Source organism: Streptomyces sp. NPDC005863 (genome assembly GCF_042871345.1).
Taxonomy (GTDB): Bacteria; Actinomycetota; Actinomycetes; order Streptomycetales; family Streptomycetaceae; genus Streptomyces.
On the sequence record NZ_JBIAII010000001.1, the window covers coordinates 743829 to 969476 of the forward strand.

A 225648-nucleotide genomic window follows, 5' to 3' on the forward strand; every position below is an offset into this window, starting at 1 on the left:
AGCCCAAGCGCCGCACCCGCAAGGCCACGGCCAAGAAGGTCGAGGCCACCGAGGCACCCGCCCCGGAGGCGGAGACGGAAGCCCCGGCCACCAAGCCGCGCCGCCGCACCCGCAAGGCAGCCGAGACGGTGGCCGAGGCCGCGACCTCCGAGGTCACCGCACCCGACACGGACGCCGACGCCGAGGCCGAAAAGCCCAAGCGCCGCACCCGCAAGGCCACGGCCAAGAAGGTCGAGGCCACCGAGGCACCCGCCCCGGAGGCGGAGACGGAAGCCCCGGCCACCAAGCCCCGCCGCCGCACCCGCAAGGCAGCCGAGACGATCGCCGACGCCGCCACACCGGACGCGGACGCCGATGCCGAAAAGCCCAAGCGCCGCACCCGCAAGACCGCGGCCAAGACGGTGGAGGCCACCGAGACCGTCGAGGCCGAGATCCCGGCCCAGGCGACGGACGAGGCCAAGCCCCGCCGTCGTCCGCGCAAGGCCGCTGCCGCCCCGGCGGACGCGACCGAGGCCGAGGCACCGATCGCGGCCCCGCGCCGCCGCACCCGCAAGAAGGCGGAACCGGCAGAAGCGACGGAGAGCTGACCCCCAGCCCTCCACCCACAAACGTGAAGGCCCGCCCCCACCCGGGGCGGGCCTTCACGCATAACGCCCCGACCGCGCCCCCTACGGACCTACCACGCGACATCCGGAGCATAGTGACGCAAGTAGTCGCGCAACTGCGGTTCGAGCCCTGACAGATCGCCGGCCTCCAGCACGCTCCACAGACGGTTCTCGACCCAGTAGCGATGGGCGAACTCCTCGAACGACGGTGCGCACCAGCGGATCGCGGTCCGCTGTTCCCCCGCTTCATCGAGGTCGGTCTCCGCCTTCATACCGTCCCGCCGGGCCTCGTACTCGTAGTCGTCCTCGTACTCGTACTCGTAGTCGAGGGGGGAGTACACCACGAACGCTTCACCGGAGGGGCGGAGGTAGAGGTACCACATGACGCAGTCCTGCTGGTCGCGCAGGAATCGCACGAGAAAGGAACCGGGCTCGACCGGGCTGGGCAGTGGTCCGGAGAGGTCGCTCCAGCACCCGGTCACCGAGACCTTGTCCAGGGAGCCGTACAAATTCGCGCTGGTCATGAACGTGACGAAGTCCTGCGGGAGAGCAAGACCCCTGGCCGCCAGCTCCCCCGCCACGTCGTCGACCAGCTCGACCTGCGCGGGCTCAAGGCTTCCGCCGCCACCGAGCCACTGAAAAGCTCCGGTGAACCGGCTTGAGTCGAGCGGCGGCAGGCTCTCGTACGGGTAGGTCGCATAGGTGTACCGGCACGCACGATATTCGCCGAGATCGGTGGCGCACCACGCGGCCTCGAAGCCGGCCGAGGACGGTATGGACCCGGATCGTTCATCGGACATCGAAAACCCACCCCATCGCTCGCTGCCGGCGGAGCGATCCCCGCCACCGCACACCCTGGCACCCACCACTGACAACGCCCCCAACGGGCAGGCCCGACCGGCCGGATCCCCGGAACCCGGAACCCGGGGTCCACGGAACCCCACCGAGCCGCCCCGCCGCCTCCGTGCCGCCCCTCCCCCGCGGCGCCCCGCGCCCCTCACCCGTTAGCCTCAGCTCATGAGCAGGCCTCCGACCTTTCTTCCGCCCCCTTGCGCCAGCGCGCGGACCCTCCGTACCTCCCGTGGGGACTTCGCCGTTCTTGATGCGGTGCCGGGGGCGGGCGTCGACCGGAGAGGGATCGTTCTGCTTCTTCCCGGGTTCACCGGGAGCAAGGAGGACTTCATCGCCCTCCTTGAGCCGCTGGCCGGCGCCGGGTATCGCGCCGTGGCCGTGGACGGGCGTGGGCAGTACGAGACCTCGGGGTCCCGCGACGACCAATCCCCTTACGCCCAGGGCGAGTTGGCCCTCGACGTGCTGGCGCAGGCCGCCGCCCTCGACGACTCCGTGCCGCTCCATCTGCTCGGGCACTCCCTCGGCGGCCAGATCGCCCGCGCCGCCGTACTCCTCGACCCGCACCCCTTCGCCACCCTCACGCTCATGTCGTCGGGGCCCGCCGCCGTCGTCCCCGAACAGCAGACCCGCGCCATGATGCTCGCGGACGCCCTCACCACCCTGTCCATGGACGAGGTGTGGCAGGCCATGCAGGCCATGGAGCCACCGCCCCCACAGGACGCCCAGGACGCCCAGGACTCGCAGGACGACGCCCGGGAGTCGCCGGATGACGGCCAGGAGTCGCTGGACTCGCCGCCCGCCCCCGCCCACGCCTCCGCAGCCGCCGCCCACGAAGCCGCCCTCCGCGCCCGCTGGCTGCTGCACAGTCCCGCCCAGCTCATCGCCACCGCCGAACAGCTCTCCACCGAGCCCGACCGCGTCGCCGAGCTCGCCGCCCTGCCGCTGCCCAAGCACGTCCTCTCCGGCGAGCGCGACGACACCTGGCCCCTGCCGCTCCTCGACGACATGGCGGAGCGCCTGCACGCCCACCGCACCGTCATCCACGGCGCCGAGCACTCCCCCAACACCGACCGGCCCGCCGAGACGGCCGCGGCCCTGACCGGCTTCTGGGACCGCCACTGACCTCCCGGTGATGCGTCAGCCGGGCATTCGGAGCCGGGCAGCGATACCTCAGTACTGCGCCTGCAGGTGCTCCCAGAAGCCGTCCCGCAGCGCCCTGCGCAGGTCCGCCTGGCCGCGCAGGGAGTACTGCAGCAGCCCCTCCGCCTCCACCAGCAGGTCCTGGTCCACCGAACCCGGCAGGTAGGGGTGGCCCGGCAGCAGGCCCACCAGTGCCTCGCGGCCCCGCGACGCCAGCCACTTCGCGGCGATCTGCGCGCCGACGAAGCGCACCTCCTCCCGCGTGGGCCGGTGCGCGGCGGCGCCTCCGCCCGGCTCGTACGCCACGACCGCGCGCCGCGTGACGTACGGCTTGCAGAAGTCGAGGTCGAACGTGCGCTGGCTGTCGACCTCCCACAGCAGCGCCTCCGCCTGATTGCGGCCGTCGGGCGCCTCGATGCCCCACAGGTGGACCCGCGCCCCGTACCCCTGCGCCGCCTCGACCGCGGAGACCAGGTCCTCGTCGCCGCCGATCAGCGCCGCGTCGCTGATCGCGCGGTAACGGGCCAGTGACTCCAGGTCGCTGCGGATCAGGGAGTCGACGCCCTTCTGCTGGTTGTTGGCGTTGAGGTTGCCGAGCCTGACCTTGACGTCGGGCAGCTCGGCGATCGACTGCTGCTCGGTCGTGTGGATCCGGCGCCTCGCCCCGTCGTACCAGTAGACGCGCAGCAGCCGGCTGTCCGCGAAGATCGTCCTGGCCTTGTCGATGAGCGCGTCGATGAGGCCCTCCGCGTCCAGGTCGAAGGCCCGCCGGTCCTCGGTCCCGGCGGCGAGCCGGCCCGCCGCCGCGTACAGATACCCGGCATCGACAAAGATCGCGTGCGTGGAAGGTGTCTTCGCCACTTCCGCGAGCACTCGTACAAGGAGGGCGTTGGTGCGCTCCAGCTGCGCGCTGATGTCGGCCGCGCCGGGTGCGGCGGGGCCCGGGTCGACGGCATCGGGGTCGACTGCGCTGAGATCGGCGTCGTTCATCGACACCAGTCTCCCGCCGGTCACACAGCGGACACAACTGCTCTCGCTACCCACAGGTAATTAGGTTCGCGAAAAATTTCCTTAGCGTAGGGAATGTTTGCACGGGACAACTCGTTGTACCCATCAGGAACACAACGGTTCCCACCCAGCAGTTCTCCTTCAGGAGGATGACCAGACGAAGGGAGAAGCCCTTGCGCTTCGAAATCATGCGACTCGACGACGTCGACGGCGCGGCCGTGGACAGTACCGTCGTGGACGCCGCCTCCGTCAACCGGATCGTGCAGCAGGCCGCATCGATCGGCCAGCGCATCTACATCCGCCCGGCCGACTCCTCGGCCTCATAACGCAGACGTCGCAGGGCCCCCGTACGGAATCGGATCGATTCCGTACGGGGGCCCTTCGTGCGTTCGGGGTGCGGGGCCGCGGCGGCGCGGCGGCGCGCGGGGCTTCAAGCGCCCTGGATCACCTGCGTCACGCCGTTGATGATCTGCTGTACCGCGATGGCGGACAGCATCATGCCCGCGAGCCGCGTCACGAGCACCACACCGCCGTCCTTGATGACCCGGATGATCAGCAGCGAGTACCGCATGACCAGCCACAGCACCACGTGCATCGCCACGATCGCCGCCCAGACGGAGATCTGCGTACCGACGCTGTCGGCGTCCTGCACGGCCAGGATGACCGACACGATCGCGCCGGGCCCGGCGAGCAGCGGCATGCCGAGCGGCACCAGGGCGACGTTGACGTCCTTGGTCTGCTTCGGCTCGTCCGTCTTGCCGGTGAGCAGGTCGAGCGCGATGAGGAGCAGCAGCAGTCCGCCCGCGATCATCAGCGCGGGCACGGAGACATGCAGGTAGTCGAGGATCTGGTGGCCCACGAGGCCGAAGACCGAGATCACGCCGAAGGCGACGCACACGGCCTGGAAGGCCATCCGCTGCTGCACCTTGGCGGGCCGGCCCGCGGTCAGGCCGAGGAAGATCGGGGTGATCCCGGGGGGATCCATGATGACGAACAGGGTGAGGAAGAGGGAGCCGAAGACGGCGACGTCGAACACAGTGATGGCCTTGCAGAGAGTCGTACGAAAGTTCCGCGCCGGACGCCACCGGGCACAGGGCACGGCGGCCGCCGCCACGGAACGTGATGGATGCGGTGAGGCCCGCACGGGAGTGCGGGGTGGCTCCGCACATGACGTGCGGTGGAGGAAGGACCCGGCGGCGCGAAGGCGCGCGGGCGCGAGCCGTCAGGCGGCGGAGTGTCCGCCCGCCCCGGGCACCGGGAACGCTCCCGTGGCCCGGCGCGTGATCTCGCCGTAGATCTCGGGGTCGGTGGTGTACTCGCCGAGGACACACGTCTTGCGGCTGCCGTGGTAGTCGCTGGAGCCGGTGACCAGGAGGCCGAGCTCGCCCGCGAGGGCGCGCAGCCGGGTGCGGGTCTCGGGCGTGTGGTCCATGTGGTCGACCTCGATGCCGTCGAGGCCCGCCGCGGCGAGCTCCGCGATCACGGCCTCGGAGACGATCTTGCCGCGCTTGGCGGCACCGGGGTGCGCGAAGACGGTGACGCCGCCGGCCGCCTTGACCAGGCGGATCGCCTCGAACGGGTCGAGTTCGTGCTTGTCGGCGAACGCGCGGCCACCGTCGGCGAGCCACTCGGGCGTGAAGGCGTCGGAGACGGTGGGCACGACGCCGAGTTCGACGAGGGCCTCCGCGATGTGCGGGCGGCCGACCGAGCCGTCGCCCGCGATCCGCGCGACCTGCTCCCAGGTCACGTCCACGCCGAGCCCCCGGAGCTTGCCGATCATCGCCTTGGCGCGCGGCACCCGGTCGTCGCGGACCAGTTCGCACTCGCGGGCGAGCTCGGGCTCGTCGGGGTCGAAGAGGTAGGCCAGCATGTGCAGGCCCATGCCGTCGAGCTTGAAGGAGAGTTCGGCGCCGGTCACCAGGGTCAGTCCGGTCGACAGCTCGCTCAGGGCCTTCTTCGCCTCGGCGTGTCCCCGGGTGGTGTCGTGGTCGGTGAGCGCGACGACGTCGAGTCCGGCGGCCGCCGCGTTGCGGACCAGCTCGGCCGGGGTGTCCGTACCGTCGGACGCGGTGGAGTGGGTGTGCAGATCGATGCGCACGACGCTGGCTCCAGTGCTCTGACGGGCGGATACGGGGACGCTCAAGGATAACGGGCACGGGGCGCCCCGCGGCCCGCCCGCGGCGAGGCATCGCTCACGCGGGGCCGATCACGAGGCATCGCTCACGCGGGTACGAGGGCGGGGCCCCGCCTCACGAGGAACGGTTCACGCGGGTACGCGGACGGGGCCCCGCCTCACGACATGAGCAGCCGCGGCGACAGCGCCCCGCACGGCAGCAGATCCACCTCCGCGCCCGCGTCCCGCAGATCCGTCAGCACCAGCTCGTCGTACATCAGGAGACCCGACTGCTCGGGCCATGCGATGGCCCACAGCCAGAGCCCGCGCGCCTCGCCCGCGAAGACGGCGCGGTCGTCCGGTGTCCCGGACACGTGCCACATCGGGGTCGGCCGTCCGGCGGCGAGCACCTTGGACTGCGGCGGCTTCTCGACGCTCATGTGCGGGCCGGGGTCGGGGCCGTCGATGCCCGCGTACCGCGCGCCGAGGCCGACGCCCAGCTCCTCGGCGACGAGCACGAGCTCCCCGACACCGCCGAGCGGCGCGGGCCCCGAGCAGGCCACGGCCGTCGCGCGGCCGCCGCTGCGGTCGTCGCCGGCGCAGGCCACACCCGTGAACAGCCAGCCGACCGGCAGGGGCCACGGCATCCACACCGGCACCTGTGCGCGGTGCACCACGACCTGGAGGGCCTCGACGCTGGGCGGGATCACGGGCTGCAGCGGGTGCACGGTGCCGTGCACGTCACACTGCCAGGAGTCGGCAAAGAGACCGGGAGCCCTGACCCGGCCACCACACTTCGGGCAACTGGGTTCGCCCCTCATAGCGCCCAACGGTCCTCCCCGGTCGCCGCCCCGTCAAGGACGATCACCCGTCCGGTGGCCCTGTCACCAGGGAAAACTACGTGTAACTTGCATCATTTAGCCTTGCTAACTTAATATATGTATACATCAACGATCTTCAACGATCCCTGTGGCAGCAGTGAAGGAGCGGCTGTATGAACAGCAGCACAGGGGGCCCCGCCGAAGGGGACCCATTCGACGCCGGGGCGGGCAGCCTCCTGCGGCAGCCGAAGGCCGTGTGGGCCACGGCCGGCGCGTCCGTGGTGGCCTTCATGGGCATCGGACTCGTCGACCCGATCCTGCCCTCCATCGCCAAGGGCCTGGACGCGAGCGCCAGCCAGGTCTCCCTCCTCTTCACCTCGTACTTCCTGATCACCGCGGTCGCCATGCTGGTCACCGGCTTCGTCTCCAGCCGTATCGGCGGCAAGAAGACCCTGCTGCTCGGCCTCGCGCTCGTCGTGGTCTTCGCGGCCCTCTCCGGCACCTCCGGTTCGGTCGGTGAGCTCGTCGGGTTCCGCGCGGGCTGGGGGCTCGGCAACGCGCTCTTCGTCTCGACCGCGCTCGCCGTCATCGTCGGCGCCGCGGCCGGCGGCAGCGCGGCCGCGATCCTGCTGTACGAGTCGGCGCTCGGCCTCGGCATGGCGTGCGGCCCGCTGGTCGGCGCGCTGCTCGGCGACGCCAGCTGGCGCTATCCGTTCTTCGGCACCGCCGCGCTGATGGCGATCGGCTTCCTGTGCATCACGGCGTTCCTCAAGGAGCAGCCGAAGCCCGCGCGCAAGACGTCACTGCTCGACCCGATCAAGGCGCTCGGCCACGGCGGGCTCGCCTCCGCGGCGGCCTCGGCGTTCTTCTACAACTACACGTTCTTCACGGTGCTGGCCTTCACGCCGTTCGTGCTGAACATGTCCCCGTACAAGTCGGGCGCGGTGTTCTTCGCCTGGGGTGTGCTGCTCGCCGTCTTCTCGGTGCTCGTCGCGCCCCGGCTGCAGGCCCGGTTCGGCTCGCTCAAGGTGCTCGGCGGCTCACTCGTGCTGCTCGCCGTCGACGTGCTGGTGCTCGGGTACGGCGACCACACCACCGCCGTCGTCTGCACGATCCTGTCCGGCGCCTTCATCGGCGTGAACAACACCGTCTACACCGAGCTGGCCCTCGGCGTCTCCGACGCGCCGCGCCCGGTGGCCAGCGCCGGCTACAACTTCGTGCGCTGGTTCGCGGCCGCCGCAGCGCCGTTCTTCGCGCCGAAGATCGAGGAGTGGAGCGACATCCACATCCCGTTCGTGGTCGCGGCCGTCACGGCGGTGCTCGGCGCGGTCGTGGTCTGGGTGCGCAGGAACTCCCTGACGCACGAGGCCGAGGAGCTGGAGCCGAAGCACGCGGCCGAGGACGGCGTCACGGTCTTCGCCAACTGACCTGTCGGCGGCCGGACTTCAGCGGCCGGACGTCAGTCGAGGGCCACGGACTTGCGCAGCGGATCGCGCAGGTCCGTGCCGCTGTTCAGCCACCGCTCCTGCAGCGCCGCCGCGCCGTGCACCCGCTTCCACGCCGCCTCGTTCGGCGTCATGGGGAGCAGCGGCAGGAACCGTACGGGCTCCATGGGCGCGTCGAGTTCGAGGTCCTCGACCAGACCGCCGGGCTCCGCCACCAGCACCGAGGTGAACGGCGCTCCGGGCCACAGCGGTTCGCCCACGTCCAGCGAGGCGCCGGGTGCCACGACCAGGCCCTCGACCTGGGGCGACGCGGCCAGTACGGCGAGCGGCCGCAGCGCCTTGTCGGTGTCGGCGAGCCCCCCTCGTACCGAGAGCACCAGTTCGGCGCGCGGGCCCTTCACCGGGTCGGCAAGGGCGGCGGTCGGGTCGGCCATCGGCTGGGCGGACATGCCGAGCGTGGCGTAGCGCACGAGGTTGCCGTCGTTCCCGGCCGTGAACCGCAGCACTTCGATCCGGTCGGTGCCGAGGAAGGTCACCGCGGCGCGCGCGTCGGGTTCTCCCAGGCCGGTACGGAGACGGGCCTCGACCAGCGCAAGAACATCAGACATGCCGCGAGCATAGAACTCGTCAGCTGCGGGCAAAGCGGGGGCTTGACACTTCAGTCGGCTGATAGTGTTGGCCGCTGGCTCAGGGCAGCACGCAGAAGCGTCGCTTTCAAGCCCTGCAGACAGACACTGACTTCGCGCCACTGGCGTGAGGGGCGCATGGGACTTCCCTTACGGGGGACCGGCCGGAGGAGGTGGGGCTGCAATGGACCGAAGTCGACCGTGCAGTACCACCCGCTCTTCCGCCCGGTGATGCACGCAGCCCTGTAGCTGCGCACGTACCCCCACGCACCGCGCGCACTCTTCGTGCCGTGTGCGGCGGAAGAGCACTTCGTTCCCACCTGATCTGTCTGAGTTTCCTGATCTGTGTCAGTAGCGAAGCTGCCACCGCGACGGTGCGGTGCTCCCCGCTTTGTGGACGTGCCAAACATCCCGCACCCAGGACGTCCCCATTCCGGGCAGTTCCAACCGTCGCAGGCGGCCTCCTTCGAAGGAGCCTGCCCATGTCGATGATCCGCGACCTTCGTGCCGCCGTCCGTCCCTCGCTGCGCAAGGACGGCACCTCCTACCCTTCCTCCCCCGCGTCGTACGACACCTACGACGCCACCCGTGACGCCGCGTCCGCCGTGGTCGACTGCGCCGTCTACCGCGACGGCAGCCGGCTGGCCTGCGCCGACGCCCTCACCCCGCACGAGGCGATGCTGGAGGTGCGCCGCCGGGGCGGCTTCGCCTGGATCGGCCTGCACGAGCCGACGGAGGCCGAATTCGCCGGTATCGCCGCCGAGTTCGGGCTGCACCCGCTCGCCGTCGAGGACGCCGTCCACGCCCACCAGCGCCCCAAGCTGGAGCGCTACGACGACACGCTGTTCACCGTCTTCAAGACGATCCACTACGTCGAGCACACCGAACTCACCGCCACCAGCGAGGTCGTGGAGACCGGCGAGGTGATGTGCTTCACCGGTCCCGACTTCTTCATCACCGTGCGGCACGGCGGCCACGGTTCGCTGCGCGCCCTGCGCCGCCGCCTCCAGGAGGACCCCGAGCTGCTCGCCAAGGGCCCCTCGGCGGTGCTGCACACCATCGCCGACCACGTCGTCGACGGCTACATCGCGGTCGCCGACGCCATGCAGGACGACATCGACGACGTGGAGAGCGAGGTCTTCTCCGCGCCGAGCAAGGGCAAGGGCACCTCGCGCGGCGTCGACGCCGGACGGATCTACCAGCTCAAGCGCGAGGTCCTGGAGTTCAAGCGGGCCGTGTCGCCGCTGCTCCGTCCCATGCTGTTGCTCAGCGAGCGGCCGATGCGGCTCGTCGACCCCGACATCCAGAAGTACTTCCGTGACGTCGCCGACCACCTCACGCGCGTCCAGGAGCAGGTCATCGGCTTCGACGAACTGCTCAACTCGATCCTCCAGGCCAACCTCGCGCAGGCCGCCGTCGCGCAGAACGAGGACATGCGCAAGATCACCTCGTGGGCGGCGATCATCGCCGTGCCGACGGCCGTCTGCGGCGTCTACGGCATGAACTTCGACCACATGCCCGAACTGCACTGGCGGTACGGGTACGGGATGGTGCTCGCCCTCATCGGCGGCGTCTGCCTCGCGATCCACCGCACCCTGAAGCGCAACGGCTGGCTGTGACGGTCCCGGCGGGCCGCGGGGCTCCACTCGATAGGCTGCCGCCCATGACTGCTGACCCGCTGCTCGATCGCGCCCTCGTCGAGGAGGCCACGAAGAAGTCCGGCCTCATCTGGGTCCAGGGCGAGAACTCGCCCGCGCGGGCGCTGTGGCACGTCTGGCACGAGGGCGCCGTGTACGTCGTCGGGGACGGCCCCGGCGAGCAGCCGCTGCCCGGCCTCGTGGACGGGGGCTCCGCCGAGGTGACCGTCCGCAGCAAGGACAAGGGCGGGCGGCTCGTCGCCTGGACGGCGCGGGTGGATGAGATGGCGCCGGGGTCGCAGGAGTGGGAGGCGGGTGTCGCCGAGCTGAAGCCGAAGCGGTTGAATGCGGTGAACCTGCGGTGGGCTGAGCAGTGCCGGGTGGTCCGGCTCACGCCGTGTGAGGTGATGCCGGAGTTGCCCGGCGGGTCTCTCGCGGCTGCGCCGCTGCCTACGGGGGCGACCACGCGTGAGCCGTTGCCCGGGGGGCTTCCTCGGCTGCTCTTCCGGCGCAAGCGCCGCTGAGGTTGGGGGCGGGTCTCGTCTGCGGGTGCGTCGTGGCTGGTCGCGCAGTTCCCCGCGCCCCTGAGGCTGCCCCTTCGGGGCTCGCCTCATGCGGTCTCGGCCCCGGTCAGGATGTCGGCAGCTGCTTTCCGTAGTCGACCATCTCGTTCTTGCCCGGCTCCTGCAGGGGGAAGTCTCGGTTCCAGTCCGTGAGCTTCAGCGTGCCCGCGTGGCCGCCGCGCTCCAGGCGGAGCGGGTAGGGCTTGCCCTCCAGGGAGACGGCCAGGGTGCCGCCCGCACCCTCGTCGCCGGTGATCTTGATGGAGCTCACGGAGCCCGTCTCGCCGCGGTCACCCTTGGCGAGCTCGCCGTGCAGCGTCAGCATGCCGGCCAGGAGCTTGTCCTTGTCCGTGAAGCCGCTCAGCTGCTGGTAGGCGGGGTCGCCCTGGGGGACCTTCACGTACTTGTCGTCGAGCTTGGCCGCCGCCGTCCCGTCCGCCGACGCGCCGTCGCCCTTGCCGCCGTCGTGCGTCCAGAACTCCGATCCTGCCTTGAGCCAGAGCTCCTCGCCGACCCGCAGCAGCTGGAAGGTCTGCCCCTTGGAGGTGACCGAACCCGTGCCGCCCTCGCCCTTGAGGCGCATGTCGAGGGTGTACGTGTGGTTCTTGCTCACCACCGTGCCGGAGAGCCGTACCGCCGACGCCGCGTCGGCCGCCGAGTCCGCCTTGGCCTGGATCTTCGCCGGGGAGAGCTTGCCCACGCCGTTCGTCCCCGCATCCGGGTCCTCGCCACTGCAGGCCGTCAGACTCGTGGCCGCCGCGACCAGGCCCGCGCACATCGCGCTCACGAACGCCGCTCTGCGGGCGCGGCTGGCCAGGGGAAGTGCGGTCACAGGTGGCGCTGCCTCTCGTGCGGACGACCTCTACGGCTTCGGCAGTACGGCAGCGTACCCGGATCGGGCGGGCCGATCGGAGGCAGTCCGTCCGGACCCTCCGCCGACGCGTATCCGACCGGGACGGGCTAGCCTGAAGCCCGTATTGACCCGTAATGACGGACCAAACGGCATGAACCCCCCGGCCGGAAGGAGGCGTGACGCATGGCGGCAGGCGCCCCCAGGGTCTTCGTCTCGCATCTCTCCGGCACCGCCGTCTTCGACCCGAACGGCGACCAGGTCGGCCGGGTGCGCGACCTGGTGGCGATGGTCCGGGTCGGCAGGCGGCCGCCCCGGCTGCTCGGCCTCGTCGTCGAGCTCTCCACCCGGCGCCGGATCTTCCTGCCGATGACCCGGGTCACCGGCATCGAGTCGGGCCAGGTCATCACCACCGGCGTGCTCAACGTACGGCGCTTCGAGCAGCGCCCCACCGAGCGGCTCGTGCTCGGCGAGATGCTGGACCGGCGGGTGCACCTGGTCGAGTCCGGCGAGGAGGTCACCGTCCTGGACGTCTCCGTCCAGCAGCTCCCCGCCCGCCGCGACTGGGAGATCGACCGGGTCTTCGTGCGCAAGGGCAAGAGCGGCACCTTCCGGCGCAAGGGCGAGACCCTGACCGTCGACTGGGCCGCCGTCGACGGTTTCTCCCTGGAGGAGCACGGCCAGGGCGCCGAGAGCCTGCTCGCCACCTTCGAGCAGCTGCGCCCCGCCGACCTCGCCAACGTCCTGCACCACCTCTCCCCCAAGCGGCGCACCGAGGTGGCCGCCGCCCTCGACGACGACCGGCTCGCCGACGTCCTGGAGGAGCTGCCCGAGGACGACCAGATCGAGATCCTCGGCAAGCTCAAGGAGGAGCGCGCCGCCGACGTCCTGGAGGCCATGGACCCCGACGACGCCGCCGACCTCCTCGCCGAGCTGCCCGAGGAGGACAAGGAGCGCCTGCTGGCGCTGATGAAGCCGGACGACGCGGCCGACGTGCGGCGTCTGATGGCGTACGAGGAGCGCACGGCCGGCGGTCTGATGACGACCGAGCCGATCGTGCTGCGCCCGGACGCGACCGTCGCCGACGCCCTCGCGCGCGTGCGCATGGAGGACCTCTCCCCCGCGCTCGCCGCGCAGGTGTACGTGTGCCGGCCGCCGGACGAGACACCGACCGGCAAGTACCTGGGCACCGTGCACTTCCAGCGGCTGCTGCGCGACCCCCCGTACACCCTGGTCGGCTCGATCCTCGACGACGACCTGCAGCCGCTCGCGCCGGACGCGACACTGCCCGCCGTCGCCGGGTTCTTCGCCACGTACGACATGGTGGCGGCGCCGGTCGTCGACGAGGGCGGCGCGCTGCTCGGGGCGGTCACCGTCGACGACGTACTGGACCACATGCTGCCCGACGACTGGCGCGAGACGGAGTTCCATCTGGAGGAGGAGGGAGCGGGCCATGGCTGACCGTGAGCGCGACAACCGCGCCGAGCCCCGCAGCCCGCGCTTCCGCCTCGACCAGCCGAGGACCCCGCGCCCCAAGCTGCTGCCCGAGTACGACCCGGAGGCGTTCGGACGGCTCTCGGAGCGCATCGCGCGGTTCCTCGGCACCGGCCGGTTCATCGTCTGGATGACGGTCGTCATCATCATGTGGGTGGTGTGGAACATCGCGGCGCCCGACCACCTGCGCTTCGACCAGTACCCGTTCATCTTCCTCACCCTGATGCTGTCGCTGCAGGCGTCGTACGCCGCTCCGCTGATCCTCCTCGCGCAGAACCGCCAGGACGACCGCGACCGCGTCAACCTCGAACAGGACCGCAAGCAGAACGAGCGGTCGATCGCGGACACCGAGTACCTCACCCGCGAGATCGCCTCGCTGCGCATGGGCCTCGGCGAGGTGGCGACCCGCGACTGGATCCGCTCCGAGCTCCAGGACCTGGTCAAGGAGTTGGAGGAGCAGCGCGCGGTATTCCCGCGGGAGGGCTCGCGCGGGAGTGATGTAGGCGACCGCTGACAACCCTTTCCGTGCCGGGGTTACCGCGCCGTACTATCGGTCGTATGGCTACGGAAGACGCGGTGCGTGCAGCACTGGCGACGGTGAACGACCCCGAGATCCAGCGACCCATCACCGAGTTGGGGATGGTCAAATCGGTGGATATCGCCGCTGATGGGGCGGTAGCGGTCACCGTGTACCTGACGGTCTCCGGCTGCCCGATGCGCGAGACCATCACCAAGAACGTGACGGACGCGGTCGCCGCGGTCGAGGGCGTCACGCGCGTCGACGTCACCCTCGACGTGATGAGCGACGAGCAGCGCAAGGAGCTGGCGTCGGCGCTGCGCGGCGGCACCGCCGAGCGCGAGGTGCCCTTCGCCAAGCCCGGCTCACTCACCCGTGTCTACGCGGTGGCGTCCGGCAAGGGCGGCGTCGGCAAGTCCTCGGTGACGGTGAACCTCGCGGCCGCGATGGCCGCCGACGGCCTCAAGGTCGGCGTCGTCGACGCCGACATCTACGGTCACTCCGTGCCGCGCATGCTGGGCGCCGACGGCAAGCCCACCCAGGTCGAGAACATGATCATGCCGCCGTCGGCGAACGGCGTGAAGGTCATCTCGATCGGCATGTTCACCCCCGGCAACGCCCCGGTGGTCTGGCGCGGGCCGATGCTGCACCGCGCGCTCCAGCAGTTCCTCGCGGACGTCTTCTGGGGCGACCTGGACGTCCTCCTGCTCGACCTGCCGCCGGGCACGGGTGACATCGCGATCTCCGTCGCCCAGCTCGTCCCGAACGCCGAGATCCTGGTCGTGACGACGCCTCAGCAGGCGGCCGCCGAGGTCGCCGAGCGGGCCGGCTCCATCGCGGTGCAGACCCACCAGAAGATCGTCGGCGTCGTCGAGAACATGTCGGGCCTGCCCTGCCCGCACTGCGACGAGATGGTCGACGTGTTCGGCACGGGCGGCGGCCAGAAGGTCGCCGAGGGGCTCACCAGGACGACGGGCGCGACGGTGCCGGTCCTCGGCTCCATCCCGATCGACGTCCGGCTGCGCGAGGGCGGCGACGAGGGCAAGCCGGTCGTCCTGAGCGACCCGGAGTCCCCGGCGGGCTCTGCGCTGCGCACGATCGCGGGCAAGCTGGGCGGCCGCCAGCGGGGCCTGTCCGGCATGACCCTGGGCCTGACCCCCCGCAACAAGTTCTGACCCCCGCCCCGATGGGGCAGCGCCCCATAGGGGGCGCGGGGAACTGCGCGACCAGCCACAACGGGACCCGCAGACGAAAACGACACGGGGCCGAGCTGGACGAAGGGTGGGGGCACCGTCACACCGACGGCGCCCCATCCGTCCGGCCCGCCGCCCTAGGCGTACGCGCCGATGTCCTTGATCACCGAGAAGCCCAGGCCGTACGCGCTCATGCCGCGCCCGTACGCGCCCAGGTGCACGCCCTCCTTCGTGGAGCCGGCGAGGACCCAGCCGTACTCGGACTCGCGGTAGTGGAACGGGGTCGGTTCCCCGTCCACCGGCAGCGACAGCGAGGACCAGTCGGAGCCCTCCAGGTCGTCGGCGAGGACCCAGGCCGTCTCCGTCTGCTGGTCGAGCCAGTCGTCGCGCAGGGTGTGGTCCATCTGGCCGGGCCAGGTGAGGGACAGCAGGCCGACCCCGGCGAGCCAGGCCGCGGAGGAGACCGAGGTGGCCTCCAGCAGGCCCGTGCCGTCGGCGCTGCGCCGTACGGGGTTGGCGGCCACAGTCACCACGACCGCGAAGCGCTCCTTGTCGCTGTTGCCGAGGCTGCCCTCGGCGCGGACGGACGGCTCGTCACCGTGTCCGATCGAACCGTGCTCCACGGCACCGTCCGACGTCGCGCCGACCTGCATCAGCCAGCGCTGCCCCGTGAAGGCCTCGTCCAGGCCGTACCAGGGGAAGGGCGCCAGCAGGTAGCCGTCGACCGTGCGTCGGGCGGAGGGCACCGCTTGTGCGGTGCCGTCCCCGGTCGACGCCTTCGCGCCCACCGCACTTGTCGTCTCCATGTACCCGGCCGCCTCCTCGCTCTCGAGTGTCCGGAGCGGCCCGCCCCCCTCGGGCGTCCTCACGCCGGACAACAAGGCAGGATAGCCACACCTGTTGGCGGCGGCGGTTCAGGCGGGCCTCAGGTGGCGTCCGCGTCGAAGGGCGGAGGGTCTCCCGCGGCCGGCTTCGCGGGCTCGGTCGTCCTCTTCCGCATGTCGATCCGGGCTCCGCCGGACGGGGCGGCCGAGGCGCCGGAACCGGTGTCGGACGAGTCGCTCTCGCGGCCGTGCACGGCGTCCGTGACCTCGTTCATCTCCTTCTTGAGGTCGAAGCCGTTGCGGATCTCCTTGAGCCCGAGTTCGTCGTTGTCGAGCTGCTTGCGGATGAACTTCTTGGGGTTCAGGTCCTCGAACTCGAAGTCCTTGAACTCCGGGCCCAGCTCGTCGCGGATGTCCGCCTTCGCGCTGTCGGAGAACTCGCGGATCTTGCGGATCGTGCGGGAGATGTCCTGGATGACCTTCGGCAGCTTGTCCGGACCGAAGATGAGCACGGCGAGGACGACCAGCGCCACTATCTCGAGTGCGCCAATGTCATTGAACACCTTGAGCTCCTTGCGATGTCCTCAGCCCGCAGCAGGTCGTCCGTGCGTCGTCGTCTGGGCGTCGTCGTCTGGGCGTGTCGTCCGTACGTGTCGTGCGTGCGTCCGTACCTGTCCGGAAAGTGGTGCCCAGCAGGTTTTGCGTGGTCCGGACCGGGACCACGGTACCCGCCGCCCGTGTCCGTCCGGTAGCCGCTGCACGACAACGCGGAGCAGACCTGGCCAGTCCTTTACCCGAACCGCTCTGTTCCGACCGCTCAGTTCCCGTCGGCCGAACCGAGCACCAGGGTCACCTCGCGGTCGTCGCCGCCCCGCTCGACGGTGAGCCGGAGCCGGTCCTTCGGGCGGTGCGCGCGGACCTTGACGATGAGTTCGTCACTGGAGTGCACGGCGTGCCCGTCGACCTCGGTGATCACATCACCCGGCTTGAGGCCCGCCCGGTCGCCGGGGCCGTTCCTGTTGACCGAAGGTCCGCTGCTCTTGCCCTTGTCCGCGATGCGGGCGCCGTCCCCGGTGAACTCGGTGTCGAGCGTGACGCCGATCACGGGGTGCGTCGCCCGGCCGAAGTTGATCAGCTCTTCGGCGACGCGCTTGCCCTGGTTGATGGGGATGGCGAAGCCGAGGCCGATGGAGCCGGCCTGCCCGCCGGTCGGCGCCGAGCCCTCGTCCGCGGAGCGTATGGCGCTGTTGATGCCGATGACGCGGGCCTTGGAGTCGACGAGGGGCCCGCCGGAGTTGCCCGGGTTGATGGGCGCGTCGGTCTGCAGGGCGTCCACGTACGAGATGTCGCTGCCGTCGCCTTTCTCGCCGCCCGCGGTGATGGGCCGCTCCTTGGCGCTGATGATGCCCGAGGTGACGGTGTTCTCCAGGTCGAAGGGGGCGCCGATGGCCACGACGGGGTCGCCGACCTGGACGTTCTCGGAGTTGCCGAGGGGCAGCGGCTTCAGGCCGTGCACGTTGGACACCTTGACGACCGCGAGGTCGTAGCCGGAGTCGCGGCCGACGACCTTCGCCTCGGCGGTCTCGCCGCCGCTGAAGGTCACCGAGACGTGGCCGCCGGTGCCCGCGGGCTCGACGACGTGGTTGTTGGTGAGGATGTGGCCCTTGCCGTCGAGGACGAACCCGGTGCCGGTGCCCTGCGCGGAGTCGCCGCTGACGTGCAGGGTCACGACGCCGGGCAGGGCAGCGGAGGCGATGCCGGCGACGCTGCCCTTGGGCCGCTCCGCGGACTCGGTGTCCGCCTGCCGCAGCTGGATGTCGTCGCTGCCGTTGCGCTCCAGGTACGAGCCGATGGCGCCGCCGACGAAGCTGGACACGAGCGCGAGCGCGACGGCCCCGCCGACGAGAACCCGCCGCCCCCGCTTACGCCGCGCCTCCGGCGCTTCCGGCGGCAACGACCCGATCTGCTGAAGGGGCGCGTTCCAGGGATCGTAGACGGGCCGAACTTCCGGGCCCGGGTGGCGGGGGTTGGGGTGGGGCTGAGGGTGGGGGGTGGTGTTGTACGGGGGCGCCGGGTGGCCGGCGTCGTAGGCGGGGGGCGCCTGGGCCGCCGGGACGTGGGGCGCGGGGGCGCCGGGAGCGCCCGGTGCGGAGGTGCCGTGGGGCGGGGTGCCGCCGTACGAGGGCGCCGGGTGGCCGGCGTCGTAGGCGGGGGGCGCCTGGGCCGGGACGTGGGGCGCGGGGGCGCCCGGTGCCGGGGTGCCGTGGGGCGGGGTGCCGCCGTACGAGGGTGCCGGGTGGGGGGCGTCGTAGGCGGGGGGTGCCACCGGGATTTGGGGCGCGGGGGCGCCGGGTGTCGGGGTTCCCTGCGGGGGCGTCGGCAGGGAGGTGCCGTGCGCCGGGGTCGCCGCGGGGTGCTGCACGGGGGGCGCGGGCGCCCAGGGGCCCGGTTCGCCGTAGGGAGGGGTGCTGTAGGGGTCGGGGTCGTGCAGGGGGCGGGGGCGGTCCGTGGGGGCCGTGGGTACGGCGTCCTGGACGTCCACGGGGCTTCCCTGGGCCGAGGGCGCCTCCTGGGCCTGCGGGGCTACGGGGACTTGGCCCGTCGCGCCCTGGGCGGCAATCGGAGCGGCCACGCCATCGGCCGACGCCCCGTGCGGGGAGCCGTCGCCCGGTATGAACCCACCGGGCACCGAGTCGCGGGGGTCGACGGGGACGGAGGCCGGAACCGACGTCCCGTCCTGCGCGTCGTCCGGGCCGGCCGGAGAGTCGTCCGAGCCGGAGTGCAACGCTTCCGCCCCCGGCCGGGCCGCCCCACTCCACCAGTGCGCCTTCGTGGGCTTCCCCTCGTCCATGTTCTCCCCACAACTGGCCCGCGGCGGACGCCGTTTGGATGCTCAACCCCGTACCCACCAGAAATCCTCGGCGGGCACGGCCCACCGAGGATTCAACCAGGTCCCCCAGGAAAAGCGCAGGGCACCGTCGCGTCAGCGCATCCGCGACGTACCCCTCAGCGGCCCCCCGCCCTGAGCCGTCGCGGTGGTCCGCACCGGATTCGCCTCTCCCGCCACGACGGACTCGTCCGTCTGTGGCGGCGGCTCCATGCCGGGCGGCAGCGCTCCATGCCGGCCGGGCGGCACCGGGCGTATCAGGGGCGAGATGGTCGCGGCGCCCGCCACCATCGGGGCGGTGAGCTCGTACACGGAACCGCGGGGGCGCAACGGCTGCGTGGGAGGGCCGGGCAGCAGCGGCCCGGTGACCTCGGTGGGCGCGACGGGCGCCGACAGCGCGCCGGGGCGCAGGCCCTGCACCGACAGCGGACTGCCGCCGCCCCGGCGCCGCGCGGGGTCGGGCGTCGTGGCGTTCCCCGAACCCTGGCTGCGCTGCGGGGTCACATTGCTGCCCGAGCCGCCCGCACGGGTGTCGCCCGAGTCGCCGGGGGCGCCGACCGTGACACCGCCGAGGGCGATGGCGGCCAGCGACACCGCGCCCGCCGCGGCGAACGCGAAGCGGCGCCCGCGCCAGAGCGAGCGGTCCGCGTCGTGCCGATGGGCGCCGTCGTGACGGGGCATCTCGTGGATGCGGAAGCCCTGGCGGTCACTGGGCAGGACCGCGGCGTGGGCGCCCGCGGGCACGTACTCCACGAAGGGGTCGGGGCTCCCCCCGAAGATCCCGCCCCGCGGCAGCCCCGCGGAGTCGGTGGACCCGGTGGCGAAACCCTCGCCGCCGGGCGCGCCGGGTCCTCCCGACGGGTCGGAGCCGCCTCCCGGAAGCCCTTGGAGGCGGGCGAGGAAACTCTCGGTGGGCGGCGGCGGGGCCGCCTGCGCGAAGACGTTCTTCAGGCGACGCTGGGCGTCCGCCTCGGTCTTGCACATCGGGCAGGTCGCCAGATGCGCGAGGACGCGCTCGCGCGCGTCATGGCCCAACTCGCCGTCCACAAGGGCGGCGAGCCGGTCCCCCAGATGCTGCTCGGCCTCGGCTAGGTGCCGTTCGGCAGGATTCGACCGTGATCCACTCACGCGGTCGCACCCCCTCCTCCCAGCGCCATGGCTCCGGTCACCGCCAGCGAGCGGCGCTCCGCGCGGGCCTCGGGAGACCGGTGCTGGAGGGCCTTGCGCAGCTGCGAGCGACCCCGGTGGATACGGCTGCGGACCGTACCGAGCTTGACGCCGAGTGTTGCGGCGATCTCTTCGTACGAAAGGCCCTCGATGTCGCAGAGGACCACGGCGGCACGGAACTCGGGCGCGAGGGTGTCGAGCGCCTGCTGGACGTCCGCGTCGAAGTGCGTGTCGTTGAACACCTGCTGGGGCGAGGGCTCGCGGCTCGGCAGCCGCTCCGCGGCGTCGTCCCCGAGCGCGTCGAAACGGATGCGCTGCTTGCGGCGCACCATGTCCAGGAAGAGGTTCGTGGTGATGCGGTGCAGCCAGCCCTCGAACGTGCCGGGGGTGTAGGTCGAGAGCGACCGGAAGACACGGACGAAGACCTCTTGCGTGAGGTCCTCGGCGTCGTGCTGATTGCCGGTCAGGCGGTACGCCAGGCGGTACACGCGGCCGCTGTGCGTGCTGACGATCTCCTCCCAGGTGGGCGGAGTCCACGCCTGCGATTCCGCGTCAGCGGCAAAGGTCGCGGTCTGAGCGGAGTCGTTGGCACGGATGCGGTCAGCGGTGTCGGTCACGGATTTCGGCTCACCCGCCAATCCGAGAAAGCGCCGCAGCACTCCTCCCCGATCCGCGGACGCAGCCGCACCTCCCCTGTCGGCTCTGGTGGTGTCCAGTGGAGCCCCTACCATAACCACCTCGCCCGTTAGCTCCGGATAAGCGTTTTTACGTGAATTTGGTACGGGCTTCGCTGCAGGTGTCCTGCCGCTTCGAGCCGCCCGCTTCCGGTCTTGATCCATCCATCCACCCCCGCTGTTCTCCCACCCCCTATAAACGCCCGGCCTCATCTGCGGGTTCCCGGCCCCAACGGATACAGTCACGGCCAGGCAACCACGGGGACAGGAGAGGGCCATTACCGGCAACCGGCAGACGAGCTGGGCGTTCGCCGACGCCTTTGTCGCCGAGGACGAGGCGCTGCGCTGGGCCCGGGACCGGGCCCGGGAGGCAGGCCTGCCCTCGGTGTCGCCCGGCACCGGCGCCGCGCTGCGCATGCTCGCCGCCACGGCTGACGCGAAAGCGGTGGCCGAAATCGGTACCGGGACCGGGGTGTCGGGCATCCACCTGCTGCACGGCATGCGGCCCGACGGCGTGCTGACCACGGTCGATCCCGAGCCGGAGCGGCAGGCCTTCGCCCGTCAGGCCTTCCGCGCGGCCGGCTTCGCGGGCAACCGCGCGCGGTTCATCCCGGGGCGCGCCCTCGACGTCCTGCCGCGTCTCGCCGACGGCGGCTACGACCTCGTGTTCTGCGACGGCGACCGGCTCGAGTCCCTCGACTACCTCGCTGAATCGTTGCGTCTGCTGCGGCCCGGCGGCCTCGTCTGCTTCGAGGGCGTCTTCGCGGACGGCAGGACGGTGGACTCGGGGCCCCAGCCGGTCGAGGTCCTGCACCTGCGCGATCTGTTGCGCACCGTACGGGAGAGCCCGGATCTGGTTCCGTCGCTGCTTCCGGTCGGCGACGGGCTGCTCTGCGCCGTCAAACGGTAGCGCCGGCCCGCCCGGACGAGCGCGTCCGCCGGGCGCCCTCACACCCCGCTCACGGCCCGTCGTGGCTGGTCAGGCGGTTCTCGCGCCTCTTCAACGCCCGGACACACCACTGCCCCGGCACCGTCGTACGATGCCGGGGCAGTGGAAAAGTATGGGCGCGCGCTTCCGCGTCAGCCGACGACCTTCTTCAGGGCGTCGCCGAGCGCGTCGGCCTCGTCCGGAGTCAGTTCGACGACAAGTCGTCCGCCGCCTTCGAGCGGAACGCGCATGACGATGCCCCGCCCCTCCTTGGTCACCTCGAGCGGGCCGTCGCCCGTCCGCGGCTTCATGGCCGCCATGCTCGTTCCCCTTCCTGAAACCAGCTCATCGCAGCCGACAACCCAGGTGTCACCGGCATCGAACACATTGCTTCCAGGCCATTATCCCGCATGGCAGGACCCGATGACCAACATCGGTCGGCATCGACTGCGCAACGCGCGCCCGCAAAACCACTCAATTCGGCGATGTGACTGCGATACTTCGCCGCCCCATACGCCTCACGGGCCAGAAATTCTTTGACGCAGGTCACATGACCGTCCGCATGCCGGACTCCGATGATCTCCGTCATGCTGAGCTCCTACCTACTGGACCAGCGGAGGGGATCCCATGGCCGACAGCGTGCTCTACGAGGTGAGCGACGGACTCGCGACGATCACGATCAACCGTCCCGAGGCGATGAACGCCATGAACACCGAGGCCAAGGTCGCCCTGCGGGAGGCCGCCCGGTCGGCCGCCGCGGACGAGGCCGTGCGCGCGGTGCTGCTCACCGCCAACGGGCGCGCCTTCTGTGTGGGCCAGGACCTCAAGGAGCACATCGGCTCCCTCACGGCGGACCGCGAGGCCGGCACCGGGGAGACCATGAGCACCGTCAGGGAGCACTACAACCCCATCGTGCGGGCGCTGACGGGCATGCCCAAGCCGGTCGTCGCGGGCGTCAACGGCGCCGCCGCCGGTGCGGGCCTCGGCTTCGCGCTCGCCGCCGACTACCGGGTGGTCGCGGACACCGCCAAGTTCAACACCTCGTTCGCCGGGGTCGCGCTGACCGCCGACTCGGGCGTCTCCTGGACGCTGCCGCGCCTGATCGGCCCCGCGCGCGCCGCCGACCTGCTGCTCTTCCCGCGCAACATCTCCGCACAGGAGGCGTACGAGCTGGGGATCGTCAACAAGATCGTGCCCGCGGCCGACCTCGCCGCCGAGGCCGCACAGGTGGCCCGCGCCCTCGCCGACGGGCCGACCCTCGCGTACGCCGCGCTCAAGGAGTCCCTCGCCTACGCGGCGGGGCACACCCTGGACGAGGCGCTGGACAAGGAGGACGAGCTGCAGGCCAGGGCCGGCGCCTCCGAGGACCACACGATCGCGGTGCGGGCCTTCATCGCCAAGGAGAAGCCGAAGTACCTCGGGCGCTAGGGCCGTTCGTCCGGGCCGGGGGCGGCCTCGCGGGCCACGCAGTCCGCGAGGTGGTCGTCGACCAGGCCGCAGGCCTGCATCAGGGCGTACGCCGTGGTGGGGCCGACGAAGCGGATGCCGCGCTTCTTGAGCGCCTTGGACAGGGCGGTGGACTCGTCGGTGATCGCGGGCACGTCGGCGAGCGTCCGCGGGGCCGCGCGGGTCGCCGGGTCCGGCGCGAACGACCAGATCAGCTCGTCCAGTTCGCCCGCGGACCAGTCGGCCAGCACGCGCGCGTTGGCGAGCGTCGCGTCGATTTTCGCGCGGTTGCGGATGATGCCCGGGTCGGCGAGGAGCCGCGCGCGGTCCTCGTCGGTGAACTCCGCGACCGCCGGGATCTTGAAACCGGCGAACGCGGCGCGGAAACCCTCGCGGCGGCGCAGGATCGTGATCCAGGAGAGGCCGGACTGGAAGGCCTCCAGGCAGAGCCGCTCGTACAGCGCGTCGTCGCCGTGGACCGGGCGGCCCCACTCGTCGTCGTGATACGCCACGTAGTCCTCGGTGGACAGGCCCCAGGGGCAGCGGAGACCGCCGTCCGGGCCCGCGACCGCGCCGCCTTCGATGCTGCTCACTGGTCGTCGCCCTTCTCGTCCTTCTCGGCGCTGTCAGCCCTGTCAGTCCTGTCAGTCCTGTCGGCCCTGTCGGCCCTGTCGGCCCTGTCGGCCCTGTCGGCCCTGTCGGCCCTGTCGGCCGTGCGCGGTGCGTACCCCTCGAAGAGGGCGGGCCCTGCGACCGCGGTGGCCTGCGCGCCGGCCAGAGCCGCCTCCAGCTCGGCGATGCGGGCGTCCCGCTCGGCCAGCTCGGCGCCGAGCCGGGTGAGCACGTCGTCGACCTCGTCCATGTGGTAGCCGCGTAGCGTCATCGGGAAGCGCACCGCGTCGACGTCGGCGCGGCGCAGCGGGCGGTCCGGGGGCAGCGGATCGGTGAACCGCTCGGGCGCGACGTCGGCCAGCGCACCGCTCTCGCCGCCGCCGACCACGGCGAGGGACACCGCGCCGACCACCACGACAAGGGCGATGACCAGGAACAAGAACAAGACCATGGCTTCCGGCCCTCACGCTCGACTGCCCGTGCTGAAACTTCTCGGGTCCGATCGTGCCATGCGCCTCTGACAGTTAAGGTCGCAGGCGGCCGAACCGCGACAAGGACCCAGGAGGACCACAGGGGATGCTCAGGCTTGGCAGGCGCGAGTTCGACGCGCACGAGCCGGTGATCATGGCGATCGTGAACCGGACCCCGGATTCCTTCTACGACCAGGGGGCCACGTTCCGCGACGAGCCGGCGCTCGCGCGCGTGGAGCAGGCCGTGGCCGAGGGCGCCGCCATCGTGGACATCGGCGGGGTCAAGGCGGGCCCGGGCGAGGAGGTCACCGCCGAGGAGGAGGCGCGTCGCACGGTGGGGTTCGTCGCCGAGGTCCGCAGGCGCTTCCCCGACGTGGTGATCAGCGTCGACACCTGGCGCCACGACGTCGGCGCCGCGGTCTGCGAGGCCGGCGCCGACCTGCTCAACGACGCCTGGGGCGGCGTCGACCCGAAGCTCGCGGAGGTCGCAGCGCGGTACCAGGTGGGCCTGGTGTGCACGCACGCGGGCGGCGCCGAGCCGCGCACCCGGCCGCACCGGGTCACGTACGAGGACGTGATGGCGGACATCCTGCGGGTGACGGTCGGCCTGGCCGAGCGCGCGGTGGAGCTCGGTGTGCCGCGCGAGTCCGTGCTGATCGACCCGGGGCACGACTTCGGCAAGAACACCCGGCACAGCCTGGAAGCGACCCGCAGGCTCGGCGAGATGGTGGACACCGGCTGGCCCGTGCTGGTCTCGCTGTCCAACAAGGACTTCGTGGGCGAGACCCTCGACAAGCCCGTCAAGGAGCGCGTCATCGGCACCCTGGCGACGACGGCGGTCTCGGCGTGGCTGGGCGCGCAGGTCTACCGCGTGCACGAGGTCGCCGAGACCAGGCAGGTCGTCGACATGGTGGCGACGATCGCGGGCCACCGGCCCCCGGCGGTCGCCCGCCGGGGACTCGCGTGACCCCCTACCGGGGTACTACTTGCCGACTTCCTTGGTCACCAGGGAGATGGCCTCCTCCACGTCGTCGGTGACGTGGAAGAGCAGCAGGTCGGCCTCGGACGCCTTGCCCTGGGCGATGACCGTGTTCCTCAGCCAGTCGACGAGGCCGCCCCAGTACTCCGTGCCGAACAGGACGATCGGGAACCGGGTGACCTTGCGGGTCTGGACGAGGGTGAGCGCCTCGAAGAGCTCGTCGAGGGTGCCGAGGCCGCCGGGCAGGACCACGAAGCCCTGCGCGTACTTCACGAACATCGTCTTGCGGACGAAGAAGTAGCGGAAGTTCACGCCGATGTCGACGTAGGGGTTGAGGCCCTGCTCGAAGGGGAGCTCGATGCCGAGGCCGACCGAGGTGCCCTTCGCCTCGACGGCGCCCTGGTTGGCGGCCTGCATGGCGCCGGGGCCGCCGCCCGTGATCACCGCGAAGCCGGCCTCCACGAGCGCCTTGCCGATCTCCACGCCCGCCGCGTACTCCGGCGAGCCCTCTGCGGTGCGCGCCGAACCGAACACGCTGATCGCGGGCGGGAGTTCGGCCAGCGTGCCGAAGCCCTCGATGAACTCGGACTGGATGCGCAGGACTCTCCAGGGGTCCGTGTGCACCCACTCCGAAGGGCCGTCGGAGTCGAGGAGACGCTGATCGGTGGTGCCGGGCTGCACCTTGTCCCGCCGGCGAAGCACCGGGCCGAGCCGCTGCTCGGGGCCCTTCCGTGCGGCGCGGGCAGCGCTGTCGGTGCCGTTGTCGGGATTGCTCATCGTCTGCTCCCTCCATGCGTACGTGACCCACAGCGTAGATCCACGCGGGTTACGGCAGAGGGACCTCGGGATGTCCGGTACCGGGAGCCTCGTGCGGCCGCGGGCGCCGCTACGACGTCAGCCAGGCACGCAGCTTCTCCTCAGCCACCGGGATCAGCGAGGCCTGCACGCGCTCGTCGATCTTGTGGGCGAGCAGCGGGTCACCCGGGCTGTAGTTGACCGCGGGCACGCCGAGCGCGCTGAACCGGGAGACGTCCGTCCAGCCGAACTTGGGGCGCGCCTCGCCGCCGACGGCCGCCATGAACGCCGCCGCGGCCGGATGGGTGAGGCCGGGGCGGGCCGCGCCCGTGTGGTCGTCCACCACGAACTCGTCGACGCCGCAGTCGGCGAAGTAGTCGCGCACGAAGGCGACGGCCTCCTCCTCGGTGCGGTCCGGGGCGTAGCGGAAGTTGACGGTGACGGTGCACTCGTCGGGGATGACGTTGGTGGCGACGCCGCCCTCGATGCGGACGGCGTTGAGCCCCTCGTGGAACTCCAGGCCCTCCACGACCGGCTTGCGGGGCTCGTACGCGGCGAGCCTCTCCAGGATCGGGGTGGCCGCGTGGATGGCGTTGGAGCCCATCCACGCGCGCGCGGAGTGCGCCCGTACGCCCCGGGTCCTCAGCAGGACCCGCAGGGTGCCCTGGCAGCCGCCCTCGACCTGGCCGTCGGTCGGCTCCAGGAGTACGGCGAAGTCGCCCGCGAGCCACTCGGGGTGGGCCTCGGCGACGTGCCCCAGGCCGTTGAGGTGCGCGGCCACCTCTTCGTTGTCGTAGAAGACGAAGGTGAGGTCGCGGTTGGGCTCTGTCACCGTCTGCGCGATGCGCAGCTGGACGGCGACGCCCGACTTCATGTCGCAGGTGCCGCAGCCCCACAGGACGCCGTTTTCGTCGAGGCGGGAGGGCACGTTGTCCGCGATCGGGACCGTGTCGATGTGCCCGGCGAGGATGACTCGCTCGGCGCGGCCGAGGTTCGTGCGGGCCACGACGTTGTTGCCGTGCCGGTCGACCGTGAGGTGCGGCAGCCCGCGCAGGGCCGTCTCGATGGCGTCGGCGAGCGCCTTCTCCTCGCCGCTCGGGGACGGGAAATCGACCAGCCGCGCGGTGAGCTCCGCGGCGTCGAGCGTGAGGTCAAGCGGTGTCTGAGGCATGCGCACGACCCTAACGCCGTCGCCCCGCGCGGCCTCTTCCAGGACTAGTACCTTGGTCGCGTGCCCGAGCCCTCCAGCCCCGTCCGGCGCGGCCGTCTCCTGCGTCACGCGGCCGCGGCCGCCGCGTTCCTCGCGGTCGTGGGCTATGTGGCGCTGCAGTGGGTCTACGGCGCCAAGCCCGCGCCCCGGTGCACGGTCGTCTCCGGGAACGGCGACGGCGCCTCGTACACGTTCACCGCGGAGCAGGCGGAGAACGCCGCGACGGTCGCCGTGGCCGGCACCTCGCGCGGGATGCCCGAGCGCGCGGTGACCATCGCCTTGGCCACCGCGCTGCAGGAGTCCGGGCTGCGCAACATCACCCACGGCGACCGGGATTCGCTCGGCCTCTTCCAGCAGCGCCCCTCGCAGGGCTGGGGCGACGCGCGGCACATCATGGACCCGGCGTACTCGGCGGGCCGCTTCTACGCGCACCTGGCCGAGGTCCCGGGCTACTCGCGGCTGCCGCTGACCGTCGCCGCGCAGCGGGTGCAGCGCTCCGGTTTCCCGCAGGCGTACGCCAAGCACGAGCCGGACGCCGCGCTGCTGGCCGCCGCGCTCACCGGCCGGACGCCCGCCACCTTCAGCTGCGAGGGCCGCCCCGGCACCGACCCCGGCGGCCCCGCGCGGGTGCGGGCCGCCCTCACCCGCGACTTCGGCCGCGAGGTGCGCCCCGGCACGGCCGCCGGACGCACGGTGACGGTCCCCGTGCCCGCCCGGCCGGTTGCCGACCGGCCCCCGCAGCGCGGCTGGGAGCTGGCGCACTGGGCCGTGGCGTACTCCTCGGCGCTGCACATCGAGAAGGTTGCCTACGGTGGCCGGGAATGGCGCGCCGGAGAGCCGGGCGGGTGGCGGAGGTCGACGGCGGACGGCGCGGGACGGGACGCCGCCGCGGGCGCGGTCCGGATCGTCACCGGACCGTAGGACGCCGCATCCCTCGCCGCGTCCCTCACCGCATCACGCATGCGTTCGGGCGGTCCCTCGATCGGGGTGCGCCGGACGCGGCGGGACGACACCGCGCACGCCTTTCCGCACCCCTGTACCCCCCATGCAATTCCCTTGCACGGTACGGGAATTAAGGTTTCGGCAGCCAATCGTCGCACGATCACTTTGACCGTTTTTATCCGCAGCAGATAATGCGACGCATTGCGAATTCTTTACGTTGGTCCACCGCAACCTTCGCGGGCTTCGAGCGGTAGTCACTGCGTCCGATCGCCGGAAGCCGTCCGGCGGGGCGCCGGAGCCAATCCGGCCGGACACCCCAACGTTCTCTCCCGTCTGAAGGAGCATCATGTCCCTCCCCCTGACCCGCCGGATCGCCCGTGCCGCGCTGCTGAGCGCAGCGGGTGCAGCTTCCGTGGTCGGTGCGGCCGGCTCCGCGAGCGCCGTTGACCTTCCGGCCGCCCCCGACCTGGGCGGAGTGAGCGCCCTGGACGGCGCCGAGCTGGGCGACACCGTCGACGGTGCGGCTCAGAACGTCACCAACCTCGCCGGCGAGACCGGCAGCAAGGCCGTGAAGCAGACCGTGCCGGCCGCGGGCAAGGCCGTCGGCAGGGCGGGCAAGACGGCGACCCCCGCCGCGCAGCAGGCCGCGGGCGATGTCGCGGGCAGCGCGGGCAAGGTGCTCGGCGAGACCGCCGAGACGGCCACCGACGGCGGTCTGCCCACCGACAACCTCCCCACCGACTCGCTCACCGGGGGCGGCCTGCCCACCGGGAACCTGCCGGTCGGAAGCCTGCCGCTCGGCTGATCCCGCGGCACGCATGGCGAAGGGCCCGGAGCCAGTGGCTCCGGGCCCTTCGCCATGTCCGTCGTCGCGCCCGTCACCGGGTCCGCGCGGCTCAGGCCAGGCGCGCGACCGCCGCAGCGATCCGCTCGTCGCTCGCCGTCAGCGCCACCCGGACGAAGCGGTCGCCCGCCGGGCCGTAGAAGTCGCCGGGCGCCACCAGGATGCCGAGGTCCGCGAGGTGGGCCACGGTGTCCCAGCAGGACTCCTCGCGGGTCGCCCACAGGTACAGGCTCGCCTCGCTGTGCTCGATCCGGAAGCCGTGCCCGAGCAGGGCGGCGCGCAGGGCGGTGCGGCGGGCCGCGTACCGCTCGCGTTGCTCGCGCACGTGCTGGTCGTCGCCGAGCGCCGCCACGACGGCCGCCTGGGTCGGCGCGGAGGTCATCATGCCGCCGTGCTTGCGGATCTGCAGCAGATCGCCGAGGACGGCCGCGTCACCGGCGAGGAACGCCGCCCGGTAGCCCGCCAGGTTGGACCGCTTGGAGAGCGAGTGGACGGCGACGATCCCCTCGTACGAACCGCCGCACACGTCCGGGTGCAGGACCGAGACCGGCTCGGCCTCCCAGCCGAGCTCCAGGTAGCACTCGTCGCTGACCAGGAGCACGCCGTGCTCGCGGGCCCAGGCGACGGTGCGGGTCAGCTCCTCGCGGGTGAGGACCCGGCCCGTCGGGTTCGAGGGCGAGTTGAGCCAGAGGAGCCTGAGGCGGGTCGGGTCGAGCTCGGCGGGCTCGTCGTACGCGACGTACTCGGCGCGGGCCAGGCGGGCGCCGACCTCGTACGTCGGGTAGGCGAGCCGCGGGTAGGCGACCACGTCGCCCGGGCCGAGGCCCAGCTGCGTCGGCAGCCAGGCCACCAGCTCCTTGGAGCCCACGATCGGCAGGACGTTGCGGTGCGTGATCTCCCGTGCGCCCAGGCGCCGTTCGCACCAGCCGGTGATCGCGTCGCGCAGCTCCGGCGTGCCCCACACCGTGGGATAGCCCGGCGAGTCCGCGGCCGCGATCAGCGCTTTCTGGATCAGCTCGGGCACCGGGTCCACGGGGGTGCCCACCGACAGGTCGACGATGCCGCCGGGGTGGGCGGCCGCGGTGGCCTTGTACGGCTCGAGCTTGTCCCAGGGGAAGGTGGGAAGCCGGTCGGAGACTGCGGACACGTGGTGACTCCCGTGCTGGTGCTGGTCTTTACAAACGCCGCGGTCCCGTGCGGCGGGACGCCGTACGGGACCGGGGCAACGCTCGGACCGCCGGTTACTGGTTCTGCGGCGGCAGGGCGGCGATGAAGGCGTGGTCGCGCTCGATCAGGCCGAGCTTGCTCGCGCCACCCGGCGAACCGAGCTCGTCGAAGAACTCGACGTTCGCCTTGTAGTAGTCCTTCCACTCCTCAGGAGTGTCGTCCTCGTAGAAGATCGCCTCGACCGGGCAGACCGGTTCACAGGCTCCACAGTCGACGCATTCGTCCGGGTGGATGTACAAGGACCGGGAGCCCTCGTAAATGCAATCGACCGGGCACTCCTCGATGCACGCCTTGTCCTTGACGTCGACACAAGGCTGCGCGATGACGTAGGTCACGCTGTCGTTCCTCCTCGATACGGGCGTTGGCGGGCCGTCCTCAGGCTCCGCTCGCCTGGCGCGCGGGAGCGCGGCGTCGTCGATGCCCGCCCCTAGTATCTCCGTTCCCGGGCATGATCCGAACAGGAGGGGCTCACAGAGTCGTGGAATTCATTGCCGGCGGACGTCTCGAAGTCCGCATCACCCCAGCTGACGTGGGCAAACGAGTGTCCGTCCGGCGCTTGAGCGATGCTGTGGGCGCGACGGAGAAGTTCACCGACACGGTGGGTGTTCTCGCATCGTGGGACGACGGTGTAATGCACATCACACGACGGAACGGCGAGAGCGTCCGGATTCCGGAACGGTCCCTCGTGGCGGGCAAGGTCGTGCCGGCCGCGCCCGCCCGCCGGCGCGGACCCGCCGCCTCCTACGAGGAGCTGGCGCGGGTGTCCGCGCGGGCCTGGCGTCCGGTGGAGAGCGAGCGGCTCGGCGACTGGGAGCTGCGGGCCGCGGGCGGGTTCACCCGGCGGGCCAACTCCGTGCTGCCGCTCGGCGATCCGGGGCGCCCGCTCGACGAGGCGCTTTCGGCCGTGCGCGCCTGGTACGCGGAGCGCGGCCTGCCCCCGTACGTGCAGACCGCGACGGGCGCGGAGGGCACCCAGGAGCTGCTCTGCGCCGGCCTGGTGGAGCGCGGCTGGGAGCGCGAGGTGAGCGCGGAGCTGCACATCGGGGGGCTCGCGCCGGTCGGGGATCTGGCCGCGGACGTGACGCGCGTGGAGCTCTCGCGGGCCTGCGACGACGCCTGGCTGCGCCGGTACCAGCGGTCCACGGAGCCCGGGGCGCATGTGCGCAAGGTGCTGGCGAGCGGGCCCTCGGTATGGTTCGCTTCCGTGCCCGGGAGCGGTGCGGCCCCGGCCGCGATCGGGCGGTGTGTGGTGGACGGTCGCTGGGCGGGTTTCATGGCGGTCGAGGTGGCCGAGGAGCACCGGCGCCAGGGGCTCGCCACCATGGTGATGACCGCGCTGGCCCGGCAGGCCCTGGCCGAGGGCGCGTCGGCGGCCTGGCTGCAGGTCGAGGAGGCCAACGACGGCGCGCGGGCGCTGTACGGCGGGATGGGTTTCACCGCGCATCACGCCTACCACCACTATCGGTACGGCCCCGCCTGAGCGGGATGCACCGGCCCGGCGGGGCGCGGCGGAGCACGGGAGCGCGCACCGGGCAGCGGCACGGCGGAACACGGCACACCGAGAACGGCACGACAGAGCAGAGCACGGCACGGAGACAGCGCCCGGCGAGGGCAGACACGAGGCACGTATGCACGCGGAGTCCGGCGAATGGCGGCGGCGGTTCGCCGAAGAGGCGAGGTCACAGCGGCCCGATCTCGCGCTGCTGTGCCTGCTGATCGGCGCCGAGGCGGACCCCTCGCTCGACGAGCAGGGCCTCGACGCCGCCGGGATCGAGCTCGACCGTCTCGCGGGGCTGCTGCCGTTCCGCCCCGGCGGACCCCGCGCGTGGGCGCTCGCGCTCGCCGAACTCCTCGGTGAGCAGTGCGGGTTCGAGGGGACGCCGGGTGATTACCAGCGGCTCGACTCCTCGCTCCTGCACCAGGTCCTGCGGCGTCGCAGGGGGCTGCCGATCCTGCTCTCCGTGGTGTGGATGGAGGTCGCGCGGCGGGCGGGCGCGCCCGTCTACGGGGTGGCGCTGCCGGGGCACTTCGTCGTGGGCTTCGGCCCCCGCGAGGAGCAGGTGCTCGCCGATCCCTTCGACGGCGGACGGCTGCTGACCGGCGCCGACGCGGAGCACCTCGTCGCCGGCGCGGCGGGCACGGGCATCCAGCCGTCGATGCTGACGCCCGCCGATCCGCTCAACATCGTGCAGCGCATCCTCAACAACATCCGCGCCTGGGCCGCCGCCCGCCCCGAACGCTCCGAAGTCGCGCTCTGGGCCCTGGAACTGTCGCTCCTGCTGCCCGCCCACCCCGCCCGGCTGCGCTACGAACGAGCCCAACTCCTCGTCCAGCGCGGCGACTTCCTCGGCGGCGCGAAGGAGCTCGACGCGTACGCCGACGTGGTCTCCACGGTCGAGCCGACCACGGCGGAACGGGTGCGGCAGCAGGCGCGGGCGGCACGGGCAATGCTCAACTGACGGCGCCGGGGCAGCCATTGGTCGGGCGGTTTCCGCACGACCGGAGCCTTCCGCGGCTCAGAGCCAGCCCTTGTCCCGTGCCGTCCTGACCGCCTCCGCGCGGTTGCGGACGGCGAGCTTCTGGATCGCCGTCGAGAGGTAGTTGCGGACGGTGCCCTGGGAGAGGTGCAGGGCCTTGGCGAGCTCCGCGTTGCCGGCGCCGTCGGCCGCCGCGCGCAGCACCTCGCGCTCGCGGTCCGTCAGCGGGTTGGCGCCCTCGGCGAGCGCCGCCGCCGCCAGCGTGGGGTCGATGACCCGCTCCCCCGCGAGCACCTTGCGCACCGCGGCGGCGAGCTGCGCCGCGGGGGCGTCCTTGACCAGGAACGCCTGCGCGCCCGCCTCCATGGCGGTGCGCAGATAGCCGGGGCGGCCGAAGGTGGTGAGCACGACCACCTTCAACGCGGGGAACTCCGCGCGGAGTTGGGCCGCCGCCTCGATGCCCGTCATGCCGGGCATCTCGATGTCGAGCAGGGCGACGTCCACGGCGTGCGCGCGCACCGCAGCGAGCACCTCGTCGCCGCGGGACACCTGGGCGACGACCTCGATGTCCGGTTCGAGGCCGAGCAGCGCGGCGAGCGCCTCACGGACCATCGCCTGGTCCTCGGCGAGCAGAATCCTGATGACGTCCCCCGAACCGCCCGTACCGTCCGTACCGTCCGAGCCGCCCGCACCGCTCGCGCCGGCCTCGCTGCTCCCGCTGTTTCCGCTGTTCCCGCTGTTCCCGCTGCTCATGAGGGGGATCCTACGGCCGCGTCCCGCATCGGCACCCGTGCCGCAAGGCGGAAGCCGCGGCGGCCCGCGGGACCCGTCTCCAGGACCCCGCCGACCGCCTCCACGCGTTCGCCGAGGCCCGTCAGGCCGTTGCCCGCGAGCGCCCCCGCGCCGCCCGCCCCGTCGTCCTCCACGGAGAGCTCAAGAAGGCGCCCCGCCAGCGTCTGACGTGCCGTGAACTGCACCGTGCAGCGCCGCGCCCCGCTGTGCCGCACGACATTGGTCACCGCCTCCCGCAGCGCCCAGGCGAGCACCGCCTCCGCCTCCTCGCCCGGCAGGTCGGCGGGCGGCTCCAGCGGGACCTCCGGGTCGATGCCCGCGGCGGTCAACGCGGTGCGGGCGCCGGCCAGTTCACCGGCGAGGGTGCGCCTGCGGTAGCCGGAGACGGCCTCGCGCACGTCCACCAGGGCCTGGCGGCTGACCTGTTCGATGTCCGCGACCTGTTGCGCGGCCTTGTCGGGGTCGGTGGGGAGCATCCGCCCGGCGAGCTCGCTCTTGAGGGTGATCAGCGAGAGCGAGTGACCGAGCAGGTCGTGCAGGTCGCGGGCGAGGCGCAACCGCTCCTCGTTCGCGGCCAGTTGGGCGACGGTGGCGCGGGCCTGCCGCAACTGCACCGTCGTACGGATCAACTCGCGCACGCCCGACATCGCGAACCCCACCAGGAGGGTGATCACCCCGAGGTTGGTGATCAGGTCGCCGAGGCCGTCGTCGCGCAGGCCGACCACGATCATCAGGAGGGTGACCGCGGGGATGACCCAGAGCGCGTACCGGATCGGCAGGACGGCGCCCGCCGAGACCGAGACGTACACGAAGAGTCCGAGCCAGTGGTCGCCGAGACTGAGGCCGAGCACCGTCGCGAGCGCCACGAGGACCCCGAAGGAGGCGGCGACCGGGCCCCACTGGAGGATCTTGGTGGTGTAGCGGAAGACGAGGGTCAGATAGCAGCCCACGAAGAGCGCGAGGCCGAGCGAGCCGAGCACCGTGGCGAGGGCCGTATGGTGGCCGTCGGCCAGATCCTTGACGGGGGCGCTCAGGAATACCAGCCAGACGCCGATCCAGGCCGACTTGGCCAGGAACTGGCGGCGGCCCTGGGGCGGCCGCCCGAACGTGTACACGGGGTGGAACTCATGGCCCGCGGCGGCCTTTTCGCCCGGGGTCCCGGTCTCGGTCTCGCTCACGCCTTCAAGGTGTCCTTCCGGTACAGCCAGGCCGCGCCGCCCGCGAAGAGGAGGAAGTAGGCCACCAGAAGCGTGATGTCCTTCGCGTGCGGTGCCTCGCCCAGCTCGATGGCCTGCCCGAGGGCAGCGTACGCGTGGGTGGGCAGCCAGGACGCGGTCTCCCGCAGCCAGTGCGGGAACGTCGTCACCGGCATCCACAGGCCGCCCAGGATGGAGAGCCCGAAGTAGATGATCATCGTGATCGGGCGGACCGCGTCACCGCTCGCCAGGTAGCCGATGGCCACACCGAGCGCGGCGAAGCAGAGGCTGCCGGCCCAGATGGCGCCGGTCAGCGCCAGCCACTGCCAGGCGTCGAACCGGATGCCCTTGAAGATCCCGGCGACCGCGAACACCACGACGATCGACGGCAGGCTCACCACCGCCGCGCTGGCGGTCTTGGCGAGGACGTAGCCGCGCCCGGGCAGCGCCGTCAGGCGCAGCTGCCGCACCCAGCCGCTCTCGCGCTCCTTGGCGATGCGCTCGCTGTTGCCCATGAGGACCGCGGTGAGGGCGCCGAAGGACGCCATCGAGACCATCATGAAGGCGGGCACGGACAGATTGGTCTCGGGGACCTTGTCGGCGGTGCTCTGGCTGCCCGCGATGATCACGAAGAGCACCGAGGGGTAGATGACGGAGAAGAACAGGAACTTGCGGTTGCGCAGCGCGCGGACGATCTCCAGCTTGATGAGACTGCGCGAGGCGAAGGCGTTCGTCATCGGGTCCTGGCCTCCTCGGCCTCGGTGATGGCCACGAAGGCCTGCTCGAGACCGAGCCCGGCGACTTCGAGGTTGCGGGGGTAGAGGCCGAGCCCGTACAGCGCGTGCACGGTGGCGTCGGCGTCGGTGGACTGGATGCGGACGGACCGCCCGGAGACATCCAGTGTGGTCAGGAACGGCAGTCCCTTCAGGGCGGCCGTGTCGACCGGCCCCTCCAGGTCGAAGGCGACCTTGCGGGCGCCCGCCCTGGCCTTGATCTCGGCGGCGGTGCCGTCCGCGAGGAGGCGGCCGCGGTGCAGGACCAGGACGCGGTCGGCGATCGCGTCGGCCTCCTCCAGGTAGTGCGTGGCGAACAGCACCGCGCGGCCCTGGTCCGCCTGCTCGCGCATGGTGGCCCAGAACGCCTGGCGGGCGGTGACGTCCATGCCCGTGGTCGGCTCGTCGAGGACGATCAGGTCGCCCGCGCCGGCCGTGGCGAGCGCGAAGCGGACGCGCTGCTCCTGGCCGCCGGAGAGCTTGTCGACCTTGCGCTCCGCGATCTGGGTGATGCCCGCGTGGGCGAGCACGTCGTTCACGCGGTGCGGCCTGGGGTGCAGGTCGCAGGCGAGCGTGACCAGTTCGCGCACGGTGACCTCGCCCATCAGGCCGCCGCTCTGCAGCATCGCGCCGACCCGCCCCGCCGCGATCGCCTCGCGCGGTGCCGTGCCGAAGACCCGTACCGTCCCGCTGTCCGCGCGCCGCAGCCCGAGCAGCAGGTCGAGGGTGGAGGACTTGCCCGCGCCGTTCGGCCCGAGCAGGGCCACCGTCTCGCCCGGGTGGAGGTCGAGGGTCAGGCCGTCGACGGCGCGGACCTCCCCGTAGCTCTTGGTCACCCGCTCGAAGCTCACCGCGGCGGTGGCCGGGGCCGTGGCCCCGGCGGCGGCGGGCGGTGCTGTCGTCGTCTTCATGTCCACCATCGTCACAAAACCGCAGGTGGCGGCGGCAGTGTCGGATGTGGTGTCTCCGGGATGACAGATGTCATGCCGAAGGCCGGACGGTTCTCCCGGTCACCCGGGAAGGCCGTCCGGCCTCCGTGGTCGTACGAGAATCAGCTCGCGTACGAGGATCAGCCCGCGTACGAGGATCAGCTCACGTCAGCGCGTCAGCTGGCGTTCGTCTCGATCACGCCGATCCGGGCGGCGGGCGTCTTGCCGACCAGCGCCTTGCCCATCGCCTGGGCGACGTCGGTGGGCTGGACCGGCGTCTTGTCGCCGTTGCCGCGCTGGATCAGCACGCCGTCGAAGACGTTGCCGTACAGCTTCTTGAGCTCCTCGAGGTTGTAGTGCACCTCCAGGGTGCCGCCGTTGACGACCTGGGTCTCCAAGATCTTCGGCAGCGACTTGGCCGGGCCGAACGGGATCGACCTGGTCCCCGCCTTGATGGTGACGTTGGCGGACATGGCCGGCTCGGCGAACCGGGTCATGAACTTGTCGACCTCGGCCTTGGAGACCGTCGGCCTGCGGGTGGTGGTCGGCACCTGGACCGTGCCCGCGCTGCCCGTCTCGACCTGCTTCTTGTACGCGTCAGCGACGGCCGTGGTCGACGCCTTCGGGTCGATGCCCTTGCCGACCTTGCCGTAGACCGGCACGGCCTTGCCGGGCTCGAACTTGACCGTGCCCTCCTTCGCCGTGCCCGAGCCGCCCGCGGCGCGCTCCAGGGCGGCCGCCAGCTTCTCCTCGTCGACCGGCATCACGGGCTCGACGACCCGCTGGCCGCCGAAGAGCGAACCGATCACGGAGACGGGGTTGTAGTCGCTGCCCGCGGCCTCGCGGACGGTGGCCTGGCTGTCGACGGTCAGGCCCGCCTGGTCCGGCTTGAGTGCGACGGGCGAGCCGTCCACCGAGAGCTTCAGGGGCTTGGTGACGCGGGCGCCGATGGCGTCGTCGAGCTTCTTGACGGCCTCGTCGCGGGTGCCGCCGCCGATGTCGACGCCGAGCACGGTGGTGCCCTTCGGGACGTCGGCGTGGTTCATCAACAGGCCCGCGCCGTACGCGCCGCAGGCCACGACGACCACGGCGACCGCGAGCAGGACCAGCTTGCTGCGGCCCTTCTTCTTGGCCTTCTTCGTCTTCGGCGCGGGGGCGGCGGGCGGCACGTCCGAGCGCACCGGGTCGGGCAGCTTCGGCGGGGTGTGCGGGACCGGCCCGTCACCCTGCGGGCCCTGCCCGAACGGGGAGTTGTCCTGCGCGGGCGGCACCACGGGGATGCCGCTGGTGAGGGTCTCGCCGGAGACGTTGCCTCCGGGAACAGGACCCCCGGGCCCGGCCGGGCCACCGGGCCCGGTCGGGCCACCGGTCGGGGAGACCGGCCCGGCCTTCTGCGGCGTCAGGATCGCGGTGTCGTCACCCATGGCACCGGAACGGGGCGGGCGCACCCCGGAGTTGGCGGGGGCGCCGGGGGCACCGGGCCCGCCGGGGGCACCAGGGGCGCCGGGAATGCCCGATCCGCCGGGCGCGGCGGGGCGGGGCCCGGAGCCGGGGGGCGCCAGGGGGCTGTCACCGGTGACGGGACCGCCGGTCGGGCCGGAGGGGTTGCGGGAGTCCAGCGCGTCCCGGGAGCCCGAACCGGCCGAGAAGTACGGCAGGTCGCCGCGCTGCGCGTCACCGCCCTGCGGGGCACCACCCGTGCCGAGCGGACCCGACGCCACGGCGCCGGACACGTCGAAGGAGCCCGTACCGGAATGACCGGAACCACCCGGGCCGCCGGAACTGCCCGCGCCACCGGAGCCGTTCGCGCCGGACGCCCCGGAGCCCATGCCCTGGCCCCCCTCGGGCCGGGCCGGCTTGCGCGGGGCGAACCAGTCGCTCGTCTTCTCGTCGGCCGCCGCGGAAGCTCCCGTACCGCCGTCGCCCGAGCCACCGCCCGCACCCGCGCCGGCACCGGAAGCGGAACCGGACCCCGGCCCTCCGGCGAGCGGCGATCCGGACCCCATGGTGCCGCCCGCGCCGGGAGCGCCCGGGGCGCCCGGAGCGCCGGCGTCGCCGCGGCCCTCGCCGTCCGCGATCGGGGAGATCCCGCGCGCGTCGTCGTCTCCGACGGGCGTGCGCATGACGACCGGCGGGATGGGCCGCGAGCCGGGGATGTTGATCCGGATGCGGGTGGTCAGCGTGGTCTGGGTCTCGGGTTCGTCGGGCCGCTCCTCGGCGGCCTGCCGCCGCGCTCCGTCCGCGCCGTCGGCGCCGGCGCCCTGGGCCGGGGAGCCGTAGGGCGGCGTCCCCGAGGGGTATGCGGCTCCACCGCGCCCCTGGGGGCCGGAGGACGAACTGTCAGTTTCACGACTCAAGGCAGGTTCTCCTGGTTGACTCCGCCGCCCGTCTCGACCTCATCCGGGGTCCCCCCGGCCGGAGGTTGGGGAGGCTCGGCGGCCGCACCACCATACTGGCCGCCGTCGGCACTCATCCTGTGACCGGCGTCAAACCCGTGCGGGACACGGGCCGAAGTGGTACGTCACTTGCCAAGTCGGGCGGCGGGACCGCTCGGTTGCGGCCCCTGCCCGAGCGTGGCGCACATCACAGCCACGGCCATTCCGCCGAGCAGGAAGCCGTACGAGCCGAGACCCGCGCCGAAGAGGAAGTCACCCTCCGGTCTGGTGGCGGTGAGCAGCATGACCGCCACCAGCCAGCCCGCGGCGGGCGCCACCGCCCCGGCTCTGGTGCCGGTCGCCCGCGACCCCCCGTAGAAGAGGCCTGCCGCGCCGAGGAGCGCGAGCAGCAACCCGGCGGGGAAGAAGCCGCCTTGGACGAGCGCCCCGGCGACACCGATGGCGGCGCCGAGCACGAAGAGTCCGGCATAAGCGGCAAGTCGCCCCGCCCGCAGGGGCTGTGCGAGGAAGCTGCCCGGGGGCGCGGCGCCGGGATTCCGGGTGACGGACTTCGCGGCGGCCGGCTTCTTGGCGGCGGGCTTCGCACCGGCGGGCTTCGCGGAACCCGCCCCCGACGACGCACGGGATCGCGTACTCACAGCACGGTCACCTCAGCCACATCCGTCACCCTTTCGAGTCCCGCGAAGAGATCCGTCTCCCGGGACGATCCCTCTGCGGACACTTCCCCCCGAACCAGCTCGTAATACTCCACGTCGAAGATCGGCTGGGCGAGCTGGTTGGAGAGGACGAAGAGCGGCTCGCTCACCGTGATCTGGGTGGCGTGGGCGCGCATCGCGGCCGCCTTGGCACAGGCGTGGGCGCTGCCGTCGATCTCCGTGGTGATCCGCTCGTCGTCCGTGACGCCCGGCACGTCGGCGACGGCGGCCGGCGCGGTGAACGGCGAGAACCGCAGCGCGTCCGGCAGCCGCGAGAAGCGCTCCTCGACCACGGAGCGCGGGGCGCGGTTCCAGTAGATCTTGGCGAGGGCGTGGGGCTCGCCGAGGTCGGCGCGGAAGGCCGGTTCGGAGGCGAGCTCGGCGGCGCGCATGGCGACGCGGTGCGCCTGGATGTGGTCGGGGTGGCCGTACCCGCCGTCGGGGTCGTACGTGACGAGGACCTGCGGGCGCACCTCGCGGATCACCTCGACGAGGTACGCGGCCGCCTCGTCGAGGTCGGCGGACCAGAAGGCGCCGGGGCGGTGGTTCTGCTCGACGCCCATCATCCCGGAGTCGCGGTAGCGCCCGGTGCCGCCGAGGAAGCGGTGGTCGGTGACGCCCAGCGCCTTCATGGCGGCCGAGAGCTCCCCGATGCGCTGGGCGCCCAGGGAGTCCTCGCGGTCGGCGGCGAGGTGGGCGAGCTCGGCCGGGATGACCTCGCCCTCCTCGCCCAGCGTGCAGGTGACCAACGTGACATGGGCGCCCTCGGCCGTGTACTTGGCCATGGTCGCGCCGTTGTTGATCGACTCGTCGTCGGGATGCGCGTGTACGAGCAGCAGGCGCCGGGCGGGCAGTTCCGTCATGGGACCACCCTACGAGCCCCCGGCTCAGAACTTGATGTCGCCGATCATCCCCGCCACGTTGGTCGTCAGCTCGTTGATGGTCGGCGCGACGGACGAGCTCGCCAGGTAGAAGCCGAGCAGCGTGCAGACGACCGCGTGCCCCGCTTTGAGACCGGACTTCTTGACCAACAGGAAGACGATGATCGCCAGCAGCACCACCGCCGAGATCGAGAGTGCCACGGCGGTCACCTCCAAGTCGTTGCCGTAACCCAGTGCGGACGCCAGCAGGTTCATACCCACCAAGCGCTACGGATCATAACTATCCGTGTGGACGCATGACTCGGAGCACGGCAGCACAGGGGGGCGCATGCGCCATAGGCTCGGAGGATGACCACCGAGAACCCCGGAATTCCCAGGCCCGACGAGAGCCCGGCACAGCGGCTCTCCTTCCCGCGTCAGCACGCCCGCACCCAGCGTTTCACCCTCGGCGCGCCGCGCGCGTTCACTCCGGCGCCGGACGGCTCGCGCGTCGCGTTTCTCCGTTCGTCCTCCAGCGTCGATCGAGTCGGCCAACTGTGGGTCCTGGACGTGTCGGACGGGGGCACCGAGCGCGTGGCCGCCGACCCGCACCGGCTTCTGGGCGGCGCGGACGAACAGTTGTCCGCCGAGGAGCGCGCGCGGCGCGAGCGCAGCCGTGAGGGCGGCGGGGGCATCGTCGGCTACGCGACGGACGCGGCGGTGGAGCTCGCGGCGTTCGCGCTCTCCGGCCGCCTCTTCACGGCCGGGCTGCGGGCGGACACCGCGCGCGAACTGCCCGTCCCCGGCCCGGTGATCGACCCGCGGCCCTCGCCCGACGGCCGGCACATCGCGTACGTGGCGCGCGGCGCCCTGCGCGTGACGGGCGCCGACGGCACGGGCGACCGGGCCCTCGCGGAGCCGGAGACGGGCCGGGAGGAGACCGTCACCTACGGTCTGGCGGAATTCATCGCGGCCGAGGAGATGGCCCGTTCACGGGGCTTCTGGTGGTCTCCCGAGTCCGACCGGCTACTGGTCGCGCGGGTGGACGACGCCCCGGTGCAGCGGTGGTGGATCGCCGACCCCGCGCACCCGGACCGCGCGCCCCAGCAGGTCGCGTACCCGGCGGCGGGCACGCCCAACGCGGACGTGCGCCTCTTCGTGCTCGGCCTGGACGGCTCGCGCACCGAGGTGGTCTGGGACCGGGCGCGTTTCCCCTATCTCGCGCGGGTGCACTGGTCGACGGACGGCGCGCCGCTGCTGCTCGTGCAGTCCCGTGACCAGGGCAGCCAGCTGTACCTCGCGGTGAATCCGGACGACGGGTCGACGCGGATGGTGCACGCGGAGGAGGACCCGGACTGGCTGGAACTCTTTCCCGGCTCCCCGTGCTGGTCGCCCAGCGGCAAGATGGTGCGGATCGCGGACGAGGCCGGCGCCCGCGTCCTGGCCTGGGGCGAACGGCCGCTGACCGGGCCGCAGTTGCATGTGCGCGCGGTGCTCGACGTGACCGAGCAGGATGTCCTGATCTCGGCGTCGGCGGGCCCGGCCGCGGCCGACCCGGAGACCGGCGAGATCCATGTCTACCGGGTCAACGAACTGGGCGTGGAGCGCGTCTCGCAGGAGCCCGGCGTGCACGCGGCGGTGCGCGCGGGCGGCCTCACCGTCCTGGTGTCGGCCACCCTCGACCGGCCCGGCGCTCAGGTCCAGGTGCTGCGCGAGGGCAAGCAGGTGGCGACCGTCGCCTCACACGCCGAGCGCCCGGGGCTCACGCCGCGCGTGACGCTCACCGAAGGGGGCACGCGCAGGATTCCGTGCGCCGTCCTGCTCCCCACGGATTACAAGGAGACGGACGGGCCTCTTCCGGTCCTGCTCGATCCGTACGGCGGCCCGCACGGGCAGCGCGTCCAGCGTGCGCACAACGTCTTCCTGACCTCCCAGTGGTTCGCCGACCAAGGGTTCGCGGTGCTCGTCGCGGACGGCCGCGGCACCCCGGGCCGCTCCCCCGGCTGGGAGAAGTCGATCAAGAACGACGTCACCCTGACCCTGGACGACCAGGTCGAGGCGCTGCACGCGCTCGCCGAAACGTTCCCCTTCGACCTGGAGCGGGTGGCGATCCGCGGCTGGTCCTACGGCGGCTTCCTGGCCGGCATGGCCGCGCTGCGCCGCCCGGACGTGTTCCACGCGGCGGTGGTCGGCGCCCCGGTGACGGATCTGCGGCTCTACGACACGCACTACGAGGAGCGGTACCTGGGCGATCCGAACCGCTCGCCGGAGACGTACCGTCACAACTCCCTGATCTGGGACGACGGTCTCGTGGAGGCCGCAGAGCCGCACCGCCCGATGCTGATCGTGCACGGCCTGGCGGACGACAACGTGGTGGTGGCGCACTCGCTGCGGCTCTCCTCCGCGCTGCTCGCCGCGGGCCGCCCGCACGAGGTCCTGCCGCTGTCCGGGGTCACCCACATGACCCCGCAGGAGCAGGTCGCGGAGAACCTCCTGCTGCTCCAGGTCGACTTCCTGAAGCGGTCGCTGGGGCTGTGACCGGGCGCGGGCCCGCGGACTACGGCACGACCTGCTTCTCCTCGGCGAAGTGGCAGGCCGAGTCGTGCGCCGCGGGCCCGTCCTCGTAGCGGAACTCCGCGGGCACCGCGAGCGCGGGCACCTCAAGGGCGCACCGCTCCCGCGCCTTCCAGCAGCGGGTGCGGAAGCGGCAGCCGGACGGGGGGTTGGCGGGCGAGGGCACGTCTCCGGTGAGGATGATCCGCTCCCGGTGCTCGCGCGCGTCGGGGTCGGGGACCGGGACGGCGGAGAGCAGCGCCTGGGTGTAGGGGTGCGTCGGGTGCTCGTAGATCTCCTCGTCGGTGCCGATCTCGACGATCCGGCCGAGGTACATCACCCCGACCCGGTCCGAGATGTGCCGGACGATCGACAGGTCGTGCGCGATGAAGAGGTAGGAGAGGTCGAACTCGTCCTGGAGCTTCTCCATCAGGTTGATGACCTGGGCCTGGACGGAGACGTCCAGGGCCGAGACCGGCTCGTCGGCGACGATGATCTCGGGGCGCAGCGCCAGACCGCGGGCGATGCCGATGCGCTGACGCTGGCCGCCCGAGAACTGGTGCGGGTAGCGGTTGATGTACTCGGGGTTGAGCCCCACCACGTCCAGGAGTTCCTGGACCTTCTGACGTCGCGAACCCTTGGGGGCCACCTCGGGGTGGATCTCGTACGGCTCGCCGATGATGTCGCCCACGGTCATCCGGGGGTTCAGGGATGTGTAGGGGTCCTGGAACACCATCTGGATGTTGCGCCGCACCGCTTTGAGGGCACGCCCGGACAGCTTGCTGATGTCCTCGCCCTTGTAGCGGATCTCGCCGGCGGTCGGCCGCTCCAGGTTGACGAGCATCTTCGCGACCGTGGACTTGCCGCAGCCGGACTCCCCCACGATGCCGAGCGTCTCGCCCTGCCCCAGGTCGAAGTCGACGCCGTCCACGGCCTTGACCGCGCCGACCTGTTTGCGGATGACGACGCCCTGGGTGAGCGGGTAGTGCTTGACCAGGCCGCGGACCTGGAGGATCGGCTCGTGCCCGGACTCCGAGCCGTGCGCGGCGAAGTCCATCTCGCCGCGGGCCTTGTCCATCAGCTGCCGCGCGGTCTCGCCCTCGTCCTCCAGATCCTTCCTGCTGACGTGCGCACCACTGTCACCGTGCCGCATCGAGCGTCTCCTTCCAGAAGTGGCAGGCGCTCCTGCGTTCGGCGACGAGCCCCTCGTACGTCACCCTCGCGAGCGGTGGATCGTCGCTCACGCAGATGTCCTGGGCCATCGGGCAGCGGGGGTGGAAGGGGCAGCCGGGCGGGATGTTCATGAGGTTCGGCGGCAGGCCCTTGATCGCGTAGAGGTCCCGGCCCTTCTGGTCCAGGCGCGGGATCGAGCGGAGCAGCCCGAGCGTGTACGGGTGGGCGGGGGCCCGATAGATCTCGTGGACGGGGGCCCGCTCGACGATGCGGCCCGCGTACATCACGGCGATGGTGTCGGCGACGTCCGCGACCACGCCCAGGTCGTGGGTGATGAGGATCAGGCCCATGTTCATCTCGCGCTGCAACTCCGCGAGCAGGTCCATCACCTGGGCCTGGACCGTCACGTCGAGGGCGGTGGTCGGCTCGTCGGCGATGATCAGCGAGGGTTCGAGCGCCATCGCCATGGCGATCATGATGCGCTGGCGCATGCCGCCGCTGAACTGGTGCGGGTACTGTCCGACGCGCTCCTTGGCCGCCGGGATGCGCACCCGGTCCATCAGCTCGACGGCCTTGGTCCGCGCATCCTTCCTCGACAGGCCCCGGTGGACGACGAACATCTCGCCGAGCTGGTCGCCGACGCTGAGCACCGGGTTCAGCGAGGAGAGCGCGTCCTGGAAGATCATCGCCATCCCGGCGCCGCGGACCTTGCGCCGCTCGTCCTCCTTCAGCTTCAGCAGGTCCTGGCCGCGGAAGAGGATCTCGCCCTTGGTGATCTTTCCGGGCGGGGTGTCGAGGATGCCCATGACGGCCTGGGCGGTCACGGACTTGCCGGAGCCGGACTCGCCGAGCACGGCGAGCGTCTCGCCCGCGGCGACGCTGTAGTCCACGCCGTTGACGGCCTTGGCGACCCCGTCCCTGGTGCGGAACTCCACGTGCAGATCGCGCACGTCGAGCAGCTTCGCCGCCTGCGGCTCCCCGGGGGCGGGTGCCTTCGATGCCACGGTTGCCATGGGCGCCTACCTCAGCTTCGGGTCGAGGGCGTCGCGCACCGCGTCGCCGAGCATGATGAACGCGAGCACGGTGATCGCGAGCGCCCCGGCGGGCCAGAGCAGCATGTGCGGGGCGTTGCGGATGTACTGGGAGGCGGCCGAGATGTCGATGCCCCAGCTGACGGTCGGCGGCTTCAGGCCGACGCCGAGGTAGGAGAGGGTCGCCTCCAGGGCGATGTACGTGCCGAGCGCGATGGTGGCGACCACGATGACCGGGGCGACGGCGTTCGGGGTGATGTGGCGCAGCAGCATCCGGGAGTTGGAGGCGCCGAGCGCCCGCGCCGCCTGCACGTAGTCGTTCTGTTTGGCGGTGATGACGGAGCCGCGCGCGATGCGGGAGATCTGCGGCCAGCCGAGCAGCACCATGAAGCCGACCACCGGCCAGACCGTGGAGCTGGTGACCACCGACAGGAGCACCAGGCCGCCGAGGACGACGGGGATGGCGAAGAAGATGTCGGTGATGCGGGAGAGGATCGCGTCCCAGGTCCCGCCGAAGAACCCGGCGAGCCCGCCGAGCACGCTGCCGATGAGCGCGACGCCGAGGGTGGCGCAGACGCCGACGGTGACCGAGACCCGGGTGCCGTAGACGACCCGGGTGTAGACGTCGCAGCCCTGCTCGTTGAAGCCGAAGGGGTGGCCGGGCGCCGAGCTCTTCTGCGCGTTGGCGAGGTCGCAGTCCAGCGGGTTGCGGGAGGCGATGAGCGAGGGCCACAGGGAGATGACGACGAGGAAGAGGATGATCAGGCCCGAGACGATGAAGACCGGGTTGCGCCGCAGGTCCCGCCAGGCGTCGGACCACAGGCTGCGGGCCGGCGCCGAGGGGCCGCCGCCCTCGGGCCCGCCCGGCGTCTTCTCCAGCGTCGTCGCCTCGCTGGTGGCCAGGTCCATCGCGCCGCCCATGCCGGTCGCGGCGATCGCGCGCTCGGGCTGCTGGGGTTCAGGCATAGCGGATCCTCGGGTCGAGTACGGCGTACAGGAGGTCGACGATGAGGTTGGCCGCCAGGAAGACCAGGACGAGGACGGTCACGAAGCCGACGACGGTCTGGGTGCTCTGGCGGAGGATCCCCTGGTAGAGCTGGAAGCCGACGCCGTGGATGTTGAAGATCCGCTCGGTGACGATCGCGCCGCCCATCAGCGCGCCCACGTCGGTGCCGATGAAGGTGACCACCGGGATGAGCGAGTTGCGCAGCAGGTGCCGGACGATGACGCGGCGCCGGGGCAGGCCCTTGGCGACGGCGGTGCGGACGTAGTCGGCGCGCCGGTTCTCCGCGATGGAGGTGCGGGTCAGCCGGGTCACGTACGCGAGGGAGACCGAGGCGAGGACGAGGCCGGGGATGAGGAGTTCGTTGAAGGGGGCCTCGCTGGAGACGGAGGGTTTGATGGTGCCCCACTGGACGCCGAGAAGGAGTTGCAGGACGAGGCCGGTGACGAAGGTGGGGATGGAGATCACCACGAGGGTGAGCAGCAGCACCACGGTGTCGACGGGACGCCCGCGCCGCAGCCCCGTGAGGACGCCGAGCGAGATGCCGATGACGATCTCGAAGACGATGGCGACGAGGGTGAGCCGGATCGTGACGGGGAAGGCCGCCGACATCAGCTCGGTGACCTTCTGGCCGTTGAAGGCGGTGCCGAAGTCGCCGGTGAAGACGTTGCCCATGTACGTCAGGTATTGCTGCCACACCGGCTTGTCGAGGCCGAACTCCTTCTTCAGCTGGGCGGCCGTGGCGGGGTCGCACTTGCGGTCGCCGCACAGGCCCGCGACGGGGTCGCCCATCACGTTCACCATCAGGAAGATCAGCAGAGTGGCGCCGAAGAAGACCGGGATCATCTGCAGCAGACGCCGGATCACATAACGTCCCATGGGGGCTCCGGAAATCGGGGGGAGCGGCCGCCGGGCGCCCTCGCGGGACCCGTACGACCGCTCCCGGCGTCTCAGTTGACCTTGATCTCGTTGTAGACGGGCACGCTGAACTGGTTCAGCGAGACGTCGGAGACCTTGTCGGAGTAGCCGGCGCTGCCGTTCTGGTACCAGAGCGGGATGGAGGGCATCTTCTGGGCGAGGATCTTCTCGGCGTCCTGGAACGTCGAGACGGCCTTGCCGGTGTCGGTCTCGGCGTTGGCCTCGTTGACGAGCTTGTCGAACTTGTCGTCGGAGAACTTGCCGTCATTGGACGGGGCGTCGGTGAAGTAGACCGGCTCCAGGAAGTTCTGGATCAGCGGGTAGTCCATCTGCCAGCCCGCCCGCCAGGCCCCGTCGAGCTCCTGCTTGGAGGCCTTGCTGCGGAAGTCCGCGAAGGTGCCGACCGGGCTGGCGACGCAGGCCTTGTCCTTGCCGAGCGCCTTGTTGATGGAGTTGCAGACCGCGTCGACCCACTCCTTGTGCGAGCCGGTGTCCGCGTTGTACGAGATCTTCAGGGTGCCGCCGGGGATGCCGCCGCCGTCCTCGACCATCTTCTTGGCCTTCGCGGCGTCGTACTCGCAGGCGTCGCCGCAGAGCCCGTCCTGGTAGCCGCCGTCCTTGCCGAGCACCGGCGAGGTCCAGTCGGTGGCGGGGGTCCGGGTCTTCTGGAAGATCGTCTCGGTGATCTGCTCGCGGTTGATCGCCATGGACAGGCCCTGGCGGACCTTCTCCATGCCCGGCTTGGTCCACTTGCTGTCGTAGAAGGGGAAGGCCAGGGTCTGGATGATGCCGGCGGGGGTGTTGATGTAGCGGTCGCCGAGGTCGTTCTTGGCGTTCTTGAGCTGCGAGGCGGGGACGTCGTCGACGAGGTCGAGGTTGCCGGCCATCAGGTCGGTGTAGGCGGTGTTGTTGTCGGTGTAGACCTTCATGTCCACACCGCCGTTCTTCGCCTTGTCCGGGCCGGCGTACTTGTCCCACTTGCGCAGGGACATCTTGGAGCCCTTGGTGTACGAGTCCACGGTGTACGGGCCGTTGCCGACCGGCTTGGAGAGCCAGGCGTCGTGGTGGTCGTAGAACGCCTTGGGCAGCGGCGCGAAGGCCGGGTAGCCGAGGGTGTCGGGCCAGGTGGAGAACTTCTGGCCGAGCTTGACGGTGAAGGTCGTGTCGTCGACGACCTTGAGCCCGGAGAGGGTCTTTGCGCTCGGCTCGCCCTTCTCGGGGTGGACCTTGTCGTAGCCGTCGATGTAGCCGAAGAAGTAGGCGTTCTTCTGGTTGTTCTTCAGGTTCGCGCCGTAGTTCCAGGCGTCCACGAAGGACTTGGCGGTGATCTTCTCGCCGTCGCTGAACGTCCAGTCCTTCTTGATCTTGACCGTGAAGTTCTGCGCGTCCTTGGTGTCGATGGACTCGGCGATCATGTTCTTGGCCTCGCCGGTCTTCGGGTCGTACCGCTTGAGACCCCGGAAGAGCATGTCGAGGATCTTGCCGCCCTGGACCTCGTTGGTGTTGGCCGGCTCCAGCGGGTTCTGCGGGTCGCCCCAGGAGGAGCTCACGATGCCGGTGCCGTCGCCGCCACCGCCGCCGCCGCTCCCCCCGCCACCACAGGCCGTCGCCGCGAGGGCGACCGCCACCGCGCATGCGGCCCACTTGGCGTGCGTGGCTCCACGCATGGAGTCCTCCAGTCCTGTGCTGTTCCTGCCGTCCCGGCCTTCTTGCTGTCCGTGCCGTCCCGGCCTTCCGCGCCGGCGACCGCCGCGGCGGTCCGACACACGTACCGCCAAATATCGCCGCAAGCGACATGAACCGCACATTTACCCCACCCGTATGAGTCCGAGCCCATCCGGATGTACGCATTCCGAGACGTCCGCGCCCGCATATCGGACTCATTGCCCGGCTTGCCGGAGAGCGCCCCACCTTGTCCATCACGCTTGATTACGCGAAGGCAATGTCATGCCCATGTTTTCCTCAAGTCTTGCTCAAGGATCCCAAGAGCGGCCCAAAGCGCCTGACGATTCATTGACCGCGTAGGAAACGCCTTGCGAAAGTCGCGGCTAGCCCCGTAGGTGCTGGTTGTCCTGCGGATTCCTGATGACCCCTCCGGGCCTGGAGCGCCATGACCTCGCCAACTCCCGCCGCTGCCGCCACGCTTGAAGTGACGGACAAGATCGACGGCATTCCTCCTTCGCCCAAGGACCAGGGCAGCAAGGGCCGTTCGCCGGGGCGGCTCGCCTGGACGCGGTTCAAGCGGGACAAGTCCGGCGTGATCGCGGCGGGTGTCGTGATCTTCTTCTTCGTGGTGGCGCTGGGTGCGCCGTTGATCTCGAAGATCTACGGCAAGGACCCGTACACGACGTACGGCGTGAACGACCCGAGCCTGATGAACGAGTTCAGCTACCCGATCAAGCCGAACGGCGGCATGGACGCCGAGTTCTGGTTCGGCATCGAGCCCCAGCTGGGCCGCGACGTGCTGACCTTCCTGCTGTACGGCATGCGCAACTCGCTGCTGATCGCCGCGGCGACGACGATCCTGGTGACGCTCATCGGCATCACGGTCGGCATCACGGCCGGTTATATCGGCGGCAAGACCGACTACTTCATCGGCCGGGTCATCGACATCCTTCTGGCCTTCCCCTCCACGCTCTTCTTCATCGCCTTCTGGCCCGTGATGATCTCCGTGGTGGTCGCCCCGGAGGACAAGACGCCGACCTGGCTGACGGTCACCAGCCTGATCGCGGTGATGACGGCCTTCGGCTGGGCGTCCATCGCCCGCCTGCTGCGCGGTGAGGTGCTGGCCCTGCGCGAGCGGGAGTTCGTGGAGGCGGCGAAGGTCACCGGAGCCTCGCCGGCCCGGATCATCTTCAAGGAACTGCTCCCCAACCTGTGGACGCCGATCCTCATCCAGGCCACCCTCGCCCTGCCCATGTTCGTCACCGCGGAGGCCGGACTCGCCTTCCTCGGCGTGGGACTTCAGGAGCCCACTCCCGACTGGGGCGTGATGATCCAGCGCGCCTCCGAGGTGTACGAGCAGGACATCACGTACATGGCCTTCCCGGGCATCGCGATGGTGATCTTCGTGGTCGCCTTCAACCTCCTCGGCGACTCCGTGCGCGACGCGCTGGACCCGAAGACCAAACGCTGACACTCCCCACGCCCGGCGCCCACGACGGGGCAGTGCCGGGCCGCTCCCTCCGCTCCTCTACTTCGACAATCAGGGTTGGTAGCCACATGTCTCTCTCCCGCAGAAACTTCGTCATCGCCACATCGGTCGCGGCGGGCGGCTCGATGGTCCTGTCCGCCTGCAGCAGCGGCGGCTCGGGCGACGGCGGCTCCGGGAACCACGGTGGCGCCACCGAGTACACGGGCGCCTCCGTCAAGATCGGCACCGCCGACGACTCCAAGGGACCCGCGCCCGAGACCCCCGGCGCGAAGAAGGGCGGCACGATCTACGGCGTCGCCGAGGACGACGTGTCGCACATGGACCCGCAGCGCATCTACTTCGCGTACAACTCCTCGGTGGCCAACCTCTACGCGCGTGCCCTCACCGGTTACTACGTCGACGACAAGGGCCACATGACCCTGGTCGGCGACCTGGCCACCGACGCGGGCAAGGCGTCGGACGGCAACAAGACCTGGACGTTCACGCTGAAGGACGGCCTGAAGTGGCAGGACGGCAGCGAACTGACCGTCGAGGACGTCCGGCACGGCTTCGAGCGCTCCTGGGCGTCGTTCATCACCGAGGGCGCCGCGTACGTCCAGATGGCGCTGACCGGCAAGGGCTCCAAGTGGCGTGAGGGGTACAAGGGCCCGTACGGCGGTGACCACCTCGACTCGATCACCATCGACAAGGCGAAGAAGACGATCACCTTCAAGCTGAAGGAAGCCCGCCCGGACTTCAACTTCACGCTGGCGATGACCTCGTACTCTCCCGTGCCCGTCAAGCACGACACCAAGGAGAAGTACGACAAGGCCCCCTTCTCCTGCGGCCCCTACATCGTCAAGCACCGCTCCATCGACAAGTCGATGACGCTGACGCGCAACAAGCACTGGGACGCGAAGACCGACCCGATCCGCAACGCCTACCCGGACAGCTTCGAGTTCGAGTTCGGACCGACGGGCCTTGACTCCTGCGACCGCTTCATAGCGGACCAGGGCAAGGACAAGCAGATGATCGCGCTCTACGAGAACATCCCGGCCGAGCGCATGCAGAAGGTGCTCACCAACCCGGCGGTCAAGAAGCGGTCCTTCAACGGCCTCTCCTCCGGCACGTACTACTACGCCATCAACTGCAAGCGCATCACCGACGTCGAGGTGCGCAAGGCCCTCAACGTCGCGTGGCCGCTGGAGCAGATCCGCCGGATCTACGGCGGCGAGTCGGCGGGCGACCTGGCGACCACCATCCTCAGCCCCGACATCATCGGCCGCGAGAAGTTCGACGTCTTCGGCAAGCTGAAGAAGCCGGCCGGCGACCCGCAGCGGGCCAAGGCCATCCTGAAGAAGGCCGGCAAGCTCGGCCAGAAGATCGTCTACGCCTTCCCGCAGCGCCCCACGTACGACAAGACCAAGGTCGTCATCGAGAACGCGCTGAAGGCCGCGGGCTTCGACCCGGTCATCAAGCCGCTCAACTCGACGGACTACTACGACCAGGCGCAGCGCATCGACAACAAGTTCGACGTCATGTGGTTCGGCTGGTCCCCGGACTGGCCGACCGCCTACACCCTGATCCAGCCGCTCTTCGACGGCGACGCGATCGGCGACGGCCAGAACAACATCTCGCAGACCGACATCCCCTGGATCAACGAGGCGATCAAGAAGAACGCGGTCATCTCGGACCAGAAGGAGGCCGGCAAGGCCTGGGCCGAGCTCGACAAGAAGATCATGACCGAGGTCGTGCCGATCATCCCTGAGACCTACCAGCGCCGCTTCTACCTGCACGGCTCCAAGGTCGGCGGGGCGCAGCACGACCCGCAGTTCGCCGCGACGCTGATCTACAAGACCTACATCAAGGCCTGACGAGCGGCCCCAGTGACGGGGCGGCCCCTCCGCACGGAGGACCGCCCCGTCCCCTCCTCACCCACGGCATCCGTCAGGAAACCCAACTGCCATGCTCCGCTTCCTCCTTCGCCGCATCGTCGGTGGCGCGGTGATCCTGCTGATCATCAGCGTTCTCGTCTTCGTACTCTTCTACGCCGCTCCGCGCGACCCGGCCCGGCTGGCCTGCGGCAAGGTCTGCTCGCCCCAGACCCTGGACCTGGTGCGGCACAACCTGGGGATCGCCGATCCGCTGCCGGTGCAGTACTGGCACTGGTTCGAGGGCCTGTTCGTGGGCCGTGACTACGCCAGCTTCGGCAACTGCCCCGCGCCGTGCCTCGGTTACTCCTTCCGCAACCGTGAGCCGGTGCTCGGCACCATCCTGGACCGCTTCCCCACCACCCTCTCCCTCTCGCTGGGCGCGGCCTTCGTCTTCGTCATCTTCGGCGTCGGCACCGGCATGCTGGCCGCCGTCAAGCAGGGCAAGCTGGTCGACAAGATCGCCTCCTCCGCCTCGCTGATCGCCTCCTCGCTGCAGATCTACGTCGTCGGCGTCTTCGCCGTGTACCTCTTCACGTACCAGCTGCAGTGGATGGACCGGCCCCAGTACACGCCGCTCACCGAGGAGCCCGGCGACTGGTTCTCCGGGCTGCTGATCCCCTGGCTCGTCCTCTCGCTGATCTTCACCGCGAACTACACCCGGATGACGCGCTCCCAGCTGGTCGAGACGCTCAGCGAGGACTACGTCCGCACGGCGCGGGCCAAGGGCCTCTCCGCCCGCGCGGTCTTCTTCCGGTTCGCCTGGCGGGGCGCGATGGGACCGATCGTCACGATCTTCGGCCTCGACCTGGGAGTACTCCTGGGCGGCGCGATCATCACCGAGAAGACGTTCGCCCTGCACGGCATCGGCGATCTGTCGGTCCGCGCGGTCAACACCAGCGACCTGCCGATGCTGCTCGGTGTCGTCCTGGTCGCCGCCACGGCGATCGTCGTCTTCAACATCATCGTCGACGCCGTGTACGCGCTGATCGACCCGCGCGTACGGCTCGCCTAGGGCTCAGGGAGAGAGATCTGATGAGCGCCACCCCCTTCCTGTCCGTACGCGATCTGCGCGTCCACTTCTCCACCGAGGACGGCATGGTCAAGGCCGTCGACGGCCTCGACTTCGAGCTGGAGAAGGGCGAGACCCTCGGCATCGTGGGCGAGTCCGGCTCCGGCAAGTCGGTCACCAACCTCGCCATCCTGGGCCTGCACCACAAGGACAGCACCGCCATCGACGGCGAGATCCTGCTCGACGGCCAGGAGCTGCTCACCGCCACCGAGCGGGAGCTGGAGCGGCTGCGCGGCAACAAGATGGCGATGATCTTCCAGGACGCGCTCGCCTCGCTGTCGCCGTACCACACCATCGGCCGGCAGATCGGCGAGACGTTCCGCAAGCACACCGGTGCCTCCAAGAAGGAGGCCAGGGACCGCTCGATCGAGATGCTGACGAAGGTCGGCATCCCGCAGCCGGACCTGCGCGTGGACGACTACCCGCACCAGTTCTCCGGCGGCATGCGCCAGCGCGCGATGATCGCGATGTCGCTGGTCTGCAACCCGGCGCTGCTGATCGCCGACGAGCCGACCACGGCGCTCGACGTGACGGTCCAGGCGCAGATCATGGACCTCCTGAAGGACCTGCAGCAGGAGTTCGGCACGGCGATCATCTTCATCACCCACGACCTGGGTGTGATCGCGGACATCGCGGACGACGTCCTGGTGATGTACGGCGGGCGGTGCGTGGAGCGCGGCACCAAGAAGGAGGTGCTGCGGGCGCCTCAGCACCCGTACACCTGGGGCCTGTTGGGCTCGATGCCGTCGCTCGAAGGGCCGGTCGACGTGCCGCTCTCGCCCATTCCGGGGACGCCGCCCAGCCTGCTGAACCCGCCCTCCGGGTGCCGCTTCCACCCGCGGTGCGCCTTCACCGAGCAGGTCGAGGGCGAGCGCTGCTCCGGCGAGCAGCCGCTCCTCGAACTGACCGACGGCCGGGGCGCGGCGTGTCACCTGACGGCGGAGCAGCGCACGGAGTTCTTCGCGGACTTCGCCACGACGCGCACCGACTGACGTACAAGAGACTGGACTTGACCACTATGAGCGACAGCACTCCCCTCCTGGACGTCAGCGGGCTGACCAAGCACTTCCCGATCATGGGGGGCTTCCCGTTCAAGCGCAGGATCGGCGCCGTGCAGGCGGTGGACGGGCTCGACTTCACCGTCGCCGAGGGCGAGAGCCTGGGTCTGGTCGGCGAGTCCGGCTGCGGCAAGTCGACGACGGGCCGGCTGATCACGCGTCTCCTGGAGCCGACCGGCGGCCGGATCTCCTACCGCGGCCAGGACATCTCGCACGCCTCGCGCAAGCAGCTGGCGCCGGTCCGCTCGGAGATCCAGATGATCTTCCAGGACCCGTACGCGTCGCTGAACCCGCGCCAGACGGTGGGCAAGATCATCTCGGGGCCGATGGAGGTCAACGGCATCACCCCGGCGGGTGGCCGGGAGGCCCGGGTCCGCGAGCTCCTGGAGACCGTCGGCCTCAACCCGGAGCACTACAACCGCTTCCCGCACGAGTTCTCCGGCGGCCAGCGCCAGCGCATCGGGGTGGCCCGCGCGCTGGCCCTGGAGCCGAAGCTGATCGTGGCGGACGAGCCGGTCTCCGCGCTCGACGTGTCGATCCAGGCGCAGGTGGTGAACCTGCTCCAGCAGCTCCAGAAGGACCTGGGGATCGCGTTCCTGTTCATCGCCCACGACCTGGCGGTGGTACGGCACTTCTCGCAGCGGGTCGCCGTGATGTACCTGGGCCGGATCGTGGAGATCGCCGACCGCGAGAGCCTGTACGGGAACCCGCGCCACCCCTACACGAAGGCGCTCCTGTCGGCGGTGCCCGAGGCGACGCCGGACGACGTCCCGCGCCGCGAGCGCATCCTGCTGACGGGCGACGTGCCCTCCCCCGTCAACCCGCCCTCCGGCTGCCGCTTCCGCACGCGCTGCTGGAAGGCGACGGACAAGTGCGCGACGGACACGCCGCCGCTGGTCCGGATCGACGGCAACCGCGAGGGCCACCTGACGGCGTGCCACTACCCGGAGACACCGGCGGAACTGGCCCTGCCGGGGGCACGCAAGTCGCTCTGACCGAAGCCAACAGCTGTGTGGACCGGGGCCCGGCCACCCCTCCGGACCGGCCCCGCTCACCGGAACCGGCCCGCCCTCCCCCTTGACCCGAGCGGGGCGCGGCCGGTTCCGGGTGGGGCCCTGGCCGGGAGGCGGGGCGAACGCCGTCACCGCGGATCGGCCCGTGGCCTCGCGCCCAGGCTCTCCCGGGCCGGCGTGACTACCCTGGCCCCATGGACTACGCCAAGATGCGTGCGATCGCCGAGGAGCTCGGAGCCTACGCCGAGCGTCTCGAGGGAACCTGGCACGTGGAGATCGGGCCGTCGGGCCCGATACTGGCCATGATGTGCCCGTCCAAACGGCACGAAGGCACGGTCCGTCGCATCTGTAAGCAACTGGACAAGCAGCTCGCCGCCACTCACCCGGGCTACATCTGCGCGAACGGTCCCGAGATCGAGCACCCCTCGATCGGTCGCATGCGCCGGCCCGACGCCCTCGTCATCCCCGAGGAAGTGCTCGACGAAGAGGGGCTCGCCGTCGACGCCACCCAGGTGCTGGCCGTCATCGAGGTCGTGTCCCCGTCCAATCCCAGCAACGACTACGGAGCGAAGCTCTCCGAGTATCCGGCCATGGGCATCGGCCATTACCTGATCGTCGACCCTCGCACCGGGACGGTCGAAGTGCACTCCGAACCCTGTGCGGACCGCTACCGGTCCAAAGAGCCGTACATCTTTGGGGACGTCGTGCCGTTCGGACCCTGGACCGTGGAGACCGCCGCCTTCCGGCGCTACGAAGAACCGCGGACCCACGTGCGCTGAGGGAGCCTCAGGAGCCGGGCCCCGCCCCGCTCCCCTCCTCCGCCTCCACCTCGACGACCGACACCCACCTGCCCCAGCGCTCGACGCTCACCCTGAGCCAGGAGGCGTCGGCGGTCCTGCCGGACCAGTAGGCGTCAGGACCGTGGCCGTGCCGTCGCAGCCCGCACTCGGTCAACGCCTCGTTCAGCAGCGCCACTTCGTCCGCGGCGACCGCGCCCTTGTCGTACTTCGTGACCCGCTGGCGGGCCGTGGCGCCCCTGTCGCTGTAGTAGTCCGTGCCGTACTGGATCTGGTCGGGGGCCGTGCGCCGCGCGTACGACTTCGGGCAGCTGGTGGCCTCGCCCACCGCCGGCAGCGGCAGGTTCTCGGTGGTCTCCTCCTCGTCGCCCTGCCACCGCCACCTCGCGTGGCCCGGCATGCGCTCCGGCGGCAGCAGCCGCACCATGCCCTCCACCAGGAACGGGTTCGTCGACGGTGTCGCCGCGGGGCGTACGTCGCGGCCGCGGTCGCCGTCGCCGCCCGCCGCCGTCGCCACCACCGCCGCCCCGCCCAGGGCCACCACCGCCACGAGCGCCAGTGCGGTGCGCCGGCGTGCCGTGCGCCGCCGGCCCCGCTCCCGCAGCCGGGCCCCGCTCGGCATCCGCACGGTGACCTCGTCCAGGAGTTCCTCGATCTTGACCTCAGCCATGACTGGCCACCCCCTCCGCGGCGCGTGCCGCTGTCTCGGATGTCTCGGAGAGCCGCTCGCCCAGGACCTTCCTGGCCCGGCTCAGCCGGGTGCGGACGGTGCCGCTGGAGACGCCCGTCTCCCGGGCCACCTGCTCCACCGGGAGGTCCAGAAGGTGGAACAGGACGACGGCCTGCCGCTGCTGGGGCGTCAGTTCACGCAGGGCGTCCACCAACGCCACGCGGTCGGGGGAGAGTTCCGGCACGTCGACGGAGGGGCCGTGCCGGCGGTGGGCCAGCACCCTGTTCCGCGTACGCCGCCATGTGCTGACGGCCAGCCGCGAGGCCACCGTCCGTACCCACGGCAGCGGGTCCCCTTGCGCGGTCAGCCGCCCCCACCGCTGCCAGGCCCGTACGTAGGCCTCCTGGACGGCGTCCTCCGCCTCCGCCAGGTCGCCGGTCATCGCGTACACGGTGGAGACCAGCCGCTTGGCCGTGGCGGCGTAGAACGCGTCGAACTCCGCCGCTCCCCCGCCGGGGTCCCGCCCCTGGTGCTGCTGCTTCCTCGCCACTGTCCCCGCCTGCCCTCGTGAGGTGTCGCCGCGCTTCCGGTCCTCGTGCGCGGCCTCGCTCACTACACGCCCGGGGCGGGCCGGATGTTACGGCCAGCCCGTCGGGCCGCGTGGCCCCGGCCGCACGAAAAACGCCTGTGCCCCGTGAACACATACGTTCACAGGGCACAGGCGTTCGCGCGCGGACGGATCCGCGCGAGGTCACGCCGCGTGGACGACGTCCTTTTCCTCCGCGAAGTGGCACGCCGACTCGTGGGCCGCCGGGGTGTCCTTGCCCTTGAAGCGCTCGGGGACCGCAAGGAGCGGGGTCTCCTTCGCGCACTTGTCCTCCGCCTTCCAGCAGCGGGTGCGGAAGCGGCAGCCCGAGGGCGGGTTGGCCGGGGACGGGACGTCGCCGGTGAGGATGATGCGCTCGCGGCCCTCACGGGCCTCGGGGTCCGGGACCGGCACCGCGGAGAGCAGCGCCTGGGTGTACGGGTGCGTCGGGTGCTCGTAGATCTGCTCGTCCGAGCCGATCTCCGCCATCTTCCCGAGGTACATCACCCCGACCCGGTCCGAGATGTGCCGGACGATCGACAGGTCGTGCGCGATGAAGAGGTAGGAGAGGTTGAACTCGTCCTGGAGCTTCTCCATCAGGTTGATGACCTGGGCCTGGACGGAGACGTCCAGGGCCGAGACCGGCTCGTCGCAGATGATGATCTCGGGGTTCAGGGCCAGGCCGCGGGCGATGCCGATGCGCTGGCGCTGACCGCCCGAGAACTGGTGCGGGTAGCGGTTGATGTACTCGGGGTTCAGACCGACGACGTCCAGGAGTTCCTGGACCTTCTGGCGGCGCGAACCCTTCGGGGCCACCTCGGGGTGGATCTCGAAGGGCTCCCCGATGATGTCGCCGACCGTCATCCGGGGGTTCAGGGACGTGTAGGGGTCCTGGAACACCATCTGGATGTTGCGGCGCACCGCCTTCAACGCGCGCCCGGACAGCTTGGTGATGTCCTGGCCCTTGTAGAAGACCTCGCCGGCCGTGGCCCGCTCCAGGGTCATCAGGAGCTTGGCGACCGTGGACTTGCCGCAGCCGGACTCGCCCACGATGCCCAGCGTCTCGCCCTGGTACAGGTCGAAGGAGATGCCGTCGACCGCCTTGACCGCGCCGACCTGCTTCTTGAGCAGGATCCCCTGGGTGAGCGGGAAGTGCTTGACCAGGTTGCGGACCTGGAGGATCGGCTCGCCGCGCTCCACCGGCGCCTCGATGGCCGCGACGGCCTCCTCGGCGGTGGCCGCGTCGACCGTCTCGACGTCGGAGACGTTCGGGGTGGCGTCGGCGGGCTCGGCCGTCTTCGCGACCTTGGAGGGCTCCGTCTTCGCGACCTTGGAGAGCTTCGAAGCCTTCGTCGGCTCAGCCATGGATCGTCTCCTTCCAGAAGTGGCACGCGCTGCCGCGGCCGGGCAGCTCCGCGCCGTCCCGCTCGGTGACCTGCATGAGCGGCGGGACCTCCGTGCGGCAGATGTCCTGCGCCTTGGGGCAGCGCGGGTTGAACGCGCAACCGCCGGGGATCGCGAGCAGGTTGGGCGGCAGCCCCTTGATCGCGTAGAGCTCGTGGCCCTTCTGGTCCAGGCGCGGGATCGAGTCGAGCAGACCCCGGGTGTACGGGTGCGCGGGGCGCTTGTAGAGCTCGTGCACCGGAGCCGTCTCGACGATCCGGCCCGCGTACATGACCGCGATCTTGTCCGCGACGTCGGCGACCACGCCGAGGTCGTGGGTGATCAGGATCAGACCCATGTTGTACTCGCGCTGCAGCTCCGCCAGCAGGTCCATGACCTGTGCCTGGACCGTCACGTCGAGCGCCGTGGTGGGCTCGTCCGCGATGATCAGGTCGGGCTCCAGGGCGAGCGCCATCGCGATCATGATGCGCTGGCGCATACCGCCGGAGAACTGGTGCGGGTAGTCGTTCACCCGCTCCTTGGCGGCCGGGATCTTCACCCGGTCCATCAGCTCGATCGCCTTGGCCTGGGCGGCCTTGCGGCCGAGGCCCTGGTGGACGCGGAACATCTCGCCCAACTGGTAGCCGACGCTGAGCACCGGGTTCAGCGAGCTCAGCGCGTCCTGGAAGATCATCGCGATCTTGCGGCCGCGGATCTTCCTGCGCTGCTCCGCGGACATCTTGAGCATGTCCTCGCCGCGGAAGAGCACCTCTCCCTGGGGAATGCGCCCCGGAGGCATGTCGAGGATGCCCATGATGGCCTGCGCCGTCACGGACTTGCCGGACCCGGACTCGCCGAGCACCGCGAGCGTCTCGCCGGCGGACACCGTGTAGTTGACGCCGTTGACGGCCTTGGCCACGCCCTCGCGGGTGTGGAACTCCACGTGCAGGTCACGGACTTCGAGCAGCGGCCCGGTGTCGCCCGCGTCGCGCGGGGCAGGGACGTCGGCCGATTTCTCAATGGTGGTCACGTACGCCTCCCTCAGCGCAATTTGGGATCGAGGGCGTCGCGCACCGCGTCGCCGAGCATGATGAAGGCCAGAACCGTCAGGCTGAGCATGCCGGCCGGGAAGAACAGCGTGTACGGGTTGTTGCGGAGCTCCTTGGAGGCGTCCGAGATGTCGCTGCCCCAGGAGATCGCGTCGTCCGAGAGACCCATGCCGAGGAAGGAGAGGGTCGCCTCGGCCGTGATGTAGCCGCCGAGGGCGATCGTCGCGACGACGATCACGGGCGCGGCCGCGTTCGGCAGGATGTGCCGGAACAGGATTCTCCGGGTGCCCGCGCCCAGCGCCTTGGCCGCCACCACGTAGTCGGACTGTTTGGTGGTGATGACCGCGCCGCGCATGACGCGGGTGATCTGCGTCCAGCCGAGCAGGGTCAGGGCGCCCACCACGGTCCACACCGAGCGGTCCGTCACCGAGTTCAGCACGACCATCGTGCCGAGCAGGAACGGGATGCCGAAGAAGACATCGGTCAGACGCGAGATGACCGCGTCCCAGAAGCCGCCGAAGTAGCCGGCGAGCATGCCCATGACGGAGCCGATGACGGTCACGGCCAGCGTGACGCAGACGCCGACGGTGACGGAGTTGCGGGCCCCGTACATCACGCGCGCGTAGATGGAGCGGCCCTGCCGGTCGTAGCCGAACCAGTCGTCCTGGAAGACGTGGCTGTAGCTCGGCTTCTGCAGGAAGTGATTGCGCAGATCGCCCTTGGTCGGGTCGGCTCCGGTGAACAGACCCGGCCACAGCGAGACCGCGATGACAAGCAGGATGAGCAGCCCGGAGACCACGAAGAACGGGTTGCGGCGCAGATCCCGCCAGGCGTCCCCGGCAAGCGAGCGGGGCTTGCCCGGAGCGGGGCTGGCGAGGTCCGTGGGGGCCGTCCCCGCGGGCGGCGCCGCCTCGGTCACGGCGAGCGGGTTGGTGGTCTTGGTGACGTCAGCGTCAGGCATAACGGATCCTCGGGTCCAGGACCGCGTAGAGCAGGTCGACGATCAGGCTCGCGGCCAGGTAGACGAGTACGAGGATGGTCACGGTGCCGACGATGACCTGGCCCTCGCGGCGGGCGAGCGCGTCGAAGAGGGTGTTGCCGACGCCCGGCACGTTGAAGATGCCCTCGGTGACGACGGCGCCGCCCATCAGGGTCCCGATGTCGGTGCCGAGGAAGGTCACCACCGGGATCAGCGAGTTGCGCAGCAGGTGGCGCGTCATGATCCGGCTCTTCGGCAGCCCCTTGGCCACCGCCGTGCGGATGTAGTCGGCGCGCAGGTTCTCCGCGATGCTCGTACGGGTCAGCCGGGCGACGTAGGCGAGTGACAACGACCCGAGTACGGCTGCCGGAAGGATGAGCTGGGTGGGATCGGTGGCGTCCTGGACCGTTGGCGACACCCATTCCAGTTGTAGTCCGAAGACCGTCTGGAAGACGAAGCCGAGCACGAAGACCGGCACCGAGATGACCAGCAGCGTGAAGACGAGGATCAGGGTGTCCACGACGCGGCCGCGGCGCACGCCCGCGAGCATGCCGAGACCGATGCCGAGAACGAGCTCGATGACGAAGGCGATCAGCGCGAGACGCACGGTGACCGGGAAGGCCTGTCCGAGAATGTCACTGACGGGCCTGCCGCCCATGTTGGTGCCGAGGTCGCCGGTCAGCAGGTCCTTCATGTAGTGGAGGTACTGCTGCCACAGCGGAAGGTCCAGGCCGCGCTGGTGGCGGATGGCCGCCATCTGCGTCGGGTCCGGCGGCTTGTCACCCCACAGCGCCCGCACGGGGTCGCCGGGGAGCACGTTGACCATAAGGAAAATGAGAAGAGTGGTCCCGATGAAGACCGGGATCATCTGGAGCAGTCGCCGCGCGACATAGCGCCCCATGGGTGCCTCCGTCCTGAGCGGAGCTGCCCGCGGGGGCGGCCGAGATCGTCGGCCGCCCCCGCGGGTCGAGCCGCGCGACTACTTCTTGAACACCTCGACGTCGGTGAAGATCGGGCTGCCCTGCTGGTCGAAGTGAACGTTCTTCACGTTCTCCGAACGACCGGCCTGGAGCTTGCCGTACCACAGCGGGATGCCGGGCATGTTGTCCTGGAGGGACTCCTCGGCCTGCTGGTACAGCTTCGCGGACTCCTCCGTGGTCGGAGCCGCGTCCGCCTGCTTCGTCAGCTGGTCGAACTTCTTGTTCGAGTAGCCGCCCTGGTTGCCGGCGACGCCGGTGCCGTAGAGGTCGCGCAGGAAGTTGCCGTTGAACGGGTAGTCGAGCACCCAGCCGGAGCGGTAGAACGACTTGACCTTCTTGGCGTCACGCGTCTGCGTGTCGGCCTGGAAGTCGGTCTTCGGGTCGCCCACGCACTTCACACCGGTCGACTGCGTGATGCTGTTGCAGACGGCGGTGACCCAGCCCTTGTGCGGCTGGTCGGCGTTGTACTGGATGGAGATCTTGTTGTCCGGGACGCCGCCACCCTCCTTGATGAGGGCCTTGGCCTTCTTGGCGTCGAACTTGCAGTACTCACCGCAGGCGCCGGCCTTGTAGCCCTCGACGTTCTTGGCGACCCAGCCCGTCGCGGGCTCACGGGTGTTGCTGAGGACGGTCTTGATGATCGTGTCGCGGTCGATCGCCATCGACAGGCCCTGGATGACCTTGTTGTCGATGTTCTTCCACTGCTTCGAGTAGAAGGCGGGGTTGATCGTCTGGATCATCGCGTAGTCCTGGTTGATCGCACGATCACCCAGGTCGCTCTGGTAGTTCGCGAGCTCGCCGTCCGGAATCTGCGGCATCGAGTCGACGTTGTTGGACACCAGGTCCTTGTAGGCACCGTCGGGCGACGCGTAGTTCTTGAACGTCACACCGCCGTTCTTCGCCTTGTCCGGGCCCTTGTAGCCGTCGTAGCGCGTGACCTTGATGGACTTCTTGTGGTCCCACGAGGCGAACTTGTAGGCGCCGTTGCCGACCGGCTTCTCGCCGTAGCCCTTCGGGTCCTTGAAGAAGCCCGAGGGCAGCGGCGAGAACACGTCGTAGCCGAGCTTGAACGCGAAGTACGGGATGCCCGTGTTCAGCGTGATCTTGAAGGTGTTGTCGTCCACGACCTTCAGGCCGGACATCTTGGAGCCCTTGGGCTTCCCCTTGGCGGGGTGGACGTCGTCGTAGCCGGCGATGTCGGCGAACCAGGAGCTGTTGACCTGGTTGTTCTTGACATCGGCGGCCCAGTTCCAGGCGTCGACGTACGACTTGGCGGTGACCGTCTCACCGTTGTGGAACTTCCAGCCCGGCTTGAGCTTCACGGTCCAGACCTTGTTGGCCTTGTCGGGGGTGACCGACTCGGCGTTCACATAGGTCAGTTCGCCCGTGTCGTTCTTGTAGCCGACCAGCTGCGAGAAGAGGGAGCGAATGACGTCGCTGCCGTACGCCTCCTTCGTGTTGGCGGGCTGCAGCGGGTTCTGCGGCTCACCGCCCGAGTACACGAAGATGCCGTTCTTGTCGACGGCACGGTTGTCGTCGCCGCTGTCGCTGTCGCCGCCGCCACAAGCGGTGGCCGTCAGCGCCACAACACCGGCTATCGCGACCCACTTGGCGCTCTTGGCACCACGCATGGGGTTCCTCCTCATGAGTCCACTTGTTCACTACAAGAGGGGGTACGTGCAACCGCGCCGACACCCCTGACGGCGAAGATCGAGTACCCCAGTGTGCTCGTGAGTCGGCGCTCCCCACAGCGCGTGACCCATTGACCCGAGCTATACGCGGTCAACTATTAGCCATGAGGTACCGGTCGACCACACCCTTTTGGTCTCGGTTCAATCACACCTGCCCCGTACAACTTCCAAAATCCGGACAAACCGATCCTAGATAGATGGTTGCGAAACGGACGTGTTACACATCTAACGGTCAGTGACGTCCGCATACCGGACACTTGGCGGACAAAAACCGGTTGCCGGGAGAGCCTCGACCGGCCGCGGCCACACCGTACCTGCCAGCGAAAACGCACGAGGCCGACTTCCGCCGAACCCCTCGCGGGGCGGCGGAAATCGGCCTCGTGCGCGGCTGTGTGCCGCAACTGCCTACGTCAGCGGATCAGTTGTGCTTGGCGCGGGACGCGGAACGGCCGCGCTCCTTCTGGTCCAGGACGACCTTGCGGATGCGCACGGCCTCCGGGGTCACCTCGACGCACTCGTCGTCGCGGCAGAACTCCAGGGACTGCTCCAGGGAGAGCTTGCGCGGCGGCACGATCGCCTCGAAGGAGTCGGCGGAGGCGGAGCGCATGTTGGTGAGCTTCTTCTCCTTGGTGATGTTCACGTCCATGTCGTCGGCGCGGGAGTTCTCGCCGACGATCATGCCCTCGTACACCTCGGTGCCGGGCTCGGTGAACAGCACGCCGCGCTCCTGGAGGTTCGTCATCGCGAAGGCGGTGACGGCGCCGGAGCGGTCGGCGACCAGGGAGCCGTTGTTACGGGTCTTCAGCTCGCCGAACCACGGCTCGTGGCCCTCGTGGATGGAGTGCGCGATACCCGTGCCGCGGGTCTGCGTCAGGAACTCCGTACGGAAGCCGATGAGGCCGCGGGAGGGCACGACGAACTCCAGACGGACCCAGCCGGAGCCGTGGTTCGACATGTTGTCCATGCGGCCCTTGCGGACGCCCATGAGCTGCGTGACGGCGCCCATGTGCTCCTCGGGCACGTCGATCGTCATGCGCTCGACCGGCTCGTGGGTCTTGCCGTCGACCTGGCGGGTGACCACCTGCGGCTTGCCGATGGTCATCTCGAAGCCCTCGCGGCGCATCTGCTCGACCAGGATGGCCAGCGCCAGCTCACCGCGGCCCTGCACCTCCCAGGCGTCGGGACGCTCGGTCTCCAGGACACGCAGCGAGACGTTGCCGATCAGCTCGCGCTCCAGGCGGTCCTTCACCTGGCGGGCGGTGACCTTGCGGTCCTTGACCGCGGCCTTGGCGTCCGCGCCCTTGCCGGTGCCGCCCCGGCCGACCAGCGGCGAGGTGTTGGTGCCGATGGTCATCGAGATCGCCGGCTCGTCGACCGTGATCAGCGGCAGCGCGATCGGGTTCTCCGGGTCGGCCAGGGTCTCGCCGATCATGATGTCGGGGATACCGGCCACGGCGCAGATGTCACCGGGGCCCGCCATCTCGGCGGGCTTGCGGGTGAGCGCCTCGGTCATCATCAGCTCGGTGATGCGGACGTTGGCGATGGTGCCGTCCCGCTTGATCCACGCGACGGTCTGGCCCTTGCGCAGCTCGCCCTGCTCGACGCGGAGCAGCGCGATGCGGCCGAGGAAGTTGTCCGCGTCGAGGTTGGTGACGTGGGCCTGGAGGGGGGCCGACTCGTCGTACGTCGGGGCCGGGACGTGCTCCAGGATCGTGGAGAAGAACGGCTGCAGGTTGGTGGAGTCCGCCGGGACCGTGCCGTCGTCGGGCTTGGTCAGCGAGGCGATGCCGTCACGGCCACAGGCGTAGACGATCGGGAACTCGATCTGGTCCTCGTCCGCGTCCAGGTCGAGGAACAGGTCGTACGTCTCGTTGACGACCTCGTCGATCCGCGAGTCGGGACGGTCCGTCTTGTTGATGCACAGGATGACGGGGAGGCGCTGCTGGAGGGCCTTGCGCAGCACGAAGCGGGTCTGCGGGAGCGGGCCCTCGGAGGCGTCCACGAGCAGGACGACCGCGTCCACCATCGACAGGCCGCGCTCGACCTCACCACCGAAGTCGGCGTGGCCGGGGGTGTCGATGATGTTGATCGTGATCGGGTCCCCGCCGTCCTTGGGGTGATACTTCACCGCCGTGTTCTTGGCGAGGATCGTGATGCCCTTCTCACGTTCCAGGTCGTTCGAGTCCATCATGCGGTCGTCGAGGGACTCGGCGGCGTGCGCGGCGAAGGAACCGGCCTGCTTGAGCATGGCGTCGACGATGGTCGTCTTGCCATGGTCGACGTGAGCGACGATGGCGACGTTGCGGATGTCGTGGCGCGTGGCCATAGTGCGGCGTACTCCTGGAGTGAGTGGATGGTCACACGCACCTCTGAAGTACGCGAACCCTGCCGGGCTGGACACGCCACGGCCTCACCCCAGTCTACGTGTCTCGCACGGAGGGAGCCTCCGCGGGGGCTGCGCGGGGGCCGGGAAAGCTTGGGGAAGTCCATGGAAACAGCAGGTCAATGGGTGGATACGAGCTTGCCCGCCGGGGTGGCCGGCGGGCAAGAGAGTTGAGCGGAATCTGAGCCGGGGCTACTGGGCGGCCGGCTTGCCCGCCGGCTTGGCGCCCGGCTTCAGGAACCCGATGTCCTCGAAGGCCGGGGCCTGGAAGCCGAAGGCCCCCGCGTTCGCCAGGTTGGGGCGGGCCGCCATCAGCTGGGGGCGCTGGTAGAGGGGGATGGATCCCGCCTCGGCCCAGATGCGTGCGTCGGCCTTGCGCACCAGGGAGCGTGACGTTTCTTCATCGAGCTCGCCGAGCGCCTGCTCGAAGAGCTGGTCGATGTGGTCGGTGCCGACGCGGGTGTAGTTCTGCTCGACGTTGAGGGAGCCGTCGGCGGCCGGCACCGGCTTGGCGAAGATCGGACGGGCGTCGGTGGCCGGGAAGGCCGACGCGGGCCACGAGTAGAGGGCCAGGTCGTACTGGCCGGACGCGATGTGGTCCTTGAAGTAGCTGTCGTCGGCGACCTTGGACGTCTCGGTGTGCACGCCGATCTTGTCCAGCATCCGGGAGATCCGGTCGGCCACCGCGCGCAGCGGCTCCGAGCCGTCGCCGGAGGGCAGCACGAAGCGGAGGGTGAGCGGCTTGCCGTCCTTGGCCATCGGCCCGGCGGCCGCGGCGGGTGCGGCGGTGCCCTTGGGGGCGTACGCGCCGGGGGCGCCGCCCTTGGCCTGGTCCTTGGACTTGGCCTTGCCCTCGGACTTGCCCTTGCTCTCGGACTTGCCCTTGCTCTCGGACTTGCCCTTGCTCTTGCTCTTGGGCTTGTCCTCCGCCTTGGAGTGCTTCGCGTGCTTCTTCTCCTTGTCCGTTTCGCGGGACGGGGCGAGGGCGTCGGCCTGCCGGTTCAGGGCGGCCCGCTGGTAGGCGGCCGCGGGCGCCGGGGCGAGCACCGCGGTGCCGGAGTCGGCGGGCTTGCCGTCGTCCTCGCCGACGATGTACGTGCCGTCGCCGGAGTCGGACTCCTTCGCCGAGTCCTTCTCCGTGCCCTTGTCGCGGTCGGACTCGCCGCCCGCCGTCTTCGCGTCCTTGTCCTTCTTGCCCTTGCGCAGGGCGCCCGGCGTCCAGCCCGCGTCCGCGAGCAGGGCCCGCGCCTCGGCGGTGTCCTGCTCGCCGAGGGCCCCGCTGTTGTCCGCGTACGCCTCCTGGCCGGCGAGGGCGAGGTGGCTGCCGACCGGCGCCGCGGGCAGGCCGAGGGGCTTGAGGACCGTCTTCGCCAGCTCCTCGCGGTTCAGGGCGCGGGCCACCGCGCGGCGCACCCGGTCGTCCGCGAGGGGGCCCTCGGCCCCGTTGAGGGCGAGCTGGGTGTAGGCGGGCTCCAGGGACTTGCGGACCACGTAGCCGCGCAGGCCCGCCTGTTCGGTCTCGTACTTCTTGACGGCCTTCTGGGTCTTGGCGCGGACCGCGGTCTCGGCGTCGGCGGCCTCCTCGTCGGAGCCGTGCGCGACGGCCCAGGAGCGCAGCGCCCTGGCGGCGGTCAGTTCGGCGGCCGGGCCGTGGGTGAGCGGGCCCTGCGCGCCCTTGTCGCGTGCGGCAAGGCCGATCCGCCCGGCCTCCGCCGCGTCGATCGCGGCGAGGTCGACCCGGCCCTTGGCCAGCGCCTCGGCGCGCTGGGAACGCTTCACCTCGCGCAGCACCAGCTTGTCGAGCTTGGCCGGGCGGCCCCACCAGCGCGGGCTGCGCTCCAGCGTCACGGCGCCGGCCTTGTGGTCGACCTGCGCGAGGGCGAACGGTCCTGCCGTCACCTTCAGCTTGCGGCGCGCGCCGTCGTTGAAGGAGTCGGGGGCGCCCATGACCTGCTTGGGGTACAGCGGCGAGAAGAGCGAGCGCCAGTCCGCGTACGGCTTGGCGAAGGTGACCCGCACCTCCAGGTTGTTCGCGCCGCGCTCGATCTTCTGGATGCGGTCGTAGCCGGCGTTGCGCGCCGTCCAGTACGCGGTGTCCTTGCCGGACAGGGCCCGCCACTGCGCGGCGAAGTCGTCGGCGCCGATCTCCCGGCCGTCGCTCCAGACCGCCTGCTGGTTGAGCTTGTACAGGACGACCTGCTGGGGCTCGCGCTCGACGACCTTCGCCGACTCCAGGAAGTCGGCGTTGCGCTGCGCCCTGCCCTGCGCGTCGAGGCGGAACAGGGACGGCAGGACGGCGCCCGCCACCCGTGATGTGGCCTCGTCGGCGTCGGACTGGAAGGAGTTGAACGTCTCGGGCAGCGCGTCGACCGCCCAGTTCATGGTCCCGCCGTCGGCGACCAGGTCCCGGGCGGCGGGAGCGACGTCCTGGCCCGCGGTCGGCCGTCCTGCCTCGTCGTTCGAGCTGCATCCGGCGAGGGCGGGCAGGGCCAGCACCCCCGTCGCGAGGAACACGACAGATCTGGCTCTGGCGCGGTCGTGGGACATGACTGGTACCTCCGGGGTCCGGGGCTCGCCCGGCCGCCCGCTACCAGGACCGGGCCGGGTTTGATCACGTTTGGCGGTATATGGAGCTGATCACATCTATCGCCCCACTGAAGGGGACGGGACACGCCCCGCGGGGGCGACACGGCGCGGCGGCCCCGATATGCCACTCGTGCGGCCCAACGGGGCGGTCCTGGAGGGGGCCCGCCGCCCGGCCCGCTCGCCCCGCCCGGTCGCCGAACAGTCGGGACCGGTCGAGGTTCGGCGTGATCGGCGCGCGATCCGGCGCATTCACCGCTCCTGATCCGGCAATCGCTGCAGATCCCTTCACAAGCCGGGATGTGACGCGCGACACTCGCAGGCGCATGAGCGTTGCCACCGCACACCCGAAGTGAGGGCAAGTCATGGCTCTGCACGATGAATTGACGGCTGTCCAACAATGCGTGGACGACTTGGTCCGCACCGTCGGCAGGCTGGAACAGCAGGCCGGCGACCACCTCGCGGGGGTCGACGTGCGCCGGGTGCGTGCCGACACCGACCGCCTGCGCGAGAGCGTGGCGCTGCTGCGCGCCGCGGCCCCCTCCCCCGTTCCCCGTACCGAACCGCACGCGCGCGAATTCGTGACCATCCCCGATACGCCGTACGACAGCGCGTTGTGGGCGAACACCGGAGACCTCGACGACGAGGGCCTCGGCGGCTGCGACCGCCACGCGCCCTGACGCACACGCGCACGCCCACCGCACACGCCGCCCCACACCCGCACTCGCACTCGCACTCGCACTCGCAGAGCCTCTCCATTGATCCGAGGACGAAGGAGTGGAGCCTCGTTGGCCACCGGCACGGAACCCCAACCGAAGAGCGGAACGGCCCCCGGCGGCGGCGTGCGCGACGGCACGCGCGCCGCCATCTCGGCTGCCCATCTGCGGACCGACCGCTGGTGGCTCGCCCCGGCGGCGACCGCCGCGGGACTGCTCGCCTTCGTCGTCTACTCGACCTGGCGGGCGTTCGCGAACGCCGACTACTACGCGGCGCCCTACGTCTCGCCGTTCTACTCGCCGTGCGTGGCCGAGAACTGCGAGCCGATGCGCTCGGGCCCCAACTGGGAGATCTTCGGCAGCTGGTGGGGCCTGTCCCCCTCGGTGCTCATCCTCGTCTTCCCGCTCGGCTTCCGGCTCACCTGCTACTACTACCGCAAGGCCTACTACCGCGGTTTCTGGGCGTCACCACCCGCGTGCGCGGTCGCCGAGCCGCACAAGAAGTACACGGGCGAGACCCGTTTCCCGCTGATCCTGCAGAACATCCACCGGTACTTCTTCTACTTCGCCGTGCCGGTGGCGGGCATCCTCACGTACGACGCCGTCCTCGGCTTCCGCGACGAGCACTACGAGTGGGGCCACATGGGGCTCGGCACGCTCGTCCTGCTCGTCAACGTCGTCCTCATCTGGATCTACACGCTCTCCTGCCACTCCTGCCGGCACGTCATGGGCGGCAAGCTCAAGCACTTCTCCAAGCACCCGGTGCGGTACCGCATGTGGCGGTGGACCGGAAAGCTGACCAACCATCACATGCTGCTCGCCTGGACGTCGTTGGCGAGCGTGGCGCTCGCCGACCTCTACGTCTACCTGGTCGCGAGCGGCGCCTTCGACGATCCGCGCTTCTTCTAGTGGACGGGACCTTGTGATGTCTCAAGTGGAGCGGCAGCAGTGGGATGTCGTCGTGGTGGGGGCCGGCGGCGCGGGTCTGCGCGCCGCGATCGAGGCGCGGGAACAGGGTGCCCGTACGGCCGTGATCTGCAAGTCGCTGTTCGGCAAGGCGCACACGGTGATGGCCGAGGGCGGCATCGCCGCCTCCATGGGCAATGTGAACTCCGGCGACAACTGGCAGGTCCACTTCCGTGACACCCTGCGCGGCGGCAAGTTCCTCAACCAGTGGCGCATGGCGGAGCTGCACGCGCGCGAAGCCCCGGACCGCGTCTGGGAGTTGGAGACCTGGGGCGCCCTGTTCGACCGCACGCCGGACGGCCGGATCTCGCAGCGCAACTTCGGCGGACACGAGTATCCGCGCCTCGCGCACGTCGGCGACCGCACCGGCCTGGAGCTGATCCGCACGCTCCAGCAGAAGATCGTCGCCCTGCAGCAGGAGGACTACAAGGAGTTCGGGGACTACGAGGCGCGCCTCAAGGTCTTCCAGGAGTGCACGGTCACCCGGGTCCTCAAGGACGAGGAGGGCGGGCTCAGTGAGGGCGGCCGGGTCTGCGGGACGTTCTGCTACGACCGGGAGTCGGGCCGCTTCTTCGTCCTGGAGGCACCCTCCGTGGTCCTGGCGACCGGCGGCATCGGCAAGTCCTTCAAGGTGACGTCCAACTCCTGGGAGTACACGGGCGACGGGCACGCGCTGGCGCTGCTTGCCGGGGCCCCGCTCCTGAACATGGAGTTCGTGCAGTTCCACCCGACGGGCATGGTCTGGCCGCCGTCGGTCAAGGGCATCCTCGTCACCGAGTCGGTGCGCGGCGACGGCGGGGTGCTCAGGAACTCCGAGGGCAAGCGGTTCATGTTCGACTACGTGCCCGACGTCTTCAAGGAGAAGTACGCGCAGTCGGAGGAGGAGGGCGACCGCTGGTACGACGACCCGGACCACAACCGCCGTCCCCCCGAGCTGCTGCCCCGCGACGAGGTCGCCCGTGCCATCAACGCCGAGGTGAAGGCGGGCCGCGGCTCGCCGCACGGCGGGGTTTTCCTGGACGTGTCGACACGGATGCCCGCCGAGGTCATCAAGCGCCGACTGCCGTCCATGTACCACCAGTTCAAGGAGCTGGCGGACGTCGACATCACGGCCGAGGCGATGGAGGTCGGGCCGACCTGTCACTACGTGATGGGCGGCGTCGCGGTCGACTCCGACACCGCCGCCGCGCGCCGGGTGGCCGGTCTCTACGCCGCGGGCGAGGTCGCGGGCGGCATGCACGGCTCCAACCGCCTCGGCGGCAACTCCCTCTCCGACCTGCTGGTCTTCGGGCGGCGCGCGGGGCTGCACGCGGCCCGGTACGCGGCGGGCCTCGCCGCGCGGCCGCCGGTGGACGAGGTGCAGGTCGACACGGCGGCGGCCGAGGCGCTGCGGCCGTTCAGCGCGGAGGGTCCCGAGGACGGGGCGACGCCGGAGAACCCGTACACCCTCCATCAGGAACTGCAGCAGACCATGAACGACCTGGTCGGCATCATCCGCCGCGAGGCCGAGATGGCGCAGGCCCTGGAGAAGCTCGCCGAGCTGCGGGTGCGGGCGCGGCGGGCCGGCGTCGAGGGCCACCGCCAGTTCAACCCGGGCTGGCATCTCGCCCTTGACCTGCGCAACATGCTCCTGGTCAGCGAGTGCGTCGCGCGGGCCGCACTGGAGCGCACGGAGAGCCGCGGCGGCCACACCCGTGAGGACCACCCGACGATGAGCCGCGAGTGGCGCCGCGCCAATCTGCTCTGCCGGCTCGCCGACCCGACCGGCGGGCTCGCGGCCACCGGTGCCGTACGCGGCCAGATCGACCTGGACCGCGTGGAGACCGAGCCCATCCGCCCGGACCTGCTCGCCCTCTTCGAGAAGGAAGAGCTGGTCAAGTACCTGGCTGAAGAGGAGCTGTACGAGTGAGTTCGTACGATGCGCGATTCAAGGTCTGGCGCGGGGACCCGGGGGGCGGCGGCCTCGAGGACTACAAGGTCGAGGTCAACGAGGGCGAGGTGGTGCTCGACATCATCCATCGCCTCCAGGCCACCCAGGCACCCGATCTCGCCGTGCGCTGGAACTGCAAGGCGGGCAAGTGCGGTTCGTGTTCGGCGGAGATCAACGGCAGGCCGCGGCTGATGTGCATGACGCGGATGTCGGTCTTCGACCCCGGCGAGGTCATCACGGTGACGCCGCTGCGTGCCTTCCCCGTGGTGCGGGACCTGGTGACGGACGTCGGCTTCAACTACACGAAGGCGCGCGAGGTCCCGGCGTTCGTGCCGCCCGCCGATCTCGGGCCCGGCGAGTACCGGATGCAGCAGGAGGACGTGGACCGCCCGCAGGAGTTCCGCAAGTGCATCGAGTGCTTCCTGTGCCAGGACACCTGCCATGTGGTGCGCGACCACGAGGAGAACAAGACCGCGTTCGCCGGCCCGCGCTTCCTCATGCGGGTCGCCGAGCTGGACATGCACCCGCTGGACGCGGCGGCCGAGTCCGGCCTCGACCGCAAACGGACCGCGCAGGACGAGCACGGGCTCGGCTACTGCAACATCACCAAGTGCTGTACGGAGGTGTGCCCCGAGGGCATCAAGATCACGGACAACGCGCTGATTCCCTTGAAGGAGCGGGCAGTTGACCGCAAGTACGATCCGCTGGTGTGGCTGGGCAACAAGATCCGGCGGCGGGCGGAGTAGGTGGACGGCGTGGGAAGGGACGGCGTGGAAAGACGGCGTAGGCGCGCGTAGTAGTAGTAGTAGTAGTAGTAGGAATCAGGGTTTCTGGGGGACATCCCCCAGGCGGGATTTCGTCCTGGACCGCCTCGGCTCACTGCCGCACGGCCTGTCCCGGATCGTCGACCGGCGACGGGTGGGCATGGTCGGCCACTCGGCGGGCGGGATCGCGGCGGCCGAGACGATGTACGAGGACCGCAGGGTGAGCGCCGGGGTCGATCTGGACGGCACCCTCGAGTACAACGCGGAGCCCGAGGGCACACATCTGATGCCGGTCGCGCGGCACGGCCTGGACCGGCCGTTCCTTCTGATGGGCAGCGACCGGCCGACGGAGCCGGCCTGGCGTTCGTTCCTGTCCCACGGCTCCGGCTGGAAACGGAACCTGACCCTGCGGGGCTCGGAACACCAGGCGTACACCGACCTGTCCGCACTGCTGCCGCAGACGGGCGTGACCCGGAAGGTCCTGGAGGAGAACATAGGAACGGTCACCCCAGCACGCGCGATAGCGGCCCAACGGGCGTACGTGACCTCGTTCTTCGACCGCTGGCTGAAGGGAAGGGACGACACCCTGCTCGACGCGCCGTCCGGGCGGTACCCGGAGGTGGAGTTCAGGGACTGAGGCCGACACGCCTCGACCTGTGGGTCCCCTCTGGGTCCCCTCCGGGTCCCCTGTGGGTTCGCTCGGTCAGGCCGTCGGTACGCGGTCCAGGAAGCCGTGCACCGTGCGGATCCGGCCGTCGTCGGCCAGCGTGATGACGTCGGATCCGGCGACGGGCGCGGACCCGTCCGCCGACGAGACGAGCTCCCAGGTGAAGCGCGCGATGTCGTGGTGCCCGTCGACGGCGCCGGTCCGGCGGAACTCGAAGCCGGGGAACTGCTCGTGAGCTCCCTTGATGACGGCGGCGATCCCCTCGTGCCCGGAGACGTCTGCCAGCGGGTCCGTGTAACTGCCGTCCTCGGTCCAAGCAGCGGCGACGGCCTTGTCGATGTTCTCGGCGCCCTCCACGTTCCAGGCCTCGAAGTAGCGGGCGACGGCGGTCTCGTACGCGGTGATGTCGTGTGCGGTGGTCTCGTGTGCGGTCATGGCTGGTCAGCCTCCTGTGGAGTGGTTCTCGTCTTGTGGGGCGATGACTCAAGACTGTCGGTCGGCCGCACAGGGGTCGATTACGTCGCAGGTAATGAGGGGCCTGGTGATGAGGGACCGGGTCAGGAGTTCCCGGGAAGTCCCGTTCCCCCGTGCCCGGGAGGGCTCCCGTGCCACACTGCCGCGCATGCGCATACCCCGCCGCTTTCGCCCCCTCCCGACCCTGTTGCTCGCGGGCGCGCTGAGCGTGGGCGCCGCCGGCTGCTCCCTGCCGGGCGGCAGTGATGGCGACGACGGCGGTACGGGGCTCGAGCGCGCCCTCGACGCTGTGCCGGCCTCGGCGGCCGACCAGGGAATGATGTACCGAGACGTGCGCACCGCGCGCAGGCTGGTCGCCAAGGACCCCGAGCTCTACCGCGGCCTGGACGGCTTCGGCATCCTCGAAGTCGTCCAGCACGGCTACACGGGCGGAAGTGTCCGCGCGGACTGGGGGTTCGACGCGAAGGACGTGGAGACGTCCGTGATGGTCGGCAACAGCTCGCTGCTCACCGGGGAGTTCGACACGGACGCGGTCGGGCGCGCGATGAAGAAGCAGGGGTACCGGGCCACCCGCACCGACCACGGCACGCGGTACGAGAAGGGCGGCGGGGACGGGACGTTCGAGGTCTCCGACACGGCTCGTGCCGCCAAGCGCTCGGACATCGCACTGGGCCTCGCCGAGCCGGGCACGTCGTTGCGGGACGACGAGGCGTACACGGCGGTGGCCGACTGCCTGGGCGACGTGTACGAGGCGTCGTTCTACGCGAAGCGGGAGGACGCGGACGTCGTCCTCTTCGCGATCGGCGGGCGGCTCGGCAAGGACGGCACGTCCTCTTCGGAGACGCTCTGCGCCCGCACCGCCTCACGTAAGGCGGCCGACGCCACGGCGGCCCGGCTCGGAAAGAAGACGGCCCCGGGCCGGCGCTACGCGGGCTCGAAGGTGACCGTCGGCGAGGGCGACACCCCCATGGTCACGATGACCTGGAAGAACAGCACGGAATCGGGCCTGCGCCCCAGCGACAACGACCGCACATCGGAACTGCCGGCGGTGCTGGTGTTGGGACGCGGCTGAGTACGGCGGTCGCACTCGACGCGTACCCGTCTGCCGTACGTGCGCGATCCGCTCGGGCCCACGGGCGCACAGGCCGGGCGGCCCGCGCCGACGCGTCCGGTGCGCGGCATCGGCGCACTTCAGGGTGGCGTCTCGCAGGGCGGCGTCTCCCAGGTCGCGGCGCCCCGAATGCCGCCCTACGCTCCGAGATGTGAAGCCGCCCTCGTACCTGGCCGCGCGGGCAGCCGCGGCCGGGGTGGCCGTGCTGCTCGGGTGGTGCGTGCTGCTGAGCCCCTCCCCCGCCGTGGCCGACGACCCCGTCACGCTCTCGCGGAGCGGGCAGGTCACCGACCGGACGGAGGCCCTCGGGGACCGCGCGGGTGAGGTGCAGCGGGCCCTCGACCGGCTCTACGACGAGGACGGCGTGCAGCTCTTCGTCGTCTATGTGCGGGACTTCTCCGGGCGTTCCCCGCAGGACTGGGCGGACACCACCGCCGAGCGGGGCGGACTCGGGCTGGACGACGTGCTGCTCGCCGTGGCCACCCACGACCGGCAGTTCGCGTACTCCGTGGACGACGGGTCGCGGCTGACCGACGCGCAGCTGCGCTCCGTGGCCACCACCGCGATCAGGCCCGCCCTGCGCCACAACGACTGGGCGGGGGCGGCCGTCGGCGCGGCGGACGGCTACCGCGCCGTGCTCGCCGGGCGGCCCGTGCCCACCCCGTCGGTCACCCCCGGCCCGGCCGACCCCGGCCGTAGCGCGGACGAGTCCGTCACCGGGGACCTGGTGCTGCCCGTGGCGGCGGCATGCGCGGCAGGGGTCGCCGCGACGGTCGCGTACAAGCGGCGCAGGAAGCGCGCCACCACCCGGACGACGCCGGTCGGTGGCTGGGGACAGAGGGCGGGGGCCGGCCGGAGTCCCACGCCGCTCCCCGAGCTCGAAGCGCGGGCCCGGCGGCTCCTCGTGGAGACCGACGACGCCGTCCGCACCAGCACCGAGGAGCTGGGCTTCGCCACCGCGCAGTTCGGGGAGGAGGCGGTGCGGCCGTTCGGGGCGGCGCTCGCGTACGCGCAGGGGGAGCTGACGGCGGCGTTCCGGTTGCGGCAGGAGTTGGACGACGCGTTCCCCGAGGACGATGCCACCCGGCGGCGCATGCTGGACGAGATCGTCGCGCGCTGCACGGAGGCGGGCCGCCGGCTTGACGCGGAGACGGCGGGCTTCGACCGGCTGCGCGCCCTGGAGAAGAACGCGCCGCAGGCCCTCGACCACGTCGAGACGGCGTATCAGCGGGTCGCGGGGCGTACGGAGGGTGCCGAGGGGACCCTCGCCGGGCTGCGTCGGACGTACGCGGCGACCGCGTATGCCCCCGTGCTCGGCCACGTCGAGCAGGCCAAGGACCGGCTGGTCTTCGCCTCCACTCATCTGGCCCAGGCCCGGCAGAGTGCCGACGCGGGTGACAACGGCAGGGCCGCCGTCCATCTGCGGGCCGCCGAGGGCGCCGTGGACCAGGCCGGCACGTTCGTGGACGCCGTCGACCGGCTGGCCGGCGAGCTCGCCGAGGCCGCCGAGAAACTGCCGGGCGCACTCACCGAGTCCGAGGCCGACCTCGCCGACGCGCGCGGCCTCATCGAAGGCACCGCGGAGGGCGTCTCCACGGCCGATCTGCGCGGCCGGGTCGCCCGCGCGGAGTCGGTGGTCGCCGCGGTGCGGGGCCAGGTCGCCGCGGGTCCGTACGACCCGATCGACGCGCTGCGCCGGGTCGAGGAGGCCGACGCCGCCCTCGACCAGGCCCTCGCGGGCGCCCGCGAACGTGAGGCCGGCGACCGCCGCTCGCGTTCCCTGCTCTCCCCCGCGCTGCTCACCGCGCGCAGCACCGTGGCGGCGGCGACGGACTTCGTCACCACGCACCGCGGGGCCGTCGGCAGCGAGGCGCGGACCCGGCTGGCCGAGGCCGCACGGCACCTGGCCCAGGCTGAGGCGGCGCGGGCCGAGGCGGCGCAGGACGGCGACCCGGCCGCCGCGCTCGCCGACGCACGGCAGGCGGACGCGCTGGCCCGGCAGGCGCAGCAGCTCGCCGAGCGCGATGTACGAGGGTTCGGCAACCCGTACGGAGGGCTCGGCGGCGGGGGCGGACGGGGCGGCGGGATGGGCGGCGCGGTGCTCGGCGGCATCATCCTGGGCGAACTCTTCGGCGGCGGCGGGCGCCGGGGCGGCGGTCATGGCGGAGGCGGTCCCGGGGGCGGCGGCTTCGGAGGCGGGTTCGGCGGCGGCGGTCCCGGCAGCTTCGGCGGTGGCGGCACGCGGGGGCGCCGGGGCGGGGGCGGCAGGTTCTGACCCGAAGGCCCGCCGTCCACATCCCGGCCGACCACAGCCCACAGGCGGCACCCCGGAGGACGTGAGCCGCCTCCCGCAGCCCCGTAGTCCGCGCCCGGACGCCCCCTCGTACAAGGAGATGCAGGTCATGACGAAGCAGACCATCCTCGGCCGTGTCGCCCAGCTCGCCAAGGCCAACATCAGCGCGCTCCTCGACCAGGCCGAGGACCCGCAGAAGATGATCAACCAGCTGATCCGCGACTACTCGAACAACATCAGGGAGGCGGAGGAGGCCGTCGCGACCACCATCGGGCAGCTGCGGATGCTGGAGCAGGATCACCGGGAGGACCAGGACGCGGCCGCCGAATGGGGCGGGAAGGCGCTCGCGGCGAGCAGGAAGGCGGACGAGCTGCGGACGGACGGGAACGCCGCGGAGGCCGACACGTTCGACCGGCTCGCCAAGGTGGCGCTCGGGCGGCAGCTGCAGTCCGAGCGGGAGGCGAAGGAGGCCGAGCCGACGATCGCCTCGCAGACCGAGGTCGTCGACAAGCTGAGGTCCGGACTCGACCGGATGAAGTCGAAGCTGACCGAACTGCAGTCGAGGCGTGATCAGTTGGTGGCGCGGGCGAAGACCGCGGAGGCGCAGAACCGGATGATGGATGCCGCCGGGAGCATCGACGTCATGGATCCGACGAGCGAGTTGAGCCGCTTCGAGGACAAGGTGCGGCGCGAGGAGGCGCGGGCGCTCGGCCGGCAGGAACTCGCCGCGTCCTCGCTCGACGCACAGTTCGAGGAGCTGGAGGGCCTCGGCGACGAGGCGGAGATCGCGGCCCGCCTCGCCGCCCTGAAGGCGACCACCTGAACCGCGCTCACCCGAACCGCGCCAACCCGAGCCGCACCCACCCTCGCCCCCGCGCCCTCCAAGGAACCCACTCAGAACAGGCTGAGCAGCGCCTCCGCCGCGTCCTTCGGCTCCGCGTCACCGGGCAGCGGGAGTTCGAACCACACGGTCTTGCCCTGCGGCGTCCTGCGCGAGCCCCACGCCGCGCTGAGCAGGCCGACCAGCTGCAACCCGCGCCCGCCCTCGTCGGTGTCCCTGGCCCGGCGGCGGCGCGGCTGGACGAAGCCGCCGTCCCACACCTCGCACACCAGCGTGCGGTCCAGGAGGAGCCGGAGCCTGATGTCGCCCTCGCCGTACCGCAGGGCGTTGGTGACGAGCTCGCTGACCAGCAGCTCCGCCGTGTCGCAGAGACGCTCCAGGTCCCAGGCGCGCAGCTGGTCGCAGGCCAGTTCGCGGGCGCGGCCGACCGACTTGGGGTCGCGCGGCAGCGTCCAGTCGCCGACGTGCTCGGCGGGCAGCCCCTCGACGCGCGCCATCAGCAGCGCGATGTCGTCCTCGCCGTGATGGGTGTCGAGGGTGTTCAGGACGTGGTCGCAGGCGTCCTCCAGGGCGGACGGCGCGTCGTTGAGGGAGCTCACCAGGGCGTTGAGCCCCTCGTCGAGCGGGTGGTGGCGGGATTCGACGAGGCCGTCGGTGTAGAGCGCGAGGAGGGCGCCCTCGGGGAGCTCGACCTGGACGTCCTCGAAGGGTTCGCCGCCGACGCCGAGCGGCATGCCCGGCGGCACGTCGAGCATCAGCGCGGATTCGCCGGGCTCGACCAGGACGGGCGGCAGATGGCCGGCGTTGGCGAAGGTGACGCGGCGGGTGACGGCGTCGTAGACCGCGTACACGCAGGTGGCGAGGTACACCTCGCCGAGGTCCGCACCGGCCCCCTTGCGCGCCGCGCGGGTGGACTGCTGGGGCCCTGCCGGGTTGCCGAGGCCGCGGGCGATCTCGTCGAGGGCGGAGAGCACCTCGGCCGGCTCCAGGTCGAGGAGGGCCAGGGTGCGTACGGCGGTGCGCAGTTCGCCCATGGCGACGGCGGCCCGGAGGCCGCGGCCCATGACGTCGCCGACGACCAGCGCCGTGCGGTGGCCCGGCAGCTCGATGACGTCGAACCAGTCGCCGCCGACCTCCGTGGCGGCGTTGCCCGGCAGATAGCGGCAGGCGATGTCGAGCCCGGACGCCTCGGGGTCGCCGGGCGGCAGCAGGGAGCGCTGCAGTATCAGCGCGCGCTCGTGCTCGCGCCGGTAGAGGCGGGCGTTGTCGATGCAGACGGCGGCGCGCGCGGCCAGTTCGACGGCGAGCGCCCGGTCCCGCTCGCCGAAGGGTTCGCTGCCCTTCGTACGGGAGAACTGGGCGAGGCCGACCACCGTGTCGTGGGCGACCATCGGCACCGCGAGCGTCGACTGGACGAGGCCGCCGGTGCGCCGGCTCGCCGAATCGTCGTCGTCGCCGGTGATCAGCCGGGGCCGGGCGGCGCGCAGGGCGTCGGCGCAGGGCGAGGTGAACCCGAAGCGGTGCACGGCGCCGACGTCGACGGGCCCGGTGCCGGCCGGGAACGGGGCGTCGGCCACGGCGCTCGCGAAGGCCACCCTGCGCAGGTCCGCGCTGCCGTCGGCGAGTCCGGGCGGGGTCTCGTCGCCGTCGAGGAGCCCTTGGTAGAGGTCGACGGATGCGAGGTCGCAGAAGCCGGGGACGGCCACGTCGAGCAGTTCCCTCGCGGTGGTCTCCAGGTCGAGGGAGTTGCCGATGCGGGCCCCCGCCTCGTTCAGGAGGGCCAGGTTGCGCCGTGCGTGGGCGGCCTCGCGGGCGGCGGCGTGCCGCCGGGTGACGTCGGTGCCGAGACCCGCGACGCCGATGGGCCGGCCCGAACCGCTGTGCACCCGGTAGAGGTCGATCGACCAGTGCCTGCGGTCGTTGCTGCCCGGCGCGGGGCCGACGATCTGCAGGTCCGTCACGGGCTCGCCGGTCTCCAGGACCCGCTTGAGGGCGGCGGCCATGCGGTCGGCCTCGTGGCGCGGCAGATAGTCGTGGACGGTGCGGCCGCGGTGCTCCTCGACGCCGCCGCCGAACACGTCGGCGAACCGGCGGTTGGCGCGCTGCACCTTCAGGTCCGTGCCGAAGAGCAGGAAGCCGACGGGGGATTGGCCGAAAATGGCCTGCGAGGCGGCGAGGTCCGTCTCGATCTGCCGGAGCGCGCGGACGTCGACGACGATGCAGACCGCGGCCCGCTCACCGTCCTCCGTCTCGGTCGGCATGACGTAGACCTCGGCGACGCCTTCGAGGCCGCCGGGGCCTTCCCCGCCCCGGCGCTGGGCCGGCAGGGCGGCCTCCGGCACCGGCAGGGCACCCTCCGGCAGCCGGAAGGGGACCGACCCCGTCCACTCCCGCCCGTCGAGGATCTCCGCCATCTTGCGGTGTCCCCCGGCGCGCAGCTCGGGCGGCACGAACGCCTCGATGGGGTCCTTGCCCACGGCGTCCCGCGCGGCCACGCCGAACAGCCGCTCGGCGCGCACGCTCCACTGGTCGACCAGGCCGTCGGGCCCGATCGAGAAGGAGGCGACCTTGATGTAGTCGTAGATCGAACCGGGTGGGTCGCTCTGCCACGTCTCGTCCACCGGCACGTCGCCGGGCCCCCTGTCGGCCGGGGCGGCGTCGCCCGTCGCGTCGTCCGTGGCCCCGTGGGCCTTCGCGTCGTCCGACGGCCCGTCGAGCTCCGTCGCCTTCGCTGGTATCTCGCTCACGCGAACCGTCCCCTCCAGCTCACCGCGCCCGGCACCGGTCACCGCGTACGGCTGACCGCAGTATCCAGCACTACGGTGCCGCGCCACACGGCGTTCACGATCACAGCACGTACTCGACGCTTTTTGGCCCGTGCCGCCCTTGTGCCGAACGCCTTTCGCACACTGCCAGTCTTCTAACCCGGCAACGCCAGCTCGAACCACACCGTCTTCCCCGTCCTGCCCGTACGACCCGGACGTGTTCCCCACCGCCGCGACGAGCGGGACAGCAGCTGGAGCCCCCGGCCGCCCTCGTCGTCGGGTGCGGCCGCCCGCTCCAGGGGCGGGTCGGGGAGCGGGTCGGACACCTCCACGAGGAGGGATCCCGTGGGGTCCGTGAGGTCGGTGGGCCGTACCATTCGTACGCCGATGGGCCCGGAGGCATGCCGCAGCGAGTTGGTCACCAACTCGCTGACGAGCAGCACGGTGATGTCGCCCAGGGATGCGAGGCCCCAGTCGGCGAGCTGTTTGCGGACGACGGTGCGCGCGGTGCGGACGGCGCCCGGGTCCGCGGGGAACGCCCACTCGGCGCAGTCGCCTTCGATGTCGATCACGCCGATCACTTCCAGACCAGTGGCTGAACCTGTCCGGTTTCATGGGGTTAATGGGCACATACCCGATATCCAGGTGGGTTTACCGCGTAACGGGTCGCACTGTGGCACGAACGGCGTAGACGGGGTCAGTGCGCGGCGTGCGGCAGGACGGCGAGCGCCGCCTCGACGGCGGGCACGTCCGCGGTCAGCCATTCGACGGACCAGACGGCATCGGGAGCGAGCCAGCGCAGCTCGTCGTGGTCCTCCAGGGGGCGCGGTTCGCCCGCGACGAGCCGGGCCGTCCACACCCGCAGGGCGTACCCCTTGGCCAGCGGCCACTGGCCGGGGACCCGGGCGGTCAGCTCGGCCTCGACGCCCAGTTCCTCGCGGAGCTCGCGCACCAGCGCGTCCTCGCACCGCTCGCCGGGCTCGACCTTGCCGCCGGGCAGCTCCCAGCCGCCCGCGAGTTCGGGGGGTGCGCTGCGCCGTGCGGCGAGCAGGCGTCCGGCGTCGTACAGGGCGGCGCCGACCACGATGCGGGCGGCCGCGGCGGAGTCTTCGTTCATACGGCGGAGCCTAGGGCCTCTCGTCCCGGCCGGGCCGAGCCGGGCTGCGCGAGCGGGCAGGGGCGGCGGGGCTGCGGGCGTCCGGGTCAGCGGCCGCTGCCGTTCTGGCTCAGCCGCTCGACGGAGTAGAGCTGACGGTGCCCGCGGTCGTCGAGGCTGTCCGCGATCCGCTGGGCCTCGGCCTTCGTCGCATACCTGCCCACGCGGTAGCGGTTGCCGTTGTCGTCCTGGCGTATCACCAACCAGGGCAGCAGGCCCGTCCCGTCGTTCATCGCGCCCCTCCGCTCGCCACCCCCGGCGCGCCCCACGCCTCGATCAGTAAGGAAACCGCAATCCGCATATGCCCGAGCCTACGCCCGACCTTTACTCAGCGGATACGGCTTTGCACAAAGAGATACGCAGGGGGGCCGCTCTCGGCCACGAGGGGAGAGCGGAGACGGCGCGGTCGGCCAAAGCGCCTACGGGGCGGGCTACTTCACCGGAAGGTGGTACGCGATGCGGTAGCGGTCCGCCGGGACCACGACGTCGGCCGTCTCCACGGGGCGGCCCGACGCGTAGTACGTCCGGTGGACGACCAGGACCACATGGCCCGGGACGCCGCCGAGGGCCGTGAGCTCCTCGGCCAGGCCCGGGCGGGCGCCGACCTCCTCCGCGACGTTGTCCACGACGACGTCGATCGCCGCCATCCGCTCGACCACCCCGCAGCCGCCCAGCGGACCCTCCTCGGGGAGCATCACGGGGGTGCGGCCGGTGACGGCGAGGGGCTCCCAGGAGGTCGAGAGCATCATGGCCTCGCCGGCGTCCCGGAAGACGTACTTCGTGCACATCACGCGGTCGCCGGTACGGATGGCGAGCCGCTCGGCGATGGCGGCGCTCGCCTCGATCTGCTCGCTGCGGGACTCCCAGGTGCCGCGCGCGGTGTCGGCGGCCTGCTCCTGACGGAAGGGGGTCGACCCGCCGTTCACCGCGCGGTAGCCGGTGCGGGCGACCTTGCGCGGGACGGGGCGCTCCCGCACGTACGTGCCCGACCCGGAGCGGCCCTCGACCAGACCTTCGGCCATCAGGACCTTGCGCGCCTCCAGGGCGACCGTGTCCGACACCCCGTACTCCTCGCGGATTCTGGCCTGCGAGGGGAGCCGGGTGTGCGGCGGCAGCGAACCGTCGACGATCTTCTTGCGGAGATCCCCCGCGACGCGCAGATACGCCGGCTGCTCACCGAAAGTCACTGGCCACTCCCATCAGGTTGACAGACAGCAACAGCCTGGCAACCGTGGGTTGTTGGGTGCAACCCAAGGCCAAGGAATCACTCGAAGTGATGATTTCTGCCCGTGCAGGTCTTTACGCAGGGCCTTTCCGCGGATATGGCGAACGATCAAGGGTACCCAGAAAGTGCTCCGTCGCCGCCCGCGCGATCTGACTCCCCCAGCCGCCCCAGTTGACGTCGAAACAGTGGTCGGCCCACGGGAGTTCGACGTACGTCGCCGGGGCCCCGACCGCTTTCAGCCGGCGTGCCAGCTCGCGCGCCTGCGCCACCGGAACCGCGCGGTCCGCGCTCCCGTGCAGCAACAGCGTCGGGGGTACGTCGCCGCGGACGAGCCGGGCCGGCGATCCCAGGCGGTAGCGGGCGGGGGCGCTCGCCGCCGAACCGCCCATCAGCCGGGGGATCATGGGGTCCCCGCGCAGCGCGGTGCCGGCGATCAGCCGCCCCATGTCGGTGGGCCCGTAGAGCGAGACGACCCCTGATACGGAGGTGTCGGGCGCCGCGCCGCAGGAGGCGGGGACGCGGGCGTCGCCCTCCGTGTAGGCGGCGGCGAGCGCGAGGTTGCCGCCCGCCGAACTGCCCGCGAGGAGCAGGCGTTCGGGGTCGAGCCCATACACGCGCGCGTGCCGCCTGACCCAGCCGACCGCGCACTTCACGTCGCCGATCTGGTCGAGTTGGGTGGCTCCGGGGGCGAGCCGGTAGTCGACGTCGAAGACCGACCACCCACGGGCGTTGAACCACCGGTTCCACTCGGGGGTCTGGCTGCGGTGCCCCTTGTTCCAGCCGCCGCCGTGCACCCAGACGACGGCGGGCCTGCGCACCGCAGCCCGCCTGGGCAGCGCCCACAGGTCGAGCCGCAGCTTCTGCGTCTTCGCGCGGTGTGCGCCACGAGCGTGGTGCGGGCCCCGAGTGCCGCCGGTGCCATGTGGGCTGCGGGTGCCGTGCGGGCCGGGCACGCGCGCGTACGTGAGGGTGCGGGCGCGGTCGGGCACCTTGGCGTAGTTGACGCCGTCGAAGTACCGCGCGGGGGCGAGCGGTTGGCCCTGCCGCACCGCCGTGCCGTACGCCGCCGCGTACGGCATCACCCCGTACACGAGGGCGGCGAAGGAGGCGAGCGCGGCGAGCCCCGCACACCAGGGGTGACGGCGGCCGGCCAGCGCGGCGGCGGCGAGTCCGAGCAGTCCGGGCGGCAGCAGCACGAGGCCCCACGACGTGATCGCGCCCGCGACGAGCACCAGGAGCGGGAGGCGGGGCAGCGGGGCGGCGACGAGGACGGCGAGCGCCGCGTTCAGGAGCCCGGCGGCCAGCAGCAGAGTCCTGGCCACGATCCTGGCCACGGTGGGCGGTGGCACGGCGGACGTCACACCGAAGAACTATCACAGAAGCGGACAAAATCGTCTTAGGGGGTTGACCGCGACAGCTGCCGCACGGTCGCTCGGTCGCTCACACCGCGGACGTCACGTCGTGGTCCCCGTCCGGACCCGACCCCGCGCCGTCCCCGGGGGCCGCCTCGCGCGGTGAAGTCGTCGCCAGGCCGAGGGACTTGCGGACCGCGACGGCCTGCTCGTCGCCGATCCCCGCAAGCGCCGCCTCATAGTGGTCGATGTAGCTGTCGGCGTCCGTGGCCTCGGCCGCCTTCCGCCACTCCGTCCGCCCCTTGCCGATCGCGGCGACGAGCGCGTCGACGCGCTTGCGCGTACCCGCAGGCCAGTCGTGCGCCCGCAGCAGCCGGACCCGTTCGTCGAGGCCCTTGACGACGCCGGCGGCCCACTCCTTGTGACCCGGCAGGTCGTCCTCGACCCGCGCCGCGTCCGGCTCCTTCCCGTACGCCCGCTCGAAGGACTGTTCCGCCGTCACGTACGCGAGCTGGTCGGCGTCGAGCGTCGTCCGGTCGCTGCGCAGCGTGCCCTTGAGCGGGTGGTCGGGGTCCGGGGCGCCGAAGAGGCAGGTGACGTGCCGGTCGCCCCGGCGCCAGGTCGTCCGGTCGGGCACGAAGTAGTAGAGGTCGGCGTCGCCGAAGTCCTGCCAGCGGTCCATGACATAGGCGAACTGCAGGTCGGCGCACTTGGTCTCGGCGACCCCGGTGAGCACGCCGTCACCCGGATACGTGGCGTGGTGCACCCGGTACGACGCGAAGACCTCGGCGTCGTGCGGCCCCGCGCAGGGCACCTCGTCGACCTGGTAGCCGAACTTCATGGAGTCGAGCCTGCCCTCGGGGGCGTTCAGACAGCCGCCCTCGTCGACCGGGAAGGCGCCGGTGTCCTGCCGTGACGCGCGCGCCGCCTCCCGGAAGCCGTCCATGAAGTCGCGCGCGCCGCCCGCGACGACGGCGAGCACGGAGAGGATGCTGCCGGCGACCGCCATCCCCTTGCCGCGCTCGCCCTTCCGCTTGATCTGCGCGAGCGCGATCAGACCGAGGACCAGACCGACGCCGGGCAGGAAGCAGAGCAGCCCGAGCACCAGGGAGGCGATCGCGAAGCCGTTCACCGGCGGGCGGGAGTACGGGGAGTGCGGTCCGGGCCACCGCTGGTACGGGGCCGGGCCGGGCGGCGGCGGTATGTCCACGGGTAGCGTTCTCCTGGGTTTCGGGGGCGGGTTGCGGGCGCCGGGGACGGTCACGTGGGGTGGGGCGAGCCGTGCGGACGGCCTGGCGCATCGTAAACGGGGCGGGATCGCCATCCGGAGGGGAGCCTCATCTGGGCGAGGTCGTCCTCGGGACGGGGTCGCCATCAGGGCGGGGCCGTCATCGGGACGGGAGCGCCGTGGGAATGGGAGCGCCGCAGGAATGGGCGATGGGAGCGAGCAGGTAATGCGACGGCACATATCGACGACTGGGGCCGTACTCCAGGCCGTCAACGGTCTGGCCTCCCGCTGGGCGGCGACGGCCGCCCCCGACCGCGGCACCGTCTTCTCGGCGCCCGGCGTCTGGCCCCTGCTGGCCCTCCTCGCGGACGGCGCGGGCGGGGCGGCCCGCGGCGAACTCGCGGACGCGGTGGGGCTGCCGGCGCACGAAACGGCCGCCGGGGCCCGCGTGTTGCTGGCCGCGCTGGAGGCCATGCGGGGCGTGGACGCGGCGGTGGGCCTGTGGACCAGGCGCACGCTGACGCTGCGGGACGCGTGGCGGCAGGGCGTACCGGCACCGGCGATCGGTGTGCTCACCGGGGACGTCGACGCGGACGCCGCGGCCCTCGACGCATGGGCGGCACGGCGCACGGGCGGGCAGATCGAACGGATGCCGGTCCGTCCCGGCGAGGACACCGAGTTCGTCCTGGCGAGCGCCCTCGCGCTGCGGACGGACTGGTTCCGGCCCTTCACCGAAGGCGTGATGTGGCCCGAGGCGGGGCCGTGGAAGGCACGGATGCTCGCCTCCCTGTACCGCTCGACGTCACTGCTCGACCGCGTGGGCGTCGCCCAAGCCCCGGCCGGGACGGTGACCGAGCTGAAGGTGCTCGGGAACACCGGGATCGACGTCCATCTGCTGCTCGGCGAGGAACGGATGGGCCCGGGGCAGGTGCTTGGCGCGGGCGTGGACCTCCTCGCGGGCCGGCTGCCGGTGGTTCCGGGGCCCCAGTTGCCGTACGGGGAGGTGGGTCCGGGCCTGCGTGTCAGCAGGGTGCGCGCCATCAGCCCCCGCCCGCCGACGCTGTACGTGAAGACGGTGCCGTTCGCGCTGACGGCCGACCACGATCTGCTGCGGGAGCACGCCCTGTTCGGGCTGACCACGGCCCGGGACGCGGGCGAGGGACACTTCCCGGGGATCGCCGCCGAGCCGATGGCGATCGAGCGGGGTGCGCAGACGGCGACGGCCACGTTCGGCGCGCTGGGCTTCCGGGCCGCCGCCGTCACGGCGTTCCCTGCGGCCGGTGCGGGGATGCCCGAGGAGCGTTACTTCACCACCGAGGTGGACGCCACCTTCGACCGCCCCTTCGGCTTCCTCGCCGTCCACCGCACCTCGCGGCTCGTCCTCGCGGCGGGCTGGGTCACCGACCCGAAGCCGTACCGCGAGGACGAGGGTGCGGAGTGAGGGGGAACCGGGAGCCGTCCTAGAACTGCAGACCCCAGGAGTCGATCTTCCCGGTGTCCTGCGCGGCGTTGTCGCTGACCCGCAGCTTCCACGTGCCGTTGGCCGTCTCCGAGGAGGCGTTCACGGTGTACGTGGTGTTGATGTCGTCCGAACTCCCGCCGGTGCCGTAATCCTTGAGGGTGTACGCGGTGCCGTCGGGGGCGATCAGCTGGACGCGCAGGTCGCCGATGTAGGTGTGCTGGATGACGACCGGCACGGAGAGCGCGGCCGGGGCGGAGCCGTCGACGCCCGTGACGTTGATGGGCGAGTCGACGGTGGCGTTGTCGCCGACCGCGTAGTCGTCGGTGTTGCTGAACGACTTGCCCGGCGGGTTGGTGGTGCCGCCCGTGACGTTGAGGAGCCGGTTGGGCGAGCCGGAGCCGGGGCTGCCGACGACGCCGGGTGAGGCGGCGGCGACCAGGGCGGCGGAGACCTGCGCCGGGCTCGACGCGGGGTTCTGGCCGAGGTAGATGGCGGCGGCGCCCGCGACGTGCGGGGAGGCCATCGACGTACCGGAGATGGTGTTGGTCGCCGTGTCGCCGGTGTTCCAGGACGAGGTGATCGAGGAGCCCGGGGCGAAGAGGTCGAGGATGCTGCCGTAGTTGGAGTAACTGGCCCGCGCGTCGGTGTTGGTCGTGGCGCCGACGGTGATGGCCTCCGCCACGCGCGCGGGCGACTTGGTCGACGCGTCGGTGGACTCGTTGCCCGCCGCCACGGCGTACGTGACGCCGGACGCGATGGAGTTGCGCACGGCCGTGTCGAGCGCGCTGTCGGCGCCGCCGCCGAGCGACATGTTGGCGACGGCCGGCTTGACCGCGTTCCGGGTGACCCAGTCGATGCCGGCGACGACCTGCGCGGTGGTGCCGGAGCCCTGGTTGTTCAGGACGCGGACGCCGACGATCTTGGCCTTCTTGGCGACGCCGTGCAGGGTGCCGGCGACGGTGCCCGCGACGTGGGTGCCGTGACCGTGACCGTCCTGCGCGGTGTTGTCGTTGTCGATGGCGTCGTAGCCGTAGGAGGCGCGGCCGCCGAAGTCGGTGTGGCTGATGCGGACGCCGGTGTCGATGATGTACGCCGTGACGCCCTGCCCCGCGGAGTCCGGGTAGGTGTACTTCTGGTCCAGCGGAAGGTTCTTCTGGTCGATGCGGTCCAGGCCCCAGGACGGCGGGTTGTTCTGCGTGGCGGAGGCGGTGAACGTCCGGTTCTGGACGACCAGGTCGACCGCAGGGTCGGCCGCGAACTTCTTCGCCCCGGCCTCGGAGAGCTCGACCGCGTAGCCGTTGAGGGCCTTGTCATAGGTCCGCTCGATGGTGGCGCCGTACTCCTTGGCGAGGGCCTTGCCGGCGGCGGAACGGGCCTTCGGCGCGTGCTTGTCGAGGCTCACGATGTAGCTGTTCTTGATGGTGCCGGGGGCGCCGGCGTTCTCGATCCGGCCTTCGGCGGTGTCGGGTCGGGCGTTCGTTGGGTGGACGTCTGCCGGGAGGGCGTTCGCCGGGAGGGCGGAGGCGACGCCGAGGGCGAGGGTCGCGACCGCGGTCGCGCCGATCCCGGCCAGTCTTCGGCGGTGGTGACGCATCACTGCCATCTGAGGGGTCCTCCTCAATTGGTGGTGCGCTGGTGGGGGATTGGTGCCGTGGAACCCACACGCACGGAGGTCGATGGCAAGGTCATGTCAAGCTGACACGCCAGCGTTTTCCTCCGTCGAGACGAAAGATTGGCGGACTCATGGGGAAGTGACAAGGGTCAGGACCGGCCGTAACACGACTGCCATAACGGCGTCATGATGACCCGTCAGGACAGGCCACGCATCCGCCGGGGCGACCCACGGGAAAGTGGTGACGGGTAGGCCAAGGGCCGCCCCCCGAGACCCTCTAACCTGCGCCCATGACTTCTGTGACGACGCCGGACGGCCTGCCGGACGGCCTGCCGGACTACCTCTGCCCGACCGACGGGACGCGCGTCGCGTCGGACTCGCTCGACTGGTCGTGTCCCACCTGCCGAGGCCCACTCGACCTGGACTTCTCCCCCACGCCGGCGCCATTCGACGCGCTGAGCGGACGCGTCAACTCCCTCTGGCGGTACGCCGAGTGCCTTCCGCTGCCCGCGCCCGCGATCTCCCTCGGCGAGGGCCGCACGCCCCTCGTGGAGCTGGCCGGTACGGTCTCGGCCAAGCTGGACTTCCTGATGCCGACGCTCTCCTTCAAGGACCGCGGCGCGGTCGTCCTCGCCGCCCTCGCCCGACGGCTGGGCCCGGACCGGGTCATCGCCGACAGCAGCGGCAACGCGGGCACCGCCGTCGCCGCGTACTGCGCACGGGCCCAACTCCCCTGCACCGTCTACGTCCCCGCCCGCACCTCACCCAAGAAGCTGGAGCAGATCGGCGCGCACGGGGCGCGGCTCGAAGTCGTCGACGGCGACCGCGAGGCGACCGCCCGCGCGGCCCGCGCCGCCGCCGACGACCCCGGCACGTTCTACGCCTCCCACGTCCACAACCCCTACTTCCTCCACGGCACCAAGACGTACGTCCACGAACTCTGGGAGGACCTCGGCGGCCGACTGCCGGACGCACTGGTGGTGCCGGTCGGCAACGGCACGCTGCTGCTCGGCGCGGCGCTCGCGGTACGCGAACTGCGGGCAGCGGGGCTCATCGAACGGTCGCCCCAGCTGTACGCGGTGCAGTCCGCAGCCGTGGCCCCGCTCGCCGCGGCGTGGCGGGCCGGCGCGGACGACCTGCTCGCCGAGACCCCGATGGCACCCACGTTCGCGGAGGGCATCGCGATCCCGCGCCCACCCCGCGCCCGCCAGATCCTGCAAGCGGTACGGGAATCGGGCGGCGACTTCCTCACGGTGACCGAGGACCAGATCACAGCGGCCCAACTCGACCTCGCGGCAAGGGGCTTGTACGTGGAGTCGACGGGCGTGGCCTGCTGGGCGGCGGTCCGCGACGGCACGCTGGGCGAACGCACGACGGTGGTGCCGCTGTGCGGGGCGGGGGCGAAGACGGGGCTGGCGACGGGCTGACTCCGCACCCGTAAGCACGCGCTCTCCCCTCACAGAACGAGCGGCGACTCCCGCCGCCCGTCCCCGGCGGGGCCCTTATGGGCGGTGCCGACCCCCGGGCGTTTTAGATGCGCGCACCACCGGCAGTTTCGGCACGTTGTTCTCGCCGACACGGGTCGCGTCGGCCCCCTCGACTCGCTGGACGCGCAACACATGCTCAGCGAGCACGAAGCGGGCCCGGCCCTGCCCCCAATAACAAGGGCCGCCGAGGGCTCCTACACCCCTCACAACCGAACGGGACGTGGACCGCGTCAGCCCTCTTCCTCCTGGGCATCCAGCCATTCCTTGGCTACCTGCCATAGATTGCGCTTGCCATCGAGTACCCAACGCGCAGGTCCCTGCACCGCGACGGGAGCCTCCTCCCAGCCTGCGAGTTCCCAGATACGAGTCACGAGTCCGCTGGCCGAGTACGCCACACCGTCGTAGGACCAGATGAGCGGCTTGATCCGATCGTTCTGCCAGCGGACCTGCGCTCGGCGTTCGTCCGCCTCGAGCCACTTACGCGTTGCTCTTGTTTCCGGAGCGTTGTACGGAACGTAAGTCAGCGGCGTCCCATCCGCGATGATCCCGGCGGTGACCAGAGTCGGAACGACGTTGGGGCGGCGACGACGGCGTTTCTGTTGAGCGGGCGGCTGGTAATTGTCCGGCAGTTGCGGCACCGCGGTCCCACCCCGCACGTCTTCCGGTACAACCCGGGACAGCTCCCGGCAGCGCGTCTCGTTGGTGAAGGTGCTCCCAAGGAACGAGGTGGTGCCGTAGGTCTCGTCCACTCGGTAGATCAGCCACGACAACACGGATTCAGTCAGCTTCGGGACGGATTCCAGCACCGAATCCAGCGGGTAGCCCGGCTCATCAATGTCTGCCAGGTCGAGCAGTTGGAAGACCAGATGGGTGATCAGCAGGTCTCCGCGCTGAGCCATGTCCTGGGCGCGTCCCTGGAGGCGCTTGCGTAGGGCATCGAGCGCCTTGCCGACCTCTCGCTGGATCTGGACGCATCGCCAGACCCGGAAGGCACTCGGAACCTCACCGAAGAGCCGCGAATACGCTCCTCCATTTCCCCGTTCCCAGAGCAGATCGGTGTCCCTCTTGGCCCGCACGGCAAGCTCAGGCGTACGCCGGGCGCAAGCGAGGGCTATGGCTGCATGTACCACCGAGCAGCCGGAATCCGGTGCCGGATCGGCTTCGCCGCGTTTGTACACGTACGTCTTGTCCAGAGTGAGGTCGAAGTCCTCCCGAATCAGGGCCTGAGATTCGTCCAGAGCGATGAAGTCTCTCCGAGAGACGTCGTTCTGGGTGTTCGTGGTCTCGGTGATCCTCAAGGCGTAGTCGACACGCTCGTCGCCCAGGGAAATCACGCGAACCATCACATCGGCGTCCTCGACAGTGTCCGGCGTCACCTGCATCGCCTTGTGGATGGAGGTGACGGTCTGAGCTCCGTTGACCACGCTGACATGGGTGAGCTGAAGTTCTACCGGATAGGCAGGGTGGCGCCTGTCCGGGTAGTACGGCTCAATCTTGTCGCACAGGATCGTGATGCCATTGTTGAAGTACCAGAAGTTCTCCGGCTCGTCCGTCAGAGTCTTCTCGATGCCGGAGTTGATACGGGTAAGCCCAAGCGCCTGGCGGATGTTCTGCGAGAAGAGACGGGCACCATGCTCCTCGTACCACCGGGCGATCTCCCTGGCCGCCACACTGCCCTGGTACGCGGGGAAGGGGATGTCACGGTGGATCCACTTCGGCATCTTCACCTTGACGTTCACGAGATCCGGAGTGCGGTCCTCACGCAGCTGCCGCAGCAGTTCCCCGGTCCCCATGAGCTGATAGCTCAGCATCGGCCCGTGGCCGTGATGATCGTCGACGGCGCGGTCGAGAATGTGCACGGTGTGCGAGCTGAGCGGGTCGTTCCCGACGACCGCGATGATCAGGTTGATCTTGAGGTTGGTGTCCCCCATGGCCGAAGCGAGAAGAGGGGCGAATGGCTGGAGCTTGGCGTTGAAGGCGTCGAACTGCCGCTGCTCCAACAACCGCAGTCCATCCACGAAGCCGCGAGCAGCATCCGTGTGGAATCCAGCCGTTCCCTTGTCGCTCCATTTGGCTTGGACTAGCCACACCTGAGCACCGTCCACTACGGCAACAGCGTCGATCCCATTGTCGTCACTGCCGTCGATCACGGCTTCAGCGCAGGCCTTGTGCTCCCAACCTGTGACCCGCCGGATCGCTGTGGCTGCCACGGCCCGGGACAGAAAGGCCTTTTCACGCTCGGCCTCGGAGTTTCGCTGCAGATCGCTTTCGTCGATCAGCCCTCTGTAGGCCTGGGTCAGCGCCGCCCGCATCTGATGCAACTCCAACGGCGTCGTCTTAACAGGCTTCTGCCCCGCCCCGCTCATCCCGCTCCCCGGTGACACTCGTTCAACCCTGATGTCCGCGCTGGTCAAGCCTAGCCCGGGCACCCAGGCACTCACCTGGGCAATGGCCGAGGAGGTGCGTAGCGGCTGACTCTGACGCTGCCTCACTTGTCAGACTGATCAGCACACGTTCAACAGTCTGTGGATCACGGACGGCAGCCGGAAGATCGTGACGCCTCGCGAAGCCAAGGGCCCCACCGCCCCCGAGGAGTCGGACCTCGTCGGACCTGAACCTTCGCGAGACCAGCGGCGTGGTGACAGGTCAGCGACTGCACGTTGCATCGGAACTCCACCACAACCGCCCTGACCTGCGGTTATGTGAGCGCATCCCAGCACCATCCCAGCACGGGATTCACTGCAACGCACAAAAAGATCCGGAAGCGCCGAGACTACGCATCACCGCCCACCCTGGATACAGGCCGACCGGCACTTCAGGCACTGTAATAGTTTCTGTACTAGACTTGTAGCCATGAAGTCACCCCGCCCCGGCGGCACGGAGAATATCTCCGTCTCGATGCCCTCGGAACTCCTCGGTGCTCTGCGCACACGTACTGGCAAGCGCGGCGTGTCCGCGTATGTGACGGCAGCGGTTCGGCATCAGCTCGCAATGGACGGCCTCGCCGAGATCGTGGCCGCCTACGAAGCCGAGCACGAGCCGCTGAGCGACGCCGAAGTCCAGGCCGCACAGAGCGAACTGTTCGGTGATGCACCGGCGCCCTACGCGTCGAACGACAGCGCCGCATGAAGGAGCCCGCGGCCAGGTCCCTGGTGCTCGACTCCCAGGCGCTGTCGCTGTTGTTGCGTAACGACCGCCAGATGATCACCCGGATCGAGGCCGCTCGGCGCGTGGGCGTGCCCGTCCTCGTGTCGGCCCTGACGGTGGTGGAGGCCGTCTACGGGAAGACGGACACCGCTCGGCTCCATTGGGTGCTCTCTCGCCTTCAGGTCCAGGACGTCACCCACGCCGACAGCCTCACCGCGGTACAGCTGCTCAGCGACGCCGGCGGCCTGCACGGTCACAAGTACGCCATCGACGCCCTCGTCGCCGCAATGGCGCTCCGTTCCCCGCCACCCGTCCTCGTGCTGACCTCGGACCGCGACGACTGGTCGAAACAGTGCGGCGACCGCGTACAGATCAAGGACGTCTGACCTCGGCGTCCACTCAGGTATCCACCTGCTGATCAACCGCTGCTTCGTAGAAGGCATCCGCGAGGGCGACGATGATCGCGTTGATGGCCGGCCCGTCGGTGAAGAAGTAGTCGGCCATCGTGTTGTGGGCGTCCTGGTTTTCTGCGACCGCCTCCGTGACGGCGGCTTGGAAGTCCTGCGACTCCAGGAACTGCTTCTTGGTGTTCACCTTGGTCTGCTGGACCAGGTTCGGGTCGGCGAGCAGCCGCTGCACGAGGCCCTGTACGAACTCCCTGATCTGGGAGACGGCGAACGTTTCGGCGCCGAAGAGGTCATTCATCTTGTCTATGACGACCTGGAGGGCGACGTACTTCGGGTCCTTCTTCTCACCTGTGCCAGCGGCGCTGATGCCCTTGAGCTGCCCGTCTCCGACCAGTGAGATGTCGACCGCGATCGCCTTGTTGTGCTTGACACCAACCAGCACCACGTCGGAGAGGTCCACGTCGGCTGCCCAAGCGGACTCGGCGATCACCTTCTCCAGCAGGCGCAGGAAGATCGAGAGCATCTCCATGTACGGATCGCCGTAGTCGACGATCTGGGACATGAAGTCGTAGAGCCGCACGTAGGTGGAGACGTCCTTGCGGAACAGGTCGAGTTCCTGGAGCTTGACCTTGTCTTCCTCCTCGATCGCCCTTGCGTAGCGGCGCCGGAAGTCGTGCTGCGCTGGGCTGATCGCCGCCGAGAGAGCGTTGTTGCCCTTCCGTGTCACCCACAGTTCGGCGACCTTGCGGACGTTGTCCTCGGTGTAGATCCCGGCCTGGGCGAGCTTGTTGGCCAGGTGGACGACGACGTACGGGTCGGTTTCGGTCTCCAGGGTCGCGTTCTTGAAGTACGGCTCGAAGGCCGTCTTGATGTCCTCGGGCTTGTTGGCGAAGTCGATGACGAACGTCTTGCGCTTCTGTTCCCCACCAGCGGTGCGGTGGGTGCGGTTGAGGCGCGAGAGTGTCTGTACGGCGGTGACGCCCGAGAGTTTCTTGTCGACGTACATCGCCGTCAGTAAGGGCTGGTCGAAGCCGGTCTGGAATTTGTTGGCGACCAGCATGATCTTGTATGTGTCGCCCTTGAACGCGGCCGCCAGATCAGCTCCGGCGCCCGGGTTCATGTTGGCTTCGGAGAACTCGTCGTCCTTCGACGGCTGCGGGCCCCAGTCGCTGTGCCAGGTCTCGTCTTCGTTCATCGTCACCCCGCCCGAAAAGGCGACCAGGGTGCGGTAGTTGTACGAGGCGTCCTCCGCTCGACGCTTGTCGATGTAAGCGTCTATCGCCAGCTTGTACTTCACCGCGGACTTGCGGGAGTCGGTCACCACCATGGCCTTCGCCTTGCCTTCGAGGAGGTAGGCGACGTTGGCGTGGAAGTGCTCGACGACGATCTGCACCTTCTGGCTGACGTTCGTCGGGTGGAGCTGAACCCACCTCATCAGCCCCTTGCGGGCGGCGGCCTCCTCGACCTCGCCGCCGTCACCGGCCTCGGCCTTGCCGGCGATCTGCAACGCGGTGTCGTAGGACTGGTAGCCCTTGAGGACGTCGAGGATGTATCCCTCCTCGATCGCCTGCTTCATCGAGTACCGGTGGAACTCACGCGGCTTGCCATCGGGGCCCTTGCGGCCGAACAGTTCGAGGGTCTTGTTCTTCGGCGTCGCAGTGAAGGCGAAGTAGGAGATGTTCTCCGATTCGGCCCGCTCGGTCATCTCCGAGGCCAGTACCGACTCCACATCGACATCTCCGCCCTCCTCGATCTCCTTGAGCTCCTCGGCCGTCAGTACCTGCTTCAGCTTCGAGGAGATCTGCCCTGACTGGGAGGAGTGCGCCTCATCGGCGATCACGGCGAACCGCTTGCCCTTGAGGCCGGCGTCGGTCCGGATCTCTTCCAGCGCATGCGGGAAGGTCTGCACCGTCACCGCGATGATGAGCTCGCCGTTTTTCAACGCCTGCGCCAGTAGACCCGACTTCGACTTCGCGCCGGCCTTGCGGACGTCCTCGGGGCTGATCGTCGCGACAATCTTCTTGTTGCCGTCGATCTGCCGGATCGCATCCTGCAGTTGGGAGTCGAGCACAGTACGGTCCACGACCACGATGACGGAGTCGAAGACCTTCTTATCGTCGGCATCATGCAGTCGGGCCAGCCCGTGGGCGGTCCATGCAATGGTGTTCGTCTTTCCCGACCCGGCCGAGTGCTCGATCAAGTACCGCTGCCCGACGCCCTCCTCCTTCACCGCGTCGACGATGCTCGTGACGGCCTCCCACTGGTGGAAGCGCGGGAAGAGCATGCTCGTACGCCGCACTGAGGTGCCGGTGGTGACGTCCCACTCCTCCCTGGTCTGCACGATCATCAGGCGCCCGATGACGTTCAGCCAAGCGTGCTTCTCCCAGACGCGTTTCCATAGGTAGGCCGTCGCCGACCCGTCGTCCGCTCCGGGAGGGTTGCCAGCACCGCTATCGAAGCCGATGTTGAACGGAAGGAAGTGGGTCTTGTCCCCTTCCAGCTTCGTGGTCATGGCCGCTAGGTCGTTGGAGACCGCGAAGTGCACCAGCGCACGGTGACCGAACGAAAGCAGCGGCTCCGGGCGCCCGTTCGTGAGCGGGTTGCGGTGTTGCTTGTACTGGTTGATCGCCTCGTCCAGCGACTGGGTGAAGTCGGTCTTCAGCTCCACCGTGGCCACCGGGATCCCGTTGACGAAGAACACCAGGTCGATGGTGCGCTGGTCGGCGGTCGAGAAGTTCACCTGCCGCACCACCCGCACCCGCATCGCCTCGTATTGCGACACGGTGGTCGCATTGAGCGAGGTCTCGGGGCGGAACTGCGCCGTCTTCAACCGGCCGCCGCCGATGTACTGCACGCCGTTGCGCAGAATATTCAGCGTCCCGCCACCGTGCTCCAGCGGCTTGTCCAGCGCCGCGGTCAGCACGTCGAGGAACTTCGCCTGTGACCCCGCTGCCTTCAGCGCCTTCTCGTACGCCCGCTTCTGCGTGTCCTTCAGCCACTCGAACAGATCCGACGGGAACAACGCCCGCTCACGGTCGTACTCGCCGCCGTCGTGGTCGTTCGCCGAGTACAGCCAGCCGCGGGCCTTGAGGTACTCGCAGATCTCCTTCTCGAAGACCGCCTCGTTATGGTCGGCCATCACGCCGCCTCTCGCACGTCGATCTCCCCCGTCACCGCAGCCGTGATCAACGCCGACCGACGCTCTTCGGACAGCTCGATGAACCGCTCGGCCTCGGCGATGAGCGTGTCAACCTTTGTGGTTTGCTCATCCAAATACGCAGCGATCCGCCGCTGCTCATGGATCTCCGGGAAAGGGATAGGAGTCCGAGCCAAGGTGCCGAGGTTCAGTCGGCGGAACGTCGCACCCGTGATCTGGTAGTCCCAATACTCAGCCGTCTGCCGTGACAGCAGCACCCACACCATAAACCTCGTGGCGACCAAGTCCGGCCGCAGCGCAACTCGAACCGTATCTTGCGTCAGATTCGCACCAGCCAAGTCCTGTGACACGACTGCCACCTTCCCGTACGCAGGGCCAATCGAAACGACGACGTCACCCTCTTTGAGGACCGACCGCTTATACGCGCTTGCGATCTCAGGTGCAGTAGTTCGCAAAGTATCCCTATCCGGGGATACGCCTTCGCCTTGGATGTCCGACGGTCCGATGTAGACGACCCCACCGTCGACCGGCTCACCGCACTGCAGAATGCCATAGGTCATTGGCCGATCATGATCGACCAGTCGGCGCACCTGGGTCTGCTCGTAACCGTCCAGCGCCTCAGCAACCGTCGCCACGCGGCGCTCACGGAGCATCTCGATCAGTCGCTTCTGCTCCTCGATGAGCATGTCGATGTAATACGTCTCACGGTCGAGGTAGTCAGCGATGGCGCCCTGTGTTTCTGGATCCGGAAGATCGATCCGAAGCTCCAGGAAGTCACCCTGGCTGATGTTCTGCATTGATGAACTCGTTCCGACGCATACAGCCTCCACCTGGGTTCGGTAGGCTGGCGTCTTCGTCCACCAATCGATGAACCGCGGATCAGCCCCACGAAAGGTCACCGCCCACAATCTGTCTGGCAGATAGAGGTCCGGGCAGTTCTGTAGCACCGCGGCAGCAACGCCCAAGTGCTGCTTTGTGTTCATCCTGCTCACAATTAGCGAGCCAGCCCGCACTGGACACGAGACCCGATCCACGTCGTAGCTTTCAACCTGCTTGTTCTCTGCCGGCCTGAAGACTCCGCCGTAAACTGCGCTTGTTTTAAGCACACCTAGCTCACCACCCTGGGCTGGCCAGGGTGCACCGTTCACGCTGGTCCCACTCTGAACAGAGCTGACGATTCGCTTGAGTGCAATGTTTCGCCAGTTCGCCCGACTCATTTCTCAACCTCACGCAGCAATTCCATAATCTTGCTGATCTGCTTCTCCAGATCAGCGTCGATCTCGGCAAGCGAGCGGGGTGAAGCGTGCTTGAAGAAATGGCGGGTGAAGGGGATCTCGTATCCGATCTTGATCTTGCCCCAGTCGATCCAGGCATCGGGTACATGTGGCTTCACTTCGGCGTCGAAGTACGCCTGGATGACCTCACGCTCCCCCGCTGCACCAGCCGTCGAGTCGCCATAGGAGAAGGGAACGTTTTCGGTGTCGCGCTTCTTCGCATCAGGCTTCGGGTTGCCCTTACGGTCGACGACGGGCCTACCGTCATCATCCAGCTGCGGGCGTTCGACGGTAACGGTCCAGTAGCCGAACTCGTCGTTGCGCAGCATCTTGGAAAGGTCAGGATCGGCCTCCCAGGAGTCGGCGTACAACTGCACGATCTTGGCGCGGTCATCGTCGCTGATCTCACGGTTCTTTGATCCGAGGCTCTTACGCATCTTGGTCCAGAACGATGCACCGTCAATGAGTTGGACCTTGCCGTGGCGGTCAGGATGCTTGGTGTTGTCTAGGATCCAGATGTAGGTGGCGATGCCGGTGTTGAAGAACATGTTGGTCGGCAACCCAACGATCGCCTCGACGAGGTCGTTCTCCAGCAGCCACCGGCGGATGTTGGAAGGACCGGATTCGGCGCCGCCGTTGAAGAGCGGAGAGCCGTTCATGACGATGCCGACGCGACCGCCGCCATCCTCGGGTGCACGCATCTTGTGGGCCAGATGGAGCAGGAAGAGCATCTGCCCGTCCGAGATCGCCGGGAGGCCCGGCGCGAAACGACCGTAGGGGCCAGCAGAGTCTCGTTCCTCCTTGACAGCCTTGGCGTACTGCTTCCAGTCCACCCCGTAGGGAGGGTTGGACATGCAGAAGTCGAACTGGCGGCCCTTGAAAGCGTCGTCAGTAAGCGTGTTACCGAAGGCGATGTTGGTCGCGTCGTGGCCCTTGGCGAGTAGGTCTGACTTACAGATGGCGTACGACTGGGGGTTGTACTCCTGGCCGTACAGGCTCAGCTTGGCCTCGGGGTTCTGGGCGAGAAGATGCTCCTCTGCAAGGGAGAGCATTCCGCCGGTGCCGGCGGTGGGGTCGTACAGCGACCGGATGATGCCGCCCTCTGTAAGGTCGACGTCCTTCTCCGCGAAGAGCAAATCGACCAGCAGCCGGATGGCATCACGCGGCGTGTAGTGGTCTCCGGAAGTCTCGTTCGCGGCCTCGTTGAACTTGCGGATGATGTACTCGAACGCATCCCCCATGTCTGCGTTGGACACCACGTCGGGATGCAGGTCGACGGCACCGAAGGACTTGACGATCTCGCGCAGGAGCCCGGCCTTCTCCAGAGCCAGGATCTCCTTCTTGAAGTCGAAGTACTCGAACACGTCCACGTCGGCGGAGAACCGGTCGATGTAGTCAGCGAGGTTGTCCGCCAGCCCGTCCGCATCGGCCAGCAGGTTCGCGAACTCGTAGTTGGAGGTGTTGTAAAACGTCCGCCCCGTGGCCTTCTTGACCTCGACCTTGAGCCGGTTCGGGTTCTCGTACCGCGCAGCCAGCTCTCGCACCATCGCGCGATCAGGCTCGAGGATGCAGTCGAGCCGCCTCAGGATCGTGAACGGAAGGATCACGGTCCCGTACTGGTTGGGGCGATAGGGGCCCCGAAGTTGGTCAGCGATAGACCAGATGAAGCTACCGAGCGCGCTCACAAGTTCCTCACGAGAATCGTCTAGCAGTGCCGATCACTTTGCCAGAGCCAGCAGCCACCGTCCCACGGTTCAGCCACTCTCCGGAGTGGGGCCCAGCACCGGCAGGGCATCCACGTCCCAGCACAATCCCAGCACCGTACGGATGACCAGGGATGACGACAGGTGACGAGGGATCAGCTATCCCAGCACGGGAAAAAACAAAGGGCCCGACTCCGAAGAGTCGGACCCCATCTGAGCTGCACGTTTGCCAGATCAGCGACGTGGTGTTATGTCAGCCGCTACAAATTGAAGCGAAACTCCACCACATCCCCGTCCTGCATCACATACTCCTTGCCCTCCATGCGCGCCTTGCCCGCCGCCCTGGCGTCCGCCACCGAGCCCGTTTCCACCAGGTCCTCGAAGGAGATGACCTCCGCCTTGATGAAGCCCTTCTGGAAGTCCGTGTGGATGACGCCCGCCGCCTCGGGGGCGGTCGCTCCCTGCTTGATCGTCCAGGCTCGGGATTCCTTCGGGCCCGCCGTCAGGTAGGTCTGCAGGCCCAGCGTGCGGAAGCCCACGTGGGCCAGGGTGGCCAGGCCCGGCTCCTCCTGGCCCACCGACTGGAGGAGTTCGAGGGCCTCGTCCTCGTCCAGCTCCGCGAGGTCCGACTCCAGCTTCGCGTTGAGGAAGATCGCCTCCGCGGGGGCGACCAGCGCGCGCTGGTCCGCCTTGAAGTCGTCGTCCGTCAGCTCGTCCTCGTCCACGTTGAAGACGTAGAGGAAGGGCTTGGTCGTCAGGAGGTGCAGGTCGTGCAGGGGCTCCTCGTTGCCCGAGCCCTGGACGATGCCCGCAGAGAAGAGCGTGTCGCCCTTCTCCAGGATCTCCTTGGCCGCCTCCACCGCCTTCACCTTCGGCGCGATGTCCTTCTTGATGCGCGACTCCTTCTGGAGGCGCGGCAGGACCTTCTCGATGGTCTGGAGGTCCGCGAGGATCAGCTCGGTGTTGATCGTCTCGATGTCGTCCTTGGGCGAGACCTTGCCGTCGACGTGCACGACGTTCTCGTCCTTGAAGGCGCGGATGACCTGGCAGATCGCGTCCGACTCGCGGATGTTCGCGAGGAACTTGTTGCCCAGGCCCTCGCCCTCGCTCGCGCCGCGCACGATGCCCGCGATGTCGACGAAGTCGACCGTCGCCGGCAGGACCTTCTGGGAGCTGAAGATTTCCGCCAGTTTCGTGAGGCGGGGGTCCGGGACGCCCACCACGCCGACGTTCGGCTCGATCGTGGCGAACGGGTAGTTGGCCGCCAGCACGTCGTTCTTGGTCAGGGCGTTGAACAGGGTCGACTTGCCGACATTGGGCAGACCGACGATTCCGATCGTGAGCGACACGTTGCGACTTCCCGTACGTGAGGGCAGTGGGTGGACGGCCCGGAGGGCCGGAGCGACCGTGGGGCGATCCCCCAGTCTACGGCGTGCCGTCGACGCCCCCGCCTGCCCCGTCGGGCTCGGGTGAGGGACCCGGCGACGGGGCGGAAGGGACCGGGGCGAGTGCCCTCGAACGGATGGCCAAGGTCGTATCAAAGGCGTGTCCCGCGACCGCTTCGGCGCGGTCTCCGTCCTAGGTTGGTCCAGTGGAGCAACCCAGGACGCGTCCCCCTCAGTCCGCCCCCAGGGCCCCCTCACCGGCGCGGCCGCGCCGGCCCGCCCGGCTGCCCCCACAGGGCCGGCCCGCCGCCGCGGGTGCGGCCTACCGTGCCGCGCCGCGTCCGCGCCGCCCCGCACCGCCGTTGGTACGGGCCGTGCGCCGCTCCCCGCTCTACCGCAGGGTGCGCCCGCTCTACCGCACGCTGCGGCGCATCCCGAACCCCCGCCTCACCGGGCTCGGCAGCGGACTCTTCTGCGCCGCGGTGATGTTCCTGTTCGCCTGTCTGCTGCGCCTGATCGCGGACGGTTCCGTCGTCGCGTACGGCGTGCTCTTCGTGCCCGTGGCCGCGCTCACCGCGCTCTGGGTGCGCCCGGCCGACCTGGTCAGCGCGCCCGTCGGCGTACCGATCGCCTTCGCGGCCGGGGTGCTGCCCATCGCCGGGGGCACGGGCGGCCTCGGCGGCCAGTTCATGGGGCTCGTCACGACGCTCGCCTTCTACGCCGGCTGGCTCTACGGCGGGACGCTCCTCGCCGGCCTCATCGTGACCGTCCGACGGATCAAGCTCATGACCCGGCGGCGCGAGGCCCGCCCCCCGCAACGCCCCGCCCCCGGGAAGCGCCTGCCCGTCTCGTGACGCCCCGTGCGGTGGGCCGTCTCGTGGTGTCCGGCTCGTGACGTGAGAGGGGGCGGCCCACCAGCTCGGGCCGCCCCCTCCGCCTTCCGCGTACCTCTACGTACAGCTACGTATCTCTACGCCTCCGCCGCCGCCATCGCCGCCCCCACGATCCCCGCGTTGTTCTGCAGCTGCGCCGGTACGATCTCCGCCTCGATGCCCTCGATCAGCGGCAGGAACTTGTGCGCCTTGCGGCTCACGCCGCCGCCGATGATGAACAGCTCCGGCGAGAACAGCATCTCCACGTGCGCCAGGTACTTCTGTACGCGGCGCGCCCAGTGCTCCCAGCTCAGGCCCTCGTCCTCACGGGCCTTGGAGGATGCCTTCTTCTCCGCGTCGTGGCCGCGCAGTTCGAGGTGGCCGAGTTCCGAGTTGGGGACCAGGCGGCCGCCCGTGAAGAGCGCGCTGCCGATGCCCGTGCCGAGGGTGAGCAGGATGACCGTGCCCTTGCGGTCGCGGCCCGCGCCGAAGTGCATCTCGGCGACGCCCGCCGCGTCCGCGTCGTTCAGGACCGTCACCGGGACTCCGCCGAGGCGCTCGGAGACCAGTCTGCGGATGTCCGTGCCGATCCAGCTCTTGTCCACGTTGGCCGCGGTCCGCGCGGTGCCGTCGGTGATCACTCCGGGGAAGGTCGCGCCGACGGCGCCCTTCCAGTCGAAGTGCTTCACCACCTCGCACACACCGTCGACCACCGCGTCCGGCGTCGCCGGATGCGGGGTCAGCACCTTGTGCCGCTCTTGCGTCAGGTCTCCACGGTCCAGGTCCACGGGAGCGCCCTTGATCCCTGATCCGCCGATGTCCACACCGAAGATCTGCATGGACCCCACCGTACGACCCGCGCGCGCTCAGCGCTGCGAGAGCTCCGCCGCCTCGGCACGCAGGTCCCTGCGCAGCTCCTTGGGCAGCGAGAAGGTGATGGACTCCTCGGCCGTCTTCACCGTCTCCACGTCGCCGTACCCCCGCTCGGCCAGCCACTCGATGACGCCGTCCACCAGGACGTCCGGCACGGAGGCGCCCGAGGTCAGGCCGACCGTGGTGACGCCCTCCAGCCAGGCCTCGTCGATCTCGTCGGCGCCGTCCACCAGGTACGAGGCGGCGGCGCCCGCGTCCAGGGCGACCTCGACCATGCGGATGGAGTTCGAGGAGTTCTTGGAGCCGACGACGATGACCAGCTCGGCGTCCTCGGCCAGCTTCTTCACCGCGGTCTGGCGGTTCTGCGTGGCGTAGCAGATGTCGTCGCTGGGCGGCGAGAGGAGGTTCGGGTACTTGCCCTTCAGGGCGTCGACCGTCTCCATCGTCTCGTCCACGGAGAGCGTGGTCTGGGAGAGCCAGACGACCTTGTCCGGGTCGCGCACCTCGACGTTCGCCACGTCCTCGGGGCCGTCCACCAGCGTGATGTGGTCGGGCGCCTCGCCGGACGTGCCGATGACCTCCTCGTGGCCCTCGTGGCCGATCAGGAGGATGTCGTAGTCCTCCTTGGCGAACCTGACCGCTTCCTTGTGCACCTTCGTGACCAGCGGGCACGTCGCGTCGATGGTCGCGAGCCCGCGCTCGGCGGCCTCCGCGTGGACGGTCGGGGCGACGCCGTGCGCCGAGAACATCACGATGGACCCCTCGGGGACCTCCGCCGTCTGGTCGACGAAGATCGCGCCCTTCTTCTCCAGGGTCTGCACCACGTATTTGTTGTGGACGATCTCGTGGCGTACGTAGATCGGGGCCCCGTACTGCTCCAGGGCCTTCTCGACGGCGATCACGGCACGGTCCACGCCCGCGCAGTAGCCACGGGGAGCGGCGAGCAGGACACGGCGGGAGCCAGGCGTAGCAGTCATGCCCACCATCGTACGGCCGCGTCCGGCGCGCGTCGGGCCCCGTCCAGCGCGTCAAAGATCGCGCGGTTGGGGAGACTGGAGGCTGCGTTGATCTACGGAGGCAGACGGAGGCACGATGTCCGGTCAGTCCGCAAGTACGGGAGCCCACACCCCGGGTGCCGAACCCGCCGGGGGCGCCGGGGGTGAGGGGCTGCGGCGCAGTCTCGGCTTCCGCGACCTCGTCGTCTACGGGCTGCTCTTCATCGCCCCCATGGCGCCGGTCGGCGTCTTCGGGACGCTCGACGCGAAGTCGCACGGCGCCGTCGCCCTGGTCTATCTGGTCGCCACGGTCGCGATGGCGTTCACCGCATTCAGCTACGCCCAGATGGTCCGCGTCGTTCCCCAGGCGGGGTCCGTCTTCGCCTACGCGCGCGCGGGGCTCGGCAAGGGGCCCGGTTTCATCGCCGGGTGGATGGCGATGCTGGACTACCTCCTCATCCCCGCGGTGGCGTACCTCTTCTCCGGGATCGCCATGAACTCCCTGGTGCCCTCGGTGTCGCGATGGGTGTGGACGGCCCTCGCGGTGCTCATCACGACCGCGCTGAACCTGTGGGGCGTGCGGGCGGCGGCGCGGGTCGGCTTCGCGGTGCTCGCCATGGAGGTCGTGGTCCTGTTGGTCTTCGTCGTGGCGGCGGTGGTCGTACTCGTACGGGACGGGGCACAGCGCGACTGGCTGTCGCCGTTGACGGGGGACGGCTCGCAGGGCGCGTTCGCGCTGTCGGCGGTGGTGGGCGCGGTGTCGATCGCCGTCCTGTCCTATCTGGGCTTCGACGCGATCGCCGCGTTCGCGGAGGAGGTGACGGGCGGGTCGGCGAAGGTCGCGCGGGCGGTGCTGTTCTGTCTGGCGCTCGCGGGCGTGCTGTTCGTCGCCCAGACGTATCTGGTGGCGCTCCTGGAGCCGATGTCGTCGGCGGAGCTCGCGGCGGATCCGGGCAAGCAGGGGACGGCGTTCTACGACGCGGTGGACTCGGCGGCGGGGACGTGGCTGCACGACCTGGTGGCGGCGAGCAAGGCGATCGGTGCGGCGTTCGCTGCGCTGGCGGGGCAGGCGGCGGCGGGACGATTGCTCTTCGCGATGGCACGTGATCGGCGGCTGCCGAAGGCTCTGTCACGGACGGACTCCGGTACGCCGCGGGTCGCGCTGCTGTGTGCGGCGGTCGTGACGATGGTGGCGGCGGTGTGGGCGGCTCGGCGGGACGACGGGATGGACCACCTCGTGTCGGTGGTCGACATCGGTGCGCTCACGGCCTTCCTGCTGTTGCACGCGAGCGTGGTGGGGTGGTTCGCCGTGCGGCACCGGGAGGACGGGTTCAGCTGGTGGCGCCACGTCCTGATCCCCGCGCTCGGCGCGGCGATCGTGGTGGCGGTCATCTGGGAGGCCTCGGGCACGGCGCAGGTGGTGGGGGCGGTCTGGTTGGGGGCGGGGTTGGTGGTTTTGGGTGTTCAGGGGGTGGGGGGTGGGAGTGAGGGGCGGCGGTGAGGGGTTGGGGGTGCTGTCTTGTGCGGGTCCCTTGCAGGGGGCTTGGGCGTTCACTGTCGTCCGCGGCCCGGCGGGTTGATTTGCGCAGTTCCCCGCGCCCCTGAGTAGGCCGGGCGTTCGTTGTTGTCCGCGGGCCGGTGGGGTGTTTGCGCAGTTCCCCGCGCCCCTGAATGGGCCGGGCGTTCGCTGTTGTCCGCGGCGCCGTGGGGTGATTTGCGCAGTTCCCCGCGCCCCTGAGTAGGCCGGGCGTTCGTCGTTGTCCGCGGCCCCGTGGGTTGATTGCGCAGTTCCCCGCGCCCCTGAGTAGGCCGGGCGTTCGTCGTTGTCCGCGACCCGGTGGGGTGTTTGCGCAGTTCCCCGCACCCCTGAGTAGGCCGGGCGTTCGTCGTTGTCCGCGACCCGGTGGGGTGTTTGCGTAGTTCCCCGCACCCCTGAATGGGCGCGTGGCGGGTGGCGTGCGCACCCGGTTGCCTCAGGGGCGCGGGGAACTGCGCGACCAGCCACCGTCGGGGCGCGGAAGACAACGCACATCCGCCCCCTACCCCCAGGGGCGCGGGGAACTGCGCGACCAGCCCCCACCGGGGCGCGGAAGACAACGATCAACGCCCAAGCCCCCTGCAAGGAACTGCACACGGACCCGCCACCGCACCGGGGCGATGTCACCGTTCACGACTACCCTCTCCGCATGGCTCTCAACACCTCCGCGGACGCCCCCCTCCCCGTGGGGGAGGTGTCGCGGCTCATCGGTGGATGGATCGATCGGCTCGGCGCGATCTGGGTCGAGGGGCAGATCACGCAGCTGTCCCGCAGGCCCGGCGCCGGCGTCGTCTTCATGACGCTGCGCGACCCCTCGCACGACATCTCCGTGAGCGTCACCTGTTATCGCCAGGTCTTCGACGCCGTGGCGGACGTCGTCTCCGAGGGCGCCCGTGTCGTCGTACGGGCCAAGCCCGAGTGGTACGAACGGCGCGGCCAGCTGTCGTTGCGGGCCGCCGAGATAAAGCCGGTCGGCGTCGGCGAGCTGCTCGCGCGGATCGAGCAGCTGAAGAAGAGCCTCGCCGCGGAGGGGCTCTTCTCGCCCGAGCGCAAGAAGACCCTGCCGTTCCTGCCGCAGCTCATCGGACTCGTCACCGGCCGCGCCTCCGCCGCCGAGCGCGACGTCCTGGAGAACGCCCGGCACCGCTGGCCGGCCGTCCGCTTCGAGGTGCGCAACGTCCCCGTCCAGGGCGTGCACGCCGTGCCGCAGGTCGTCCAGGCCGTGAAGGACCTCGACGCGCACGGCGAGGTCGACGTGATCATCGTGGCGCGCGGCGGCGGCAGCGTGGAGGACCTGCTGCCCTTCTCGGACGAGCAGCTCGTGCGGGCCGTCGCCTCCTGCCGTACGCCCGTCGTCTCCGCGATCGGGCACGAGCCGGACAACCCCCTGCTCGACCACGTGGCGGACCTGCGCGCCTCCACCCCCACCGACGCCGCCAAGAAGGTCGTGCCGGACGTCGGCGAGGAGTACGAGCGCGTGCAGTGGCTCCGCGACCGCGCCCGCCGCAGCATCGACGCCTTCCTGGAGCGGGAGACCCGCGGCCTGGCGCACGCCCTGGGCCGCCCCGCCATGGAACACCCGCACCGCATGGTCGAGGAGCGCGAGGAGCAGGTCGCCGCGCTCGTCGACCGCAGCCGCCGCACCCTCGGGCACCTGCTCGACCGGGCGGGATCGGAGCTGACGCACACCCACGCGCGCGTGGTGGCCCTCTCCCCCGCCGCGACCCTCCAGCGGGGGTACGCGGTGCTGCAGAAGCCGGACGGCACGGTGGTGCGGGCGCCGGCGGAGGTGGCCGCCGACGAGGAGCTGCGGGCCCGCGTCGCCGAGGGCGACTTCACCGTACGAGCGGTGGGGGCGGCCCAGCCGACGGCGGAGGCCGTGCGACCGGGAACCGCACAGCCGGGTGCCGCACGACCAGGAACCGTACAAAACTCTGACAACGGCGAGAATTAGGGTGGGCGCATGACCAGCAAGACGGATGAGGCCGCGGTCTCCACGGACGCGCTCGGCTACGAGCAGGCGCGCGACGAGCTCATCGAGGTCGTACGCCGCCTGGAGACCGGCGGGACGACCCTGGAGGAGTCGCTCGCGCTCTGGGAGCGCGGCGAGGAGCTCGCGAAGATCTGCCGCCGCTGGCTGGACGGCGCGCGGGCCCGGCTCGACGCGGCCCTCGCCGGCCCGGACACGGCCGGCGACGACCCGGACGTCTGAGGCCCCGGGGGCGAGACCGGGGCGCGCCGCCGCGGAACCGCTCCCCTCCGCGGGCTGTGAACCGGATCACGCAGGTCCAGTTTTGATTGAAAGTTGAACAGTAGAGACGTACTGTCGTAGTCGCGAGCCCGGTGACGGGTTCGGTCGACACCCCCGTACGTTCAAGAAGGTTGATCCATGTCTCTCGTACTTGACCCCGCCGCCCAGGACCTGCTCTTCCGCGAGGCCCGCACCGCGAACACCTTCACCGACGAGCCGGTCACCGAGGAGCAGGTCCAGGCGATCTACGACCTGGTCAAGTACGGCCCGACCGCCTTCAACCAGTCGCCGCTGCGCGTCACGCTGGTCCGCTCCCCCGAGGCCCGCGAGCGCCTGGTCCAGCACATGGCCGAGGGCAACCGCCCCAAGACGTCGGCCGCGCCGCTCGTCGCGATCCTCTCCGCGGACAACGAGTTCCACGAGGAGCTCCCGGCCCTGTTCCCGCACTTCCCGCAGGCCAAGGACGCCTTCTTCTCGGAGCGCCCGGTCCGCGAGCAGGCCGCGCTGGTGAACGCCACGCTGCAGGCCGCCTACTTCATCGTCGGCGTCCGCGCCGCCGGTCTGGCCGCGGGCCCGATGACGGGCTTCGACTTCGCGGGCGTCCAGAAGGAGTTCCTGGACGACGACCACACCCCGCTGATGGTCGTCAACATCGGCAAGCCGGGCGAGGACGCCTGGTTCCCGCGCTCCCCGCGCCTGGCCTACGACGACGTCATCACCACGGTCTGACACGGCACGCGAAGGGCCCCCGGCACACCGCCGGGGGCCCTTCGTGCGTCTGCTCCATGCGTCTGCGGCGTCCGCGGCCTCCGCGGCCGGCGCGTTCAGGACATCTTCAGCGACTCGGCCATCTTCGCCAGCTGCTTCGGGGAGGCCGTGCCGGTGACCACCGTCGTCGCACCCTTCTCGCTCATCACCAGGGCGTCGTACTTCGCGCCCTCGTACCGGTGCCAGGTGCGGCCCTTGATGTCCTCGACGGCATCGGTCTTCTTGGCGTCGTGCGTGACCCGCTTGATGTACGCCGCCGGCTTGGCGGTGGACTGCTCGATGGCCACGTACTCGTCGTGCGGGTCGAGGAAGCCCAGGTGCCAGGAGTCGTTCTCCTCGCCCTTGAACCGCACCGACGTCGGCGTCCACTTCTCCGACAGGCCCTCGGGGGCCGCCACCGGGTACTTCGCGGCCCGCTGGGCCGTCAGGAGCTCCACGCGGTAGTCGACCCGCTTGGCGGGGTTCTTGGACTCGTCATGCGGGACGAAGATGTAGATCACGCCCGCTGCGAGGGCGATCACCACCAACGACCACAGCATGTTCTTGACGGTCTGGGTGCCTTGTCTTCCTGCCACGACCCCATGGTCTCAGGCTCCGGACGCGCTCCCGCCCCCGGTGTCCGGGTCGCGGCCCGCGGAGCCGTCCGGTCCGCTCATGCGTGGGGTCCTCTGCTCATTTTGTCGGCCTGCGGATAGAGTCATCAGCGACCCTCATCCGGTTCGCCCTCCCGTCTCCGACCGCCGCCCTTCCCAGGACGCCCTACGGGCGCGCCGTTTTTTAACGCATCAGCAGAAAGGTGCGCTCCGATGACCGAGCATCATCTCCCGTCCGAGCTCGAGGTCTCCCCCGAGGCCCCCGACCGCAACCTCGCCCTGGAGCTCGTCCGGGTCACCGAGGCCGCCGCGATGGCCGCGGGCCGCTGGGTCGGCCGCGGCGACAAGAACGGCGCGGACGGCGCCGCCGTGCGCGCCATGCGCACCCTCGTCTCCACCGTCTCGATGAACGGCGTCGTCGTCATCGGCGAGGGCGAGAAGGACGAGGCCCCGATGCTCTTCAACGGAGAGCGCATCGGCGACGGCACCGGCGCCGAGGTCGACATCGCCGTCGACCCCATCGACGGCACCACCCTCACCGCCAAGGGCCAGCCCAACGCCATCGCCGTCCTGGCCGCCGCCGACCGCGGCGCCATGTTCGACCCCTCCGCCGTCTTCTACATGGACAAGCTCGTCACGGGCCCCGAAGCCGCCGACTACGTCGACATCAACGCACCCGCCTCCGTCAACATCCGCCGCGTCGCCAAGGCCAAGAACTCCTCGCCCGAGGACGTCACGGTCATGATCCTGGACCGCCCCCGCCACGAGGGCATCGTCAAGGAGATCCGCGAGACCGGCGCCCGGATCAAGTTCATCTCCGACGGCGACGTCGCAGGCTCGGTCATGGCCGTGCGTGAGGGCACCGGCGTCGACCTGCTCATGGGCATCGGCGGCACCCCCGAGGGCATCATCTCGGCCTGCGCGATCAAGTGCCTGGGCGGCACCATCCAGGGCAAGCTGTGGCCGAAGGACGACGCGGAGCGCCGGCGCGCCATCGACGCCGGCCACGACCTGGACCGCACGCTCTCCACCGACGACCTGGTCAAGGGCGACAACGTCTTCTTCGTCGCCACCGGCATCACCGACGGCGAGCTGCTCCAGGGCGTGCGCTACCGGGCGGCGAACGCCTCGACCTCGTCCCTGGTGATGCGCTCCAAGTCGGGCACGATCCGCAAGATCGACTCCGACCACCGGCTGTCGAAGCTGCGCGCCTACAGCGCCGTCGACTTCGACCGCGCCAAGTAGGGCCATACGCATGCCGAAGGGGGCGTCCCGTGCGGGGGACGCCCCCTTCGGCGTGTGTCCGCCAGCCAGGTCCTACCCCGCGGCCGCTATGCCCGTGGCGTGCGTCGTCTTCTTCAGCTCCAGGTCGCGCCGGCGACGGCGGGCCAGGACCACCCGGCGCTCGGCGGCGGTGAGGCCGCCCCACACGCCGTACGGCTCGGGCTGCAGGAGGGCGTGCTCGCGGCACTCGACCATCACGGGGCAGCGGGCGCAGACGCGCTTGGCGGCCTCCTCGCGGGAGAGCCGTGCCGCCGTGGGCTCCTTGGAGGGGGCGAAGAACAGGCCGGCCTCGTCACGACGGCACACCGCCTCGGTGTGCCACGGGGCGTCGTCGTCCCGATCTCGCGCCGGCGCCCCTCCCCAAGCGCTCGACTGCGCTCGTGCAGGGGACGCCCCACCGCCCGGAACTGCGGCGACCTGCAGAGACTGATGCGACGGTTGCAGCACTGGTCTACTCCTGACGACGGCTTCGCGAGCGAGAGACGATGCTGCAAGCTCTACCCGCTGTGTGCGCGCCTATGCACTGAGTTCCGATGTACGGACGTGTGGCCTCCTCATGGCGGCCGTGCGCGTCGTCATCGGCGTCGTCGTCAGCGACCCAGATGCTTGCGCAGCTGCCGGTGCAGATCGTGGACGAGCTTGCCCCGCTTGGGCCGCGCCTCGATGCTGCCCAGGATCGCGAAACCGTCCACGTACACCACGGGGGCGTCCTGGTCGGGCGAGTCGAGCGTGTCCACCTCGAAGCTGCCGAGGACGCCTCCGCCGCTGCCGCGCAGCGACACGTTCTCCGGGACGCGGATGTCGACCGAGCCGAAGACCGAGATGGCCTTGATGACCACCTGCCGCTGCTCGAAGATCGCCTCGCTCAGGTCGATCTCGACGCTGCCGAACACCGCGTACGCATGCGTGCGGCGGCCCACCCGCCAGCGACCACGCCGCGCCGAGCTGCTGAGCACCGCGACGAGGTTCTCGTCGGCGAACGGCGGGACGACACCCGGCGACGGCCGGGCGGGCGCCGGCTCGGGAGCGTGGCCCCGCGCGGTGTGCGCCGCGTCGTGGGCCGCGGGCAGGTCGTGGACCAGCGGCTCCAGGTCGGCCATCGTCTTGGCGCGGTAGACCCCGTCGATCCGCTCCGCGTGCTCCTCCGCGGTCAGCCGGCCCTCGGCCAGCGCCTCGCGCAGGATGTCCGCCGTACGGTCCCGGTCGGTGTCGGAGGCGCGGAGCGCCGGGGGCTGCTTTTCGAGGTCCACGGAAGCAGCGTACCCAGACGCGATAGATCGCGACCAGCCCCTGTATCGCGACGATCGGCGGCCGGGTCCCGTCGCCGGGGCGCCGTGACCGCCCGCACTGAGCCTTACCTCACAGGATCGGGCCGTCGGCGTCGTTCTACGCTGGATGGCGCGTCGCCAATGGAGGCCGCGCCGCTGTCTGCCGAGTGAGGAATGGCCGTAATGCCAGAGTTTGAGTACTCCGATCTGCTCCCCCTGGGAGAGGACACCACCCCGTACCGGCTGGTGACCGCCGAGGGTGTCGCCACCTTCGAGGCCGACGGGCGGACGTTCCTCAAGGTCGACCCGGAGGCGCTGCGCACGCTGGCCGCCGAGGCGATCCACGACATCCAGCACTATCTGCGCCCGGCCCACCTGGCCCAGCTGCGCCGCATCGTCGACGACCCCGAGGCCTCCGGCAACGACAAGTTCGTGGCGCTCGACCTGCTCAAGAACGCCAACATCGCGGCGGCCGGCGTGCTGCCCATGTGCCAGGACACCGGCACCGCGATCGTCATGGGCAAGCGCGGCCAGAACGTCCTCACCGAAGGTGAGGACGAGAAGGCGCTCTCCAAGGGCATCTTCGACGCGTACACGAAGCTGAACCTGCGCTACTCGCAGATGGCCCCGCTGAACATGTGGGAGGAGAAGAACACCGGCTCCAACCTCCCCGCCCAGATCGAGCTGTACGCGACCGACGGCGGCGCCTACAAGTTCCTCTTCATGGCCAAGGGCGGCGGCTCGGCCAACAAGTCGTTCCTCTACCAGGAGACGAAGGCGGTCCTGAACGAGGCCTCCATGATGAAGTTCCTGGAGGAGAAGATCCGTTCGCTGGGCACGGCCGCGTGCCCGCCGTACCACCTGGCGATCGTCGTGGGCGGCACGTCCGCCGAGTTCGCCCTGAAGACCGCCAAGTACGCCTCCGCGCACTACCTGGACGAGCTGCCCGCCGAGGGCTCGCCGACCGGCCACGGCTTCCGGGACAAGGAGCTGGAGGAGAAGGTCTTCGAGCTGACCCAGAAGATCGGCATCGGCGCGCAGTTCGGCGGCAAGTACTTCTGCCACGACGTGCGCGTGGTGCGCCTGCCCCGGCACGGCGCCTCGCTGCCCGTCGCCATCGCCGTCTCCTGCTCGGCCGACCGCCAGGCCACCGCGAAGATCACCGCCGAGGGCGTCTTCCTGGAGCAGCTGGAGACGGACCCGGCGCGCTTCCTGCCGGACACCGAGGACTCCCACCTGGACGAGTCCGCTGACGTCGTCAAGATCGACCTCAACCAGCCGATGGACGCCATCCTCGCCGAGCTCACCAAGCACCCGGTGAAGACCCGTCTCTCCCTCACCGGCCCCCTCGTCGTGGCCCGCGACATCTCGCACGCCAAGATCAAGGAGCGGCTCGACGCGGGCGAGGAGATGCCGCAGTACCTGAAGGACCACCCGGTGTACTACGCGGGCCCCGCGAAGACCCCCGAGGGCTACGCGTCCGGTTCCTTCGGGCCCACCACCGCCGGCCGCATGGACTCCTACGTGGAGCAGTTCCAGGCGGCGGGCGGCTCCAAGGTGATGCTGGCCAAGGGCAACCGCTCCCAGCAGGTCACCGACGCGTGCGACGCGCACGGCGGCTTCTACCTCGGCTCGATCGGCGGCCCGGCCGCGCGGCTCGCCCAGGACTGCATCAAGAAGGTCGAGGTCGTCGAGTACGAGGAGCTCGGCATGGAGGCGGTCTGGAAGATCGAGGTCGAGGACTTCCCGGCCTTCATCGTCGTCGACGACAAGGGCAACGACTTCTTCCAGAACCCGGCCCCCGAGCCGACGTTCACGCACATTCCGGTACGGGGCCCGGGTCTGGCGTAGTACGGAGGTACGGGTGCGCCCTGTCAGGGGCGCGGTGAACTGCGCGACCAGCCAGGGCGCACCCGCACACTCGACGAACCCTCAGGCGAACCGCTGATTCGCGGCCCCCGAACACTTCTGCAGCCGCACCGGCTCCTTCGGCCCCGCAAGGGTGAGACAGAGCCCCTCCGCGGCAGCGGGCCGTACCGTCCCGGACGCACGTACGAACTTCTGGTTCGTACCGCCGTGGCAGTCCCAGAGGGTGACGGCGGCGCCCTCCTTGTAGGCGCCGTCGGGCACGTCGAGGCAGCGGTCCTGGGTCAGCCCGGTGTGCAGCGACTGCTGCCCGCCGGACGCGCCGTCGTACCACCAGGTCTGGTTGCGGTTGCCGGTGCAGTCCCAGCCCTGGACCTTGGTGCCGTTGCGGCTCTTGGAGGCGTCGACGTCGACGCAGGTGCCGGTGGCCTCGTTCTTCAGCGGCTCGTACGCGTCGTCCCAGGCGCCCTCGTACAGCCGCGGGCTGCCCGTGCTCGCCGGGTCCGCGCAACTGCCCTCGCGCTTGGCGGAGTTGTAGATCTGCGTGAGGCAGGACGCGAAGGCGGCGTGGCCGCGGGCGTTGGGGTGGAAGGACTGGCGCACCGAGTTGGAGTCCGGCGGGAACGGGTTGGACAGGTCGACGTAGAGGCCGCGCGCCCAGGTGTTCTCCGTGCAGACCTCGTGGCCGTGGAAGAGCCGGGAGTTGTCGAGGTAGACCGCGCCCGCGTTCCTGGCCGCCTTGCGCATGCCGGTCTCGAAGGCGGGCACCGCGACGTTGCGGCCCCACTCGGTGTCGGAGTCGTAGCCGAGGCCGCCGCAGACCAGCTTGCCGGGGAACTCGGGGTTGTCGCGGAAGTCCGGGCCGATCGGACTCGGGTAGCCCATGGCGACGAGCTTGTAGTCGCCGTCCTGGTAACCGGCGTCCTTCATGACGGTCTTCAGGTCGCGGATGGACTGCTCGACCTTGGGCACGAGGGCGTCCACGCGCGCCTGCCAGCCGTCGTTGTACTTGCCCGCGCAGGCGCCCTGGCTGAGCAGGAAGCGGGTGACGCAGTCCGTCATGACCGGGGCGAACTGGAGGTCGTCGTTGGCGCCGATGACGAGCAGGATCGTCTTGATCTTCGTGTTGCGCGCCTTGATCGCCAGGTTGTCGCTCTGCACCAGCTCGTCGGCGTACTGCTTCTGGCCGCCGATCCGGATGTTCACGGTCTGCGCCCCCGAGCAGGCGACGTTGTACGTCACGTCGGCCGGGATGCCGGTGCGGTGGATCGCGGCGTCCGGCGATCGGTGGCACCAGTTGTCGGGGCCGTCCGTGCCGGGTTCGTACGTCCCGACGCCCTCGCCGGAGATCTCGCTGTCGCCGAGCGAGATCAGGCCGGTCTTGCGCTCGGCCATCGGGCGCTCGGCCGGGCCGCCGTACAGCTTCGTCGCCTCCTGCGCCCGGATCTTCTCCAGCTCGGGCGGCAGGGGCGTGGCGGCGGTCGCCCTCGCCCCGTCGCCGTCGGCCGCCTGGGCGGGTACGGCCGCGGCCGTACCGAGCACGACGGTCATCGCGGCCGCCGCCGCGAACGAACATCGCAGGCGGCTCCGGCCGCTGCCTCGTCCACTGCGCCTGATGCGCTTCATTGCGCCTCCCCGGTGTGGTGTTACCCAGGGTTTTTACTGGTGGGTAGCAGGCTTGGGAATACCTGGAACAAGACAAGTGCTCAACTTTTTACGGGGTTTGAACGGAGAGGTAGGTTCAGGGCATGACCAGTGACGCCAGCGACGACCGCACCGGCGCGTACCGGATCGAGCACGACTCCATGGGCGAGGTGAAGGTCCCCGCGCACGCCAAGTGGCGGGCCCAGACCCAGCGCGCGGTGGAGAACTTCCCCGTCTCCGGGCAGGTGCTCGAACGCGCCCACATCGCCGCCCTGGCCCGGATCAAGGCGGCCGCCGCCCAGGTCAACGCCGAGCTGGGCGTGGTCGACAAGGACGTCGCCGAGGCCATCGCCGCCGCGGCCGCCGAGGTCGTCGACGGCCGCTGGGACGACCACTTCCCGGTCGACGTCTTCCAGACCGGCTCCGGCACCTCGTCCAACATGAACACCAACGAGGTCCTCGCCACGCTCGCGACGGAACGCCTCGGCCGCGACGTCCACCCCAACGACCACGTCAACGCCTCGCAGTCGTCCAACGACGTCTTCCCCTCCTCGATCCACATCGCGGCGACGGCCGCCGTCACCGGCGATCTGATCCCCGCCCTGGAGCACCTCGCCGCCGCCCTCGAGCGCAAGGCCGAGGAGTTCGCGGACGTCGTGAAGTCCGGTCGTACGCACCTGATGGACGCGACGCCTGTGACGCTCGGCCAGGAGTTCGGCGGGTACGCGGCGCAGGTGCGGTACGGCGTCGAGCGGCTGCGCGCCTCGCTGCCCCGCCTCGCCGAACTGCCGCTGGGCGGCACCGCGGTGGGCACCGGCATCAACACTCCGCCCGGTTTCGCCGCCGCCGTCATCGCCGAGGTCGCGCGGGCCACCGGCCTTCCGCTCACCGAGGCCCGCGACCACTTCGAGGCGCAGGGCGCCCGGGACGGCATCGTCGAGACCAGCGGCCAGCTGCGGACCGTCGGCGTCGGCCTGACGAAGATCGCCAACGATCTGCGGTGGATGGCGTCGGGCCCGCGCACGGGGCTCGCCGAGATCAACCTTCCCGACCTCCAGCCCGGTTCGTCGATCATGCCCGGCAAGGTCAACCCGGTGATCCCGGAGGCCGCGCTGATGGTCGCCGCGCAGGTCACCGGGAACGACGCGACGGTCGCGGCGGCGGGGGCCGCCGGCAACTTCGAGCTGAACGTCATGCTGCCGGTCATCGCCAAGAACGTCCTGGAGTCGATCCGGCTGCTCGCCAACGTCTCCCGGCTGCTCGCCGACCGGACGGTCGACGGGATCACCGCGAACCGCGAGCGCGCGCGAGAGTACGCCGAGTCGTCGCCGTCGGTCGTGACGCCGCTCAACAAGTACATCGGGTACGAGGAGGCGGCGAAGGTCGCCAAGAAGTCCCTCGCCGAACGGAAGACCATCCGTGAGGTGGTCCTGGAGTCCGGGTATGTCGAGCGGGGCGACCTCACGCTGGAGCAGTTGGACGAGGCGTTGGATGTGCTGGGTATGACGCGGGCCTGACCGGGGTCTTCCCCTGGACCACGTCGCTGCGCGCGGCACCGTCCGGTGGGGGTGTGCCGTGTCTTCGGCTCAGGTCGGACGTCGCTGCGCCCGGCACCGGGGGCTGTGCCCACCCGTGCCGCCCTGCGGCACGCCTGCCCACAGCGGAGGGGCGGTCCCTCGGCGTGTTCGCCGCACGCCTGCCCACAGCGGAGGGGCGGTCCCTCGGCGTGTTCGCGGCACGCCTGCCCACAGCGGGGGGCTTGGGGGGCGTCTAGTATCTGTCCATGACAGACCTCGACGGGAAGACGGCGGCCGGTGGCGGGGCGGTGCGGTGGGCGCCCGGGGACCACATCCTGTGGCGGTACCGGGAGAACTCCGGGCCCCGCGTGCACATCTGTCGCCCCGTCACCGTCGTACGGGACACCGACGAACTGCTCGCCGTGTGGATGGCGCCCGGCACCGAGTGCGTGAAACCGGTCATCGCCGACGGGACGCCGCTGCACCGCGAGCCGCTCGCCACCCGCTACACCAAGCCGCGCGCCGTCCGCACCGGCCGCTGGTCCGGCACCGGCGTCCTCAAGCTCGCGCGGCCCCGCGACCCCTGGTCGGTCTGGCTCTTCTGGGACCCGGGCTGGCGGTTCAAGAACTGGTACGTGAACCTGGAGGAGCCGCGCACCCGGTGGGCCGGCGGCGTCGACTCCGAGGACCACTTTCTGGACATCTCCGTGCGCCCGGACCGCAGCTGGCGCTGGCACGACGAGGACGAGTTCGAGCAGGCCCTCCGGGTGGGTCTGATGGGCGCCGACAAGGCCGCCGACGTACGCGCCGCCGGGCAGGCCGCACTTGACGTGATCGCGGCGTGGGGGGCGCCGTTTTCGGACAACTGGCAGCACTGGCGCCCCGATCCGTCCTGGGTCGTACCCTCCCTTCCGGATGACTGGGACCGTACGCCCGCGCATGTGTCCTCATGAGACCCTTGATGCGCCCCCGTGGTTCAAACGTAGGATCGTCCTCCGCAAGGGCGCACAGCAGCAACTCCGTGCGTCCGCGCGGTGCCTGACAGGAAGTCATCGAGGGGCGGCAGAACGTGAGCGAGCACCGCAGAGGCCGGGCAACGGCCTGTGACACCATCGGGCAGCACGACGACGACGCCTTCCCGCACCCGGATCCGACCGCCCGCCGGCTGACCGGATCCGGCCGTACGGCGCTCGGCGCGGTTGGCTCGGCGGGCATGCTGGACCTGGCCGGAAAGAACGTCCCGGCAGCCGGGTTCCGGCGGTCCATGGCCGCGGCCGATCCGGATGACGCGGCGATTCCGTTCCTGGGACAGCCAATCCGGGTATCCGGTTACCTGGTGGACGAGAGCAGGGGAGGCCCCGACCCCGAACACCAGGTCTTTCCGCACTGCCGACGCGGCTGAGCAACGTGCAACGCTGGACGGCGCGCACGGCGCGCAGCCCCGGACGGACGGATTCAAAACGCGTGACGGAGCACCTCACCCCCCACGAGGGTCGCAAGGCACCAGCTGCCCGGCCGACCGCCCCCGCGGATCCCCGCGGGGCGCTGCTGCGTTCCCCCGAACCGCGGGAGGGCACCGGCGCGGGCGCCGGGTCGACGGCACCGACGGCCGCGCGGACACCCGCCGCCGCGCAGCCACCCCATCCGCAGACGCCCGCACCCCAGACCCCCAACCCGCAGACGCCCGCACCGCAGACACCCACCGCACAGGCATCCGCCGCCCGCACCCCGGCCGGCGACACGCGTTCGGAGGCGCCCGTGCCGTCCGGCGAGCACTCCCAGTCCCCGGCCGCCGAGCCCGACCCGCACCGGCCGCGCCCCGCGCCCGACAGCGGCGTACCGGCACAGCCCGGTCCCGCCCCGGACGGTTCCGCGGGGCCGCCGGACGGCGAGGAGCGGCGCTCCGGGCTGCCCAGGCCGCCGGGTGCGGCTCCGGTGGCGATGCGGCGCGACGGCGACCGGCTGCGCTTCGTGGGCGCCGCGACCCGGCGCATCGCCCGCGGCATCGACCTCGACGAGATCGTGATGGGGCTGTGCCGGGCGACCGTGCCGACGTTCTCCGACGCGATCCTGGTCTATCTGCGCGACCCGCTGCCCGTCGGCGACGAGCGGCCGACCGGCCCGCTGGTCCTGCGGCTGCGCCGCTCCGACCGGCTGCGCTCCCTCGAAGAGGGCGCCGACGAGCCGGACACCGACGGCGCCACCCCGCCCGCCCTCCAAGTGGTGCAGCCCGACATCGCCGATGTGATGGGCAGCGCCGAACTGTGCGAGGTGCGGCCCGGCGGCGCGCTCGCCGAGGTGCTGCGCGGGGTGCGTCCGGTCTTCGCGGACTCGGCGGCGGCGCGCGCCGCGCTGCCCGAACTGCTCGGCGAGGGGCGCACCCTGCCCGGCGGACAGCGGGCGATCCTCGCGCCGCTGCGGGGCCGGCGCCGGGTGATCGGCGCGGCCGTGTTCCTGCGCCGGCCCGACCGGCCCGCCTTCGAGGCGGACGACCTGCTGGTCGCCGCCCAGCTGGCCACGCACAGCGCGCTCGGCATCGACAAGGCCGTCCTGTACGGCCGCGAGGCGTACATCGCCGACGAGCTGCAGCGCACCATGCTCCCCGAGACCCTGCCCCGCCCGACCGGCGTGCGGCTCGCCTCGCGCTATCTGCCGGCCGCCGAGACGGCCCGGGTCGGCGGCGACTGGTACGACGCGATCCCGCTGCCCGGCAGCCGCGTCGCCCTGGTCGTGGGCGACGTCATGGGCCACTCCATGACCTCCGCCGCGATCATGGGCCAGCTCCGGACGACCGCACAGACCCTCGCCGGGCTCGACCTGCCGCCCCAGGAGGTCCTGCACCACCTCGACGAGCAGGCCCAACGGCTCGGCTCCGACCGCATGGCGACCTGCCTGTACGCGGTCTACGACCCGGTCGCGCACCGCATCACCATCGCCAACGCGGGCCACCCGCCGCCCGTCCTGCTGCACCTGGGCGGCCGCGCGGAGGTGCTCAGGGTCCCGCCGGGCGCCCCCATCGGCGTCGGCGGCGTCGACTTCGAGGCGGTGGAGCTGGACGCCCCCGCGGGCGCGACGCTGCTCCTGTACACGGACGGGCTCGTCGAGTCCCGGCTGCGCGACGTGTGGACCGGCATAGAGCAGCTGCGCGAACGCCTCGCCGCGACCGCCCAGTTGACCGGCCCCGACCACCCGCCGCCCTTGGAGGCGCTCTGCGACGAGGTGCTCGACATGCTCGGCCCCGGCGACCGGGACGACGACATCGCGCTGCTCGCCGCCCGCTTCGACGGGATCGCGCCGAGCGACGTCGCGTACTGGTTCCTGGAGCCGGAGAACGCGACACCCTCCCGCGCCCGCCGCCTGGCCCGCAGCGCCCTGGTCCGCTGGGGCCTGGAGGAGCTGAGCGACTCGGTGGAGCTCCTCGTCAGCGAGGTCGTGACCAACGCCGTGCGGTACGCGTCGCGGCCGATCACCCTGCGGCTGCTGCGCACCGACGTGCTGCGCTGCGAGGTCGGCGACGACGTCCCGCAACTCCCCCGCCTGCGCAACGCCCGCGCCACGGACGAGGGCGGCCGCGGCCTGTACCTGGTCAACAAGATGGCACGCCGCTGGGGAGCGACACGGCTGAGCACGGGCAAGGTGGTCTGGTTCGAGCTGAACCGGAACTGAGCGGCCCGCCACGGCACGTACGAAGGCGCCCCGGACCTTTGTGGTCCGGGGCGCCTTCGCATGCGGTCGCCTCGCGGGGTCAGTCCCTGTCGAACAGGTCGTCGTCCGGATCCGGCGGGAGATCCGGCGAGGTCGTCGGATCCGGCTCGGTCGTCGGCGGCGGGACCGTCGGTGACTTGGTCGGCGACTTCGTGGGCGACTTGGTCGGCGTCTTCGTCGGGGTCTTCGTCGGCGTCTTGGTCGGATCCGTGTCCGGCGTCGACGGGGTGCCCGACGGCTCCTTCGGGGCCTTCGACGTCGGGTCCGGGGGCGGCGCGACGGCCGCGCCCATGTCCGTGTCGAGGTCGAACTCGCTCGGCGAGCCCATGGCGTCGAAGGTGTACGCCGCCCAGATGTCTGCGGGGAAGCTGCCGCCGTCGACGCGGGCCCTGCCGCCGGCGCCCTTCATGGAGACCTGCTTGTTCTTCTCCGGGGTGCCCGGGGCGCCCTCGCCGAACAGGCCGACGGAGGTGACCAGCTTCGGCGTGTAACCCGTGAACCAGGCCGACTTGTTGTCGTCGGACGTACCGGTCTTGCCGGCCACGTCCTGCGAGGGGTTGCGCACCGCACCACCCGTACCGTCGTCGACCACGCCGGTGAGCACCGAGGTCAGCGAGTCGGCGGTGCCGCGCTTGATGACCTCATCGCCGACCGGGTCGGGCAGGTCGACGGTGCGGTCCTTGTGCTCGACGGAACCGACCAGCGCCGGGGTGACCTTCTTGCCGTGGTTGTCGAGCGTGGCGTACACGCCCGCCATCTCCAGCGGGCTCGCGCCCATGGAGCCCAGCGTCTGTGCGGGCACCGCGGGCAGGCCCTCGACGTTCATGCCGAGCTTGCCGGCCATCTCCATGACCTTGGGCATCCCCACGTCGACGCCCATCTGCGCGAAGACGGAGTTGATGGACTTGTTCATCGCCTTCTGGACGGTGACGGGCCCGTAGCTGCGGCCGTCCTCGTTCGGCGGCGCGAAGCTCACCTCGCTGCCCCGGACCGGGCGCCTGCTGGTGCCGTCGTAGATCGTGCCCGCCGTGATCGGCTTGCCGTCCTGCGTCGTGGCGCCGTCCTCCAGCGCGGCGGCGAGGATCAGCGGCTTGAACGTGGACGCCGACTGGTAGTCCCGCCGGGTGGCGTTGTTCGTGTAGTGCTTCACGTAGTCCTCGCCGCCGTACATGGCGAGGACCTTGCCGGTCTTCGGGTCGACGGACGCGGCGCCCGCCTGGACCCGCGCGTCGGCCTTGTTCTTCTTGCGGTCGAGCCGGTCGTTGAGCTTCTTGTCGACGGCCTTCTCGAGCTGCTTCTGCTTCTTGGGGTCGATGTTCAGCGTGACGGTGTAACCGCCCGCCTCGAACTCGGCCTCGCTCAGGTCGCTGTTGCGCAGGACCTCGCGCTTGGCCTCCTCCACGAGGTAGCCGATCTGGCCCTCACGGCCTGGCGGCGCCTTGGGGGTGTGCGGCTTGGGGAACGTCAGGCCTTCCCGCGTCCCCGAGTCCAGCCAGTCCTCCTCGACCATGTTGTCGAGGACGTAGTTCCAGCGCGCCTTGACCAGCTTCCTGCCGGTCGGCGTCGCGGACGTCCAGTCGTACTGGCTGGGGGCCTGCAGCAGCGCGGCCAGGTAGGCGCCCTGCGACACGCTCAGCTTCTCGGCGTCGACGCCGTAGTAGGCCTGGGCGGCTGCCTGGATGCCGTAGGCGCCGCGGCCGTAGTAGCTGGTGTTGATGTAGCCCGCGAGGATGTCGTCCTTGCTCTTCTCGCGGTCGACCTTCAGCGAGACGACCAGTTCCTTCAGCTTGCGGCTGACGGTCTGGTCCTGGCTGAGGTAGTAGTTCTTCACGTACTGCTGGGTGATCGTCGAGCCACCCTGCTTGCCTTTGCCCGTCACCGTGTTGATCAGACCGCGGGCCGTGCCCTTGAAGTCGACGCCCTCGTCCTTGTAGAAGGACTTGTTCTCCGCGGCGACGAAGGTCTTCTGGACGTCCTCGGGGACCTTGTCCAGGTCGACGATCTCGCGGTTCACGTCTCCGGTGCGGGCGATGACGTCGCCATTGCTGTACTTGTAGACGTTGCTCTGCATCCGTGCCGCGGCGTTGCCCTTGGGTATGTCCACCACGAGGTACAGGACCACGAAGCCGACCATGCCGAGCAGGCAGAACCCGAAGAACGTGCCGAGGATCTTCTTCCAGGTGAAGAAGCGGCGTATGCCGGTGCGCTTGGGCTTGCTCCGGCCTGACGGGCGCCCACGCGCTGCCCGGCGGGCACCGCGCTGCCGCGCTTGTCGTTCTTCGGCTCGGCCCATGACTGAGAGTGCTCCGCTTCCGTCTAGTTCTCATGCGTACGTCGAGTCAGCTCATGAAGCTAACACCGCAGCGTGGGACAAACTCCTGCCCATCCCGTCTTTTGCGGACGTGACAATGAGCACCTGCCCCTAAGGAACCGACGATTCTCCGGCCGGGAAGGTTGCCCGGAGCTCGCACAAATGAGCGTCACATCGCACGTATACACCGTGGGTATACACGGCGTGTAGAGTGCTCATCATGTCCATTGGCCACACCCTTCTGGGTCTCCTGGAGTCCGGCCCCCGGCACGGCTACGACCTCAAGCGCGCCTTCGACGAGAAGTTCGGGCACGACAAGCCCCTGCACTACGGGCAGGTCTACTCGACCATGTCCCGGCTGCTGAAGAACGGCCTCGTCGAGGTCGACGGCATAGAGGCGGGCGGCGGTCCCGAGCGCAAGCGGTACGCGATCACCGACGCCGGCGTCACGGACGTCCAGCGATGGCTGGCCACCCCCGAGAAGCCGGAGCCCTACCTCCAGTCGACCCTCTACACCAAGGTCGTCCTCGCCCTGCTCACCGGCCGGGACGCCGCCGAACTCCTCGACGTGCAGCGCGCCGAGCACCTGCGCCTGATGCGCATCCTCACCGACCGCAAGCGCAAGGGCGACCTCGCCGACCAACTCGTCTGCGACCACGCGCTGTTCCATCTCGAAGCCGATCTGCGCTGGCTGGAACTGGCCGCCGCGCGCCTCGGCAAGCTCGCCCAGGAGGTGCGCTCCGCATGACCCCCGCAGGTTCCCTTCTCGTGGCCCACGGACTCCGCAAGGCGTACGGCCCGACCACCGCGCTGGACGGCGCGGAATTCTCCATCCACCCGGGCGAGGTCGTCGCGGTCATGGGTCCTTCCGGCTCCGGAAAGTCGACCCTGCTGCACTGCCTCGCCGGGATCGTCCGGCCCGACGAGGGCTCCATCTCGTACGGCGGCCGCTCGCTGACCGGCATGTCGGACGGCGAGCTGAGCGCCCTGCGCCGCAGCGAGTTCGGCTTCGTCTTCCAGTTCGGGCAGCTGGTGCCCGAGCTCACCTGTGTGGAGAACGTGGCGCTTCCGCTGCGCATGAACGGCGTCAAGCGCAAGGAGGCCGAGTCCGTCGCGCTCACCTGGATGGAGCGGCTCGACGTCGCCGACGTGCGCGACAAACGGCCCGGCGAGGTCTCCGGCGGCCAGGGCCAGCGCGTCGCCGTGGCCCGCTCCCTCGCCCCGGGCCCGCGCGTGATCTTCGCCGACGAGCCGACCGGCGCGCTCGACTCGCTCAACGGCGAGCGCGTCATGGAGATGCTCACCGACGCCGCACGCTCCACCAACGCCGCCGTCGTCCTGGTCACCCACGAGACCCGTGTCGCCGCGTACTCGGACCGCGAGATCGTCGTGCGGGACGGCAAGTCGCGTGACATGGAGCGGGCCTCATGAGCGACACCCGAGTACGCCCCCGGCCCGCGACCGAGGCGCCGGCCGCCGTGGCCCCGACCGGCGTCGCCGCTTGGACGCGCGACCTGGGCATGGGCATGCGGTTCGCGACGAGCGGCGGCCGCGAGGGCTGGATCCGCACGATCCTGACCGCCGTCGGCGTCGGCCTCGGCGTCGCGCTGCTGCTCGGCGCCGCATCGGTGCCGAACATGCTCCAGAACCGCGACGACCGGTCCATCGCGCGCACACCGCACTCCTCCTTCGACGGCAAGCCGGCCAAGGCGGGCGACTCGACGGTCGTCATACGCAACACCGGCACCACCTTCCGCGACAAGAGCCTCAACGGCCTCTTCCTGCGCGCCGACGGCAAGAACCCGGTGCTGCCGCCGGGGCTCGACAAGCTCCCCGCACCCGGCGAGATGGTCGTCTCGCCCGCGCTGCGCGACCTGCTCGACGACCCGGCGAACAAGCTGCTCAAGGAGCGCTTCCGGGACTTCCGCGTGACCGGCACCATCGGCGAGGCGGGCCTCCTCTCCCCGGTGGAGCTCTACTACTACGTGGGCAGCGACAAGATCACCGCGACGGGCAACAACTACCGCGTCCAGAGCTTCGGACAGGACGACTCCCTGCCGCTCGACCCGTTCCTGATGGCGCTCGTCGTCCTGATCTGCGTCGTGCTGCTCACCCCGGTGGCGATCTTCATCGGTACGGCCGTGCGGTTCGGCGGCGACCGGCGGGACCGGCGGCTCGCGGCCCTGCGCCTGATCGGCGCGGACGCCCGCGCGGTGCGCAGGATCGCCGCGGGCGAGGCGCTGTTCGGCGCACTCCTCGGGCTCGTCGCGGGCGCCGTGCTCTTCCTGCTCCTACGGGAACTGGTGGGCGTGGTCGACCTGACGAACGTCAGCGCGTACCCGTCCGACATGGTGCCGTCGGCCGGCCTGGCCGCGCTGGTCGCGGTGGCCGTGCCGGTGTCGGCGGTCCTGGTGACCCTCGTCTCGCTGCGCTCGGTCGCCATCGAACCCCTCGGGGTGGTCCGGGGCGGCAAGCAGCGCAAGCGCCGCCTGTGGTGGCGGCTCGTACTGCCGGTCCTCGGCATCGGCATCCTGCTCTACTCGGGCCGCATCGACCGCTCCCTGGGCAGCGCCTCCGTCAACGTGACCGCGATCGCGGTGGGTTCGGCGCTCTCCCTGATCGGGCTCAGCGCGCTGCTCCCCTGGCTCGTCGAGGCCGTCGTGGGACGGCTGCGCGGCGGGCCCGTGCCCTGGCAACTCGCCGTCCGCAGGCTGCAGTTGACCACCGGCACCGCGTCCCGGGCGGTCAGCGGGATCACCGTGGCGGTGGCGGGCGCGGTGGCGCTGCAGATGATGTTCGCGTCCATGCACGACGACTTCAACGAGATCACGGGCCAGGACACCACGCGCGCCCAGCTCACGGTCAGCAGCGGGACCGCGAGCGGCCCCCTCGCCCAGCGGATGATCGACGACTTCACCGCGACCAAGGGCGTCACCAAGGTCATCGGTACCGTGCAGGCGTACGTCACCCGGCCCGGCGGCAAGAAGGTCAACGACCTGACGCCGACCACGGAGGTGACCATCGGCACCTGCGCCACCCTGCGCGAACTGGCGGACCTCGGCTCCTGCAAGGACGGCGACACCTTCGTCTCGCACACCGCGAGCAAGGAGCAGAACGGCTGGGTGGACGAGACGGCACGCCCCGGCAAGCCGGTCAACATCGGACCCGACCCCGACTTCCACGAGAACGCCGAGCCGGTCCTGTGGACGCTGCCCAAGGGCACGCCCACCGTCCGGGCGCGGAACAACCCGTCCGGCAGGAAGATCGACGGAATCCTCGCGACGCCGGGGGCCATCGACATCAAGAAGCTGGCCGATGCCTCGACGACCTCCTGGGTCAAGACCGACCCGAAGGTGGCGGACGCCGAGGAGTACGTGCGCAACACGGCGGCCCGCATCGGTCCGTTCGTCGGGGTGGACACCCTGAAGTCGGTCGACCGCGACAAGCAGTACGCGTCCATCGCGCGCGGCCTGCAGATCGGCGCGAGCGCCACGATGGCGCTGATCGCGGCGTCCATGCTGGTGTCGATGATCGAGCAACTGCGGGAGCGCAAGCGGCTGCTCGCGATCCTCACCGCGTTCGGCACGCGCCGCTCGTCGATGGCGTGGTCGCTGCTGTGGCAGACGGCGATCCCGGTCGTCCTGGGCCTCGGCCTCGCGATCGTCGGCGGCCTCGGCCTGGGCGTGGTGATGACCCACATGATCGACAAGTCGGTCACCGACTGGTGGTCGTTCCTGCCCCTGACGGGCGCGGGAGCGGTGATGGTCGCCGTCGTCACGCTGCTCAGCCTGCCGCCGCTGCGGCGGATGATGCGGCCGGACGGGCTGCGTACGGAGTAGCTCCGGGTTCCGGAACGCCGGTGCGGGTCGTCACACCACCCGCACCGGCAGGGGCCGCACCGCCTCCTGCAGGGCGGCGGCCAACTCCTCGTACTCGGCGGCCCGCGCAGCCCCCGTGCGCATCGCGAGCGCGATCCGCCGGGTAGGGGCGGGGTCGGCGAAGTACCCGGTCAGGAGCTGGTTGCTGCGGCTGGTCTCCACGCGGACGGCGGTGCGCGGAAGCAGCGTCACGCCGAGCCCGCCCGCGACCAGCTGGACGAGGGTGGAGAGCCCGGCGGCGGTCGTGGTGACGGGCGCGTCCGCGCGGCCCGCCTCCCGGCAGATGTCGAGTGCCTGGTCGCGCAGGCAGTGCCCCTCGTCCAGAAGCAGCAGATTGAGCTCCTTCAGCGCCTCGCGGGGGATGCCCTCGCGGCCGCCGAGCCAGTGGTCGAGCGGGGTGACGAGCACGAAGTCCTCGTCGAAGAGCGGCAGTTCGCTCACCCCGGGCACACCGAGCGGCACGGCGAGCAACAGCAGGTCGAGCCGTCCGGCGGTGAGCCCCTCCAGGAGGGTGGCGGTCTGCTCCTCGTGCACCTGGAGATCGAGGTCCGGGTACTTCTCGTGGACCAGTGTGATCACCGTCGGCAGCAGATAGGGCGCGACGGTCGGGATCACGCCGAGCCGCAGCGCGCCGGTGAACGGCGCCTTGACCGCGTCGGCCTCCTCCATGAGCGCCTCGACCTCGTCGAGGACCGCCCTGACCCGCAGGGCGAGCCGCTCCCCGGCCGGCGAGAGCAGCACCTTGCGGGTGGTCCGCTCCAGGAGCTTGACACCCAGTGCCTCCTCCAGCGCGGCGACGGCCCCGGAGAGGGCCGGCTGGCTCATCCCGATCGAGGACGCGGCGTCCCGGAAGTGCAGATGCTCGGCCACCGCGGCGAAGGCCCGCAGCTGCGCCAGGCTCGGCTGCTTGCCGTTGGTCTGCTTGCCCCTATTTATGGCTCGCACTGATAACTACCTCCGATCAACACGACCCACTCTAGCTATTTCCCTAATCAATGCACCCTGTGCCACCATCGACATCAGTCCAACCCCACAGGAAACTCCCCAAAAGGGATTTTCTTCGTCGCAAGGAGTACGTGTGCTCACTGTCGGTGACAAGTTCCCCGAGTTCGACCTGACCGCCTGTGTCTCGCTGGAGCAGGGCCAGGAGTTCGAGCAGATCAACCACAAGACCTACGAGGGCAAGTGGAAGATCGTCTTCGCGTGGCCCAAGGACTTCACCTTCGTGTGCCCGACCGAGATCGCGGCCTTCGGCAAGCTGAACGACGAGTTCGCCGACCGTGACGCCCAGATCCTCGGCTTCTCCGGTGACTCCGAGTTCGTGCACCACGCCTGGCGCAAGGACCACCCGGACCTGACGGACCTGCCCTTCCCGATGCTGGCCGACTCGAAGCACGAGCTCATGCGTGACCTCGGCATCGAGGGCGAGGACGGCTTCGCGCAGCGCGCCGTCTTCATCGTCGACCAGAACAACGAGATCCAGTTCACGATGGTGACCGCCGGTTCCGTGGGCCGTAACCCCAAGGAGGTCCTGCGGGTCCTCGACGCCCTGCAGACCGACGAGCTGTGCCCGTGCAACTGGAGCAAGGGCGACGAGACCCTCGACCCGGTCGCGCTGCTCTCCGGCGAGTGAACAGGAGCCTCTGACATGGCACTCGACGAACTGAAGTCCGCCGTTCCGGACTACGCCAAGGACCTCCGCCTGAACCTGGGCTCGGTCATCGGCAACAGCGACCTGCCGCAGCAGCAGCTGTGGGGCACCGTGCTGGCCTGCGCCATCGCGTCCCGCTCCCCGAAGGTGCTGCGCGAGCTGGAGCCCGAGGCGAAGGCGAACCTCTCCCCCGAGGCGTACACCGCCGCCAAGTCGGCCGCCGCCGTCATGGCGATGAACAACGTCTTCTACCGCACGCGCCACCTGCTCTCCGACCCGGAGTACGGGACGATGCGCGCCGGCCTGCGGATGAACGTCATCGGCAACCCGGGCGTCGAGAAGGTCGACTTCGAGCTGTGGTCCCTCGCGGTCTCCGCGATCAACGGCTGCGGCCAGTGCCTGGACTCGCACGAGCAGGTCCTGCGCAAGGCCGGCGTCGACCGCGAGACGATCCAGGAGGCCTTCAAGGTCGCCGCGGTCATCCAGGCCGTGGGCGTCACCCTGGACTCCGAGGCGCACCTCGCGTAGCGCTCGTAGCTCATACGTGTGTGGGGCCCGGAACCTGTTGGTTCCGGGCCCCACACGCGTGTGTACGGATCACTCCCGCGGGTCGGCGGGCGGCTCGGGGGCGGCCGGGGCGGGGGTGGCGTCCTGCGCTGTGGCCGGGGAGGCGGTCCGCTCCGGGGAGGCGGCCCCCTCGGGGGAAGCGGCACGGTCTGGAGCGGCGGCCGGGGCAGCCGTGGCGGAGGAGTGCGCCGCCGAGGAGTCCAGCGCCGTCGCGCCCCGCGGCTGCGGCGCCTGCTTGAGGGCCGCCTCCCGCGCGTAGGACCGCAGATAGCCGACGACCGTGTTGGTGACGGCGACCAGCGGCACCGCCACGACCGCGCCGCCCACGCCGGCGACCATGCCGCCCGCGGCGACGGACAGGATCACCGCCAGCGGATGCACCCGCACCGCGCGGCCGAGGATGAACGGCTGCAGGATGTGCCCCTCGATCTGCTGCACCGCGAGGACCACCACCAGCGCCATCACGGCCGTGAACACGCCCTGCGTGACCAGCGCGACGACCACCGCGAGGGCGCCGGAGACGACGGCGCCGACCAGCGGCACGAACGCGGCGAGGAAGATGATGACGGCGAGCGGCACCGCCATCGGCACGCCGAGGAAGTAGATGCCGAGGCCGATGAAGATGGCGTCGATCAGGGCCACTATCACCGTGCCGCGCACATAGGCGGTGAGCGTGCGCCAGGCCCGCGGGCCCGCGCCCGCGATGCCGGGCCGCGCCTGAGCGGGCATCAGTTTCAGGAACCACTGCCAGATGCGCTTGCCGTCGTACAGCAGGAAGAGCGTCGAGAACATCGCGAGCAGGATGCCGGTCAGCAACTCGACGATGACCGTGACGCCTTCCAGGCCCGCGGAGGTGAGCTCCTCGGTGTTGGAGCCGACCGCGTCGCGCAGACTCTTGGCGATGTCGTTGATCTGGTCCTCGGTCACGTGGAACGGGCTGTTGAGGAGCCACTTGCGCAGATCCTCGATGCCGTCCTGGACCTGCCGGGACAGTTCGTCGGCGTTCTCCATGACCTGCCAGACCACGAACCAGCCGACCAGGCCCATGATGACGAAGCCGAGGATCGCGGTGACCGCCGTCGCGAGGCCCCGGGGCAGACCGAGCCGTCGCAGCCGGGCCACGGTGGGCTGCAGCAGCGCGGTGATCAGGAGCGCGGCCACGAAGGCGAGCACGACCAGCTGGACCGCGCTGATGACCTTCATCAGGACCCAGAGGGTGCCCGCGAGGACGAGGAGGCGCCAGCCGGCCTCGGCCGCGACCCGCATGCCCCACGGGATGGAGGCGACGGGGTCGGGGCGGGCCGCTATGGCCGGGGCGTACGCGGGCGGCGCCGGCACGTGCTCGTGGTCGCCGTACTCCGCGTGATCCCCGAGGTCTCCGTGATCCCCGTGGCCCCTGTGGTCTCTGTGAGAGGGGTCGTTCGACTCGTCGGTGTCCGAGTCGGCGTCCCGGTCGCGGCGCTTCTCGTCCAACCGCTCACCCATACTGCTCAGTCCGGCTCCGAGCCGGCCGAGCCACCCTGGCACTCGCGACATGATCCGTCCTCTACCCCCGTCTTTCCTCACCACTCCCCCCTGGAGCCGTCCGGACCGACCGTACACGGCGAAGCCCCCCACCGAAGGACGGTGAGGGGCCTCTCAAGGTTGCCTGCGGGTACGGCCCGACGCGGCCTAGTACCAGCTGTTCGCCTGCCAGAAGTTCCAGGCTCCGCACGGGCTGCCGTAGCGGTCGTTCATGTACCCGAGGCCCCACTTGATCTGCGTGGCCGGGTTGGTCTGCCAGTCGGCGCCCGCCGAGGCCATCTTGGAACCGGGCAGCGCCTGGACGAGCCCGTAGGCGCCCGAACCGGCGTTGGTGGCCTTGTAGTTCCACGTGGACTCGTGGTTGACGATGTTGCTGAAGCACTGGAACTGGTCACCGGGGACCATCTGCCGTGCCATCGCCTGGACCTGAGCGACCGTGTAGGAGCCCTGGGGCTTGAAGCTGGAGGCGTCGCGGGCGGAGGAGCGGCTGGCCTTCGTCTCGGCCTTCTCCTCACGCTCCTTCTTGAGCGCGGCCTTCTTGGCCGCCTCTTCCTTCTCCGCGGCCTTCTGCTTCTCGATCGCCGAGGCGGCGGCCTGCTTGCGGGCCTCCTCCGCGGCGGTCTTCTTCGCGGTGTTGTCGGCGGCCATGGCCTGCGCGTCGGCCTGCTGCGTCAGGGACGCGGTCTGGACCTGGGCCTGCTGACCCGCGGGGATGTCTGCGAGGAGCGTCGCGTCGCTTGCCGCTGCCTCGATGTCGTTCGAGCTCGAGGGCTGGGCGTTGCCCGAGGCAACACCCACGACAGCGCCGACGGTGGTGACCGCGGTGGCAGAAGCCACGGCGAATCCCCGGACCGAAATCCGGCTCACACGGTTTTCCTTCCAGCATCGCCCGCATAGGTGACCTCGCGGACGCAATCGTGCCCCTGGCACTGGCCTCCGCTTGCGATCGGTCACGGGAGGCACGGACCCGGTGGACAACTCCCGTGCAGGGAGCGCCGCGTGGTGCTTCGGGCGGCATGCGACGGCCACTATGAAGTTCTGAGGTTTCGTACCGCTGGGGGTACACGTGTGTCGCATGCGGGGCCTGACAGGACCCAGACTCTGCCCCAGCCGGACACCGCAAGGCAATTCTCCGTTGCGTGGGAAAGCTCACACCCCGTTTGCCCCAGGAGTTTTTCGGAAAGAGGCGCACACCGCGACGCCGCCCGGCTAGGCTCCTTCGCTTTGCCGGGCGGCGCCAACTACGGTGCAATTGCCGTGATCTGACTCAGAGGTGGCCGTCCTCCAGCATTTCGGTCACCAGGGCCGCGATCTGCGAACGCTCCGACCGCGTCAGCGTGACGTGCGCGAAGAGCGGATGGCCCTTCAGCTTCTCGACGACGGCGACCACTCCGTCGTACCGCCCGACGCGGAGGTTGTCGCGCTGGGCCACGTCATGGGTCAGGACGACACGGGAGTTCGCCCCGATCCGGGACAACACGGTCAACAGGACGTTCCGCTCCAGGGATTGCGCCTCGTCCACGATCACGAACGCGTCGTGCAGCGAGCGTCCGCGGATATGGGTGAGCGGCAGCACCTCGAGCATCCCGCGCGCCGTGATCTCCTCGATGACCTCTTTCCCGGCCACCGAACCGAGCGTGTCGAAGACCGCCTGCGCCCAGGGGCCCATCTTCTCGGCCTCGGTGCCGGGCAGATAGCCGAGCTCCTGCCCGCCCACCGCGTACAGCGGCCGGAAGACCATCACCTTCTGGTGCTGGCGGCGCTCCAGGACCGCCTCAAGGCCCGCGCAGAGCGCGAGCGCCGACTTGCCGGTGCCGGCCCGGCCGCCCATCGAGACGATGCCGACGTCCGGGTCGAGGAGCAGATCGAGCGCGATCCGCTGCTCGGCGCTGCGGCCCTTGATGCCGAAGGCCTCGCGGTCCCCGCGCACCAGCCGGACGTTGCCCTCGGCCGTCACCCGGCCGAGCGCCTTGCCGCGCTCCGACTGGATGGTGAGGCCCGTGTGCACGGGCAGGTCGGCCGCCTCGGGCACGTACAGGGTCTCCTCCTCGAAGAGGAGGTCCACCTGTTCGGCCGAAAGGGTCAGTTCGGACATCCCGGTCCAGCCGGAGTCCGTGATGGCGAGTTCGGCGCGGTACTCCTCGGCGAGCAGCCCCACCGACGAGGCCTTGATCCTGAGCGGCAGGTCCTTGGAGACGACGGTGACGTCGTACCCCTCCGCCTGCAGGTTGCGCGCCACGGCGAGAATCCGCGAGTCGTTGTCCCCCAACCGGTAGCCGGCCGGGAGCACGCCGGGATCGGAGTGGTTGAGCTCGACGCGCAGCGAACCGCCCAGGTCCCCGATCGGAATCGGGGCGTCGAGGCGTCCGTGCCGGATGCGGAAGTCGTCCAGCAGGCGCAGCGCCTGCCGGGCGAAGTAGCCGAGCTCCGGGTGGTGCCGCTTGGCCTCCAGCTCCGTCACCACGACGACGGGCAGCACGACTTCGTGCTCGTCGAAGCGGGTCAGGGCGTTCGGGTCGGCCAGCAGGACGCTGGTGTCGAGAACATAGGTGCGCCTGTCGGGCATGCGGCGCTTTGTGCTGGTCACCACGGAAGGACGTACCCCCTCGGATGAGGTCGGGGAGCGACGGGAGGGATGCCGGGTGCGATCCGGCGGGTGTGAGCCGGACCGGTCACGGGCCGCGATGCGCGGGCCGAGCGCCGGCCCTCCACGTCGCCCGTGCTGCTCACACGGTCGTCCTGGTGCAAAGGGCCTCCCGGGCGGACGACCCATGCCGTCCGCTGAGATACGACGTCCCTGTCGGATACTGCTGAGACGTCGACCTGGAAGGCTTATTCCCTCGAACAAGCGCGGCCATGCCAGGGCATATGACGACGCGTTGGTTAACTCCGGGTGACCCCGACCTCAGGGGGTGGTGCGGGTCAGCCGCCGTAGCGCCGGTGGCGGGCCGCGTAGTCGCGCAGTGCGCGCAGGAAGTCGACCTTGCGGAAGGCCGGCCAGAAGACTTCGCAGAAGTAGTACTCGGAGTGGGCCGACTGCCAGAGCATGAATCCGGACAGACGCTGCTCACCACTCGTTCGGATCACCAGGTCGGGGTCCGGCTGGCCGCTGGTGTAGAGGTGCTTGGAGATGAGGTCGACGTCGACGCTCTCGGCGATGTCCTCCAGGCTGGTGCCCTTGTCCGCGTGGTCGAGGAGCAGCGAGCGGACCGCGTCGGCGATCTCCTGGCGGCCGCCGTAGCCGACGGCGACGTTGACCAGTATCCCGGTGTTGTGGCGGGTCGCCTCTTCGGCTTCCTTCATCACCCGCTGGGTGTGGCCCGGCAGCAGGTCGAGCGCGCCGACGTGGTGCACCCGCCAGCGGCCGTCGGCGACGAGCGAGCGGACGGTGGCCTCGATGATGCCGAGGAGCGGGGTCAGCTCGTCCTCGGGCCGGTCGAAGTTGTCGGTGGAGAGCATCCACAGGGTGACGACCTCGACGTCCGTCTCCGCGCACCAGCCGAGGAACTCCTCGATCTTGTGTGCGCCCGCCTGGTGGCCCTCCGCGGTGGTCCCGCCCGCGGCCTTCGCCCAGCGGCGGTTGCCGTCGAGGATGACCCCGATGTGCTTGGGCACCTGGTCGTGGTCGAGGCGGCCTTCCACCCGGCGTGCGTAAAGTCCGTACACCAGGTCGCGCAGGTTCACGTGTGTCAGCCTCCAGCAGATGGCGGTCCTCAAGGGGCGCGCCCAGAGCAACCCCGAGGGCGACACCCTACCGCCGCTCGAGCGTCCCTCCACAGTCGGGGCGCATGGCGCTCAAGTAGCTTCGTCCCCATGAACGACACGTCTCTGTACCGCGCGGCATCGGACCGATACGACTCGATGGAGTACCGGCGGACGGGCCGCAGCGGCCTGAAGCTGCCCGCGGTCTCCCTCGGTCTGTGGCACAACTTCGGTGACGACAAGGCCCTCGAATCCCAGCGCGCGATCCTGCGCCGCGCCTTCGACCTGGGCGTCACCCACTTCGACCTGGCCAACAACTACGGTCCGCCGGCCGGTTCCGCGGAGCTCAACTTCGGCAAGATCTTCGCGCAGGACTTCGCCGCGTACCGCGACGAGCTGGTCCTGTCGACCAAGGCCGGCTACCTCATGCACCCCGGCCCGTACGGCGAGTGGGGCAGCCGGAAATATCTGCTTTCGTCGTTGGACGCGTCGCTCAAGCGGATGGGCGTCGACTACGTGGACATCTTCTACTCCCACCGCTTCGACCCGGAGACTCCGCTGGAGGAGACGATGGGCGCCCTGGCCTCCGCGGTCCAGCAGGGCAAGGCGCTGTACGCGGGCGTCTCCTCGTACAACAGCGAGCAGACCGCCCAGGCGGCGCGCCTGCTGCGGGAGATGGGCGTGCCGGCCCTCATCCACCAGCCGTCCTACTCGATGATCAACCGCTGGACGGAGGAGGACGGGCTGCTCGACACGCTGGAGCAGGCCGGCATGGGCTGCATCTCCTTCGTGCCGCTCGCCCAGGGGCTGCTGACGAACAAGTACCTGAAGGGCATCCCGGAGGGTTCGCGCGCCACGCAGGGCAAGTCGCTCGACCCGGAGCTCCTGAGCGACGAGGTGGTGCGCCGCCTGAACGGCCTGAACGACATCGCGGCCGCCCGCGGCCAGTCGCTCGCCCAGCTCGCCCTGAACTGGGTGCTGCGCGACGAGCGGATGACCTCCGCGCTGATCGGCGCGTCCAGCGTCAAGCAGCTGGAGGAGAACGTGGCGGCGCTGACGGGTCCGAAGCTGACGGAGGACGAGCTGTCCGCGATCGACACGTTCGCGGTGTCGACGCCGGGCACCAACATCTGGGCCGGACGGGGCTGAGGTGCGCGGGCGGGGGCGCCCGCCCGTACGGGAGCTCGTACGTACGGGAGCCCCGGACCGGAGTGGTTCCGGTCCGGGGCTCCGGGGTTTCCGGGGTGTCAGGGGCGCCGGCGGCTTCAGGCGCGGGGCCTCTTGAACCACGCGCCGGCCGTGCCCTGGGAGAGCAGGATCACCACGGCTATGGAGCCGAGCAGCGGCAGCAGGCCGCCCGGGTTGCCCGCGGCCGTGCCGCCGAGCCCGAGCACGATCTGCACGCTCGTCAGGACGATGCAGGTGACGCGGATGCCGTGGCCCGCGCTGCCGAAGCGGAAGGCCATGCCGGCGGCGACCAGGAGGCAGATGTTCACGCCGAGGGCCGCGCCGCCCGTCTCCGGGTTCACCGCGCCGATCAGGATGACGCTGCCGATGACGGTGAGTCCGGCGAGGACCCAGAGGACGATCTGCGCGGCGCGGACGGTGCCGGGCATCTGCGTGGGGGCCATCGGCCCGGGGGCATAGCCGTAGCCGTAGCCCTGGCCGTACTGCTGGCCCTGGCCGTAGCCGGGGTCCTGGGCGGGTCCGTTGTACGTGGGCAGGCCGGCCTGGGGGTTGACCTGCGGGTTGACCTGCGGGTTGGCCTGAGGGTTGGCCTGGGGATCCTGCGGATGCTGCGGCGGAGGGAATGCGTTCGACATGTCCCTGACGATATCCGGACGAAGATCTTCCGACGGCTGCTCGCCGGGTCCGCGCCCCGCCCGCTCCGTGGCACAAAAAATCGGGCCGGTCCATGGGGGGGAGATGGACCGGCCCGAGGGGGGGTTTCCACCATAACCCTTCGTAAGTGCTGCTGGGTGCATCGGCGTGCCACAACTACTCTCCGAGACCGCCCGACGACTGCGCGGTCCCGTTCTACCGGCGGATTCACGGGTTTGAAGGCGATTTTCGGCCGGGCGCGCCGGTACCCCCCAAGAGGGACCCCCGGGAGGTTCGCGCGCTTGACGTTCCGGACCGCCCTGCGGCTACGTTCGCGGCATGGCGACGATGACGGTCTCCGCTCCCCTTCTCCCCGTCCCCCTGGAGATCCCCTTGGAGATGCCCCAGGAGATCCCCCTGGAGATCGCGGACTCGGCGCGGGCCCGGCGGCGTGGGCTGCTCGGCCGGACGGGGATCACGGGGGCGCTCCTGCTGTCGCCGGCGAGCAGTGTGCACACGGTGGGGATGAGGTTCGCGGTCGATGTGGCCTACCTCGACCGGGGGTTCCGCGTGCTGGCCGTCCGGACGATGCGGCCGGGGCGGATCGGGCTGCCGCGGCCGCGGGCCCGGCATGTGATCGAGGCGGAGGCCGGGGCGATGGCCGGGTGGGGCGTGTGCCGGGGCGCGCGTGTCGTTGTGCGGGAGGCGGAGCGCCTGTAGCCGTGCAGGCCGCGGGGCTTGGGGGCGGAGCGCAAGGGCGAGGCCCCGGGGGCCCGGGGGGGGCGGGTGACGGCTCGCGGTGCCGTGCGGCCCCCTCCACCGCGCGGCACCGCCCGCGTCGATTTGCTCACGCGAATTAGCCCTGGTCTGAACTTACGTGACGTTCGCGGGCGGATCGAGCCAGTCTCGGTAACGATGCGGAATCAGGCCCTCCCGTACGTCACTTACCGCCCCGACTGACCGGTTTGCGCAACTCGAAGAGGTGCCGGGCGCTGTGGGCGACGAACGGGCCCTCGGCCTGGATGCGGTCGTGCAGCTCGCGCAGGCGCGGCCGGTACGTCGCCACGTCGAAGCCGGGGACCATCCACACGACCTTGCGCAGGAAGTGGATGACGGCGCCGATGTCGAGGAACTCGATCCGCAGCCGTTCGGCCCGCAGGTCGACGACCTCCAGGCCCGCGGCCTCGGCCTCGGCGCGCTCCAGGTCGGGGTGGCGGCCGTTCCTGACCTCCGCGGGCTGCGGTCCGAGGAAGTACTCGACGAGTTCGAAGACGCTGGCGGGCCCGACGTGCTGCGCGAAGTACGTGCCGCCGGGGCGCAGCACGCGGGCGATCTCGGCGAAGTCGGCCTTCACCGGGTGCCGGCTGGTGACGAGGTCGAAGGCGCCGTCCGCGAACGGCAGCGGGGCGTCCTCGGGCGCGGCGACGACGGCCACGCCGCGGGGGTGGAGCAGGGCGGTGGCCTTGGCGACGTTCGCGGGCCAGCCCTCCGTGGCGACGGCGAGCGGGGGCAGCGTGGCGGCGGAGGCGAGCACCTCGCCGCCGCCGGTCTGGATGTCGAGGCTCGCGGACGCGTGGGCGAGGCGTCGCGCCATGGACTCGGCGTACCGCCAGGAGGGGCGTTCCTCGGTGGCCCGCCCCTCGAACCAGGAGAAGTCCCACCCTTCGGTGGGCGCGGCATCGGCCTCGGCGACGAGGTCGTCGAAGGGGCGGGGGCGGGGGGTGGAGCTGGTGCCGGTGGCGGGGCGGGGGGTGGAGCTGGTGCCGGTGGGTCGGTCCGGGGCGCGGTCCCTCTTGCCGTCCGGGGCCGGGTCGTTCGTGGTGTCCCTGCTGTTCATGGGGCAATCCTGGCATTGGGGGTGCGCGGGGGCACGCAGGTTTCGGCGTCGACGGGGGCTGCCTCGGCCGGATGGGGCGGGTGGGGCGGTACCCGTGGCTCAGTCCGCGGTCCCGGGCGCGCTGCCCCCGGTGGCCGTCTTGGTACCCGTCTCGCCCCGCGGGAAGGAGACCTCCACGCGGCGGTTCTTGCGGCGGCCCTCCTCGGAGCCGTTGTCCGCGATGGGGTAGTCCTCGCTGTAGCCGCGTACGGAGTACGTGACTTCGGGGCCGAGGAAGCCCGCGAGCGTGTCGTGCACGGTTTCGGCGCGTTGGCGGGAGAGCTTCTTGCCGTGGCCGTAGGAGCCGAGGTTGTCCGTGAACCCGAAGACGCGTACGTCCGTGGCCTTCTGGTTCTTGGCCTCTTCGGCGATCGCCTTGATCCGGGACTTCGCCTCGGGGTTCAGCTTGGAGCTGTCCTTGGGGAAGAGGACCTCCGCCTGCAGGGCGAACTTCACGTCCGTGTTGGTGTCCTCGCGCCGCTCCTCGCCGCCGAGGTCCTCGACGACGGACTTGATGTCGAGCACCTTGGCGGGCGCGAGCGTGGCCCCGTCGGCGAGCTTCAGCCCCGGGCTGTTGGCGTCGACTTCGGGGGGCGGGGAGGTGGTGGAGCTGCCGGGGGGTGCGGTGGGGTCGTCGTCGGCCCACGCGGACGTGGGGCCGAGGACGAGGACGAGGGCGGTGAGGGCGGCGCCGGTGAGGTGGTGGTGGCGGGGCATGGTCATTCGCCCTCGGAGAGCTCGATGGGGGCGGGGGGCATGCCGCCCACCTGGAAGTCGACCTTGGTGGTGCCCTCGGGCGGCGCGGGAAACTGCGCGTACCACTCGGCCGTTTGGCTCGGCTTCACTCCGCCGGTGAACTTGGTGCACAAGCACCGTCCCTCGGTGTCCCGGAGCACCAGGTACTTCTTCTTCCCGGAGTTGTCGATCAGGTTGGCTCCCGCAACGGAGGAGCCGTTCTTGTTCAGCTCCCGTTCCTCACCACGCCAGTTGGCGGCCGCCCAGAACCTGCCGCCATTGTTCGTCACGGTGCCGGATACCGTCACGAAACCACCGCCGTCGCGAACAGCGGAGGTGACCGTCAGCGTGATGCTCTCCTCGCCCTTGACCTCGGCCAGCACCTTGTCCGACGAGGAGTCCTGGCTGCCCTCGTCCTTCTGGTCATCATCTCCGCCCTGCTTGGACGATGCCGTCGACGGCGACGAGTCCTTGTCGGTCTTGTCGCCCCCGTCGTCTCCACCGCCGCAGCCGGCCACCGCCAAGACCAGCCCGGTGGTGATCGCCGCAGCGCTCATTGCCCTGCGGGTCGTCGCGGTACGCCGAATACTCATCGCCACGGCTTCCTTCTCTCGTCGATCGCGTGTCAGTCGGCCAGGAGGACAGAGAAGAGGACGGATGCATCCGGGAGGTCACCCGGTTCGAAGTCGTCCGGATCGATCTCGACGGGATCCTCACCGTCACACACCAGTTCCACGGGTTTCTCGGGGTCGGCCGAAGGATCGAAATCACAGCGGGGTTTGATGACCGCGGTGGCGTGGGCCTTGGCGTGCTGCGACTCCGTACCCGGAATGATCGAATCGCCCACGGTGTAATTGGTCTCGACGTCCGCGCGGAAGCCCGGGTATCCGTTCACTTCGTCGCGCGTCACGCTGACGGTGGAGTCGTTCTCGGCTGCGAGCGCGTTCGCCGCGGCCTGAGCTCCGAGACCCTCGAACCTGTCTCCGACGAGCCAGTCGAGCCAGTCGTCCCCGTCACCGATGGCCAGCTCCAAGCCGTCGACGAGCTCATCCCTGGCGTCCTGCGCGGCGGCCAGAGCGGCGGCGTCCGCAGCGGTCTGAGCCCCATTGCGCGCCGAAGCGCCTTGCGCGAAGGCGAAGAACGCAAAGGCGACGAAGAGCAGAATGCCCGTCAGCCAGATGTAGATGGGGAGCGTCTGCCCGCTGTCACCGCCGACGAGGCGTCGTCTCAGCCGCCGATCACGTCGGATACGGCGTCCTGGATCGCACCGGAGATCTGACCGTCGAGCCCGAGGCCGTCGATGAGGACGAAGATCCCCGCAATAAGAATCATCAGCCCCGCATACTCCACAAACCCCGCCCCCGCATCCCGCTCCCGCCCCCGTACCCGGGACGTCACGGAAACCGTCCAGTCCACCCAGACTCTGAGCACGCGTTCCTTCAGCACGACGGCTCCTTCTCTCCCACCGGATACCGGGCCCGTTGCGGTCAGAGGCAACGTACGCCACCACGCGTGCATCGGCAGCAACTCTGCGCAACGGATGCGGCAACCCACGTACCGGGCCCGCAAGTTGGCGGGTTCTCTTCCCCCTCGGTGAGATCACCATGCACGAAGTCCCCTCCCGCAAACCGTGAGCTCGATTCCGACTGTCCCACATCGAGTTGCACCCGCGAAGGGCTTTCCCGAAGCTGCTTCTAACGGCCCAGAATCGAGCCGAAGTCCGACCCCGAGCCCAGGAACATCCCCGCCGCGATCAGGATCATCGTGGCCGGGAGCATGAAGACAAGGGTCACCATCGTCGCCTTGGGGATCGTCTTCGCCGCCCTGCGGCGGGAGTTCTGCGCGTCCGTGCGCCGCATGTCCGTGGCCAGTTGGATCAGCGTGTCGGCGATCGGGGAGCCCAGTTCCTCGCCCTGCTGGAGGGCCGAGACGAACTGGGCCACCTGCTCCGACGCGTTGCGCCGGCGCAGCTCGTCGAAGGCCTGGCGGCGGCTGACGCCCATGTCCATCTGGCGCAGGGTGATGCGGAGTTCGTCCGCCCACGGACCCTCGTACCGCTCCGCCACCCGGTCGAGCGCCTGACGGAAGCCGAGGCCCGCCGAGACCACGACGGCGAGGACGTCCAGGAAGTCGGGGAGCGTGCGGTCGATGACCTCGCGGCGTTCGCGGATCGCCTGCCAGATCAGCGCGTCCGCGGCCACCGCGCCGAAGGCCAGCGTGAGCAGGCCGAAGAGCGGGGAGCCGTTGGTCAGGAAGACCAGGCCGAGGACGAGGCCGAAGACGCCGTAGACCGCGCGCCGGGCCGCGTACCGATCGATGGTCAGGCCGCCCGGGTTGCCCGCCATGTCGATCCTGCGGCGCTTGGCGTCGACCCGTTTGGGGCCCATGGCGCGCAGCACGAAGGGTGCGAAGCGCATGCCGAGCCGGTCGACCGCGGAGCCCGCGGCCGAGACGCGCGTCGCGCCGACCTCCAGGGCCACCGCCAGGTCGGACGGCAGCTTCGCGTCCGCCCGGTACATGCGGATGCCCAGGCAGGCGCCCGCCACGGCGAGGCCCATCACCAGCGCCAACAGCAAGCCCAGCAACGTCACTCACCCTCTCTGCGCGGCACTTCTATACCTCTATCTTTCCGAGGCGTCTGATCACGAAGAATCCGATCCCGTACAGGCCCAGCGAGATCAGGATCAGCGTCTGGCCCAGCGGTGAGCCCGTCACCCGCTCCAGCGCGCCCTCGTTCGAGGAGTTGATGAGGAGCAGGGAGCCGAGGCCGAGCAGGGGGACCGTGAACGCCGTCGCGTGGACCTCCGACAGCATCGTGCGGACCTCGCGCCGGGTCTCCTTCCTGTCCTCCAGGGTCTGCGTCAGGTTGCGCAGGCTGTTGACCACCGTGCCGCCCGCCTTGTTGGAGAGGACCAGCGTGGTGACCAGGACGATCAGTTCGCGGGACGGGAGGCGTTCCGCCAGCTCGCCCAGGGTGTCGTCGATCGAGCGGCCGAGCGTCAACTGGTCGGCGACGTGCGAGAGTTCCTCGCCCGCCGGGGCCTCCAGCTCCTCCGCCGCCATCGCCAGCGAGGTGCGCAGCGCCAGGCCCGCCGCCGTCGCGTTGGCCAGGATGCGGGCCACGTCGGGGAGCTGGTTGATGAACGCCTCGATGCGTTTCTGGCGCTGCCAGTTGAGGAAGGCGAGCGCGCTCCATATCGCGACCACGCCCGCGATCGGTCCGAAGAAGGGCGCCAGGGTCGCCGCCGCGATCAGCCAGAGCGCGGCCACCACCGCGACGACGTACGTGAAGAACTCGCCGGGCGTCAGGTCCAGGCCCGTCGCCGAGAGGCGCAGGTGCAGGGAGCGGCCGAGGCGGGTGCGGCGCAGTCGGCGGTCGACGGCGGCGAAGCGGCGGACGCGCCCTGGCGAGCCGTCGCCCGAGCCGGGTCCCAGCGCCAACCGGTCGACCAGCGCCTGGCGTTGGGCCCGGCCGGAGGCGTACGTGTGGACGCCGGCGACCGCGAGCGTGCCGGTGAGGATCGTGGCGCCCAGCGCGAGGGCTGCGGGGTCGGTCATCCGATCGCCTCCCTCGTGTCCAGTACGTCGACGGCCTGTGCCACCCCGAAGGCGGGCGGCACCGGTTCGTCGGCGACGTACAGCTTGTCGGCGATCTCGCGCGGCAGCGGCAGATGCTCGTAGTGACCGTGCACGACGCGGTCGGCGCCGAGCGGCCGCGGCACGAAGCGCGTGACCGGCACGATGCGGAAGTGCTGGCGGCCGTGGCTGACGAGCAGCACGATCTCGGCGACCTTGCGGGAGCCGTCGCCGTGCCGGGACAGCTGGATGACCACGTCGACGGCCGAGTTGATCTGGTCCTTCAGCGCCTCGAAGGGGATCTGCACCTCCGACATGGAGCCGAGGGTCTGCAGGCGCATCAGGGCGTCCTCGGCGGAGTTGGCGTGGACGGTGGCGAGGGAGCCGTCGTGGCCGGTGGACATCGCCTGGAGCATGTCGAGCGTCTCGCCGCCGCGGACCTCGCCGACGATGATGCGGTCGGGGCGCATGCGCAGGCTGTTGCGGACCAGGTCGCGGATGGTGATCTGGCCCTTGCCCTCGACGTTCGGGGGGCGGGACTCCAGGCGGATCACGTGGTCCTGCTGAAGCTGGAGTTCGGCCGAGTCCTCGATGGTGATGATGCGTTCGTGGGCGGGGATCAGACCGGAGAGGGCGTTGAGGAGCGTCGTCTTGCCGGTGCCCGTGCCGCCGCTGACGATGAGGTTGAAGCGGGCCCGCACGAAGGCGGCGAGCAGCATCAGCATGTGCTCGTCGAGGGAGCCGAGGGCGATGAGTTCGGGGAGCGTGTAGGCGCGCGGGAAGCGGCGGATGGTGAGGGTGGCGCCGGTGAGGGCGAGCGGCGGGATGATGACGTTGACGCGTTCACCGGTGGGCAGGCGGGCGTCGACCATGGGGTTGGACTCGTCCACGCGGCGGTTGACCGTCGAGACGATGCGTTCGATGGTCTGCATCAGCTGGTCGTTGGAGGCGAAGCGCAGGGGGAGCTGTTCGACCCGGCCGGCGCGCTCGACGAAGATCGAGTCGGGGCCGTTGACCATGATCTCCGTGATGGAGGCGTCGGCGAGGAGCGGTTCGAGTACGCCGAGTCCGAGGGCCTCGTCGACGACCCGGCGGATCAGCTGGGCGCGCTCGGAGGTGGAGAGGACGGGCCCCTCGCGGCTGATGATGTGGCCGAGCACGCGCTCCAGGCGGACCCGGCGGTCCGCCGCCGCGAGCGACGACATCTCGGCGAGGTCGATCTCCTCCAGGAGCTTGGCGCGGTAGACGGCGACGAGCCCGTCGTCGCGGCTTGGCTCGGTCTGGCGGGTGGGGGCCACGCGGTCGCGCAGGCTCATGGCGTCCTTCGACCTCCTTCGGGCGTACGGGGGTTGGGCACGGCTCAGTCGTCCGGGGCGTCGTCGTTGGGCATGGTGGCCTCTTTGGTGACGCTCCAGTCCGAGCCGATGAACGGGAGCAGGGTCGGGACCTGCACCTCGACGGTGGCGGTCGTGGTGTCGCCGCCGTCGCCGACGTCGATGGAGGAGCTCAGGTCGCCGTCCATGGCCGCCGCCCCTGCCGCCTCCCCGGAGTCGCCCTGCGAGGCCGCGCGGGCGGCGGCGCGGGCGCCGGACCCTGCCTGGTTGGCGGCGTAACCCACCAGGCCCAGCTGGATCGCGGCGAGGCCGACGAGCAGCAGGATGGGCAGGAACCCGGCGAACTCCAGCATGGATACGCCGCGGTCGCCCCAGCGGCGGCGGCCACCGGACTCGGGGGACCGCCCCCGGCGCCCCCGGAACCTCACGAAGGACTTGGGCCGTATCACCCGTCATCCCCCTCCAGCGCCGCCCCCGCCTCGCCGTGGACCTGCCACCCCGCGTCGAAGCCGGGGAAGAAGACGGGCACGTCGACCCGTACGTGCGCCTTGTACACCGCGCCCTCGGGCGCGCAGCTCACGTCCGCCCCCTGCCAGGCGTCCGGCAGGTGTTCCCGGGCCGCCGCCGCGCAGGCGCCCTGGGCGTCCTCGCCCACCGCGTACGCCGCCGTGGCCGCCCGCGCCCCCTCGTCCGCGGCGTTCCCGGCCAGGGAGTACGAGTATCCGTACAGCGCGCACTGCCAGAGGAGCGTCATGACCACGAGCAGCAGCGGGAACATCCCGGCGAATTCGAGGGTGACCGCGCCCCGGTCGCCGCCCGCCGCCTTTCTGCGCAGGGCCAGCGCGCCCCGCCTGGTGCCGGAGCCCGCCGCTTCCGGGTCGACGAGGCCCAGTTCGCCCGCGAGGGCCCACAGCGCCTGCTTCACCGTGGAGCGGCTGTCCAGGTCCTGCATGCGGCCCGCGTCGACCGCGCCCTGCAGCTCCTTGAAGCAGGCGGGCACGGTGGTGCGGGCCGTGCGCGTGCCGGTGACGCGCTCCACCAGGGAGGGCTGGATCTCCGCGGTCCTGCCGTGCCGGTTGACGACGGTGACGGTCTCCTCGGCCTTGCGGATCTGCAGCCGGTCCCAGAGCCGCACGACGCGTTTGGCGGCGCGCACGGCCACCACGTCGGGGGTGACGAGCAGCAGCGCCTGGTCGGCGAGTTCGATCGCGGTGGCACTCGCCGCGGTGACGTAGGCGCCGCAGTCGACGATCACCACGTCGTAGCGGGCGCGCAGGGCACCGATGGTCTGGCGCGCGACGCGGTCGGTGACCTCTTCGCCGCGCTCGCCCTCGGCGGGGGCGAGGAGCAGGCCGATGCCGCTCTCGTGGGTGTAGACGGCGTCCTGGAGGACGCGCGGGGTGATGTCGTTGATCGCGGCGAGGTCGGCGACCGAGCGGCGGAACTGCACGTCGAGGTAGGAGGCGACGTCCCCGGACTGCAGGTCGAGGTCGAGGAGGGCGACGGTGCGGCCGGACGCGCCGGCGGCGAGGGCGAGCTGGACGGCGGTGACGGTCGTGCCGACGCCGCCCTTGGCCCCGCTGACCGTGACGACGGTGCCCGCGCCGCCGGGTCCGCCGCCCCCGCCCGCGTACAGCTCGATGCCGCTGCCGCTGCCCAGGTGGCGCCGCATCCCGGTGGACCAGGCGGCGGCGGCCTGGACGCGTTCGGCGAGGGCGTCGTAGGCGAGCGGGAGGCCGACGATGCCGCGCGCCCCGGAGTCCATGGCGGCGGTCAGCAGGCCGGGGCTGGTGTCGGCGGTGATGAGGACGACGCCGACCGCGGGGAAGCGCAGCACCAGGTCGCGGATGAGGTCGAGGGCCGGGACGGGTCCGATCCGCTCGTGCACGAGGACGACCTCGGGCAGTTCGTCGACGGACTCGGCGGCGAGGTGCGCGAGGGTGTCGAGGAGCACCGTGGAGTCGCCCACGGGGAGCGCGGGTTCGGTGTCGGGCAGCTGGCCGGTGAGCGTGGACAGCGCGCGGGCCGCGTCGATGTCGCCGACAGCGGGGAGGATCCGAGTGGTCATGCCCGACCTCCTACTTGTCCTCGTCGAGGGTGTACGTCCGGTCGCGCGGCGGTACGGTCGCCTCGCCGCCCGCTCCGACCAGGGCGAGCCGGACGTGGGTGGCGAACGACTCGGCGTAGGCGACGCGTTGGGCGTCTGCGGTGTCGAGGGCGAACGTGATGGGCACCGCTTCGGTGGCCCTGCGCCGGGTGCGGTCGTCCTGGTTGGGTTCGAGCGGGGTCAGCTTGCCGACGTCGAGCACCTTGGCGCCCTCCACGATGACTTTGGACTGGTCCTTCGCCTTGTCGGTCGCACCCTTGAAGGTGGCGTAGATGTTGACCTTCGAGCCGGGTGTGATCTTGCCCGCAACTCCGGTCGCCGCGTCGATCATGATGGCGATCTCCTGTTGCCCGGGGGCGAGTTCGGGCCGCCGTACGATCATGTCGGACTGCAGCAGCGAGCCCTTGCGCAGCTGGGTGACGGCGATCTTGCCGCGGATCTCGCCGAGGTCGGTGACGGCGTTGTCGGACAGCCACCGCTCGGGCATCTCGACCTTCTCGAACTGGTCGGCGGTCAGCTCCTTGTAGGGCGCGATGTCGCCCTTGAGCTTGTACGCGGGGACTTCGGGGCCCACCTTCGCGTTCACGTCGCGGATCACCGAGAGGACGCCGGCGAACGCGCCGATCGCGCACAGGACCGACAGGACCAGCAGGATGATGCCGCGGCGCTGGCGTGAGTTCATGGGCCGGACTACCTCGATCGAATGCGGGTGGCTACGGACGGTGAGCGGGGTGGCGCGCGTGCGGTCGTCGGTCGCGTACGAGGTGCGGGCGGGGGCGGTCCTGCCCTAGGTGGCGCCGCGGGGCAGGGCGGTCGTGGGGCGGGCGTGGTGCGGTGCGGCCGGGCGGAGCCGGGAGCCCGGCGGGATCAGGGCGCGCACCGGCGGCGCGAGGCGGTCGGATGGCGGCGGCAGGGGCGCGGCGCAGAACGCGCAGCGGTCCCCGATGAGTTCGAGGCCGCACCAGTGGCAGTCGTCGCGCCGGACGGACGACACCAGTTGGTAGAGGACGGAGATGTCCGGGATGGCCGCGGCGAACTCGACGAGCTTGCCGGTGGCCCACCAGCGCCCGGACTCGCCGGGCAGCCGTGTCTCGGTGGTCTCCTGACAGTGCCAGGCGGGGGCGAGGGTGGCGGTGACCCAGTCGTGGGCGAGCCGGCCGGGGGCGTAGAGCATCCGGGTGCCGAATCCGGGCCCTGGCAGGTACGCCTCGTCGCCGCTGGAGACCTTCATCAGTGAGGGGCGGGGCGTGGCGAGGACCGCGAACTGGCTGCCGGGAACCCAGGACTTGGCGTGCGACTGGAGGGTGACGGGCACCCGGTCGAGCCGGGCGACGGAGCCGAGCAGGGCGCCCGCGTAGATGTAGTGGGAGAGCAGCCGGGCGGCGGAGGCGAGCACGCCGGGGCTGAAGTCGCAGACCGACAACTGCCGTAATTGCAGGGCGAGTACGGCGAGGCCGAGCGGCGGCAGGTCGGTGCGGACGACGGCGATGCGGTCGCTCTCCAGGACGGAACGCACCGCGTGCAGCCGCTGGACGACCGCCGGGGGCGCCGAGGCGGGGCACAGGGCGATGACGTAGCCGTGGTGCTCGATGAGGGTGTGCATCTCGGTGAGCGCCCGGTCGAAGGAGTACGTCCGCGCCGGCTCCAGCGCCGACTGGAGCACGGTGGCCGACGGGGTGTGCCGGTCGGGCGACGGCAGCACGAGATCGGGTCCGGTGACGGCTATGGCGGTCGGCAACGCGTACACCCCCGGTCCTCGTGCACTCCTGCCTCAGCACCATATCCACGTCATGGTCGACTCGACACCCAACTTCCCACTGTTCATGTGGAGGTGGGGGATTCCGCTGTGCACCAAGTGATGTTTGATCCCTTGACAACCTCATTGGTCTGGACCAGCTTTGACCCCCAGCCGGACCCCTCATCCCCGGCTGCACCCCCCCCCATCCCCCCACCCCACTCCCCCCACGGAGGCAGCAGTGGTCCGTACACGCAGCAGGACGGGAGCCGCCGTCGGCGCCCTCGCCGCCCTGGCCCTCGCCCTCACCGGCCTCTTCACCGGCGGTGCCGCCCCGGCGGACGCCGCACCCCGCGCGGTGCCCGCGCACGCGGTGACCGGGTACTGGCAGAACTTCGACAACGGCGCCCAGGTGCAGAAACTGGCCGATGTGCAGGACGCGTACGACATCGTCGCCGTGGCCTTCGCGGACGCGACCGGCACGCCCGGGCAGGTCACCTTCAACCTCGACTCGGCCGGTCTCGGCGGCTACACCGTCGACCAGTTCAAGGCCGACATCAAGGCGAAGCAGGCGGCCGGCAAGTCGGTGATCATCTCGGTCGGCGGCGAGAAGGGCGCGGTGGCGGTCGACTCGGCGGCGTCCGCCTCGGCCTTCGCCGACTCCGTGTACGGCCTCATGCAGGAGTACGGCTTCGACGGCGTCGACATCGACCTGGAGAACGGCCTCAACTCCACGTACATGTCCCAGGCCCTGAAGTCCCTGGCGAGCAAGGCGGGTTCGGGCTTCGTGCTCACCATGGCGCCGCAGACCATCGACATGCAGTCCCCGTCGAACGAGTACTTCAAGACCGCGCTCGCCGTGAAGGACATCCTCACGGTGGTCAACATGCAGTACTACAACAGCGGTTCGATGCTGGGCTGTGACGGCAAGGTCTACAGCCAGGGCACGGTCGACTTCCTCACCGGGCTCGCCTGCATCCAGCTGGAGAACGGACTCGCGCCCTCGCAGGTCGGCATCGGCGTCCCGGCCTCCTCGCGGGCGGCGGGCGGCGGTTATGTCGCGCCGGAGGTCGTCAACGACGCCCTGGACTGTCTGGCCAAGGGCACGGGCTGCGGCTCCTTCAAGCCGTCCAAGACGTACCCGGGCATACGGGGCGCGATGGCCTGGTCGACCAACTGGGACGCGACGGCGGGCAACGCGTGGTCCTCCTCGGTGGGCGCGCACGTCCACGGCATGTAGGCCCTACCCGTACGTCACCTCGTACGTCACCGGAAAAGACCGCAGCGCCGCCGCTCCCCCGGCGGCGCTGCCGTGTCTCACCGGCCGTGTCTCACCAGGGCAGGTCGCGCACCTGTTGCACGCAGAGGACGAGGAAGAGCAGGCCCGCGCCCGCGAGCATGACGTTGCTGACGATGCCGTTGCGCCACTGCGGGGGCGTGCGCGAGGAGTTGAGCAGCCAGAGCAGCGTGAGGGCGAGGAACGGCATGAAGAACGCGCCGAGCACGCCGTACGCGATGACGAGGCCGAACGGCTCGTCCAGGAAGAGCAGGCCCATCGGCGGGAAGGTCAGCCAGAGCAGATATGCCCGGAACGGCAGGGACTTCTCGCGCTTGCCGGCCGCGACCTCCTCGACCATGCCGCCCTCGGCCGCGCCGGCTTCGGCAGTGCCGCCCCCGGCCGCCGTACCGTCCCCGGCCGCCTCGGCCGCCCCGCCGTCGCGCTCGCGCCGCAGCCGCTCCACGAAGTCCGCGAACATCAGGCTCACGCCGTGCCAGACACCCATCAGGGCGCCGAAGGACGTGGCGAAGAAGCCGAACAGGAAGAGCTTCGCGGTGACCACGCCGAACTTGTCCGCCAGGACGTCGCCGAGGTCGATCAGGCCCCGGTCGCCGGAGGTGAGGGCGATGTTCGTGGAGTGCAGGAGCTCGGCGCCGATGATCATCATGGCGACGACGAAGACGCCGGTCGTGAGGTAGGCGACGCGGTTGTCCAGGCGCATCACCTTGAGCCAGCTGATGTCGGTCCAGCCCTTGGAGTTCACCCAGTACCCGTACGCGGCCATGGTGATGGTGCCGCCGACGCCGCCGATCAGGCCGAGGGTGTAGAGCAGGGAGCCGTCCGGCAGGACCGGGGCGAGGCCGGCGAGGGCGTTGCCGAGGTCGGGGGCGACGCGGATGGCGACGTACACGACGATCAGGAACTTCATGCCGATGACGATCGTCATGGCCTTCTCGAACACGGCGTACCGGTTGAACCAGACGAAGGCGAGCCCCAGCAGGCCGCAGATGACCGCCCACGTCTTCAGGCCAGGACCGTCCGGGAAGAGCGCGACCAGCGGCAGGGCGCTGGACGACATGGCCGTGGCGCCGTACACGAAGCCCCAGATGACCACGTAGACCGCGAAGTAGTAGGTGGTCCACCGCCCCAGGGTGCGCCAGCCCTCGAAGAGCGTGCGCCCGGTGGCCAGGTGCCAGCGTCCGGTCGCCTCGGCGAGCGAGATCTTCACCAGACAGCCGATGATCGCGGCCCACAGCAGGGTGTAGCCGAACTTGCTGCCCGCGATGAGCGTCGCCACCAGGTCGCCCGCGCCGACGCCGGTGGCCGCGACGACGATGCCGGGGCCCACGTACTTCCAGCTCGCCTTGCGCAGCGGGGGGCCCGCTTCGCCGGCGGCGGTGCCACTGCCTGTCGTTTCAGCCATGCCGATCAAGAAAGCGCATCGCCGCGCTCGGCACAAGGGGTCGGTGCCTCCCGAACGCCGCCGGAACACGCCCAGTTGACGACCCGCGGATCGCGACCGAGCGGCCGGCGGCGCTGTCAGACTCTCTGGCATGGGGACGATCTACGCGCTCATGGTCGGCATCAACGACTACCCGCGCCGAACGGCGACGCCGCTCACCGGCTGCGTCAACGACATCACCGCGGCCCGGCGGCTGCTCGCCGACCGCACGGGCGGCGCGGCGCGGATCCGGGTGCTGCTGGACGCCGAGGCGACCGTGGCGGCCGTCGTCGACGCCGTCGAGCGGCATCTGGGCTCGGCGGGCCCCGGCGACACGGCGCTGCTCTGGTTCTCCGGGCACGGCACCGAGTGGCGGGCGACCGGCGCGGATCTGCTGATCGAGGCCACCGGCCGCAACCAGGCCCTGGTCTGCGCGGACGGCCCGCTGCCCGACAAGCGGCTCGGCGCCCTGCTCGCCTCGGTCGCCGCCCGCGGCCCGCACACCGCGGCCGTCCTGGACTGCTGCTACTCCGGGGGCGCGACCCGCGACGCGGAGCTCACCGCCCGCTGGACGCCGCCCGCCGCCGAGTGGCCGCGCACCGCCGAGTGGCCGCGCACCGCGCTCACCGGCGCCCGTGACCTGCCCGTCCCCGACGGCTCCCCGCGCCATGTGCTCCTCGCCGCCAGCCGGCTCGACCAGCTCTCCTACGAGGGGGAGTTCGGGGGCCGCAGGCACGGCGCGTTCACGCACGCGCTGCTCGGCGTCGTACGGGAGGCGGGGCCGGGCGCCACGTACCGGGAGCTGCTCGCCGCGGCCGACGCCAGGCTGCAGCGCAACGGGGGCGGTCAGCAGCCGGTGCTGTATCCGGCGGACGCCGGTGGCGTGGCCGACCTGCCGTTCCTGGGCGGCGCCGTCGCGCGGGCGCCCGGTCCCTATCTGCTGCGGTACGGCGTGGACGGCTGGGAGGTGGACTGCGGCAGCGGGCACGGGCTGCGGGAGGGCGCGGGAGCCTTCGGCACGGAGTTCACGGTGCTCGCGCCCGGCACGGAGGCGCTGCCGGAGGGCACCGTCGTCCGCGCCCGCGCCGTGCACGGCCACCGCACGCTCGTCGACCTCGCCGACGGCACGCCGTCGACCGGCCGGGCCTACCCGGTGACGCTCTCCGCGCTCGCCGCGGCCCCGGCGACGGTGACCCTCACCGTTCCCGAAAGGCCCGAAGCACCCGAGGCGCCCGAACGGCACGCGGCCGCAAGCGAGTTGGGCGACGTCCTGGCCACCGCTTCCCCACTGGTACGTGTGGTGGCCACCCCGCAGGAGGCGGCGGACCTGCACTTCCGGGTCGTCGTGGGCGGGTCGTCGGCGCAGGTACTGCGGCGGGACGGCAGCCCGTTCGTCGAACCGCTGCCGCTGGCCGGGCCCGGCGACGCCCGGCGCGTCGCCGACTGCCTGGCCCATCTGGCACGCTGGCACCAGCTGCGCGACCTCACCGCACGCCCCTCACCCCTGGACGGCCTGGTCCGCGTGGAGATCACGCCCTGGGACGCGCCGGAGGACGGACCGCTCCTGCCGGACGGCAGCGGCGAGATCACCTGCCCCTACACGACCGGGCCCGAAGGACCGCGGCCGCCCTGGGTCTCCGTCCGGCTGCACAACCGCTCCCCCAGCCGTGCGCTGTGGTGCCTCCTGCTCGACCTGACCGACAGCTACGCCGCCGACCCGGCGCTGTACCCGGGCCACTTCATCGCGCCCGGCGGCACCGGCCACGCCCTGGACGGCGAGCCGGTGCGGCTTTCGCTGCCGCCGGGCCGTCCCGCCGTGCCGGGGGCCGAGGTGCGGGACTGGCTCAAGCTCGTGGTGGCCGAGTCGGAGCTCAACACGCTGCCGTTCCAACTGCCCGCGTGGGGCGCGCACTCCAGCGCCTCCCGCTTCGGCCCGGCGGACGGCGGCGACGGGGTGCTGCGGATCCGGCCGCACACGACACGGGACTTCGGCCGGGCCGGCGCGGGCTCACCGGGGCGGTGGACGGCGCGCACGATCGCGGTGCGGACGGTGGTCCCGGGCGGGGAGCTGGATCAGGGCGCGAGCCGCGCGTAGTACGGCTCCAGGACGGAGCTGAGCCACCGGTCGCCGTCCTCGGTGCCGAAGTCGACCGGCACCTCGTCCACCGTCTCGACCGCGCCCCGCGGACACCGGTCGCCGAAGAGCAGCACCGTACGGTCCTCCGGCTCGCGCTTGGAGCGCCACACGAAGCCCTGCGCCCACGGGTCGGTGTGGTCGCGGATCCAGTGCGCCCAGTCACGCGTGTACGCGTAGTCGATCGCCTCGGCCTGCACCAGCCAGGTGTCCTGGTGGACGCCGGCCAGATCCTGCGCGGTCATCAGCGACACGACGGTCACGTCGGCGGCGAGCCGCAGCGTGGTCAGCCGCCGCCCGCGCACGCTCACCCGCGGCACCAGGCGCGGGCCGCCCGCCGGGTCGAACGGCAGCGACCGAAGCAGCGTCTCGCAGACCGCGGCCACCGGGCTCAGTCCCGCGTAGAGATAGCCGTACGGGTCGCAGCCCGTGCCGTCGAAGCGCCCGCCGCCGTACAGGCAGTGCGCGGGGTTGGGGTTGAACGCGGTGGCGTCCCGGCGTGCGGAGTGCACGCGGTACAGGACGGTGCCCCGGGGCAGGGTGGTCTTGACGGGGGTGGCGCTCAGCCGGTCGGGCGGCCGGTAGTTCGGCACGGCTACTCACCCCCCATCAGGAACCGTGCGGTGTCGGCGAGTTGGCGGTCGCGGCCGGTGCCGAGCAGCCGGGCGGGGCGGGTGCCGAGCCAGGCGTTGTCGGACAGCCACCAGTCCGCGGCGCCCCACGGGTCGCGGTCGGCCTCCAGCAGGGTGTTGACCTCCAGGACGATCCGCCAGGGCATCGCGTCCTCGGAGAACTGGAAGCGCGGCAGCCGCGGCAGGCCGCCCGCGCCGGGCAGCCTGATCAGCTCGGGCGCGAACGGGTTGCCGCCGTGCCGCAGCACCGCGTCGGCGTCCAGCGCGGGCGCGGCGAGCAGCCGTTCGCGGACCGGGCCGAGCACCGGGCCGACCATGCGGTGCCCGTCGATGAGCAGCACGGCGAGGTCCTCCACACGAAAGCCCTGGTAGCCGACGCCGCCACCGGTGGCCGTGTCCGGCCCGGCGTCGGCGGTGAGCCGCGCCTCGCCCGCCGCGCCGAACTCCTCGGGCAGCCGCTCCCGCAGCAGCCAGGCCGCCCGGTCGGCCGCGTCCCGGCGCACGGACTCGTCCTCGCCCCGGCCGCGCACCACCCCGAGGAGCGCGGCGAGCCGGTCGCGCAGCGGCTGGTCGAGCCGGTCGGCGATGCGGTCCCAGAACGCGGCGGCGGCCGCGAGCACGGCGTACGGGTTCATGGCGTCCCCCGGTCGGCGAGCCCGGCGAGCAGCCTCTCGACGAGGTCGGCCCGCGCGTGGCGGCGTACGACGAAGTGGATGTCCCAATCGGCGCCCCGGGCGAGCTCCGCCTCCACCGCAGCCCACAGCGCGCCGAAGCTCTCCAGCGGCGGCAGGCCGCCCCGGCCCGCGCCGAGCAGCGGCAGACAGACCGAGGTGAGCGGCGGATCGCTCGCCCGGGACTCCTCGGCGAGCAGCGCGAAGACGCGGGCCACGCCGCGAGTGACGTCGGCGGCCTGCACGTCGTAGTCGTTGGTCTCGGGGCGGGGCATGGCGACGGCCACGTGGTAGATCCGCCGCAGGCCCTGCTCGGCGAGGGCGCCCGCGGAGGTGGCGACGACCGTGCCCGGCAGGGCCGCCCGGCCCGGTGTCCCGTGCCGGGCGACCCATCCCCGTAGCTCGTCGTGGACCTGGTCCTCGACGACTCCCCCCGTGGGGTCCTTGTGGGCGCCCGCCCGGCGCAGGGTCGCCGAGACCGACGACTTGTAGGGGGCGGGCAGCGCGAAGTACGTGTTGGTCGGCGAGACGACGACGTCGATGTCGCGCAGCAGGTCCACCGAGTGGACGTGCACGGTGACGGGGACGGTGCGGCCGTGCAGGGCGAGCCGGAGTCCGCGGTGGGCGGCGGGAAGTCCGGCCGCTCCGGGACCGGGCTCCCCCGCGGCCCCGGGCGGCCGGACGGCTATGCCGACGACCTGCTCGGCGATCTGTCCGAGCACCATCAGCTCGTGGTGCTTGCGGAAGCGTTCGACGCTGACCCCGTACACCTGGGCGGCGCGCCGGCGGCGGTCGGCGGGCGGCCAGTCGCGGGTGCCCTGGGCGAGGCCCAGGGTGTACTCGGCGGCGGTCTGCAGGCTGCCGCCGCCGATCCCGAAGACGGCGGTCCGCAGCAGCCGCTCGACGGCCGTCCCGGGCAACTCGCCCTCGGAGCTGGACAGTTGCGTGGCGATGCGGCTCAGCTCGGGCGTGTCGATCTCCCGCAGCCTGACGACGCCGGCTCGCCGCACCTTCCTCACCTCCGCGAGTACTGTCCCGTGGTCGGGCGGGCGCGGAGCTGCTGACATGGCGGAAAGGATCGCACCGGGCCCGCAGCACCACAAGCCCGTTCGGGCCTGCCCGCACCCTCCATTGCACACCACGGCCCGGTCGAACTCCGGTTGCCCGCAGGGCAGTTACGGGTCGTCGTACGCGCTAGACGAAGAGGCTGACCACGCCCGCCACGGCGAATCCGGCCACCGAGAGGACCGACTCAAGCACCGTCCACGTCTTGAGCGTGTCCCGCTCGCTGATGCCGAAGTACTTCGCCACCATCCAGAAGCCGCCGTCGTTGACGTGCGAGGCGAAGATGGAGCCCGCCGAGATGGCCATGATGACCAGGGCGGTGAAGGCCTGCGAGTAGTCGCCCTCGGAGAGCAGCGGGGCGACGATGCCCGCCGTGGTGACGATGGCGACCGTCGCCGAGCCCTGGGCGACGCGCAGGATCAGCGAGAGCAGGTAGGCGAGGACGATGATGGGCAGGCCCACGTCCTGGAAGGTGTCCGAGATGGCGCCGGCCACGCCGCTGCCCTTGAGGACCGCGCCGAAGATGCCGCCCGCGCCGACCACCAGGAGGATGTTGCCGACCGGCTTGAGGGAGGCGGTCGAGACGGTCTCCAGGGACTTGCGGGACCAGCCGCGCCGGATGCCCAGCAGGTAGTACGCCATGAGCAGCGCGATCGTCAGGGCGACGAAGGGGCTGCCGAAGAACTCGATGACGGACCGGAAGGTCGACGGGTCGAAGGCGATCGAGGAGAAGGTCGCGAGCAGGATGAGCACCAGCGGCGTGCCGATGATGGTGAAGACCGTGCCCAGCGACACCGGCTTCTCCCGCGGGGCCACACCGGCCGCGCTCTGCTCGGCGAGGACCGCGGCCCGCGCCTCCTCGGCGGCCTCGACCATGTCCTGCGGCACGGGTACGAAGATGCGCTTGCCGATCCACGCCGCGTACGCCCAGGCGGCGAGGACCGCGGGGATGCCGCAGACGATGCCCATCAGGATGATCCAGCCGAGGTCCACCTTCAGCAGACCGGCGGCGGCGACCGGGCCGGGGTGCGGCGGCAGGAAGGCGTGGGTCATGGAGAGACCCGCGAGCAGCGGGAGGCAGTAGAGGAGGATCGACTTGCCGCTGCGCTTGGCGGCGGCGTACACGATCGGCGCGAGGACGAAGATGCCCACGTCGAAGAAGACGGGGACGCCGAAGATCAGACCCGTCAGGCCCATCGCGAGGGGCGCGCGCTTCTCGCCGAAGAGGCCGAGGAGGCGGGAGGCGAGGACCTCGGCGCCGCCGGAGACCTCCAGGATCGCGCCGAGCATCGTGCCGAGCCCGATGATGATCGCCACATGGCCGAGGATGCCGCCCATGCCGGTCTCGATGACCGAGACGGCGTCGGACTTCTGGACGGTGCCGAAGAGTTCGGTGACGGAGAGGCCGGCCGCGAGGCCGACGGCTATGGAGACCGCGAGGAGCGCCACGAAGGGCTGCAGCCTGACCTTGATGATCAGGAAGAGCAGCAGCAGGATGCCGAGCGCGGCGACGGTCAGCAGGCCGGGGGTGCCGTCGATCAGGGCGAGCAGGCCGCCGGTGTGCGGTGGCGTCTCGGGGGCGGGGGCGGCCGCGAGCACGGCGGTGTGGAACGGGGACATCGTTGACCTCGTAAGTGCATGGGGAGGGGGTCTGGGGGCCTCCCCCAGAAGACACAGCCGGGGCAGGGGGGATCGCGGCACGGCGCCCCCTGCGAGAGGGGCGCCGCGCCGTGACGACGAACGGCTTGCTGGGTGCGGATGTGGCTCAGCCGAGGACGGCGAGCGCGTCGATCTCGATGAGCAGGCCCTTGGGCAGGCCCACGTAGACGGTGGTGCGGGCGGAGGCGGGGGCCTTCAGGCCCTGCTCCTCGAAGTAGGCGTTGTAGATCTCGTTCATCTCCGCGAAGTGGTCCACGTCCGTGAGGTAGACGCGCATCATCATCACGTCGTCCCAGCTCGCGCCGCCCTCTTCGAGGATCGCCTTGACGTTGGCGAAGGTCTGGAGGGTCTGCTCGCGCAGGGTCGGGCCCGCGGGGGTGGGGGCCTTGCCCTCCTCGGCGGGGAGGAAGCCGACCTGACCGGCGACCTGAAGGATGTTGCCCTTCTTCACGCCGTGGGAGAACTTCGCGGGCGGGGTGGTGTGGGTGGCCGGGGTGAGTGCGGTCTTCTCGGTCATGCTGTTCAGGCTTCCTTCAGAGGGGCGGTTTTCGCCTCCGGAGCGGCTCCGGAGTACTCCCGGCTGATGGCGTCCGCGGTACGGCGGACCAGCGGGAGCAGGGTGAGGAGTTCCTCGGCGGTGACGACGACGTTCGGTGCGGACACCGACATGGCGGCGACGACACGCCCGTCCGCACCGCGGATGGGGGCCCCGATGCAGTTGATGGACTCCTCGTGGCCACCGAGGTCGGTGGCCCAGCCCTGTTCGCGCACCTTCTCCAACTCGCGCAGGAACGCGGCGGCGTTGGGCGTCGAACGGGACGTGTAGGTGGGGTAGTCGAGCTTCTCCGCGATGGCGCGGCGCTCGGCCTCCGGGAAGTCGGAGAGCAGCAGCTTGGCGACGGCGGCGACGGTGATCGCCACCGGCTTGCCGATACGGGAGTACATCCGCACCGGATAGCGGCTCTCGACCTTGTCGATGTAGAGGACCTCCTGCTCCTCGTAGACGGCGAGGTGGACCGTGTGGCCGCACTTCTCGTTGAGGGCGAGGAGGTGGGGGTGGGCGATCTCGCGGACGTCGAGGCTCTCGACGGCCTGCTGGGCGAGGGCGAAGAGGCGGGCGCCGAGCCGGTAGCGCTGGTCGGACTGGCGGAAGACCAGGCCGTGTTCGTGGAGGGTGCGCAGGAGCCGCAGGGCCGTGGACTTGTGCACGTCGAGGCGGTCGGCGACCTGGCCGAGGTCGGCGGGGCCCTCGGCGAGCAGCGGCAGGATGGAGAGCGCTCGGTCGACGGTCTGGCTCATGGGGTACGTACCTCCTCCTCGGCCTCGGTGTCCTGTGGGACGTGGTCCGTCCAGCCGGGGCCGAGACGAAGTGTCTCCCAGGCGGCGTCGTCCAGGGCGGCGAGGCGGTCGGCGTGCGTGCGGGCGGGGGGCGTGGCGAGGTCGCCGGGGACGGTGAGCGCGGCGGCGGCCATGAGGTGGCCGTGGCGCAGGCACCGGTCGGCGGGTAGGCCGCGCAGGGTGGCGGAGAGGAAACCGGCGGCGAAGGCGTCGCCGGCACCGACGGGCGCGACGACGTCGACGCGCAGGGCGGCCCGGAAGACGGGGGCCTCGCCGTGCCGGTGGACGGTGGCGCCGCGGCTGCCCTGCTTCACCACGAGGGTGGCGGGCTCGGGCAGGGCGGCGCGGATCGCGTCGGGCCCGCCGGTGACGCCCCAGGCGGCCGCGGCCTCGTCCTCGCCGACGAAGACGAGGTCGGCGCCGCGGGCGAGGTCGAGCAGGACGCCGGGGCCGTCCGCCGCGTCCTTCCACAGTCCGGGGCGGTGGTTGACGTCGAAGGAGACGAGCGGGGCGCGGTCCGCACGCCGGGTGCAGAGGTGGCGTACGAGGGCGAGGCAGTCGGCGGAGAGGGCGGGGGTGATGCCGGACAGGTGCAGGACGCGTCCCGCGGCGAGGGCGTCCTCGTCCACCGAGCCCGGTGACATGGCGGAGGCGGCGGAGCCCGCGCGGTAGTAGACGACCTCGTGGGTGTCGGTGTCGCGGTCGTCGGCGGTGCGGAAGTAGATGCCGGTGGGGCGGTGCGGGTCGCGGCCGACGGCGGAGGTGTCCACTCCGTAGCCGCCGATCGTCTCGATCAGGTGGTCGCCGAAGCCGTCGGCGCCGACCCGGCTGACCCAGCGGGCGGTGTGCCCGGCGGCGGCCAGCGCGCAGGCGACGTTGGACTCGGCGCCGCCGATCCCGCGGTCGAAGGAGGGCACGTCGGCGAGGCGGCCGGGCCGCGCGGGCAGGAAGGTGACCATGGACTCGCCGAGTGCCACGACGTCCACCACTGCCTCTGCGGCCCTCTGCGCGGCTGCCTGTGCGGCTGTCGCTGCGGCTGCCTGTGCGGTCACGTTCTTCCAGCCCCTCAACCGACTCTCCGGATCCGTTGACCCGGCGTTGGCTCGGATGTTAGACAGCAGTAAGCGACATACGCAATGACTGTTGCACATGATGCAACGCACTCCTGGAGGAGGCGCCCATGGCCGCCGACAACGCCGTCGAACGTCCCGCCGATTCAGCCGCCGAACGGCTGGCCGGCCTCGCTCAGGAGCGGGTCGACCACCGCTTCAAGGGACTGCCGCCGGACGCCGAGGGGCTGACGGTGGGCGAGCTCGCGGCGCAGCGGCGCAACCTCTTCACCGGCGGCTTCACCACCCCGGTCCTCGCGCTCTCCGCCGAGCGCCTGGAGCACAACCTCGCCCTCATGGAGACATACGCCGAACGGCACGGCCTGGCCTTCGCGCCGCACGGCAAGACGTCGATGGCCCCGCAGCTCTTCGCCCGCCAGCTGGAGCGCGGCGCCTGGGGCATCACCCTCGCCGTCCCCCACCAGGTGCGCGTGGCACGGCGGTTCGGCGTGGAGCGGATCTTTCTCGCCAACGAACTGGTCGACGCGGCGGCGCTGCGCTGGCTCGCGGCCGAGCTGGGCGCGGACCCCTCCTTCCGCTTCATCTGTTACGTGGACTCCGTGCGCGGCGTCGAGCTGATGCACGCCGCCCTGAGCGCGGCCGGCGCGAGCCGCCCCGTGGACGTGGTCGTGGAGCTGGCCGCGGGCGACGGCGCGCGCACCGGTGTACGGACCGGGGCGGAGTGCTTCGAGATCGCCCACGCCGTCGCGGCCGCGGACACCCTGCGGCTCGTGGGCGTCGCCGGGTACGAGGGGGAGGTGCCGCAGGCGTCCACGGAGACGGTGACGGCGTGGCTGCGCGGGCTGGTCGCGCTGGTCGGCGAGTTCGACGCGGCGGGGCTCTTCGCGGACCTGCCGGAGATCGTGGTCAGCGCGGGCGGCAGCGCGTGGTTCGACGCGGTGGCGTCGGTCTTCGCGGAGATCGGCGAACTCTCGCGCCCGGTACTGAAGTTGCTGCGCTCCGGTGCGTACGTGTCGCACGACGACGGCCACTACAAGCATCTGACGCCGTTCAACCGGGTGCCGCAGGAGGGCGCGCTGGAGCCCGCGTTCCGGCTGTGGGCCCAGGTGGTGTCGCGGCCCTCCGCGGAGCAGGCGTTCACCAACGCGGGCAAGCGGGACGCGGCGTACGACCTCGACCTGCCCGAGGCGCAGGTCGTACGGCGCGGCGGGGCGGAGTGGCCGGCGACCGGGGTCGCGGTCACCGGCCTCTCCGACCAGCACGGGTGGCTCACGACGTCACCGGAGGCGGAACTCGCCGTGGGCGACTGGCTGGGGATGGGGCTGTCGCACCCGTGCACGGCCTTCGACAAGTGGGAGTTGATTCCGGTGGTGGAGGGGGATGGGGTGGTCGTGGACTACATCCGAACGTATTTCTGACCCCTGGGTCTCGGACGGATCCCTGGACCGCCGCTGCGCGGCGGAGGCGTCCGCGTCGCCCCCGGCCGCCCGTCGGCCGGCCCCGCGGTGGGCGGCAGCCCCGTCCCGCCGCTGCGCGGCGGAGCCTTCCGTCACCTGTCGGCTGAACCGCCGTCGGTGGCAGCCCTATACCGCCGCTCCGCGGCGGAACCATCCCCACCCACCCACCCGTTCACCCCGCAACGCAGGGCGAGCGTAGGAGCCCCCAACCGTCCGTCACCTGTCGGCTGAACCGCCGTCGGTGACAGCCCCATACCGCCGCTCCGCGGCGGAGCCATCCCCACCCGCCCGCCCGTTTGCCCCGCGACGCAGCGCGGGCGTAGGAGGACCCCCCACCCCCTACCGTTCGCCGCCAACGGCGGTCCCCTCCCACCGCGGCCACCCGCACCCGGCCGCGAGAGCCGCACGGGTGGTGCGGGTGGGAACACTCAACCCGGCCGGAGGCCGGGTGCACCACCCCACACCTGAAGCCGAACGCAGAGGAAAGGCACCACCATGGACCTGGTGATCCGCGACGCACGCGTCATAGACGGCACCGGAGGTGCCTCCTACCGCGCCGACGTCGCCGTACACGACGGCAGGATCACGGAGATCCACCCGGAGGGAACGGCCCGGCCCCGCCCCGCGGGGATGGCCACCCTCGACGCCCAGGGCCTCGCGCTGGCGCCCGGTTTCATCGACATGCACGCCCACAGCGACCTCGCCCTGCTCAGGGACCCCGAACACACCGCGAAGGCGGCCCAGGGCGTCACCCTGGAGGTCATCGGCCAGGACGGCCTCAGCTACGCCCCCGTGGACGACCGCACGCTCGCCCAGGTCCGCCGGGCCATCACGGGATGGAACGGCGACGGCAGCGACATCGACTTCTCGTGGCGCACCGTCGGCGGTTATCTCGACGCCCTGGACACCGCCCACGGCGGCCGCGGCATCGCCGTGAACGCCGCCTACCTCATCCCCCAGGGCACCGTCCGCATGTACGCGCTCGGCTGGGACGACCGGCCGGCCGGCCCCGCCGAGATCGACCGGATGAAGCAGCTCGTCGCGGAGGGGCTGCGGGAGGGCGCCGTCGGCATGTCGTCGGGGCTCACGTACACGCCCGGCATGTACGCCGACGACTCCGAGCTCACCGAGCTCTGCAAGGTCGTGGCCGGGTTCAACGGCTACTACTGCCCCCACCACCGCAGTTACGGCGCCGGCGCCCTCCAGGCGTACGAGGAGATGGTGGACCTCACCCGGATCGCGAACTGCCCCCTCCATCTCGCGCACGCCACGATGAACTTCGGCGTGAACAAGGGCAAGGCGCCGGACCTCCTCGCCCTCCTCGACGACGCCCTGGCCGGCGGCGCCGACATCACCCTGGACACGTATCCGTACACCCCCGGCTGCACCACGCTCGTGGCGATGCTGCCGAGCTGGGCCAGTGAGGGCGGCCCGGACGCCATCCTCGCCCGGCTCCAGGACGACGCGAGCGCCGAGAAGATCCGCCACCACATGGAGGTCATCGGCGCCGACGGGTGCCACGGCGTGCCCATCGAGTGGGACACCATCGAGATCTCCGGCGTGAGCGACCCCGGGCTTGCCTCCTGCGTCGGCAAGACGATCGCGCGGTCCGCCGCCCAGCGCGGCGAGGAGCCGTGGGTCACCGCGCGCCGGCTGCTCATCGACGACAAGCTGGGTTCGACGATTTTGCAGCACGTCGGGCACGAGGAGAACGTCCGGGCGATCATGCGCCACCGCGTGCACACCGGTGGCAGCGACGGCATCCTGCAGGGCTTCAAGCCGCACCCGCGCGCGTACGGCACGTTCCCGCAGTATCTCGGGCGCTACGCACGGGAGTTGGGCGTCATGTCGCTGGAGGAGACGGTCGCCCACCTCACCTCGCGCCCCGCCGCCCGTCTGCGCCTGCCCGACCGGGGCCTCGTCCGCGAGGGCTACCGCGCCGACCTGGTCCTCTTCGACCCGGAGACGGTCGCGGCGGGCTCGACGTTCGAGGCGCCCCGCACCCTGCCCACCGGCATCCCGCACGTCCTGATCGACGGCAGGTTCGTGATGCGGGACGGCCGGCGCACGGACGTCCTGGCGGGCCGCTCCGTACGCCGCACCCCATGACCGGGGGGCCCGCGTGACCCGGGCCCCGGGCCGCTACGTCCTCACTTCTTCTTGCCCTTGATGTCGATGTGGGCGTTGAACTTCGCGCCCACGATCGTCACGAACACGTTGCCCTGCCGCCCGCGCGTGGCCAGCGTGTCCCCGACCTGCCCTTGCCGACGGCCTCCTTGTCCTGGATCTTGCCCGCGCGGAGGTTCGTGAACTGGCTGTAGCGCTGCTCGGCCAGCTCGGCCGCCTCCGCCCACTCCTCCTGGAAGGCGGCGTACTCGGACTCCGTCATGCCCGAACCGAACGTGAAGTTGGGGTGGTTGGCCTCCTCGTAGTGGTGCCTGCACAGGTCGAGGAGCAGACCGGCGTCGCTCTTCTGTCCGACCTCCTTCAGCAGCGAGTCGGCCTGCTTCTGGATGACCGCCTTGCGTTCCTTCACCCGGTCCGCGTGCCGCTGCTCGCGCACGTCGTCGTCGAGGGTCTTCTTGGCCGCGGCCAGGCCGTTGTCCTTGTCCTCGTAGGTCGCGACGCGGACGGAGGCGTCCCGCTTGCGCTGCGGGATCAGTCCCCAGGGCAGGCCGATCGACGCGCTGTACTCCGTGAGCAGTTCGGTCGCTTCCGTCTCGTCGTTCGCGTACTCGACGTGCCCGATCGTCTTGGTCACGATGCCCCCTCGCTCCCCGCCGGCCCGTCCGGCGGTGCGTGCCGCGGGCAACGTCTCACCCCCGGGACCGGTCGTCACCGGGAGGCGTCCCGTCCGGTTGCGCCGGGGACGCCCAGCGGCTCAGGTGTCCCAGGCGGGGCTCGTGTTGGGCGGGTAGCGGGAGCTACAGGCGCCGTTCACCCAGTCGTCCACGTCCTGCCCGTCCCACTCCAGCAGTTCATCGGCGTTCCGCTTGCACTTGTCGTAGTCGAGGCTTCCGTTGAGTCTGCTGACGGTGATGTCCTGGTTGAGGTGGTGGTATCCCTTGCCCGTCCGGTATTCCATCCGCACCGTCGTCCGGAGCAGCCCGAGGCGCAGATCCCCGCGCACCACGGTCAGGACCCCCTGCTGGACATTGCTGTTCTTCTCCGGCTGCCCCTCGTGCTCGACCGCCAGTTGGCCGATTTTTTTGATGGAGGTGACGATGCCGTCGAACGCGTCCATCGGCACCACCCCGTCGAATTCGATCGAGTAGTAGACCGCCTCGATGGCCGGCAGCAGGGAGAGGGATGAGATGGACGCACTCCTGCTGTCGTCCACGATGTCGGTGAGGAACGGCATATATCTGAACTGCCATTCGAGGCTGACCCACTCACCCAGGTCGAATTCCGTGGAAGACGGATCGAATCCCGCGGATTCCTCGGCCTTGCGCAAAATGGTGGCGGCCACGGACTGCCACGAGCCGAAGGACGCCAGCGGCCCCAGGTCCGGCAGCTCGCTGTCGTCCGTGCCGTAGGAATTGCCCACCCCTTTCTCCTGGCTTCCGTGGTCGAGCGAGCCGCTGTCGGCGCTCAGCCGCGCAAGCCTCGCCCACGCCTCCCGCAGGGGCGCCGGCCTGCCCTGCGCCCACATGGCGATCTCCAGCGCTTCCCGCCGCGACTGCTCTTGCGTCGGCGTACTCACTGCCGTCCTCCGGCACTCGGGACGCGGTCGGCGTACCGTTCACGCGACGCACAGATCAAGCGCTCGATGTCCCGCACCGTCTGCACCTGAATGACGGCCTCGAATCCCAGGTTGACCCGGAAGCCCAACTCCACCGCGCCCAGCAGCCGGAGGAGAATCATGGAGTCGACTCCGGGCAGCTCTCTCACCATGGTGGTGCTCTCGATCTCCCCGGGGCACTCCGCGCCGCCGGAATCCAATGTCTCGCGGATCAGGGAGTACAGCTGCTCTCGCTCCTTCAGGGACAGATGGGTGTTCATGGCCGCTCCTCGGTAAGGGTGCGCGGAGAGGGCTTGGGAAGAGTTCCCTCCAGATAGCGCTGCCTTGTTCTGCTTCGCCTCACCTTTCCGCTGGAGGTCTTGGGCAGTTCCCCCGGCGCCAGCAGGAGGACATCCGCCACGGGCAGGGACAGCCGCGCCTGGATGTGGCCGCGGACCTGCCGCGCCACCGTGGCGGCGTCCCCGCCGCGCAGCTCGGCGACGATCACCACCTCCTCGGTGGCCCGGCCCTGCCGGGTGAAGGCCACGGCGTTGCCCTCGCGCAGGCCGGGCACCTCGGCCGCGGCCCACTCCACCGTCTGGGGGTCGTGATTGCGCCCGTTGATGATCAGCAGGTCCTTCTTGCGGCTCGTCACGTGGAGGACGCCTTCCGCCAGGTATCCGCAGTCCCCCGTGCGCAGGCCACCGGCCGTGAAGCTCCGCCGGGTCGCCTCCGCGTCACCGTGGTAGCCCGCGGCCACGCTCGGCCCCTGGAGGACCACCTCGCCGATGTGCCGTTCCGGGAGGACGTTCCCCGCGTCGTCCACGATGAGGATGCGATGACCCGCGATGGGGCGCCCGCAGGGCACGAACGCCACCCGCGGCCCGGGGACCTCCGCCGCCGCGGGCCGCGCGAGGCCGCTCGCGTGGTAGGGCTCCTTCTGGATGACGTCCGGGGCGAGCGGAACTCCGATCTCGCCGAACGAGATCGCGAGGGTCGCCTCCGCCATGCCGTAGCAGGGCACCACCGTCCCGGGCCGCAACCCTGCCGCCGCGAAGTGTGCCGCGAAGGTGCGCAGCGTCTCCGGGTGGTTGGGCTCGGCGCCGCAGCCCACGACCCTCAGGCAGGACAGGTCCAGCCGCTCCACCTCCTGCGCGGAGGTGTGCTTGAGGGCCAGCGCCAGGCCGAAGTTGGGCGCGAAGGTCACGCTCGCACGGTGGCGGCTCACCGTTTCCAGCCAGAGCCCCGGGGAGAGCGCGAAGCGCAGCGTCGGGAGGAAGGTCACCGGGCAGCGCGCGACCAGCGGCGCCAGTACGAAGCCGACCAGCCCCATGTCGTGGTACATGGGCAACCAGCTCACGCCCCGGTCCCGGCCGCGTTCCAGGCGAAGGGCGCTGATGATGGCCGAGCAGTTGGCGAGCACGTTGGCGTGCGTGACCCGCACCCCCTTGGGGGCCGCCGTGCTCCCCGAGGTGAACTGCAGGAACATCACGTCCTCCGGGAGGATCGCCTCGGCCCCGGGCGCACTGCCCACCAGGGGCTCGGCGAAGAACTCCTCCGGGACGACGACCCGTAACCCCTCGACGGCCAGCAGGTCCGCCAGGCTCCGGGACACCAGGAGCGCGCGGGCTCCCGCCGCCCGGAGGATGCCGGCGGCGTCCTCGCGGTACGCGTCGAGCCTGCCGAGGCTCATGGGCGGATACATGGGGACCGGGACGACGCCCACCGAGACCGCGCCCAGGAAGGAGAGGACGAACTCCCGCTGCTCGGGGACGATGAGCGCGATGCGCTCTCCCCTGCGCAGTCCGCTCCGGAGCAGCCGGCGCCCCCGGCGCAGGGCCTCCCGCGACAGCTCCGCCCAGCTCACGAAGTGCTCGCGCCCGTCCTCCTGGACGAAGGTGAAGCCACTGTCCGCATGGCCGAGGTTGTCGGCGAGGACCTGGGCGAAGGTCGAGGGCGACACGGCGAAGGTCGAGGGCGGTACTCCCTCGGGCGGCGGCACTCCGGCGGCGGACACGGCAGGCTCAGTCGTCCCGGGCGGGGCTCAGTTGTCCCAGGCGGGGCTCTGGTTGGGCTGCTGCGAGGCACTGGCCGTACCGTTCGCCCAGTCGTCCACGTCCTTGCCGTCCCAGTCGAGCAGCTTGTCGGCGGAGCGCCGGCACTTGTCGAAGTCGAGCACGCCGTAGCCCCGGTAGACCTGGAGGGACTGGGTCAGCTGCTCGTACCCCTTGCCCTTCTTGTGCTCCATCGACACCGTGGTCCTGACGACTCCGAGGTAGAGCTTGCTGGCGTGGACCGACAGGCACCCGATCTGCTGGTTGCTGTTCTTCTGCGTCTGCCTCTCGGTGGAGAGCGCCAGCTGGCCGACCTTCTTGATGGACTCCACGATGGCCAGGTAGTTCTCCGGCGACATGAAGCTCTTGAGCAGGTCGTCCACCGCGTCGAGGGCGCTCTTCAGGGAGAGCGAGGAGATGCTCGCCTCGCGGTAGTCGTAGGTGTATTGCAGGCATAACGGGATCGAGGCGAATTTCGTGAGGAAGTTGTTCCAGGACTTCAGATCGAAGGTCGTGCCTCCCGGGTCGAAGCCGCTGACGCTCTCGGCCTTGTGCACGATGGTGGCGGCGACGGACTCCCACGAGCCGAAGTCCGACAGCGCGCCCAGGTCGGGCAGCCTGCTGCCGTCTCCCACCGCGTTGTTGCCCACTCCTTGGTCGTCGCTCCCGGAGTCGAACCGCGAGAGCAGGGACAGGGCGGCGGCGTCCGGCTCGGGGGAGGGCGTCTCCCACAGCGCGAGCTCCGCGGCCTCTCGGCGGGCCTGGGACTGGCTGATCTCGGTCATGGCTGCTCCTTGTCCACGGGTGGGGTGCTGCACGGCGAGATGAGACGACGCCCGAAGAGGGGTCTCAGCTGTTCTGCGAAGCCTCGTCGACGCGGGCGGAACGCTCGGGAGCGAGGGCGCACGCTCAGGAGCACGGGGAGCCTAACCGCCTTACCCCCGTGACGGTGCCCCTAACTTCCGGACAAGGCAGGCAAGACGGAAATGGCACCCTTGCGTGTTTGCGGCAGTTGCCCGACGGGACCTCGGACCTCCGACGGTGACCGGCACCGGCCGCCCGCCGCGGACCGCATATGTCACAGGCCTGCGCCGTGGCGGACCTGGTCGACCCGACCTCCGGTCCGCCTGCCGGCCTCCGCGCCGGGGAGCGGTGACCCCGAGACGCGGGACGCGGAAGGGCCCTCTTCAGGACGCCCGCCACGCCGCCGCGAGCATCCCGCTGTTCTGATTCTCGGCGTCCCGGACGGGACCCGCTGCACGCCCGACCTTCGGGACGCGGGGACTTCTCGTGAACGGCGGTGACGGCGTCCGTCGAGCACGACCGCGGCGGTGGCCTGGGCGGATCGCGCTTCGGCGAGACCCTGCAGGACCGACGAGAAGCCCCCTCCCCGTCGTGTGCCGGGGAGGGGGCCGCGTACGCCGAACGACGAAAGCCGCTCGCTACCTGTCGCTACCTCTGCGCGGCGGCCGGCCGAGGCAGCCTGCACCCCTTGCGGTCCAGGTCGATCGCGCTCTTCTTGCCGACGCACGGCACGATCCCGTACGTCTCCTGGGCGTAGTTGATGCCCTTGCGCACGGTCACCCGGCCCTTCCGGTCGATCTCACAGGGGTTGTTGAGGGTGCAGCGCTCGCCGTCCTCGTTGCCCGTGTTGTTGATCGCGGTGACCTTGCCGGTCTTGTGGTCGATCACCGGCGAACCGGAGGTGCCGCCGATCGTCTGGCACGCGGGGGTGTAGCGGACCGAGTCCTTCCAGGTCCACTCGCCCTCCTTGATGCGGTGGACGAACCCGTCGATGTTGCAGCTGTACGTCTTCTTCCAGTATCCGGAGACGACGGTGATCGCCCGCCCCTTCACCGGATGGTCGGCCGCCAGCTCCAGCGGCTTGATCTTGTACTTCTTCGTGATGTCGCGGTAGCTGCTGGTCAGCCGGTAGATCGTGATGTCGGTGTCCGTCATCGTCGCGTACGACACCTTGGATGCCTTGAGCGTGGCGACCTCGTTCGACTTCGCGTCGAGCAGCTTGAAGGTGCGGGTGGACGGCTGGTCGACGATCACCTCGCCGGCCGCGGGGAAACCGGACTCTATGCAGTGGCCGTTGGTGAGGACGAGCGCCGGATCACCGGGCTTGGAGTGCGGCGTGCGGACGACCGAGCCGGAGCAGTTGCTGAGCGCCACCGTCCCCGCGAAGTCGACCGCCTTGGCCCGGCCGTGCGAGGGCCGGTCCTGCCCGGTCCGGTCGGCGGAGCCCGCGAACGCGGGTACCGCCCCGGCACCGGCCAGCGCGAGGGCGAGCACACCGCCCGCGACCGCTCTGCTCATCTGTCCCATCTGTGGAGCCCCCCTTGTGACGTACGCCGGTCGTGCGGATGTCAGGGGCATTCTTGGCGGACGCCGCACGGACGGACAAGGGGTCGGGGCTCTTGCCCTTTCCCCCGGGGCCCCGTGGCCGGAGTCCCGCGGGTCCGCCCGCGGGCTCGGCGCTACGAGCGCGTGGCCGTCGCGCAGTCGTCGTCCGCATCCGTCCCGCCGCCACCCGCGTCGAGCGGCTTGCTGCGGTCGTACGGGTCGAGCCGGTGCTCCGCGTCGGTGGGCCGGTCGCGGTCCCCGCCGAAGGGCGGCACGAAGTAGCCGGTCGGGGCGGAACAGCCGCCGTTGGTCATGTCCAGCTTGTACGAGACGAGGGACATCGTGCCCGGTTCGGTGGCGATCCTGGACGGGTCGTCCCAGCTCATCACCACCGTGCGGCGCGCGATCGTCCGGACGACCTCGTCGCTCCGCCCGCCGTCGGCCGCCGGGGTGACCGGGTAGACGAAGGTGACGTCCGCCGTCACCTCGACCGCGCCGAGCTCGCCCTCCCGGTACGTGAGCCGACCGCGCGTCTTGACCACGTCGCCGACCAGCCGGGCCTGCTCCGGCCGGAAGCGGCTGAACAGCAGCAGCGGGTCGGTCTCGGGGGTGGGCCTCGCCGAGGACAGGGCGCGGCGCAGATAGGCCTGGACGCCCTTCTGATGCGGATTCAGGAGCGCGATCGCCTTCGTGGGGCGCTCGCCGCGCAGGACGCGCGGGTCGAGCTCCGCGGCCACCAAGAAGTCCCGGCTCCGCCGCAGCGCCCGCTCGACCTGCGCCGCGTCCATCCATCCGGTCGCCTCGGCCCGCGGCACCGTGATCCCCGCCGCCCCGTCCGCCCAGCGTGCCGCGGGCGAGCCCCGGAACGGTTCGTCGCGGGTCGGGCGCCGGGCAGGGCCGTCGTCGGGCGCCCCGCTCGGCCGCGCGGACTCGGCGGCCAACGGAGTGTCGTCCTGCCCGCCGCCGCCGAACCAGTCGGCGACCCGGTGCGGGAAGAGCGCCACGCCCAGCAGGGCGACGGCGACCACGAGACCGGCCACGTACCGGCCCGTCCTGCGCCGGGGCCGCGCCGGTGTGTACGTACGCCACCCCTCCGGTTGCCCGGAGCCTTTCGCCGCCGACCCCTTCGGCGCTGACCCCTTCGGCGTCGGCCGCCGCACGGCACGTTCGCGCGCCGACGGCTCGACCGGCGCCCCGGCCGCGCCGTTCACCGAGTCACGGAGGAACCGCTCCCACTCCTCGTCGGACACGGACGACCCGTCCGCGCCCCCACCACTCCCGCCCACGCCGCACTCCCCTGCCACGCTCAGCCGTTCGAAACCGCCCGCATGATCGCACGAGCGGGCCGGGGCCCCGCGGCCCGGTCAGGCCGCGGTGTCGGTCCGGGTGCGGGCGGCGTAGGCACGGCGCGCGCGGCCGTCGCGGGGGCGGCGGCCACCGGACGAGGCGCTGCGGCGGGGGCTCTCCTTCGGCGGCGCCGGGATGGTCACCGGGATGCCCGAGGGCGCCTTGGCGCCGGTGATGCGCGTCAACTCCGCCTCGCCCGAACGGACTTGGGCGGTGTGCGGCCGGATACCCGCAGCCGCCATCAGCCGGTTCATGTCGCGCCGCTGCGCCGAGGTGACCAGGGTGACGACGCTGCCCGAACCGCCGGCCCGGGCGGTACGGCCGCCGCGGTGCAGGTAGTCCTTGTGGTCGGCGGGCGGGTCGACGTTGACGACGAGGTCGAGGTCGTCGACGTGGATGCCGCGCGCCGCGACGTTCGTGGCGACGAGCGCGGTGACCTGGCCGGACTTGAACTGGGCGAGCGTACGGGTGCGTTGGGGCTGGGACTTGCCGCCGTGCAGCGCCGCGGCGCGCACCCCGCTGTTCAGCAGGTGCGTGGTGAGCCGGTCGACCGCGTGCTTGGTGTCGAGGAAGAGGATCACGCGGCCGTCGCGGGCGGCGATCTCCGTGGTGGCGGCGTACTTGTCGGCCCCGTGGATGTGCAGCACGTGGTGCTCCATCGTGGTGACCGCGCCCGCCGAGGGGTCGACCGAGTGGACGACGGGGTCGCTGAGGTAGCGGCGGACCAGCAGGTCGACGTTGCGGTCGAGCGTGGCCGAGAACAGCATCCGCTGGCCGTCCGGGCGCACCTGGTCGAGAAGCTCGGTGACCTGCGGCAGGAAGCCCATGTCGGCCATCTGGTCGGCCTCGTCGAGGACGGTGATCGCGACCCGGTCCAGGTGGCAGTCACGGCGCTCGATGAGGTCCTTGAGCCGGCCCGGCGTCGCGACGACGACCTCGGCGCCGGAGCGCAGGGCGCCGGCCTGCCGTCCGATCGACATGCCGCCGACGACGGTGGCCATGCGCAGCCGCTGCGCCCTGGCGTACGGGGTGAGCGCGTCCGTCACCTGCTGGGCGAGCTCGCGGGTGGGCACGAGGATCAGGGCGAGCGGGCGGCGCGGTTCGGCGCGCTGTCCCGCGGTGCGGGCGAGCACCGCGAGGCCGAAGGCGAGGGTCTTGCCGGAGCCGGTGCGGCCGCGGCCCAGGACGTCCCGGCCCGCGAGGGAGTTGGGCAGCGTGGCCGCCTGGATCGGGAAGGGGGCGGTGACGCCGAGCCCGGTGAGGGTCGTGAGCACCCCGTCGGGCAGGCCGAGCGCGGCGAAGTCCTCGACGGGCGGGAGGGCCGGGGTGACGGTGACCGGCAGCGCGAACTCTCCCTGGAGCGGCGCGGGGCGGCGGCCCGCGCTCTGGGGGCGCCGGCTGTTCGTGCGCGTGGGGCGGTGAGCAGAGCGGTTCATGGAGAACCTTCCTCGATGCGGCGCGTATCGAGGAATTCTGGGCGGCACCGACCGGTGCCGAGAATCGCAGGAACGGCCGGGGAAAATGAATCACATTCCCGGCCGCGGCGGAATTATTCCGTGGCCGGCCGGTGAAAAGCGGGGAAACGCGAAAGGTCTCCCCGGAAAACACAACGGGCTGGGGCCCGCACCCAAGGTGCGGGCCCCAGCCACGAAGTACGCGTGAGCGTCAGCGTCAGGCGGGAACGATGTTCTCGGCCTGCGGGCCCTTCTGGCCCTGCGTGACGTCGAAGGTCACCTTCTGGCCCTCCTGCAGCTCACGGAAGCCCTGGGTGGCGATGTTCGAGTAGTGAGCGAAGACGTCGGCGCCGCCGCCCTCCTGCTCGATGAAGCCGAAGCCCTTTTCCGCGTTGAACCACTTCACGGTGCCAGTAGCCATGTCATATCTCCTTCGGGGCAGTGCCCGGGAGCCCGCACTGTGCGCACTCCGCGTCGCCGCGATGATTACCCCGTCCGGAAATGACCGGCAATACAAAGTGCCCCCGTCGGCACCTAACGCCAACTGGAGCACTTGAAGTCTCTGGGAACCACAACTGCAACTGAAATCGACAGTAGCACGGGACCGGCGTCGGCGCGCGGCTTTGCAAATCGCGTCGCCGGCGGGCGAATAACCGCCGCGCTCTTCACGCGAAATTCTGCCTTTGCCGCCGCAGATATGCGCAGGCGCGGGGGGCAGCGTTTCGCGTACGGCGCCCTCAGGACGACGACGGCTCGTCGGGCTCGGTGTCCTGGCGCAGCCCCTCGTTGAGGCGGAGCGCCTCTTCGAGCTGGTCCTCCAGGATGACGATGCGGCAGGCCGCGTCGACGGGCGTGCCCTGGTCGACGAGCTCGCGGGCGCGGGCCGCGATGCGCAGCTGGTAGCGGGAGTAGCGGCGGTGGCCGCCCTCGGACCGGAGCGGGGCGATGAGCCGGGCCTCGCCGACCGCGCGGAGGAAGGCCGGCGTGGCACCGATCAGCTCGGCGGCCCGGCCCATCGTGTAGGCGGGGTAGTCGTCGTCATCGAGCCGGTCGGGGCTGTGCGAGGAGGTCACCGACGGAACGCTACCAACCGGCGTGCGCGCATGTCTGCCTCGGCCACGACAGGTATCGCCGGTCAGCCCGACAGGTTGCGCCGGTCAGCGGGCCGCCAGTGAGCCCCGTCCGCCCAGCCTTGAGTCGGGGCTTGTCAATTTTCTGTCGGCGAGCTATATACATAAAGCGTAGGGCATCGCACCCAACACCTGACGAGAGGAGCCCCGTGATGCTCATGCGTACCGACCCGTTCCGCGAGTTCGACCGCCTCACCCAGCAGGTCTTCGGATCCGGACGGCCTTCGGGGATGCAGATGGACGCGTACCGCGCAGGCGACGACTTCGTGGTCCACTTCGACCTGCCGGGCGTCGACCCCGAATCGATCGACCTGGACGTCGAGCGGAACATCCTGAGCGTGCAGGCCGAGCGCCGCTCCCCCGCCCCCGAGAACGTCGAGATGGTCGTGGCCGAGCGCCCCGCCGGCACCTTCACCCGCCAGCTCTTCCTCGGCGACACCCTCGACACCGAGCGGATCGACGCGTCGTACGACGCCGGCGTCCTGACCCTGCGCATCCCGGTCGCCGAACAGGCCAAGCCGCGCAAGATCCGGATCAGCGGCGGCGACGGCGGCGGCCCGCGGCAGATCAGCGGCTGACCCATCCGGACACCGGCCCCGCACGGGCCGGTACAGAAGACGGGCCGGGACCGGCGCCGACGGGCGCCGCTCCCGGCCCGAGCCGAGCGGGGGCCACCGGCCCCCCCCGACCCTGTCAGCCGACCGTGTTACCTGGCCCCGGACGGCTTGGGCAGCTCACAGCCCGCGCGGCTCAGGTCGATCTTGTTGCCGGCGCCGACGCACGGCACGATCCAGTAGGTCTGCTGGGCGTAGTTGATGCCCTTGCGGACCGTGACCGTGCCGTTCTCGTCGACCTCGCACGGGTTGTTGTCCGTGCACCGGGCGCCGTCCTCGTTGCCGGTGTTGTTGACGGCGACGACCTTGCCGGTCGCGTCGTCGATCACCGGCGAGCCGGAGGTGCCGCCGATCGTCTGGCAGGCGGGGGTGTAGCGGACCGAGTCCTTCCAGGTCCAGCTCCCCTCCTTCAGGCGGTAGGCGAAGCCGTCGACGTTGCACTTGTACAGCCGCTTCCAGTACCCGGAGGCGACGGTGATCGCCCTGCCCTGCTGGGGCCGCGCACTGTTCAGCTCCAGCGCCTTGATCCCGTAGCGGCTCTCGATGTCGCTGTAGGTGCTGGTGAGTTGGTAGAGCGAGATGTCGGTGTCGGTCATCGTGCCGTACGCGATCTTGCTGGCCCGGACGGTGCCCGCGTTGCCGCCGGAGGCGTTGAGCAGCGTGAAGCTCCGGGTCGACGCCTTGTTGACGATGACCTGTCCGGGCGCGGGGAAGCCGCTCTCCAGGCAGTGGCCGTTGGACAGGACGAGCGCGGGGTCGCCGGGCTTGGAGTCGGGCACGCGGACCACGGAACCGGAACAGTTGCTGAGCGCGACGGTTCCCGCGAAGTTGACCGCCTGGGCCTTCGGCACGGCGGGGCGTTCGTTGCTGACGGCTGTCGCAGGCGCGGCGGTCGCTCCCAGGAGCAGAGCGGCGAAGCACGCACCGACGAGAGGCTTGTTCATGTGGGGGTCCCCTCTTGATGACACGGTGACGGACGTGAGTTCAGAGTTGTCATGCGCATTGTTGGGGCCCCAGGGCGCCAGGACAAGACCGTAAACGGACACAACTGACCGCTGACAGAACACTGCCCCTCAGCCGCCCTCCGCTCCCCCGCCGTCCCCCTTGTGTCCGAAAACACGGAGCGGCCCGCACGACCCGGCCGTAAGCTCGCGGACATGCAGGTCATCCAGTCGACGAAGCTCTCCAACGTCTGTTACGAGATCCGGGGCCCGGTGCTCGATGAGGCGATGCGGCTGGAGGCGGCCGGACACCGCATCCTCAAGCTCAACACCGGCAACCCCGCCGCCTTCGGCTTCGAGTGCCCGCCCGAGATCCTGGAGGACATCCTCCGCAACGTCGGCGACGCCCACGGCTACGGCGACGCGAAGGGCCTCCTGGCCGCCCGCCGCGCGGTCGTCATGCACAACCAGACCCTCGGCATCGAGACCGACGTCGAGCACGTCTTCATCGGCAACGGCGTCTCCGAGCTCATCGTGATGGCCATGCAGGGCCTGCTCGACGACGGCGACGAGGTCCTCGTACCTGCGCCGGACTATCCGCTGTGGACCGCGGCCGTCTCACTGTCCGGCGGCACCGCCGTGCACTACCGCTGCGACGAGCAGGCCGACTGGATGCCGGACCTCGCCGACATCGAGCGCAAGGTCACCGACCGCACCAAGGCGCTCGTGATCATCAACCCGAACAACCCGACCGGCGCCGTCTACAGCGACGAGATGCTGCGCGGGCTCACGGACATCGCGCGCCGCCACAACCTGCTGGTCTGTTCGGACGAGATCTACGACAAGATCCTCTACGACGGCGCGACGCACACGCCGACCGCCGCCATCGCCCCCGACCTGCTGACCCTCACCTTCAACGGCATGTCGAAGGCGTACCGGGTGGCGGGCTACCGGGTCGGCTGGATGGCGATCTCGGGCCCGAAGGCGCACGCCTCCTCGTACATCGAAGGCCTGACGATCCTGGCCAACATGCGCCTGTGCGCGAACATGCCGGGCCAGCACGGGGTGGTCGCCGCGCTGAGCGGACGTCAGACGATCAACGACCTCGTCCTGCCGGGCGGACGGCTCCTGGAGCAGCGCGACACCGCGTACGACCTGCTGACCCAGATCCCCGGGGTGAGCTGTGTGAAGCCGAAGGGGTCGCTGTACCTCTTCCCGCGGCTCGACCCGAAGGTCTTCAAGATCAAGGACGACCGGCAGATGGTCCTCGACCTGCTGCGCGCCGAGAAGATCATGGTGGTGCACGGTACGGGGTTCAACTGGCCGGAACCGGACCACTTCCGGGTGGTGACGCTGCCGACCGCGACGGACCTGGCGGAGGCGGTCACCCGGATCGGGAACTTCCTGGACGGCTACAGCCAGCCGTGACGGCACACCGCGCGGGCCACACCTTGGCCTCGGCTCAACTTTAGACAGAATCTAAGCTAGGATGGCATTCAAGCAACCGTCTGGAGGCCATCCCATGTACGAGCCGATCCGCACCAAGTCGGTCCACACGGTGGCCGACGACGCGGGCTTCCCCCATCGCTCCCGCGAGGAAGAGCTGGACATCCAGCTCGCCGGGCACCTCGCCGCGCTCCTCGCCGTCACCGACGAGCTGCGCGCGCTGGCCCCCAGCGCCGACCTCGACACCGCGGCCGAGCGGCTCGCGCTCCAGGTCGCCCGGCTGCGCGGCGGCGTACGTCCGGTGCGCTCGGCCGTCGCGTCGGCCATCCACGAACCGCACTCCGCCGCCCTGCACCAGCGCGCCCACGCCCTCGCGGGCCGCGCCCTGGTCGTGGCGGCCTCCCGCGCCGACACCGCGGCGGCGATCCTGGCCGCCGAGCGCATGGACGCCCACGCGGACGCCACGCGCCTGGTCGGCGCCCCCTGATCGGCCCCGGTCCGCGGCCGGGGAGGCCACGGACCGGGTGCCACCTACCAAGCGGAACGGCCGAGGTCAGCCCAGGCGCTGTACCAGCGCGCGGTACTCGTCCCACAGTTCCTTGGGCGCGTGGTCGCCGAAGGTGTTGAGGTGCTCGGGGACCAGGGAGGCCTCCTCGCGCCAGACCTCCTTGTCGACCGTGAGCAGGAACTCCAGGTCGTCCTTGGCCAGGTCGAGGCCCTCGGTGTCCAGGGAGTCGACCGTCGGCAGGATGCCGATGGGGGTCTCGACGCCGTCGGCCTTGCCGTCGAGGCGGTCCACGATCCACTTCAGGACGCGGGAGTTCTCACCGAAGCCGGGCCACACGAACTTGCCGTCCGCGTTCTTCCGGAACCAGTTCACGTAGTAGATCTTCGGGAGCTTGGACTGGTCCTTGTCGGCGCCGACCTTGACCCAGTGGGCCATGTAGTCGCCCATGTTGTAGCCGCAGAACGGCAGCATCGCGAACGGGTCGCGGCGCAGCTCGCCGACCTTGCCCTCGGCCGCCGCGGTCTTCTCGCTCGCCACGTTCGCGCCGAGGAAGACGCCGTGCTGCCAGTCGAAGGACTCGGTCACCAGCGGCACCGCGCTCGCGCGCCGGCCGCCGAAGAGGATCGCCGAGATCGGCACGCCCTTGGGGTCCTCCCACTCGGGCGCGATGATCGGGCACTGCGAGGCGGGCGTGGTGAAGCGGGCGTTGGGGTGGGCCGCAGGGACGCCGGACTCGGGGGTCCAGTCGTTGCCCTTCCAGTCGGTGAGGTGGGCCGGAGTCTCCTCCGTCATGCCCTCCCACCAGACGTCGTTGTCGTCGGTGAGCGCGACGTTGGTGAAGACCGAGTTGCCCCACAGGGTCTTCATGGCGTTGGCGTTGGTGTGCTCGCCGGTGCCGGGCGCGACGCCGAAGAAGCCGGCCTCGGGGTTGATCGCGTAGAGCCGACCGTCCTCGCCGAAGCGCATCCAGGCGATGTCGTCGCCGATGGTCTCCACGGTCCAGCCGCGGACCGTCGGCTCCAGCATCGCGAGGTTGGTCTTGCCGCAGGCGCTCGGGAAGGCGGCGGCGACGTACTTGCTCTCGCCCTTCGGGGGCGTGAGCTTCAGGATCAGCATGTGCTCGGCGAGCCAGCCCTCGTCGCGGGCCATGACGGAGGCGATGCGCAGGGCGTAGCACTTCTTGCCGAGCAGGGCGTTGCCGCCGTAGCCCGAGCCGTACGACCAGATCTCGCGGTCCTCGGGGAAGTGCGAGATGTACTTGGTGGAGTTGCAGGGCCACGGCACGTCGGCCTCGCCCGCTTCGAGCGGGGCGCCGAGCGTGTGGACGGCCTTCACGAAGAAGCCGTCCTCGCCGAGCTCGTCCAGGACGGCCCGGCCCATGCGGGTCATCGTGCGCATGGACACGGCGACGTACGCGGAGTCGGTGATCTCGACGCCGATCGCGGAGAGCGGGGAGCCGAGCGGGCCCATGCAGAAGGGCACGACGTACATGGTGCGGCCGCGCATCGAGCCGCGGAAGACGCCCTTCTCGCCGGCGAAGATCTCCCGCATCTCGGCGGGGTCCTTCCAGTGGTTGGTCGGGCCCGCGTCCTCCTCCTTCGCGGAGCAGATGAAGGTGCGGTCCTCGACGCGCGCGACGTCGGTGGGGTCGGAGGCCGCGTAGTACGAGTTGGGCCGCTTGATCGGGTCGAGCTTCTTGAACGTCCCCTTGGCGACGAGCTCCTCGCACAGGCGCTCGTACTCGGCCTCGGATCCGTCGCACCAGACCACCCGGTCCGGCTGCGTCAGTTCGGCGATCTCGTCGACCCAGGAGGCGAGCTCCCGGTGGTTGGTCGGGGCAGTGCCCAGGGACAGGGGAGCCGCGATGTCGCGCGCCACGATTGCTCCTAATCGAGGGGTTTTTGGGATGTATGCCCCGTGGGGGCTGCGACCCGGACGCTTCACGTGTACGAACTTTGGCGCTCATCCGGTGCCGACCGCACTCATTTGATCATCCGACGCGTTTGCCCATCTGTCCAGAGGGCTTCACACCTGAGCGGCGTGAGCATCGCCACTTGTACGGGTACGGGTACGACGGCCCCGGTCCGCCCGCTTGATCCACCACTCGCCGGCCCGGGTGCGCGTCCGCTCACTTGATGCGTGACTTACGGGCCCGTAGGTACGATGCCGGGATGACCGCCCCTGTCCCCGCAGCGAGCTCGCAGCCCGCGGACAACCCCTCGATCGTCCCGTCCCCGGACGAGATGCCGCTCCCCGTCAAACCGAAGATGCGCGGCTGGCTGCACGCCGGCATGTTCCCCGCGGTGGTGATCGCCGGACTGGTGCTCACCGCGCTCGCGGACACGCCGCGCGGCCGGCTCGCCTGCGGCATCTTCGCCCTGACCGCCTGTCTGCTGTTCGGCGTGAGCGCGCTGTACCACCGGGGCGACTGGGGCCCCAGAGCGGACCGCATCCTGCGCCGCCTGGACCACTCGAACATCTTCCTGATCATCGCGGGCACCTACACGCCGCTGACGATGCTGCTGCTTCCCGAGGCGAAGGGACAGTGGCTGCTCTGGGGCATCTGGGGCGCCGCCCTCGCGGGCATCGCCTTCCGCGTCTTCTGGGTCGGCGCGCCCCGCTGGCTCTACACCCCGTGCTACATCGCGATGGGCTGGGCCGCGGTCTTCTTCCTGCCGGACTTCATGCGCGCGGGCGGCGTCGCGGTGCTCGTCCTGGTCGTCGTCGGCGGGTTGCTCTACAGCGCGGGCGGCGTGATCTACGGCCTCAAGCGCCCCAACCCCTCCCCCCGCTTCTTCGGCTTCCACGAGGTCTTCCACTCGCTGACCCTGGCGGCCTTCGTCGCGCACTACGTGGGCATCTCCCTGGTGGCCTACCGCCACGGCTGACCCGCCGCTCCGTCTCCTCCGGTCTCCTTCCGTGGCCGCGGCTCTTTCAGCCGCGGCCACTTCTGCGTGCCTGTCCGGCCGGGAGCATCAGCGTGGCGAAGACCATGACGCAGGCGTCCGCCATCCATTGCTGCCCACCGGGGCCCGCGCCCAGTTGCCGGGCCGTCGTCGGCAGCGCGACGTCGAGGATCGAGAAGTCGAAACCGGGCACGAGCAGCTCGCGACCAGGGCGCCCAGCACCCACCAGTGACGGGGGTCCTGCCGCAGTGACGGGGGTCCTGCCGCTCGGCGACCGGTTCGGGCGGCGCAGGATGTTGATGGCCGGGCTCGGGATCTTCCTCGCGGGCTCGCTCGTCGGGGCCCTCGTCGTCGCGGCCCGCGCCCCCATGGGGCTGGGCGGCGCGTTCGTCATGCCGCTCGCCCTCGCCGTCGTCCCCGCGCTGTTCGGGCCGGGCGAGCGGACCAAGGCCGTCGGGCTCGTCTCGGCCGCCTCCGCGCTCGGCGCGCTGATCTACGGCATCATCGAGGCCCCCGTCCGCGGCTGGGGCGACCCCCTCGTGATCGCGATGCTCGCCGGCGCGGTCGTCCTCGTCGCCGCCCTCGTGCTGCGCGAGCGGCGCATGGTGCGTCCGATGCTCGACATGACGCTGCTGCGCGACCGCGCCTTCTTCCTCAACACGATGGCGTCGACCCTGGTGCTGTTCGTGCTCTCGGGCCTGCTCTTCGTGCTGCCGCAGTACCTCCAGGCCGTCCTCGGCAACGACGCCTTCGGCACCGGCGTGCGGATGCTGCCGATGATGGGCGGCCTCCTGGTGGCAGCGAAGGGCGCCGAACCCGTCGTACGGCGCTTCGGGCCGCGCGCGGTGATCAGCGGCGGACTCGTCGTGCTCGCCTTCGCCGCGATCCTCGGCAGCCGCACCGACGTCCACAGCGGCTACGGCCACACCGCGCTGTGGCTCTCGGTGGCCGGCCTCGGCTTCGGCTTCGCCGTCGTACCCGCCATGGACTCGGCGCTCGGCGCCCTGCCCGTGGAGCGCGCGGGCTCCGGCACGGGCCTGCTGATGACGGTACGACAGGTGGGCAGCGCCCTCGGGATCGCGCTGCTCGGCTCGCTCCTCGCCGGCGCCTACGCGGACCGGATCGACACGCGCGGGCTGCCCGGCCCGGCGGCCGACGCGGCCGGGGACTCCGTGGTCGCCGCCCACGGTGTCGCCGACCGGCTGGGCTCGCCGCGCCTGGCCGGCTCCGCGGACGCCGCGTACCTCCACGGCATGGACCTCGTGCTCCTGGTCAGCGGCGTCGCCGCCCTGGTGACGGAGCTGCTCGTGGCCGCCCTGCTGCCGCGGCGGGAGGAGGCGGCGCCCCCGCGCGACGACGCGCTCGCGGACCTGCCTGACCTGGGCAAGGCCCGTACCGATGACCGACAATGAGCCGCATGACGGCCGCACGTACCCCCGCTCCCACCGCCACGCCTCCCCTGGGACTGCGTGAGCGGAAGAAGCTCAAGACCCGCCTCGCCATCCGGGACGCCACGTACCGGCTGATCCGGGAGCAGGGGTACGAGGGGACGACCGTCGAGCAGATCGCGGAGGCCGCGGAGGTCTCCCCGTCCACGGTCTTCCGCTACTTCCCGACCAAGGAGGACATCGTCCTCACCGACGAGTACGACCCGCTCATGGAGAGCGAGTTGCGGGCGCGGCCGGCCGACGAACCGATCGTGGAGTCGCTGCGGCACGTGCTGCGGCGGGCCGTGGGCCTCGGCTTCGCGGAGGAGCCCGAGGTCTCGCGGCTGCGGACGAAGCTGATGATCGAGGTGCCCGCCGTGCGGGCGCGGATGCTGGAGAGCATGTCGGTCACCGGCCGCATCGTGTGCCGCGTCATCGCCGAGCGCACCGGCCGCGACCCCGACGGCCTGGAGGTGCGGGCCTTCTCCATGGCCCTGATCGGCGCGCTCACCGAGACCGCGGCGTACTGGGCGGAGCACGACCACCGAGACGACCTGCCCGCCCTCGTGGACCGGACCCTCGACATGCTGGCGGGCGGCTTCGCGGGCACGAAAATCTCCGGTGACACCGGCCCCGTCATGCCATCCTGACGGCATGAACGGTCCGCAGATCCTCGTCGAATTCGCCCCCGAACTGGGGATTTTCGTCCCGCACGAGCGCCGGGGCGGCCCCACCACCGCGGTGACGGACGGCGCGTCCACGCTCGGGCACGTCGTCGAGTCGCTGGGCGTCCCGCTCACCGAGGTCGGCGCGCTGGTGGTGGACGGCGGCGAGGTCCCCGCCGCCCACGTCCCCGCGGCGGGCGAGCACGTCACCGTCCGCGCGGTCCCGCGCCCGCAGCGGGTGCCGGGCGCCCCGCTCCGCTTCCTCCTCGACGTCCACCTCGGCACGCTCGCCCGCCGGCTGCGGCTGCTCGGCGTCGACGCGGCGTACGAGAGCACCGACATCGGCGACCCGGCCCTCGCCGCCCGCTCGGCCGCCGAACGGCGCGTCCTGCTCAGCCGCGACCGGGGCCTGCTGCGCCGCCGCGAGCTGTGGGCGGGCGCGTACGTCTACAGCGACCGCCCCGACGACCAACTCCGCGACGTCCTCGGCCGGTTCGCCCCCGAACTGCGCCCCTGGACCCGCTGCAGCGCCTGCAACGGCACGCTGCGCGCCGCCACGAAGGACGAGGTGGCGGACCTCTTGGAGGGCGGCACCCGCGGCACGTACGACGTGTTCGCGCAGTGCGGGTCCTGCGACCGCGTGTTCTGGCGGGGCGCCCACCACGACCGGCTTGAGGCGATCGTGGAGGGGGCGGTGGCGGAGTTCGGCGGCTCCTACGCCGCGGCGGCCGCACCCTCCGACGCGAACGCCTGAGCCACCGCCAAGCTGTCCTCATAGACGTGGTGGCGAGTGACGAGCCCGCCCTCGACCGTGAGATGCAGGGCGAATCGGGCCCGGTAGGCGCGTCCGGTGGCGCGGGCGGTCTGGCGGATCTCGCCGAGCACCACCGCGTGGGAACCGTCGACGAGGACGCACTCGATCTCGGTCGCCGCCTCCTGCGGCACGTGGTGCTCGGTGAGCTCGCGGTAGTGCGCGGCAGCGTCGGCCCTGGTGGTCCGGTGCCGGATCCACGGTGTGGCCGCTCGGCCGTGCTCGGACTCCGGCCAGTCGAGCTTCCAGTCGCCCCGCTCGGCGTACAGCTCGGCGATGCGCTCGGGGTCGCCCTCGCCGATCCGCCGCAGCAGTTCCTCGACGACGGTACGGGTGTGCTCAGGTGCGGCGGCGGACATGGCTGGCCTCTCGGTCCCGGCCCGCGTCCGGGCGGCGCGGGCAGAACCGCAGTCTCTCCGGCGCGGGCCGGCCGGGGCGATTACCTCGCGGGTAATCGCCCGGCACCCCCTTCCGCGCCTGCCTAGGAAAGCAATCCCGCGAGCACCGCCGGGTCCGTGGTGGGCGCGTCGCAGACGAAGTTGCGGCAGACATACGCCGCCGGGCGCCCCTCGACCAGCGGCCGGTCGGCGAGGAGCGGGAGTTCTTCGCCGCCCTCCGGGCCCGCCGCGACCACCGCGCCCGGTGCCGTGCCCAGGAGCGCCGTGCGGTGCAGGTCGCCCAGGACCTCGCCGACCACCGCGACCTCGCGGGGGCCGTCGAGCGCCGCCTCCGCGACGGCGAGGCCGTGGCCGATGAAGCGCGGCACGCGCGGGCCGAGCGCCTTGACGATGCCGAGCGCCCGCTCCGCCGCGGTGCGGTGCGGGGCGGCGCCCGTCTGGGCGGCGTACGACAGGAGCGCGCCCGCGGCCGCCGTCCAGCCGGAGGGCGCCGCGTTGTCCGTGGGGTCCTGCGGGCGGCGGATGAGCCGCTCCGCGTCGGTCGCCGTGTCGTACAACGCGCCGCTCTCCGCGTCCACGAACTGCGCCAGGACGTGGTCGAGGAGGAAGCCCGCGAACTCCAGCCACACGCCCTCGCCGGTCACCGAGGCGAGCGCGAGGAAGCCCTCGGCGACGTCGGCGTAGTCCTCCAGGACCCCCGCGTTGGCGCCGGCCCGGCCGTCCTTGGAGGTGCGGGCGAGCCGCGCGCGCTCGTCCATGTGGAGCCGTACGAGGAGGTCGCCCGCGCCGACCGCGGCCGCGATCAGGTCCGGCCGGTCGAAGTACGCGCCGACCTCGGCGAGCGCGGCGACCGCGAGGCCGTTCCACGCGGCGACCACCTTGTCGTCCCGCCCCGGCGCGGGCCGCTCCGCGCGCGCCGCGAGGAGCCGCTCGCGGATCGCCGAGAGCCGTGCGGCGTCCGCCGTGGGGCCCTCCGACCCCGGCAGCCGCAGCACGGAGGCACCCTTCTCGAAGGTGCCCTCCTCCGTCACGCCGAAGCAGTCCATCGCGAGCTCCGCGTCGTCCTCGCCGAGGACCTCCCGCAACTGCTGCGGCGTCCACACGTAGTACGCGCCCTCGACGTGCTCGCCGGTCGCCGGGTCCTCGCTGTCCGCGTCGAGCGCGGAGGCGAACCCGCCCTCGTTCGTGCGCAGTTCACGGACCATGAAGTCCGCGGTCTCCAGGGCGACGCGCCGGGCGAGGTCCGATCCGGTGGCCCGCCACAGGTGGGCGTAAGCGCGGCACAGCAGCGCGTTGTCGTAGAGCATCTTCTCGAAGTGCGGCACGGTCCACTCGCGGTCCACGGAGTAGCGCGCGAAGCCGCCGCCGAGCTGGTCGTAGATGCCGCCGCGGGCCATCCGCTCGCAGGTGTCGGCGGCCATCTGCAGGGCGCCCTCGGCGCCGGTGCGGGCGTAGTGCCGCAGCAGGAACTCGACCGCCATGGACGGCGGGAACTTGGGCGCGCCGCCGAAGCCGCCGTGCGCCGCGTCGTAGTCGCGGGTCAGACCGAGCAGCGCCTGCGCCAGCTCGTCCTCGCCGGGCCGCTCGTCGGTGTTGTGGGTGAGCTGCCGCTCCCCGAGGTCACGCACGATCTTGCCCGCGACCTCGGCGACCTCGCCGCGCCGGTCCGTCCACGCCCGGTGCACGCCGTCCAGGACCTGAGCGAAGGAGGGCATGCCGTGGCGGGGCTCCGGCGGGAAGTACGTGCCGAAGTAGAACGGCTCGGCGTCGGCGGTGAGGAAGACGGTCATGGGCCACCCGCCCTGCCCCGTCGCGGCCTGCACGGCCTCCATGTAGACGGCGTCGACGTCGGGCCGCTCCTCGCGGTCGACCTTGATGTTCACGAACTTCTCGTTCATGAGCGCGGCCGTCGCGGCGTCCTCGAAGGACTCGTGGGCCATGACGTGGCACCAGTGACAGCTGCTGTATCCGACGCTGAGCAGCACCGGCACACCCCGCTCACGCGCCGCGTCGAAGGCCTCGGCCGACCAGGGCCACCAGTCGACGGGGTTGTCGGCGTGCTGCAGGAGGTAGGGGGACGTCTCATGGGCCAGTCGGTTCGCCATACCCCCATCCTCGCGCACACCACCCCCCGATCCACGGACGCCCTCGCGCCCGCGCCCCGTCCGCAGGACACTTGGCACCGCAGGGGAACCGTTGATCTCGGAGGGGGAGCCATATGCGGGACAGCCATCGGGCCGAGGCCGAGGGGCTGTTGGTGCGGGCCGTCGAGGAGGAGGTGCGGCGTTCGGGTGGGCGCGTCGACGGGGGCGTACTGCTCTCGCGGGCGCGCGGCGCGCTGGACGCCATGGCGCAGACGGCGGCCGAGGAGTACGCGACGTACACGGGGGCGCTGGACGCGGCGCAGGCGGGGCAGCTCACCTTCGGGCAGCGCTTCGCCCGCGAGGGGGCCGGAACTCCCTTACTGGTGGCGGCGGTTGCCGCGCTCGCGGCCGGCGTGTCCGATCTGTCGTTCGGCACCAGCGCGGGCACCGCACTCGGCACCGGCGTGGTCGTCGCGGTGGCGGGCGCCGCGGCGACCGTCCTGAAGGTGACGGCCTCGCACGTCCCGGCCGCCAGCCGGCGCGCGGGCGAGCTGAGCCGACCGGGCGGCGCCGAGCAGCTGCGGCTGCAGTGGCTGACGGCCCTTGAGGTGCGCGGCATCCGGCCCTTTCTCGACCAGCAGCGCGTCCTCGCCGCCTCCACCGGCACACGGTCGGCGAGCAAGTCCGCGCCCCAGTTGCGCGGCACGGACAAGAGCGCGGCCGCGCGCCGGCGCAACGTACTGCAGCAGTCCTTCACCCAACTCCCGGAGACCGCCGCGCCGTTCGTCGGCCGGCGGGCGGAGCTCGGCCGGATCGCGCAGTGGGTGCACGCGGCGCGCGCCAGCACCGACACCCGGCCCACCGTCGTCGTGCTGCACGGCGTGCCGGGCTCGGGCCGCACCTCGCTCGCGGTGCGGGCCGCGCACGATCTGCGGGACCAGTTCCGCGGCGCGTGCGTCGTGGATCTGCGCGGCGCCGCCCCCGAGGACACCCCGCTGTCCACCCGGGACGCCCTGCTGCATCTGCTGAACCGACTGGGCGCCCCGCGCGAGCAGCTGCTGTTCCGGGAGCGTTCCTCGCCCGAGCAGCAGGTCAAGCGGCTCAGCGAGCTCTACCACCAGTATCTGACCGGCCTGCCGGTCACCATCGTGCTCGACGACGCCGGCGACATCGAGCAGATCCGCACGCTGATCCCGGAGCGCTCCGACAGTCTCGTCCTGGTCACCGCCCGCGAGCCCCTCGAACTCCCCGACGACCTGCCCGCCTGGGTCCACCTGCTGCCGGTCGAGGCGCTGGACGAGGCCGCCGCGGAGCAGCTGCTGCGGGAGGCCGCTGAGGACCTCTCCGGGCCCTACGACGCCGAATCCGGCGACGCCGTACGGGAGTTGTGCGGCGGGCTGCCGCTGGCGCTGCGCGCCGCGGGCTCCGCGCTCGGGCCGCGCACACCGCGCACGCTCGCCGCCGACCTCGCGGCCTACGGGCCCGCAGAGAAGGTCGGCCACGTCGAGCGGGTCCTGTGGCTGCGCTACAGCGACCAGTCGGAGCCGGCCCGGCGGCTGCTGCGCCGCCTCGCGCTCGCCGGGCGCGCCTCGCTCGGCACGTCCGCCGCCGCGGCGCTGCTCGGCACGGACGAACAGGAGGCGGCCCGGCAGCTCACCGCGCTGTCCCGCGCGGGCCTGGTCGACCGGCCGAGGCCCCGCGGGCACACGGACGCCGCGTCGCCCTCGGCCAGCCGCTACCGTCTGCACGATCTCGTACGGTCCTTCGCCCGCGCCCGGCTCCTCGACGAGGAGGAACCCGCCGAGCGGACGGCCGCGCAGGAGCGCCTCATCGCCAGCTACGGCGAGCTCGCCGACACGGTGATCCGGCTGGTCGACGGCAAGACGTCCACGCGGGCCGATCAGTTCGGGCAGCACGGCTTCACCTCCCTCGACGCGGCGCTGCGCTGGCTGGACGACGAGTCGACGTTCATCACGGCGGCGCTGCGGCACGCGGAGGGCGTCGACCAGCGGGCGGTCCTCAACCTCCTGGGCGCCCTGTGCGACTACTGCCTGCTGCGCGGCGACCTCTACCGCCTCGGTGAGATCAACGAACTCACCCAGGCCATCGACCAGGGGCTGCTCGGCCGCAGCGTCCAGTGGCGCACCGGCATCGCGGCCCGCCAGCTCGGCGAGCTCGACCAGTCCCGTACGACGCTGAACTCCGTCGTCGACCTGTACTTCGAGGCCCACCAGGACGCGGCCGCCGCCCGCGCGCTCGGCTCCCTCGGCATCACCCTGCACCACCAGGGCAACCTGACGGAGGCCGCGGCCCGGCTCACCGAGGCGCTGGAGCTGCAGACCGCCGAGGAGCTGGCCGGCGACCGCGCGTGGACGCTGCACGCGCTCGCGGCCGTCGAGCGGGACCGCGCCCACCTGGCGCACGCCCTGGACATGCTGCGCACCGCGCTCGCCCTGCACCGCGACAGCGGTTCGGTGCACGGCGAGGCCTGGACGCACTTCCAGCTCGGCCAGCTCTGCCTGCGGATGGGCGACGTACCGCGCGCGGAGCAGGAACTGCGGGACGCCCTCGACCTGTACGGCCGTACCCACGACGCGCGCGGCGAGGCCTGGGCCCTCACCCAGCTGGCGCGGGCCAGGCTCGTGGACGGCGACCCGTCCCCCGCGGTGGACGGCCTGCGCCAGGCGGTGTCCCGGCACCGCGACAACGACGATGCGCGCGGCGAGGCGTGGTCCCTGTACTACCTCGGTCAGGCCCTGGAGGAGACCGGCGACCTCGACGACGCGGTGCGCGACCTGGAGCGGGCCCGCACGATGTTCTCCCGGATGCGGGACGTGTACGGCCTGGCGTGCGCCCGGCACCACTCGGCGCGCGTCACCCGCGACCAGCGCGCCGCGCAGACCGGCTCGCTGCGCAACTCCGGTTTCGCCCGCCAGCTCCTGGTGGACGCCCGCGCCGACTTCCAGCGCATCGGTGTCGCGCACGGCGAGGCCTGGACCTGTCTGGAGCTCGCGGTCGTGGACGCGGGCAACACGCGGGCCCAGCAGGCGCTGGCCCTGTGCGACGAGGCCATCGGGCTCTTCGACTCCTACGGGGACCGGCGCGGCGGCGACTGGGCGCGCTTTTTGCGCTGCACCCTGCTGCCGTACGGGTCGCCGGGCGGCTGGGAGATCGGCACGGCGGTCGCCCAGGAGGAACTCAGCCAGCTCGCCCGCGCCGACCACCCGACGCGCGACGGCAAGCTCACGGACTACGTCGAGGCGTACGGCCTGCTCCTGGAGCGCGGCGCCGACCTGGAGACGGGCTGGCAGGCCTGGCGCCTGGGCATGGTGCCGAACCGGCACGCGCGGGAGGTGATGGGCGTGGACGTGCCGCAGCCGAGCTGATCCCGCGGCACGGCCCCGCTCAGACGCTCAGGGGCACCTCGTGCACCTCGTCGGCGCGGTGCCCGGCGCGTTCGTGGACGCGCTGGACCGCGTCGGCCGACGGGGCCTCGGAGAGGCAGTAGATCGTGCCCGACTCCGGGTCGGCCCAGGCCTTCTCGAAGTGCACGCCCTCGTCCTTCTCGATGGCGAGGTCCGCCTGGTGGGCCTGCTTGAGCTGCTCGGCGGTGATCCCCGCCATCCCGTGGTGGACGTCCATGTACCGGGACATGGCGTCGCACCCCCTTCCGACTCGCCTCGTCCGGAGTTCCGGATCCGCCGGCCCGTGCCGGCACCGGCTCCGCTGTCTCCATCGTGCGCTCGCGGGGCGGCGGGAGCGACCGGGGAGGACGGTGGAAGGGGGGATCGACCGGGGGCGGCAGGCAGGAGGGGGCGGTGGCTACTTCTCCTGGGAGACGGGCTCCTTCTCCGAGGTCTCGGGCTCCTTGAAGTCGACCTTCCGCATGTGCTTGTTCATCGACTTCATCAGGCCCCAGACGGCCAGGGCCATCACCGCGAAGACGATGAAGCCGAGCACGCCGGGAGTCACCTTGTCGTCGTCGACCTCCTTGGCGAGAGGGACGAGATGCGTCATTGCCAGATGTGCGTTCACGCTAGGCATTGTCGCGGATGCCCGCAAAGAGGTCGTCCTCGGGGAGGGAAGTATCGACGAGCGACTTCGCGAGCTCGTACTCCTCCGTGGGCCAGACCTCCTTCTGGATCTCCATCGGGACGCGGAACCAGCCGCCGTCGGGGTCGATCTGCGTGGCGTGCGCGATCAGGGCCTTGTCGCGGATCTCGAAGAAGTCGGCGCACGGCACATGCGTGGTCAGGGTGCGCTCGACCCGCCCGAACTCGTCCCAGCGCTTGAGCCAGTCCCCGTACGGCGACTCCAGGCCGCGGTCGATCATGGCGTGGTGCAGCGCCTCGGTGCGCGGCCGGTTGAAGCCCTGGTTGTAGTAGAGCTTCTGCGGCTGGAAGACCGGGCCGAACTCCGACTCGGGGTACTTCTCGGCGTCCGCCGCGCCGTCGAAGGCCACCATCGAGATCTTGTGGGTCATGATGTGGTCGGGGTGCGGGTACCCGCCGTTCTCGTCGTACGTCGTGATGACCTGCGGACGGAACGAGCGGATCTGCCGGACCAGCTCACCGGCCGCCTTGTCGACGTCCTGCAGGGCGAAGCAGCCCTCGGGGAGCGGCGGCAGCGGGTCGCCCTCGGGCAGGCCGGAGTCGACGAAGCCGAGCCAGTCCTGCTTGACGCCCAGGATCTCGCGCGCCTCGTCCATCTCCTTCCTGCGCACCTCGTGGATGTTCTCCTGGATGTAGGCGTCGCCCTGGAGCTTGGGGTTGAGGATGTCGCCGCGCTCGCCGCCCGTGCAGGTCACGACGTGCACGTCCACCCCCTCGGACACGTACTTGGCCATGGTGGCCGCGCCCTTGCTCGACTCGTCGTCGGGGTGGGCGTGCACGGCCATCAGTCGCAGCTGCTCAGTCAAGACTCGATCCTCAAGGTATTGGGCGCCCTCGTGATTCCGGCGCATCAGGCGGCTTCTATAGTGACGGAACCGGGGGGCGGAAAATTCCGGCATCCCCTGTTTCTGGAGGACGATCATGGCGGCGGTGGGCTCGAAGCTCCCCGAGGGGCGTCCCGGGGACGTCCCCGAGGGCCGGTACGGCCGCTCGCGCACGGCCGACGAGGCCGCCGACCGCAAGCTGAAGATCATCGGCGCGGTGCTCGGCGTGCTCCTGCTGGGTGTCGTCGGCTGGTTCGGCTACGACTACATCGCCGGTACGAAGATCAGCGGCGAGGTCATCAAGTACGACGTCGTCTCGGACCACGCCGTCAAGGCCCACCTGGAAGTACGCAAGGACGCCGGCACGCGCGGCTACTGCACCCTGCGCTCGCAGGCCGAGTCCGGCGACGAGGTCGGCCGCGCGGACTTCCACTTCGACCGGCACACGGACCGTATCGACCAGGTCATCACGCTGCGCACGAAGGCCAAGGCCACCAACATCGAGCTGCTCGGCTGCCACTCCGACTGACGTCGCCGGGCTTTACCGCGCCCACCTGCGGCGACGTAAACGTGGCGGCTTATGTCCTCCCCCTTGGGCGCCTGAATTGTTAGGCTCGTGGTTTCGCCCACCCGTGAAGGAACATCCTTCTGGGTAGGGCGATGCTTTGTATTCCCAGTACCTACGAGGAGCACCTGTGACCCAGACCAGCGAGAACGTCACCTGGCTGACCCAGGAGGCGTACAACCAGCTCAAGAGCGAGCTGGAGTACCTGTCTGGTCCCGCGCGCACCGAGATCGCGGCGAAGATCGCGGCAGCGCGTGAGGAGGGCGACCTGCGCGAGAACGGCGGGTACCACGCGGCCAAGGAGGAGCAGGGCAAGCAGGAGCTCCGAGTCCGCCAGCTGACCCAGCTCCTGGAGACCGCGCGGGTCGGCGAGGCGCCGGCCGACGACGGTGTGGTCGAGCCGGGCATGGTCGTCACCATCGCCTTCGACGGCGACGAGGACGACACCCTCACCTTCCTGCTCGCCTCCCGTGAGTACGCGAGCGGCGACATCGAGACGTACTCGCCGCAGTCCCCGCTGGGCTCGGGCGTGCACGGCAAGAAGATCGGTGAGAACGCGCAGTACGAGCTGCCGAACGGCAAGCTGGCCTCCGTCAAGATCCTTGAGGCCAAGCCCTACAAGGCCTGACGCTCTCTTCGAGCTCCGTCGACGACCGGGCCCCCGGCACCCTGCGTGCCGGGGGCCCGGTCGTTCCCGCTCAGGCGGTCGCCGAGCGGTACTTGCGGACCGCCAGCGTGCGGAAGACGACGAGGATCAGCACCGACCACAGGACGGACGCGATGACCGGGTGCTGCATCGGCCAGGCGTCGGGGGTCCGGAAGCCGGGCGGCAGATTGCCGAACAGTTCGCGGCAGGCCTGCACGGTGGTGCTGAACGGGTTCCACTCGGCGATGTGCCGGAAGAACGTGGGCAGGTTGCTGGAGTCCACGAAGGCGTTCGAGATGAACGTCAGCGGGAAGAGCCAGATCAGCCCGCCGGAGGTCGCCGCCTCCGGAGTGCGCACGGAGAGGCCGATGAGGGCGCCGATCCAGGAGAACGCGTACCCGAGCAGGAGCAGCAGGCCGAAGCCGGCGAGGACCTTGGCGAAGTTCTCGTGCGCGCGCCAGCCGATGAGCAGGGCGACCAGGGCGAGCACGACCAGGGTCAGCGCGGTCTGCGCGAGGTCGGCGATGGTGCGGCCGGTGAGCACCGCGCCACGCGCCATGGGCAGTGACCGGAAGCGGTCGATGAGGCCCTTGTGCATGTCGTCGGCGATGCCCGCGCCGGCGCCCGCCGTGGCGAACGTGACGGTCTGGGCGAAGATGCCGGCCATGAGGAACTCGCGGTAGTCCTGGGAGGACAGCGAGCCGCCGACCTGGATGGATCCGCCGAAGACGTACGTGAACAGGACCACGAACATGATCGGCTGGAGCAGCCCGAAGATGACCATCTCCGGGATCCGGCTCATGCGGATGAGGTTCCGCCTGGCCATGACCAGGGAGTCCCTGACGGACTGGCCGATGCCGCCGGCGGGCCGGGGCCCCGCCGTGCGCACGGCGTCGCTGACGGTGCTCACTTGTCGGCCTCCTTCTTGCGCTCGGACGTGGCTGCGGCGCCGTCGCCGTTGCCGTTCTCGTCCGCCTCCGCGGCGACGTGGCCGGTGAGGGAGATGAAGACGTCGTCGAGGGTGGGGCGGCGCAGGCCGATGTCGTCGATCTCGATGCCGCGGGCGTCCAGCTCGCGGATGACCTCGGCGAGGAGCTTGGCGCCACCGGTGACGGGGACGGTCAGCTTGCGGGTGTGCTCGGCGACGGCGACCTCGCCCTTGCCGAAGCCGCGCAGCACCTCGACGGCGGCGCTGATGTGGCCGCCGTCGTGCACCACGACCTCCACGCGCTCGCCGCCGGTCTGCGCCTTGAGCTGGTCGGAGGTGCCGCGGGCGATGACGCGGCCGTGGTCGACGACGCAGATGTCGTGCGCCAGGTGGTCGGCCTCTTCGAGGTACTGGGTGGTCAGGAGCAGCGTCGTGCCGCCCGCGACGAGTTCCTGGATGACTTCCCACAGCTGCTGGCGGTTGCGCGGGTCGAGGCCGGTGGTCGGCTCGTCCATGAACATCACGGGCGGCGAGACGACGAGTGCGGCGGCGAGGTCGAGCCGGCGGCGCATGCCTCCGGAGTACGTCTTGGAGGGGCGGTCGGCGGCGTCGGCGAGGTGGAACCTTTCGAGCAGCTCGGAGGCCCTGACCTTGGCCTCCTTGGCCCGCATCTGGTAGAGCCGGCCGACCATCTGCAGATTCTCACGGCCCGTCAGATACTCGTCGACGGCGGCGAACTGGCCGGAGAGGCCGATCGAACGCCGGACCTCGTCGGGGTTCTTCAGGACGTCGATGCCCGCGACGACCGCCTTGCCGCTGTCCGGCGTCAGCAGGGTCGTCAGACAGCGGACCGCGGTGGTCTTCCCGGCGCCGTTCGGCCCGAGGAGGCCGAGCACGGTTCCTTCCGGGACATCCAGATCGACGCCGTCCAGAGCCCGCACGTCCCCGAAGGTCTTGACCAGACCTTCGGCGTAGATGGCGCCTGGCATGTGGGTTCTCCCCTGGTATGGGTGACTTCCTACGGATGAGCTTAGATTTGCCGGACCGCACACGCCCGGCGACCGATGACGTGGAACACATCATAACGCGATACATCGCGTTGGCTCAGGTATTTTTCCGAAGAGGTCACGCCGTCCCGCGGGGCCGTCGGCCGGCTCAGGCGATGACCCTGTAGTGCTCAGGAGTGCTCAGTCGATGACCGTGTAGCCCGCCGACTCCAGGGCCGCGCCCACCTCGCTGCAGTGCGCCGGGCCCTTCATCTCCAGGTGGAGTTCGACCTCGACCTCCGTGAGGCCGAGCCGGGGGTCCGTGCGGACGTGGCTCACGTCCAGGACGTTGGCGTCCATCTCGGAGAGGATGGCCAGGAGCGTGGCCAGGGCGCCGGGGCGGTCCGTCAGGCGCAGGCGCAGCGACAGGTAGCGGCCCGCGGCCGACATGCCGTGCCGCAGGATCCGCTGCATCAGGAGCGGGTCCACGTTGCCGCCGGACAGCAGCGCCACCACCGGCCCCTCGAACCCCTCGGGGTCGCTCAGGAGCGCGGCGACCGGGCTGGCCCCGGCCGGCTCCACCACCATCTTGGCGCGCTCCAGGCACAGCAGCAGTGCGCTGGAGAGCGCGTCCTCGGAGACCGTGACCACGTCGTCGACCAACTCCTCGACCAGCTGGAACGGCACGTCGCCGGGGCGGCCGACCTTGATGCCGTCGGCCATCGTCACCGGGTTGCCGATCGCCACCGGGTGCCCGGCCGCCAGCGAGGGCGGGTACGACGCGGCGCCCGCCGCCTGCACGCCGACCACCCGTACGTCCGGGCGCAGCGCCTTGACCGCGACCGCGATGCCCGCGGCGAGGCCGCCGCCCCCGACGCCCACCACGATGGTGCGCACCTCCGGGCACTGCTCCAGGATCTCCAGGCCCACCGTGCCCTGCCCCGCGATGATGTCCGGGTGGTCGAAGGGGTGGATGAAGACGGCGCCCGTGCCACGCGCGTACTCCTGCGCGGCGGCCAGCGTCTCGTCGACCACCTGGCCGTGCAGCCGCACCTCGGCGCCGTACTCCCGGGTCGCCGCGACCTTGGGCAGCGGCGCCCCCGCGGGCATGAAGACCGTGGAGCGCACGCCGAGCAGCGAGGAGGCCAGGGCCACGCCCTGCGCGTGGTTGCCCGCGCTGGCGGCGACGACCCCGGCGGCCCGTTCCTCGGGGAGCAGGCCCGCGATCCGCACGTACGCGCCGCGCAGCTTGAAGGAACCGGTCCGCTGGAGGTTCTCGCACTTCAGGTGCACCGGGGCGCCGACAAGCCCGGACAGGTGCCTGCTGCCCTCCAGCGCCGTCGTACGGGCCACTCCGGAGAGCATCTTCTGCGCGCCGCGGACGTCGTCGAGCGTCACCGTCGGCAAGGAGTCAGGCGTGCGATAACTCATGCCGGCAAGTCTTGCAGCCGTCGCCTGAGTCCTCCTCGGGTGACCAAGGGACGAGACCGTTCTCCTCGTAGGTTTGCGCAGCGCAGGTACGGCATGCCCCGCGGCCGCGTACCCTGTCCCCCAACCCATCGCCCTCGCATGAAGTGAGCCCCCGGCCATGCCCACAACTCCGGACATGACGACCGCCGGCGACCCCGGCCTCCTGGACAGCCTCCAGCACCAGGTGGCCGTCTTCGCCCGCCGAGCCGAGCAGACCCGCCTCGGCGGCGTAGGCCAGGTCCGCAACTCGATGGACCGCGCCGCGTACCTGCTGCTCAACCGTCTCGACAAGGAAGGCCCCATGGGCGTCAAGGCGCTCGCCGCGAGCATGGGCATCGACTCCTCGACGGTCACCCGGCAGGTCGCCCCGCTGGTCGACACCGGGCTCGTCAAGCGCACCTCGCACCCCGAGGACGGCAGGGCCGTGGTGCTCCAGCTGTCCCCGCGCGGCCAGGCCAGGCTCGACGAGGTGCGCTCCTCGCGCCGCGAACTCATGGCCGAGCTGACGCACGACTGGGACGCGGAGGAGCGCGAGAGCTTCTGCGCGCTCCTCACGCGCTTCAACTCCGCCCTCTCGGCACGACAGACGTCCCACGCGGCACCGGCGGGAGAGGTTCCGGCCACTCCGGAGTCTTGACCCCGGCCCCGCATCTGGCATCGGATGAGACCGGGATCCCCCTTCCTTCCGGCCGGGAGGCGTGGTGCGAGAACGGCAGGCGCTCCAGAGCGCCCGCCGTGCCCGGGAGTTCGAGGCGTTCGTCGCGGGCGCGGCAGGGCGGCTGCTGCATGCCGCCACGCTGCTCACCGCGGAGCTCCCCGACGACAACCCGCGCGCGCGTGCCCTGCTGACCGCGGCCCTCGCGCACACGTACGCGACGTGGGACCGGCTGCGCGGCGAGGACCCCTACGACCGCACCCGCCAGCAGGTCGCCGTCCGCTTCGCCCGGGACGCCTGGCGCCGCCACCGCGGCCACGGCGGGGTCCTGGACCGGCTCAGCCCCCAGGAGCGGCTGATTCTCGTCCTGCGGATGTACGAGGGCGTGGCCGAGGAGCAGACGGCGGCGCTCCTCGGGCTGCCCGCCGACCGGGTCGCGGCGATCTGCGCCCGCGCGACGGCGACGGCCCTGCATCCGCCGCGCGGCCCGGCCCCGGCCCGCACGCTGACCGGGACGGTGCCTTCATGAACCCGGGGGTGGCCTCATGAGCCGGACGGTGCCTTCATGAGCCGGCACGAGCGCAAGGAGGCGGCGATCCGGCGCCTCCTGGAGAGTGCGCCGGCCCCGGTGCCGCCCGAGCTCTGCGGCGACGCGGTGCGCCGCGGCAGCCGCATGCTGCGGCGCCGTACGGCGGTGCGGCGGCTGTTCTGGGTGCTGCTGTTCGCCGCCGCGGTGGCGTTCGTCGTGTGGGCGTCCCTCGCCCGGCCGTGGGTGGAGCCGCCGTCGAACACGACTCCACCCCTGACCCGCTGGTGACGGCGGGCCCCCGAGGGACGCACAGGTCCTAGCCGAGCGCCTGCTGCAGGTCGGCCAGCAGGTCGTCCGCCGACTCGATGCCCACGGAGAGGCGCACCAGGTCCGCGGGGACCTCCAGGGCGGAGCCCACGACCGAGGCGTGCGTCATGCGGCCCGGGTGCTCGATCAGCGACTCGACGCCGCCGAGGGACTCGCCCAGCGTGAACAGCTCGGCGCGGTTGCAGACCTCGACGGCCGCCTCCTCGCCGCCGTCGACACGGAAGGAGACCATCCCGCCGAACGCCTTCATCTGCTTGGCGGCGACCTCGTGACCGGGGTGCTCCGGAAGGCCCGGGTAGAGGACCTGCGACACGCGCGGGTGGCGGGTCAGCATCTCGGTGACCTTCGTGGCGTTCTCGCTGTGCCGGTCCATGCGCACCGCGAGGGTCTTGATGCCGCGCAGCACCAGCCAGGCGTCGAACGGGCCCGCGACGGCACCCATCGCGTTCTGGTGGTACGCCAGCTCCTCGCCGAGGGCCGCGTCGTTGACGACGAGCGCGCCGCCGACGACGTCCGAGTGGCCGCCCATGTACTTCGTCATGGAGTGCACGACGACGTCCGCACCGAGCGCCAGCGGCTGCTGCAGGTAGGGGCTCGCGAAGGTGTTGTCGACGACGAGGCGCACGCCGGCCTCGCGGGCGATCTGCGCGACGGCGGCGATGTCGGTGATGCCGAGCAGCGGGTTGGAGGGGGTCTCCACCCAGATCGCCTTCGTACGGTCGGTCAGCGCGCCCCGCACGGCCTCCGGGTCGGAGGTGTCGGCCACCGACCACTCCACGCCCCACCGCGAGACGACCTTGGCGAAGAGCCGGAAGGTGCCGCCGTAGGCGTCGTTGGGGATGACGACGTGGTCGCCGGGCGAGAGCAGCGCGCGGAGCAGGCAGTCCTCGGCCGCCAGTCCGGACGCGAAGGCGAGTCCGCGGCTGCCGCCCTCCAGGGCGGCCAGGTTCTCTTCGAGGGCGGTCCTCGTCGGGTTGGCGCTGCGGCTGTACTCGTAGCCGCCGCGCAGGCCCCCGACGCCGTCCTGCTTGTAGGTCGAGACCTGGTAGATGGGCGGGACCACGGCACCGGTGAGGGGGTCGGCGGTGTTGCCCGCGTGGATCGCCACGGTCTCGAAGCTCTGCGTGCTGTGCGTGTCACTCATGCGGCCTGAGCGTAGTGCGCGCGCGGACCCTCGTGCCGGGTCGGTCCGGGTACGTCCCGCCAGGTTCGCCAATTGTCGGACCCGTCTGGTTCGCTTGTGCCATGGAGATTCTCTGGGTCCTGTTCGCGGTGATCATGATCGGTGCGGTCCTCGGGCCCGTACTGCTGCGCAGGCGCGGCGGGATCCGGCAGGTCGCCCCCGGCTCGCCGGACGCCGCGGACCCGGAGAACTACGGCTTCCTGCGCCAGGAGGAGCTGGACATCCGGATGCCGGGACCGGACGCGGACCTCCTGGAGGTCCTCGACCTGGTGCAGCGCACCCAGGAGTGGAAGGCGGCCTCACAGCTCCTCGCGGGCACGGAGACGCACGGCGAGCGGCGCTGGCAGCGCGTGCAGGCCTTCGCGGGCGCGGCCTCCCTGGAACTGCAGCACCGGCCGGGCCGACAGGAGGGGCAGCGCGCAGCGCTTCAGCCAGGGGCGGTGGCCGGGCGACGGGCGGGAGACAGCCCCGGCGGGCAGTGGCTGCGGGTGTGGCGCGCCGAGGCGCCCAAGGACGCGGGCGGCGCGGCGGTGCACGCGGAGTTCCTGGTCCAGCAGGCGTGGCGCACGGCGGTCCAGGGGACGGACGAGTTCCGGATCATCCTGGAGGAGGCCAGGGAGGCGTGCGCGCAGGCGGCGCTGCTCTCCCCCGGCGACCCGGTCCCGTACGTCGTCGAGCTCTCCATCGCGCGCGGCCTCGCCTATCCCCGCGAGGAGTTCGAGCAGCTCTGGCTGAAGATCCTGGACCGCGCGCCCGCGCACATGGGCGCGCACCTGGCGGCGCTGCACTACTGGTGCGAGAAGTGGCACGGCTCGCGCGACCTCGCGTACAACTTCGCCGAGGCGGCCGCGGCCCGCGCGCCCCGGGGCTCGCTGCTCGCCGCGCTCCCCCTCTTCGCGGTCTACGAACACCTGCCCGAGGTCAACCTGGTCCGCGGCTTCTACCAGAGCGAGATCGTCACCAAGGCGGTCGAGGGCGCCCTCTTCGCGGTGCACTCCGCGCGCGCGGACGACCCGATGCTGGCGCACGTCCGCCATCTCCTCGTCTTCTTCCTGGTGCACTGCGAGCGCTGGGGCGAGGCCATGAGCCAGCTGGTGCACGTGGACGGCCACGTCGGGGCGCTGCCCTGGACCCTCACCGGCGACCCCGCCGGGGGGTACGCGGTCTACCGCGCGCTGGCCGTCGCCGGGTACGAGGCGAACGGCGGCAGCCCGGCGACGCTGCCGCACTGACCGGTCACGCTGCCGCACCGACGGCCGCGCCACGGACGCCCGCGCGCGGACCGCCCGCCGCCGCGCCGCCGGAATGCGACGCGGTGCCGCCGTGTTGACGTCGTAGACCCCTGCCGCACGTCGTAGACCCCTGCCACGCACGAGGAGAGACCCCATGATCTTCGGCCGCACGCCCGAGCTCCCCACCCCCGAGCAGGCCCTGAAGGGCCGGGCGACCCCGGAATTCGAGGTCCCCTCGCGCCACACGGTCCTCGGCAACCCGCTGCTCGGCCCCTACCCCGAGGGCCTGGAGGTCGCCGACTTCGGCCTGGGCTGCTTCTGGGGCGCCGAGCGCAAGTTCTGGCAGACGGAGGGCGTCTGGACGACGTACGTCGGCTACCAGGGCGGCTACACCGAGAACCCCTCCTACGAAGAGGTGTGCTCCGGTCTGACCGGTCACGCGGAGGTGGTGCGCGTCGTCTTCGACCCGGCCACCGTCCCGTACGCCTCGCTCCTGAAGCTCTTCTGGGAGTCCCACAACCCCACGCAGGGCTTCCGCCAGGGCAACGACGTCGGCACGCAGTACCGCTCGGCGATCTACACCCACTCCCCCGCCCAGGCGGAGGTGGCGGCCGCGTCCCTGCAGGCGTACCAGCAGGTCCTGACGGCGGCGGGCCACGGCACGATCACGACGACGGTCCTGCCCGCCGAGAACCGCCCCTTCTGGCCGGCCGAGCCGTACCACCAGCAGTATCTTTCGGACAGCAAAAACCCGGACGGCTACTGCGGCATCGGCGGGACCGGCCTTGAGCTGGAGAGCCCGTCGGAGACGAACTGGGGTCGGGCTTGCCCGACGGGGATCGCTCCGGCGCCCAAGCCCACGAGGTAGCAACAGCGGGCAAGCCCCACCTGCCAGCCGTCGGAAGGTCACTTTCAGTCAACGTTGGCCTCGACGGCATGACCACGCTTCCTAGTCGCCACGATGTTGTTCATGGCGACTTCGGGGGCGAGTAAGAAGCACTTCGGCGGACTGGGTCAATGGTGGGGCGTGCTGGCTGGCGCCCTACTGATCGCGGCGTGGGTCAACTCTGCCGCCGGCCCGGCCGTGGTGGTCATCCTGTCTGCGGTCATGCTCCTGTGGTGCTTCTTTCAAGCGCCTGTGACGTGCGGCGCAGCGGTCCGAGGGCGCGTAGACGGGTGCCGCAACAATGCCTCGGGCCTGCTGTTGGGGTGTCACATCCGCCAACACCGTTGGCAGAAGCTGAAGATGTTGATTGTCCGTCGGCAGGTGCGCGCGTTCTGCTCGGGGTTGTTCTCTGACGGCAAGGCAGCGATCGTCACGCTGGCTGGGGCAGGCAGCTTCGTTTCAGGTCTGGTCGCGTTGGTACCTGGTGTCGTCATCCAGTGAAGACACCAGTGACCGCGAGGGGCGGCTTCTTGCTTTCGGTCGCGTTGAGCGTCGACGTTGCCGGACCATCGGATGACCTACCTGGGGACGGGGTATGCGCTTCAACAACATGATCTATTTCTCTCGGCGGCGGCTGGAGGCATTCTTTCCGGACCGCCCGTCTAGGCGCATGCCAACCGTAGCTGCCTCCGTTGACTTCCAAGTCGCTGCGGTAGAACTGACACCTCCAGCCGAGCGAACGCCCACAGAAGCCGAGTTACACAAATTGCGCCAGGTGCGACGGGAAATCGAGCACAAAGCAGCTCACTTCTATGCGCCCGATCTGACTACAGGTGACTGGATTTATTTCGATCTCAGGATGGGATGGAGCACCTCTCACGAGGACAGCGCCCTACCCGACCTCGATGACGTCCTGCTGTTCTTCGGTTCCATGCCAAACGAACGCGGACGCGGCGGCACTCCTGTCGATCTCATGCTGTGCGGCTCGACAGAACATCTCCTAAAGAAGACGGCGACCGCCGGAAGGATGGGTTCAGGAACCGGGTGGCTGCACAGTCTCATCCTCAAGATCAACGGGTCTGACGCGCGGGGCAGCACGGAAATTCCCGAGGACCTGAATCGGCAGGCCCTGGCAGCACCTCGCGTGAACCGGCCCAACCAGGTTGCACGTTGGGTGTTCGATGTGATCGCCCGGCACCATGCACCTGCCCACCGCGCCCGCGTACAGGGTTTGGCACGCGTGGATCTCAACATCCCGGAGGGCGAGTACGTACCGCGTCTGATCGTCGCTACTCCCCTCTATGTGCAAGACACTTCACGGAAGCCGACTCGATGGATCACGAGGCTACGTCTCCATCGTGATCTCTGCCGTCGGTACGGCCACTCCATCTGGAAGTTGAACCCGGACCTACCTCCTCGCGACCGTAACCGCTATTACAACCCTGCGGATCAACAGCCGGCTCCGAGCCGCCACGCGTAACACGGGTTTCCTGCCTGTCGCCCTCAGATACGATCTCGCGTTCTCATTCGCTGGAGAGCACCGCCGATCCCGCACTGGACCGCCAACTAGCACAAGAGGGCAGGGAGGACGGGCCCTGCGAGAGGTCGGAGTGGACGGAATGACACACCCGAATCCTCGAGAATTGGGGATGGCATAAACGACTAAAGCGCCAGCTTGGAGCAAAGAGCGCCGACATTGTATATCAACGATTCTCAGCGGCGGCCTAATCAATGAATGTGACGGAAAGCGAACCCATCATAAAGGCCATCGGTCACGACAACTCGACTAAAATAACAGATGGGGGCGTTAACAATCGCGTCCCCTCCATCTGCGTGCCGCTCTACCTCTCGGTCCACTTGGGGTCAAGCAGGTCAGGATTGAACGGCCGCCTACCCCCTCCGCCCACAGGACGGACGATCACAGCGTGAAGCGCCTCGCGAATGAGCGCACGCTTTTGTGCCATATCGAGCCTGCCTGACTCCCACTGTTCCCGAACGTCCTCAGTCACCACCGAAGCCCGCTGGACACGCAGAGCGTGCTGCGTGCGCTCCTTGCGCAGATCCTTGATGCGCGACTCCATCTTGTGGTTCTCAGGGAAGAACAGCTCATCCGAGATCTGGTCGTCCTGCCACGCCTGCAACATCTTCCGCTGCTTAGCCATCAAGCGGTTGAGCTCATCCTCTCCACCCCACACAGAGTCCGTCTCGCTCTTGACGGCCGCACGCTCCTCCAGCTTCGCGAGTACAGCCTCAGTGATGCACTCATCCACCTTGGTTCCGTTACGGGCACTGCCCCCGCAACCACCCATGGACCGACTCGGGCACTGATAGAGGTATCCACCTGAGAGGTCTGCCCTGGTGCTCGCCCTCAGCGGAGCGCTGCAGATCTGCCCATCAGCCTTTGGCTTTCCGCATCGGAGAATCCCCGTCAGAAGATGTGAGGGAGTCCGGTAGTCGGTGATCGTGCCGTCAGCCTTGATATTCGGGCCAAGCCGAGCGGAGAAGAGAGCATCAATGGCCATCCACTCTTTCGGAGTGATGATGGGCTCCCACTGCCCCACTACCGGGACACCACCAGCGTCTCTGACCAAATCTCCATTGTGCTTTCGCCACCCGCACAAACGAGGATTCCAGAGAGCGAGCTTCAGCGATCGACTTCGCCACACGTTCCCGTGAACGGTCCGCACACCCTCGTCACTCCACGCGGCAAGGATGGAGTGGAGCGACTTCCCCGCGATCACTTCGCGCGCCGCCTTGGCCAAGATCCTGGCTTCATCCGGCTCAAGCGTCAGCTTGTCGGCCTTCCATCCGAACGGCCGCGTACCGCCCACAGGAATCCCCTGCTCTGCACGGCGACGGTGCGAGCGACGCGTGCGCCGCTTGATCTTGCGTACTTCCGCCTTCGCGATGACGACTCCGAACAGGCCCATGGACTCAACGTCTTCGTTGTAGAGGTCCTTGAGCCCCTTGGCGTCCGCGTAGACCCGTCCGTCCTCGTACGTCAGAGCATCCACGAACCGCTCGTAGTCGCCGACCCGCCTCACCAGTCGATCGTCCGCGACGACGATCGCACCACGCACCTCTTGCCCGCACGGGAGCTGCCCGGCCTTGAGGGTCCTCAACATCCCCTCGAAGTCGGGCCGTACGACATTGGCCTTGGCTGCCGAGAGATCGTTGTCTGTGTAGTAGTGAACGATCCGCAGGCCGAACGCGGCTGCGGTTTCGTCGTTGACGTTGTGCTGGTCCTCGACCCCGTGGCCGTCCCTCTCCAGGTCGGCCGAGATCCTCGCGTAGGCCACCACCGGGACTAACTGATCACCTTTGATCATGTCGAACTCCCCCTGTTTGTCGGGCAGTTCAAATACTGCATGAAAGATACGGATACCACCAGCAGTACCTGGACAAGAACCCCGACGGCTACTGCGGCATCGGCGGCACCGGTGTGAAGCTGGCCGACCCGTTCGAGACCAACTGGGGCGTGTCCTGCCCGACCGGGATCGCACCCGCCCCCGAGGCCGCGCAGCGGTAACCAGAGCAACCGGGCGGACTGCGAGTACGCTCGATGGCAAGGCGTTCCGCACCTCGCTGAGCGGTGCCCGCGCCTTGGGTGACGGCCGCCGCCCGCCTCACGTGTGGCGGCGACCGTCGAGTGCGCGAAGTGGCCGGCTCCCCTCCGACGCCACCTCGCGCGGGTGTCCTCCCGGCTCGTCAGGACGCGGGATTTTCCTGACTCGGCGACGCGGAGGACAGTGGCTGGAGCCGTGGCGTCGGCGATACGGCTCCAGCGGGCCGTTTCCGGTGAGGGTAGAGCGACCGCGCTCCCGGTGGGAATGGTGCCCGAGCGCTTCCCCGCCCATCTGTCCGAAAAAACGGCATGCCCTGCCGAGACCCTCCGCCTCCTGCCACCTCTGCCGTCGGCGAATCTGCCGACGGCAGAGATCTCTGTCGTCGAGCGTCCCGTGGGTCAACAGTGAGGTCAGGGCGCGGCGTCGAGAGCCGCCCAGGACTTCAGGGAGGCCCGATGACAGGGCGCGAAAGCGGCTGGGGCGCGGCGGCGCGGCCGCGGGCCGAGGACGGGGAGACCACCCCGTCGCGGTTCGACGACCATCTGGCCGCGCAGTTGCTCAACCAGCGGATCGTGTTCCTCGGGACCCAGGTCGACGAGGTGTCCGCCAACCGGGTCTGCGCGCAGATGCTGCTGCTGTCGGCGGAGGACCCGAAGACCGACATCAGTCTGTACATCAACAGCCCCGGCGGCTCCGTCACCGCCGGGCTCGCCATCTACGACACGATGCGGCTCATCCCCAACGACGTGGCGACGCTCGCCATGGGATTCGCCGCGAGCATGGGGCAGTTCCTGCTGAGCGTGGGCACCGCCGGCAAGCGGTTCGCGCTGCCCAACGCGCGGATCATGATGCACCAGCCGTCGGCGGGCATCGGCGGCACCACCGCCGACATCGCCATCCAGGCGGAGAACCTGGAGTTCACCAAGCGGGCCATCGAGCGGATCACCGCCGAGCACACCGGCCAGAGCGAGGAGACGATCTCGCGGGACGGCGACCGCGACCGCTGGTTCACCGCCGAGCAGGCCAAGGAGTACGGGATGGTCGACCACGTCGTCGCCTCCCTGGAGGACGTGCGGCCCGCCGGGTCGAAACGCCGTATCGGGCTCGGCATCTGAGGGGACGTCAGCGGTGAGTCAGTACACCATTCCCACCGTCGTCGAGCGCACGCCGCAGGGCGAGCGCGCGTACGACATCTACAGCCGGCTGCTCTCCGAGCGCATCATCTTCCTCGGCACGGAGATCGACGACGGCGTCGCCAACGTCGTCATCGCGCAACTGCTCCACCTGGAGTCATCCGCCCCGGAGCGCGAGGTCGCCGTCTACATCAACTCGCCCGGAGGCTCCTTCACCTCGCTCATGGCGATCTACGACACCATGAGCTTCATCTCCGCGCCGATCTCGACCTTCTGCGTCGGCCAGGCCGCCTCCACGGCCGCCGTGCTGCTCGCGGGCGGCGACCCGGGGCGGCGGTTCATCCTCGACCACGCGCGCGTGCTGCTCGGCCAGCCCGCGAGCCGGGGGCAGCAGGGGACCGTGTCCGACCTCAGCCTGCAGGCCAAGGAGATGCTGCGGATCCGCTCGCAGGTCGAGGAGGTCCTGGCCCACCACACGCACCACGACGTGGCGACCCTGCGCGCCGACATGGACCGCGACAAGGTCTTCACGGCGCAGGAGGCGGTCGCGTACGGCCTCGCCGACCAGGTGCTCAGCAGGCGGACGCTGCCGGTCGCCGCCTGACGACGACGGGGGCGGGACCCGGAGGTCAGGCCGCCAGGCGGACCTCCGACCGGTACGACGCCCTGGCCGGCCTCACGCGGGGAAGGCCGGCCAGGCGCGTCTGGGCCAGCGACAGCAGGTCGGGCAGGCCCAGGCCGAGTGCGCGGGCGGCGGCCGCGAGGACCTCGGACGAGGCCTCCTTGCGGCCCCGCTCCAGCTCGGAGAGGTAGGGCATGGAGATCCGGGCGGCGTCCGCCACGTCCTTGAGGGTGCGTTCCTGGGCCAGGCGTTCGCGGCGCAGGACATCGCCGACGACGTCCCGCCAGAGGGGCTCCCTGGCCTCCCCGGCCTCCCCCGCCTCCTTCGCCGCCTTGCCCGTGGGGCGCAGGGGGCCCGCGGGGCGCAGGGGGACGACGCGCGCCCCGTACGGATTCGGCTGCTGCTTCGGCGCGTTCTGCGGCTCTTGTGCCTCGTGGCTGCTCACTCCCCCAGCCTAGGAGCGGGACCGCCACCGGGGCAGCACGCGGCGTTCCGCCGCCCGCGAAATCCCGGCCCGCCACCGGGTCCCGGCTACTTCGCCACCGGGTCCGGGCTACTTCGCCAGCGGGTCCCGGCTACTTCGCCGCCGTACCCACCGACGACGCGTCCCGCCCCCAGCTGGCCAGCAGCCGCAGGCCCTGCGCCGACGCCGAGTCCGGCTCCGCGTGGTACATCACCATCTGCTGGTCGCAGTCGTCCGGCAGCCGCAGCGTCTCGTACGAGAGGGTCAGCTCGCCCACCAGGGGGTGCCGCATCTGCTTGACGCCGTGGCCCTTCTCCCGGACGTCGTGCGTGGCCCACAGCCCCCGGAACTCCTCGCTCTTCACGGAGAGTTCGCCGACCAGCGAGGAGAGCTCGGGGTCGTTGGGGTAGCAGCCGGCGTCCATGCGGAGGTAGCTGACGATGTCGGACGCCTTCTGCTCCCAGTCCGTGAAGAGCTCGCGCGAGCGCGGGTCGAGGAAGCAGATGCGCGCCCAGTTGCGCTCCTTGGGCGCCAGCTCGCCCCAGTCGCCGAAGAGCGCCGCGGCCATCGCGTTCCAGCCGAGGATGTCGGTGCGGCGGCCCACCACGTACGCGGGCACGCCCGTGACGGAGTCCAGGAGCTGCTGCAGCGCGGGCCGCATGTGCTGGGGGCGCACGGCCTTCTTCTTCTTGTGCGCCTTCGGCTTCGCGAGGTGTGTCAGATGGGCGTGCTCGGCGTCGGTGAGGCGCAGGGCGCGCGCGATGGCGTCCAGGACCTCGGCCGAGACGTTGCGGCCGTTGCCCTGTTCGAGCCGGGTGTAGTACGCCACGGAGACGCCGGCGAGCTGCGCGAGCTCCTCGCGGCGCAGGCCGGGCACCCTGCGGTGCCGCCCGAAGTCCGGCAGGCCGACGTCCTGCGGCTGCAGCCGCGCCCTGCGGGTGCGCAGGAACTCGCTCAGCTCGGCCCTGCCGTCCAGCGGGCGGCCCGCCGGGGCCGCGGGGTTCTCGTCCATGCACTCCAGTATCCAGGGTCGGGCGCCGGCATCCAGGGGTCGTACGACCGGGAGCCTGACCTTGCCAGTGGTAGGCACAGTGGTCGTAGGCAGAGTGGAGGCCTGGGTGACACCGCAGGTCAGTGGCAGCCTCGAAGGCATGACTGAGCAGATCACCACCGTTTCCGCCTACGCCGCTCCCGCCCCCGAGGCGCCCCTGGAGCGGACCACCGTGCCGCGCCGCGCCGTCGGCGAGCACGACGTCCTGATCGACATCAAGTACGCCGGTATCTGCCACTCGGACATTCACCAGGCCCGCGACGGCTGGGGCGAGGGCATCTACCCGATGGTGCCCGGCCACGAGATCGCCGGTGTCGTCACCGAGGTCGGCCCCGGTGTCACCAAGTTCACCGTGGGTGACCGCGTCGGCGTCGGCTGCATGGTCGACTCCTGCCGCGAGTGCGAGAACTGCAAGGCGGGCCTGGAGCAGTACTGCGTCAAGGGCAACGTCCCGACGTACAACGGCATCGGCAAGGACGGCGAGCCGACGTACGGCGGTTACTCCACGCACATCGTCGTGGACGAGGCGTTCACCGTCCGCATCCCCGAGGGGATCTCGCTCGACGTGGCCGCGCCGCTGCTGTGCGCCGGCATCACCACGTACTCCCCGCTGCACCGCTGGAACGCGGGCCCCGGCAAGAAGGTCGCCGTGGTGGGTCTCGGCGGTCTCGGCCACATGGCCGTCAAGATCGCGCACGCCATGGGCGCCGAGGTGACCGTGCTTTCGCAGTCGCTGCGCAAGAAGGACGACGGGCTGCGGCTCGGCGCCGAGCACTACTACGCGACCAGCGACGAGGCCACGTTCGAGCAGCTCGCGGGCTCCTTCGACATGATCCTGTCGACCGTGTCGGCGCCGCTGCCGCTGGACAAGTACCTGGGCCTGCTGCGCTCGGAGGGTGCCTTCGTGAACGTCGGCGCCCCGGAGGAGCCCGTCTCGCTCAACCTCTTCTCGGTGATCGGCGGCGGCAAGACCCTCGCCGGATCGATGATCGGCGGCATCCAGGAGACGCAGGAGATGCTGGACTTCTGCGCCGAGCACGGCCTCGGCTCGGAGATCGAGCTGATCCGCGCCGACCAGATCAACGAGGCGTACGAGCGGGTGCTCGCCAGCGACGTGCGCTACCGCTTCGTGATCGACACCGCGACGATCTGAGCGGTCCGGCCCTGGTGCGGGCCGTGGCCTGAATCCGGTGCGTCGTGGGGCCTAGGCCTCATGGCGCACCGTTTCGTTCCCCCGGCCGATACGGCGCCCGGGCGCCCGGACCTACCGTTGTCCCCATCAGCGAAGGGCAGCAGGAGGTCACATCATGTCGGTCGAGCTGAACCACACCATCGTCGCCGCCTCGGACAAGCACGCGTCCGCCCGCTTCCTCGCGGACATCCTCGGCCTGGAGGTGGGCCCGCAGTACGGGCCGTTCATCCCGGTGGAGATCCCCAACGGCGTGACCCTCGACTTCTACGACGGCGACGGCGGCCCGCACTCGCCGCAGCACTACGCCTTCCTCGTCTCCGAGGACGACTTCGACGCCATCTTCGGGCGCATCAAGAGCCGCGGCCTCGCCCACTGGGCCGACCCGCACCACAAGCGGGCCGACGAGATCAACACCAACGACGGCGGTCGGGGCGTCTACTGGGAGGACCCCGACGGCCACAACCTGGAGATCCTCACCCGGCCCTACGGCAGCGGCGCCTGAACCTCCGCCACCAGCCGGAAGCGCTCCAGGACGAGTTCGGTCGTGTCGTCCACGGTGAAGCCGGGGTCTTCGAGCGCGGCGCGCATCGCCTCGCTGTGCCAGAACCTCTCGTGGCCCGCCCGCCATTGGGCGACGGTCGTGTAACCCTCGCCCTCGTCCACGGCGTGCGCGAGGTCCACTTCGGCGAGCGGCACGACGCGGACCTCGGTGGTCTCGATGACGCCCACCGGCCGGTCGTCGGAGTCGACGAGGACGGCGCGCGCGCCCACCACGGGCAGCGGGTCGCCGTCGTGTTCGTAGTCGACGACCAGGCCCGTCGTCGAGGTCTTGGACCCGTCGAGAATAGCGCCCACCAACTGGTCGCGCAGGGGGCCCGGGAAGGCGAACTCGGCTTTGGGCAGGCCCTCGTACGCCTGCGGGGGGATCGTCGTCATGGGGGCACGGTAGCGACGGCGGGGCCCGGCCGTCCCCCGTATTTCGTCCCCCGTATGTCCACGCGGCCCTGATTGCGACGCGACGCGGCGCCGACGGCCATCTGCTCCGTCGGCGCCGCGTCCGTTCACCTCACTGACGGCGTGTCAGTGCGCGGTGCTCACTTGCCGTAGTACGCGTTGTAGATCGACAGCGTCGACTTGTTGCCCTTCTTGTCCGCGATCTTGGCGTGGAACGAGACCGCCTTGTCCTTGGCCGGGTTGGTCACGGAGATCTTCCCGTGGCTGACCGTGGTCTTCTTCCAGGTCTGGCCGTAGTCGTAGGAGACGTACACGGCGAGGGACTTGAGGTTGGCGCCCGCCGCCGAGCCGAGGACCGTCACCGGCACCGACTGCTTCTCGCCCGCCTTCGCCCTGCTCCACAGGTCGACCGCCGGGCTGAACCGCGCCGCGGAGACCGGCAGCCTCGCGTGGTCCGCCTTCTTGGAGCGGAACGAGAAGCTCGCGTCGACGCGCGTGGTGGCCGCGCCGATCTTGACGCTGCGCTTCACGGACGTCGTCAGCTTGTACGCGGCGTCGCCCGAGGGCACCTTGAACGGCTTCTGGCCGACCAGCGGGTCGTCGTTCTCGGCGACCTTGGTGCCGTTGCGGTACAGCGTGGTCTTCACCGCCGAGTACAGCGAGTAGCCGGCGTGCGTCTTGCCGTCCGCGTACAGCGGCAGATACCCCGAAATCTCGTCGGCGTCCCGGAAGACGCCGTACCCGCCGCCGATGCGCGGGCCGAAGACGGCCGTGTTGAACGTCTTCTCGTAGCTCTTGCCCCCGGTGAACGTCTGCGGGGTGCCCAGCGAGTACCCCACCTCCGCCGTCGGGAAGCCGTTCGGGTCGACCGGGCCGTTCTGCTCGAAGTCCAGGCCCCACTTCACCTTGTCCGCGGTGGACACGAGGAGCGTGCGGGTGGTGGGCAGCTTCGTCGGGACGCCCACGGACCAGCCGCTCTGGGAGGTGGGCAGCTCGCCGTACGCGCGCAGCGAGCCCGTCTTGCCGCGCACGGAGGCGCCGAGTCCGGCCTTGACCGTGGCCAGGTCGCTCGCCTTGTAGTGCTTGGTGTAGCCGGTGGCGACCTGCTTCACCGGGCCGCCGGCGAGGGTGTTGTACTCGGTGTCGCCGCCCTTGGTCCAGACGGCCGCCCACTGCTGGTTGAGCGTGACGCCGGTCGGGGTGGCGCCGACGGAGCCGGTGCGGAAGTTCTTGTACTCGTCCAGGAGCCAGCCGTAGCCGGCGCTGAAGTCCGCGGTCTCGACCGTGTATTCGGGCGCGGCCAGCACACCCGTGACGCCGGTGTCCGGCACGGTGACGTCGACCGGCTTCGCGGTCCGCGCGTCGACCGTCACCGTCGTGTTCCTGGTGACGTCGAGCTTCGGCTGGGCCAGCCAGTCGACGCCCTTGGAGAAGTCCGCCGGGTCGGCCACCACGTTGGAGTTCAGGACGTAACTCCCCTTGGGCACCCGCACCTTGACGGTGCCGGAGGCGTCGTAGGGCGACAGGTCGACGCCCTGTCCTGCGCCGGTGAGGCCGAGCAGGGAGACGTCGAAGTTCTTCGTCGGCTGCCCGTCACGCCCGAGGTACTTCAGGGTGAGGTCGTACGACTCCACCTCGCGCTCGACCGCGGCGGCGGTGCGCACGCTCTGGCCGTCGCCGGTCGCGACGACGTACGCGGAGTACGCGCCGTCGACGGTGCCGCCCAGGCGGGTGTCGGCGGTCAGGTCGACGGAGGCGGTGCCGCCCGCCGGGACGGTGACCTTCTTCGCGCCGAGCGTGAAGAAGCCGGCCGGGGCCGGGCGGCCCTTCGGGTCGGTGGCCGTCACTGTGAGATCGAGGGTGACCGCGGTCTTGCCGAGGTTCCGGTACGTCACCTTCTCGGTGGCCGGCTTGTCGTCGGCGTGCGGCCACTGCTGCCGGTCGAAGCCCACCGACACGGGCTCGGCGACGACGCTCTGCTCGATGGCGCGGTCGACCGCGATGCGGCCCGAGCCCTGCTGGAAGGGCGTGTACGCGCCGGGCGCGGTGGAGCCGGTGAGGGCGCCCTTGAGCTCGGCCTGCTTCCAGTCGGGGTGCTGCTGCTTGAGCAGGGCGGCGGCGCCCGCGACGTGCGGGGTCGCCATCGACGTACCGGAGATCGTCAGATAGCCCTCGGGGTTCTGGCCGACCTCCTTCTCGATGACGCTGCCCGGTGCCGCCGCGGCCGTGATGTCCACGCCGGGCGCGGTCACGTCCGGCTTGATCGCGCCGTCGCCGATCCGCGGGCCCTGGCTGGAGAAGTCCGCCAGCTTGTCGTGGTCGTCGACCGCGCCGACGGTGAGGGCGGCGTCCGCGCTGCCGGGCGAGCCGATCGTGCCGGGCTCGCCGTCGTTGCCCGCGGCGATCGCGAAGAGGATGCCCTTCTCCGCGGAGACCTTGTCGACCTGGGCTTCGAGCGGGTCGATGCCGGGGCTGTCGGGGCCGCCGAGGCTGAGGTTGACGACGTCGGCGCCCTCGGCGGCCGCCCAGTCCATGGCGGCGATGATGCCGGAGTCCTCGCCGTAGCCGTCGTCGCCGAGGACCTTGCCGTTGAGGAGCTTCGCGCCGGGCGCGACGCCCTTGAACTTGCCGCCGGACTTGGCTCCGGTGCCGGCCGCGATGGACGCGACGTGGGTGCCGTGGCCGTAGCGGTCCTTGGCGTCGGCCGCCTGGGAGAAGTTCTTCTCGGCGACCACCTGGTCCTTGAGGTCCGGGTGGGTGGCGTCGATGCCGGTGTCCAGGACGGCGATCTTGACGCCCTTGCCGTCGTACCCGGCGGCCCAGGCCTTGTCGGCGCCGATCTGCTTGACGCTCTTGTCGAGGCTCGCCTTGCGGATGCCGTCCAGCCAGACGTGGCCGATGCCGGACGCGGCGGTGCGGGCACCGTCCTTGCCGCTGGTGAGCGCGGTCCACAGGTCGGCCGCGTCGCGCTTCGGGGTGCTGAGCGCGTCGGCGTTCAGCGAGGTCAGGCTCCGGCGCACCGTGGTGTCACCGGCCGAGCGCACCTCGGCCCTGGCGCCGCCCGCGGCTCCCTTGTAGCCGACGATGACGCGCAGGCCCTTCTTCTGGGCGGCACGGTTGCGCTTCTTGTTCAACTCGGTGACGTCGAACAGGCGTTGGTCCACCGTGCCGTCGGCTATGAGACGCCGGGCGTCGGCGGGTATCAGCAGCGTGTGCCCGCCGCTGCGCCGCAGCTGTACGGGGATGTGCTCCCGCCCCTTGGCGCGGTCGAGCCCGATCACCCGGCCCTCGGCGTCGAGGACGGCCCGGTCGCCGGTGATCAGGGTGACGTGGGTGGTGCCGGCGCCGGTGACTCCGGCGGCGCCCGTACCTGGACCCGTACCTGGACCCGTACCCGTACCCGTGCCCCCCGCTGTGCGGGCCTGTCCCGCGGTGACCGGGTTCGCGGCCGCCGGGCTGGTCATGCCCGCCGCGAGGGCCACGGCGACCGCCGCGGCGATACCGGCCCCGCACGCTCTCTTCACTTGTCTGTGCAAGTCTCCCCCTGGAGGTTAAGGGGCAGTGGCCCCTTGGAGGTCGAAGTATGCCGAGGGGGGACCTCCCGCTCAACAGTGCGACAGGAGTGCACAGTTGGGGCACGACGGGAAATGGCCAACGGCCCGCACCCCGTCGTCGGGGGTGCGGGCCGTTGGCGTACGACGACCGTGGGCCGGGGGTCAGACGGCGGAGCCGGCCTTCCACTGCGCCCAGTCCATGTTCCAGCCGTTGAGGCCGTTGTCCGGGGCGACGACCTTGTCGCCGGTGTTGCGGACGTCGACGACGTCACCGGTGATGGAGTTCTCGTAGAACCAGGAGCCCGGCGTGCTCTTGTCGCCCGCACCCTTGGCGTCCTGCAGGCCGATGCAGCCGTGGCTGGTGTTGGCGCCGCCGAAGATGGACGGCGAGCCCCAGTAGTTGCCGTGGATGAAGGTGCCGGAGTTCGACAGGCGCATGGCGTGCGGCACGTCCTTGATGTCGTACTCGCCCTTGCCGTCACCGTCCTTGAAGCCGACGGTGGCGCCGTCCATGCGGGTCTCCTTGAACTTCTCGGAGATCACCATCTTGCCGTTGTACGTCTTGTTCTGGGGCGAGCCCGCGGAGATCGGAATGGTCTTCACGACCTTGCCGTCGCGCATCACCTTCATCTGCTTCGTCTTGGCGTCGACGACGGAGACCTGGTTGCGCCCGATCTTGAACTGCACGGTCTTCTGCTGCACGCCGGTCACGCCGTCGGCGCCCTCGACGCCGTCGAGGTTCAGCTTCAGCGTGACGGTGGAGTTGCCCTTCCAGTACTGCTCGGGGCGGAAGTCCAGGCGATTGTTCCCGAACCAGTGCCCGACGACCTCCTGGCCGCTGCTGGACGACACCTTGATCGCGGACTGGACGTCCTTCTTGTTGGTGATCCCCTTGTCGAAGTTGAGCGACACGGGCATACCGACGCCGACGGTGGAGCCGTTCTCGGGCGTGAAGTTCGCGATGAAGCTGTTGGCCTTCGAGACCGTCGTGAACGCCGAGTTCTCGTGCGCCTTGCGGCCCTCGGAGTCCTGGGCGGTGACCGAGATCTTGTACTTGGTGGCGCGCTCCAGCTGGCCGCTCGGCTTCCAGCTCTTCTTGTCCGCGGCTATCTGCCCCTGCACGGCGGCGCCGCCGTCGGCCGGCTTCATCGTCACGTCCGTGAGGGTGCCGTCGCTGACGGTGACCTTGGCCGCGCTGTTGATGCTCGCGTTGTCGGAGCCGTTCTTCGGCGCGATCTTGATCTGGGCTGCCGATGACTTCTTGGCGGCCGCCTCGTCGACCTGGTTCTGCGACTCCTTGCCGCCCGAAGCCTTGTCGCCGTCGTCACCGCTGCACGCCGAGAGCACGAGCACACCGCCCACGAGGGCGGACACGGCCGCGACGCTCTTGCGCCGGCGCCCGAAACCGCGACGCCTACTGTCCGTCATCACACGCATCTCCATAGTTGCCGAATCCCCAGGACCAACCCCGTGAGTCCCCGTTCCCCGCCCAGTTTCCCGGCCGGTTTCCCGTCCGCATAACGTCCTGCCCGGTTCGTCCCGTTCCACTACCGCGACGAATGTGGGGAACACCACGTTCGCGGTACTGGACGGTCCTGCCTCGGCCACCGTGCTCGGTGGGACGACGGAACCCCGGGCGGCGGTTGCTGCCCGGGGTTCCCGTTTCCGGATTCTTCAATCCGGTCTACAGCACGTCGTCCTTGTACGCGTCGCGGTTCGTGTCCCCGTCCGCGTCACCCTCATCATCCTCGTCGTCATCATCCCCGTCCGTCTCCCAGTCCGGCGAATCGGGGTCGTAGTCGATCATTTCGCTGCTCCAGGAGGCCTGGGTGAGCTCGGTGCCGGGGACCTGGCTGACCAGGTCGAAGGGGTCCACGAGGTAGGCGAGCGCCTCGGCGACGTCCTCCTGGACGGCGGCCTCGGCGTGCGCGCGCTCCTCGGCGGGCATCTGTTCGTCCTCGGCGATGTGCCCGAGGGCGGCTCCGGTCAGCTTCTGGGCGTCATCCACCTCGACGACCATTTCGACCCGCAGCCGCACATACCGTGATGTCTCGTCTCCACTCATGGGACGGAGCGTACGGCCCTCCCCCCTCGCGACTTTCCCGCGACCCGCCCCTTTCATTAGCATCGCCCCACACGGCCAATTCGCCAGCTCCACAAGGGGGATCCGATTCCGTGTCCGCACGTCGATCGCTGCTGACCACCGCCGCAGCGGGAGCCCTTCTCGGCGCCCTGTGCTTCGTCCCCTCCGCGAACGCGACGGCGCCGCCGGCCGACGCGCCCCCGCAGGCGTCGTCACACGCGTCACACACTCCTCCTGCTCGCGACGACCACTTCACGACCACGGCCGCGTCGGGCCACCTGGCGGAGACCGGCGGCTTCGATTCGACGCCGTACGTGATCGGCGGTTCGGCGTTCCTGAGCCTGGGCGCGGGTTTCGTGGTCTTCTCGGTACGCAGGGAGCGGGGCGCCTCCGGCGGGGCGGGCAGAGGGGCGGCGTACTGAGCCTCAGCCCGCCAACTCGCACCACAGCACTTTGCCGCCACGCCCGAAGAGGTCGTCACCCAGCGGATGACCTCCCCACGCTCGCGCGTAATGGCATACGAGGAACAGCCCGCGCCCGCCGCCCGCCTCCACCGGCACGGGCCACAGCCCGGCGGCGCCGGGTCCCCGGTCGAACGGAGGGGGGATGTGCGGATTGGAGTCCCACACACTCACCCGCAACCGCCGCCCGCCGTCCGACGCGCGCAGTCGTAGGGTCACGTCCCCCTCCGCGTACAGGTAGGCGTTGCTCACCAGCTCCGACGTCAAGAGCTCGGCGACCTCGACCAGGTCCGTGAGGCCGTGCGCGACGAGCACGGTCCGCAGCGTGCGGCGGGCCACGCGTGGTGCGCGGGCGTCGTGCGGCAGCTGGAGGGCGTACGCCCAGGGGACGGGTTCGTCGTGCGGGGCCGCGGGGGCCTGCGGCGGGGATACGGTGACCATGAACGCCTCCTGCGGTGACGGGACTTGTCCGCTCCACGGCTGCGCCGGGCGGTGGCATGCCGCGGGGGTTGCGGTGCGCTTCCGGCTTACTGGCGGGGCGAGTTGAGCGGCTTCCCCTCACCGTAGGCTCCGGTTGCTGAAGGTTTTGCACTACCGAGCAAAACCTTCAGGGTTTTCCTTCGTGTGGGTGACGCCCACGACGGGCGTACGCGTACGGGATGGAGCGGGAGAGCCATGGCCACGAGGAGCGCACCGACGGCGCGCCGTCAGCGCATCGGTGCGGAGCTGCGCCGGCTGCGCGAACGCGCGGGCATGACCGCCGCGGAGTCCGCTCGCGCCCTGGGCACCACGCAGGCCCAGATCAGCAACATCGAGGCCAACCGCTTCGGCGTGAGCGCCGAACGCGTGCGCACCCTCGCCCACATGTACGACTGCACTGATCAGCGGCTCGTCGACGCGCTGGCGGACATGGCAGCCGAGCGGACCCGCGGGTGGTGGGAGGAGTACCGCGACAGCCTCCCGCCACGGCTCCTGGACCTGGCCGAGATGGAACACCACGCCGTGTCGCTGCGCGTCGCGCAGGTCATCAACATTCCCGGGCTGCTCCAGACACCCGAGCATGCGCGTGCCCTGTTCCGCGAAGTGGTCCCGGCGTTGCGTCCGCACGAGATCGAGTACCGCGTCTCCCATCGCATCAAGCGCCAGGCGGTCCTCCACGGCGACCGGCGGGTCCCGTATACGGCGCTCGTTCACGAGGCGGCGCTGCGCATGCAGTTCGGCGGACGGGAGGTGGCGAAGGCGCAGCTCGAACACCTCGTCCGGGCCGGCGAGGAGCCGAACGTGACGATCCGGGTGATCCCCTTCGACGGCACGTCGTTTCCCACGTCGGGCCATGGGGTGGATTACGCGCACGGGCCCGTGCCCGCGCTGGACACCGTGCAGCTCGACACGACCCATGGCATCGAGGTCGTCGACGCGGGGGGTCAGTTGGAGAAATACCGGCTGGTCCTGGACCGCATGGAGAGCGTCACCCTGGGCCCGGAGGCCTCTCGCGAACTTGTCCACCGCCTTGTTCACGACATGTGAAGGACCCCTCATGAGCGAGTCGAACTGGCAGAAGTCCACGTACAGCGAGGAAGGGTCGTCCTGCGTGTACGTCAAGGCGTCCCGCGACGGAACGGTCTCCCTCCGGGAGAGCGAGGACCACGCCGAGGTCGTCCTCAGCACCGGGCCCCGGCAGCTGCGGGCGCTCATATCCGCGATACGTGCCCGGAGCGGGGGTACGCGGTGACTTCGACGGTCACCGGGGCCGCCCGGGGTTTTGCGGAGTGTGGCGCCTCCGGGCCGGCAGTAAAGGGCGCCCTACGGGCGTCGGCTCCGCCGATTCCGCTCCGCTCCACCCTTGACTCCCGCCCCTACACCGCGACTTGACCTTCGACCCGGACGGCCAGGGGTGAGGCGGCGGACCTCTCTGCTCGGGTCATCACGTCTCGCTGCCGGGTGCGGACCGGTCCAACGTGGGCGGAGGCCACGGTGCGAGCTCGGCCCACGGCCGGTGTGGTCGGGTCATCGACTTTCGCCGCCGGGTGCGGACCGGTCCATCGTGGGCAGAGGCCACGGTGCGAGCCCGGCCACCCCGGCGGCCTCGCTGTTCGGGTCATCACCTCGCGCTGCCGGGTGCGGCCCGGACCATCGTAGGCGGGCGTCAGGGGCGAGGCTCGGCCGTCCACGCGGCCACGCTGCTCGGGTCATCAGCTCGCGCGGCCCGGTGCGGCCCGGCCCATCGCGGGCGGATGCCAGGGGCGAAGCTCCGCCGTCAACGCTGCCTCGCCGCTCGGGTCATCACCTCTCGCGGCCGGGTGCGGCCCGGTCCATCGTGGGTGCGGGCCACGTGCGTGCGCGGCCAACCCGGCGGCCTCGCGGCTCGGGTCGTGGACTCGCGTTGCCGGGTGCGGGGCGGCTCATGGTGGGTGGGCGTCAGGGTCGGAGTGCGTGTCGAGCTACCGATGCAGACCGTGGCGCTGGGGGTCTGGCACCTACTTCGGGAAAGTTGCGAATCAGACCCCCGCGCGCCCCCCTGCCACTCCCCGCGCGCCGCCCAGCGGGTGCTCGATCACAGGGTCCGGCCCCTCCACCCAGCCCGGTGGCCCCACCGACCCCATCCACCCCACACACCTCATGCGCCACGAGAACCCACCAGTCCCAGAATTCCCCCGGCTCGCAGAGGACCCACCCGCCCCATTCCCTTCGGCGGATGGAACGGTTCCGGGGGCGCTTGGGTGGTGACAGGGGGGCGCGCGGCATATTCATTCGCAACTTTCCCAAAGTAGGTGACAGACCCCGAGGCCACAGCCCCCTGCCCCCGGGCAGCGCAGCGAAGGTGACACCTGCCGACGATGGACCGGACCGCACCCGGCAGTGCGAGCCGATGACCCGAGCGGGGACGCCGTGCGGTGAGCCGAGCCCGCGCCGGGGACGACACGTGATGACCCGAACGGCGAGACCGCCAGGCTGCCCGCACCCGCATAGTGGGCCCCCACTCACGATGGACCGGACCGCGCCCGGCAGCGTGAGCCGATGACCCTAGCGAGGAGGCCGCGCGGCTGGCCGAGCTCGCACCGGGGCCTCGGCGCACGATGGACGGGGCCGCACCCGGCGGCGAAAGCTGATGACCCGACCACACCGGCCGTGGGCCGAGCTCGCACCGTGGCCTCCGCCCACGTTGGACCGGGCCGCACCCGGCAGCGAAACGTGATGACCCAACCCCCAGACCCCGCCGGCCCCACCCCTGGCCGTCCGGGTCGAAGGTCAAGTCGCGGTGTAGGGACGGGAGTCAAGGGTGGAGCGCAGCGGAATCGGCGAAGCCGACGCCCGAAGGGCGCCCTTTACTGCCGGCCCGGAACCGCCACACTCCGCAAAACCCCGGGCGGCCCCGCCCACCCCCAACGTCACCGCCCCACCAACGTCCCCGCCCAAACCGAGCCCCAAAAGAGCCGGGACCACAGTCGATCGGGTGACCCTCGTGCGTGGGGCCCGAGGCACGGCGGGACGGCGGCTCATCATGCGGGTATGAGTAACGAGCTCCGCCAGAAGAACTCCGGCACCTCGCGTGCCCGCCGCATCCGCATCGCCGGCACCGTGTGCGCCATCGTGGCCTCGGCCGCCCTGGTCGCCGGGTGTGGGGACAGCGACAGCAAGACGTCCGCGTCCTCGGCCTCCGGCGCGTCCGTTCCCAAGGAGAAGGCCGCCCCGTCGGACAGCCCCTCCGGCAGCGCGTCCCTCACGCAGGACCAGCAGGAGCGGAAGAAGCTGCTCGGCGTCACCAAGGTCACCTACGACAAGGCCGCCGACACCGCGCTGGCCAAGGTCTCGGGCGGCAAGCTGACCGAGCTGGACCTGGAGGGCGTCGACGACGACGACCGCGACGGCCGCGACGACAACGATGACGACGACGGCAGCGCGAGCCCCAGCGCCAGTGCCAGCGCGAGCGGCAGCCCGAGCGCCAGTGCCAGCGCCAGCGCCAGCGCCCGCTCCGGCAACCCGCAGTGGGTCGCCGAGGTCGCCGAGAAGGACGGCACCGTCCACAAGGTCCACATCGACGCGGTCTCCGGCAAGGTGATCAGCTCCGACCCGGACAAGGACCAGGACGCCGACGACAAGCGCGAGCTGGCCGGTTGGCTCGCCAAGGCGAAGCAGACGCCGCAGGACGCCGCCAAGACGGCCACGGACAAGAAGAAGGGCACCGTCACCTCGGTCAGCCTGGACGACACCGACAGCGGCTCCCTCGTCTGGTCCGTCGACGTCGTCACCGACGACTGGAACAAGACCGACTTCGACGTCGACGCGGTCAAGGGCGACATCACCCGCGAGCACGTCGACCGCGACTGACGTGCCCCCACCAGCACGCACAGAGGGTGCCGTCAGCCGTGACGGCACCCTCTGTCATGCGTGCGGGACAGCGATCGCCTAGGCCAGCGCCCCGGTGACCGGCTCCACCGCCGCGACCAGCGCCCCGGCCCGTACGAACGCGTCCGCCGCCGCCAGGTCCGGCGCGAGGAAGCGGTCCGGGCCCGGGCCCTCGACGCCCGCCTTGCGGACGGCCTCGATGACCGCGCGCGTCGCGGGCGCCGGGGTGAGGCCCTCGCGCAGCTCGACCGCGCGGGTGGCCGCGTACAGCTCGATCGCCACGATGCGGGTGAGGTTGTCGACCGCCGTACGGAGCTTGCGCGCCGCCGACCAGCCCATCGACACGTGGTCCTCCTGCATCGCGGAGGAGGGGATCGAGTCGGCCGACGCCGGGACGGCGAGCCGCTTCATCTCGCTGACCAGTGCCGCCTGCGTGTACTGGGCGATCATCAGGCCCGAGTCGACGCCCGCGTCGTCCGCGAGGAACGGCGGCAGGCCGTGCGAGCGGTTCTTGTCGAGGAGGCGGTCGGTGCGGCGCTCGGCGATCGAGCCGAGGTCGGCGGCGGCGATGGCGAGGAAGTCCAGGACGTACGCGACCGGGGCGCCGTGGAAGTTGCCGTTGGACTCGACCCGTCCGTCGGGCAGCACCACGGGGTTGTCGACGGCGGCGGCCAGCTCGCGCTCGGCGACGAGGCGCGCGTGCGCCATCGTGTCCCGCCCGGCGCCCGCGACCTGCGGGGCGCATCGCACGGAGTACGCGTCCTGCACGCGCGGCGCGTCGTCCTGGTGGTGCCCGGTGAGGCCCGAACCCGCGAGGACGGCCAGCATGTTGGCGGCGGAGGCGGCCTGGCCCGGGTGCGGGCGGATGGCGTGCAGCTCGGGGGCGAGGACCTTGTCCGTGCCGAGCAGGGCCTCCAGCGTGAGGGCCGCGGTGACGTCGGCGGACTTGTAGAGGTTCTCCAGGTCGGCGAGGGCCATGATCAGCATGCCGAGCATGCCGTCGGTGCCGTTGAGGAGGGCGAGGCCCTCCTTCTCGCGGAGCTGTACGGGGGTGATGCCGTGCGCGGCGAGCAGCTCGCCGGCGGGCCGCACCTCGCCGTCGGGGCCCTCCGCGTCGCCCTCGCCCATCAGCGTCAGCGCGCAGTGGCTGAGCGGGGCGAGGTCGCCGGAGCAGCCGAGCGAGCCGTACTCGTGGACGACCGGGGTGATGCCGGCGTTGAGGACGTCGGCCATGGTCTGGGCGACCTCGGGGCGTACGCCGGTGTGGCCGGAGCAGACCGTCTTCAGGCGCAGGAACATCAGCGCGCGGACCACCTCGCGCTCCACGCGCGGGCCCATCCCGGCCGCGTGCGAGCGCACGATGTTGCGCTGCAGCTGGGCGCGGAGGTCCGGGCCGATGTGGCGGCTGGCCAGGGCGCCGAAGCCGGTCGAGACGCCGTAGACGGGGTCGGGCTTGGCGGCGAGCGCGTCGACGATCTCGCGGGCGGCGGCGAGCGAGGCCCGTGCGTCATCCGTCAGTTCGATCCGGGCGTTGTCGCGTGCGACGGCGATGACGTCCGCCGCGGTTGTCCCTGTGGTGCCCAGGGCCACGGTGCCCACGGTGTGCATATCCATATTCAGCAGCGTACGGATTGAATCGCCAAGTGTCACGGGCGGATTCGGCGCGGACCACTTACGGCAGGAGCGGACCACTCACCGCCCTGGTGGTGTCCCCCGTCCCCGGAACTTCCGCCGCTCCCCCGCCGGGGACGTCCCCTCCGGCGCGTCGGCGAGGCTGATCACCGGGTCCGCCCCGCCCCTGCCCCCCTCACGGCCCGCGACCACCGGCTTAGCGGCGTGCGCCGCCTTCGCCCGGTACTGGGCCGCGTCCGCCAGACGGAAGAGGCGGCGGGCCGAGCGGACCGGGCCGATCGGGTCACCCGTCGACGCCACCCCGCACGCCACCCCGTCGCCGAGCTCCAGCTCCGTCGCCCGTACGCAGAGCTCGTCCGCGATCCGCACCACCTCGTCGGCCGTCGGGCCCAGCGAGAGGAGGCAGAACTCGTCGCCGCCCAGCCGCGCCGCCACCGTCCCCGGCAGCATCGCGCCGCAGAGCGAGAGGACCGAGCCGAAACGCTCCAGGAGGCGGTCGCCGACCGCGTGACCCTGGGTGTCGTTGACCCGCTTCAGGCCGTTCACGTCGCAGACGACCAGGCTGACCACACAGCCGTCGGCCAGATGCCGCTCCACCGCCTCGTCGAGCCTGAGGTCGACCGCGCGGCGGTTGGCGAGCCCCGTGAGCGCGTCGGTGAACGCCAGCCTGCGGGCCTCCTCCAGCCGTTCGGTCTGCGCGATCCCGGCGGCCACCACCGCCGCGAGGACCGTCGCGAAGTCCGCGTCGCCCCGGTCGAACACCGGCGCGCCCGGCGAACGCGCCACGTACAGCTCGCCCCAGGCCCGCCCGTGCAGCACGATCGGCGCGATCACACAGCAGCCACGACCCCGGCGCCGCAGCGCGGCCACCCGCTGGTGGCAGTAGCCGGGCGCGCGGGTGTCCGCCGGGCCCTCCGCGGTCTCGACCCAGGCGTGCGGCTCCCCGCCGCCCGCCCAGTGCTCGTGCAGGAACTCGGTGATCTCCGGGAACTGATGGACGGGGTACGCCTCGTTCTCCGGGAACTCCTCCTCGCCCCGGACGCGCTGCCCCGCGTTCACCAGGACCCGCAGCCGGCCCAGGTCCCGCTCCCACACGGAGAGCGCGGCGAAGCTCCCGTTCAGCGCGCGGCAGGTCCCCGCGGCGGCGGCCCGCCAGGACTCGCGCGGAGTGTGCGCGGCGGCCATTCCCTGCGCCAGCTCCACCACGGCCCGCAGCCGGACGTCCTCACCCATTTCCCCAGATTAGGAGGTTTGGGGGGTTTTGGAACCTCGGCCCAGGACCGGGCCCTTCCGCCCGCCGGGCCCGCCCGTTCGCCGGGCCCCTACTCCCCCGGCCACTGCGGCTTCCGCTTCTCGTTGAACGCCGCCACACCCTCCGCCCGGTCCGCCGAGAACGCCACCGTCCGCCATGCCGCGTCCTCGACCTCCAGGCCGGCCCGCAGGTCGAGCCCGTGCCCGAGGCGCAGGGCGCGCTTGGCGGCGCGCAGCCCGACGGGCGAGTTGGCCGCGATGCGGGCGCCGAGCGCGAGCGCCTCCGTACGCGCCTCGCCCTCCCCCACGAGCATGTCCACCAGGCCCAGCTCCCGGGCCTCCGGCGCCTCCACGCGGCGGGCCGAGAAGATCAGCTCGGCGGCGCGGGCGGCGCCCACGCGGCGCGGCAGGAGCTGGGTGCCGCCACCGCCGGGGATGACGCCGACGGAGACCTCGGGGAGCCCGACCACGGCGGTCGGGTCGGCGACGATCAGGTCGCAGGAGAGCGCGAGCTCGAAGCCGCCGCCGAGCGCGAAGCCGTGCACGGCGGCGACGGTGGGCATGGGCAGCTCCAGGACGCCGGTGTACGAGGCGCGCGTGGTGGGGCGCTGGCGGCGCAGGTCGGCGTCGCTGAAGGAGTTGCGCTCCTTCAGGTCGGCGCCCACGCAGAAGGCCCGCTCGTGGGTGGAGGTCAGGACGACCACGCGGGCCTCCGCGTCCTCGGCGAGGGCGGCGCAGGCGGCCGAGAGGGAGCGGGCCATCTCGGTGGAGACGGCGTTCATCGCCTTGGGGCGGTCCAGGACGAGCTCGACGACGTGGCCGTGCCGCCTGGCCGCCACGTACTCCCCGTACCGCTGCTCGTCACCCATGACGCTCCTCCACCTCCGGTTAACGACCGTTACCCGGGGATCATGTCAGCCGGACCCGGCCGCGGGAAGGGCGTCCGGGTCCGGCGTCCGCTCAGGACGCGGGGGGAGCGCTCCGGCGGGCCAGCAGCCACGGCTCGACCACGCCGAGGCCGCGCACGGGCCGCTGCCACATGGGTTGCAGCGCGAAACGGTACGAGGGCGGCGCCTCGCCGTCCTTCTCGGCCCGCGCCGCGTCCTCCGCGGCCTGCGCCTCGGAGGCGGGCGCCTCGCCGGTGCGCGTGAGCTCCTCGGCGAGCGCGCCGTCGACGAGGACCGCGTCCCGGGGCGCTATCGAGGTGAGGCGGCTCGCGAGGTTCACGGTCGTGCCGAAGACGTCGCCCATGCGGGTGGTGACCGTGCCGAAGGCGATGCCGACGCGGAGCTCCGGCATGGTCTCGTCGTTGGCCATGGTCTCGATGAGGCGCAGGGCGATCTCGGCGGCGACGCCGGCGTCGTCGGCGGCGTAGAGCACCTCGTCGCCGAGGGTCTTGATGAGCCGCCCGCCGTGCGCGGCGACCAGGTCGGCCGCGGTGGTCTCGAAGGCCTCGACGAGTTCGCCGAGCTCCTCCTCCTCCATGCGGCGGGTCAGCCGGGTGAAGCCGACCAGGTCGGCGAAGCCGACGGCGAGGCGCCGGTCGACCATCTCCTCGTCGTCCGCGGCCTGTACCACGCGGCCGGTGGCGGCGGCGAGCTGGCGCCGCCACACGTAGACGAGGAACTCCTCCAGCTCGGGCAGGAGCAGCTCTATCAGCGGATACGTGACCTCGGTGCGGGTCATGCCGGGCTCGGGCGGCTCGGTGAGCCCCTCCAGGAAGGAGTCGATCTGCCACTCGGCGAGCCGGGCGGTGGTCTGTCCCGTGGACCGCGCCACCTGCACGGCCATCGCCTCGCTGAGCAGGCCCGCCTCGACGAGTCCTGCGAGCCGGCGCAGGGCGAGCACGTCCGCCTCGGTCAGCGCCTTGGCCTGGCCGATGTCGGGGAAGCCCATGGCCCGCCAGAAGCGGGACGCCAGCTCCATGGAGACGCCCGCGCTGCGGGCCGCCTGGAAGGGGGTGTAGCGGCGGTCGGCGCCGAGGATGAGCTGTTCGAGGCGGAGGGCGAGCGGGTCCTTCGCCGCGTCGTCCTCACCCTTCTCGACCACCTCGGGTACCTCGGGCACCCCGGGCCCGCCGTCGGGGGCGGGGTGTACGCCCTCGCCGGAACCCGTGTCGTCGACGGTCACGCCTGCTGCCCTTCCGATCTGCCGCGGTCAGGTTCGACCGGCGCCAACTTTACGGCAGGTGTGCCGCAGCTCACGTACGACTCCCGGGACCGGTGTCTTGACGGGGGCGCTGCCCCGCGGGGGACGTTGGCGGTTTTGGCGTCTGCCGGGTGCTGCCGGTCCGCGGCTGCGGGCGCGTCCTGGCTGATCGCGCAGTTCCCCGCGCCCCTTACGGGGCGCACCGTCACCCGTGCCGTCCTGCCCCCGCCATCGCGTCCGGCGGCTGCGGGCGCGTCCTGGCTGGGCGCGCGGTTCCCCGCGCCCCTTACGGGGTGCTCGCAGGGCGTAGGTGGATGATGTCACCCGCTCCTACCGGCTCCTGCATTCCCTTTTCCGTGGCCAGGACCAGGCGGCCGTCGGCGTCCACCGCTACCGCCTCGCCCTCGATCGAGCGGTCGCCGGGGAGTTCCGCGCGGACGCGGCGGCCGAGCGTGGCGCAGCCGGCGGCGTAGGTCTCCTGGAGGCGGGAGGCGGCCGGGTCGCCCGCCGCCTCGCGCCAGTCCCCGTACCACCGCTCCAGGGAGCGCAGCACGGCCCGCAGCAGCGGATCGCGGTCCGTCGTGCCCGCGCCGGCCAGGGCGAGGGAGCCGGCCGTGGGCACCGGCAACTCCTCCGCGCGCAGGGTGACGTTGATGCCGACGCCGACCACGACACCCCCGCCGCCGGCCGACGACGCCCCCGCCCGCTCCACGAGGATGCCGCCTGCCTTGCGCTCCTCATCGCCGACGGTCACCAGGAGGTCGTTGGGCCACTTGAGCGCGGTGTCCACGCCGGCCACCTGGGACAGCCCCGTGGCGACGGCGACGCCGGTGAGCAGCGGCAGCCACCCCCACCGTTCGACGGGCACCTCGTCGGGCTTGAGCAGCACCGAGAAGAAGAGCCCGGAGCGGGCGGGCGCGGACCACCGCCGGTCCAGGCGCCCGCGGGCCGCGCTCTGCTCCTCGGCGACGAGCACCGCGCCCTCGGGGAGCTCGTCGGCCCGCACCGCGAGGTCGGAGTTGGTGGAACCGGTGGCGGCCACCACGTCCAGGGAGGACCACAGCCCGCCCTCCCGCACCAGCGCCCTGCGCAGGGAAGCGGCGTTCAGCGGCGGGCGGTCCAGGTCGGACCAGCGGTTGTCTTCAGCATCTGGCGGCGTCATGCAAGCCACCTTAGGTGTGGTAAACGCCGCACTGCCGAACCGTATCGGCGCCGATACGCTACGGGTCAGTAGCCAGCCGCACCGCCGTTAGACAAGCCCCTTTGAGCAGGCAGGGAGCCGCATCCCGATGTCCGAGCCGGAAGAGCCCAACGTGCCCGCGCAAGACCGCAGCGCCGACGACCGCGCCGACGACCGCGCCGACAACGGCGCCATCGACATCCATACCACCGCGGGAAAGCTCGCCGACCTGCAGCGCCGCATCGAGGAGGCCAAGCACGCGGGTTCGGCCCGCGCGGTCGAGAAGCAGCATGCCAAGGGGAAGCTGACGGCCCGCGAGCGCATTGAACTCCTGCTCGACGAGGGCTCCTTCGTCGAGCTCGACGAGTTCGCGCAGCACCGCTCGACCAACTTCGGCCTGGAGAAGAACCGGCCGTACGGCGACGGCGTGGTGACCGGCTACGGCACGGTCGACGGCCGCCCGGTCGCCGTGTTCTCGCAGGACTTCACCGTCTTCGGCGGCGCGCTCGGCGAGGTCTTCGGCCAGAAGATCGTCAAGGTCATGGACTTCGCCCTGAAGACCGGCTGTCCGGTCATCGGCATCAACGACTCCGGCGGCGCCCGCATCCAGGAGGGCGTCATGGCCCTCGGCATGTACGGCGAGATCTTCCGCCGCAACACCCACGCGTCCGGCGTGATCCCGCAGATCAGCCTGGTCGTCGGCCCGTGCGCGGGCGGCGCCGTCTACTCCCCCGCCATCACCGACTTCACGGTCATGGTCGACCAGACGTCGCACATGTTCATCACCGGACCCGACGTCATCAAGACCGTCACCGGTGAGGACGTCGGGTTCGAGGAGCTGGGCGGCGCGCGCACCCACAACTCGGCGTCGGGCGTGGCCCACCACATGGCGGGCGACGAGAAGGACGCGATCGAGTACGTCAAGTCCCTGCTCTCGTACCTGCCTTCGAACAACCTCAGCGAGCCGCCGGCCTTCCCCGAGGAGGCCGACCTGGCGCCCACGGACGAGGACCTGGCGCTGGACACGCTGATCCCGGACAGCGCCAACCAGCCGTACGACATGCACGGCGTCATCGAACACGTCCTGGACGACGGCGAGTTCTTCGAGACGCAGCCGCTGTTCGCGCCGAACATCCTCACCGGCTTCGGCCGTATCGAGGGCCGGCCGGTGGGCATCGTCGCCAACCAGCCGACCCAGTTCGCCGGTTGTCTGAACATCGACGCGTCCGAGAAGGGCGCCCGCTTCGTCCGCACCTGCGACGCGTTCAACGTCCCGGTCATCACCTTCGTGGACGTGCCGGGCTTCCTGCCGGGCGTCGAGCAGGAGCACACCGGCATCATCCGCCGCGGCGCGAAGCTCATCTACGCGTACGCGGAGGCCACCGTGCCGCTGATCACGGTCATCACGCGCAAGGCCTTCGGCGGCGCGTACGACGTGATGGGCTCCAAGCACCTGGGCGCCGACCTGAACCTGGCGTGGCCGACCGCGCAGATCGCGGTGATGGGCGCGCAGGGCGCGGTGAACGTGCTGCACCGCCGCACCATCGCCGCGGCCGGCGACGAGACGGCCCAGGAGGAGACCCGGGCCCGGCTGATCCAGGAGTACGAGGACGCCCTGCTCAACCCGTACACGGCGGCCGAGCGCGGCTACGTGGACGCGGTGATCATGCCGTCGGAGACCCGGTCCCATCTCGTACGCGGCCTGCGTCAGCTGCGCACGAAGCGGGAATCCCTGCCTCCGAAGAAGCACGGCAACATCCCCCTCTAGTCCCTCAGGTCCTCTAGTCCCTCAGGGAGGGCTCATGATCAAGGTCGTACGGGGCAACCCGACCCCGGAGGAGCTGGCCGCCGCCCTGGCGGTGGTCCAGGCGCGCGCCGCGGCGCTGGCCGCCGGCACGCCCGGCGCGCCCGAGCCGTCCGCCGCGTGGGCCGACCCCGCACGGGTGGCCCGCCACCGGCTGCCCGCGCCCTCACCGACGGCG

206 protein-coding genes and 3 pseudogenes (1 of these 209 cut by a window edge) are annotated in these 225648 nt (G+C 70.8%); 85 read left to right on the forward strand and 124 right to left on the reverse strand.

Features of this window, described 5'->3' with window-relative positions:
- Positions 1-587, forward strand: a pseudogene (locus tag ACFYO9_RS03105) (hypothetical protein); the annotation flags it as partial.
- 89 nt (positions 588-676) lie between these two features.
- Here the strand turns inward: ACFYO9_RS03105 and ACFYO9_RS03110 are convergent.
- Positions 677-1405 carry a hypothetical protein gene (locus tag ACFYO9_RS03110; RefSeq protein WP_358777670.1) on the reverse strand — a complete coding sequence of 243 codons (729 nt, stop codon included), beginning with the start codon at positions 1403-1405 and terminating at the stop codon, positions 677-679.
- Positions 1406-1622: 217 nt separating this feature from the next.
- Here ACFYO9_RS03110 and ACFYO9_RS03115 point away from each other — a divergent pair, with 217 nt between their 5' ends.
- Positions 1623-2579 (forward strand): alpha/beta hydrolase, encoded by a 957-nt coding sequence (locus ACFYO9_RS03115; protein WP_358777671.1) that lies wholly within the window; start codon positions 1623-1625, stop codon positions 2577-2579.
- A 48-nt stretch (positions 2580-2627) separates the two neighbouring features.
- Here ACFYO9_RS03115 and ACFYO9_RS03120 read toward each other — a convergent pair whose 3' ends face one another.
- Entirely contained in the window at positions 2628-3587 is a 960-nt protein-coding gene (locus ACFYO9_RS03120) for an NYN domain-containing protein (RefSeq protein WP_358777672.1), read from the reverse strand.
- A 191-nt stretch (positions 3588-3778) separates the two neighbouring features.
- Here ACFYO9_RS03120 and ACFYO9_RS03125 point away from each other — a divergent pair, with 191 nt between their 5' ends.
- The gene (locus ACFYO9_RS03125) at positions 3779-3931 is read left to right on the forward strand and encodes a hypothetical protein (protein ID WP_358777673.1); all 153 of its coding nucleotides are present in this window, start codon (positions 3779-3781) and stop codon (positions 3929-3931) included.
- Between the two features lie 104 nt (positions 3932-4035).
- On the opposite strand, the gene ACFYO9_RS03130 is transcribed toward ACFYO9_RS03125, so the two are convergent.
- From ACFYO9_RS03130 to ACFYO9_RS03140, 3 genes are all read right to left on the reverse strand, one after another.
- Positions 4036-4641 carry a MarC family protein gene (locus ACFYO9_RS03130; RefSeq protein ID WP_355803127.1) on the reverse strand — a complete coding sequence of 202 codons (606 nt, stop codon included), beginning with the start codon at positions 4639-4641 and terminating at the stop codon, positions 4036-4038.
- Positions 4642-4827: 186 nt separating this feature from the next.
- Positions 4828-5703, reverse strand: a complete 876-nt coding sequence (locus tag ACFYO9_RS03135) for a PHP domain-containing protein (protein ID WP_358777674.1) — start codon at positions 5701-5703, stop codon at positions 4828-4830.
- A gap of 194 nt (positions 5704-5897) precedes the next feature.
- On the reverse strand, positions 5898-6539 hold the full coding sequence (locus ACFYO9_RS03140) for a DUF6758 family protein (protein ID WP_355803131.1): 642 nt from the start codon (positions 6537-6539) through the stop codon (positions 5898-5900).
- Positions 6540-6712: 173 nt separating this feature from the next.
- Here ACFYO9_RS03140 and ACFYO9_RS03145 point away from each other — a divergent pair, with 173 nt between their 5' ends.
- On the forward strand, positions 6713-7966 hold the full coding sequence (locus ACFYO9_RS03145; RefSeq protein ID WP_358777675.1) for an MFS transporter: 1254 nt from the start codon (positions 6713-6715) through the stop codon (positions 7964-7966).
- 32 nt (positions 7967-7998) lie between these two features.
- On the opposite strand, the gene ACFYO9_RS03150 is transcribed toward ACFYO9_RS03145, so the two are convergent.
- Positions 7999-8592, reverse strand: coding sequence for a suppressor of fused domain protein (locus ACFYO9_RS03150; protein WP_358777676.1), 594 nt, complete (start codon positions 8590-8592; stop codon positions 7999-8001).
- Between the two features lie 500 nt (positions 8593-9092).
- Between ACFYO9_RS03150 and ACFYO9_RS03155 the strand changes: the two genes are divergently transcribed.
- Both ACFYO9_RS03155 and ACFYO9_RS03160 read left to right on the forward strand, forming a co-directional pair.
- A complete protein-coding gene (locus ACFYO9_RS03155) occupies positions 9093-10229 on the forward strand; it encodes a magnesium and cobalt transport protein CorA (RefSeq protein ID WP_355803137.1) in 1137 nt (378 codons plus the stop codon).
- A gap of 44 nt (positions 10230-10273) precedes the next feature.
- Positions 10274-10771 carry a hypothetical protein gene (locus ACFYO9_RS03160; RefSeq protein ID WP_355803139.1) on the forward strand — a complete coding sequence of 166 codons (498 nt, stop codon included), beginning with the start codon at positions 10274-10276 and terminating at the stop codon, positions 10769-10771.
- Between the two features lie 106 nt (positions 10772-10877).
- Here ACFYO9_RS03160 and ACFYO9_RS03165 read toward each other — a convergent pair whose 3' ends face one another.
- Positions 10878-11642: a hypothetical protein gene (locus ACFYO9_RS03165; protein WP_358777677.1), complete on the reverse strand. Its 765-nt coding sequence runs from the start codon at positions 11640-11642 to the stop codon at positions 10878-10880.
- 204 nt (positions 11643-11846) lie between these two features.
- Between ACFYO9_RS03165 and ACFYO9_RS03170 the strand changes: the two genes are divergently transcribed.
- From ACFYO9_RS03170 to ACFYO9_RS03180, 3 genes are read left to right on the forward strand one after another with little or no spacing between them, the layout of a single operon-like run.
- Entirely contained in the window at positions 11847-13121 is a 1275-nt protein-coding gene (locus ACFYO9_RS03170; RefSeq protein WP_358777678.1) for a magnesium transporter MgtE N-terminal domain-containing protein, read from the forward strand.
- Positions 13114-13668: a DUF1003 domain-containing protein gene (locus ACFYO9_RS03175; RefSeq protein ID WP_355803145.1), complete on the forward strand. Its 555-nt coding sequence runs from the start codon at positions 13114-13116 to the stop codon at positions 13666-13668. Before ACFYO9_RS03170 ends, ACFYO9_RS03175 begins: the two co-directional genes overlap by 8 nt.
- 44 nt (positions 13669-13712) lie before the next feature.
- Positions 13713-14846, forward strand: coding sequence for an Mrp/NBP35 family ATP-binding protein (locus ACFYO9_RS03180; RefSeq protein WP_358777679.1), 1134 nt, complete (start codon positions 13713-13715; stop codon positions 14844-14846).
- A 155-nt stretch (positions 14847-15001) separates the two neighbouring features.
- Here ACFYO9_RS03180 and ACFYO9_RS03185 read toward each other — a convergent pair whose 3' ends face one another.
- The 5 genes from ACFYO9_RS03185 to sigE form a co-directional block, all read right to left on the reverse strand.
- Positions 15002-15670 (reverse strand): hypothetical protein, encoded by a 669-nt coding sequence (locus tag ACFYO9_RS03185; protein WP_358710290.1) that lies wholly within the window; start codon positions 15668-15670, stop codon positions 15002-15004.
- Between the two features lie 119 nt (positions 15671-15789).
- A complete protein-coding gene (locus ACFYO9_RS03190) occupies positions 15790-16251 on the reverse strand; it encodes a sec-independent translocase (RefSeq protein ID WP_358777680.1) in 462 nt (153 codons plus the stop codon).
- Positions 16252-16505: 254 nt separating this feature from the next.
- Positions 16506-18539 (reverse strand): trypsin-like peptidase domain-containing protein, encoded by a 2034-nt coding sequence (locus ACFYO9_RS03195; protein ID WP_358777681.1) that lies wholly within the window; start codon positions 18537-18539, stop codon positions 16506-16508.
- A 132-nt stretch (positions 18540-18671) separates the two neighbouring features.
- Complete coding sequence (locus ACFYO9_RS03200; protein ID WP_358777682.1) at positions 18672-19703, reverse strand: zf-HC2 domain-containing protein; 1032 nt, start codon at positions 19701-19703, stop codon at positions 18672-18674.
- Positions 19700-20473 (reverse strand): RNA polymerase sigma factor SigE, encoded by a 774-nt coding sequence (gene sigE / locus ACFYO9_RS03205; protein WP_355803157.1) that lies wholly within the window; start codon positions 20471-20473, stop codon positions 19700-19702. The genes ACFYO9_RS03200 and sigE overlap by 4 nt, the downstream gene beginning before the upstream one ends.
- Before the next feature lie 154 nt (positions 20474-20627).
- Here sigE and ACFYO9_RS03210 point away from each other — a divergent pair, with 154 nt between their 5' ends.
- Positions 20628-21326, forward strand: coding sequence for an O-methyltransferase (locus tag ACFYO9_RS03210; RefSeq protein ID WP_355804158.1), 699 nt, complete (start codon positions 20628-20630; stop codon positions 21324-21326).
- A 170-nt stretch (positions 21327-21496) separates the two neighbouring features.
- On the opposite strand, the gene ACFYO9_RS03215 is transcribed toward ACFYO9_RS03210, so the two are convergent.
- Together ACFYO9_RS03215 and ACFYO9_RS03220 are read right to left on the reverse strand one after the other, a co-directional pair.
- Positions 21497-21664, reverse strand: coding sequence for a DUF3117 domain-containing protein (locus tag ACFYO9_RS03215; RefSeq protein WP_003966491.1), 168 nt, complete (start codon positions 21662-21664; stop codon positions 21497-21499).
- A complete protein-coding gene (locus ACFYO9_RS03220) occupies positions 21652-21933 on the reverse strand; it encodes a hypothetical protein (protein ID WP_358710287.1) in 282 nt (93 codons plus the stop codon). The genes ACFYO9_RS03215 and ACFYO9_RS03220 overlap by 13 nt, the downstream gene beginning before the upstream one ends.
- A 38-nt stretch (positions 21934-21971) precedes the next feature.
- Between ACFYO9_RS03220 and ACFYO9_RS03225 the strand changes: the two genes are divergently transcribed.
- Positions 21972-22772, forward strand: a complete 801-nt coding sequence (locus ACFYO9_RS03225) for an enoyl-CoA hydratase-related protein (protein ID WP_358777683.1) — start codon at positions 21972-21974, stop codon at positions 22770-22772.
- Here ACFYO9_RS03225 and ACFYO9_RS03230 read toward each other — a convergent pair.
- Together ACFYO9_RS03230 and ACFYO9_RS03235 are read right to left on the reverse strand one after the other, a co-directional pair.
- The gene (locus tag ACFYO9_RS03230; RefSeq protein WP_355804161.1) at positions 22769-23374 is read right to left on the reverse strand and encodes a DNA-3-methyladenine glycosylase I; all 606 of its coding nucleotides are present in this window, start codon (positions 23372-23374) and stop codon (positions 22769-22771) included. The genes ACFYO9_RS03225 and ACFYO9_RS03230 overlap by 4 nt on opposite strands.
- Positions 23375-23379: 5 nt before the next feature.
- Positions 23380-23853, reverse strand: a complete 474-nt coding sequence (locus ACFYO9_RS03235; protein WP_358777684.1) for a DivIVA domain-containing protein — start codon at positions 23851-23853, stop codon at positions 23380-23382.
- Between the two features lie 125 nt (positions 23854-23978).
- On the opposite strand from ACFYO9_RS03235, the gene folP reads away from it, so the two are divergent.
- Positions 23979-24839, forward strand: a complete 861-nt coding sequence (gene folP, locus ACFYO9_RS03240; RefSeq protein ID WP_355803165.1) for a dihydropteroate synthase — start codon at positions 23979-23981, stop codon at positions 24837-24839.
- Between the two features lie 15 nt (positions 24840-24854).
- Here the strand turns inward: folP and ACFYO9_RS03245 are convergent, their stop codons facing one another.
- Together ACFYO9_RS03245 and dapE are read right to left on the reverse strand one after the other, a co-directional pair.
- Positions 24855-25628 carry a TIGR00730 family Rossman fold protein gene (locus ACFYO9_RS03245; RefSeq protein ID WP_358710285.1) on the reverse strand — a complete coding sequence of 258 codons (774 nt, stop codon included), beginning with the start codon at positions 25626-25628 and terminating at the stop codon, positions 24855-24857.
- 109 nt (positions 25629-25737) lie between these two features.
- Complete coding sequence (gene dapE / locus ACFYO9_RS03250) at positions 25738-26817, reverse strand: succinyl-diaminopimelate desuccinylase (RefSeq protein ID WP_358777685.1); 1080 nt, start codon at positions 26815-26817, stop codon at positions 25738-25740.
- Positions 26818-26877: 60 nt separating this feature from the next.
- Here dapE and ACFYO9_RS03255 point away from each other — a divergent pair, with 60 nt between their 5' ends.
- On the forward strand, positions 26878-27777 hold the full coding sequence (locus ACFYO9_RS03255) for a heavy metal transporter (RefSeq protein WP_358777686.1): 900 nt from the start codon (positions 26878-26880) through the stop codon (positions 27775-27777).
- A 367-nt stretch (positions 27778-28144) separates the two neighbouring features.
- Positions 28145-28603 (forward strand): ATP-binding protein, encoded by a 459-nt coding sequence (locus tag ACFYO9_RS03260; protein WP_355803173.1) that lies wholly within the window; start codon positions 28145-28147, stop codon positions 28601-28603.
- Positions 28604-28694: 91 nt separating this feature from the next.
- Here ACFYO9_RS03260 and ACFYO9_RS03265 read toward each other — a convergent pair whose 3' ends face one another.
- Positions 28695-29789, reverse strand: coding sequence for a bifunctional succinyldiaminopimelate transaminase/glutamate-prephenate aminotransferase (locus ACFYO9_RS03265; protein ID WP_358777687.1), 1095 nt, complete (start codon positions 29787-29789; stop codon positions 28695-28697).
- Positions 29790-29883: 94 nt separating this feature from the next.
- Positions 29884-30204: a ferredoxin gene (fdxA, locus tag ACFYO9_RS03270; RefSeq protein WP_030573070.1), complete on the reverse strand. Its 321-nt coding sequence runs from the start codon at positions 30202-30204 to the stop codon at positions 29884-29886.
- A gap of 143 nt (positions 30205-30347) precedes the next feature.
- On the opposite strand from fdxA, the gene ACFYO9_RS03275 reads away from it, so the two are divergent.
- Both ACFYO9_RS03275 and ACFYO9_RS03280 read left to right on the forward strand, forming a co-directional pair.
- Positions 30348-31349 (forward strand): GNAT family N-acetyltransferase, encoded by a 1002-nt coding sequence (locus ACFYO9_RS03275; RefSeq protein ID WP_358777688.1) that lies wholly within the window; start codon positions 30348-30350, stop codon positions 31347-31349.
- A gap of 148 nt (positions 31350-31497) precedes the next feature.
- Positions 31498-32328, forward strand: a complete 831-nt coding sequence (locus ACFYO9_RS03280) for a transglutaminase-like domain-containing protein (protein WP_358777689.1) — start codon at positions 31498-31500, stop codon at positions 32326-32328.
- Between the two features lie 57 nt (positions 32329-32385).
- On the opposite strand, the gene ACFYO9_RS03285 is transcribed toward ACFYO9_RS03280, so the two are convergent.
- The 8 genes from ACFYO9_RS03285 to ACFYO9_RS03320 all read right to left on the reverse strand — a co-directional run bounded on the left by ACFYO9_RS03285 (position 32386) and on the right by ACFYO9_RS03320 (position 40209).
- Positions 32386-33099 carry a response regulator transcription factor gene (locus ACFYO9_RS03285; protein ID WP_358777690.1) on the reverse strand — a complete coding sequence of 238 codons (714 nt, stop codon included), beginning with the start codon at positions 33097-33099 and terminating at the stop codon, positions 32386-32388.
- Entirely contained in the window at positions 33096-34253 is a 1158-nt protein-coding gene (locus tag ACFYO9_RS03290) for a histidine kinase (RefSeq protein ID WP_355804163.1), read from the reverse strand. The genes ACFYO9_RS03285 and ACFYO9_RS03290 overlap by 4 nt, the downstream gene beginning before the upstream one ends.
- Positions 34254-34312: 59 nt before the next feature.
- Positions 34313-35071 (reverse strand): ABC transporter permease, encoded by a 759-nt coding sequence (locus ACFYO9_RS03295; protein ID WP_355803183.1) that lies wholly within the window; start codon positions 35069-35071, stop codon positions 34313-34315.
- Positions 35068-36018, reverse strand: coding sequence for an ABC transporter ATP-binding protein (locus ACFYO9_RS03300; protein WP_358710278.1), 951 nt, complete (start codon positions 36016-36018; stop codon positions 35068-35070). The genes ACFYO9_RS03295 and ACFYO9_RS03300 overlap by 4 nt, the downstream gene beginning before the upstream one ends.
- A 194-nt stretch (positions 36019-36212) precedes the next feature.
- A complete protein-coding gene (locus tag ACFYO9_RS03305; RefSeq protein WP_358777691.1) occupies positions 36213-38393 on the reverse strand; it encodes a hypothetical protein in 2181 nt (726 codons plus the stop codon).
- Between the two features lie 164 nt (positions 38394-38557).
- Positions 38558-38926, reverse strand: coding sequence for a DUF6113 family protein (locus ACFYO9_RS03310; protein ID WP_355804165.1), 369 nt, complete (start codon positions 38924-38926; stop codon positions 38558-38560).
- A gap of 140 nt (positions 38927-39066) precedes the next feature.
- Positions 39067-39990: an N-acetyl-1-D-myo-inositol-2-amino-2-deoxy-alpha-D-glucopyranoside deacetylase gene (gene mshB, locus ACFYO9_RS03315; protein WP_355803189.1), complete on the reverse strand. Its 924-nt coding sequence runs from the start codon at positions 39988-39990 to the stop codon at positions 39067-39069.
- Positions 39991-40014: 24 nt separating this feature from the next.
- The gene (locus ACFYO9_RS03320; RefSeq protein ID WP_055569071.1) at positions 40015-40209 is read right to left on the reverse strand and encodes a hypothetical protein; all 195 of its coding nucleotides are present in this window, start codon (positions 40207-40209) and stop codon (positions 40015-40017) included.
- Positions 40210-40356: 147 nt separating this feature from the next.
- On the opposite strand from ACFYO9_RS03320, the gene ACFYO9_RS03325 reads away from it, so the two are divergent.
- Entirely contained in the window at positions 40357-42525 is a 2169-nt protein-coding gene (locus ACFYO9_RS03325) for a prolyl oligopeptidase family serine peptidase (protein WP_355803191.1), read from the forward strand.
- 19 nt (positions 42526-42544) lie between these two features.
- On the opposite strand, the gene ACFYO9_RS03330 is transcribed toward ACFYO9_RS03325, so the two are convergent.
- The 5 genes from ACFYO9_RS03330 to ACFYO9_RS03350 all read right to left on the reverse strand — a co-directional run bounded on the left by ACFYO9_RS03330 (position 42545) and on the right by ACFYO9_RS03350 (position 48332).
- The gene (locus ACFYO9_RS03330; RefSeq protein WP_355804168.1) at positions 42545-43618 is read right to left on the reverse strand and encodes a dipeptide ABC transporter ATP-binding protein; all 1074 of its coding nucleotides are present in this window, start codon (positions 43616-43618) and stop codon (positions 42545-42547) included.
- A gap of 61 nt (positions 43619-43679) precedes the next feature.
- Complete coding sequence (locus ACFYO9_RS03335) at positions 43680-44726, reverse strand: ABC transporter ATP-binding protein (protein WP_355803193.1); 1047 nt, start codon at positions 44724-44726, stop codon at positions 43680-43682.
- 6 nt (positions 44727-44732) lie between these two features.
- Complete coding sequence (locus ACFYO9_RS03340; RefSeq protein WP_355803195.1) at positions 44733-45710, reverse strand: ABC transporter permease; 978 nt, start codon at positions 45708-45710, stop codon at positions 44733-44735.
- Positions 45703-46626 carry an ABC transporter permease gene (locus ACFYO9_RS03345; RefSeq protein ID WP_355803197.1) on the reverse strand — a complete coding sequence of 308 codons (924 nt, stop codon included), beginning with the start codon at positions 46624-46626 and terminating at the stop codon, positions 45703-45705. The genes ACFYO9_RS03340 and ACFYO9_RS03345 overlap by 8 nt, the downstream gene beginning before the upstream one ends.
- Before the next feature lie 71 nt (positions 46627-46697).
- A complete protein-coding gene (locus ACFYO9_RS03350) occupies positions 46698-48332 on the reverse strand; it encodes an ABC transporter substrate-binding protein (protein WP_358710273.1) in 1635 nt (544 codons plus the stop codon).
- 443 nt (positions 48333-48775) lie between these two features.
- On the opposite strand from ACFYO9_RS03350, the gene ACFYO9_RS03355 reads away from it, so the two are divergent.
- The 6 genes from ACFYO9_RS03355 to ACFYO9_RS03380 all read left to right on the forward strand — a co-directional run bounded on the left by ACFYO9_RS03355 (position 48776) and on the right by ACFYO9_RS03380 (position 55651).
- Positions 48776-49801, forward strand: a complete 1026-nt coding sequence (locus tag ACFYO9_RS03355) for an ABC transporter permease (RefSeq protein ID WP_358777692.1) — start codon at positions 48776-48778, stop codon at positions 49799-49801.
- A gap of 86 nt (positions 49802-49887) precedes the next feature.
- Positions 49888-51672 carry an ABC transporter substrate-binding protein gene (locus ACFYO9_RS03360; protein ID WP_358777693.1) on the forward strand — a complete coding sequence of 595 codons (1785 nt, stop codon included), beginning with the start codon at positions 49888-49890 and terminating at the stop codon, positions 51670-51672.
- 91 nt (positions 51673-51763) lie between these two features.
- Positions 51764-52744 carry an ABC transporter permease gene (locus ACFYO9_RS03365; RefSeq protein ID WP_358710270.1) on the forward strand — a complete coding sequence of 327 codons (981 nt, stop codon included), beginning with the start codon at positions 51764-51766 and terminating at the stop codon, positions 52742-52744.
- Positions 52745-52764: 20 nt separating this feature from the next.
- Positions 52765-53793 carry an ABC transporter ATP-binding protein gene (locus ACFYO9_RS03370; RefSeq protein ID WP_355803207.1) on the forward strand — a complete coding sequence of 343 codons (1029 nt, stop codon included), beginning with the start codon at positions 52765-52767 and terminating at the stop codon, positions 53791-53793.
- Positions 53794-53819: 26 nt separating this feature from the next.
- Positions 53820-54854 (forward strand): dipeptide ABC transporter ATP-binding protein, encoded by a 1035-nt coding sequence (locus tag ACFYO9_RS03375; RefSeq protein ID WP_358777694.1) that lies wholly within the window; start codon positions 53820-53822, stop codon positions 54852-54854.
- Positions 54855-55066: 212 nt separating this feature from the next.
- Positions 55067-55651: a Uma2 family endonuclease gene (locus ACFYO9_RS03380; protein ID WP_358777695.1), complete on the forward strand. Its 585-nt coding sequence runs from the start codon at positions 55067-55069 to the stop codon at positions 55649-55651.
- A gap of 7 nt (positions 55652-55658) precedes the next feature.
- Here ACFYO9_RS03380 and ACFYO9_RS03385 read toward each other — a convergent pair whose 3' ends face one another.
- The 9 genes from ACFYO9_RS03385 to ACFYO9_RS03425 form a co-directional block, all read right to left on the reverse strand.
- Positions 55659-56339, reverse strand: coding sequence for a hypothetical protein (locus ACFYO9_RS03385; RefSeq protein ID WP_358710266.1), 681 nt, complete (start codon positions 56337-56339; stop codon positions 55659-55661).
- Positions 56332-56889, reverse strand: a complete 558-nt coding sequence (locus ACFYO9_RS03390) for a SigE family RNA polymerase sigma factor (RefSeq protein ID WP_358710265.1) — start codon at positions 56887-56889, stop codon at positions 56332-56334. Before ACFYO9_RS03390 ends, ACFYO9_RS03385 begins: the two co-directional genes overlap by 8 nt.
- Before the next feature lie 201 nt (positions 56890-57090).
- A complete protein-coding gene (locus tag ACFYO9_RS03395) occupies positions 57091-58290 on the reverse strand; it encodes a dipeptide ABC transporter ATP-binding protein (protein ID WP_358777696.1) in 1200 nt (399 codons plus the stop codon).
- Positions 58283-59338 carry an ABC transporter ATP-binding protein gene (locus tag ACFYO9_RS03400; RefSeq protein ID WP_355803219.1) on the reverse strand — a complete coding sequence of 352 codons (1056 nt, stop codon included), beginning with the start codon at positions 59336-59338 and terminating at the stop codon, positions 58283-58285. Before ACFYO9_RS03400 ends, ACFYO9_RS03395 begins: the two co-directional genes overlap by 8 nt.
- An 11-nt stretch (positions 59339-59349) precedes the next feature.
- Entirely contained in the window at positions 59350-60318 is a 969-nt protein-coding gene (locus tag ACFYO9_RS03405; protein ID WP_358777697.1) for an ABC transporter permease, read from the reverse strand.
- On the reverse strand, positions 60311-61237 hold the full coding sequence (locus tag ACFYO9_RS03410; RefSeq protein ID WP_355803223.1) for an ABC transporter permease: 927 nt from the start codon (positions 61235-61237) through the stop codon (positions 60311-60313). Before ACFYO9_RS03410 ends, ACFYO9_RS03405 begins: the two co-directional genes overlap by 8 nt.
- Positions 61238-61315: 78 nt before the next feature.
- A complete protein-coding gene (locus tag ACFYO9_RS03415; RefSeq protein WP_358777698.1) occupies positions 61316-62947 on the reverse strand; it encodes an ABC transporter substrate-binding protein in 1632 nt (543 codons plus the stop codon).
- 478 nt (positions 62948-63425) lie between these two features.
- Positions 63426-65333 (reverse strand): translational GTPase TypA, encoded by a 1908-nt coding sequence (gene typA, locus ACFYO9_RS03420; protein WP_355803228.1) that lies wholly within the window; start codon positions 65331-65333, stop codon positions 63426-63428.
- 249 nt (positions 65334-65582) lie between these two features.
- The gene (locus ACFYO9_RS03425; RefSeq protein ID WP_358777699.1) at positions 65583-67937 is read right to left on the reverse strand and encodes an ABC transporter family substrate-binding protein; all 2355 of its coding nucleotides are present in this window, start codon (positions 67935-67937) and stop codon (positions 65583-65585) included.
- Between the two features lie 401 nt (positions 67938-68338).
- Between ACFYO9_RS03425 and ACFYO9_RS03430 the strand changes: the two genes are divergently transcribed.
- The 5 genes from ACFYO9_RS03430 (at position 68339) to ACFYO9_RS03450 (ending at position 72986) form a co-directional block, all read left to right on the forward strand.
- Complete coding sequence (locus ACFYO9_RS03430) at positions 68339-68653, forward strand: hypothetical protein (RefSeq protein ID WP_355803232.1); 315 nt, start codon at positions 68339-68341, stop codon at positions 68651-68653.
- A 108-nt stretch (positions 68654-68761) separates the two neighbouring features.
- Positions 68762-69598 carry a hypothetical protein gene (locus tag ACFYO9_RS03435; protein ID WP_355803234.1) on the forward strand — a complete coding sequence of 279 codons (837 nt, stop codon included), beginning with the start codon at positions 68762-68764 and terminating at the stop codon, positions 69596-69598.
- A 16-nt stretch (positions 69599-69614) separates the two neighbouring features.
- Positions 69615-71564: a fumarate reductase/succinate dehydrogenase flavoprotein subunit gene (locus ACFYO9_RS03440; RefSeq protein ID WP_358777700.1), complete on the forward strand. Its 1950-nt coding sequence runs from the start codon at positions 69615-69617 to the stop codon at positions 71562-71564.
- Complete coding sequence (locus tag ACFYO9_RS03445) at positions 71561-72331, forward strand: succinate dehydrogenase/fumarate reductase iron-sulfur subunit (protein WP_358777701.1); 771 nt, start codon at positions 71561-71563, stop codon at positions 72329-72331. Before ACFYO9_RS03440 ends, ACFYO9_RS03445 begins: the two co-directional genes overlap by 4 nt.
- Positions 72332-72509: 178 nt before the next feature.
- On the forward strand, positions 72510-72986 hold the full coding sequence (locus tag ACFYO9_RS03450) for a hypothetical protein (protein WP_358777702.1): 477 nt from the start codon (positions 72510-72512) through the stop codon (positions 72984-72986).
- A 66-nt stretch (positions 72987-73052) separates the two neighbouring features.
- On the opposite strand, the gene ACFYO9_RS03455 is transcribed toward ACFYO9_RS03450, so the two are convergent.
- Positions 73053-73451 (reverse strand): nuclear transport factor 2 family protein, encoded by a 399-nt coding sequence (locus ACFYO9_RS03455; protein WP_355803242.1) that lies wholly within the window; start codon positions 73449-73451, stop codon positions 73053-73055.
- Between the two features lie 187 nt (positions 73452-73638).
- On the opposite strand from ACFYO9_RS03455, the gene ACFYO9_RS03460 reads away from it, so the two are divergent.
- From ACFYO9_RS03460 to ACFYO9_RS03470, 3 genes are all read left to right on the forward strand, one after another.
- Positions 73639-74562 (forward strand): hypothetical protein, encoded by a 924-nt coding sequence (locus tag ACFYO9_RS03460; RefSeq protein WP_358777703.1) that lies wholly within the window; start codon positions 73639-73641, stop codon positions 74560-74562.
- Between the two features lie 190 nt (positions 74563-74752).
- The gene (locus ACFYO9_RS03465; RefSeq protein ID WP_388665931.1) at positions 74753-76876 is read left to right on the forward strand and encodes a TPM domain-containing protein; all 2124 of its coding nucleotides are present in this window, start codon (positions 74753-74755) and stop codon (positions 76874-76876) included.
- Positions 76877-77003: 127 nt separating this feature from the next.
- Positions 77004-77717 (forward strand): PspA/IM30 family protein, encoded by a 714-nt coding sequence (locus tag ACFYO9_RS03470; protein WP_358777704.1) that lies wholly within the window; start codon positions 77004-77006, stop codon positions 77715-77717.
- A 71-nt stretch (positions 77718-77788) separates the two neighbouring features.
- Here ACFYO9_RS03470 and ACFYO9_RS03475 read toward each other — a convergent pair whose 3' ends face one another.
- The 7 genes from ACFYO9_RS03475 to ACFYO9_RS03505 form a co-directional block, all read right to left on the reverse strand.
- Positions 77789-80482, reverse strand: a complete 2694-nt coding sequence (locus ACFYO9_RS03475) for a SpoIIE family protein phosphatase (protein ID WP_355803248.1) — start codon at positions 80480-80482, stop codon at positions 77789-77791.
- A gap of 173 nt (positions 80483-80655) precedes the next feature.
- Positions 80656-81081: an ATP-binding protein gene (locus ACFYO9_RS03480; protein ID WP_358777705.1), complete on the reverse strand. Its 426-nt coding sequence runs from the start codon at positions 81079-81081 to the stop codon at positions 80656-80658.
- A gap of 116 nt (positions 81082-81197) precedes the next feature.
- Entirely contained in the window at positions 81198-81617 is a 420-nt protein-coding gene (locus ACFYO9_RS03485; RefSeq protein ID WP_355803252.1) for a (deoxy)nucleoside triphosphate pyrophosphohydrolase, read from the reverse strand.
- An 86-nt stretch (positions 81618-81703) separates the two neighbouring features.
- Positions 81704-81889, reverse strand: a complete 186-nt coding sequence (locus ACFYO9_RS03490) for an SPOR domain-containing protein (protein ID WP_358710254.1) — start codon at positions 81887-81889, stop codon at positions 81704-81706.
- A 198-nt stretch (positions 81890-82087) separates the two neighbouring features.
- The gene (locus ACFYO9_RS03495) at positions 82088-82843 is read right to left on the reverse strand and encodes a GntR family transcriptional regulator (RefSeq protein WP_355803256.1); all 756 of its coding nucleotides are present in this window, start codon (positions 82841-82843) and stop codon (positions 82088-82090) included.
- Positions 82844-82955: 112 nt separating this feature from the next.
- A complete protein-coding gene (locus tag ACFYO9_RS03500) occupies positions 82956-84242 on the reverse strand; it encodes an alpha/beta hydrolase (protein WP_358777706.1) in 1287 nt (428 codons plus the stop codon).
- 79 nt (positions 84243-84321) lie between these two features.
- A complete protein-coding gene (locus ACFYO9_RS03505) occupies positions 84322-85443 on the reverse strand; it encodes a DUF4190 domain-containing protein (protein ID WP_358777707.1) in 1122 nt (373 codons plus the stop codon).
- 244 nt (positions 85444-85687) lie between these two features.
- On the opposite strand from ACFYO9_RS03505, the gene ACFYO9_RS03510 reads away from it, so the two are divergent.
- Positions 85688-86902 carry a serpin family protein gene (locus ACFYO9_RS03510; protein ID WP_358777708.1) on the forward strand — a complete coding sequence of 405 codons (1215 nt, stop codon included), beginning with the start codon at positions 85688-85690 and terminating at the stop codon, positions 86900-86902.
- A gap of 19 nt (positions 86903-86921) precedes the next feature.
- On the opposite strand, the gene ACFYO9_RS03515 is transcribed toward ACFYO9_RS03510, so the two are convergent.
- Positions 86922-88526 carry a S8 family peptidase gene (locus tag ACFYO9_RS03515; RefSeq protein WP_358777709.1) on the reverse strand — a complete coding sequence of 535 codons (1605 nt, stop codon included), beginning with the start codon at positions 88524-88526 and terminating at the stop codon, positions 86922-86924.
- Between the two features lie 299 nt (positions 88527-88825).
- On the opposite strand from ACFYO9_RS03515, the gene ACFYO9_RS03520 reads away from it, so the two are divergent.
- The gene (locus ACFYO9_RS03520; RefSeq protein WP_358777710.1) at positions 88826-89962 is read left to right on the forward strand and encodes a threonine synthase; all 1137 of its coding nucleotides are present in this window, start codon (positions 88826-88828) and stop codon (positions 89960-89962) included.
- Between the two features lie 290 nt (positions 89963-90252).
- Here the strand turns inward: ACFYO9_RS03520 and ACFYO9_RS03525 are convergent, their stop codons facing one another.
- Positions 90253-92349: an AIPR family protein gene (locus tag ACFYO9_RS03525; RefSeq protein WP_355803268.1), complete on the reverse strand. Its 2097-nt coding sequence runs from the start codon at positions 92347-92349 to the stop codon at positions 90253-90255.
- Between the two features lie 526 nt (positions 92350-92875).
- Here ACFYO9_RS03525 and ACFYO9_RS03530 point away from each other — a divergent pair.
- Together ACFYO9_RS03530 and ACFYO9_RS03535 are read left to right on the forward strand one after the other, a co-directional pair.
- Positions 92876-93151 (forward strand): hypothetical protein, encoded by a 276-nt coding sequence (locus ACFYO9_RS03530; protein WP_073802374.1) that lies wholly within the window; start codon positions 92876-92878, stop codon positions 93149-93151.
- A complete protein-coding gene (locus ACFYO9_RS03535) occupies positions 93148-93555 on the forward strand; it encodes a PIN domain-containing protein (protein ID WP_358777711.1) in 408 nt (135 codons plus the stop codon). The genes ACFYO9_RS03530 and ACFYO9_RS03535 overlap by 4 nt, the downstream gene beginning before the upstream one ends.
- 13 nt (positions 93556-93568) lie before the next feature.
- Here ACFYO9_RS03535 and ACFYO9_RS03540 read toward each other — a convergent pair whose 3' ends face one another.
- The 4 genes from ACFYO9_RS03540 to ychF all read right to left on the reverse strand — a co-directional run bounded on the left by ACFYO9_RS03540 (position 93569) and on the right by ychF (position 101059).
- The gene (locus ACFYO9_RS03540) at positions 93569-96715 is read right to left on the reverse strand and encodes a type I restriction endonuclease (protein ID WP_358777712.1); all 3147 of its coding nucleotides are present in this window, start codon (positions 96713-96715) and stop codon (positions 93569-93571) included.
- Positions 96715-97716 carry a restriction endonuclease subunit S gene (locus ACFYO9_RS03545; RefSeq protein WP_358777713.1) on the reverse strand — a complete coding sequence of 334 codons (1002 nt, stop codon included), beginning with the start codon at positions 97714-97716 and terminating at the stop codon, positions 96715-96717. The genes ACFYO9_RS03540 and ACFYO9_RS03545 overlap by 1 nt, the downstream gene beginning before the upstream one ends.
- Positions 97717-97946: 230 nt before the next feature.
- Positions 97947-99692, reverse strand: coding sequence for a class I SAM-dependent DNA methyltransferase (locus ACFYO9_RS03550; RefSeq protein WP_358777714.1), 1746 nt, complete (start codon positions 99690-99692; stop codon positions 97947-97949).
- Positions 99693-99970: 278 nt separating this feature from the next.
- Positions 99971-101059: a redox-regulated ATPase YchF gene (gene ychF, locus ACFYO9_RS03555; protein ID WP_358777715.1), complete on the reverse strand. Its 1089-nt coding sequence runs from the start codon at positions 101057-101059 to the stop codon at positions 99971-99973.
- Between the two features lie 410 nt (positions 101060-101469).
- Between ychF and ACFYO9_RS03560 the strand changes: the two genes are divergently transcribed.
- Positions 101470-101949 (forward strand): DUF6542 domain-containing protein, encoded by a 480-nt coding sequence (locus ACFYO9_RS03560; RefSeq protein WP_388665934.1) that lies wholly within the window; start codon positions 101470-101472, stop codon positions 101947-101949.
- A gap of 116 nt (positions 101950-102065) precedes the next feature.
- Here the strand turns inward: ACFYO9_RS03560 and ppgK are convergent, their stop codons facing one another.
- Positions 102066-102806 (reverse strand): polyphosphate--glucose phosphotransferase, encoded by a 741-nt coding sequence (gene ppgK, locus ACFYO9_RS03565; RefSeq protein ID WP_358777716.1) that lies wholly within the window; start codon positions 102804-102806, stop codon positions 102066-102068.
- A 27-nt stretch (positions 102807-102833) separates the two neighbouring features.
- Positions 102834-103817, reverse strand: coding sequence for a 4-hydroxy-3-methylbut-2-enyl diphosphate reductase (locus tag ACFYO9_RS03570; protein WP_388665936.1), 984 nt, complete (start codon positions 103815-103817; stop codon positions 102834-102836).
- Positions 103818-103932: 115 nt separating this feature from the next.
- Between ACFYO9_RS03570 and ACFYO9_RS03575 the strand changes: the two genes are divergently transcribed.
- From ACFYO9_RS03575 to ACFYO9_RS03590, 4 genes are all read left to right on the forward strand, one after another.
- Complete coding sequence (locus tag ACFYO9_RS03575; RefSeq protein WP_358777718.1) at positions 103933-105336, forward strand: APC family permease; 1404 nt, start codon at positions 103933-103935, stop codon at positions 105334-105336.
- Between the two features lie 685 nt (positions 105337-106021).
- A complete protein-coding gene (xseA, locus tag ACFYO9_RS03580; RefSeq protein WP_358777719.1) occupies positions 106022-107326 on the forward strand; it encodes an exodeoxyribonuclease VII large subunit in 1305 nt (434 codons plus the stop codon).
- A 9-nt stretch (positions 107327-107335) separates the two neighbouring features.
- Positions 107336-107584 carry an exodeoxyribonuclease VII small subunit gene (locus ACFYO9_RS03585; protein WP_358710245.1) on the forward strand — a complete coding sequence of 83 codons (249 nt, stop codon included), beginning with the start codon at positions 107336-107338 and terminating at the stop codon, positions 107582-107584.
- Between the two features lie 177 nt (positions 107585-107761).
- Complete coding sequence (locus ACFYO9_RS03590) at positions 107762-108352, forward strand: malonic semialdehyde reductase (RefSeq protein ID WP_355803286.1); 591 nt, start codon at positions 107762-107764, stop codon at positions 108350-108352.
- Between the two features lie 95 nt (positions 108353-108447).
- Here ACFYO9_RS03590 and ACFYO9_RS03595 read toward each other — a convergent pair whose 3' ends face one another.
- On the reverse strand, positions 108448-108966 hold the full coding sequence (locus ACFYO9_RS03595) for a DUF4245 domain-containing protein (protein WP_355803288.1): 519 nt from the start codon (positions 108964-108966) through the stop codon (positions 108448-108450).
- A gap of 231 nt (positions 108967-109197) precedes the next feature.
- Here ACFYO9_RS03595 and glpX point away from each other — a divergent pair, with 231 nt between their 5' ends.
- Entirely contained in the window at positions 109198-110229 is a 1032-nt protein-coding gene (gene glpX, locus ACFYO9_RS03600; RefSeq protein WP_359331362.1) for a class II fructose-bisphosphatase, read from the forward strand.
- A 72-nt stretch (positions 110230-110301) separates the two neighbouring features.
- On the opposite strand, the gene ACFYO9_RS03605 is transcribed toward glpX, so the two are convergent.
- Complete coding sequence (locus ACFYO9_RS03605; RefSeq protein WP_355803292.1) at positions 110302-110715, reverse strand: WhiB family transcriptional regulator; 414 nt, start codon at positions 110713-110715, stop codon at positions 110302-110304.
- Positions 110716-110858: 143 nt separating this feature from the next.
- Positions 110859-111518 (reverse strand): DUF1707 domain-containing protein, encoded by a 660-nt coding sequence (locus ACFYO9_RS03610; RefSeq protein ID WP_355803294.1) that lies wholly within the window; start codon positions 111516-111518, stop codon positions 110859-110861.
- A 201-nt stretch (positions 111519-111719) separates the two neighbouring features.
- Between ACFYO9_RS03610 and ACFYO9_RS03615 the strand changes: the two genes are divergently transcribed.
- A complete protein-coding gene (locus tag ACFYO9_RS03615; protein WP_358777538.1) occupies positions 111720-113387 on the forward strand; it encodes a fumarate hydratase in 1668 nt (555 codons plus the stop codon).
- 81 nt (positions 113388-113468) lie between these two features.
- On the opposite strand, the gene ACFYO9_RS03620 is transcribed toward ACFYO9_RS03615, so the two are convergent.
- Complete coding sequence (locus ACFYO9_RS03620) at positions 113469-115028, reverse strand: ricin-type beta-trefoil lectin domain protein (RefSeq protein WP_358777539.1); 1560 nt, start codon at positions 115026-115028, stop codon at positions 113469-113471.
- Between the two features lie 122 nt (positions 115029-115150).
- Between ACFYO9_RS03620 and ACFYO9_RS03625 the strand changes: the two genes are divergently transcribed.
- The 4 genes from ACFYO9_RS03625 (at position 115151) to ACFYO9_RS03640 (ending at position 120229) form a co-directional block, all read left to right on the forward strand.
- Positions 115151-116563, forward strand: a complete 1413-nt coding sequence (locus ACFYO9_RS03625) for a class II fumarate hydratase (RefSeq protein ID WP_358777540.1) — start codon at positions 115151-115153, stop codon at positions 116561-116563.
- Positions 116564-116829: 266 nt separating this feature from the next.
- Positions 116830-117516 (forward strand): DUF402 domain-containing protein, encoded by a 687-nt coding sequence (locus ACFYO9_RS03630; RefSeq protein ID WP_358777541.1) that lies wholly within the window; start codon positions 116830-116832, stop codon positions 117514-117516.
- 116 nt (positions 117517-117632) lie between these two features.
- Positions 117633-117965: a hypothetical protein gene (locus tag ACFYO9_RS03635; protein ID WP_358777542.1), complete on the forward strand. Its 333-nt coding sequence runs from the start codon at positions 117633-117635 to the stop codon at positions 117963-117965.
- A 62-nt stretch (positions 117966-118027) separates the two neighbouring features.
- The gene (locus ACFYO9_RS03640) at positions 118028-120229 is read left to right on the forward strand and encodes a SpoIIE family protein phosphatase (protein WP_358777543.1); all 2202 of its coding nucleotides are present in this window, start codon (positions 118028-118030) and stop codon (positions 120227-120229) included.
- A gap of 79 nt (positions 120230-120308) precedes the next feature.
- Here ACFYO9_RS03640 and ACFYO9_RS03645 read toward each other — a convergent pair whose 3' ends face one another.
- Positions 120309-122561, reverse strand: coding sequence for a transglycosylase domain-containing protein (locus ACFYO9_RS03645; protein ID WP_358777544.1), 2253 nt, complete (start codon positions 122559-122561; stop codon positions 120309-120311).
- A gap of 238 nt (positions 122562-122799) precedes the next feature.
- On the opposite strand from ACFYO9_RS03645, the gene ACFYO9_RS03650 reads away from it, so the two are divergent.
- The 3 genes from ACFYO9_RS03650 to ACFYO9_RS03660 are packed head-to-tail and all read left to right on the forward strand — an operon-like array spanning position 122800 to position 126418.
- Positions 122800-123327 (forward strand): PadR family transcriptional regulator, encoded by a 528-nt coding sequence (locus tag ACFYO9_RS03650; protein WP_358777545.1) that lies wholly within the window; start codon positions 122800-122802, stop codon positions 123325-123327.
- A complete protein-coding gene (locus ACFYO9_RS03655) occupies positions 123324-124010 on the forward strand; it encodes an ABC transporter ATP-binding protein (protein WP_358710234.1) in 687 nt (228 codons plus the stop codon). The genes ACFYO9_RS03650 and ACFYO9_RS03655 overlap by 4 nt, the downstream gene beginning before the upstream one ends.
- Positions 124007-126418, forward strand: a complete 2412-nt coding sequence (locus tag ACFYO9_RS03660) for an FtsX-like permease family protein (RefSeq protein WP_358777546.1) — start codon at positions 124007-124009, stop codon at positions 126416-126418. The genes ACFYO9_RS03655 and ACFYO9_RS03660 overlap by 4 nt, the downstream gene beginning before the upstream one ends.
- Before the next feature lie 30 nt (positions 126419-126448).
- Here ACFYO9_RS03660 and ACFYO9_RS03665 read toward each other — a convergent pair whose 3' ends face one another.
- Complete coding sequence (locus ACFYO9_RS03665; protein ID WP_355803314.1) at positions 126449-127402, reverse strand: LysR substrate-binding domain-containing protein; 954 nt, start codon at positions 127400-127402, stop codon at positions 126449-126451.
- Between the two features lie 133 nt (positions 127403-127535).
- On the opposite strand from ACFYO9_RS03665, the gene ACFYO9_RS03670 reads away from it, so the two are divergent.
- Together ACFYO9_RS03670 and ACFYO9_RS03675 are read left to right on the forward strand one after the other, a co-directional pair.
- Positions 127536-128090 (forward strand): peroxiredoxin, encoded by a 555-nt coding sequence (locus ACFYO9_RS03670; protein ID WP_355803317.1) that lies wholly within the window; start codon positions 127536-127538, stop codon positions 128088-128090.
- A 15-nt stretch (positions 128091-128105) separates the two neighbouring features.
- Complete coding sequence (locus tag ACFYO9_RS03675) at positions 128106-128636, forward strand: alkyl hydroperoxide reductase (RefSeq protein WP_355803319.1); 531 nt, start codon at positions 128106-128108, stop codon at positions 128634-128636.
- 69 nt (positions 128637-128705) lie between these two features.
- Here ACFYO9_RS03675 and ACFYO9_RS03680 read toward each other — a convergent pair whose 3' ends face one another.
- From ACFYO9_RS03680 to ACFYO9_RS03695, 4 genes are all read right to left on the reverse strand, one after another.
- Complete coding sequence (locus ACFYO9_RS03680) at positions 128706-130211, reverse strand: AI-2E family transporter (protein WP_358777547.1); 1506 nt, start codon at positions 130209-130211, stop codon at positions 128706-128708.
- Between the two features lie 135 nt (positions 130212-130346).
- A complete protein-coding gene (locus ACFYO9_RS03685) occupies positions 130347-131066 on the reverse strand; it encodes a lytic transglycosylase domain-containing protein (protein ID WP_355803322.1) in 720 nt (239 codons plus the stop codon).
- A 400-nt stretch (positions 131067-131466) separates the two neighbouring features.
- Positions 131467-132789, reverse strand: coding sequence for a PhoH family protein (locus ACFYO9_RS03690; protein WP_355803324.1), 1323 nt, complete (start codon positions 132787-132789; stop codon positions 131467-131469).
- A 332-nt stretch (positions 132790-133121) separates the two neighbouring features.
- Positions 133122-133883: an isoprenyl transferase gene (locus tag ACFYO9_RS03695; protein ID WP_355803326.1), complete on the reverse strand. Its 762-nt coding sequence runs from the start codon at positions 133881-133883 to the stop codon at positions 133122-133124.
- Between the two features lie 129 nt (positions 133884-134012).
- On the opposite strand from ACFYO9_RS03695, the gene mgrA reads away from it, so the two are divergent.
- A complete protein-coding gene (gene mgrA / locus ACFYO9_RS03700) occupies positions 134013-135050 on the forward strand; it encodes an L-glyceraldehyde 3-phosphate reductase (protein ID WP_358777548.1) in 1038 nt (345 codons plus the stop codon).
- 116 nt (positions 135051-135166) lie between these two features.
- On the opposite strand, the gene ACFYO9_RS03705 is transcribed toward mgrA, so the two are convergent.
- A complete protein-coding gene (locus ACFYO9_RS03705) occupies positions 135167-135724 on the reverse strand; it encodes a hypothetical protein (protein WP_358777549.1) in 558 nt (185 codons plus the stop codon).
- A 397-nt stretch (positions 135725-136121) separates the two neighbouring features.
- On the opposite strand from ACFYO9_RS03705, the gene ACFYO9_RS03710 reads away from it, so the two are divergent.
- A complete protein-coding gene (locus tag ACFYO9_RS03710; protein ID WP_358777596.1) occupies positions 136122-136442 on the forward strand; it encodes a DUF192 domain-containing protein in 321 nt (106 codons plus the stop codon).
- A gap of 220 nt (positions 136443-136662) precedes the next feature.
- Here ACFYO9_RS03710 and ACFYO9_RS03715 read toward each other — a convergent pair whose 3' ends face one another.
- From ACFYO9_RS03715 to ACFYO9_RS03770, 12 genes are all read right to left on the reverse strand, one after another.
- A complete protein-coding gene (locus ACFYO9_RS03715) occupies positions 136663-137559 on the reverse strand; it encodes a class I SAM-dependent methyltransferase (protein ID WP_358777550.1) in 897 nt (298 codons plus the stop codon).
- Positions 137560-137658: 99 nt separating this feature from the next.
- Positions 137659-138321, reverse strand: coding sequence for an OmpA family protein (locus ACFYO9_RS03720; RefSeq protein WP_388665939.1), 663 nt, complete (start codon positions 138319-138321; stop codon positions 137659-137661).
- On the reverse strand, positions 138318-138926 hold the full coding sequence (locus ACFYO9_RS03725; RefSeq protein ID WP_355803338.1) for a hypothetical protein: 609 nt from the start codon (positions 138924-138926) through the stop codon (positions 138318-138320). Before ACFYO9_RS03725 ends, ACFYO9_RS03720 begins: the two co-directional genes overlap by 4 nt.
- A gap of 32 nt (positions 138927-138958) precedes the next feature.
- The gene (locus tag ACFYO9_RS03730; protein WP_355804179.1) at positions 138959-139582 is read right to left on the reverse strand and encodes a pilus assembly protein TadG-related protein; all 624 of its coding nucleotides are present in this window, start codon (positions 139580-139582) and stop codon (positions 138959-138961) included.
- Positions 139561-139749, reverse strand: a complete 189-nt coding sequence (locus ACFYO9_RS03735) for a hypothetical protein (RefSeq protein ID WP_388666008.1) — start codon at positions 139747-139749, stop codon at positions 139561-139563. Before ACFYO9_RS03735 ends, ACFYO9_RS03730 begins: the two co-directional genes overlap by 22 nt.
- Positions 139750-140027: 278 nt before the next feature.
- Positions 140028-140918: a DUF5936 domain-containing protein gene (locus ACFYO9_RS03740; protein ID WP_355803340.1), complete on the reverse strand. Its 891-nt coding sequence runs from the start codon at positions 140916-140918 to the stop codon at positions 140028-140030.
- Between the two features lie 28 nt (positions 140919-140946).
- The gene (locus ACFYO9_RS03745) at positions 140947-141891 is read right to left on the reverse strand and encodes a type II secretion system F family protein (RefSeq protein ID WP_358710225.1); all 945 of its coding nucleotides are present in this window, start codon (positions 141889-141891) and stop codon (positions 140947-140949) included.
- On the reverse strand, positions 141888-143225 hold the full coding sequence (locus ACFYO9_RS03750) for a CpaF family protein (protein ID WP_355803344.1): 1338 nt from the start codon (positions 143223-143225) through the stop codon (positions 141888-141890). The genes ACFYO9_RS03745 and ACFYO9_RS03750 overlap by 4 nt, the downstream gene beginning before the upstream one ends.
- A 44-nt stretch (positions 143226-143269) precedes the next feature.
- Complete coding sequence (locus tag ACFYO9_RS03755) at positions 143270-143596, reverse strand: TadE/TadG family type IV pilus assembly protein (protein WP_358710313.1); 327 nt, start codon at positions 143594-143596, stop codon at positions 143270-143272.
- Positions 143597-143688: 92 nt separating this feature from the next.
- The gene (locus ACFYO9_RS03760) at positions 143689-145311 is read right to left on the reverse strand and encodes an AAA family ATPase (RefSeq protein WP_358777551.1); all 1623 of its coding nucleotides are present in this window, start codon (positions 145309-145311) and stop codon (positions 143689-143691) included.
- A gap of 10 nt (positions 145312-145321) precedes the next feature.
- Positions 145322-146032 carry a Flp pilus assembly protein CpaB gene (cpaB, locus tag ACFYO9_RS03765; RefSeq protein WP_355803350.1) on the reverse strand — a complete coding sequence of 237 codons (711 nt, stop codon included), beginning with the start codon at positions 146030-146032 and terminating at the stop codon, positions 145322-145324.
- 105 nt (positions 146033-146137) lie between these two features.
- The gene (locus tag ACFYO9_RS03770) at positions 146138-147088 is read right to left on the reverse strand and encodes a hypothetical protein (RefSeq protein WP_358777552.1); all 951 of its coding nucleotides are present in this window, start codon (positions 147086-147088) and stop codon (positions 146138-146140) included.
- A 238-nt stretch (positions 147089-147326) separates the two neighbouring features.
- On the opposite strand from ACFYO9_RS03770, the gene ACFYO9_RS03775 reads away from it, so the two are divergent.
- A complete protein-coding gene (locus ACFYO9_RS03775) occupies positions 147327-148325 on the forward strand; it encodes a chitinase (protein WP_358777553.1) in 999 nt (332 codons plus the stop codon).
- A 91-nt stretch (positions 148326-148416) separates the two neighbouring features.
- Here the strand turns inward: ACFYO9_RS03775 and ACFYO9_RS03780 are convergent, their stop codons facing one another.
- A complete protein-coding gene (locus tag ACFYO9_RS03780; protein WP_358777554.1) occupies positions 148417-149787 on the reverse strand; it encodes an Nramp family divalent metal transporter in 1371 nt (456 codons plus the stop codon).
- 130 nt (positions 149788-149917) lie between these two features.
- On the opposite strand from ACFYO9_RS03780, the gene ACFYO9_RS03785 reads away from it, so the two are divergent.
- Entirely contained in the window at positions 149918-151900 is a 1983-nt protein-coding gene (locus ACFYO9_RS03785; RefSeq protein WP_358777555.1) for a caspase family protein, read from the forward strand.
- Here ACFYO9_RS03785 and ACFYO9_RS03790 read toward each other — a convergent pair.
- The 7 genes from ACFYO9_RS03790 to ACFYO9_RS03820 all read right to left on the reverse strand — a co-directional run bounded on the left by ACFYO9_RS03790 (position 151879) and on the right by ACFYO9_RS03820 (position 158263).
- Positions 151879-152532, reverse strand: a complete 654-nt coding sequence (locus ACFYO9_RS03790; RefSeq protein ID WP_355803360.1) for an RES family NAD+ phosphorylase — start codon at positions 152530-152532, stop codon at positions 151879-151881. The two genes, ACFYO9_RS03785 and ACFYO9_RS03790, sit on opposite strands and share 22 nt — an antisense overlap.
- Positions 152533-152534: 2 nt before the next feature.
- Positions 152535-153206, reverse strand: a complete 672-nt coding sequence (locus tag ACFYO9_RS03795) for a hypothetical protein (RefSeq protein ID WP_358777556.1) — start codon at positions 153204-153206, stop codon at positions 152535-152537.
- On the reverse strand, positions 153203-154309 hold the full coding sequence (locus ACFYO9_RS03800) for a hypothetical protein (protein WP_358777557.1): 1107 nt from the start codon (positions 154307-154309) through the stop codon (positions 153203-153205). The genes ACFYO9_RS03795 and ACFYO9_RS03800 overlap by 4 nt, the downstream gene beginning before the upstream one ends.
- Positions 154310-154436: 127 nt before the next feature.
- Entirely contained in the window at positions 154437-155927 is a 1491-nt protein-coding gene (locus ACFYO9_RS03805) for a gluconate:H+ symporter (protein WP_358777558.1), read from the reverse strand.
- A 145-nt stretch (positions 155928-156072) separates the two neighbouring features.
- The gene (locus tag ACFYO9_RS03810; RefSeq protein ID WP_355803368.1) at positions 156073-156483 is read right to left on the reverse strand and encodes a RidA family protein; all 411 of its coding nucleotides are present in this window, start codon (positions 156481-156483) and stop codon (positions 156073-156075) included.
- A 5-nt stretch (positions 156484-156488) separates the two neighbouring features.
- Positions 156489-157265: an IclR family transcriptional regulator gene (locus ACFYO9_RS03815; RefSeq protein WP_355803369.1), complete on the reverse strand. Its 777-nt coding sequence runs from the start codon at positions 157263-157265 to the stop codon at positions 156489-156491.
- Entirely contained in the window at positions 157262-158263 is a 1002-nt protein-coding gene (locus ACFYO9_RS03820; RefSeq protein WP_388666011.1) for a sugar kinase, read from the reverse strand. The genes ACFYO9_RS03815 and ACFYO9_RS03820 overlap by 4 nt, the downstream gene beginning before the upstream one ends.
- Before the next feature lie 221 nt (positions 158264-158484).
- Here ACFYO9_RS03820 and ACFYO9_RS03825 point away from each other — a divergent pair, with 221 nt between their 5' ends.
- Together ACFYO9_RS03825 and ACFYO9_RS03830 are read left to right on the forward strand one after the other, a co-directional pair.
- Complete coding sequence (locus tag ACFYO9_RS03825; RefSeq protein ID WP_358777559.1) at positions 158485-159792, forward strand: alanine racemase; 1308 nt, start codon at positions 158485-158487, stop codon at positions 159790-159792.
- A 534-nt stretch (positions 159793-160326) separates the two neighbouring features.
- A complete protein-coding gene (locus tag ACFYO9_RS03830) occupies positions 160327-161940 on the forward strand; it encodes a D-aminoacylase (protein WP_358777560.1) in 1614 nt (537 codons plus the stop codon).
- 97 nt (positions 161941-162037) lie between these two features.
- On the opposite strand, the gene ACFYO9_RS03835 is transcribed toward ACFYO9_RS03830, so the two are convergent.
- The 10 genes from ACFYO9_RS03835 to ACFYO9_RS03880 all read right to left on the reverse strand — a co-directional run bounded on the left by ACFYO9_RS03835 (position 162038) and on the right by ACFYO9_RS03880 (position 171772).
- Complete coding sequence (locus tag ACFYO9_RS03835) at positions 162038-162592, reverse strand: hypothetical protein (protein WP_358777561.1); 555 nt, start codon at positions 162590-162592, stop codon at positions 162038-162040.
- Positions 162593-162712: 120 nt separating this feature from the next.
- Positions 162713-163534, reverse strand: coding sequence for a hypothetical protein (locus ACFYO9_RS03840; RefSeq protein ID WP_358777562.1), 822 nt, complete (start codon positions 163532-163534; stop codon positions 162713-162715).
- Positions 163531-163833 carry an acyl carrier protein gene (locus ACFYO9_RS03845; protein ID WP_355803378.1) on the reverse strand — a complete coding sequence of 101 codons (303 nt, stop codon included), beginning with the start codon at positions 163831-163833 and terminating at the stop codon, positions 163531-163533. The genes ACFYO9_RS03840 and ACFYO9_RS03845 overlap by 4 nt, the downstream gene beginning before the upstream one ends.
- Entirely contained in the window at positions 163830-165569 is a 1740-nt protein-coding gene (locus ACFYO9_RS03850; RefSeq protein ID WP_358777563.1) for a fatty acyl-AMP ligase, read from the reverse strand. The genes ACFYO9_RS03845 and ACFYO9_RS03850 overlap by 4 nt, the downstream gene beginning before the upstream one ends.
- Before the next feature lie 27 nt (positions 165570-165596).
- Positions 165597-166391 carry a hypothetical protein gene (locus ACFYO9_RS03855; protein ID WP_355803382.1) on the reverse strand — a complete coding sequence of 265 codons (795 nt, stop codon included), beginning with the start codon at positions 166389-166391 and terminating at the stop codon, positions 165597-165599.
- Between the two features lie 667 nt (positions 166392-167058).
- Positions 167059-167928 carry a serine protease gene (locus ACFYO9_RS03860; protein ID WP_358777564.1) on the reverse strand — a complete coding sequence of 290 codons (870 nt, stop codon included), beginning with the start codon at positions 167926-167928 and terminating at the stop codon, positions 167059-167061.
- A gap of 161 nt (positions 167929-168089) precedes the next feature.
- Positions 168090-169205, reverse strand: coding sequence for a hypothetical protein (locus ACFYO9_RS03865; protein ID WP_358777565.1), 1116 nt, complete (start codon positions 169203-169205; stop codon positions 168090-168092).
- A 114-nt stretch (positions 169206-169319) separates the two neighbouring features.
- Positions 169320-170738, reverse strand: coding sequence for a DEAD/DEAH box helicase (locus ACFYO9_RS03870; protein ID WP_358777566.1), 1419 nt, complete (start codon positions 170736-170738; stop codon positions 169320-169322).
- A 235-nt stretch (positions 170739-170973) separates the two neighbouring features.
- Complete coding sequence (locus ACFYO9_RS03875) at positions 170974-171177, reverse strand: cold-shock protein (protein WP_030788646.1); 204 nt, start codon at positions 171175-171177, stop codon at positions 170974-170976.
- A gap of 316 nt (positions 171178-171493) precedes the next feature.
- Positions 171494-171772 carry a MerR family transcriptional regulator gene (locus ACFYO9_RS03880; RefSeq protein WP_358777597.1) on the reverse strand — a complete coding sequence of 93 codons (279 nt, stop codon included), beginning with the start codon at positions 171770-171772 and terminating at the stop codon, positions 171494-171496.
- A gap of 266 nt (positions 171773-172038) precedes the next feature.
- Here ACFYO9_RS03880 and ACFYO9_RS03885 point away from each other — a divergent pair, with 266 nt between their 5' ends.
- Positions 172039-172464, forward strand: coding sequence for an Hsp20/alpha crystallin family protein (locus tag ACFYO9_RS03885; RefSeq protein ID WP_358710211.1), 426 nt, complete (start codon positions 172039-172041; stop codon positions 172462-172464).
- Between the two features lie 128 nt (positions 172465-172592).
- Here the strand turns inward: ACFYO9_RS03885 and ACFYO9_RS03890 are convergent, their stop codons facing one another.
- On the reverse strand, positions 172593-173444 hold the full coding sequence (locus ACFYO9_RS03890) for a serine protease (protein WP_358777567.1): 852 nt from the start codon (positions 173442-173444) through the stop codon (positions 172593-172595).
- Between the two features lie 213 nt (positions 173445-173657).
- Here ACFYO9_RS03890 and ACFYO9_RS03895 point away from each other — a divergent pair, with 213 nt between their 5' ends.
- Together ACFYO9_RS03895 and ACFYO9_RS03900 are read left to right on the forward strand one after the other, a co-directional pair.
- Positions 173658-174869, forward strand: a complete 1212-nt coding sequence (locus ACFYO9_RS03895) for a pyridoxal phosphate-dependent aminotransferase (protein WP_358777568.1) — start codon at positions 173658-173660, stop codon at positions 174867-174869.
- A 94-nt stretch (positions 174870-174963) separates the two neighbouring features.
- Positions 174964-175374, forward strand: a complete 411-nt coding sequence (locus ACFYO9_RS03900) for a hypothetical protein (RefSeq protein WP_358710209.1) — start codon at positions 174964-174966, stop codon at positions 175372-175374.
- A gap of 66 nt (positions 175375-175440) precedes the next feature.
- Here ACFYO9_RS03900 and ACFYO9_RS03905 read toward each other — a convergent pair whose 3' ends face one another.
- Entirely contained in the window at positions 175441-177273 is a 1833-nt protein-coding gene (locus ACFYO9_RS03905; RefSeq protein WP_355803396.1) for a phosphoenolpyruvate carboxykinase (GTP), read from the reverse strand.
- A gap of 293 nt (positions 177274-177566) precedes the next feature.
- Between ACFYO9_RS03905 and ACFYO9_RS03910 the strand changes: the two genes are divergently transcribed.
- A complete protein-coding gene (locus ACFYO9_RS03910) occupies positions 177567-178283 on the forward strand; it encodes a hemolysin III family protein (RefSeq protein WP_358777569.1) in 717 nt (238 codons plus the stop codon).
- A 73-nt stretch (positions 178284-178356) separates the two neighbouring features.
- On the opposite strand, the pseudogene ACFYO9_RS03915 reads toward ACFYO9_RS03910, so the two are convergent.
- A pseudogene (locus ACFYO9_RS03915) lies at positions 178357-178550 on the reverse strand (MFS transporter); the annotation flags it as partial.
- Here ACFYO9_RS03915 and ACFYO9_RS03920 point away from each other — a divergent pair.
- From ACFYO9_RS03920 to ACFYO9_RS03930, 3 genes are read left to right on the forward strand one after another with little or no spacing between them, the layout of a single operon-like run.
- Entirely contained in the window at positions 178550-179713 is a 1164-nt protein-coding gene (locus ACFYO9_RS03920) for an MFS transporter (RefSeq protein WP_388665941.1), read from the forward strand. The pseudogene ACFYO9_RS03915 and the gene ACFYO9_RS03920 sit on opposite strands and share 1 nt — an antisense overlap.
- Positions 179710-180378, forward strand: coding sequence for a TetR family transcriptional regulator (locus ACFYO9_RS03925; RefSeq protein ID WP_358777570.1), 669 nt, complete (start codon positions 179710-179712; stop codon positions 180376-180378). The genes ACFYO9_RS03920 and ACFYO9_RS03925 overlap by 4 nt, the downstream gene beginning before the upstream one ends.
- A gap of 4 nt (positions 180379-180382) precedes the next feature.
- Positions 180383-181147, forward strand: coding sequence for a Mut7-C RNAse domain-containing protein (locus tag ACFYO9_RS03930; protein WP_358777571.1), 765 nt, complete (start codon positions 180383-180385; stop codon positions 181145-181147).
- Here ACFYO9_RS03930 and ACFYO9_RS03935 read toward each other — a convergent pair.
- Positions 181108-181563 carry a nuclear transport factor 2 family protein gene (locus ACFYO9_RS03935; protein ID WP_358777572.1) on the reverse strand — a complete coding sequence of 152 codons (456 nt, stop codon included), beginning with the start codon at positions 181561-181563 and terminating at the stop codon, positions 181108-181110. The two genes, ACFYO9_RS03930 and ACFYO9_RS03935, sit on opposite strands and share 40 nt — an antisense overlap.
- Before the next feature lie 122 nt (positions 181564-181685).
- The gene (locus tag ACFYO9_RS03940; RefSeq protein WP_358777573.1) at positions 181686-183707 is read right to left on the reverse strand and encodes a thioredoxin domain-containing protein; all 2022 of its coding nucleotides are present in this window, start codon (positions 183705-183707) and stop codon (positions 181686-181688) included.
- Positions 183708-183820: 113 nt separating this feature from the next.
- Here ACFYO9_RS03940 and ACFYO9_RS03945 point away from each other — a divergent pair, with 113 nt between their 5' ends.
- Positions 183821-187072, forward strand: coding sequence for a tetratricopeptide repeat protein (locus tag ACFYO9_RS03945; protein WP_358777574.1), 3252 nt, complete (start codon positions 183821-183823; stop codon positions 187070-187072).
- A 19-nt stretch (positions 187073-187091) separates the two neighbouring features.
- On the opposite strand, the gene ACFYO9_RS03950 is transcribed toward ACFYO9_RS03945, so the two are convergent.
- From ACFYO9_RS03950 to mca, 3 genes are all read right to left on the reverse strand, one after another.
- Positions 187092-187340, reverse strand: coding sequence for an SCO4226 family nickel-binding protein (locus tag ACFYO9_RS03950; protein WP_358777575.1), 249 nt, complete (start codon positions 187338-187340; stop codon positions 187092-187094).
- Positions 187341-187508: 168 nt separating this feature from the next.
- A complete protein-coding gene (locus ACFYO9_RS03955; RefSeq protein WP_388666014.1) occupies positions 187509-187703 on the reverse strand; it encodes a hypothetical protein in 195 nt (64 codons plus the stop codon).
- Between the two features lie 19 nt (positions 187704-187722).
- The gene (gene mca / locus ACFYO9_RS03960; protein WP_355804189.1) at positions 187723-188583 is read right to left on the reverse strand and encodes a mycothiol conjugate amidase Mca; all 861 of its coding nucleotides are present in this window, start codon (positions 188581-188583) and stop codon (positions 187723-187725) included.
- 136 nt (positions 188584-188719) lie between these two features.
- Here mca and ACFYO9_RS03965 point away from each other — a divergent pair, with 136 nt between their 5' ends.
- Positions 188720-189151 carry a DUF4307 domain-containing protein gene (locus ACFYO9_RS03965; protein ID WP_358710198.1) on the forward strand — a complete coding sequence of 144 codons (432 nt, stop codon included), beginning with the start codon at positions 188720-188722 and terminating at the stop codon, positions 189149-189151.
- A 166-nt stretch (positions 189152-189317) separates the two neighbouring features.
- Positions 189318-189815, forward strand: a complete 498-nt coding sequence (gene greA / locus ACFYO9_RS03970; RefSeq protein ID WP_355803424.1) for a transcription elongation factor GreA — start codon at positions 189318-189320, stop codon at positions 189813-189815.
- A gap of 70 nt (positions 189816-189885) precedes the next feature.
- Here the strand turns inward: greA and ACFYO9_RS03975 are convergent, their stop codons facing one another.
- From ACFYO9_RS03975 to ilvA, 3 genes are all read right to left on the reverse strand, one after another.
- Positions 189886-190743, reverse strand: a complete 858-nt coding sequence (locus ACFYO9_RS03975) for an ABC transporter permease (RefSeq protein WP_355803426.1) — start codon at positions 190741-190743, stop codon at positions 189886-189888.
- Positions 190740-191750 (reverse strand): ATP-binding cassette domain-containing protein, encoded by a 1011-nt coding sequence (locus ACFYO9_RS03980; RefSeq protein ID WP_355803428.1) that lies wholly within the window; start codon positions 191748-191750, stop codon positions 190740-190742. The genes ACFYO9_RS03975 and ACFYO9_RS03980 overlap by 4 nt, the downstream gene beginning before the upstream one ends.
- Positions 191751-191948: 198 nt before the next feature.
- The gene (gene ilvA / locus ACFYO9_RS03985; protein ID WP_358777576.1) at positions 191949-193178 is read right to left on the reverse strand and encodes a threonine ammonia-lyase; all 1230 of its coding nucleotides are present in this window, start codon (positions 193176-193178) and stop codon (positions 191949-191951) included.
- 157 nt (positions 193179-193335) lie between these two features.
- On the opposite strand from ilvA, the gene ACFYO9_RS03990 reads away from it, so the two are divergent.
- The 3 genes from ACFYO9_RS03990 (at position 193336) to ACFYO9_RS04000 (ending at position 194689) form a co-directional block, all read left to right on the forward strand.
- The gene (locus tag ACFYO9_RS03990; RefSeq protein ID WP_355803431.1) at positions 193336-193854 is read left to right on the forward strand and encodes a MarR family transcriptional regulator; all 519 of its coding nucleotides are present in this window, start codon (positions 193336-193338) and stop codon (positions 193852-193854) included.
- A gap of 64 nt (positions 193855-193918) precedes the next feature.
- Complete coding sequence (locus tag ACFYO9_RS03995; protein ID WP_358777577.1) at positions 193919-194401, forward strand: sigma factor-like helix-turn-helix DNA-binding protein; 483 nt, start codon at positions 193919-193921, stop codon at positions 194399-194401.
- Positions 194402-194437: 36 nt separating this feature from the next.
- A complete protein-coding gene (locus ACFYO9_RS04000) occupies positions 194438-194689 on the forward strand; it encodes a hypothetical protein (protein WP_358710192.1) in 252 nt (83 codons plus the stop codon).
- Positions 194690-194717: 28 nt separating this feature from the next.
- Here the strand turns inward: ACFYO9_RS04000 and ACFYO9_RS04005 are convergent, their stop codons facing one another.
- Complete coding sequence (locus ACFYO9_RS04005) at positions 194718-195872, reverse strand: cystathionine gamma-synthase (RefSeq protein ID WP_358777578.1); 1155 nt, start codon at positions 195870-195872, stop codon at positions 194718-194720.
- 101 nt (positions 195873-195973) lie between these two features.
- Here ACFYO9_RS04005 and ACFYO9_RS04010 point away from each other — a divergent pair, with 101 nt between their 5' ends.
- From ACFYO9_RS04010 to ACFYO9_RS04025, 4 genes are all read left to right on the forward strand, one after another.
- Positions 195974-197143 (forward strand): hypothetical protein, encoded by a 1170-nt coding sequence (locus ACFYO9_RS04010; protein ID WP_358710191.1) that lies wholly within the window; start codon positions 195974-195976, stop codon positions 197141-197143.
- 154 nt (positions 197144-197297) lie between these two features.
- Positions 197298-198011, forward strand: a complete 714-nt coding sequence (msrA, locus tag ACFYO9_RS04015) for a peptide-methionine (S)-S-oxide reductase MsrA (protein WP_358777579.1) — start codon at positions 197298-197300, stop codon at positions 198009-198011.
- Between the two features lie 102 nt (positions 198012-198113).
- A complete protein-coding gene (locus ACFYO9_RS04020) occupies positions 198114-198530 on the forward strand; it encodes a hypothetical protein (protein ID WP_358777580.1) in 417 nt (138 codons plus the stop codon).
- Between the two features lie 94 nt (positions 198531-198624).
- Complete coding sequence (locus ACFYO9_RS04025) at positions 198625-199509, forward strand: SAVMC3_10250 family protein (RefSeq protein ID WP_358777581.1); 885 nt, start codon at positions 198625-198627, stop codon at positions 199507-199509.
- A gap of 361 nt (positions 199510-199870) precedes the next feature.
- Here the strand turns inward: ACFYO9_RS04025 and ACFYO9_RS04030 are convergent, their stop codons facing one another.
- A complete protein-coding gene (locus tag ACFYO9_RS04030) occupies positions 199871-201358 on the reverse strand; it encodes a recombinase family protein (protein ID WP_358777582.1) in 1488 nt (495 codons plus the stop codon).
- A gap of 53 nt (positions 201359-201411) precedes the next feature.
- On the opposite strand from ACFYO9_RS04030, the pseudogene ACFYO9_RS04035 reads away from it, so the two are divergent.
- The 3 genes and pseudogenes from ACFYO9_RS04035 to ACFYO9_RS04045 all read left to right on the forward strand — a co-directional run.
- A pseudogene (locus ACFYO9_RS04035) lies at positions 201412-201558 on the forward strand (peptide-methionine (S)-S-oxide reductase); the annotation flags it as partial.
- A gap of 492 nt (positions 201559-202050) precedes the next feature.
- Positions 202051-202710: an ATP-dependent Clp protease proteolytic subunit gene (locus tag ACFYO9_RS04040; protein WP_358777583.1), complete on the forward strand. Its 660-nt coding sequence runs from the start codon at positions 202051-202053 to the stop codon at positions 202708-202710.
- 13 nt (positions 202711-202723) lie between these two features.
- Complete coding sequence (locus ACFYO9_RS04045; RefSeq protein WP_355803450.1) at positions 202724-203332, forward strand: ATP-dependent Clp protease proteolytic subunit; 609 nt, start codon at positions 202724-202726, stop codon at positions 203330-203332.
- 25 nt (positions 203333-203357) lie between these two features.
- Here the strand turns inward: ACFYO9_RS04045 and ACFYO9_RS04050 are convergent, their stop codons facing one another.
- Positions 203358-203795 (reverse strand): helix-turn-helix domain-containing protein, encoded by a 438-nt coding sequence (locus tag ACFYO9_RS04050; RefSeq protein ID WP_388665944.1) that lies wholly within the window; start codon positions 203793-203795, stop codon positions 203358-203360.
- A 130-nt stretch (positions 203796-203925) separates the two neighbouring features.
- A complete protein-coding gene (locus ACFYO9_RS04055) occupies positions 203926-204825 on the reverse strand; it encodes a helix-turn-helix transcriptional regulator (RefSeq protein WP_358777584.1) in 900 nt (299 codons plus the stop codon).
- A gap of 139 nt (positions 204826-204964) precedes the next feature.
- Between ACFYO9_RS04055 and ACFYO9_RS04060 the strand changes: the two genes are divergently transcribed.
- Both ACFYO9_RS04060 and ACFYO9_RS04065 read left to right on the forward strand, forming a co-directional pair.
- The gene (locus ACFYO9_RS04060; protein ID WP_355803454.1) at positions 204965-206017 is read left to right on the forward strand and encodes an NAD(P)-dependent alcohol dehydrogenase; all 1053 of its coding nucleotides are present in this window, start codon (positions 204965-204967) and stop codon (positions 206015-206017) included.
- Positions 206018-206171: 154 nt separating this feature from the next.
- Positions 206172-206558: a VOC family protein gene (locus tag ACFYO9_RS04065; RefSeq protein WP_355803455.1), complete on the forward strand. Its 387-nt coding sequence runs from the start codon at positions 206172-206174 to the stop codon at positions 206556-206558.
- Here ACFYO9_RS04065 and ACFYO9_RS04070 read toward each other — a convergent pair.
- The 4 genes from ACFYO9_RS04070 to ACFYO9_RS04085 form a co-directional block, all read right to left on the reverse strand.
- The gene (locus ACFYO9_RS04070) at positions 206540-206992 is read right to left on the reverse strand and encodes an ASCH domain-containing protein (RefSeq protein ID WP_358777585.1); all 453 of its coding nucleotides are present in this window, start codon (positions 206990-206992) and stop codon (positions 206540-206542) included. The two genes, ACFYO9_RS04065 and ACFYO9_RS04070, sit on opposite strands and share 19 nt — an antisense overlap.
- 158 nt (positions 206993-207150) lie before the next feature.
- Positions 207151-210546: a S8 family peptidase gene (locus ACFYO9_RS04075; RefSeq protein WP_358777586.1), complete on the reverse strand. Its 3396-nt coding sequence runs from the start codon at positions 210544-210546 to the stop codon at positions 207151-207153.
- 180 nt (positions 210547-210726) lie between these two features.
- Positions 210727-211992 carry an Ig-like domain-containing protein gene (locus ACFYO9_RS04080; protein WP_358777587.1) on the reverse strand — a complete coding sequence of 422 codons (1266 nt, stop codon included), beginning with the start codon at positions 211990-211992 and terminating at the stop codon, positions 210727-210729.
- A gap of 256 nt (positions 211993-212248) precedes the next feature.
- Positions 212249-212629 (reverse strand): hypothetical protein, encoded by a 381-nt coding sequence (locus ACFYO9_RS04085; RefSeq protein ID WP_355803462.1) that lies wholly within the window; start codon positions 212627-212629, stop codon positions 212249-212251.
- A 110-nt stretch (positions 212630-212739) separates the two neighbouring features.
- On the opposite strand from ACFYO9_RS04085, the gene ACFYO9_RS04090 reads away from it, so the two are divergent.
- A complete protein-coding gene (locus tag ACFYO9_RS04090) occupies positions 212740-213069 on the forward strand; it encodes an LAETG motif-containing sortase-dependent surface protein (protein WP_355803463.1) in 330 nt (109 codons plus the stop codon).
- A gap of 3 nt (positions 213070-213072) precedes the next feature.
- Here the strand turns inward: ACFYO9_RS04090 and ACFYO9_RS04095 are convergent, their stop codons facing one another.
- Entirely contained in the window at positions 213073-213549 is a 477-nt protein-coding gene (locus ACFYO9_RS04095; RefSeq protein WP_358777588.1) for an ATP-binding protein, read from the reverse strand.
- Between the two features lie 234 nt (positions 213550-213783).
- Here ACFYO9_RS04095 and ACFYO9_RS04100 point away from each other — a divergent pair, with 234 nt between their 5' ends.
- The 3 genes from ACFYO9_RS04100 (at position 213784) to ACFYO9_RS04110 (ending at position 217437) form a co-directional block, all read left to right on the forward strand.
- Positions 213784-214635: a helix-turn-helix transcriptional regulator gene (locus ACFYO9_RS04100; protein ID WP_358777589.1), complete on the forward strand. Its 852-nt coding sequence runs from the start codon at positions 213784-213786 to the stop codon at positions 214633-214635.
- A 10-nt stretch (positions 214636-214645) separates the two neighbouring features.
- Positions 214646-214840: a DUF397 domain-containing protein gene (locus tag ACFYO9_RS04105; RefSeq protein ID WP_355803469.1), complete on the forward strand. Its 195-nt coding sequence runs from the start codon at positions 214646-214648 to the stop codon at positions 214838-214840.
- Between the two features lie 1778 nt (positions 214841-216618).
- Positions 216619-217437, forward strand: coding sequence for a PepSY domain-containing protein (locus ACFYO9_RS04110; RefSeq protein WP_355803471.1), 819 nt, complete (start codon positions 216619-216621; stop codon positions 217435-217437).
- Between the two features lie 78 nt (positions 217438-217515).
- On the opposite strand, the gene hutH is transcribed toward ACFYO9_RS04110, so the two are convergent.
- The 5 genes from hutH to ACFYO9_RS04135 all read right to left on the reverse strand — a co-directional run bounded on the left by hutH (position 217516) and on the right by ACFYO9_RS04135 (position 223648).
- Complete coding sequence (gene hutH / locus ACFYO9_RS04115; RefSeq protein WP_388666017.1) at positions 217516-219054, reverse strand: histidine ammonia-lyase; 1539 nt, start codon at positions 219052-219054, stop codon at positions 217516-217518.
- Between the two features lie 93 nt (positions 219055-219147).
- The gene (locus ACFYO9_RS04120; RefSeq protein ID WP_355803473.1) at positions 219148-220320 is read right to left on the reverse strand and encodes a GGDEF domain-containing protein; all 1173 of its coding nucleotides are present in this window, start codon (positions 220318-220320) and stop codon (positions 219148-219150) included.
- An 89-nt stretch (positions 220321-220409) separates the two neighbouring features.
- Positions 220410-221207 (reverse strand): enoyl-CoA hydratase-related protein, encoded by a 798-nt coding sequence (locus ACFYO9_RS04125; RefSeq protein WP_358777590.1) that lies wholly within the window; start codon positions 221205-221207, stop codon positions 220410-220412.
- Between the two features lie 91 nt (positions 221208-221298).
- Positions 221299-222468, reverse strand: a complete 1170-nt coding sequence (locus tag ACFYO9_RS04130) for an adenylate/guanylate cyclase domain-containing protein (protein ID WP_358777591.1) — start codon at positions 222466-222468, stop codon at positions 221299-221301.
- A 304-nt stretch (positions 222469-222772) separates the two neighbouring features.
- The gene (locus tag ACFYO9_RS04135; RefSeq protein WP_358777592.1) at positions 222773-223648 is read right to left on the reverse strand and encodes a biotin--[acetyl-CoA-carboxylase] ligase; all 876 of its coding nucleotides are present in this window, start codon (positions 223646-223648) and stop codon (positions 222773-222775) included.
- A gap of 127 nt (positions 223649-223775) precedes the next feature.
- On the opposite strand from ACFYO9_RS04135, the gene ACFYO9_RS04140 reads away from it, so the two are divergent.
- A complete protein-coding gene (locus ACFYO9_RS04140) occupies positions 223776-225434 on the forward strand; it encodes an acyl-CoA carboxylase subunit beta (protein ID WP_358710328.1) in 1659 nt (552 codons plus the stop codon).
- Positions 225435-225468: 34 nt separating this feature from the next.
- Positions 225469-225648: the 5' portion of an acyl-CoA carboxylase epsilon subunit gene (locus tag ACFYO9_RS04145; RefSeq protein WP_358777593.1), read on the forward strand. The gene runs 27 nt beyond the window's last position; the window shows 180 of its 207 coding nt (coding positions 1-180); the start codon lies at positions 225469-225471; the stop codon falls past the right edge of the window.

Coding starts and splice junctions, on each gene's coding strand:
- ACFYO9_RS03110 (WP_358777670.1), bottom strand. CDS start 1,405: ATGTCCGATGAACGATCCGGGTCCATACCGTCCTCGGCCGGCTTCGAG.
- ACFYO9_RS03375 (WP_358777694.1), top strand. CDS start 53,820: ATGAGCGACAGCACTCCCCTCCTGGACGTCAGCGGGCTGACCAAGCAC.
- ACFYO9_RS03345 (WP_355803197.1), bottom strand. CDS start 46,626: ATGGGACGTTATGTGATCCGGCGTCTGCTGCAGATGATCCCGGTCTTC.
- ACFYO9_RS03185 (WP_358710290.1), bottom strand. CDS start 15,670: ATGGAGACGACAAGTGCGGTGGGCGCGAAGGCGTCGACCGGGGACGGC.
- ACFYO9_RS03655 (WP_358710234.1), top strand. CDS start 123,324: ATGACCCCCGCAGGTTCCCTTCTCGTGGCCCACGGACTCCGCAAGGCG.
- ACFYO9_RS03795 (WP_358777556.1), bottom strand. CDS start 153,206: ATGAACCCGTACGCCGTGCTCGCGGCCGCCGCCGCGTTCTGGGACCGC.
- ACFYO9_RS03625 (WP_358777540.1), top strand. CDS start 115,151: ATGACCAGTGACGCCAGCGACGACCGCACCGGCGCGTACCGGATCGAG.
- ACFYO9_RS04005 (WP_358777578.1), bottom strand. CDS start 195,872: ATGAGTGACACGCACAGCACGCAGAGCTTCGAGACCGTGGCGATCCAC.
- ACFYO9_RS03930 (WP_358777571.1), top strand. CDS start 180,383: ATGAACGGTCCGCAGATCCTCGTCGAATTCGCCCCCGAACTGGGGATT.
- ACFYO9_RS03170 (WP_358777678.1), top strand. CDS start 11,847: ATGGCGGCAGGCGCCCCCAGGGTCTTCGTCTCGCATCTCTCCGGCACC.
- ACFYO9_RS03955 (WP_388666014.1), bottom strand. CDS start 187,703: ATGACGCATCTCGTCCCTCTCGCCAAGGAGGTCGACGACGACAAGGTG.
- glpX (WP_359331362.1), top strand. CDS start 109,198: ATGACCGAGCATCATCTCCCGTCCGAGCTCGAGGTCTCCCCCGAGGCC.
- ACFYO9_RS03150 (WP_358777676.1), bottom strand. CDS start 8,592: ATGTCTGATGTTCTTGCGCTGGTCGAGGCCCGTCTCCGTACCGGCCTG.
- ACFYO9_RS03710 (WP_358777596.1), top strand. CDS start 136,122: ATGCCCCAGGAGATCCCCCTGGAGATCGCGGACTCGGCGCGGGCCCGG.
- ACFYO9_RS04055 (WP_358777584.1), bottom strand. CDS start 204,825: ATGGACGAGAACCCCGCGGCCCCGGCGGGCCGCCCGCTGGACGGCAGG.
- xseA (WP_358777719.1), top strand. CDS start 106,022: ATGGCTCTCAACACCTCCGCGGACGCCCCCCTCCCCGTGGGGGAGGTG.
- ACFYO9_RS04135 (WP_358777592.1), bottom strand. CDS start 223,648: ATGACGCCGCCAGATGCTGAAGACAACCGCTGGTCCGACCTGGACCGC.
- mshB (WP_355803189.1), bottom strand. CDS start 39,990: ATGACGGAACTGCCCGCCCGGCGCCTGCTGCTCGTACACGCGCATCCC.
- ACFYO9_RS04070 (WP_358777585.1), bottom strand. CDS start 206,992: ATGACGACGATCCCCCCGCAGGCGTACGAGGGCCTGCCCAAAGCCGAG.
- ACFYO9_RS04105 (WP_355803469.1), top strand. CDS start 214,646: ATGAGCGAGTCGAACTGGCAGAAGTCCACGTACAGCGAGGAAGGGTCG.
- ACFYO9_RS04025 (WP_358777581.1), top strand. CDS start 198,625: ATGCGCTTCAACAACATGATCTATTTCTCTCGGCGGCGGCTGGAGGCA.
- ACFYO9_RS03800 (WP_358777557.1), bottom strand. CDS start 154,309: ATGTCAGCAGCTCCGCGCCCGCCCGACCACGGGACAGTACTCGCGGAG.
- ACFYO9_RS03155 (WP_355803137.1), top strand. CDS start 9,093: ATGTCGATGATCCGCGACCTTCGTGCCGCCGTCCGTCCCTCGCTGCGC.
- ACFYO9_RS03485 (WP_355803252.1), bottom strand. CDS start 81,617: ATGAACGAAGACTCCGCCGCGGCCGCCCGCATCGTGGTCGGCGCCGCC.
- ACFYO9_RS03675 (WP_355803319.1), top strand. CDS start 128,106: ATGGCACTCGACGAACTGAAGTCCGCCGTTCCGGACTACGCCAAGGAC.
- ACFYO9_RS03875 (WP_030788646.1), bottom strand. CDS start 171,177: ATGGCTACTGGCACCGTGAAGTGGTTCAACGCGGAAAAGGGCTTCGGC.
- ACFYO9_RS03750 (WP_355803344.1), bottom strand. CDS start 143,225: ATGAGCCTGCGCGACCGCGTGGCCCCCACCCGCCAGACCGAGCCAAGC.
- ACFYO9_RS04020 (WP_358777580.1), top strand. CDS start 198,114: ATGGCGACTTCGGGGGCGAGTAAGAAGCACTTCGGCGGACTGGGTCAA.
- ACFYO9_RS03815 (WP_355803369.1), bottom strand. CDS start 157,265: ATGAGCCAGACCGTCGACCGAGCGCTCTCCATCCTGCCGCTGCTCGCC.
- ACFYO9_RS03760 (WP_358777551.1), bottom strand. CDS start 145,311: ATGACCACTCGGATCCTCCCCGCTGTCGGCGACATCGACGCGGCCCGC.
- ACFYO9_RS03885 (WP_358710211.1), top strand. CDS start 172,039: ATGCTCATGCGTACCGACCCGTTCCGCGAGTTCGACCGCCTCACCCAG.
- msrA (WP_358777579.1), top strand. CDS start 197,298: ATGATCTTCGGCCGCACGCCCGAGCTCCCCACCCCCGAGCAGGCCCTG.
- ACFYO9_RS03245 (WP_358710285.1), bottom strand. CDS start 25,628: ATGAGCAATCCCGACAACGGCACCGACAGCGCTGCCCGCGCCGCACGG.
- ACFYO9_RS03725 (WP_355803338.1), bottom strand. CDS start 138,926: ATGAGTATTCGGCGTACCGCGACGACCCGCAGGGCAATGAGCGCTGCG.
- ACFYO9_RS03780 (WP_358777554.1), bottom strand. CDS start 149,787: ATGGCTGAAACGACAGGCAGTGGCACCGCCGCCGGCGAAGCGGGCCCC.
- ACFYO9_RS03570 (WP_388665936.1), bottom strand. CDS start 103,817: ATGACTGCTACGCCTGGCTCCCGCCGTGTCCTGCTCGCCGCTCCCCGT.
- mca (WP_355804189.1), bottom strand. CDS start 188,583: ATGGCCGTGCACGCCCACCCCGACGACGAGTCGAGCAAGGGCGCGGCC.
- ACFYO9_RS03385 (WP_358710266.1), bottom strand. CDS start 56,339: ATGGCTGAGGTCAAGATCGAGGAACTCCTGGACGAGGTCACCGTGCGG.
- ACFYO9_RS03880 (WP_358777597.1), bottom strand. CDS start 171,772: ATGGGCCGGGCCGCCGAGCTGATCGGTGCCACGCCGGCCTTCCTCCGC.
- ACFYO9_RS03300 (WP_358710278.1), bottom strand. CDS start 36,018: ATGAAGACGACGACAGCACCGCCCGCCGCCGCCGGGGCCACGGCCCCG.
- ACFYO9_RS04080 (WP_358777587.1), bottom strand. CDS start 211,992: ATGACGGACAGTAGGCGTCGCGGTTTCGGGCGCCGGCGCAAGAGCGTC.
- ACFYO9_RS03990 (WP_355803431.1), top strand. CDS start 193,336: ATGCCCACAACTCCGGACATGACGACCGCCGGCGACCCCGGCCTCCTG.
- ACFYO9_RS03810 (WP_355803368.1), bottom strand. CDS start 156,483: ATGACCGAGAAGACCGCACTCACCCCGGCCACCCACACCACCCCGCCC.
- ACFYO9_RS03455 (WP_355803242.1), bottom strand. CDS start 73,451: ATGACCGCACACGAGACCACCGCACACGACATCACCGCGTACGAGACC.
- folP (WP_355803165.1), top strand. CDS start 23,979: ATGCTCAGGCTTGGCAGGCGCGAGTTCGACGCGCACGAGCCGGTGATC.
- ACFYO9_RS03820 (WP_388666011.1), bottom strand. CDS start 158,263: ATGGTCACCTTCCTGCCCGCGCGGCCCGGCCGCCTCGCCGACGTGCCC.
- ACFYO9_RS03620 (WP_358777539.1), bottom strand. CDS start 115,028: ATGAAGCGCATCAGGCGCAGTGGACGAGGCAGCGGCCGGAGCCGCCTG.
- ACFYO9_RS04100 (WP_358777589.1), top strand. CDS start 213,784: ATGGCCACGAGGAGCGCACCGACGGCGCGCCGTCAGCGCATCGGTGCG.
- ACFYO9_RS03380 (WP_358777695.1), top strand. CDS start 55,067: ATGGACTACGCCAAGATGCGTGCGATCGCCGAGGAGCTCGGAGCCTAC.
- ACFYO9_RS03845 (WP_355803378.1), bottom strand. CDS start 163,833: ATGAACACCCATCTGTCCCTGAAGGAGCGAGAGCAGCTGTACTCCCTG.
- ACFYO9_RS03825 (WP_358777559.1), top strand. CDS start 158,485: ATGGCCGCCGACAACGCCGTCGAACGTCCCGCCGATTCAGCCGCCGAA.
- ACFYO9_RS03340 (WP_355803195.1), bottom strand. CDS start 45,710: ATGCCTGAACCCCAGCAGCCCGAGCGCGCGATCGCCGCGACCGGCATG.
- ACFYO9_RS03280 (WP_358777689.1), top strand. CDS start 31,498: ATGCACGCGGAGTCCGGCGAATGGCGGCGGCGGTTCGCCGAAGAGGCG.
- ACFYO9_RS03755 (WP_358710313.1), bottom strand. CDS start 143,596: ATGCTGGAGTTCGCCGGGTTCCTGCCCATCCTGCTGCTCGTCGGCCTC.
- sigE (WP_355803157.1), bottom strand. CDS start 20,473: ATGGTAGGGGCTCCACTGGACACCACCAGAGCCGACAGGGGAGGTGCG.
- ACFYO9_RS03450 (WP_358777702.1), top strand. CDS start 72,510: ATGGTCGGCCACTCGGCGGGCGGGATCGCGGCGGCCGAGACGATGTAC.
- ACFYO9_RS04065 (WP_355803455.1), top strand. CDS start 206,172: ATGTCGGTCGAGCTGAACCACACCATCGTCGCCGCCTCGGACAAGCAC.
- ACFYO9_RS03660 (WP_358777546.1), top strand. CDS start 124,007: ATGAGCGACACCCGAGTACGCCCCCGGCCCGCGACCGAGGCGCCGGCC.
- ACFYO9_RS03145 (WP_358777675.1), top strand. CDS start 6,713: ATGAACAGCAGCACAGGGGGCCCCGCCGAAGGGGACCCATTCGACGCC.
- ACFYO9_RS04110 (WP_355803471.1), top strand. CDS start 216,619: ATGAGTAACGAGCTCCGCCAGAAGAACTCCGGCACCTCGCGTGCCCGC.
- ACFYO9_RS04040 (WP_358777583.1), top strand. CDS start 202,051: ATGACAGGGCGCGAAAGCGGCTGGGGCGCGGCGGCGCGGCCGCGGGCC.
- ACFYO9_RS03900 (WP_358710209.1), top strand. CDS start 174,964: ATGTACGAGCCGATCCGCACCAAGTCGGTCCACACGGTGGCCGACGAC.
- ACFYO9_RS03235 (WP_358777684.1), bottom strand. CDS start 23,853: ATGGTCTTGTTCTTGTTCCTGGTCATCGCCCTTGTCGTGGTGGTCGGC.
- ACFYO9_RS03705 (WP_358777549.1), bottom strand. CDS start 135,724: ATGTCGAACGCATTCCCTCCGCCGCAGCATCCGCAGGATCCCCAGGCC.
- ACFYO9_RS03715 (WP_358777550.1), bottom strand. CDS start 137,559: ATGAACAGCAGGGACACCACGAACGACCCGGCCCCGGACGGCAAGAGG.
- ACFYO9_RS03530 (WP_073802374.1), top strand. CDS start 92,876: ATGAAGTCACCCCGCCCCGGCGGCACGGAGAATATCTCCGTCTCGATG.
- ACFYO9_RS03870 (WP_358777566.1), bottom strand. CDS start 170,738: ATGAACCGCTCTGCTCACCGCCCCACGCGCACGAACAGCCGGCGCCCC.
- ACFYO9_RS03925 (WP_358777570.1), top strand. CDS start 179,710: ATGAGCCGCATGACGGCCGCACGTACCCCCGCTCCCACCGCCACGCCT.
- ACFYO9_RS03285 (WP_358777690.1), bottom strand. CDS start 33,099: ATGAGCAGCGGGAACAGCGGGAACAGCGGAAACAGCGGGAGCAGCGAG.
- ACFYO9_RS03615 (WP_358777538.1), top strand. CDS start 111,720: ATGCCAGAGTTTGAGTACTCCGATCTGCTCCCCCTGGGAGAGGACACC.
- ACFYO9_RS04095 (WP_358777588.1), bottom strand. CDS start 213,549: ATGGTCACCGTATCCCCGCCGCAGGCCCCCGCGGCCCCGCACGACGAA.
- ACFYO9_RS04120 (WP_355803473.1), bottom strand. CDS start 220,320: ATGGGTGAGGACGTCCGGCTGCGGGCCGTGGTGGAGCTGGCGCAGGGA.
- ACFYO9_RS03425 (WP_358777699.1), bottom strand. CDS start 67,937: ATGTCCCACGACCGCGCCAGAGCCAGATCTGTCGTGTTCCTCGCGACG.
- ACFYO9_RS03590 (WP_355803286.1), top strand. CDS start 107,762: ATGTCTCTCGTACTTGACCCCGCCGCCCAGGACCTGCTCTTCCGCGAG.
- ACFYO9_RS03180 (WP_358777679.1), top strand. CDS start 13,713: ATGGCTACGGAAGACGCGGTGCGTGCAGCACTGGCGACGGTGAACGAC.
- ACFYO9_RS03410 (WP_355803223.1), bottom strand. CDS start 61,237: ATGGGGCGCTATGTCGCGCGGCGACTGCTCCAGATGATCCCGGTCTTC.
- ACFYO9_RS03430 (WP_355803232.1), top strand. CDS start 68,339: ATGGCTCTGCACGATGAATTGACGGCTGTCCAACAATGCGTGGACGAC.
- ACFYO9_RS03940 (WP_358777573.1), bottom strand. CDS start 183,707: ATGGCGAACCGACTGGCCCATGAGACGTCCCCCTACCTCCTGCAGCAC.
- ACFYO9_RS03680 (WP_358777547.1), bottom strand. CDS start 130,211: ATGTCGCGAGTGCCAGGGTGGCTCGGCCGGCTCGGAGCCGGACTGAGC.
- typA (WP_355803228.1), bottom strand. CDS start 65,333: ATGGCCACGCGCCACGACATCCGCAACGTCGCCATCGTCGCTCACGTC.
- ACFYO9_RS03895 (WP_358777568.1), top strand. CDS start 173,658: ATGCAGGTCATCCAGTCGACGAAGCTCTCCAACGTCTGTTACGAGATC.
- ACFYO9_RS03330 (WP_355804168.1), bottom strand. CDS start 43,618: ATGGACAAGGCCCGCGGCGAGATGGACTTCGCCGCGCACGGCTCGGAG.
- ACFYO9_RS03160 (WP_355803139.1), top strand. CDS start 10,274: ATGACTGCTGACCCGCTGCTCGATCGCGCCCTCGTCGAGGAGGCCACG.
- ACFYO9_RS03805 (WP_358777558.1), bottom strand. CDS start 155,927: ATGTCCCCGTTCCACACCGCCGTGCTCGCGGCCGCCCCCGCCCCCGAG.
- ACFYO9_RS03195 (WP_358777681.1), bottom strand. CDS start 18,539: ATGGACGAGGGGAAGCCCACGAAGGCGCACTGGTGGAGTGGGGCGGCC.
- ACFYO9_RS03440 (WP_358777700.1), top strand. CDS start 69,615: ATGTCTCAAGTGGAGCGGCAGCAGTGGGATGTCGTCGTGGTGGGGGCC.
- ACFYO9_RS03575 (WP_358777718.1), top strand. CDS start 103,933: ATGTCCGGTCAGTCCGCAAGTACGGGAGCCCACACCCCGGGTGCCGAA.
- ACFYO9_RS03140 (WP_355803131.1), bottom strand. CDS start 6,539: ATGAGGGGCGAACCCAGTTGCCCGAAGTGTGGTGGCCGGGTCAGGGCT.
- ACFYO9_RS03720 (WP_388665939.1), bottom strand. CDS start 138,321: ATGACCATGCCCCGCCACCACCACCTCACCGGCGCCGCCCTCACCGCC.
- ACFYO9_RS03520 (WP_358777710.1), top strand. CDS start 88,826: ATGACTTCTGTGACGACGCCGGACGGCCTGCCGGACGGCCTGCCGGAC.
- ACFYO9_RS03355 (WP_358777692.1), top strand. CDS start 48,776: ATGACCTCGCCAACTCCCGCCGCTGCCGCCACGCTTGAAGTGACGGAC.
- mgrA (WP_358777548.1), top strand. CDS start 134,013: ATGAACGACACGTCTCTGTACCGCGCGGCATCGGACCGATACGACTCG.
- ACFYO9_RS03370 (WP_355803207.1), top strand. CDS start 52,765: ATGAGCGCCACCCCCTTCCTGTCCGTACGCGATCTGCGCGTCCACTTC.
- ACFYO9_RS03830 (WP_358777560.1), top strand. CDS start 160,327: ATGGACCTGGTGATCCGCGACGCACGCGTCATAGACGGCACCGGAGGT.
- ACFYO9_RS04085 (WP_355803462.1), bottom strand. CDS start 212,629: ATGAGTGGAGACGAGACATCACGGTATGTGCGGCTGCGGGTCGAAATG.
- ACFYO9_RS03855 (WP_355803382.1), bottom strand. CDS start 166,391: ATGACCGAGATCAGCCAGTCCCAGGCCCGCCGAGAGGCCGCGGAGCTC.
- ACFYO9_RS04060 (WP_355803454.1), top strand. CDS start 204,965: ATGACTGAGCAGATCACCACCGTTTCCGCCTACGCCGCTCCCGCCCCC.
- ACFYO9_RS03950 (WP_358777575.1), bottom strand. CDS start 187,340: ATGTCCCGGTACATGGACGTCCACCACGGGATGGCGGGGATCACCGCC.
- ACFYO9_RS03225 (WP_358777683.1), top strand. CDS start 21,972: ATGGCCGACAGCGTGCTCTACGAGGTGAGCGACGGACTCGCGACGATC.
- ACFYO9_RS03470 (WP_358777704.1), top strand. CDS start 77,004: ATGACGAAGCAGACCATCCTCGGCCGTGTCGCCCAGCTCGCCAAGGCC.
- ACFYO9_RS04140 (WP_358710328.1), top strand. CDS start 223,776: ATGTCCGAGCCGGAAGAGCCCAACGTGCCCGCGCAAGACCGCAGCGCC.
- ACFYO9_RS03935 (WP_358777572.1), bottom strand. CDS start 181,563: ATGTCCGCCGCCGCACCTGAGCACACCCGTACCGTCGTCGAGGAACTG.
- ACFYO9_RS03260 (WP_355803173.1), top strand. CDS start 28,145: ATGTCCCTCCCCCTGACCCGCCGGATCGCCCGTGCCGCGCTGCTGAGC.
- ACFYO9_RS03175 (WP_355803145.1), top strand. CDS start 13,114: ATGGCTGACCGTGAGCGCGACAACCGCGCCGAGCCCCGCAGCCCGCGC.
- ACFYO9_RS04010 (WP_358710191.1), top strand. CDS start 195,974: ATGGAGATTCTCTGGGTCCTGTTCGCGGTGATCATGATCGGTGCGGTC.
- ACFYO9_RS03215 (WP_003966491.1), bottom strand. CDS start 21,664: ATGGCGGCCATGAAGCCGCGGACGGGCGACGGCCCGCTCGAGGTGACC.
- ACFYO9_RS03785 (WP_358777555.1), top strand. CDS start 149,918: ATGGGGACGATCTACGCGCTCATGGTCGGCATCAACGACTACCCGCGC.
- ACFYO9_RS03490 (WP_358710254.1), bottom strand. CDS start 81,889: ATGAACGACGGGACGGGCCTGCTGCCCTGGTTGGTGATACGCCAGGAC.
- ACFYO9_RS03515 (WP_358777709.1), bottom strand. CDS start 88,526: ATGGCAGTGATGCGTCACCACCGCCGAAGACTGGCCGGGATCGGCGCG.
- ACFYO9_RS03645 (WP_358777544.1), bottom strand. CDS start 122,561: ATGGGCCGAGCCGAAGAACGACAAGCGCGGCAGCGCGGTGCCCGCCGG.
- ACFYO9_RS03460 (WP_358777703.1), top strand. CDS start 73,639: ATGCGCATACCCCGCCGCTTTCGCCCCCTCCCGACCCTGTTGCTCGCG.
- ACFYO9_RS03360 (WP_358777693.1), top strand. CDS start 49,888: ATGTCTCTCTCCCGCAGAAACTTCGTCATCGCCACATCGGTCGCGGCG.
- ACFYO9_RS03220 (WP_358710287.1), bottom strand. CDS start 21,933: ATGACGGAGATCATCGGAGTCCGGCATGCGGACGGTCATGTGACCTGC.
- ACFYO9_RS03860 (WP_358777564.1), bottom strand. CDS start 167,928: ATGAGCAGAGCGGTCGCGGGCGGTGTGCTCGCCCTCGCGCTGGCCGGT.
- ACFYO9_RS03365 (WP_358710270.1), top strand. CDS start 51,764: ATGCTCCGCTTCCTCCTTCGCCGCATCGTCGGTGGCGCGGTGATCCTG.
- ACFYO9_RS03540 (WP_358777712.1), bottom strand. CDS start 96,715: ATGGCCGACCATAACGAGGCGGTCTTCGAGAAGGAGATCTGCGAGTAC.
- ACFYO9_RS03745 (WP_358710225.1), bottom strand. CDS start 141,891: ATGACCGACCCCGCAGCCCTCGCGCTGGGCGCCACGATCCTCACCGGC.
- ACFYO9_RS04030 (WP_358777582.1), bottom strand. CDS start 201,358: ATGATCAAAGGTGATCAGTTAGTCCCGGTGGTGGCCTACGCGAGGATC.
- ACFYO9_RS04000 (WP_358710192.1), top strand. CDS start 194,438: ATGAGCCGGCACGAGCGCAAGGAGGCGGCGATCCGGCGCCTCCTGGAG.
- ACFYO9_RS03535 (WP_358777711.1), top strand. CDS start 93,148: ATGAAGGAGCCCGCGGCCAGGTCCCTGGTGCTCGACTCCCAGGCGCTG.
- ACFYO9_RS03545 (WP_358777713.1), bottom strand. CDS start 97,716: ATGAACACAAAGCAGCACTTGGGCGTTGCTGCCGCGGTGCTACAGAAC.
- ACFYO9_RS03965 (WP_358710198.1), top strand. CDS start 188,720: ATGGCGGCGGTGGGCTCGAAGCTCCCCGAGGGGCGTCCCGGGGACGTC.
- ACFYO9_RS03335 (WP_355803193.1), bottom strand. CDS start 44,726: ATGGCAACCGTGGCATCGAAGGCACCCGCCCCCGGGGAGCCGCAGGCG.
- ACFYO9_RS03945 (WP_358777574.1), top strand. CDS start 183,821: ATGCGGGACAGCCATCGGGCCGAGGCCGAGGGGCTGTTGGTGCGGGCC.
- ACFYO9_RS04125 (WP_358777590.1), bottom strand. CDS start 221,207: ATGGGTGACGAGCAGCGGTACGGGGAGTACGTGGCGGCCAGGCGGCAC.
- ACFYO9_RS03120 (WP_358777672.1), bottom strand. CDS start 3,587: ATGAACGACGCCGATCTCAGCGCAGTCGACCCCGATGCCGTCGACCCG.
- ACFYO9_RS03650 (WP_358777545.1), top strand. CDS start 122,800: ATGTCCATTGGCCACACCCTTCTGGGTCTCCTGGAGTCCGGCCCCCGG.
- ACFYO9_RS03890 (WP_358777567.1), bottom strand. CDS start 173,444: ATGAACAAGCCTCTCGTCGGTGCGTGCTTCGCCGCTCTGCTCCTGGGA.
- ilvA (WP_358777576.1), bottom strand. CDS start 193,178: ATGAGTTATCGCACGCCTGACTCCTTGCCGACGGTGACGCTCGACGAC.
- ACFYO9_RS03415 (WP_358777698.1), bottom strand. CDS start 62,947: ATGCGTGGTGCCAAGAGCGCCAAGTGGGTCGCGATAGCCGGTGTTGTG.
- dapE (WP_358777685.1), bottom strand. CDS start 26,817: ATGCCTCAGACACCGCTTGACCTCACGCTCGACGCCGCGGAGCTCACC.
- ACFYO9_RS03980 (WP_355803428.1), bottom strand. CDS start 191,750: ATGCCAGGCGCCATCTACGCCGAAGGTCTGGTCAAGACCTTCGGGGAC.
- cpaB (WP_355803350.1), bottom strand. CDS start 146,032: ATGAACTCACGCCAGCGCCGCGGCATCATCCTGCTGGTCCTGTCGGTC.
- ACFYO9_RS03585 (WP_358710245.1), top strand. CDS start 107,336: ATGACCAGCAAGACGGATGAGGCCGCGGTCTCCACGGACGCGCTCGGC.
- ACFYO9_RS03395 (WP_358777696.1), bottom strand. CDS start 58,290: ATGGCTGAGCCGACGAAGGCTTCGAAGCTCTCCAAGGTCGCGAAGACG.
- ACFYO9_RS03630 (WP_358777541.1), top strand. CDS start 116,830: ATGACAGACCTCGACGGGAAGACGGCGGCCGGTGGCGGGGCGGTGCGG.
- ppgK (WP_358777716.1), bottom strand. CDS start 102,806: ATGCAGATCTTCGGTGTGGACATCGGCGGATCAGGGATCAAGGGCGCT.
- ACFYO9_RS03910 (WP_358777569.1), top strand. CDS start 177,567: ATGACCGCCCCTGTCCCCGCAGCGAGCTCGCAGCCCGCGGACAACCCC.
- ACFYO9_RS03405 (WP_358777697.1), bottom strand. CDS start 60,318: ATGCCTGACGCTGACGTCACCAAGACCACCAACCCGCTCGCCGTGACC.
- ACFYO9_RS03350 (WP_358710273.1), bottom strand. CDS start 48,332: ATGCGTGGAGCCACGCACGCCAAGTGGGCCGCATGCGCGGTGGCGGTC.
- ACFYO9_RS03510 (WP_358777708.1), top strand. CDS start 85,688: ATGCGACGGCACATATCGACGACTGGGGCCGTACTCCAGGCCGTCAAC.
- ACFYO9_RS03115 (WP_358777671.1), top strand. CDS start 1,623: ATGAGCAGGCCTCCGACCTTTCTTCCGCCCCCTTGCGCCAGCGCGCGG.
- ACFYO9_RS03295 (WP_355803183.1), bottom strand. CDS start 35,071: ATGACGAACGCCTTCGCCTCGCGCAGTCTCATCAAGCTGGAGATCGTC.
- ACFYO9_RS03325 (WP_355803191.1), top strand. CDS start 40,357: ATGACCACCGAGAACCCCGGAATTCCCAGGCCCGACGAGAGCCCGGCA.